Genomic DNA, 230,686 nt, shown 5'->3' with positions numbered 1-230,686 from the left:
GCAGTCGTTCTCGCCCACATATATCACCAGTTTTTACCTGGATACCGAACGCAAGCCCGAGCTAACAGAGCTGTTAAAGCCTTTCCCATCAGCCACGTTATTCGATGTTGATGCGCGAATAAATCAACTCAGAGAAATTGTTGATCAGGTCTCGTTGGCCGTGGAATTCATTCTGATACTCGTATTGGCTGCGGGGGCACTGGTGCTCATTGCTCAAGTGCAGGCCTCGATGGACGAACGTCAACAGGAACTGGCAATTCTGCGTACCTTGGGTGCGAAGGGAAGCCTTATTCGTTTAAGCGTGGTATACGAATTTATCATTATTGGTGTGGTGGCCGGTTTCATGGCGGCACTGACTAACGAGTTAAGCCTTTATATGCTGCAAACGAGCATTTTCCAAATGGAAGCCGTGCTCCACCCTGAATATTGGATTATTGCCCCCATCGTCGGCGCTGCCGTTGTCGGGCTGCTTGGTGCTGTAGGCTGCTGGCGTTTGTTGTCATTAAATACCACCGCGTTGCTTCGCAAAATGGTGTAACAGTATAACTATTCTGTTTTAACGCAGCATTTTTCTAACGTTATTTACGGCCGGTTCAGAGAAGGGGCTTACTTCTCTGAACCGGCTATTTTTCTAGTCTTTCCCTTCACCTTCTAATTGTGTGCCAGCTTGAACATGGGCTGGGTATATTCAACTTTTCTTAATACCATTATTTATTTCGTTACAAAATTTACAACATCTCTTTACGTTGCCTGTGATACCTTACGCAATATTACTGCCGGTCGTTCTGGCAACCCGTTTTCCGGTAAGAAAATAATTGCTTCGCAGTAACCAAAATCATTACATTCAACAAGCTAAAAATGACACCCAGCCTGACAAAGGACTTCATCTAAAAATGAATAAATCATCTGTTTTCGCACTTCTGTTTATTCTTCTTATTAGTGCATGGATGGTCTCTGGCCTTTTTACATCAGAGCCCGAAGAACAAAATCAGACGCAAAAAGCGCCCCAACCGTTTTCTGTGGAAGTCACGGTTTCTGAAGCGCAGGTAACGCCGGTTTCCCTGGTGGTTCAGGGGCAAACCGTGCCGGAACGCTTACTTGAAATTAAAGCGCAGACGGCAGGGCGAATTGAGCAAATTTCGGTTACTGAAGGCGACACTGTACAAAAAGGGGATACCTTGCTGACCATTGATATGGAAGACAGGCTTATTCAACTTGAGCAACAGGAAGCGTTATACGAAGCCCGTAAGAAAACCTATAAGCGTTTGTCGCAACTTGCAGATAAGCAATATCAAAGTGAATCAGAACTCGATACCGCGTTGGCCAATGTAAAAGCGTCTGAGGCCGCCATTGCGACCATTCGATCAGACATTGGATTTGTGCAACCGTCGGCCCCTTTTGATGGCGAAATTCAAAAAGTGACAGCAGAAAGCGGCGATGTCGTCAGTGTGGGCGACCCCATGTTGGAACTGGTGGATAACTCGGTACTGGTAGTTGAGGTGCAAATTGCGCAGCAACGGGTAAATGAAGTCAAAAAAGGGCTGCAGGCAGATATTCAACTCGCCACCGGTGAACAGGTCACTGGCAAGGTTCGTTTTATTGCTTCTTATGCCAGCAGTGAATCGCGTACTTATCTTGCTGAAATTGGCATTCCGAATCCCAATGGCAAACTGAAATCTGGTTCCAGCGCCACGGTTACCCTGCATGTGAATGAAGTGAAGGCTCATTACGTGTCGCCGGCGACCTTCACCCTGGATGCCGATGGGCGAATTGGGGTTAAATCGGTTGGTAGCAACAATAAAGTGGAATTTTATCAGGTATCACTGCTGCAATCTGACAATGACGGAGCCTGGGTAACTGGCTTACCTGATACCGTACGCCTTATCACCACGGGGCAGGGCTTTGTGGATGCTGGCAATGTGGTGACGCCTGTTGAGAAGGCGGCCCGATAATGAATGGGATTATCGATGCGGCATTTGCCCGCACCCGTACTGTAGCGTTGGTCTTTTTTGTGCTCACTATTGCCGGTGCCAGCGCTTATTTTGCTATTCCGAAAGAGTCTGAGCCAGACATCACGATTCCGTTTATTTATGTCTCAGTGGTGTATGACGGCATTGCACCGGAAGACAGCGAACGTTTGCTGGTGAGGCCGCTAGAGAAAGAGCTTCAGTCCATTGAAGGCTTAAAAGAAATGAAAGGTACGGCCATACAAGGCTTTGCCTCAGTGGTAATGGAATTTGAAGCCGGCTTTGACGCCGATCAGGCATTGCTTGATGTCAGGGAAAAAGTCGATCTGGCCAAAGCCGAGTTGCCTCCTGGCAGTGAGGAGCCCAGAGTTACTGAAGTGAACCTGTCACTGTTCCCGGTTCTGACAGTCATGTTATCGGGTGATATTCCAGAACGTACGCTGGTAAATATTGCTCGCCGTCTGCAGGATGAAATTGAAGCGCTTTCCGGGGTATTGGAAGTGGACATTGCCGGTGATCGAGAAGAACTTCTTGAAGTCATTATCGACCCGGTTGCGCTGGAAACGTATAACCTGTCTTTTCCCGATGTGCTGAATTTTGTCAGTCAGAATAACCAGCTGGTGGCTGCCGGGGCCATTGATGCTAATGCTGGCCGCATGGTGTTTAAAGTGCCGGGCGTGATTGAGACCATGCAGGATTTGGCTACCTTGCCGGTGAAAAAAGTGGGAAATACCATCGTCACCTTTGATGATGTCGCCACCATTCGCCGTACTTTTAAAGATCCCACCAGTTTCGCCCGTCTCCGGGGTGAAAAAGCCATTGCCCTTGAAGTATCAAAACGAAGTGGCGCGAATATTATCGAAACCATAGCAGACGTTCGCAATCTGGTGGAACTGGCAAGAACCCAATGGCCCGAGACCATCAAAGTAGACTATCTGCAGGACAAATCCGGCGAAATTAAAAGCATGCTGGGGGATTTGGAAAACAATGTTCTGACTGCCATTATTCTGGTAATGATAGTGATTGTATTTGCCCTCGGTATACGCCCAAGCATATTGGTTGGCATGGCTATTCCCGGTTCATTTTTAGCGGCCATGACGGTGATATTCTTCTTCGGCATGACCATGAATATGATTGTGCTATTCAGCCTGATTCTGGTAGTGGGGATGCTGGTTGACGGCGCCATTGTAACCATTGAATTAGCAGACCGGAAAATTGCTGAAGGTGAGCCACCGAAAACCGCTTTCGCAACGGCGTCCAAACGCATGGCGTGGCCTATCATCGCTTCAACCATCACCACGCTGACCGTATTCTTCCCGCTGCTGGTGTGGCCTGGATTGGTGGGTGAGTTTATGAGCTTCCTGCCGCTAACTGTCATCATTACCTTAACCGCCTCGTTGTTTATGGCGCTGATATTTATTCCCGTATTAGGCGGTGTGATTACCCGTAAAGTCAGCGTTGATACCCAGTCTGATACGGTGAAATTTATCCGCATGGCGGAGAAGGGCAACCTAGATGATATTCGAGGCTGGCTGGGCCGTTATCTGCGATTCTTAAAGAACATCGTAAATCATCCTGGCAAGTCCACATTAGCAGCACTGGGTATTATGTTCATGACCTTTGTACTTTACGGTTTCTTTGGTCGTGGCGTGTTGTTCTTCCCAGACATTGAACCCGAATATCTGCAAATTCAAGTGCAGGCCCGAGGTGATTTATCTATTTATGAGCGCGACAAACTGGTGAAGAAAGTCGAGACGTTTTTATTGCAGCAGGACAATCTCGATTCAGTTTACGCCCGCACCATTGGCGGCGGTGGTGGCAACGAGTCGGAGATGCCGGAAGATGTTATCGGTGTTATCCAACTGGAATTAAGTGACTGGGAAACCCGGCCGCCGGCGTCAGAAATCATGGCTGATATCCGTGAATATGTCGAAACCATTCCCGGCATCAAAGTGCAGGTGCGGTTACCCGACATGGGGCCATCTTCCGGTAAACCGGTGGAGATTGTCCTCAGTGGGATCAGTAACGACAGTCTCATTGAAGGCACAGAACATATTCTTGCTTTAATGGAAGAAACGGGCGGTTTTGTTGATGTTGAAGACTCCCGGCCTCTGCCCAGTGTGGAGTGGCGTTTAAATGTCGACAGAGAGCTGGCGGCGCAGTACAACGTTGATGTCACCCTGTTGGGGAATGTGGTGAAGTTAATCACCAATGGCGCCATGCTGGCGGAATACCGCCCGGATGATGCCGAGGAAGAAGTCGAAATTCGTCTTCGCTTCCCGGAAACCTTTCGGAATATTGAACAGCTTTATCAACTTCGTATTCCGTCTGCCAATGGTTCTGTGCCCATTGGGAATTTTGTGACCATTGAGCCTGCCCCAAAAACCGGGCGGATAAACCGTCTTGATGGCGCTCGTACATATACAATTAAAGCCGAAATTGCGGAAGGTGAGTTACTGGATCAAAAGCTGAAGCAGATGCGTGAAAAGCTTATCGAATCGCCGTTACCTGCAGAAGTTATGCTGTCATTTAAAGGCGAGGATGAAGATACCCAGGAGTCAATGACATTCCTGAGTAATGCCTTTATTGGCTCGATTTTCCTGATGCTGATCATTCTGGTGACCCAGTTCAACAGCTTCTATCAGGCCTTTGTGGTCTTGAGCGCAATTATCTTTTCAACAGCAGGCGTGTTAATTGGCCTAATGGTCACGTCGCAACCCTTCGTGGTGGTGATGAGTGGTATCGGCACCATTGCCCTTGCAGGCATAGTGGTTAACAACAACATCGTCTTAATCGATACCTATAACGCGCTCAAAAGTGACGGGATGGACGCCAAGGAAGCCATTTTACGCACGGCAGCGCAGCGTGCCAGGCCGGTACTGCTCACGTCTATTACCACTATTCTGGGTTTATTGCCCATGGTGTTTGCGTTGACTATCGATATCGTCGGCAGGAACATTTCTGTGGGAGCGCCGTCAGCGCAGTGGTGGACAGTGTTGTCGAGCACCATCGCCGGCGGTCTGACATTTGCGACCTTGCTCACACTGCTGCTGACACCGGCACTGTTGATGTTGGGAGAGAAAATAAAATCCCTGACCTTAGCCAGGGATTAAAGCAGACCAAGCCTTTACCAGAACTTTTCGAGGATGTTCTGAACAATGTTCAGGCTCATAACGTGTGCAGCAAAGGCCTGCACACGTACTTGCATTCTATGAATTGGATAACCGCGAAATACCCACCATTTACGCGTTGCATTATAGCGAGCCAAAAACTGCTTTTTGTGAGCAGGTAGCGGTGTAGCGCCATAGCGTTCCCACGCTTTATACACACCAGTAATATCTGCATAGCGCATGAATTTTTGCAGCCATTTAGGGAAACGCGCCCAGCCAATACTGGATTGGAAATCGATAATGGCGGGATCACCGTTAGCATCAATGAGAATATTACCCATATTGCGCAGATCAAGGTGAACGCGACCGGTGTTGTGCATGGCGCGAATGCTTTGTTCAAGCTGGTAAAAAAACGCGGGTTCTAATTGGTGACCACTCGCACCGTATGCGCTCAGTGTTTCACCTTCAATATGACGGTAGGCAACCATACATTCAGAAAGACGATAACATTCGGGAGTCACAGCAGGAATGTGGCGCAGAGCACTTATAGCCTTAAATTCTTGGCGTACCGACAACCTGCCAATGGTTTTGCGAACTACATAGTGACGACTTGAAAAGTCTTTTATAACCAGGTTGTATTTTTCGTCCTTATAGCGATACACCACAGCGTTAGCGAATCTCCCTTCATGAAGGATCTGCAGATAGTCCTGTTCGAAAACATGTCCTGGAATGGCTGCAGCAAGGGAATTTAAGATGAGTTGCACTTGCTTTCTCGATTTAACTTGACTAGGCAAGCATTTTCTTGCGATTAGCTTGATTAGGCAACCAAATTGAGGTGGCCGAACTGTATAGGGCGTTAATTAGCTCAAATTGAAACGGCAGCGTTCTAGCATAGAGAAGAACGCCTCTTTTTCTTTAGCGGAAAACTCGGCGAGAGCCTGTTCAAATAACGCGTTAACTTTAGGAGTCGTTTGCGGAAATAATTCTTTCCCACGGGAAGTTAATTTCAGCCTGAATGCGCGCCCATCGTCGGGACAAGGCTTACGAATAATCAGTGACTTATCTTCCATCCGGCTGAGTATACGGCTCATCGCGCCTTTATCGTATTGCAATAGCTCACAGAGTTTGGCCAGTGTATCTGCTCTGCCTTCGGCGATATGCTTGATTACTGCATATTGTGAGCCTGTTAAATCAAATTCTTTCAGCAGTTCGTCCAGTCTGGACATCATAAGGTTACGAACCATGGCTATGTGTTTACCAAAATCACCGACCGACAAAATGAAAACTCCTGAAATGTGAAAGAGGATAGGAGGCAGCGACATCTCTTTCGTTATTATTGTATTAGGATATTTTTATCATGCTTTAGTTCAATTTTGAATTAACTAGCGGTTATTCATGTGAAAAATTCATTTAAGAAAATTGATTGTATTCAGGCGAGTGAATAGCAGCCCGATACAAAGTTGCAGCCCGATGCAAAGTTACCGGGCCTTTGGTTTTTTTATTGGTAAATGTTTTCCAGTGCAGGTTTTAGTGCCGGAAATGTGAATTTGAACCCGCTGTCCAGGAGTTTTTCAGGAATGACGTGCTGGCCGGTCGTCACCATTTCTGCCGCTTCACCCATCATGATTTTCAGCGCAAACTTAGGAACAGTGAAAATATTGGGGCGGTGCAGGGTGCTCGCCAGCTTTTGCGTAAACGCGGCATTAGTTTCGGGCTCAGGTGCCGTAAGGTTATAAGCGCCTTCACAGCGATTATTCGAAAGCAAGTATTCGATGGCATTGACCATATCGTCAATATGGATCCACGACAGGATCTGCTCACCGCTACCGATTTTGCCGCCCACGCCAAATTTAACCGGCATTGCCATTTTCGGTAACGCGCCTTTGTCTTTGTCCAGCACGACCCCCGTGCGCAGTACACATACGCGGGTAGCATCACTGCTTGCCTGCATGGCAATCTGTTCCCAACGGTGGCATACCTGATGGGTGAACTCGTCATGTACGTTATAGTTACTTTCCGTTACTGGCCTATTGCCTTGACGGCCGTAAAAGCCAATGGCTGAACCAGAGATAAATACAGAGGGCGGATGTGTGCAACCTTTCAGTCGAGTGACTAGATGCTGTGTAATATCCCATCTGCTCTGACAAATTCGCTGTTTTTGCAGTGCTGTCCAGCGTTTGTCGGCAATGGGTTCTCCTGCTAGATTGATAACGGCATCGAACAGGCAGAGATCGGCTACATCGTGAAGCCCTGCAATAACGTCTACGCCTTTTGGCAACTGCTCACGGGCTTTTTCTGGGTGACGGCTAATAACTGTGAACTCGTATTTATGCGCGAACTTGCTGATAAACGCCGCGCCAATTAGCCCGGTACCGCCAGTGAACAGTATTTTCAAAACAGCCTCGTTAGTCTTTGGTGCAGGAAAGTGTGAGTGATACAGAGTCAGCGAAACGAAGCGCATGGGGTTTATCGACTTCTACTTCAGCAAAGGTCACCCAGGGATGTTCTGCCGCTACGGCAAGGACATCTGCGGTAAGTTTTTCGAGAAGAGAAAAGCGGTTGTCTTCCACCAGTTTGATTATGGCTTTCGTTACCGTCTTGTAATTCAACGCGTCGTGCATATCGTCAGTATTGGTGGCTTTCATTGCGTCATAATGAATCTTTGCGTTAACCACAACGTCTTGTTTATTGGCAATTTCGTCGTCGTTGATCCCAATGTAGGTACGAAGGCGTAAGTTTTTAATTCGAATTGTAGCCTGGTTCAGCGTCATTATTTTTCTCTTTGGTCTCGTTGTATCTATAGGCGCGATAATTTGTTAATTTTAGCGCAGGAAATCATTTTACAAGTACACTATGGAACTTAAATCTCCCACAGCCAAGGCAATGATAGTGTTAGCCTGCCTGGTTGTCATTTTGGCCGGCATAAAAGCGGCCAGCGCTATCATGGTGCCGTTTTTTCTTTCGGTGTTTATCGCAATCGCTTGCAGCCCTGTGATCAATTGGGCATCCCGGCACAATATTCCGCGATGGGCGTCGGTTACTTTAGTAATACTGCTTATTCTCGTATTTGGTTTCCTGCTAGCAGGCCTTGTTGGTCAATCATTAACAGATTTTAAGGCAAACTTGCCCGAGTACAGAAAACAACTCGACAGCGAGTTTTCCTGGATTATAGACAGACTTGCCACATTCAATATTCATATTAATCGCGAACTGTTTACTGAACATTTTGATCCGGGCACAGCCATGTCGGTGGCAACCAACTTCCTTACCGGCATGGGCGGGGCGCTGTCGAATCTGTTCCTGATATTATTAACGGTTATCTTTATGCTGTTTGAAGCTGACAGTATGCCATCGCGTCTGCATACGGCCCTGGCTGATCCGGAAATGAAAATGAAGCACGTCGACCGCTTTATTAAGTCCGTAAACAGCTATTTGGCCATTAAAACCGTGGTAAGCCTGGCAACCGGTTTCATTATCGGCGTGTGGCTTTGGGTGCTCGATGTCGACCATTTCTTGTTATGGGGTGTGTTGGCATTCCTGCTTAACTATATTCCGAATATCGGCTCCATCATCGCCGCAATTCCAGCAGTGCTTATTGCGTTAGTGCAATACGGGTTGCCCACCTCGGGCTTAGTAGCTCTGGCCTTCGTTGCGGTAAATACGGTGATGGGCAATATTGTTGAACCGCGCCTAATGGGGCGGGGTATGGGACTTTCAACACTGGTGGTATTCCTGTCGTTAGTGTTCTGGGGGTGGTTGCTGGGCAGTGTGGGTATGTTGCTCTCGGTACCGCTAACCATGGTAGTAAAAATCGCACTGGAATCCCGAGAGGAAAGTCAGTGGCTGGCGCTACTGTTGTCGAGTAATGCAGAACGGGATGCGAAAAGGTTAGAGTAGTTAATAGGTACGTTCTGAAGAAGCGCTAAGTTGACCAAGTTTTTAGTCGATAGCACCTTGTTGGTGTCAGTAAACTTTACATGGCGTAAAATTACATGATATCAAAATAAGTTAACACTATGATAATTTGGAATTTTTAAAAATGGATCATATATTGCTAATTTAATTTTTCCTAATGTACCTTAAAGGACTAATTAAATGAGAAAAATATCAATTGCCACTGGCATATTCTTACTAAGTGCAGCAAATGCAATTGCAGGCCCTATTTTCTCCGATAGTAGCTACTCAGATGACATTTCTTTTACCGATGTTCTTGGTAGCACCAGCATGACACTGGCCTACGATGGAACGAATTACTGGAGTACATCAGGGGGAAGCGGTGCCGGAGTTCGCTATGCGCAATATGATTCTTCAGGTAACGCTACTTCAACTTACAGCCCAGGTATAGATTTCAGATCAGTCTTTACCGACGATGGTGGAAATGTTTACGCCAGAGCTTTTAACAGCTCTACAATTTACCAGCAATCATCTCCTGGAGTTTTTAATTCTTACTTAACCCTATCCGGAGGAATATTAGATTCACAATCCTCTGTTGTCATGAATGAGAACGGCGAATTCGTGGCTATGATAGATGGGGTTGTGAACATCTGGGATGCAACAGGTAACTTTAGTATGTCTTTCAGCCTTGACGGCTACACCGGCAGCTATCCACAGAATCGTGGTATTGCTGTAGCGGACAATTACTTATTTACTTATTTTGACCAAACGCTTACTGCGTGGGACTACTCTGGTAACTTACTTGATCAAACCACTTTATTGAATGCAGGAACTTCCTTTGATTCCTATTTCAGCCTTTCATATGCTAATGACCATGTTTTTGTCGTTGATCAGAGTGGCCAGACCTGGCGTGGATACGATGTAGGCTTGACTGGCGTACCGACACCAACACCGGTACCTGAACCTGGAACGTTGGCATTATTAACCTTGGCTGCCGCTGGTATCGGTTTTACAAGAAAAAGAAAATTACGATAACTTTCAATGTGCAGAATTTAAAAACCTCGGTAAAAACCGAGGTTTTTTTATTTGTACAGAACGCCAACCACTCACAGTTAGATTTTTAACTATCGGGTAAAGCCACATGAATTTTGCCCGTGTGGTAATCAATGGTTAACAGGAAGTCTTTGAACAAGCCGTAGCCCAAAATGCCTGCTATTCGTTTGCCTTTAATGCGCGTGCTGGTAGTAGAATACTGACTTTCCAAATTAGTCGTTTCTCCTGGGGCAGGAAATCTGACCTTCACATCGGAAATCTCAAAAGGGCCAAATTGTACTGTTTTCGCCGTAGCGACTTCCTGAATACCTGAACTGTTTACCCCAGATGAATAGCCTTCACCTTCAACGCTTTCGAATAAGCCCGCCATCGAGGCATAACGTCGTTCCATAAAAATGCCGCCGCTGTTGCCAGTATCAACCAGAAACCAGAGCGGTTGGCCGTTAATCTCAATTTGAGCGATGGGCATGCCGTGTTCTTTATCCGCGGCGGAATTTACATTTGCTGCTTTGTTCATGTCGACACTATCGCGGGTCAATAGCCTAATTTTATTGGCCGGATAGTCTATCTGCATCACAAATGGGTGAAAGAAAGTTGCGCCGAGCAGCAATCCACGAGAGTGGTGGCCCATGCTAAATTCGACAACATCATTTAACGTGAAATCAGCACCAAATAGGTTCACTTTCACGTTATTGTAGGTGCTTCGTCTTGCGGTGCTGTGCACACCCTTTATGAGCATCTTGCCTCCTGAGGCAAGATCGAGTTCATTTTTATTTACAAACGCCTTATTGATGGCATGAACACTTGAGCCTGAGTCGAGCATTGCTTTTGTTTCCACACCTTCGACAGACACCGGTAAATATACGTGGCCCCGCTCCAATGTGAAATCGACCCAGTCTGTTACTGCCGCATTCGCACTGAGAGAAACGACAAAAGTAACGAAGACTAAAAAATACTTCATAAAATCATCCTTGATATGATTGAAAATCCTACCTCAAATCAAAGGTTATCCGCGCAGCAAAGGTTTTGCAACGACCTTGACGCGAGCTGCATTTTAATTGAATAGCAAGGTATACCCAGGCTATTGAATCACCGCCACAGGCGTAATTTTCACCGGTACTGCTTTTGAGGTGGGGGTGGCGCTCAATTTACCCACACTGTGAAATGGTACCAGTGGATTTGCTTCCGGGTAGTAACTTGCCACATTGCCTTGAGGGATGTCGTAGCTCAGTGCTTTAAAGCGAGTGACCTTGCGGACAACATCGTCGCTCCACACCGTTTCAATATCTACTAGTGCGCCTTCCTGAATATTCAGTCTCGCGAGATCTTCAGCGTTCATGAATACAATATTACGCTCGCCAAATACGCCGCGATAACGATCGTTCATGCCGTAAATCGTGGTGTTGTACTGATCGTGAGAGCGCAGGGTTTGCATCGTGAACACTGGCTGCGACTGCTGTTTAATGCGTGCTAGCACGTCCTCGTTAAACAAATTCTCGGGCAGGGCGTTTGTGTTAAACAGTGCTTTTCCAGCCTGATTTTTCCATTCCCGATGGGCCGCCGCATTGTATAAATGAAAGCCGCCAGGCTGAGCGATTTTCTCGTTCATGTCGGTAAATCCGGGAATTACTTGTGCAATTAAATCACGAATATTGTCGTAATTATCAATCAGCGACTGCCAGTTTACTGGCGTGTTTTCGCCCAGAGTATGGGCTGCAATGCGAGCAATGATCTCGGTTTCCGATTTAATGTTATCGCTTTGCGGTTCAGTAGTACCGGTAGAGCCATGTACCATGCTGAAGGTATCTTCTACGGTTATTGCCTGATTACCGCTTGCCTGCATATCGACCTCTGTGCGACCCAGGCAAGGCAGCAGAAGCGCGTCGTGCTTCGCGGTAACATGCGTACGATTGAGTTTGGTGGCAATGCTGACGAGCAACTCGGCGTTGCCTACGCTGGCGGCAGTGAACGGTGTATCTGCATTTGCGGCAACAATATTTCCGCCCAGGCAAATTAACACACGACTCTGTTTCGCATGCAGCGCTGCCAACATGTCGTAAACCCGGTGCCCGGGTTTTTCAGGTGGGTTAAACCCGAAAGTATCTTTCATGCGCTGATTAAAATCAGGTTTTGGCGATTCCAGAATGCCCATAGTGCGGTTGCCCTGAACGTTACTGTGGCCGCGGACTGGACTCAAGCCTGCTCCTGGCAAACCAAGGGCGCCGGTTAGCAGATGCAAAGAGACGATTTCTTTGATGGTCTCTACCGAATATAAATGCTGGGTAATGCCCATAGCCCAGGTGGAAATGGTTTTTGAAGAGGCGACAAACAGCATTGCCAATTCTTCCAGTACAGCTTTGTCGAGCCCGCTTTGTTGTTCGATAGCTTCCCAACTTGTGCTTTCTACCACGGTTTGGTATTCCGCGAAACCGGCGGTGTGGTCGTTTACGAAGCTGCTATCGATTTTATCTGCGTGGTTGGCGAATATCGCTTTGGCCATACCGCGGGCAACGGCATAGTCACCGCCTAATTTCGGTGATACATAGCGACTGCTGATTTGCACGGTTTCGAAGCCAAGTAACTCGGCAGGCTTTTGCGGGCTTGCAAATTTCTGCAAACCCACTTCCTTCAAATTATTCACCGATACAATGGTGGCGCCACGTTTCGCCGCCGCGCGCAGGGCGTTGAGCATTCGTGGGTGATTAGTGCCTGGGTTCTGCCCATACACGAAAATAGTGTCGGCCAGTGTAAAATCTTTTAGTACTACAGTGCCTTTACCTACACCGATAGATTGGTTCAGCGCGATGCCACTGGCCTCATGGCACATGTTTGAGCAGTCGGGAAAGTTATTGGTGCCGAACGCACGACCAAACACCTGGTAAATAAACGACGCTTCATTACTGGCGCGTCCAGAGGTATACAACTCAAGTTCGTCAGGGGAGTGCAGACTTTTTAATTTTTCGGCGATTAATGCGAAGGCATCATCCCAACTGATAGGCTCGTAGCGATCAGACTGTGCGTTGTAGCGATGAGGGTGAGTGAGGCGACCTTGCCCTTCCAGCCAATGGTCAGACTGTTTATTCAACTCACTCACCGTATGTTGAACAAAGAATTCAGGGCCCACAGTGAGTTCTGTTGACTCCCAAGCCACGGCTTTAGCACCATTCTCGCAAAAGCGGAAGGTACCGTCTTTTTCATCGCCCCAGGCGCAACCCGGACAATCAAACCCTTTGTGCTTATTTACCCGATACAGATTCACCATATTCTGGCGCACCTGCTTACTCTTGATAAGCTGATTTACGGTGGACTTGATGGAAGGCAGCCCGCCTGCCTTAGTCGATTTAACTGCCATGTTGCTGAACCTTTTGGGAGAAAATTACCGGCTGGTTGTTTCTTGGTAGAAACACCAGATTCAATTTATGCTGCCTGGCAAACGATACTGCCAGTGACGTGGGCGAGGAAAAGCTGACCAATGTGGAAAACCCGGCTATCACCGCTTTTTGTACCAGTTCAGCACCGCAGCGACTGGTTACCACCAGATAGCCTTCCTCAGGGTTATCTATGCGTTTGCGCACAGCACCGATCACTTTATCTAACGCGTTATGACGGCCTATATCTTCCCGACCAAGTATGATGTCATTGCCTGCACCAAAAAGCGCAGCATGCAGCGCCCCCGTTTTGCGGGCCTTTTCCTGATGTGCATCCATCGCTTCTCTGAGCGTGCTGAAGTCACAGACTGGCAAATGATGCCAAGTAGCATGGGTGTTAATTGGCGGAAACGCCTGTTCAAGGGCCGTGTGATTGCAAATACCGCATCCTGCATTGACCCGGGAAAAACGTCGCGCCTTTAACAGATGCTCACGACGGCCGGTAAGGCTGACATTGGCTTCAATCCCGGTTTCATTTCGCTCAATGCGGATATCTTTAATTTCGATGGGGGCGGCAATGATTTGCTCGGTAAGAAAGTAACCGGTAATGAAGTCTTCAATATCATCCGGAGATATCATCATGACAACCAGACTGATATCGTTAACGGAGATCGCCAAAGGCACTTCTTCAACCAGTAGTGAGTCGTCAAAAGGCAACCGGTTGTTGTCGTAAGAAGATGAATCGGATTTAGTCATGGTTGTATGCAAAATGTTCAAACGGCTAAGATGAGCCATACTAGATGAAAATACGGAATGGGCACAGACGTATAAGCAATTCGTCTTTGTTTATGCATAAATAACAAGTGTCCGAAAGCGTCTCAAGTCTGTTGCGGTCAAAACAGGGAAACTAACGTTAGGAGAAATTCGTGAAGCAAAAAACGCTAATTCATGGCATAGCATTGTCAGCCAGTATTTTCTTTCTTTCCGCGTGTGACAGCGGTGCAGAGAAAGAAACCCTTGTCGGACATCCTTACCAATACGACTGTGGTGTTGCCGGTTCAGTGATTTTTCAGGTAGACGGCAACAATAAAGCCATGCTTCAGATTGGAGCAAATGCCATGGTACTCACACCGGGTATCAGTGCTTCCGGAGCCAAATATACGGGCAGCGATGTGGTGTTCTGGAGTAAGGGAAAAGAAGCGACGCTCACCCTTAGTAATGAGGAATATCATTGTGTTGAGATTGACGGGGAGTGATTCTCAGCGTGTAAATTTATAGTCATCGAATTCGAGGACTTTAAAAAATTGCAGAGTTGAATTGCTCATAAAAAAAGCCCCGACAAGTCGGGGCCTTCTATATCGTACTAAGAACCGTTAATTAAACGTTCTTCACCGCTACATCTGCTTCAAACTTAGGCTTAACGGCCAGATCGTCTGAAGGTGGAGCGAATTTGGTCAGGTCGATGCCAGCAACCGCTTGCTTGTACTCTTCTGTAGTTGGGAAGCGACCCAGTACTGTAGACAGTACTACCAGTGGTGTAGAGCCCAGCAGTGATTCACCTTTCTTCTCGCTTGTATCGGCAACAACACGGCCTTGGAACAAACGGGTTGAAGTCGCAATTACTGTATCACCTGGTTCTGCTTTTTCCTGGTTACCCATACACAGGTTACATCCCGGACGCTCAAGATACAGAATGTTATCGTACTTAGTACGTGCAGCTTCTTTCGGCTTAGCATCGTCAAACTGGAAGCCAGCGTATTTCGCCAGAATTTCCCAGTCGCCTTCGGCTTTCAGCTCATCAACGATGTTGTACGTTGGTGGAGCAACAACCAGTGGCGCTTTAAAGCTCACTGAGCCATTCAGTTTCTCCAGGTTACGCAGCATTTGTGCAATGATTTGCATGTCGCCTTTGTGAACCATACAAGAACCTACGAAGCCAAGGTCAACTGGCTTACCGTCGTAGTAAGAAACTGGACGGATAACATCGTGGGTGTAACGCTTAGACACGTCTTCGTTGTTAACGTCTGGGTCAGCAATCATTGGCTCGTCGATTTGGTCGAGGTCAACAACCACTTCTGCGAAGTATTTCGCGTTGTCGTCAGGTGCCAGTGCAGGCTCTTCACCAGACTTGATCTCAGCAATACGCTTGTCTGCCAGGTCGATAAGGCCTTGCAGCATGTTAGCGTCGTTATCCATACCTTTGTTAATCATGATCTGGATACGGCTCTTCGCCAGTTCCAGTGACGCAATCATGGTCTCGTTGTCAGAGATACAGATAGAGGCCTTCGCCTTCATTTCTGCAGTCCAGTCGGTGAACGTGAAGGCCTGGTCAGCCAGCAGTGTACCGATTTGTACTTCGATAACGCGGCCCTGGAACACGTTTTCACCAGAGAACTGCTTGAGCATTTGCGCCTGCGTTGCGTGAACAACATCACGGAAGTCCATATGCTCTTTCATGCTACCTTTAAAGGTTACTTTTACAGACTCAGGAATAGGCATCGCCGCTTCACCTGTAGCCAGTGCCAGCGCAACAGTACCTGAGTCAGCGCCGAATGCCACACCTTTAGACATACGGGTGTGCGAGTCACCACCGATGATGATCGCGCGGTCGTCTACAGTGATGTCGTTAAGCACTTTGTGAATAACGTCAGTCATTGCGTGGTAAACGCCTTTAGGGTCACGGGCAGTGATAACACCAAAGTTGTTCATGAAAGACATCAGCTTAGGAATATTAGCCTGCGCTTTCTTATCCCATACTGATGCAGTGTGACAGCCAGACTGATATGCACCATCAACAACAGGAGAGATGGTTGATGCAGCCATAGATTCCAGTTCCTGACAGGTCATAGGGCCTGTGGTGTCCTGAGAACCTACAATGTTCACTTTAACTCGTACGTCAGAGCCAGCGTGCAGTGGAGAATCTGAGTTTACACCTACCGCATTACGGTTGAAGATTTTCTCAACAGCAGTCAGGCCCTGGCCTTCGTGTGATACTTCTTTAGATGGCGCGTAAACTTCTGGTGCTGTTACGCCTAACGTTTTAGCTGCAAAAGTTTGCAGTTGCTTACCGAATACTACCGCGTACGAACCACCGGCTTTCATAAACTCAACTTTTTGCGGTGTAAACGCATCAGAAACGTCAGTCAGTTCTTCAGAACCGTTATAGAGCTTCTTCGCTTTCGTATCGATAGTCAGCACTGTACCGGTAGCAACAGAGTACGCTTCTTCCAGTACTGGGTCGCCATTTGCATCGCGAATCACTTCACCATTTTCGTCAGTTTTCTTAACCCAGTTTTTCAGATCCAGACCAATACCGCCGGTTACACCAACGGTTGTCAGAAAGATAGGAGCGATACCGTTAGTACCAGCCACAACAGGGGCTTTGTTTACGAAAGGAATGTACGGGCTGGTAGGCTCGCCGGCCCACAGTGCCACGTTGTTCACACCAGACATACGAGAAGAACCTACACCCATGGTGCCTTTTTCTGCTATCAGCATGACTTTAGCGTTAGGGTGCTTTTTACCTAGTTCAACGATTTCTTGTTGTGCTTCAGGGGTAATCATACATTGGCCGTGCAGTTCACGGTCGGCACGAGAGTGAGCCTGGTTACCTGGAGAAAGCAGGTCAGTAGAGATATCACCTTCAGCCGCGATGTAGGTAACCACTTCAATTTTTTCTGGTACATCAGGTAGCTTGGTGAAGAATTCTGCTTTGGCGTAGCTTTCCAGAATATCTTTAACAATTGGGTTGCCCGCTTTATATGCCGCTTCCAGACGCTCGGTATCTGCATCGTACAGATATACCTGAGTTTTCAATACTTCTGCAGCAGGTTTTGCAACCGCTTCGTCATCAGACAATGCCAGATCCAGTAACACTTCAACAGAAGGACCACCTTTCATATGAGAAAGCAGTTCAAGTGCAAACTCTGGTGTGATTTCTTCTACTTTCTCTTCGCCAAGAACAATTTCTTTCAGGAATTGTGCTTTAACACCCGCTGCGCTAGTGGTGCCTGGCAGCGTGTTGTAAATAAAGAATTTTAAAGAGTCTTCACGGTGCTCGTTAGAAGTATCTTTGATTTGAGCAATAATCTCAGACAGCAGATCAGCACTGTCGATTGGCTTCGGGTTAAGACCTAATTCCTTTTTACGGGTTTCGATCTCTGCCAGATATTCTGAATACAAACTCATAGTGTTCTCTCGGTCTTGGGTTTTTCGGACGTAAAATTAAGACGGTCTTAGCTATACGCGTATAAAAATGAAGGACATATTAACTGATTTTTAGTGTTTACGTAATGTCAGAAAGTGAACCACTGGGCGTATGCAAGCCACTTATGTTAGCGCGATGTTGCATGTCGATTTTTCTTTCCTTTACTCGTAAATTCATTTTTTTATTAATTCATTTAATTTCAGTTGCTTGCATGTTTTGCAAATTCCTTCTGAATAAGAATTGAGCAGATTGGTTTTACCTTTTAAGATAAATTATAGTGTTGTATTTATGGTAAGCATTCATAGTGGTTATGGTTATACCAGTATGAATTCTCAGCATTTAAGGTTATTTTTCACATCTTTACACTGGAAACGGCAGGTTGTTATACCGGAAAAGACAGTGTGATCGCCGCACCGCCGAGGTGGCTGTCTGCGATATCTAACCGCCCCTCGTAAATAGCAACAAGATCAGCAACAACGGCCAAACCAATACCTTGGCCTTCGGTATAGGTATCAAGACGTTCGCCTCGTTCCAACAAGACGTCTTTCTGATCGTCTGGTATGCCAGGCCCATCATCTTCGATGGTGATATGACTCCAACCTTGCTGACGCGATAATGAAACCAATACCCGACTGCTGGCGGCTTTACAGGCGTTATCGACAACATTTCCGAGCATTTCCATTAAATCGGTACCGTCGCCTTCAAACTGGCAACTGGCGTCGCCTTCCCGGGTCAGCGTGAGATCCGCAACGCGATGCACTTTCAGCATAGCACTAAATAGTTTATCTACCACTGGCGCGACATCGACGCTGGCTTGCCAACCAGACTTTGCTGCTGCCGCACGTTTTAACTGACGTTGGATGATGTGATCAATCTGTACCAAAGATTCATAAGCGTCATCAGGCAGGGCAGGCGTGCCCATAGCGGCGGCCAGCGGGGTTTTAAGACTATGAGCGAGGTCGCCTAGACTGTTTTTATAACGGCTGCGCTGTTGGGCTTCTGCCTCCAACAAGCGATTTATACTGTTTTTAAGCGGGGTGAACTCAACCGGATAAGTGTTATCCAAGGCCGGTTGATGACCGCTTGCCGTTAAACGTATTTCGCGAATAAGGCCGCGAACCGGGGCCAATACCACATTAATACCCACAATCAATAAAATCAGAAGCCCTGCGCTTAGCAACAACAACCATTGCCAAAGGGTATCCAGGTACGCATCCCGTTCAATATTAAACTCTGCACGATTGTTCAGAATATAGAAATGGACGGCTTCAAAGCCTGAATCAGAGGCGAATTCGGCGGTAAAGGCGTAAGAGAAATAACTGTCCATATTAGACAGTGCGCCGCTGTCTTCGGTGACAAATCGTTCATCACCCACGTCAGGCGAAGGCGGCTGAGAAATCACTGCGTTGTTCAATGCCGATGCAGACTTCCAAACCACTTTGTCGCGAAAAATAATCAGCCCGATATAGCCTGAATCGGGCAAATTTAGCTGCTCTTCATACAGTACTTCTGGCATGTAAGGTGTGTCGCCATCTAATTCGAAGGCAGAAACCAGCGCCAGATTCATCAGTTTCAGTTCATTGTGTTTCGCTTGGGTCAGGCTTTCTGTATAGGCCTTGTCGAGGGTAATCACCGTAACAGGGATGAACACAACCAGCGCCACTAAGGCCAATAAAATGCTACGTAAACGCAAAGAAAGGTTGGTCATAGATCCCGATTCAAACGGTAACCGCGGCCACGCAGGGTTTCGATGGGTTTGAGTGAACCATCGGGGTCGAGTTTTTTACGCAGACGGCCAACAAACACTTCAATGACATTACTGTCGAGGTCGAAATCCTGGTCGTATATGTGTTCGGTAAGTTCGGTTTTCGACACAATTTTCTGCGGGTTTAGCATCAGGTATTCCATTACCTTGTATTCGTACGCAGTTAATTCTAAGCGTTCTTCGTGCAAGGTGATTTCTTCGGCAACCGTATCTAACGAAACCGGACCAAACTGAATGGTGGGGTTCGCCTGACCCGATGAGCGTCGGATAAGTGCTTTCACCCGGGCCAGAAGTTCTTCGTTGTGAAAAGGTTTCGTGAGGTAATCATCGGCCCCGGCGTCCAGGCCTTCTACTTTCTCTTGCCAACGATCTCGGGCTGTGAGAATGAGGATAGGGGTCTTGATATCTTTTTGACGGGCGGTTCGAATAACGTCAAAACCATCAATGCCGGGCAAGCCAATATCAACAATTGCGGCATCGTAACTGACTTCTACGAGTTGATATAAAGCATTATTGCCGTTATCGGCTAAATCTACACTGTAACCATGTTGTTGCAGCAGGCTATCAAGTTGGGTTAGCAGGCGACTGTCATCTTCGGCAATTAAAACACGCATGGTTGGCGTTAGTCCTTTTCTTTTACCGGCTGAACCCGTCCTGTGTTCTTATCCACGTCAACGGAGATCACCCGGCCATTTTTCTTTAACATTTTAACCCGGTATGCAGAGCGGGTCTGATCCACGCGGAGTACACGTCCTTTTACCTGTTGCTGTGCTTTGGCAGCAGCCTGACTGCGGTCTATCTGCTGGGTTGCCTGTTTATCCTGACGCGCGTGTGCTTGCTGCGACAATGGCACTGCCAACAGAAAAACCGCAACGGTCATGATTTTTAAAATATTCATACAGCCTCAACAGGTGAACCAGCACAGGTAAACAATGTTCCTCATGTTGGTATCCTAGCATAACCACGTTAAATGAACATTGCCTGAATCATCCCTGAAGGCAGCTAAACCACGAACATTCATACTGTTAAAAAAACGGGAGCCATTTGGCTCCCATTGTTAAAGGCTGTTGTACTTATGGAAGTACTTTCTTGTAAGGTTTAACCACCACATCGGCATAAACCCCAGCTGCTACGTAAGGATCGGCCTCAGCCCACGCTTTTGCCATCTCTAGCGAGTCGAACTCGGCAACTACCAGTGAACCTGTGAAACCCGCAGGACCCGGGTCGTCGCTGTCGATGGCCGGAAAAGGGCCTGCGATTAATAAGCGACCTTCGTCTTTCAGTGCATTCAAACGCGCAAGGTGATCAGGGCGTGCAGCGAGACGTTTTTCCTGGCTGTTTTCCACATCAGTGGCACAAATCATATAAAACATGAATGATTCCTTTATCTGTTTTCCGCTACTTTGCGGTGGCCGTTTTCATATCGCTAACAAAACGATTCAACGCTTCCAGCATGGTGGGCACGTCGTCGAGGTGATTAGCAATAATGTTCACCGTCGCTGAGCCACTAATGGCGCCTGCGGCACCTGCTTGAATGGCGGTAGTAACTTGGGCTGGGGTTGAAATACCAAAACCAAGAATAGGGGGGGCACATTGGTAGTCAGACAACTTGCTGATCAGCGCTTCTGCAGGCACATCAGCAGCCGTTTCGACACCGGTTACACCTGCGCGACCAAGCAGGTAAGTATAACCGCGAGAGTGTTCACCAATTTGTTGTAACGTTTCTTCAGTGGCGTTGGGTGGCGCAATCAAAATTTGCGCTACACCCGTTTGGTTTGCCACATCCAAGAAAGGTTTTGCTTCGCGTAGGGGCACATCTGCAACCAGAATAGAATCCACTCCCGCGTCTTTTGCCAAGCCGTAGAAATGGTCGATGCCGTGAACGACCACCAGGTTACTGTACAGCAGTAAGCCAATTGGCGTGTCAGGATATTTCGCGCGTACGCGAGCCAACATTTCGAAACACTTACCTGGGGTCACGCCGTTTTCTAGCGCACGAATGGCAGCAGCCTGGATTGTCGGACCATCAGCAATAGGGTCGGAATAGGGAATACCCAATTCCAATGCGTCGGCACCGCTTTCGATTAACTGACAAATGATTTTTTCCGACGTCTCGATATCCGGGTCGCCCACCATCACGAATGGGACAAATGCGCCTTCATTTTTGTCGTTCAGGCGCGCGAACATTGCTTCATAGCGATCCATTGAAATCTTCTCCCAGAATCTTGATCACGTGACCTAAATCTTTGTCACCACGGCCAGAAAGGTTCACCACAATCACGGTTTCCTCGTCTGCTTCATCTGCCATATTCAGCGCGTGAGCCAGTGCATGCGAAGATTCAAGCGCAGGAATGATGCCTTCTTTGCGAGCCAGCAACTGGAACGCGTTCAGCGCTTCTTCGTCAGTTACCGATACGTACTCAGCACGACCGGTTGCCGCCAAATGGGCATGCTGCGGGCCAACAGCTGGATAATCCAAACCGGCAGAGACCGAATAGCTTTCCTCAATCTGGCCTTCTTTATCTTGCATGATGTAGGTGTACGCACCGTGCAGAATACCTTTCGAACCGGTACAGATAGTGGCACCGTGTTCGCCGGTATGCAGGCCTTTACCACCAGGCTCAACACCAATCAAACGCACTGACGGTTCGTCGATGAAGTCAGCAAACATACCAATAGCGTTAGAACCACCGCCAACACAGGCAACGACCGCGTCAGGCAAGCGGCCTTCTTTTTCTAGAATTTGTGCGCGGGTTTCTTCACCGATCATGCGGTGGAATTCACGTACAATGTGTGGGAACGGATGAGGACCCGCCGCTGTACCCAGCAGGTAATGCGCTTTGTCGTAATTGGCAGACCAGTCACGCAAGGCTTCGTTTACCGCATCTTTTAAGGTGCCTGAACCAGCATTAACCGGAATCACTTCCGCACCCATTAAGCGCATACGGAACACGTTAGGTGCCTGACGTTCAACGTCTTTAGCACCCATATAAATACGGCATTTCAAACCCAACAGGGCGCAAGCGAGGGCGGTAGCTGTACCGTGCTGACCGGCGCCGGTTTCGGCGATAACTTCGGTTTTACCCATGCGCTTGGTGAGCAGAGCCTGACCTAACACCTGATTGGTCTTGTGGGCACCGCCATGAAGCAAGTCTTCACGCTTTAGGTAGAGTTTTACTTTCGGGTTGCTAACCAGATTACGGGTTAACGTCATGGCCGTAGGGCGACCTGCGTAGTCTTTTAGCAAAGAGGTGAATTCTTCCTGAAAAGCCGGATCGTCTTTTGCGTCCAGAAAGGCTTTTTCAAGCTGGTCAAGCGCAGGGATCAGCAGTTCAGGCACATACATGCCGCCGAATTCCCCGAATTTTGAATCAAGTTGGTTCATGAATAATCCTGTAGCACTTTCAATTAGTAGCGGCGGGCTGTGGCAAACAACGCCGCCAGCTTTTCTGCAGATTTTTCACCCGGTGCGTCTTCCACGCCCGAGTTCACATCAACGGTGGTCGCGCCGGTTTGCAGGGCGGCCACCAGGTTGTCGGCGTTAATGCCACCGGCAACGATTAATTTTGTTTTATCGCTAATGTTGTTCAACAGATCCCAGTCGAAGGATTTACCGGTACCGCCTTTTTCATTGCCAATTTGGCAATCCAGCAATACGCGGTCAGCGGTGATATCGTCGTTCAGTAATTCAACCACGTTGTCAGGCAGTGAATCGGTTACACCTGCAGCCTGCCAAATTTGGCAGTAGGCCGGTAACTGGGCGCGCAGGGCCAGACGATAGGCACGGTCTTCGTTGCCATGCAGTTGAACCGCATGGAGATGCATACTGGTGGCGGTTTCGACGATGTCAGCGATGGGCTGATCGACAAACACACCCACATAACGACCCGGTGCAGAGTTTACGATAGTTTTCGCCTGTTGCACCGTTACACATCGTTTAGATTTCGGCGCAAAAATTAAACCACCGTAGTTAGCCCCGAGGCTGAAGACTGTTTTGGCATCTTCAACTTTCGTCAGACCGCACACTTTAATGTCGCCGTAAATTAAACCGCGCACTGCAGCAGGCAGGTTCTTCTGCGCCATTAATGCGCTACCGACTAAGAAGCCCTGACAAAGCGTTGAAAGGCGGCGTACATCTACGTGGGTATAAATACCGGATTCTGAAATAACCACGAAATCGTGGGTGGCTTTTTCAACCATGGGTAACAGCTTTTCAGTGGTAGCCAAATCCGTAGACAGATCTCGAAGATCACGGTTGTTGATACCGATGATTTTGGCTTGTAGCGCAATGGCGCGAACCATTTCTTCTTCGTTACTGACTTCGGTAAGAATATCCAGCGACAGAGCGTCGGCAAGGGTTGCCAGTTCACGGTATTCGTCGTCGCTTAACACACTCAGCATTAGCAGAATGGCATCGGCATTATAATGACGGGCCAAATAGACCTGATACGCCTCGACAAAAAAATCTTTGTTCAGTACAGGTTGTTCAACGCGTTCGGTAACGTAGGCAAGGTATTCGAAACTACCTTGGAAATACTTTTCGTCAGTGAGCACCGAGATGCCCGCCGCATGGGGTTTATAGGCCGCGAGAATTTCGTCCAAATCGAATACCGGGCGAATGAGGCCTTTTGAGGGGGACGCTTTTTTGCACTCAAGAATAAAACCGGCATTAGGCTGGCTCAGGGCGTCGAATAAACTTTTCTTCGACGGCGTCAGTGAATCCTTAAACGATTCCAGTGGTTTTGCCGCCTTGAGGGCATCAATTTCTACGCGCTTATCGGCAACAATGCGTTCTAACACATTACTCATCGGTACTACTCTCCTGATGACTGATTTCAGCTACTGCATTTAATGTGGTTAAGGGCTTACCCTGGCTCATCGCGTCCATGGCCATTTCCGCGCCTTCTTTAAAACTGGTAACGGTGTCAGTTAATTTCAACAAGGCACCACAGTTCATCGCGATAGCGGCGCGGTGGGCTTCCTCGCCTTCACCGGCCAGAGCGGCTTCCACCATCTTGCGGTTATCTTCTGGTTCACCGCCAGCAATGGCTTCAAGGGGATAGGTCGGCAAACCAAAGTCTGCTGGGGTGACGGTGAGCGAACGTAAGTCGCCGTGCTCAAGGTCAATAATTTGCGATTCACCATGCAAAGCCAGTTCATCTAATCCGGCGCCGTGTACAATCATGGCGCGATGCTGACCTAACAACATTAATGTACGGGCATAAGGTTCCAGCAAATCCGGCGAATACACACCAAACAAGCCGTGGCTCGGCCCGGCAGGGTTGGCCAAGGGGCCAAGAATATTAAAAATAGTGCGGGTTTTCAGCGCGGCGCGGACGGGCGCGGCATGTCGCATTCCGGAGTGATAAACCGGTGCGAACAGAAAGCAGAAGTTAGCATCATCCAAACATTTTCGCGCAGTTTCTGGACTAATTTCTAAATTAATACCGAACTGGCGGAAAATATCCGCCGAGCCGGATTTACTCGACACACTGCGATTACCGTGCTTTGCGACTTTCACACCGCAACTGGCGGCAACCACGCCCGCAGCGCTGGAAATATTGATCGTGTGATGGCCATCACCACCGGTACCTACGATATCAGCGAAGGCGTAATCCGGCGTTGGAAACGGCAGTGCGTTGGACACCATGGCACTGGCGGCACCCGCGATTTCGTTCGGTGACTCACCGTTTAGTTTCAGTGCAGTGAGTACGGTAGCGAGAATCGTTTCAGGTTGCTCACCATGCATAATGCTGTTGAACAAAGAAAACGATTGAGCCTGACTCAGGTGCTCTTTGGCAAACAGAGCTTCAAGTGCAACTGACGCATCATACATGTTCGATTTCCTTGTCGGTTAAATAGTGGATACTTTGCAATAACAGCTTACTGCCGTCGGCTGTGAGTATGGACTCAGGATGGAACTGGAATCCCAGCATTTTATCTTCAGGGTGATACACCGCCATGGTGTTATCGCCGAAGCTAGCAATGGTTTCAAGGCCATCTGGCAGTGAAGTGGCAACCAGTGAGTGATAGCGCGCTACGTGCAGCGGCTGCGCTAATCCCGCAAACATAGCATCACCGCTATGGGTAATGGGCGATGATTTACCATGCATCACCTCACGGGCACGGTCTACCACGCCGCCGTAGTGATTCACAATGGCCTGATGGCCCAGGCAAATGCCTAATACCGCGAATACGCCCTGTACCTTTTTCAGTAGAGCAGGCATACAACCAGCTTCATGAGGTGCACCGGGCCCGGGTGATAATAATAGCAGCACCGGCGACTGTTCTGCTTCCTTTTGCATGCGCTGGAATAGCATGTCTGCATCGACGGTGTTGCGATATACAATAATGTGTAAGTCCAGCGCCCGCAATTCATCTACCAGGTTATAAGTAAACGAGTCTACGTTATCGAGAAGAAAAACAGTGATTTTGTTGCTCATTATTTCTCTCCTGTGTTGAGTGCGCGGCGAACAGCATTAATCACCGCCTGCGCTTTTGTTCGGGTTTCATCGGCTTCTGACTGCGGATCGGAATCATAAACCACGCCAGCACCAGCCTGAATATAGGCGCGGTCGTTTTTTACGAAGGCGGAGCGTATCACAATACAGGTGTCCATATCGCCGTTTCCGTTCAGATAACCCACAGCGCCGCCGTAACTGCCGCGACGTTTTTTCTCTACGCCACGAATGAGCGATGCCGCACTGACTTTGGGTGCGCCTACCAGTGTGCCCATGTTCATACAGGCTTGATAAGCATGCAGCGCATCGAGGTCGTCGCGAAGTTGGCCAACCACGCGGGATACCAAGTGCATCACATGAGAATAGCGATCGACTTTTAGTAAGTCTTTGACATAGCGTGTGCCAGGACGGCTTACCTTGGCCACGTCATTACGGGCCAGGTCGACCAGCATGATGTGTTCCGCTTTTTCTTTGTCGTCTTCACGAAGGTTTAACTCAATGCGGCTGTCTAGATCCGGATCGATTTCGCCATTCGGACGTTTGCCGCGAGGGCGGGTGCCCGCGATAGGGTAAATTTCTACCTGGTTAGTCTGGGTTTCATATTTAATTGCTGACTCGGGCGATGCGCCAAATATCGTGAAATTTTCATCTTTCATGTAGAACATGTAAGGACTGGGGTTACTGATTTTCAGTTGGGCGTAAGCAGCAATGGGGTCGGGACAAGGAAGCGAAAACGTACGGGAAGGAACCACCTGGAATATGTCGCCGGAAAGAATGTGTTGTTTGAGGTTAATCACATCTTCGGCGTAGGCAGCATCGTCCTTGTCGACATCCACATCCGTGGAATCAGGCTGGGCGTGGACGTCGGCCTCCGGTGCTGCCGGAATGTCCTGTAAGCGCGCCTGCAATTTTTCTAATCGCTGAGCAATGTCGAAGTAGCTCTGCGCCACATTGGGACCACTGAATACACTGCCGACGAGGTGCGTTTCTTTTGTCTGATGATCCACCGTGAGTAAGGTTTCTGCCAGATAAAACACATAGTCAGGGCAATCATTCTCGCCGTCTGGCACGTCGGGTAGCTGCTCGAAGGTCGCCAGCAAGTCATAGGCAAAAACACCACCTAAGAATACCGCGTGTGGATGCTGGCGTAGTGGGGTGATTTGTTTCACTAGCATGCGCAGACCATCGAATACGCTTGCGGCTTTTAATCGCGAATCTTCATCCAATGATGAGTCAGCAGCATGACAGGTAAGGGTAACAGTAACGCCGTCTCGTACTACATCCATGCCCTCTGGTCGCTGGGCTTCAATCAGTGGCAATACCGATTCACCGTTTGGGGTGAGGGCGGTGCAAATAACCTGATTACCACGACATACCAGCCGCATGGCGGCGTCTACCATTAACAGACTCTGCAGGTCGTCTTTGCTTTCAATTTCTGCTGATTCCAACAGCAGTGCGTTCGATTTGTCGGCGCACAGGAAAGTGAAGGCGGCCAGCGGGTCGTTTAGATATTGCCCCGACTGCTCGATGGTTTCCACTTTGCCTGGTTGTGTGCCCAGTTCCGCTAAACTCATTGTCGCAAATTCTCCAACTGCGATTAAAAAAAAAGGCCCGTAAAACGGGCCTTTATTGTGTTCTTTCACGCACTCACGCGTACACCGCCCGTTAATTCAGGGAGTGCCACCACCAAACTGCATTGATTTTTTTGCTGATTGATAATTGATTACGCATGATTTCTCTGTTTGAAACTTCGATAGGCATCGAAGTCGTTAGTACGTATAATATGCCCTATAGAAGAAAACAAAATTGAAGTTGTGTCAACCGGAAATTTGCATAAGACATTGAAAATCGATCTACATAGTCACACCAAACATTCAGACGGTCACCTCACTCCCGAGGAATTGATTCTGCGCGCGCACAACATGCAAGTGGATGTGTTGGCCATCACTGACCACGATACACTGGCCGGATTACCCGAAGCGCACGCGGCACAAGCAAAGCAAAAACGGGCCTTGACCATCATCAATGGTGTTGAAATTTCCACCGCCTGGCACGGGTTTGATATTCATGTGGTGGGGCTAAACGTTGATGTAGATGATGAGGTGCTGAAAGCCTTTCTGCAGAATCAGGCGGATATTCGTCGTGAACGGGCGCTTAAAATTGGTGAAAAACTGCAAAAGTGTGGTTTTGATGGCGTAACTGAAAAAGCGTTTGCCATTGCAGGTGTTGGGCAGGTGACCCGTGCACACTTTGCGCGCGTATTAGTGAATGAATACGGTGTGGCAACCATGGATGCCGCATTTAAGAAGTATCTTGGAAAAGGAAAACGCGCGGCAATCAAAGCTGTCTGGCCTGAGATTAAGCAGGCTGTTACCCACATTCGCGCTGCTGGCGGACAAGCCGTTCTCGCTCACCCGGCGCATTACGATATGACAGCAAAATGGTTGCGACGCTTGGTTGCTGAGTTTGCCAGTTATGGTGGCGATGCTATCGAAACCGCCTTCCCGGGCATCAATCCTGACAAGCAAAACCTCATCAACGAACTTGCCAGCGAGCATAATTTGCTGGCGTCAGCGGGCTCCGACTTCCATTTTCCATCACGGTGGACAGAACTAGGAAGGAATCTGGGCATTTCAACCAGCCTTACGCCTGTGTGGCACGACTGGTCCTTTGCCGCCCACCCCTAACAGGACATTATCATGAGTCAGTTTTTTTATATTCATCCTGAAAATCCGCAGCAACGTCTGCTAAATCAGGCGGTAGAAATCATTCACCAGGGCGAAGTCATTGTTTATCCCACCGATTCCGGTTACGCCATTGGCTGTCAGATGGACGATAAAAAGGCGTTGGAGCGTCTGTGTCAAATTCGTCAGATAAAAAATGAACACCAGTTTACCCTGATGTGTCGGGATATGTCGGAACTGTCTAACTACGCCAAAGTAGATAACCTGGCGTTTCGTCAAATTAAGAACAATACACCGGGGCCCTACACGTTTGTGTTCAAGGCCACCAGTGAAGTGCCAAAGCGTTTGCAAAATCCGAAACGTAAAACCATTGGTATTCGAGTGCCTGATAACATTATTGCGCTTAAACTGCTGGAAACACTGGGTGAACCGCTGATGTCTACGTCGCTGATCTTGCCAGGCAATACCATGGCAGAATCAGACCCGGACGAAATTCGCGACAAACTGGAAAAGCAAGTGGGCTTAATTATCCACGGTGGCTATCTGGGCGAGCAGCCTACGACAGTCGTGGATTTTTCTGATGGCGAAGCGCAGATCATTCGTGAAGGCAGCGGTGATACCTCGCCGTTTTTATAAGCTAGACCACGGGCAGATAAAGGACTATTTACGGTAGTACTCATGGCAGAAGAGCAACAGGAACCGGTAGTTTCCACGCCTATACAGCAGCCGTTACCGCTGGCGTTCATCAACGGTGAAGCGGTAATTGAAAAGCCGGAGGATTTATATATCCCGCCGGACGCGCTGGAAGTTATTCTGGAAACCTTTGAGGGGCCGCTGGACTTACTCCTGTACCTTATTCGTAAGCAGAAATTCGATATTGTCACATTGCCCGTGGCTGCTATTACTGTGCAGTACATGGAATATGTTGAGGTGATGAAAACCCTCAAGCTGGAACTGGCGGCGGAATATCTGCTAATGGCGGCGATTCTGGCGGAAATTAAATCCCGTTTGCTATTACCTCGTCGAAGTGACGAAGAGGATGATGAGGAAGATCCACGGGCCGAACTCATACGCCGTTTGAAAGAATATGAAGCGGTAAAAGAGGCGGCGCAAACACTGGATGAGCAGCCACGCATGGAGCGAGACGTATTCGCCATTAAAGCCGATGTGGCTGAGAGTGTGCAGCCGTTGCGTATCGAACCGGATGTGTCGTTGCAGGAAATTGTACTGGCATTTAGTCATGCCATGAAACGGGCGGCGGCTTTTGAGCATCATACCATTGAGCGTGAAGCCTTGAGCACCCGGGAGAGGATGAGTCAGATCCTCGCACAGGTAAACAGCGAAACTTACACCCCCCTGGATGCATTGTTTACTTTTGAAGAAGGCCGTGCCGGTGTGGTGGTTTCGTTCCTGGCCATTCTAGAATTAGTTAAAGAACAGCTTTTATTGTGTGTTCAGACAGGACCCTTTGCCAGAATTCATGTAAAATTAGGCCGTCATGAAGAAGATTAATAAAAACCAGCTTAAACAGCTGGTGGAAGCGGCCTTATTTGTCGCCGACAGCCCAATGACGAAGCTGGCATTGCGGGATACCGTATTGGCGGAATTTACCGTGAGCGAGCGGGCGCTCAATGAAGTGCTGAAAGAGTTGGTGTTGGATTATCAGCCCCGGGGCATTCAACTGGTAGAAGTGGCCAGTGGTTACCGCTTTCAGTCATTGGATAGTTTAAGCCCTTGGCTTAGCCGGATGTGGCAAGAATCAGCCCCGCGTTATTCCCGGGCCATGCTGGAAACACTCGCTTTAATTGCATATCGACAGCCGATCACCCGGGGGGAAATTGAAGCCGTTCGGGGTGTGGCTGTCAGTAGTAATATCATCCGCACGCTCAAGGAGCGCGAATGGATAAAAGTGGTAGGGCATAAAGAGGTCCCTGGCAGACCGTCGCTATACGCCACTACCCGACAGTTTTTAGATTATTTTTCGTTAAAATCGTTGGCCGACTTACCCAGCTCTGAAGTTTTTGAAGCGCTGGACGACAACGAGCCGTCACCGTCGACGGCAACACTGGAGGCACCGTCTGAATCAGACCGTGCGATTGAAACCGCTAACATGAAGCGAGAAGAAAATGAGTGAAAAGTTGCAAAAAGTATTGGCTAATCAGGGCCTGGGTTCACGTCGGGAAATGGAGCGCTGGATTGACGCCGGTCGCGTTTCCGTAGACGGTAAAGTGGCTACCTTAGGTGACCGCGTTGAACCTACCCAGCAAATCCGTGTGGATGGACATCTGTTATCTCGCCAAACGGAAAAGCCAGTATGCCGTGTACTCATGTATAACAAGCCTGAGGGCGAATTGTGTAGTCGTCACGATCCGGAAGGCCGTGCAACAGTATTTGAACGTCTCCCGGCTATTCGCGTGGGCCGCTGGATTGCCGTGGGCCGACTCGATATTAACACCAGTGGTCTGCTTTTATTCACTAACGATGGGGAGCTGGCTAACCGGCTTATGCACCCGAAATGTGAAGTTGAACGTGAATATGCTGTACGTGTTTTTGGTGAAGTATCCGGTAAAACGCTGAAAACGCTCACTGACGGTGTTGAATTGGAAGATGGTAAAGCCAAGTTCACCACCATCGTGCCCCGTTCTAACTCAGTGAACGACGAAGACAGCATGAACAAGTGGTACAACGTGACCTTGTCAGAAGGGAAGAATCGTGAAGTGCGTCGACTGTGGGAATCACAGGATGTGCAGGTAAGTCGCCTGATGCGGGTACGTTACGGACCGGTTGAACTGCAGAAGCGCCTGCCTCAGGGCGCGTGGGTAGAGTTGCCATTAGCTGAACTCAATTCGCTGCGTAAATTGGTACAACTCGACGAAGAAACCCAGACTATGGTGGACGTTCGCCAGGGTAAACTGGATCATGCCCGTCTTACCCGTATGCGTCGCTCGGTGAAAAAACACCGTGCACGCCAGTCACATCAACGCAATCAGTCAGCTAATTCCGACTGATGTTTTGCGGCGGGCCTGATAACACAGGCTCGTCCGTTATCTAAACCATGGCGGCGAGCAATTTGCGCAATCATGCCGCGATGTGTCTTAAGAAATTCGTCCAATTTCTCCAACATAGCAGGATACTGCTCGCTGGAAATCCGTAGACTACTCTTCTTGTCCGGAATATGCGCAGACGAAACCAACTGATTTTGCGCCACATTAAGTTGTTTTGTGGCTTCGCTGAGTGCTTCAGCATCGGTCAATATGCCATCGACGTGGTGTGATAAAAGCGCCTCGATCATACTTGCTGTGTCGTCGAATCGAATAATTTTGGTGTAACCTTTTATCTCTTGCTCTGACCACTCTCGGGACACAGGTAAATCTTTAATCACACCTAACCGGGTAACGTCTTCAACTCGCATCCATTGATTCTGCGGTAAAAACCGTGTGGTTTCACACACACCTACCACCGGCTGGCTGTAAAATAGCGGGCTTTTCGCTGCTGTCCAACGAGGATGATCAGGAAATCTGAAGTCGATGGTGCTGTCGTTAAACCAACGGTCATAATCCACGCTGTTTAACGAAACGTATTCAACTTCAATGCCTTCTTCCAGAGAAAAAGCTGAGAGTACGGCATCAAGCAGTGGCTGATATTTACTGCCATTTATGGGATAGGTTTGACCGCTGCTGACATCCCCAATACCAACAAAAAATGTGTCTTTGTTGGCGGCCTGTAGGGGCTGGCAGAGAAACGCTAGACAAATCAGAGAGAAGGCGCGACGCATCAGAAAACTCCGTTGGTATTCAACTTTAGTCGTAATGAAAGTCTAGCAATCGACCATTTTATTTTCGATGACACGGTTGACTGCAACGTATGAGTAAAAATACCTAATGCAACGGTGTTGTAATCCGGAACGCATTTCATGCCGTAACCATCCCCGAAACAAGCCGTTTCCATGTTGATAAATTTAAACGAAACAGGAGAATGTTATGCAATCGATGCCGCAACTAGGCGTTGGCACGTTTCGTCTGGAAGACGATGTTGCAAGAAAAACGGTCACGGATGCACTTTCTATCGGTTTCTGCCATATCGATACTGCGCAGTTCTATGGCAATGAAGAGGCCATTGGCGATGCTATTCAAACTGCGGGTATAAACCGCGAAGAGCTGTTTGTGACCACAAAAGTATGGCACGACCATCTCGATCAAGGTTCGTTTATCCCCTCTGTGCATGAGAGCCTGAACAAACTGAAAATGGCGTATGTTGATCTGTTGCTTATCCACTGGCCTTCACCGAACGATCACATCCCCATGGAAAATTATCTGGCTTCGCTGAAGCAAGCTAAAGAAGAGGGACTGACACGACATATTGGTGTGTCTAATTTCACCATGGCACAAATTGATAAAGCCGTTGAGATCCTGGGTGAGGGAGAAATCCTGACAAACCAGATTGAACTGCATCCGTTTATGCAAAACCGTCAGGTGGTTGAGCATTGTAAAGAGAAGGGTATCAGCGTAACCGCGTACATGCCATTTGCTGTTGGCAAGGTCATGAAAAATGACGAACTACTCAATATTGCCGCAGCACATGGCGCCAATCCTGCGCAGGTAGTGCTGGCATGGATGGATGCCAAAGGTATTCATGCGATTCCGTCTTCTACTAACAAAGACCATTTGCAGGCTAATTTCGATTATACCCAGGTTCGCTTATCTGATGAGGATATTCAGCGTATTGACGATTTAGACAATGGTGAACGTATTGTTAGCCCTGACTTTGGGCCAAAGTGGGATTGATAAATCAAACTAAAAAAATAAGCAGCGTAACGCTGCTTATTTCTTATTAATCGTGACTAGCCACATGCATATTCGTAGAAAACAAGTTTTTCGCCATTTACTATTCGTGGGTTTCTACTACTAACGCGGCACGTTTCCTTTTCAGCAGACCACAGCATATTACCGTAGGAGAGGACAATTGTTTCGCCGTTGCGAGGCTCTTTAAATCTGAGTGTGTCCATTACGAACTTTTCTTTTGTCAAAGGTATTGCATTCAGGTCAGCATCTCTGCCACTCAGAATAATAAATTTTTCTCTGACAAAATCTGGGAAAGTGTTTATTCTGCCGTTGTACGTCATGAGTCGCTTTTCGTCATAAAAATTTATCCGGATAACAAGTCCCATATCATTGACATCGGGTCTGGCAACTGCACCAGTTAGTTGCCGGGTAAATCGACGAAAGACATCATTGTCGGCATCCATTAAATAATCAAACGCATCATTGCGGAATGAGCTCCTGGACATGAACGTATAGGGGTCTCCCAATACATTTATCTCACTGATCGCTTCATCTCTGACTGGACTAACCTTGCTGTCGACGGGTCTGCCAACATAGTCTGTTTCTGAAATGGATTCCGTAAAGAGCGATGTTGACTTGCTCTGGATCATCGACCGAAACGTTTTATAGAAATTAAGGATAAGTGCTACATCGTGATGTTCATCAGCAGTTAATGCGACTTCGCTTATCAGACTTTTACTATTCCCCGAAATTCCTTTGTGAGAAATGAGTTCGAATTTCGTAGCTGCCGCGTTTTTAAAATCAAACACGATGACATACTCATCATCAGAGTGCTGACTATACGCGCCGGCTTTGGATTCCTTCTGATTAAAATTACATCCATTACACGTCAGTGTTTCCAGTGCGGCAAATGCATTATTTGTCGGTAATGCCATACAGAAAAAGGCGACCAGAAACGTCAATTTCATTTGTATCGAGAAATTCATTTTTATCCTTAAAGCTGAATTGTTTGATTTTAAGGTAGCGTCGGTATTACGGTGAGCAATGGCAGAATTAACTAAATGGCCTGTTTAAGCATCCTCGTTTGTGAAACCAACCCGTTTTAATTCTAAACTGCTAACTCAATGCTTTACCCATCACTTATTTGTAGCAACAGACTAACATATGTTGTTGAACCAGAAAGCCTTCATTGTCATACCAATGTCACGAGGGGCGGGTTGCAACTGGTCTCGCCGGTAAAGTTAAAAATAGCCATAACGGACAGTGTCGTACAATAAACGACATAAAGGAACAGAGCTTTTGGATAACAAACATCTATTATTGAATCGGGCCAAACGCATTGCGCTTCTCTGGCTAATTGGTGCTGCCTGCATTTTTCTACTTGCCACCATCGCAGAGCATCGCCAATGGCTGACGCCCTGGCCAACCTGGGCGGCACTCATCAAGATGGCAGCCGAGGCCGCGCTGGTAGGCGGCCTGGCCGACTGGTTTGCGGTGTCGGCGCTGTTCCGGCCAATTCCTGCGCGCTTTCCTATTCCTCATACCAACATTGTTGCAAACAACAAAGCGGCAGTCGCGAACAATCTGTCGCATTTCGTAAAGGATAAGTTTTTCAACGAAGAAGCCATTACCCGGCTGGTGAACGATGCGAAACCCGCTCAGGGCATGGCACGATGGCTCCGGCAGCCTGATAATGCTTACAGGCTGAGCCGCTTCTTCAGCCGCAGCCTTGCTGGTGTGGTGAACACACTGGATGATAAGCCTATTCAGGACATGCTGGTAAAAGGTGTAAAGCGAGCCGTTGGCAAAATTGATTTTACGCCGATGGCGGCTGGTACGTTGCGGGTGCTCACAAAAGAACAACGTCACCAGGAGGTGCTTGATCAACTGCTGGTAAAAATCGCAGATATTGCCCAGCGGGAAGAAAGCCAGGCGTTTATTGCCGACAAACTTTATAGTTGGTTAAAGCTTGAGTATCGTCGGCTTGAAAAAATATTGCCTACGACCTGGCTGAGTGAACAGGGGGCTGACATCGCATCAAAAGCACTAATCAGTATTCTGGCTGATATTGCTGAAGATCGGGAGCATCCGTTGCGGTTAAGCTTCGATCGTCAGCTAAACGAATTTGCGCAGCGGATGGAATCTGACCCAGCCATGGCTGAAAAGATGGCGAGTATCAAAGCCCGGCTATTAGAAAACGATGCACTGCAAGATTATCTGATTCAGGTGTGGGGAGATGTCAAAGTCTGGTTGATTAAAGACGTTGCTAAGCCAGAGGGCGAATTCGCAAAGCGGGTTTCTCACGCGCTGCAGGAAGTGGGGCGCTCTATTGAAAATGACAGTAAACTGGCTGACGCCGTCAATTTGCATATTTCTGAAGCCGGCCGTGCCATGGCACCGGAACTAGCCGACTTCCTTACTGAGCATATCCGCAAAACGATTTTGGCCTGGGACGACAAGCAGATGGCCGAACAGATTGAGCTGAATATTGGTAAAGATCTGCAGAAAGTGCGTATAAACGGTACACTGGTTGGTGGTTTAATTGGTGCCTGCCTGTTTCTCATTGAGCGGGCTATCAGTCTGTTCTAGCAATACTTTCACCGCGTTTTTTTGTTTTTTGCCTGCAGCCATGTGACACTCATCTTCAGCTCAAATCAAATTAATAAAAACGGCATGAAACTCTTATCTTCCCTGGTCATCTTAACCAGCCTTCTTGTTACTTCCTCCTCGGCCGAACAGGTACGGGCCAGAGATATTGGTCTGAGTCCCGGTGTGCTTAATCCTGGCAAATTGAACAGTATCACAGACGTAACTGGCGTGCGTGTCGGGCAGGTTACCTTGCATAATGGCAAAGATGTTCACACCGGCGTAACGGCAATCATTCCGGCTGTAGGGAATCTTCGGCAGAACAAGGTGCCAGCTGCTGTTCACGTTGGCAACGGTTACGGAAAAATGGCCGGTATTAGCCAGATCCGTGAGTTGGGTGAAATTGAAACGCCTATCGTACTTACCAACACCCTAAGCGTGGCTGAAGGTATCGCGGGGGTAGTGGAATGGACGCTAGCTCAGGCCGGCAATGAAAACGTGGGCTCTGTAAATGCGGTTGTTGGCGAGACCAACGACGGCTTTTTAAATGACATTAGGCGCAGGGTAGTAACAGCCGAGCAGGTTAAACAAGCCATTGAGTCAGCATCTGCAGGTAAGGTTGCAGAGGGTAACGTAGGCGCTGGCAGCGGTACACGTGCTTTTGGTTGGAAGGGCGGAATTGGTACAAGTAGTCGGGTATTGCCCAAGTCTTTGGGCGGTTACACGGTAGGTGTGTTAGTGCAAAGTAACTTTGGCGGCATTTTGCAGATGCAAGGTGTAGAAGTGGGTCAGGCACTGAATCAATTTTATTTACAGGACAAGCTGAACAACGACACCGCGGCCGATGGGTCTATTATGATTGTGGTTGCCACTGATGCGCCACTTGACGACAGAAACCTTAAGCGCCTGGCAAAGCGAGCCATGGCAGGTGTTGCACGTACAGGAGCCAGTTTAACCAACGGTTCTGGTGACTACGTTATTGCATTTTCTACCGCGAAAGAAAACCGTCGCAGTGAAGCAGCCTCTTCTCACATCAATACGGTGTTAGCTAATAATGCGGTTTCACCCTTATTTGAGGCGGTCATTGAGTCTACAGAAGAGGCCATTTACAACAGTTTATTGATGGCAGAAAATGTTGAAGGCTACCATGGTACGGCTAAAGCATTACCCGTTGATCAAGTGAGAAGTTTATTGAATAGCACCGAAAAAACCGCTGCTGAACCCCGTGATCACACGGTGAGGGTTGCCACGTTTAATGTCAGCATGGAGTCGACCAACTATCCTAAATTGGGCATGGAGCCGGGTCTTAATGTACTGAAAACAGTTTTGGCTGATGGCGACAATCAGCAAGTAAAAAACATTGCTGAAATCATACAGCGAACTGCGCCAGATATTCTGCTTTTAAATGAGTTTGATTACATTGCCGACAAACAGGCTGGCGTTAATGCGTTCATTACGCATTATCTGAACGTCAGTCAACATGGGCAAGCTGCAATCGATTATCCCTATGTGTATCTTGCACCGGTCAATACGGGCGAGCCGTCACCCTTTGATCTCGATCGTGATGGTCACGCCAGTGGTAAAGGGGGAGACGCCTGGGGATTTGGATTATATCCTGGTCAATACGGCATGGTCGTTTTGTCGAAATACCCCATCCTGGATGATCAAGTGCGCAGCCTGCAATTGTTTAAATGGAAAGACATGCCGGGCGCGCAACAGCCCGTTATTCCCGAGAGCGGCGAAACCTGGTATAGCGCTGAAGCGTGGGCCTCGCTGCGCTTGAGTTCAAAGTCGCATTGGGATGTGCCAGTAAATGTAGATGGCAAAATAGTGCACGTTTTGGCGATGCATCCCACGCCGCCAACCTTTGATGGACCTGAGGATCGTAACGGCAAGCGTAATCATGATGAAATTCGATTGATGGCGGATTACCTCACACCAGACGGCGGCGAATATATTTATGATGATAACGGCCATGCTGTGTCGTTGGCTCGAAACAGCCGCTTTGTGCTGGTGGGCGATTTTAATGCAGCAGACAAAGGTGAGAAGTGGCGGCCTGGCGTGATAGAACAATTAACAGAACACCCACTGGTCAATAACGATGTAATACCGCTGAGTCAGGGTGGTGATGAAAGCAGTCCGGAGGCATTCAGTAATCGTTTTACCGCTTATTGGGGAGCACGGGCTGATTATGTGTTGCCGTCGCGTTTCGGCTTTTCAGTGCAAGGCAATGGTGTTTTCTGGCCATCAAAAGAAAGCCCGCTATTCCGTCTGGTTAAAGACAGAGAAGCGAGCTCCGATCATCGGTTGGTTTGGCTTGATGTTACGCTGAATAGTGATTAAGAACGATTGCGGCGGATAACTTTACTTTCCAGAGACTTATCCGCCAATTCCAGCTTCACCGCGCGTTCAAGAATAATATTGCCATCAACTGTGGCGTTTTCTTCAATTATCAAAACTGGCCAATTGCGTTCTGGCGTGCTCCATCCGTCTTCCGATCCCTCAAACACGATATCACCGTAAACGCGGGTGGAACCGACAAGCTTAATGGTGCCGTTGAGCGTGGTTAGATCACCTTTCACTTCTGTATCAGGCAGTGCAATATCGCCATTCACGGTTTCAATATTGCCTTCAACCATGCTGCCCGATGATAAGGTGATTGTGCCATTCACCGTTTCCAGTGAGCCAAATGCATTCAAATTCTCTCCAGCTGTAATATCGCCATTTACCGTTGTTGCGCTGTTAACGGCAACGTTATTATCGAGCATTATCGAGCCATTCACTGTACTCACATCGTCAGCAACAGCAAATTCTTTTAGCCGTACATCACCGTTTACCGAAGAAACATCACCCGCATGACGGCCAGGATCGATAGTGACAGAGCCCATAATACTGCTAACGTCTCCACCATCGTGGTAATCGCCATTGCCGCCGACATTAATAACACAACCTGACAGGGCTAATGCGCCAACAAGAGAAACAGCAAGTAAAGAGGATTTCCGGTTTAGCATTTTATTCTTCCATTTTCGAGTTATACACCGTGGCGACCTATTTTGAGGCAACGGTAAAATTATCTTAACGTACAGAACAATAAGAGCAATTACGGGGCCAACTAAAAAACTACTTTGTAATCAATTAGTTGGGAATATATGTGGGAGTGGAGGGAAGAGGGAGTTAGTCCGGAATACTATTTATTAGTGTTCCGGACTAAAAATGCTTATTGATCGAGCGGAGTATTAAAGTCTTCTGACAGTTCGAAGTCACCTTCGGCAGTGGCCAGTTTGTTGTCGTTAAAGCTAAGCACAAGTTGCTTCTGAAAATCTTCGCCGCGCTTTTCCATGCCACGCTTCATATCATAGACATAGTACCAGGTGCTTTTATTAAATGAGTCTTGTACTACGGGATGCCCGAGTACATAAATAACCTGCTCTTTGGTCATGCCTACACGCAGCTTTTGTACATCTCTTTCATCAAGGAAGTTGCCTTGCGGAACATCGATACGATAGATCCAGTTTGAGCAGGCAGTAGAGAAAAATACAGCGGTTAACAAAATAGCGATTTGATACAACTTCATGCGTTAGCGTGTCCAGTTATGCTTTGATTATAGTGACGGACATTATTTTCCTAACAGGATATGCCCAGGTGCAGGCTATCACAAAATAATGTGCGACAGCATGCTACCCAATCACCTATGACCAATCAACCGCTTATTAGTTCGATTCGGCACTTTCCAACAGCTCTTTTGCATTTGCTAAGGCAGAATCTGTCACTTTATCGCCTGCTAGCAATCTTGCCAGCTCATCAATACGGTTTTGACGGGTTAATGGCAACATTTGTGTTTCGGTGGTTATGCCATCGCTGAACTTGGTGACAAATAATTGATTATGGGCTTGCGCAGCAACCTGAGGTAAGTGCGTTACGCACATTACCTGACTAACTTTGCCGAGTTTCCGAAGCAGGCTGCCTACAATTGCCGCCGTCGGCCCGCTGATACCGGTATCAACTTCGTCAAATATCATTGTTGGCGTTGCGTTTTTATCGCTGGTGAGCACTTGTATCGCCAATCCAATTCGCGAAAGCTCACCACCGGAAACCACTTTCTCCAGTTTATCGGCGGGCTGCCCGGCATTGGTTGAAACGCGAATGATTACGTCGTCCAGCCCATGACTTGTGGGCGTTTTGTGCTCATCGTATTCAACGCCTATTTGCATACATGCATGCTGCATATTCATCTGGCGGATTTGACCTTCAATGGCGGTGGCAAGCTTAGCTGCAGCCGTCTGCCGGGAGGCCGATAAGGCTTCACACGCTTTTATATACTGGTTTCTCGCTTCTACGACTTCATGTTGTAGTTCTTCCAACCTACTCTCATCACCTTCCAGTTCAGCAAATTCTGCCGCTAAGTTTTGATGATGTGAAAACAGTTCTTCTGGCATTACTGCATGTTTCCGTGCCAGTTCCATCGCTTTGCTGTATCGAGATTCAACTTGTTGCAGGCGTAAGGGATCTATTTCCAGACCATCACAATAGCCGCGCAATTCTCGAGCGGCTTCCTCCACCTGAATTGAGGCATCGTTGAGCAACGCAATGATGGGGGTAAGTGCGCTGTCATGCTCTTCCAACTCACTGAGTCGATCCAGGCCGTTTTGGATGATAGATAGCGCATTGCCTTCATCGTTCTCATACAGGTTATAAAAACTGGTTTGAGCTTGTTCCAAAAGCGTTTGCCCATTGCTTAAACGCTTATGCTCTGTTTCAAGCTCGATAAACTCGCCTTCTTCAATGGCAAACTCATCCAGTTCTTTAACCTGATAAGCCAATAATTGCTGGCGGTCTGCGCGTTGCTGCGCCTGTGTTTCCAGCGCCTTTAGCTCTGCCTGTTTACTCTTCCAGCTACGGTAGTGTTCCGCAACGCTGTTTAATAAGGCTGGGTGTGCGGCATACTGATCCACAAGTTTTCGCTGATAGTCATCTTTAAGCAGCTGTAAATGCGTATTCTGTCCATGAATAGCAATGAGGTACTGACCAAACTGTTTTAATTGCTGAAGTGAAACTGGTGTACCGTTAATGAACGCTTTAGAGCGGCCTTCACGAGAAATAACGCGACGCACGAAGCAACTGTCGTCTTCGTCATCGACTAACTCTTGCTCGTCAAGCCAGGCGAGTGCGGCTTTGTGGCCACTTAAATTGAAGTGGGCGACAATTTCAGCCTTGGTGGCTTCTTTTCTCACCGCACCGGCATCTGCTCGCTCACCTAAACAAAGGCTGAGCGCATCTATCGCAATAGATTTACCCGCACCAGTTTCACCGGTAACGGCCGTCATTCCCGCTTCAAAGTTTACGGACAATTGTTTTACAACAGCGAAGTTTTTAATCGATAAATTGACCAGCATTTTTTCACCGCAGTATGTTTATACAGTATGTGTAAATATATACAGTATTTTGGCGGTGTAAAGTGAAGTTTTTATTGAGGGTGGGAAAGCGCCAGTGGATAGCTGCTTATCCAATTGATTTACTAGCGAATTTAAATGTCAGCAGCAATATGCTCCTAAGCGATATTCCGTTTATATCGGTTATGGAGCGCTAGCGTGTAACCAGATGTCAGGGCCTTTAGCCTCTGCACTTTTGAAGCTTTTCACTGGAGTGACACAAAGATCATCGTAAAGCCGCGGGTTTGCTAGGAGCGCATTTACCAAAGGGTCGTTTGGTTCGCCGCTTAGCCAGGCATCGATTACCTGGGGATCTGTTGGCAAAAAGCACGGGATGGACTTTTCGTGAAACTGACTAAAACCAGGCTGGGGCGGGCGGGTGATCACTGAACAAACAGCGCAGCCATTGTCAAAAATACGGTAAACGGCGCCGATGAGCAGCCCCCGCCGTGCTTTCATCAGGTAATGCGCTTTGCCTTTACCTACCGGATTCGATTCGCCCACAGCCGTAGCGGCAACGATAGCGCGGCGTGATTGTATAGCATGTTTCCAAAATGGACTGTCGAGGTTTCTGGCGTTGAACGTTGTGCGGTCGCCAAATAACAGGCTGTCGCCGTGGGGTTTGGCATCGAACCACCAGGTCGCATCAATGCTTGTTTGGGGACTCACGATGAGATTCGAGATTTTTCGTGAAGGATCTTTTCCAAAAGCCGGGTAAAAGTTAATCACGTTCTCATTTTCTGCAGCGAAAAGAGGCAAGGTTTCAGTTAAACCTGCCTCAGATAACACTTCCTGCAAACCCGTGGATTTCGGTTCTCGTTGAATAAAGCCGCACATAGCAATCTCCAAATCTATTCAGCGTTTAAGATACGCTGATTGCGGCCCGATGTTTAGTGAAGGTGAAAAATAATCCTCGTGGTTATGCGACAACGTCACTCATAACATCTTGCAGCACAAAGGATTTTTTATTTGAATGCAGACGAATCCACAGGCCGGGATTTGCATCTAACTGTTGTTTTGCCATTTCAATGTCGGTGCTGAGTGGTGAATTCATAACATTAGCATAGGTTTGTACCTTGGCCGGTGCAGTAGACGCATCGACCACTGATTGCACAACCTTTTTTGCCGAGAGAATTGCTGCGGGGCCCAGGGTAAGGATAAAACCAGCCGCGCGACACTCTTGTTCATCGGCCTCACTGATGTTGCTGCCTCCAGCTTTAAACTTGCTGATGTGGTGTTCCAAAATGCTGCTGGAAATGGGAATAAGACCAGCCATATGTTCAGCTTTTGCACCGGAGCCGGGCTTTATATAGGCGAGGTGAGAGGCTGCGTTGTCTTCCGGACCATGACCAATGAAGAAAATATCCAACCCACCTAACGATTCGAGTTTATCCAGATAAGCAGTGAGACCAGCTTCCAGATTGGCTACATCGGTTTGCATGGGCGTAAAACTGTTAATTTTAGTGAAGAAATCATCGCCCAGAATACGTTCAAAATCTCTTACAAAGCTCAGACTATTCCCCATACTCATCGGTGCTAGTGCATCTTGGGTAAATACATTCAATCGCGACAAAATAGGGTCGAGTTCACTGGTACGCGCTTTTTCTCCGAGTAATCGGTGAAACGCTTGCGCACCACGGCCACCAAGCAATGCGATATTTATTTCTCCGGTCTTTTGAGAAGCGGAGGCAAGCAATTCTTCTAACATGGCTTCTCCCACGGCGGCTTCAGATGGCAGGATATGAGGCTGAATACTAAAATCGGTAATATCACCGTTAATATGGTTGGTGGAAAGCCAAATATTGCCTTGCTGCTCGTCCCGTTTGAATGTCATTGATTACCTCTTTTGATGCTGCATTGATATTTTATTAGATTACCATGCTACCGGTAGCATTTCATTTCGTTATTATGGCTTCTAAATCACTTTCAGTTCTCATCGCTTACAATAATTTCTTGTTGCCAACTGCGTAACACAGCAGCGCCGTACTTTAGCGCTTTAACTTAGGTTTCCCGCGCATCCAGAATTGCGCACCGTCGTAGGGTAAATCTTCTTCTACGGTGAAGGTTTTATCAGCAATGATCTTGCCATCCAGTTCCAGTGTCATGCGCCAGTCTCCCACTTTATTTTCCAGTGGCTCCCATAATGTGTCGCCAAGATAGAAATCCCAGTCGTTAGAACGAATGTACTCTTCGCCGTCAAAGGGCGGCATGGGCTCTCCATCGCTATCAGGGATATCCGGATGATAAATGCAGAAACGCACTTTCTGATTTTTAGCTCGCTTGATATTCACGATAAACCCGAACTCAATATCCAGTTCGAGAGGTACGCTCTGTGTGAAGGTTTTAATTTTGGGAAGCGCTTTATCGTCGGCATCCCACTTTGTATGAATGCCGCAGGTCAGCATTTCAATAACCGGTTTGTGCTTAGCCATTTTTAGAAGCCTTCAGTAAAACGGCCTATGATATCGGAAACCGCAGAGCAGATAAAAGTCAGTAATAAAGAAGCCTGAAATTCAGGCGTTCTTTTTTTCATTTTTTTTATCGTCTTTCTTTTTGTCTTTCTGGATACGCACTTCAGTACCGTCCTGGATTCCATCAGGTGGACTGGTAATCACGCGCTCATTGCCAGACAAGCCAGATTTTATTTCGATCATGGTACCCAAATCACGCGCTAGCTGAACGGGCATTCTGACGATTTTATTATCATCGGAAACAGTTGCCACCGCCAGACCGTCCGCGTCAAAAATAAGCGTATTAGAGGGCAGGGTAAACGTGCCGTCAGGTTGTGTAGTGTCCAGTGCAACCGATGCAAAGCTGCCGGGAGCCAGCGAGCTCTCATCATTATCAACCAGGATCTGCATAAGTGCGGTACCACTTTCTTTTTCCACCATACCTGAGTAAGCGGTGACTGTTGACCTCACCTCCTGAGAGGTGCCAGGAACTGAGATAGTTGCCCGGGACCCCACTGAAACCTGATCGAGATAACTTTGCGGCACGCGAACATAAACCCGGATTTTATCGGTCTGCGAAATTTCGTATAACCATTCACCACCGCTGTTACCAGCATTGATTAAGTCGCCGACATCAATATTCCTGGCGGTAACCACGCCGCTGAACGGAGCTTTTATTTTTGCGTACTGCTGCTGCACTTTCAGAAAGTTTAACGACGCACGGCTCGACTCTACCGTTGCAGCCAGAGCATTGTATTCACTGGTTTTCTGATCGGCTTCCTGTACTGAAACCGCGTTAGATTTTACCAATTCCTGCCATCGTTGGGCCGTCGTTTTCGCCAGCGCAGCATCGGCTTCTGCCACATTCAGGTTTGCTTCAGCTCTGGACAATTCCTGGTCAATATCCGGCGTGTCGAGTTCTGCCAGTACATCGCCTTTTTCTACCTTATCGCCAATGTCTACTAACCAGTTAGCGACATAGCCGTCTACCCTCGCGTAAATGGAGGCGGTTTTGAATGCTTCCAACCGTCCCGGAAGGCGGATTTGTTCCATATTTTCCTGTTTTTCCGGTTTTGTTACCTTGACCGGAAGAATAGCAAGCTGCTCAGTTCGCTCAGCCAGTTTTTCCTGCTGACGGGCCTTAACAAAAAATCCACCGCCTGCGAGGATTACAGCAATAATAACAACAGACACTGCAATCAGGCGGATGCTAATCATACCTAATGGATAAGTTTTCATGAGTCTTCTCCTTGAGACTGCGGTTGTGATGATTTCTCAGTGTTTCTGTGAGCAATGCTGAACAAAGCCGGCACAAAAAAGAGTGTTGCAATAGTGGCGACCAGCAGACCGCCGATAACTGCACGACCAAGTGGCGCGTTTTGCTCGCCACCCTGACCCAGTGCGAGTGCCATAGGTAACATGCCGATAACGGTTGCGGTCGCCGTCATGATAACCGGGCGCAGACGGGAAACACCGGCCTCTATGGCAGCTTTCAGCGGATCACCGTGCTCTTCCAGTAATTCACGGGCAAAGCTGATAACCAGCACGCTGTTGGATGTTGCAATTCCCATACACATGATCGCACCAGTGAGGGCGGGTACGCTGAAGGTCGTGCCGGAAAGGAACAACATCCAGACTATACCGGCAAGCGCCGCGGGAAGAGCGCCAATGATAACCAGCGGATCACGCCACGACTGAAAATTTATGACGATGAGCAGATAAACCAGCACGATAGCCCCGGCGAGGCCAGCTAACAAGCCGGTATATGCCTGAGTCATGGTCTCTGCCTGTCCGCTCAGCGTCACTGATGAGCCTTTCGGCAGTTGCTTTTTCTGTTTATCAAGAATTTCATTAATATCTTTAACAACTGAACCCAGATCCCGTTCCGCAACAGCGGCATATATCTGAATTACTGGTTGTATGTTGGTTTTCGTCACCACGCCGTTTGTGGGGGCGCGTTTGAACTGTGCGAGTCCACCAAGTACCAGGGAGTCTTCACTATTTTCTGCATCCACCGGCAAATTTTTTAAATCGGTCAGTGAATCAAGGCGGTACTGCGGCGTCTGTAACACAATAGGGTAGGTATTACCGCTGGATGGCTCCAGCCAGAAAGACGGTGCAACCTGCGACGAACCGGCCAGGTTGACCACCATAGAGTTGGTAATATCCTGTTGCGTCACGTTGGTAAACAGTGCCTGGGTGCGGTCTACGTTTACTTTTATCGAAGGCGCGTTGGGTGTTTGCTGAACGCGCACATCGTTTAGTCCCGGGATACGACGAATTTGTGGCAGTAGGGTGTTGGCATAGGCAAAGTTTTTATCAATGTCGTAGCCGCTTATCTGGATATTCACCGGAGCCGGTGAGCCAAAATTCAGGATCTGACTGACAATATCACCGGGCAGAAATGAGAAGGTAACATCTGGAAACAGCGATGGCAGGGTAGCTCTCAGTTCTTTGACGTATTCAGCGCTTGGCGCATGGCCTTCAGCCAGAGCAATCTGCAGATCACCATCCTGGGTACCGATAGTGCCATTGTTACTATAAATATTATTGATGCTTGAATCATAAGTACCAAGGTTCTGCACTGCGACATCTAGCTCCTTAGCTGGCACAATGTTGCGCACAGCATCCTCTATTTCGGCAAAACGTGCCGCGGTTTCTTCCACCCGGGTACCTGCCGGTAATCTGGCATGCAAGAGAATTTGCCCACCATCCACCTTCGGGAAAAAGTCTTGTCCCACGAAAGGGAGCAGTCCGAAAGAGAGTAAAACCAGTACAGAGAAACCAATTACAAATAATCGTATTTTCTCCAGACAGCGAGTAAGGAGTGATTGATAACCGTTTTTAAGCTTTTCGAAACCACTTTCAAATCGTGACTGAAGTTTGCCCAGAAACCCTTTTGATTGCTTTTGAGATTTGCCATCCGATGCGTTGTTTGTTTCCTGTCTTTTAAGTAGCAGGCTCGCCATGGTCGGTACCAGAGTAAACGCAAGCAAAAAAGCAAACAGCATGGCCAGGATCACTGCCTGAGCAAGGGGAACGAACAGATATCTGGGCAAACCTTCTAGTAAATACATAGGAATGAAAACAACGCAGATACATAGTAACGACACAAAGGTTGGTACAATAATCTGCTTACTGCCAGTGCTGATTGCTTCCTTAACGGCTACTCCTTTCTTAAGCTGCACATCAATATTTTCGATGGTTACCGTGGCCAGGTCGACAAGAATACCGACCGCCAGCGCCAGCCCACCCAATGTCATGATATTCATTGAATTACCAAGCAAAGAGAGACCGAACACCGCGCCGAGTATTGAAAGCGGGATGGTGGTGGCAACAATCAGCGTGGGACGCCAGCTGCCGAGAAACAACAGAATCATAAGGCCGGTCAGGCAGGCAGCGATTACCCCGCCTGTAACCACGCCATTCACTGCACCGCGAACAAATCCTGACTGGTCAGCAAGGTATTTTACCTCGAGGCCATCAGGCAACTGAGGCCGAATTTCTTCTATTTTAGCCTTAATACCTTCAACCAGCGCGAGTGTAGAAGTACTTCCGCGCTTATATACACTCAGTAATACCGAACGCTTGCCATCTACATTCACAATATTGGTTTGTACAGCACTGCCGTCCCGCACCGTGGCGACATCACGTAAATAGACGACGGTATTATCCTCTTTCGTGATGGGAATATCTGAAAAGTCCTCCACGGCTTCCGGTGAGTTATTCAAGTCAATAATGTATTCTGTTTCGCCAATTTTCTGTGTACCAGCCGGGATCACCAGATTTTGCTCAGCCAGTGCGTTTGCAACATCCTGGCCGGTAAGCTGCCGGGCCTGAAGCGCCTGAGGTTCAAGATCAATCTGAATTTGTCTTACCTTGCCTCCGAAAGGGTAGGGAATGGCCGCACCCTGAACGGTCACTAACTGCGAACGCAGGCGGGTTTTCGCAAGGTCTGACAACTGTTGTTCTGAAAGGCCTTCACCACTTAACGCGAGCTGAATAACCGGGACTGTGGTAGCAGTGTAATTCAGGATAAGTGGAGGCTTGGTACCATCCGGCATATCGGAAAGTTTTGACTGGGCGACACTGGTGACCTGCGCGTTTGCAAGATTTATATCAGCGGTGGGGTAAAAGAAAATTTTTACTATGCCGTAGCCGTTGTAAGAATTCGATTCAATGCGTTCTATATCATTAACAGTCGCTGTGAGTGCCCTTTCGAAGGGGGTCATTATGCGGCCTGCCATTTCATCAGGTTGCAGGCCTTTATAATCCCAAGCTACTGCAACAACCGGAATTTCCACTTCGGGAAAAATGTCTACAGGCGTTCTGAAAATGGAAAGCACACCGAGAATAAGAAGAATGAGTGCCATGACAATAAAGGTATAAGGGCGACTCAGGGCAATTTTGATGAGCGAAAACATCGCTGGCTCCGAATATAGGGTATGTGTTGCCTACGGAGTGAATCGATTTGAGGGTTAATGAACGATGTTTAACGTTTGTGATGAAATGAATAATATAGTCGTACGAAACAGGAATACTTCGGCTATTTCATTTAAAAAATTTAGACTTAAGTATAATTTTCTGGCTAAGCTTATGATTTTTAATTAAAAATTAAGTAAGGTGTGAGTGCTTAGGGAAGGTTGCTTTATTTTGCTGGAAGGGGGACAGCAACGACGGGCTTAATTATTAAACAAATTTCATGTTTAAACCCGCAGCGAATATTAATAAAGTTTACTGCCCCATCCAAGTTTGTTTCGCAGCACATTGAAATAGCTGTAACCCTTCGGGTGGACCAGTTTTAACGTATCTTTACTTTTATGCACGCGAATTTCATCACCGGGTAATACCGGCAGTACAATGTGGCTGTCACAGCTAACCTGTAAACTGTCGCTGTTCACTTTAGAAACCCGCATGGAAACAATACTTTTTGAGTCTACCACAATAGGTCGACTGCTTAACGTATGCGGGAACATAGGCACTAAGGTAAGCGCATCGAGATGGGGCACAATGATGGGGCCACCGGCGGAGAGTGAATACGCCGTCGAACCGGTTGGTGTTGATACAATCAGGCCGTCTGAACGCTGACTAAACACAAACTGGCCGTCGATGTAGATTTCAAATTCCATCATGTGCGCCACTTTACCGTGGTGCAGAACCACTTCGTTCATGGCGGCATTGTTACTCCGCAGCTTTTCGTGACGATACACGCAAACTTCCAGCAGAAAACGTTCTTCTACCATGGTTTCGCCTGAAAAAATAATATCCAGCTGTTGCTCAATTTGGTCTGGATGAATGTCTGTGAGAAAACCCAAATTGCCGCGGTTTACGCCTACTACATGAATATCGAAACGGGAGAGCACACGGGCTGCGCCCAGCATGCTACCATCGCCACCGATCACCACAGCGAGATCGGCTTCTTTGCCAATGGTGACCAGGTTCGCCCGCTCGGACTCATTGGTTTCAAGATCGCATTTGATGGACTCTTCAACCAAAACCCGACATTCACGTTTCCGCAAATAGGTAATGAGCTGTTGGAGAGTATCCTGGATGCCACGATGATCGGGTTTTCCGATCAACGCTACCGTTTGATAAGTCATATTCTGGCTAATGCCCGCTTGCCGCTACATTTTTTCGGACATTAGCACAAGTTTTATGAAAAAAGAAAGGGTTAGCGCGCAACCCAGCCGCCGTCTAGCACCATGGTCTGACCGGTAATGTTGCGGGCACCATCGCTCATCAAAAATTTGGTGGTAGCACCGAGCTCTTCAAACGTGATGAAGGCTTTTTTCGGCATCGGCTTCAGCATGATTTCATTGATAACTTCTTCTTCGCTAATGCCGTTTTCTCGCGCTTGGTCGGCAATTTGCTTTTCAACCAACGGGGTTTTCACGTAAGCCGGGCAAACGGTGTTGATAGTGACATTACAGTCGCCGGTTTCAAGGGCAATCGTTTTCGCGAAACCCAACAAACCATGTTTTGCTGCTACATAAGCCGACTTAAACGGCGAAGCGACCAGCGAATGAATAGAGCCTATATTAATGATGCGGCCAAAGTCTTTTTCGCGCATGCCAGGCAGAAACGCTTGAGTGAGCAGGGCCGGGCCAACCAACATGATATTAATTAACTGCTGCCACTTCTCGGGTGGAAAGTCTTCAATTTTGGATACGTGCTGAATGCCGGCGTTGTTAATCAATACGTCGACTTTTACGTCGCCGAGCTTTTCCGGCAATGCAGCAATCTGCTTGGCATCACACACGTTGACTTCGATGGCTTGGGCACTATGGCCTTCATCTTTTAACTTCTGTGAGGCTGACTCTGCGGCGTCCAGGTCAATGTCGGCGATAATTAAATGATGACCCTCGGAGGCAAGGGATTCGGCAATACCGTAGCCAATGCCACTGGCACCACCGGTGATAAAAATGTTTAAAGCCATGATAAATCCTTACTTAGATGATAATCCCAAAACGATGTTGCGAACGGCAGTGATCTGCTTTCCGCTGCGTGTGGCGTAATCTTCACCGGTGTAACCCCACCAGTCCCAGCATCCCTGAGGATTCAACGGCATAACTAGAGACGACGTCGTCTGCGGGTAAACAACCACCATGTTGTTGCTGTCTGCCCACTGATTCATTCCGGTTTGTTCTACATAAGCCATGCCCACAGTGTCAGCGAATTGGTTACAGCCGTGGAAGCTCACGTGTACCTGACAGTCTTCACCTTCAGCGCAACTGGCAGGAATATAAGCATAGCCTTTTTCTGCCAGCGTGGCAGCGCTCTTACCACCGAGTTTCTGCTGGTTAAAGCTGACTACCTTGCCGGTGAGGGAATCACTGGCGGGTTTTAAATCATCAATCAAGTGGTTGAGCATTTCGCCGGCGGCATCGTAATCGCAATTGCCGATGAAAGGAGAGGATGATGACATGCACTGACCGCCACGATCCTTTGTAGGGAATAAATGGGCGATCGGTTTATTATCAATGTACTTTATTTGTTCAGATGGCATCAATGCCTGATATTGTGCGGTAAGTGCATCGCTAACCGATTTGTTCACTCTTACGTCACGGGTGCCATGAAACAGCCATACCTTATCGTTCTGCAGGTTGGACAATTCAGCGATTTTCTTATTGGCAGCCAACGTCTTCACTTTGTCGTTAAGCGCTTCAGTATCGATGGCCGGTTCACTTTTGTCCACGCATTGGCTAAGTGCTACCGTGATGTCGCCCTGAGCACAGTAGTAAGGGCCTGCTGCAAGAATACCGGCGCCAATGATCCAATCGCTATACGCAATATGCATCTGGTTAGCCATATAACCGCCAGATGATAAGCCCGACACAGTGATATGTTCTACATCCAGCTGCAATGGCGGTACCTGTGCAGCGACTGTTGCACTGAATGCGGCGGTAAGAAGGGCGGTAGAGGCTTTTATTTTCAGTCCGTGCATAGTTGGCTTCCGTTTTAGTAATTGGGTGTTCGATTTTAGATATTTCAGGTTATTGGGGCTCATCATTTAAAAAGGCCCGCAGCAGGTCAGCTTTTTGGCTGATATCAGTCACGCCTTCCAGGTGTCCCAGTGCGCCTTCCAGATAGTCAATTTGTGTATTTTTGCCCTGAGATTTAAGAATGCTGTATGGCTTTTCAGCCATATACGGCATCAAAAGCAAGTCGGTTTTCGCAGGAAGATACAGGGTTTTGGCTTTCACGTTTTTCAAGCCGGCCTCTAAAGAACCCGCATACCCGGTAACAAACAACTGGTTTGCCCGAACCAAATAAAGCAGGTGATTGGCATCCATCAAGTCGGCGCGCTCCTCGGCGCGACCGCGCAACCAGTTCACTATGGAATGGGTGGTGTGGATATCGTTCAGCGGCGTTTGCTCTTGCGGCGTATAGCCTAGTGCCTGACCGGTCTGATTAAAGAAATCCGGGTGCAGCGCTTGGAGGGTAATACTCATTAATGCGGCTACCAGTCCGCCTTTCGGTGGCGCTTCGCGGGTGTAATCACCATTATTCCAGTTTTTATCCAAACGAATAGGTATGGCCCATTGTTCTAATGCCGCGGCCGTCCAGGCGTCGGCCTGGGCTGCGGGAATAACAGCCACCATACGCGGCACCCAATCCGGATACGTCGCCGCCCAATCTTGTGCTTGCATTGAACCCATCGACGGGCCAACTACGGCATGCAGTTTGGAAATGCCTAAGTTTTCCAGCACCAACTTCTGCACATTAACAAAATCGCGGATAGTCACAACGGGAAAAGTCAGCCCATAGGGTTTGCCTGTTTCGGGATTAATAGAAGCGGGGCCAGTGGTGACAACGTTCGGATCGTAGGCCGAAAGATTCACCAGTGAGTCCACACTGATCACAAAATACTTGTTGGTATCAATGGCTTTACCTGGCCCGATGATAGCATCCCAATAGCCAGGTTCAGCGTCATCGACAGAGTACCGACCGGCAGCGTGAGAATTACCAGAGAAATAATGGGTGATCAGAATGACGTTATCTTTGGCCGCATTGAGTTCACCATAGCTTTCCCAACCTACATTTACTTCCGGAATGGTTTTTCCTCCGTAGGTTCCAAAGTTAGTCGTGGTAAATACCTGTTTTTCAGTCATTAGTGTGGCCTTTTCTGGAGATGAAGGCGTGGCTGCACAGGCTGTCTGCGACAACGAGGCTAGCACTGCCATTGACCATACCAGCACCAGATGAAGATTAAGAGTCGGTTTCGTCATAATTGCCTCAAAAAATGCTGAAAATGGTAATCGCGATAGCGAGACCAATTACCGGCACCACCACAGTGAGCGCCGCCATTGGGCCGTAAGCCGCTTTATGCGTTTCCCGGCAGATGGCGCGTATGGTCGTCACCACGTAACCATTGTGGGGCAGGGAATCCAGCGCGCCGGATGAGATAGACACAATACGATGTAATTGCTCGGGCTGCACGCCTTGATCAATATAGTGAGGCGCCACGAGGGGCAGCACAATGACCTGTCCACCTGAAGCAGAGCCGGTAAGGCCCGCCATAACACTTACCGCAATCGCCGCGCCGATAAGTTCGTTGCCGGGGATCTGCGTCATAATCTCAACCGTTTGCTGAAAGGCTTCGGTGTTTTTCGCAATAGCGCCAAAACCTACTACTGCAGCTGTATTACCAATAGCAACCAGTGCGCCTGTAGTGCCTTCATTCACTGCGCGCCCGAGGTTGTGGAAGTAGTTAAAGTTGAGCACCATCAGGGTTAATACGCCACCGGTTAAGGCCACAATTAATGCTAATTGCGCCAACGAATCGTGCAATAGGAAAGAGAGGCCGAGTACCACAAACAGGGGGAGCACGCCGGTAATCGGATTCGGGTAGTCACGCGCTTCGATCTTGGGATCTTCTGGTCGTTCTTCGAAACGTTCGCCGTTGGCAATGGCTTTTTTAATCATGCGTTTAAGCCACCAGTAACCAAAGGTGGCCATAAAAATAGCCACTAACAAACTGACTTCCCAGGCTGCAAAAGGTGTGGTGCCAAGGTATTTAATCGGGATCCAGTTCTGGATCTCTGGTGAACCGGCGGACGTCATAGTGAAGGTCACCGAACCAAATGCCAATGTCGCGGGAATAAAGCGGCGGGGCAGGTTGGCATCTTTGAATAGGCTCAATGCCATGGGGTACACCGAGAAAGCCACCACAAACAGGCTCACGCCGCCGTATGTCAGAATGGCGCAGGCAAGCACAATTGCCAACACGGCGTGTTTAAAACCGAGTTTGTTTACAATCCAGCGCGCTACCGAGTCTGCTGCACCGGTGTCTTCCATGAACTTTCCGAAAATAGCCCCGAGCAAGAACATAAAAAACCAGGCAGCGATAAAACCTGAAAATCCACTCATGTACAGGCTAACGAAATTTTCTTCGCCACTGAAAAGGGGGATTTCGCTGGTGAGGGCAACAATCACAGCGCAAAGCGGCGCCGCAATGAATAAATTCATACCACGAATGGTGAGCACAATAAGCAGGGCTAGCCCGCCTGTGAGTCCAATCATACTTATCATTTGAAGATTCCTTTAAAACAATCTGTGACCGCAGTTGCTTCAGGAACTATTTTAAATTGTGTCGGTAAAACAGCGTGTTGCCCATAGTACGATGGTACTACTCACAAAAACAAAAAATTAACATAGTCTTAAAAAAGACCGCTGCTTCAGACACTGAATTGATAACAGATAACAATCAAAAGGGACATGACATGAACACGACACACAACCCCTACACCTTTGCCAGAACCCTCTGCGCCGTTGCCGTCACCACCGCTTGTCTAAGCAGCCAAAGTGCGCTGGCTCAGGATACTGAAGACGCAAGCCGCGGCAAGCTCGAGCGCATCGAAGTCACAGCCCGTAAAACGGTGGAATCTTTACAAGAAACCCCGGTCGCAATTACTTCCGTTGGTGCGGTTGAGTTAGCGGAAAAGGGCATTAGCGTTTTAACTGAAATTCAACAGTTTTCGCCCAATACCACATTGCAAACTAGTCGGGGGACTAATTCGACGTTAACTGCGTTTATTCGTGGTATGGGGCAGCAAGATCCGCTGTGGGGTTATGAGCCTGGCGTCGGAATTTACGTAGATGATATGTACATTGCCCGGCCGCAAGGTGCCGTGCTGGATTTACTGGATGTGCAGCGCATCGAAGTACTTCGCGGCCCACAAGGTACGCTTTATGGCAAAAACACCATTGGTGGTGCAGTGAAGTATGTCACCAAACAAATGTCCGGATCGCCCGAACTAACAGTAGAAGGCACAGTAGGCAACTACAGCCGTAAAGACGTGAAGGTGATGGGTCAGTATCCCATCATGGAAGACAAAGTGTACCTTGGGTTTGGGTACGCGAATCTAAACCGCGATGGTTATGGTGAGTTCCTGCAAAGTGCGTTAGACGGACAAGATCGTGAAAACTACAACAAAGATTTATGGGCAGCCCGACTGACGTTGGAAATTGAGCCCACCGACGATTTATTCCTGCGCTTTGGTTGGGATAAAACCGAAGACAAATCTAACGCCAAGGGCGGCTATCGCCTTATCGATAGTCAACGTACCGATGCGCCAGTGCCAGATTCTGTGTACGACTCATATACCAGTATGCCAACGTGGAATTTGGTTGAGTTGGAAGGCTATAGCTGGATGGCGCGCTACGATGTCAGTGATGCGCTGGAGTTAAAATACATCGGTTCTCATCGTGAAAGTTATTCTCCAACCAATATCGATTTCGATAATACGGCATTGGATATCTTTGATGTACCGGCTATTTATGAAGATGAAAATGATACCCATGAATTGCAGTTCAATTATGCCGGTAGTCACTTCAGTCTGGTAGGGGGCCTGTACTATTACGACGGCGAATCATGCGGCGTATTCGATGCTGTACTAGGCGTACTGGGTCGTGACTACGCAGCGCTGGGGATCTTCCCGGAAGGCACCACTGGCTTTACTCGTGAAGTGTCTGGCTGTAATAACAGTGAAAGTACTGCCGCTTATGGCCAGCTAAACTATGACATTACAGAGAAACTGTCTGTTTCTTTGGGCGCTCGTTTTACCGATGAAGAGAAACAAGCAACCGTTTTCAATGGAACAGTACTGTATAATTTGTATCCCGAAAGTGGCTGGTACGATGGCTATGTGCGCCCTGATGGCGTGTCTATGCCGCAGGTGCTGGGCACCGACACGGACGGCGATGGTGTACCCGATGCTCCTGCCGTTGATAGCTGGTCACGTTTCACCCCTCGCGTGGGTGTGGAATATCAATGGTCGCCAGACATGATGTTTTTCGCCAGTTACTCTCAGGGCTTTAAATCAGGTACTTTTAACCCTCGTGCTACCTTTAATGAGCCCGGCGTCGATCCAGAAGTGGTGGATTCCTTCGAACTGGGCATGAAAAGTGACCTGACCGACCAACTGCGCTTTAACCTCACATTGTTCTCCTATGACCACAAAGATCGCCAGTACATTGGTATTGAAGGTAACTCTGATGATCCAACGGCGCTGCTACAGCGTCTGCGTAATGCCGCAGAAACATCGGCAACAGGCGCAGAACTGGAAATGACCTACGTTGCTACTGAGAACCTGAGTTTTGACGTGGCCTACGGTTTCATTGATTTTGAAATTAAAGAAAACAATGCCGTGCCTCCACTGATTGGCCTGGCAAGCACGCCGGAAAATACGCTGAATATTGCTGCTAAGTATTTTATACAGACCGACATGGGGGATTTTGTATTTAACGCCAACTATTACTACCGTGACGATTACCTGTTATTTGAAGCCAGTGATCTGATTAAGCAGGATGCCTACGGCATGGTGAACGCCAGCGTGACCTGGGAAAGCATGGAAGGTGACTGGTATGCCGGCCTGCACGTGAAGAACCTCACCGATGAAGAATATTTGGTGGGGGGTTATGACTTTGTTACCCGCAACGACGATGGTTCTTACGGCGTTGGTCTGGGTAACGATACTACGCTGGCCGGCTATTATGGCGACCCGCGTACTGTACACTTGACGGTGGGTTATCGTTTTTGATTTGGGTTAAAGCGCTTTAGGCAAACGGGCGCATAGTGTCGCCCGTTTTTCATTTCATCGCTTGATTCCTTCTGCGTTCTGGGTCACAGTAACATGGATTTCACAAATGTTTGACACTATGCAAGCCAATGTACTGATTGCCGATGATCATCCTTTGTTCCGCGCCGCCATGCGCCAGGCCATGAATGATATCGTAAAGGGAAAAATCAGCGAGGTGGCAACGCTTGATGAAGCTGTTGCCCATCTTGAGAAGGACAGCGACATCGATTTGGTTTTTCTCGACATTAATATGCCAGGTAACGCGGGCCTAACCGGTTTGGCCGAACTGCGCTCTCGCCACCCTGACGTATTAGTGGTTGTGGTGTCGGCAGAAGAATCGCCGGTGTTAATTGAACGCTCGGTCACACTAGGCGCCAGCGGTTACATTCCCAAATCTACGCCACTACCATTGATTGCCAAAGCCGTTGAACTCGTTCTCGAAGGCGAGCAATGGCTGCCCTCCGGCTGGAACGATACGCTTGTCACCAACGTGCCAACATCTGATAACCAGTTTACAAGAGGCCTGGCACAACTCACACCTCACCAGTTCAAAGTACTGAAAATGATTGCTGATGGACTGCTTAATAAGCAAATTGCCTACGAGCTGGATATCTCTGAATCGACAGTAAAACAGCATGTTTCGGCGGTATTGCGCAAGCTAGGTGTGATAAATCGCACCAAGGCGGGCGTGTTGTTTAATCAGTTGATGCAAAATGAGTAAACTGTTGTACATGTTTATCCGTAACTGCATTTATTGATTAAATCAAAACTCATCACGCTTCAACTTTTTCAAGCACTACAGCGTTTCGCTTGTTTGCAGCGATAGTGTACATCCATAACGAAGAACTTATTTTATGATAGATACCGACATTTTCATTGTCGCTGTTGGCGTTATTCTTTTTGCACTGGTCTCTGGACAAGCAGACAATCGTTCGATAACCGGGCCCATTGTTTTCACAGGGTTTGGGTTGCTTATTGGTGCCGCTGGCTTGGATCTAGTCAATCTCTCGATAAAAAACGAAGCGATAAATATTTTGGCCGAAGTTACCTTGGTAGTCACCCTGTTCTGCGATGCATCTCGGATAAACGTAACCGCGCTGACAAAGGAGCACAGAATTCCTATCCGTTTGCTCACTATAGGTCTGCCTTTATGTATGTTTGCAGGTGCGCTCGTTGCTTGGGGACTTTTTCCAGCACTTGGCTTCGGCGCGTCACTCTTGCTTGGAATTGCGCTAGCGCCAACGGATGCGGCACTTGGACAAGCGGTGGTTTCGAATCAAGCTGTGCCACAGCGGGTCAGGCAGGCTTTAAATGTAGAAAGCGGGCTTAATGATGGCCTCGCTTATCCGGCACTCCTGATAGTCGCATCTTTCGTGCTGGGTTCTGAAGAAATGAAGGGTGCTGCTGAGTGGTTGATATTTGTGGCTGAACAGGTAATTTTGGGCCCTCTAGTTGGCGGCCTAATTGGCATGGCTGGCGCTATAGCAGCAGAAAAAGCGAAAGAAAATAAGTGGATGGATGAGGCATTCTCTCAAATTATCGTCCTTGGGTTGGCATTAGCGGCTTACGCGGGAGCCGGTGCTGTTGGAGGGAATGGTTTTTTGGCTGCCTTCACCGCAGGTTTAATGGTGGCAACTCGAGCTAAACACATTGTAAAGGAGGCTGCCCGGTTTGGTGAGGCTGAAGGACAACTACTAAGTCTGGTCGTCTTTTTGCTGTTTGGGGCGATATTATTGCCCGATGCCTTTACCAGTGGCATATTGAACTGGCGGATTTGGCTCTATGCTGTACTATCTTTAACTGTTCTGAGAATGTTGCCGGTGGCCATATCGTTAATTGGTGCAGGACTGCGGCCTGCGACAATTATTTTCATAGGGTGGTTTGGGCCTCGCGGGTTAGCATCAATTCTTTATGTTTTACTTTTGCTGGAGCAGAGCGACATTGGTATAGCAAATGTCGTCGTACAGATTGTGTTTGCCAGTGTCATATTGTCTGTGTTCGCTCATGGCCTCACAGCGATGCCATTCGCCAGGTATTATGCTGATATTTTAAATGCGAAAACTGGAGCATCTGAAAATGTAAGGGTAAAGGCGTTCCCGACACGTCATAATTCCTAACGCACTTTGATATTTCGCGTTGCCGCGCAATCATCACCCAAACAATAAGGAGTAGGCATGGATGGCCTCATGATCCTGGCAGTGTTATTTGTTCTATTTCTGCTTGCTGGCGGACTTCTGTCTTTTGCGAATTTTTCCACTATTCGCCAATTACGCCGCGAGATTGCTACGCTAAAAAATCTAGTGAATTTACAGTCTGGCCAAATCACCCGCCTGAATAAAAAAATAGGATCGGGTGATGAAAAGCCCAGTACCACTGCAACATCGCAACCGCAGGAAAATGCACCGGTAACTACTACACCGAAGACAGTTTCAAACGCGCCAACGCCTGTTTCCGCCCCGGTATCTGTTCCTGCTTCCGTGTCTTCACCATCTTTACCGTCGGAAAAATTAGCAGAGAACAGTAAAGAAAGCTCTCCCTGGGATAGCGGGTTTGACATTGAGCAATTTCTACGTGGAAACGGCCTGTTCTGGTTGGGTGGTCTGGTGCTGGCCATTGGCGGTATTTTTCTTGCCCGCTACTCTATTGAAGCCGGATTGTTGTCGCCGGGTTTGCGCGTCGTATTAGGCGGCCTGTTCGGTACTGTACTGGTGGGCACAGCGGAGTACTTATCCCGCTATCGTGAGAAGTTTCACATCTATTCGCCTTACGTGTGCGCAGCCATTGCCAGCGGTGGGGTAATCACCTGTTTTGCCATGGCGCTGGTGGCTTACGACTATTACCACTTTATCAGTGCAGAATTAGGTTTTGCTCTGCTCGCTGCAATCGCGCTTATTGCAACCTGGCTGGCACTACGCTTTGGACCGGTATTGGCGTGGATAGGTGTTATTGGCGCCTATATCGTACCCGTGTTGGTGAGTACAGATTCGCCGAATATTGCCATCTTGTATGCGTACATTTTGTTAGTGTCGGCATCGGCTACATGGATTGCACAGTCAGTGCGTCAGAGAAAGATATGGTGGCTTAGCTTTGCGGCACATACATTATGGATGCTGTGGGCCAGCGCGGAAGCTGATACCAGCAACTTTGCTGCCGTTATTATTTTTACTCTTTTTACCATTTATCTGTTCGCGCTTTCTGAGTTAGTACTCTCGCCTTTAGATAAAGTAATGACCGAGACATTACCGGTCAAAGCATTGTTAATGCCGCGCAAAGAGCTGGCCGGGATCATTCTGCCGCTAATAGCGTTGTGTGGTTACCTATCGACCATCAGCGAACCGGTTTATCTGATCATGAGCGCACTCATTATTGGTGTCGTGCTATGTTATCTGCCGAATCGTAACAGCCTGCTAGACTCCTGGCCGTTTTTGGGGCTACTGTTCCAATTGTTTATCTTCGTAAGCATGCCTTCCCCCGGCGACTATTCGGACAGCCTGTTTCCATTCACGCATAATTACCTGTTTGCTCAGAGTGCCGCGCTGGCAATGCTGTGGTACAGCGCGTTTATGCTGAAAAAGTGGCAGAGACCGGCTTATTTGATGTTGCTCGTGATTGCGCCTGTTAGTCTGTATGCCGTTAGCTATGCCCTTGCACCCGACGAGGCTGCGGTCGTGCTCTACCCCGTGTGGGCGGCAGAGTTAACGTTGCTGGCTATTGGTGCGGCGCTGGTTTCCATGCGCATTAGTGCTCCGTTGCTAAAGCTTACACTCACTTTACTCAGCAATGCCTGCATTACGCTTTGTCTGACCATGTTGCTGAATGCGGGCACGCTTACATTAGCGCTGGCAATTCAGATTGGAGTCATGAGCTATCTGAGCTGGAAAGCCCGCGTTTCGTTGCCCGACTGGGTGTATAAAGTGGCGCTTACTGCGGTTAGCGTACGACTAACTATGGCACCCTGGCTGGATACGTACTCCGGTGAAACGGTTATTGATGTGCGCTGGACCTTGATCATTCTTCCTATGGTAGTGGCACTGTTCGGGATAAGTCGCTTTTATCAATCATCCACCAGTCTGCGGAAATGGCTGGATGGCGGCATATTGCATCTCACCGCGCTGTTCTTTACCACAGAAACCAGTTATTTGCTGGTAGGGCATTATCCTGATTTTACCGATCTGACCTTCACTGAAAGTGCACTCCTTGCCTGTAACTGGCTGATTTTGTCTGCGGTTTATTTGTGGCGGGATAGGTTTGCGCAAAGTTTGTCTCGGATTTATCACTGTTACGCCGCATTACTCGTTGCCGCTGCCGCAGTACTTCATGTCGGGTTATCTGGATATAACAACCCGTTTTTTGTACCTATTGCCACCGGCGATGGTGTGTTTCTGAACTGGCTGATTGTGTTGTGGCTACTACCGGCGCTGGTGCTTATTGGGATGGGGATTGCGTTGGGAATGGCTAGATTATTACCTACGCAAATTACAAAAGGGGCGTGTGTTGTGGGAGGCGTGCTGTTGTTTTTCTATATTAACGGCGTGATCCGTGGCGCATTCCATCCCGGGAATATTGTCATCAGTCACAATATGCCACAGGCAGAACTTTACACGTATTCAATCGTGTGGCTGCTCATCGCGGTAGCAGTTATCTTCGGCGGTCAACACCGCCAGTTAATCACATTGCGTAATGTGGGATTCGGTCTTTTGGCAGTAATCATTCTTAAAGTATTTATTTTTGATACGGCACAGCTAGAAGGGCTGTATCGTGCTATTTCATTCATTGGTCTGGGCTTCAGTCTGGTGGGAATCGGCTGGCTGTACCAAAAGCTAAGTAATGAAAATCAGACCGAGGGTGAGCACAAGGTAGAAGTGTAAACACTGGAATTAGCGGCCACTTAGCAGTTCTTTCAGCAAACGTTTCAGCGCGGGAGGTTTTACCGGCTTCGGAAGGTATCGCAAGCCGGCTGCGGCGGCTTCATCACGAACGCCATCGTCGCGGTTTGCCGTTACTAAAATCCCTGGAACATTCTGTTGCCAGAAGCTTTTCAATGACTTTGCAGCATCGGTGCCTTTCTCGCCAAAATCCAGATGATAGTCAACCAGCATAATGTCTGGCGGTGCGGGGCACACTGCCTGCGCCGAAGACAATGAAGGAGCACAGATTACCTCAGCGCCCCAGTCACCGAGGAGTTCCTGCATGGCCTCGGTAATTTGCTCGTCGTTTTCCAGCAGCAGAATATGCTGTCCCTGTAACCAGGTTGCTTGTGACGTAACACTCTGTTCTTGGGGAGCAATCGCGTTGCGCTGAAGTGCCCGCACAGCCCGGGGCAGGGTAACGGTAAATACCGTGCCTTTGTTTACAGCCGATGCCAAACCAATTTCATGGTCGAGCAGTTGGCTGATGCGCTCCACAATAGTCAGTCCTAATCCCAACCCCTGACTAGCTTCGCGGTTCTCGAGCTGGTGAAACTCTTGAAAAATAATCTGTTGCTGATGTTCGAGTATGCCCGGGCCGGTATCGCACACCCAGATCGCTAACCAATCCGATGATTTACGACGTGTGCCCACTAGAATGGTTCCTGTGCGGGTATAGCGAATGGCATTGGAGATCAAATTCTGCACGATACGCTTCAGGAGCTTTTTGTCAGAGCGCACGACTACGGAGGTGTGAACCTGCTTTAAAAGAAGCTGTTTTTGTTCTGCAATCACCTGGAATTCGTTGATCAGCGGCGTAAGCACATCGTCTAGTGGAAACTCAGTAATTTGAGGTACTAATACGCCCGATTCCAGTTTGGTCATATCTAATAAAGTGGAGAGCAAGGCTTCAGCACTGTTGAGTGATGTGACTAGCCCATGGGACAAACTGGCTAAATCGGAGTCAGTCGTTTTTTGTGACAGCATGCCAGCATAAAGCGTAGCGGCATTAAACGGTTGCATTAAGTCGTGGCCGGCGGCGGCCAGAAAGCGGGATTTACTCTCATTGGCCCGGTCTGCTTCCTGTTTGGCCAGTTCCAATTGTTCAGTACGTTTCAGTACCCGGGCTTCCAAATCCCGTTTAGCGAGTTCCAGTTCTTCTTGTATGCGGATATATTCGCTGATGTCGCTGTATGTTGTTACATAACCGCCGTGGGGGAGCGGACTACCATTAAGTTCGATGACCCGGCCATCGGTCTGGCGGCGAATATATTTATAGCTGCTGCCCTTTTGCATGTAGTCCACACGCTTACTAATTTCATTTTCCACGTCATCGGTTTTACCCAACAAGCCCCGCTCAGCGTTGTACTGCAGCAACGCCTGAATTGGCTGACCCACCTTCAGATAGCCCTTCGGATAGTTAAACAGTTCGACATACCGGTCATTCCAGGCAAGCATGCAAAGCTGCTGGTCGAGCACACTGATCCCTTGTTCAATGTTTTGAACCGATGACTGTAAAATCTCATGATTAAACTGGAATGATTGAGAGGCTTCTTCCACCCAGTCTACAATTTCCCTTAGTGCCCCGGATTTAGATTGGGCAATGGCTGAGAGCAGAATGCGGGCGCTTGGTGTGCCCACCTGAACGGCCAGTAACTTTTCTACCCGTTGCAACAGCGCCATGCTGGCGAAACCGTCTGTGTTGGCATGGGCAGAAAGCTGGCTTTTCAATGTAAGGTTATCACTGGGCTCAAGTACCCGCTCAGTGAGTGAAAATAAAGCCTGTATGCGAATGGCAAGATCAGGATGCTTATCGTCGCCGCCAAGGTTTTTATCCTGTTCTTTCTTCGACGATGATAAGAGCGAAATCAAAACTAAGGTGAGCGTATTCATCACCAGGCAGGCAAAGAAACTGGTACCCAGTTGAAGTTCAGAAGGCGCTTTTTCGAAATAGTAACTCGACAGAATAGACGGGTAGAGTAACCACATTACCCAACAAACAAAGCCAACCAGAATCGCTGATTGCACCGCCCACTTGGCGGTACGCTGCCAGTATAATGAAAACAGCATGGCGGGAAGCAACTGACCGAGCAAAGCGATGGCAATCACCCCGCTTTTTACCAATGGCGCACTTTGACTCACGTTAACGTGGTACCAGTAAGCTACACTAAGTACGACCAGTACCGTGAGTCGCCGCACGGTGAGCAGAGTGGTGGGGCGCATGGTTAATTGCGGGTCATTTTTTAGCCGAATCTTAAGCCAAATGGGGGTAATGAGATTATTCGACATCATGATCCCAAGGGCCAGGGTAGCCACAATTATCATGCTGGTGGTCGCAGACAGCCCGCCAATTAATGCCGCAAGTGAAACCCCGATATTGCCGGTGCTCAAAGGCAGCGCTAATACGAAAGCGTCGGTTTTTACCATGCTGGTATCAAGTAGAATGTGGCCGGCAATGGCGATGGGCAGAATGAATGTTGTCATGCCAATAAGGTAAGCGGGAAAAAGCCAGCGGGCGGTAGCCAGTTCGCCTTCACCGTTACATTCAACAAAATTCATATGAAATTGGCGGGGCAACACGAACAATGAGCACACCCCTAGTAACACATGGCTCAAATACACCAGGGGCGCCGAATCGGCATACAACACTTCGCGGGCAGAGGGATGAACCGTGGCCTGTGCAATTAAGTCAAAGGGGCCGCTGAACAGTCCGTAGCACACAAATATGCCTACCACACACAGGCCAACCAGTTTGACCACAGACTCAACGGCAATGGTAAGCACAAGCCCGGGGTGTTTGTCGGTAAGGTTGAGTGTGCGGGTACCAAACAGAATGGCGAACAGGGCCATTAGCGCTGCAACATATAATCCTACGGTATCTGAGCCTTGTCCTGCATCGTAGGTAATAAGCCGAATACTGGCAGAAATGGCATCTAATTGCAGCGCAATATAGGGAATAACGCCAATAAAGCATAAACCTGTTACCGTGGCTGCCAAAAAGTGGCTATGGCGAAAACGTAGAGCAAAGAAATCCGCTAAAGAAGTGACATTGTGCTTTTGGCAATACCGAACAATTTTTATCAATACAGGGTAGAAAAAAGCCATGCCGAAGATAATGCCGGCATAGGTGGGGACCAGTGCCCAGCCAAATTGTGACGCTTGTGTGGTGGTACCGAAAAACGCCCAGGAGGTACAGTGGATACCCAGGCCGAGACTGTATAAAACCGGGTGTTGCTGGTTGTCCCGAAGCTTCCGGTCGCCCCAGAAGGCAACCATAAAAAGAAATACGAGATACACCACGGTAATGATGCCGATGGTCCAGATGCTAAACATGCGATCCACAGTGAAAACAATTCGTTAACAAACTCTACCGCAACCTTTCTGTAAAAAATATGGCAATTAGCCACAAATTTTTAGGGGATACCCTTGATAGGCAGTTAACCAACCCCATTATTAGCCCCACTGAACGTATTCACGCTGATTGTGGCAAGGTTTTTAACCCGCAGTCAGCAACACAAAAATTCACCGCAGATGAGTATTGTTGGGAGGATGGCATGAGCGAAGATCGCGACGTGCAGGATAAAAATAAGCCTGAAGACGCAGAAGTGATTCAGGGCGAAGTTGTAAATGAAGAAGCCGCGGAAGCGCAGCCAGTTTCTGAACAGGAGCAGCGCATCTATGAGCTGGAAACTGCACTGGCGGATGCTCAGGCGCAAATCAAAGAGCAGCAGGACAGTGTACTGCGTGCCCGCGCCGACAGCGAAAATGCCCGTCGTCGCGCCGAAGCAGAAGTAGAAAAGGCCCGTAAATTCGCCCTTGAGCGTTTTGCTGGTGAGCTGCTGCCGGTTATCGACAACCTTGAACGTGCTATTCAGGCAGGTGATGCGGACAATGAAGCCGTTAAGCCTCTGATGGAAGGTGTTGACATGACGCTTAAATCTTTCGTCAGCACTATTGAAAAATTCGGTTTAACACCTATTGATCCACAGGGTGAAGGTTTTAATCCGGAGTTGCATCAGGCGATGTCCATGCAGGAAAGCGCCGACCACGCGCCAAACACAGTGATGGCGGTGATGCAGAAAGGTTACCAAATCAACGGGCGTCTGCTTCGTCCGGCTATGGTCATGGTGTCTCGTGCACCAGACGGTGGTGTTGATACGCAGGCGTAACAGGCGACAGCCTAAGAGACTTATTTTTACTGGCGTCTCTTGAATTACCGGGGAATAACCCCACTAATATTGCAGAAATTATTGAATCTTATTTTGGAGACACGAAATGGGTAGAATCATTGGTATCGATTTAGGTACAACAAACTCGTGTGTCGCAGTTCTTGACGGCGACAAACCTCGCGTAATTGAAAACGCTGAAGGCGATCGCACAACGCCTTCAATCATCGCGTACACTAACGACGGTGAGACACTGGTAGGTCAGTCTGCGAAACGTCAGGCAGTAACCAACCCGACTAATACATTATTCGCTATCAAGCGTCTGATCGGCCGTCGCTTCGAAGATAAAGAAGTGCAGCGCGACATCGACATCATGCCTTATAAAATTACCAAGGCTGACAATGGTGACGCCTGGGTAGAAGCGAAAGGCGACAAAATGGCACCGCCGCAGATTTCTGCTGAAGTGCTGAAAAAGATGAAGAAGACCGCTGAAGACTATCTGGGCGAAGAAGTGACTGGCGCAGTAATCACTGTACCTGCTTACTTCAACGATAACCAGCGTCAGGCAACTAAAGATGCCGGTCGTATCGCGGGTCTTGAAGTTAAACGTATTATCAACGAGCCAACAGCTGCTGCCCTCGCTTACGGTATGGACAGAAAGCAAGGCGATAATGTTGTTGCGGTATACGACTTAGGTGGTGGTACCTTCGATATCTCTATCATCGAAATTGATGAAGTTGATGGCGAGCACACCTTTGAAGTACTGGCTACCAATGGTGACACGCACTTAGGTGGTGAAGATTTCGATAACCGCGTAATTACTTATCTGGTTGACGAATTCAAGAAAGATCAGGGCATTGACCTGCGTAAAGATCCGCTGGCTATGCAGCGTCTGAAAGAAGCCGGTGAGAAAGCGAAAATCGAACTGTCTTCTTCACAGCAGACCGAAGTTAACCTGCCGTACATCACTGCAGATGCAACAGGTCCTAAGCACTTAGCAATCAAACTGACCCGAGCGAAACTGGAATCTCTGGTTGAAGACATGGTGAAAGACTCGCTGAAGCCAGTTAGACAAGCACTGGAAGATGCCGACCTGTCAGTTTCTGACATCAACGACATCATTCTGGTTGGTGGTCAGACACGTATGCCTCTGGTGCAGAAGTATGTATCTGAGTTCTTCGGCAAAGAGCCACGTAAAGACGTGAATCCGGATGAAGCGGTTGCTGTTGGTGCAGCTATCCAGGGCGGTGTACTGTCTGGTGATGTAAAAGACGTACTGCTGCTCGACGTTACGCCTCTGTCTCTGGGTATCGAAACCATGGGCGGTGTAATGACCAATCTGATTGAGAAGAACACCACGATTCCTACCAAGAAATCGCAAACCTTCTCAACCGCAGAAGACAACCAGTCTGCAGTAACAGTACACGTACTGCAGGGCGAGCGTAAGCAAGCGTCTGGTAACAAGTCGCTGGGTCAGTTTAACTTAGAAGGTATTCGTCCGGCTTCTCGTGGTACGCCGCAGATCGAAGTAACCTTCGATCTGGATGCTGACGGTATCCTGCACGTATCTGCGAAAGATAAAGATACGGGTAAAGAACAGAAGATCACTATCAAAGCCTCTTCGGGTCTGAGCGATGATGAAATCGAAAAAATGGTTTCTGACGCGGAAGCAAACAAAGAAGCGGATGCCAAGTTTGAAGAACTGATTCAGGCGCGTAACCAGGGTGACGGTATGATTCACGCTACCCGTAAGCAGCTTGATGAAGTGGGTGATGCTTTGTCTGCTGAAGACAAAGCGCCAATCGAAGAAGCTATCTCTGCACTGGAAACTGCGGTTAAAGGCGAAGATAAAGCGGAAATCGAAGCGAAAACGCAGGCGCTGGTTGAAGCATCAGGTAAACTGATGGAAGCGGCTCAGGCCCAACAGGCAGCTGCAGGCGGCGCTGAAGCAGGCGCAGAGCAGCCTTCTGGTCAGAAAGCGGAAGATGATGTTGTTGACGCTGAATTTGAAGAAGTGAAAGACGACAAGAAATAAGCTGTAAGCAATGCTTCCCCGGCGGCACTCTGCCGGGGTGCTGTACAGTGCAGGCGCAGCAGGAATTCTTGTTGCGCCTTTTGTTGTGTTAAGGCCGGTTGAAATTATCCGGATGAATGTTTGATGGACGGTTGCGGAGATACCGCTTCCGGGCATCAGAAGTAACGAGTAGGAAAAGTAAGCGATATGTCGAAACGAGACTACTACGAAGTGCTTGGAGTGGACAAAAGCGCTGGCGAACGCGATATTAAAAAAGCGTACAAAAAGCTGGCGATGAAGTACCACCCTGACCGCACCCAGGGCGATAAAGCGCTGGAAGAAAAATTTAAGGAAATCCAGGAAGCCTATGAAGTCCTGACTGATTCGCAGAAACGTGCTGCGTATGATCAGTATGGTCATGCCGGTGTGGATCCGAATCGTGGTGGTGGCGGCTTCGGCGGTGGCGCAGACTTTGGTGACATCTTCGGCGACGTTTTTGGCGATATCTTTGGTGGTGGTCGCGGTGGACGTCAGTCCCGTGCCCGTCAGGGCGCCGATTTACGCTACAACCTTGAAATGTCCCTGGAAGAAGCGGTTCGCGGTAAAGAAGTTGAAATTCGTGTACCAACACTGGTTGAATGTGATGTCTGTCACGGCTCCGGTGCGAAGAAAGGTACGTCACCGACTACCTGCCCAACCTGTCATGGTGCGGGTCAGGTGCAAATGCGTCAGGGTTTCTTTGCGGTGCAGCAAACCTGTCCAACTTGTTCAGGTCGCGGGAAAATTATTTCCGACCCGTGTAATGCATGTCATGGCCACGGTCGTAAAGAAAAGAACAAAACCCTGTCTGTTAAGATACCGGCCGGCGTGGATACCGGAGACCGCATTCGTTTGAACGGTGAGGGCGAAGCCGGTGAGAACGGCGCTCCAGCGGGTGACTTATACGTCCAGGTACACGTACGTGAACACAAAATCTTCCAGCGCGACGGTAATAATCTATACTGCGAAGTGCCGCTGAGTTTCACTACAGCGGCATTGGGCGGCGAACTGCAGGTTCCTACGTTAGACGGTAAGGTTAAACTGAAAGTCAGTCCTGAAACCCAGACCGGAAGAATGTTCCGCTTGCGCGGTAAAGGGGTTAAATCTGTACGCAGTGGTGTAACTGGCGATCTGATGTGTAAGGTTGTGGTTGAAACGCCGGTGAATCTGTCTACCCGTCAGAAAGAACTGCTGCAGGAACTGGATGACTCCATGGGCGGCGACTCTGGAAAACATCGCCCAAAGGAAAAAGGTTTTTTTGACGGCGTGAAGAAATTCTTTGACGATCTGACTAACTAAGCTTTCCCCCTAGACCTTAACCCGGTCAGCGATAAAAATTCAGCCCTCCTTTTGGAGGGCTTGTCGTTTCAGGCTATCTCAGCGCCTGTTTTTGTGTGAATAATAATCAAATTCTGCATCCAAGGCGGTTTTAATGAGCCAAATGCAGGTTTTCGCGTAATAAATATAAAGCCACCACATCACATTTCATTTAACGGAGAACATAATGAAACAACTGCTCAAGACCGGAATACTCGCGGCAATGGCTGTATCGTGTTTCACAACAACAGCTGTTGTTGCTCAGGAAGCGGCGATGAATGAGAAACACGCAGAAGCGGCGACTGAATACCGCAAAGCTATCTTCCAACTGGTAAAAAGTAATATGGCGCCACTGGGCGGCATGGCGAAAGGGGCAATTCCATTTGATCAGGAAACCATTTCCACCAATGCCATGCGTCTGGAACAGCTTGCCGATATGATGGGTGATTACCTGATGGTAGATACCCGCAAATTTGATGTTGATACAGGTGCAAAAGACGACATTTGGGAAAACTGGTCAGACTTTGAAGGAAAAGTCGCTAATTTGAAATCTGCGGCAGAAAATCTTTCGAGTGTGGCAGCTGCGGGGGATGAAAGTAAATATCGCGCTGCGATAGGCCAGGTAGGTGGCGCGTGTAAAGGTTGTCATGACGATTACAAAGCGGATTAATTGGTAATAAGTCAAGCCGCAAGAAAGTAATATTTAACGATGAGAAAAACGGTCGCATTTGCGGCCGTTTTTTCGTTTTTAGCAGAAAGAAGTCATTCCAACATTAAAGTTTGCTGTCAATTTGAGGAATCAGGTTTCTTTTTCTATGCTTAATCTGACATTGCGTTAAAGAAACCAAGTTTTGCTTGCTGTTTTATTCATCCAAAGGATTTGTAAGGAGAACGACGATTGCTTAGTGAAAATCTGCTACGGGAGCGCTTAGGTTGCGAATATCGCTTCCGTGTCAGTGAGCTTCTAGACTCTCTCGTCCGAAGTACTCCGGCTGAGAATGCATGCATTCTGCACATTCAGGAGCCAATCCCGAAGAACGCAAACATGCCTTCACCACAGACTGCGCAGGTATTATTTTGGCTGCGCGAAAATGCAAGCCTTTGGCCAAATGTATGTGAAGTCATCCTAAATGCACAGCAAGATCTCGTTGCGGTGAAGCTTGAAAACACTGCATGTTGGCAGGGTATAGCGAGCGCCGTAGAAACGAATGGGGCTGTAACTGGCAGGCTTTTTATCGCGGGCTTTTTTCCCGACAGCAGCCTTAGCGCTCATGATTCAGCCTTTGTCACCTTAACCGCAGAAAGGCTTGCAAATCTCGTTGAGCTAGTTATCGGTCGACAACACGACAATCTCAAACAGTTACAGGACAAGCTTTCTTTATTCGACACCGTTTCAGAAATGGCTGAAACCGGTGGCTGGGATTTTAATATGCCAGAAGGGAGAATGAACTGGACCAATGAAACATACAGATTGTTTGATTTTACCAAAGACTGCCCGATAACCTTGCACCGTATTCTCGCCTGTTTCTCGCCTGAATCAAGGCGAACTCTCATTCGTGCCGTTCGAAATTTGATTGATAAAGGGATTAACTACCAACTTGAACTCCCGGTGGTCACGCGAAAGAAGCACGCCCGGTGGCTAAAACTTTCCGGCAAAGCGCAAAAGCGTGATGGTGAAATTGTGCGCCTCTTTGGTTCCGTGCAGGATGTCAGTGAACAAAAACGTTTGTCTGCCACAGAGCACAACTACATTGAGTACTTAAATACCATTCTCGATAGCATCAACGATGCGGTGCTTACCGTAGACGAGTTTGGTACCATCATAACTGCCAACAACACTGTAAAAGAGGTTTTTGGCATCGAACCTGATGCTGTTATCGGTGAGGACATTTCGTTTTTGCTGCCGGGAACGCCCGCAGACAAAGACAGTGAATTTGTGCATCAACAGTTAAAGCCCGGCGTTGGCGAGATAAATGGTAAAGAGTTGAGTGCGCGGCACAGTCAGGGGAGAAATTTTCCAGTCGAACTGTCTGTTGCGGAAGTTTTCCAATCTGGCTTTTCTCAATTTGTTTGTGTATTTCGCGACATTACAGAGCGTAAACAGGCGCTTGATAGCATTTATAACATCGCGTTTTTCGACGAAATCACCCACCTACCTAATGTGAAATCTTTTGAGAAAGATTTGCGAAAACTCATCATTGCCGCGGCTTTATCCGATCAACAAATATATTGTTGTATGCTGGATATCGACAATTTCTCTCAATTTAATTTGTCTTTCGGCAAGGAAACCGGCGACTATATTTTGCGTATTTTCGCGGGCAGGTTGAAGCGTGCAGTGTCTTCCCGTTTTCAAATTTATCGGGGATTAGGCGACAAGTTTTATATCCTCCACTCACAGCCATTCGCGCCTGAAAAAGATCAGGATGTGATGGAGCTCATCGATACAGTTGAATGGAATGTGCACGCTGAACTTGGAAGGGAATTTTCTTTACACGGCCATTCTCAAGTTGTGCCTGCTACGTTAGCTTCTACCTATGTGCACAGTCCAGAGGCGAGTTATGAGAAAGTTGTGGGTATATTAGAGTTTGGTACCAAACGTGCCAAGCAGCAAGGCCCGGGAGGGCGGATAACCTTGGAGCGCAATGAATTCAATGCGTACGACCGGCATAACTATATCAGTCAGAGTTTTAGCCACGCCATTGAAAATAACGAATTTTACTTAGTACTTCAGCCCCAGTTCGACGCGAAAGGGAACATTGTTTCTTCAGAAGCACTATTGCGCTGGAATGAAAAACGGCTGGGATTTATTAGCCCTGGTGAGTTTATCCCTATTGCTGAAGAAAGTGATGCTGTGGTTGATATCGGGTATTGGGTTATCAACGAAGCCTGTCGCCTGTTGTCCGAAATAAATGCAAAGGGCATCGAAACTTCGCTTTCGGTAAATATCAGTGGCCGTCATATTGCGCGTGCGGACTTCTACGATAGATTACTTCACACCATTTCTGAGTGGCAAATTAATCCGTACCAATTAATTCTTGAGATCACCGAAACCACATTGGTGACCACCATCGACATTGTGCGTAAACGTATCGAACGCCTCTCTCAACTCGGTTTTTCATTCTCGATTGATGACTTTGGCACCGGCTACTCAAGTTTAAGCTACCTGAAAGAGCTCCCCATCTGCGAGTTAAAAATAGACAGGTATTTCGTTGACGAAATTAACTTCGAAAGCGATAACGCGCCCATAGTGAACACCATTATTGATATGGCAAGCGCGATGGGTTTAAGGACGGTTGCTGAAGGTATTGAAAATGAGATTCAAATTAACTACTTGATGCAGCGTGGCTGCGATATTTACCAAGGATTTTATTTGTCTAAACCTATCGAAGAAGATGAATGGCGGGAGGTCATTATTAGCGCTCAATCAGCGCAGCTAGCAATCGCTAGCGGCGGGTAAACCTAACTCATTAAACTAAAAAATTGCGACAGAAGTCTTATGCGGCACGTAGTTGTTTTTATATTAATGTAAATCAAGTTAAAAGTTTTCACTATTGATTACATTAATCGTAGTAAAGATCAGTATTCTCAGAGGCCCATTATGTCGTATGCAGCAGAATATCAGCGCTCAATCGAATTCCCCGAAGTATTTTGGAAAGACAAGGCGCGCGCGCTTTCTTGGTTTACTTTCCCTGAAACCATACTGTCTAAAGATGACAACGGGATCGACAGGTGGTTTGCCGATGGCCAGATGAACACCGCCTATATGGCCCTTGATTATCATGTCGAGAATGGGCGCGGTGAGCAGATTGCTGTCATCTTCGACTCGCCGGTAAGCGGGCAAAAATCCACACTCACTTATCAGCAATTGTTGGAGGAGGTGGCGAAATTTGCTGGCGTTTTAAAATCAAAAGGTGTGAAAAAGGGCGATCGCATCGTTATTTACATGCCAATGATCCCCCAAGCTGTCATCGCCATGTTGGCAACTGCCCGGTTGGGCGCTATCCATTCGGTTGTCTTTGGCGGCTTTGCCCCTCATGAGTTAGCTGTACGTATTGAAGACGCCCAGCCGAAAGTGCTGGTGACCGCATCCTGCGGTATAGAAGTAGATAAACGCATACCTTATAAGCCCCTTGTTGATGAAGCTATTGCATTGTCAGCGCATAAGCCTGAGAGCAGCATCGTATTCCAGCGCCCGGAAGTGAAAGCCGAACTCAGCGGAAACGATGCAGACTGGGCAACAGAAATGCAAACAGCACAACCCGCTCAGTGCACACCGGTTAACGGTAGCGACCCCTTATACATTCTCTATACTTCGGGCACCACGGGGAAACCCAAAGGCGTGGTGCGCGATAACGGCGGGCATGCTGTTGCGTTGAAGTATTCCATGAATGCCATTTATAACATGCAACCGGGAGAAGTATTCTGGGCCGCTTCGGATGTGGGGTGGGTGGTAGGACATTCCTACATTGTTTATGGTCCGCTGCTCCATGGTTGCACCACGGTAGTGTATGAGGGGAAACCGGTGCGAACCCCAGATGCCGGCGCGTTTTGGCGCATGACAGAGGAATACCGCATCAAGGCGTTGTTCGCCGCGCCCACAGCCTTCCGTGCCATTCGAAAAGAAGATCCAGAGGCGAATTTGCTGGGGCAATATGATATCTCGTCACTGAAAACCATTTTTATGGCTGGCGAACGATTAGATCCTCCCACCTATTTGTGGACCGTGGATAAAACCGGAAAGCCGGTCGTGGACCACTGGTGGCAAACCGAAACAGGTTGGGCAATTTGTGCCAACCCTACTGGCCTCGAAACCCTCGAGACTAAACCGGGCTCATCAACGGTTCCTGTGCCTGGCTTTAATGTTGAAGTATTGGATCATGTGGGCGAGCCACTGCCAGCCGGAGAGCAGGGGGCCATTGCCATTAAACTGCCCATGCCCCCGGGTTGCTTACCCACTATTTGGGGTGACTGCGAACGGTTTAAGCAAAGCTATCTGGAAGCCTATCCGAACTATTACACATCGGGTGACGGCGGTTATAAAGATGATGAAGGCTATGTATTTATTATGGGCCGTACGGACGACGTAATTAATGTGGCGGGCCACCGCTTATCAACCGGTGAAATGGAAGAAGTGGTTGCAGCACATCCTATGATTGCTGAATGCAGCGTGATTGGCGTTCACGATAGTCTGAAGGGACAGGTACCCTTGGGGCTGGTGTTATTAAAAGATGGTGCCGCCATTGATGAGGAAACGTTGCAAAAGGAACTGGTGGAGATGATGCGAAAGGAAATTGGCCCCATTGCTTGCTTTCAACGAGCAGTGATTGTTCCGCGGCTCCCGAAAACTCGCTCTGGCAAAATACTGCGTAAATTGTTGCGCCAAATTGCGTCGAATCACTTGTTATCTATACCGTCTACTATCGACGACCCAGCAAGTGTGGCTGAAATTCAGGCAATCATGCAGAAACAGGGGCTGGTAAAGGGAACCTCTGAGTAATAAGGCGTACTTTTCGCGATAGCAAGCACTGAAAATCAAAACATCTGTAAACACCAAAGCCGTTCATTGGAGCGGCTTTGATGTTTAATTAAGCGACAGATAATGTGAGTACCGTTAGTAATAAAACTCTTCTTCAGCTGCTTCTGGTGGCGCAATTTCTACCACGTAGTAGACAATTCCGGCACTTATCAATGTAACAACCACCGCTGCGAGTAAACGAGATGATGTAATGCCTTTTTCCGCTGTGGTTTTTTTCCCGTGTACCATAGCCGGCGCTAGCTTCTGTTTTTTATAAACAGCATAAAATCCGATGGCAGCAATATGCAGGGCAATCACTGCTAAGAGTACGTTAAATACGTTATTGTGCAAAAAGCTCATGGTATCCAGAGTGGCATCTTCAACTGCACCGCGCCAGGGGCCATCAAGAAACACATCATCAGTCATAAACAACCCGCTCACTGCTTGAATCATGACCAGCGTGAGCATAACCACCACCACCCAGCCACCTAGTGGATTGTGACCAGCATGAGCTTGGGAGTTTCTGGCAAACAGCGTACTTAAGTAACCAACCACCGCTTTGGGGCCATAAAGGAACTGCCCGAAGCGGGCATAATCTGAACCAACAAAACCCCAGATAATTCGGAAGATGATCAACCCGAGGGTGAAATAACCGAGATAGAAATGCCACTGCATAGCATTATCCATTAACTCTGCGGTGACATACTGGCCAACCAGCGAAAATACTAATAGCCAATGAAAGAGACGAGTAGGGATATCCCAAATCAACTTTTGTTCCATGTCTAGATTCCTCAGCGCGTTGTTATGTTTGCAAGTTGCTTTCAGTAAGTTTCTATATGCAACTACTATTTATATGCAACCAATATTGCCTGATACTTATAATACCAACTCCTGACTGTGGGTATACAAATCCGCGTTATTTTATGCCGCTGGTACGATAACTTGAAGCATCTACCTATGAACAATTGAAAATTGTGCTGTGTCAGGCAAAATGCCCGCAAACAGACGATGAATGAAATGAACATGAAAGTAGCAATTTTAGGCGCCAATGGGCGCATGGGCCGGGTGCTGATTGAAGCGCTGCGGGAAAACGAAGAGGCAGATCTTGCCGTTGCCACCGTACGTGACGACTCTCCATGGGTAGGTATTGATGTGGGCGAACTGGCTGGCATCGGTACACAAGGGGTTGCGTGTACGGCGGTTTCTACATTGGACCCCGATGATGTGGACGTGGTTATTGACTTCACGCTGCCAGCTGCATTTGATGACAACCTTGCATGGTGTGTAGCGAACAAAAAACCGGTGGTAATTGGTACAACCGGTTTATCTGACGCGCAATTAACCGCGTTGGATGAAGCCGCGAAGCAAATTCCATTGGTGTTTGCAGCGAACTACAGTGTGGGTGTAAACGTAATGTTGGCGCTGGTGAGTCAGGCTGCTAAAGCCCTTGGAAACACGGCTGATATTGAAATTCTTGAAGCTCACCATCGTTTTAAACAAGATGCGCCGTCAGGCACCGCTATGGCAATAGGTCAGGCCATCGCCGACACATTAGGTCGAAACTTGCAAGAATGTGCTGTTTATGGCCGAGAAGGGAAAGAACCCCCCAGAGAACACAAAACCATTGGTTTTGCGACCGTAAGAGCGGGAGATATTGTAGGCGAACATACTGCACTCTTCGCCGACATAGGCGAGCGACTTGAGATAACTCATAAAGCATCCAGTAGACTGACCTTCGCTAAAGGCGCAGTCCACGCGGCGTTGTGGTTGTCTGATAAGCAAAATGGCCGCTATGGTATGAACGATGTAATTGGTCTTGACTAACTATTCATCAGATAAATGGGCTTTTCTAAGGTTAGGAAGTAAAAACGCAGCCAATCAGGTATTTTTCATATTTTTCCAAATTTGAATTAGACGTATCCTGATAACTCCTATATAATACTTGGAATTTGCCAAAATTTAGCGTTTCAGCTTGTCTGAGACGTGTTTAATTAGCTGCAAAGTATCGTAAACGGGAAGTAAATTTTATTATTACCTCCCGTTTTTTGTGGGGTTTATTCATGCCACTGAATAAACCGTCGGTTATCCTTAATCTGGAGGTTGACTTGGCTAATTCTGCCCTTTTGGTGTTAGAGGATGGTTCAGTTTTTAAAGGTACGGCTATTGGTGCCACTGGTTCTGCCGTTGGGGAAGTTGTTTTTAATACTTCCATGACAGGCTATCAGGAAATCATCACCGACCCATCATACGCTGAACAAATCATAACACTCACTTACCCCCATATCGGTAATACCGGTACCAATTCTGAAGACGTCGAAGCAGACAAAATCTGGTCTAAAGGTCTTATCATTCGTGACCTTCCTCTCATTGCCAGTAATTTTAGAAACGAACAAACTTTATCTGAATACTTAGCTGCCAAAGGCGTAGTAGGTATTGCGGATATCGATACCCGCCGTTTAACCCGTATCCTTCGTGACAAGGGGGCGCAAAATGGCTGTATCATCTGCGGTGACGATCTTGACGAAAGCAAAGCGCTTGACGCTGCCAAGGGGTTCCCGGGCTTAAAAGGCATGGATCTGGCCAAAGTAGTGTGCACTAAGGAAGTGAAAACCTGGACCGAAGGCACCTGGGCATTGGGTGAAGGTTACACCACGCCTGCTGAGGTAAAATACCACGTAGTTGCTTATGACTACGGTGTGAAAACCAACATTTTGCGCATGCTGGCAGATCGTGGTTGTAAGGTAACTCTGGTACCTGCACAAACACCGGCAGCAGACGTGCTGGCACTGAATCCGGATGGTGTTTTCCTGTCAAACGGTCCTGGCGACCCAGAGCCTTGTGATTATGCCATTGAAGCGATTAAAACCATTCTGGAGAAAGACATTCCGGTATTTGGTATCTGCCTGGGGCATCAGTTACTGGCGCTGGCCAGTGGTGCGAAAACGGTAAAAATGAAGTTTGGTCACCATGGTGCTAACCATCCTGTTAAAGACCTTAAGAAAGGCACAGTAATGATCACCAGCCAGAACCATGGTTTTGCTGTTGATGAAGCGTCGCTGCCAGATAATCTTGAAGTTACACACGTCTCATTGTTCGATAAATCGCTGCAGGGTATTCATCGTACCGACAAGCCAGCGTTCAGCTTCCAGGGTCACCCTGAAGCGAGTCCTGGTCCGCACGAAGCCGCAGACCTGTTCGATCATTTCATCGAACTTATTGAACAATCGAAACAGTAGGAATCAGCCGTAATGCCAAAACGTACCGACATAAAAAGTATTCTGATTCTGGGTGCCGGCCCTATCGTTATCGGCCAGGCCTGTGAATTTGATTATTCTGGCGCACAAGCCTGTAAGGCACTGCGCGAAGAAGGGTACCGGGTTATTCTGGTTAACTCGAACCCTGCAACTATTATGACTGACCCGGAAATGGCCGATGCTACCTACATCGAGCCGATTCACTGGGAAGTTGTACGTAAAATCATCGAAAAAGAGCGTCCGGATGTGGTGCTGCCTACCATGGGTGGCCAGACAGCACTGAACTGTGCTCTGGATCTCGAACGCGAAGGTGTACTGAAAGAGTTCAATGTAGAACTGATTGGTGCAACTGCAGACGCTATCGATAAAGCGGAAGACCGTGAGCGTTTCGACAAAGCGATGAAATCTATCGGTCTTGAATGTCCTCGTGCTGAAATTGCTCACTCTATGGAGCAGGCCCACGATGTACTTAGCCGCATCGGTTTCCCATGTATCATCCGTCCGTCATTCACCATGGGGGGTTCTGGTGGTGGCATCGCTTACAACATTGACGAGTTCAATGAAATCTGTAACCGCGGTCTCGACCTTTCTCCTACCAACGAGCTACTCATCGATGAGTCGCTGATTGGCTGGAAAGAGTATGAGATGGAAGTGGTTCGCGATAAGAACGATAACTGCATTATCGTTTGTACTATCGAAAACTTCGATGCGATGGGTGTTCACACCGGTGACTCTATCACCGTTGCACCGGCTCAAACGCTGACCGACAAAGAATTCCAGATTATGCGTAACGCGGCCATGGCCGTACTGCGTGAAATCGGCGTAGAGACCGGTGGTTCAAACGTACAGTTCGGTGTGGATCCGAAAACTGGTCGTATGGTTATCATCGAGATGAACCCGCGTGTATCTCGTTCGTCAGCACTGGCCTCTAAAGCAACCGGTTTCCCGATTGCAAAAGTGGCTGCCAAGCTGGCTATCGGTTATACCCTCGACGAACTGGCCAATGACATCACTGGTGGCTTGACGCCGGCATCGTTCGAACCGTCAATCGACTACGTTGTAACCAAGATCCCTCGCTTTAACTTCGAGAAATTTGCCGGTGCTAACGATCGTCTGACCACGCAGATGAAATCTGTGGGTGAGGTCATGGCAATCGGTCGTAACCAGCAGGAATCATTGCAGAAAGCACTTCGCGGTCTGGAAGTGGGCGCAACGGGCCTGAATCCAATTCTGGATCCAGAAGACGACGAAGCCATGAGCAAACTGAAGTACGAACTTCAGAATCCTGGCGCAGAGCGTATCTGGTACATCGGTGATGCCTTCCGTATGGGCATGAGCGTTGAGGAAGTGTTCTCTAACACCAACGTAGACCGCTGGTATCTGGTACAGCTTGAAGAGCTGATCAAACTGGAAAACCAAGTAGCAGAGCAGGGCGTTAGCGCACTGACTGCTGACTTTACCCGTGCATTGAAGCGTAAAGGTTTCTCAGACGCGCGTTTGGCAGAACTGACCAACGTTGCTGAAAGCGACATTCGAGATATCCGTCGTGGTTTCGGTATTTCGCCGGTTTATAAGCGTGTTGATACCTGTGCCGCTGAGTTCTCTACCAGCACCGCTTACATGTACTCTACGTACGACGAAGAGTGTGAAGCGAATCCGTCTGACAAAGAGAAGATCATGGTACTGGGCGGTGGTCCAAACCGTATCGGTCAGGGTATCGAATTCGATTACTGCTGTGTACACGCGGCGCTGTCTATGCGTGAAGACGGTTACGAAACCATCATGGTTAACTGTAACCCTGAAACGGTTTCTACTGATTACGATACGTCAGATCGCCTGTATTTCGAACCAGTGACTTTGGAAGACGTGCTGGAAATCGTTGCGAAAGAACAACCTAAAGGCGTTATCGTACAATACGGTGGTCAGACACCGCTGAAACTGGCTCGTGCCCTTGAAGCCAATGGCGTACCCATCATCGGTACTTCACCTGAAGCCATTGACCGCGCTGAAGACCGTGAGCGTTTCCAGCACATGGTTAATAAGCTAGGTCTTAAGCAACCAGCTAATGCAACCGTAACGAATATCGAACAGGCCCTGACTAAGGCAGAAGAAATCGGCTTCCCGCTGGTCGTGCGTCCGTCTTACGTGTTAGGTGGTCGTGCGATGGAAATCGTTTATGACCTTAAAGATCTGAAACGCTATCTGAATGAAGCGGTAAAAGTGTCTAACGACGCCCCAGTCCTGCTCGACCGTTTCCTCGACGACGCGATTGAAGTAGATATCGATGCTATCTGTGACGGCACCGACGTGGTTATCGGCGGTATCATGGAACACATTGAACAAGCCGGTGTTCACTCTGGTGACTCTGCCTGTTCATTGCCTTCGCATTCATTACCGAAAGACATTCAAGACGTAATGCGTAAGCAGGTTCGTGACATGGCGCTTGAACTTGGCGTTGTTGGCTTGATGAATACACAGTTCGCTATCAAAGACGGTGAAGTGTACCTGATTGAAGTGAACCCTCGCGCTGCCCGTACTGTGCCTTTCGTATCGAAAGCGACAGGTGTACCGTTAGCGAAGGTTGCTGCCCGCTGTATGGCCGGTCAATCACTGCAGTCTCAGGGTGTGACGGAAGAAATTATTCCACCGTTCTATTCTGTGAAAGAAGTGGTATTGCCATTCGCGAAGTTCCAAGGTGTTGACCCGCTGTTAGGCCCAGAAATGCGCTCTACCGGTGAAGTTATGGGTGTAGGCGATACCTTCGAAGAAGCGTATGCAAAAGCCAACCTGGGAGCCAGTGCGCCTCTGCCTAGAGAAGGTAAAGCACTACTGTCTGTACGTAACAACGACAAAGCGCGTGTTGTCGACCTGGCGAAAGCCATGGTTGAAGCGGGCTTCGAAATTGAAGCGACCAGCGGTACGGCGAAGAGCCTGATTGATGCCGGTGTTGAATGTAGTGTTGTGAATAAGGTTTCTGAAGGACGCCCTAACATCGTTGATTCAATTAAAAACGGTGCTTACAGTTACATCATTAATACCACCGAAGGACGTCAAGCCATTACAGATTCTGTGTACATTCGTCGTGAGGCCTTATTGAATAAGATCACCTATACCACTACGATGAACGCAGCGTTTGCTACGATTCGTGCTAAGTCTGCAGATGACCGAAATAAAGTGTCATCGGTGCAGGAACTGCATGCTCGTATTAAAGGTTAATGACATTTATGTGAAATTGGGGTAATCTACCCAATTAGCATTACAAAAAAGTGCGCCCATTCGGCGCACTTTTTTTAACTCAGCGATCAGTGGGTCAGGAGACCCAATAAACAAAGTGAGAATTCCCCATGAGTCAGTATCCGATGACCGCTCGTGGCGCAGAGTTATTGCGCAAAGAATTAAATGAACTGAAAACGGTAACCCGCCCAAGAATTATTAATTCTATCGCGGAAGCCCGTGAACACGGCGACTTGAAAGAGAATGCCGAGTATCATGCAGCCCGTGAAGAGCAGAGTTTTTGTGAAGGCCGTATTCAGGATATTGAAGGCAAATTGTCTAATGCCCAGATCATCGACGTGACCAAAATGGATAACACCGGCAAGGTTATTTTTGGTACCACCGTCACCATTATGAATCTGGAAACCAATGCGGAAACCACTTACCGCATTGTTGGCGATGATGAAGCCGATATTAAAAACAATCTGATTTCGGTCAATTCACCGATTGCTCGCGGTCTGATTGGTAAAGAGTTGGACGATGTGGTGAATATTCAGACACCCGCCGGCACTGTGGAATTTGAAATCACAGAAGTGGAATATATCTGATGTCGAACGTGGAATGCCGCTTGCGGCGTTCCACATTTTTTAGCTACCAGCCATCCGGCTGCAGAGAAGTAACGCGGTACAGGCAGTGAAACACGTATTTTTGCTAGTTGTTTTTATCGCTCTCAGTGGCTGCTCAAGGATGGTGGCGGAGCGCATAGAATCTCCCACACAAATTATTCATTACGAACAAGCAACGCTCGATGCAGAGTATGCCCGTTGGGGTGTAGTTGAAAAGCGTTGGTGTAGTGAAGTCTCAAATTATTGCATTCCTTACCGCGATGGTGCGGCAGCGATTCAACAGCCACCTTCGTTATCTTTTTCCGTTTCCCGGGATTTTGGCAATCAATTTAGTTTTCTAAAAGAAGTCACGCTATCCCCTGAAGATGTCGGCGAATTTTCAGGTACCGTTGTACTAATTCATGGCTATGGCGCCAAGAAAGAGAGCTGGATGAACACCGGCTTCTATTTTCAGGCCCTCGGGTTTCGTGTTATTGAACCAGATCTCATGGGGCAGGGTGAGTCTCAGGCACCATTAGGTTTTGGTGTGCGCGATGGTGACCTGTTAGCAGAATTCATTGAACAAATCATTCCTGTCGCCGACGAGCCTGTTTATTTGGTGGGTCACTCTATGGGCGCACTGGCCGCAGTAAAAACGGCCCGTCAAGTGGATGCCATTTCTGGCCTTATTCTGCTTGCGCCCATGGATCGTTTCGATCGCGCTACCATTGGTGTGGCACATATGTTCAAACCTCGATTGAGCAAACTGGTTCCAGACTCATCAATTAAGGCTGGAGCTGAGTTAGCGTTAAGCCGTGCTGGCATCACGCTGGAACAAACCGATATGTTTTCTGATTTGCCAGCGTTGTCAGTGCCCATTCTGACTTACGGCTCGGGTATGGACTTAGCCAGTAACATTCGTCGCACAGAGCGCTGGCAGGGGCTGGATAATGTAACGCGAATTATAAACAATAACGAAACCCACATGTCAGTGATCGGGATTAGTGACACTGAACATGCAGTGCTTAAAGACTGGCTTTCGCAAACGCACTTGTTCACCAAAACTCATCTTTCCGCTGGACGCTAATTGTCTGGCACTTTGTTTGTTGCATTTTCATGCAAACACTTTTCATAAATTAAGGTATACTCCGGCGTTGTTGCGCAGATGGAGTATGCCTGGGCAATTTTAAAAATGGATAACTACACTGTCTCAGGCTGGGCTTTTGCTCGCTGTATCACTCTTCACGCTTGAGAGTTTGCCGTTAGGCTATTTCTTGCGCCCTCTGCGTACAGGTAAGGAAGTGAAAACTCAGATGTCTACCTGACCGGGAATGTGTTGTGCTCCACGGTATCCGATTATTTATTTTTTACTGTACTGGTTTCTCTGCCAGTGCGTTTGCGTTGTCTTATGCAAGTCTGGACGATTGTTTGATAGATGCAGTGGCGTGTCGAACTGAAACGTCAGCGCTATTGAAACATAAAACTGCCGGCGAACGTGATTGGTACATGTTGATGTATTACAACCTCTCGGCACGCTGGGAGCTTGAAAACCTTGATATCTCCATTGATGAAGTGGCAGGCTATGCGAGATTAGAAAACGCCCCCGATGTATTTCGCATTGTCGTTTACACCATTTATGCAAAGAAATTGCTCACTGAGGGAGATACCGCCAACGGTGAAAAATATGTTCGCCTTACCCGTGACTTGATCATGTCTAGCTCTGACCGTTTGCCTGACCCTCGTCGACTCGCTGAACTAATTAATCTGTACAATTACCTGAAACAGTATGAAACGGCCAACGACGTCGCAAAGTGGGCCGTGGACAAAACAGCCAATATACAAAACCCTTACGCGAAAGCACCACTCAATCTCTCGATTGGCCATGTAGCTTGGTTTTTGAAGGACTACCCCCGGGCGATTGAATATTATCGTTTAGTTGTCGACGCCAGTGAGCAAATTGGCGAACCTATGATGCTGGCCTTCGGACAAGCGAATCTCGCTGTGGCACTGCGCAAAACTGAGCAATTTGAGCTGTCTCGTTATTGGTTTGAGCAGGCAATCGCCTCTATGCAAACTGCACTTGGTGAATATCAAAGCAAAGATCTAACCTATCTCAAGTTACGCATTATCGAACTGGATGTTTTGCTGGGACGAGAGGAAGCTGGCCGGGAAGCGCTAAGTCGCATTAATCAGGCAGATGTCCATGAGCATCATCTGCCTATTTATGACAAGCTAGCGCAGCAGTTAATGCCTTAAAATCGCTATTCGCTACTCGTTATGGCCCAGCGTATTGCCGCCAATTTGTATGCGGTGCGCTTTTTTCGGTTCAGGAATAATACGTTCCAAATCAATATGTAGTAAGCCGTTTTCCATATCGGCGGCCAGTACTTTCACGTTGTCGCCCAGCTGAAATTTGCGCTCAAAGTTACGTTCAGAAATGCCCTTATGCAAAAACTTGCGTTCTGTTTGCTGGGTTTGCGCTTTTTTACCCGCAACACGTAAGGTGTTGTCCTGCACTTCTACTAGAACTTCTTGCTGGCTGAAGCCTGCTACCGCCATGGTAATGCGGTATTTGTATTCGCTGAGCAATTCAATGTTGTAGGGCGGGTAACTGCTTTGTTTTTCTGCGCGGTTTGCGGCCTCAATTAGGGTGGCAAGGTGATCAGAGCCGATAAACGAACGGTAGAGTGGTGTCAGATCGATAGAAGGCATGGGCATATCCTGTTAAGCAATATGGTTTGGTTGTCCCCAACCTGGGCAACAACACGTGTTCGGCGACAGTATGCCAGAAGGATTCGGGCGATACGAGAGTCGTATCGCCCTTGGCGGTTACATCGCCAGTTGTTTTACAACGTGGCCGTCTTTAATCACCAGACCAATTTCTTCCATAAGCGACATGTCATCAAGAGGGTTGCCTTTTACGGCTACCACATCGGCTTTACGACCTGCTTCCAGGGTGCCCAGGTTTTTTTCCTGCTTCAACAGGGTAGCTGAATTGATGGTTGCCGCCTGGATGGCCTGCATGGGCGTCATACCAAATTTCACCATACGAGCAAATTGTTTGCCGTTATCACCGTGAGGATATACGCCGGCATCGGTGCCGAATACCATTTTTACACCGGCCTTAACAGCTTTACGAAAGTTCTCCCGCTGTACGCTGCCCACCATACGTTCTTTCGCCAGGCTCTCTTCCAGAATACCCGCTTTGGCACCTTCGCCTAAAATATATTCCGTTACGTATACATCCATGGAGAAGTAAGTACCGTGCGCTTTTGCTAGTTCAATGGCTTCATCATCTAACAGGCTCACGTGTTCTACTGAATCTACTCCTGAGCGAATTGCGGCTTTGATGCCACTGGTGCCGTGTGCGTGGCTGGCCACGGTCAGGCCACGCAGATGGGCTTCGGTGATGAGTGCTTTCATTTCTTCTTCAGAATACTGTTGCGCGCCCACTTTTGTGCCCTTAGAAAGTACACCTCCGGTCGCGCAGAACTTGATGACATCCGCACCGTATTTGATGTTCTCACGCACTCGTTGACGTACTTCCCACGGACCATCCGCTATACCTTCACTCTTCGCGTGCGCGTCGTATGGCAGCAGGTTATTGTCACAGTGGCCGCCAGTAACGCCCAATGCGGGCCCTGATACAAACATACGCGGGCCTTTAATATCCCCATCGTTGATGGCATCACGCAGGGCTACATCGGTAAAGCCCGGCGCGCCAACATTTCGCACGGTGGTAAAGCCTGCCATCAGGGTTTTCTCGGCATGCTTTACGCCATACAGTAGTGAGCGGGATACTGATGTCCCCAAGGTGGCATAACCATGATGGTCGGAATCACCGACAAGATGAACGTGCATATCCATTAGGCCAGGCATTAGCGTATAGTCGCCCAGTGCCATGGTTTCAGCATCGGCGGGAAGGTCCAGTGCTTTGCGTGCGCCAGCGTCGATAATCATGTCATTGTCGATAATCACTGCGGCGGCGTTAATCACTTTACCTGATTTCACATCAATCATGCGATCGGCGGTAATGACTAAAGGCTTGGCAAACGCGAGGGCGCTAGAAAGGGCGAGGGCGCTCACAAGCAAACCGGTTTTTAATATTCTGGTTTTCATTTTGGGTATTCCCTGATTTATTCTTAGAATAGAATACTTTACTCAATCAGAGCACAGATAGAATTACGGTTATCGCAAAAAATCGGTGGCAAATCGCGAAAAAGCCAGCCTGATTAAAAGACGACTGGCTTTCCAGGTGGTGTAATATCTTTTTTTGTTAAGTTATTGTTTACGCTTGATAAAAAAAGCGGCTGCTAAGAAAGCCGTTGTCAGTAACCAAAGCATAATATCGCCAAACTTTTTGTAGGGCGTCATCCCTTTATGAGCCTGGACGATTTGCGACAAACTGCCAGCCTCAAACTGGGGAAGTATTGACGTAACGTCACCTTTTTCGTTGATAAACGCAGTGATCCCATTATTGGTGGCGCGCAATACCGGTCTACCGAGTTCTAGGGCCCGCATTCTGGCGATGTCTAAATGCTGCGCCGGACCGTGGGAATGACCAAACCAGGCATCGTTACTCACGGTAATAATCATATCGGTATCGTTGTGTACGTTTGCGGCGACCTGATAGGGAAAGGCGATTTCAAAACAAATTGCCGGCGCCAAATGAATACCATTTGCTACCAGGTTTGTCTGTACAAAATCCCCCCGAGAAAATGACGACATGGGTAAGTCAAATAACGGGGCTAATGGCCTTAAAATATCTTCAAAGGGCACAAACTCGCCAATGGGTAACAGATGGTGCTTGGCATAACGATTGTTATGAAAATAATGATAGCTGCCGTACGTATCGTCAGGCTTACGTTTACCCAGCACGAGCAAGTTATTCCAGGCTTCATCAGATTCAAAGTTGTAATTCACAATGCCGGTGATAAGCGCAGAGTCTGTGTTCAGCGCTAAATTATCCATTTCTACTAGATAATCACTGGCCAGCAATTCCAATTTCGGCACGGCGGCCTCAGGCCAGACTACCAAATCACTGTCCCATAGCGGCTCACTCAAGGCGCGATATTTCTCCATGGTGGGCATGTCTTGTTCTGGTACCCAACGCAGTGACTGGGCAATGTTGCCCTGTACCATCGCTATTTTGTAGGTTGCTGCAGGTTGCGTCCACGATTTGCCAGTAAGTATCCAGCCGGGAACAAAGGCAGCAATAAACAGGGCCGCTAGCGCAACATACTGCTTGCTAAATCGATATACCGCCAAAGCCGCGCACAGCGCAATAACAATGGCAGTGACGCCGGTTTCTCCAATTAACGGAACCCAGCCTTCCAAAGGGCTGTTTATTTGGCTGTACCCCAGTGATAACCAGGGAAATCCAGATAGCATCCAGCTTCGAAGAAACTCAGTGAATGTCCAGAAAAATGGCAGCGCCAGTGGCCATAAACGAGGTGGGAAGTACTTTTGGCTCAGCCACAGTGCTAACGCGGGATAAAGCGCCAGATAGCTGCAAAGTATGAGCATGAGCCCAACTGAGAGAATAATAGGTAGGCCACCAAAATCAGCAATACTGACATGTACCCAACTGATCCCAGCGCCAAACCAGCCAAGGCCGAACAACCAAGCGGTGAGAAACGGGCGACGGGTTTTTGTCAGCTGACGGATACCAAGCGCAACGGCCAGAAAGGTTACAGGCCATAGAGAAAATGGGGCGTAGGCAAATGTAACACTGGCGCCACTAAGGAGCGCCAGTAAATAGGGAACAAACGTTTTCAGAACGCGTTACTCCATGGAGGGAACTGTCACTTTGAGTTGAACCAAACGACGTTTGTCTGAGTTAGTAATTTTGAAATGAATATCACTGATGGTAATTTCATCATTGGTTTCAGGCATGTGCCCGAAAGCCTTCAGCACAATACCGCCGATGGTGTCGGCTTCTTCTTCACTGAACGTGGTTTTGAAGAAGTCGTTAAAGTCCTCCACCGGTGTGAGTGCTTTCACCGTATAGGTAGACTTGTTCAGCGGCTTGATGTCGTCAGTGCCGTCTTCGTCGGTGTCGTATTCATCTTCAATCTCGCCCACAATGAGTTCGAGAATATCTTCAATAGTAACCAGACCAGAAACACCACCGTATTCATCGACCACGATAGCCATGTGATAACGCTGCTGTCGAAACTCTTTAAGCAGAACATCCACACGTTTACTCTCAGGAACGATAACCGCCGGGCGTATCACGTCTTTCAGCTCAAACGCTTTATCGGGGGTAAAAGCATAAAGCAGCAAGTCTTTTGCTAACAGAATACCTTCAATGTGGTCCTTATCTTCGCTTATTACCGGGAACCGGGAATGCGCGGTATCAAGGATAATAGGAAGAAACTCGTCTACCTTCTGGTTGATATCAATGGTGGCCATTTGAGTGCGGGGGATCATTATGTCCCTTACCCGCATCTCGTTAACACCGATGACGCCTTCAATCATTTCCCGGGTTTGGGGATCAATAAGTTCACGGTGCTCGGCTTCGGTGATTACATCCACCAGATCTTCTTTACTTCTCGGCTCGCCGGAAAATGTCGTTCGTAGCTTATCGAACCAACCTTTGCTCGTCGAGCCGTTGGTAGAGTGAGGGTTGTCTTCGCTCATAAATCTCTTAAATATTGAGTGTTTTAGTAAAAGTTAAAGCTCTTGATACGGGTCGTCAATGGATAATTGCGCTAAAATTTTAATTTCAAGCGCTTCCATTTTTTCTGCTTCATCGTCTTCAATGTGATCATAACCCAGTAAGTGCAAGATTCCATGCACGACCATATGGGCATAATGGTGGTTCACCATTTTGTTTTGCTCACTGGCTTCTTTCTCGATGACAGGGGCGCATATCACTAAGTCACCCAGCAAATTCAATGGCACGCCCGGAGGGCATTCAAACGGAAAAGACAGCACATTGGTAGGTTTATCTTTGCCACGGTACTGATGATTCAGTTCGTGGGATTCCTCTTCATCAACGAAGCGAACCGTGATTTCTTTCTCCTCGGTTTCTAATGCCGCGAGTACAGCATTAGCCCAAGTGGTAAGCATGGATTCATCGGGAATGCGCGCCGCAATTGCATCTTGCGGAGTATAAGCTTGCTGAAGGTCGATGATGGCGGTCACGGTTTGTTCCCGGCGTCACCAGCCTCTTTATTTGCGGTATTGGAGGCGGCAGCTTGATTCTGTTTTTCCTGTTCTGCGGCCACTTTTTTTGCTAAACGCACTTTTTCCTGTTCACTGTCGTGCTTTTCATAAGCGGTAACAATACGGGCAACCACAGGGTGACGCACCACGTCTTCTGCTTTAAAGAAATTAAACGAAATATCGTTCACGTTCTCCAGCACTTCAATGGCGTTACGCAAGCCTGAGCGCACACCGCGCGGTAAATCAACCTGCGTGATATCGCCGGTAATCACAGCCTTGGAGTTAAAGCCGATACGGGTGAGGAACATTTTCATCTGTTCGGTGGTTGTATTCTGCGACTCATCCAGAATGATAAACGCATCATTCAGCGTACGACCACGCATATAAGCCAGTGGGGCAACTTCAATGACATTGCGCTCCATTAACTTCTCGACTTTCTCGAACCCCAGCATCTCAAAGAGCGCATCGTAGAGTGGGCGCAAATACGGATCGACTTTCTGAGACAAATCACCAGGTAGGAAACCCAGTTTTTCGCCCGCTTCAACCGCAGGACGGGTAAGCAGAATACGGCGAACTTCCTGACGCTCTAATGCATCAACCGCGCAGGCAACCGCCAGATAGGTTTTACCCGTACCTGCTGGGCCAATACCAAAGGTAATATCGTGATTAACGACATTGGCAACATACTGTGCTTGATTGGGATTGCGGGGCTTGATGACGCCACGTTTGGTACGGATATTAATCTCTTTCCCGTACACGGTGGTCTCTTCACGCTCAAGGCATCGGGCTTCCTGAATGGCCAGGTGGACTTGTTCTGGTTCGAGTTGCGGTACTGAGCCCTTTACCGGCTGTGTTTCAATATAGAGGAGCTTGAGTAACTCAGCAGCACCGTTGGCCTGAAGTGCTTCGCCCAATATTTTAAATTCATTGTTGCGATAGCTGATTTCAACGCCCAATCTGCGTTCAATTTGTTTGATATTGTCGTCAAACGGGCCGCACAGGCTGGATAAACGTTTATTGTCTGCAGGTTCTAAAATTACTTCGTTGCTTACCAGAGTACTCAAGTTCTGTTATTCCTCACTTCTTAAATTAAATTAGGCGGGGACGTATTGACCCACGCCCAGTGCATCGGGAACGTCATTCTGATGCTTTGCCATGATAGATTGGGGCGAAACTGCCACACGCAAGCCCATATCTTTCTCTCGGCGAACCACTTCACCACGCAGTGAATTAGTGAATACGTCTGTTATCTTCACATCAACGAATTCACCAATCATGTCAGGCATACCTTCGAAATTCACTACGCGGTTATTTTCAGTACGGCCAGACAGTTCCATTGGGTTCTTTTTCGATGGTCCTTCCACCAAAATACGCTGTTCGGTGCCTACCATGTGACGGGCAATGCGCAGTGCTTGCTGTGTAATACGTTGCTGTAGCAGGTGAAGACGTTGCTTTTTCACTTCTTCGCTCACGTCATCAACGGCGTCTGCCGCGGGTGTACCCGGACGGGCACTATAAATGAAGCTAAAGCTCAGGTCGTAATCAATGGCCTGGATGAGATCCATGGTGGCTTCAAAATCAGCATCGGTTTCACCCGGATAGCCAATGATAAAGTCAGACGACATACAGATATTAGGACGCACTTTCTTCAGCTTTCTGATTTTTGATTTGTATTCCAATGCCGTGTGGCCACGCTTCATCATATTCAGAATGCGGTCTGAACCACTTTGTACCGGCAAATGCAGATGATCAACCAGCTCCGGAATGCTTTCATAAGCCGCGATGATGTCGTCAGTGAATTCAACCGGATGCGACGTGGTATAGCGAATGCGGTCGATACCGTCGATAGCTGCAACCAGCTCAAGCAGTTCGGCGAAGCGACAGATAGTACCGTCGTGGTGTTCACCACGGAACGCGTTTACGTTCTGACCAAGCAGGTTGACTTCACGCACACCTTGTTCAGCCAATTGGGCTATTTCTAATATCACATCATCCACCGGACGGCTTACTTCCTCGCCTCGGGTGTAAGGTACAACGCAGAATGTACAGTACTTGGAGCAACCTTCCATAATAGATACAAAGGCTGTAGGTCCTTCTGCACGCGGCTCGGGCAGTGAATCGAATTTTTCGATTTCGGGGAAGCTCACGTCAACCACTGACGATGCGCCGCCGTGCAGTTGTTTAATCATTTCTGGTAAGCGGTGCAGGGTTTGCGGGCCAAATACGATGTCTACAAATGGCGCGCGTTGACGAATATGGTCACCTTCCTGTGAGGCCACGCAGCCGCCTACGCCAATAATGAGTTCTGGCTTGTCTTTCTTCAGGTTTTTCCAGCGGCCTAGTTGGTGAAACACCTTTTCCTGTGCTTTCTCACGGATCGAACAGGTGTTCAGGAGGATAACGTCCGCTTCCTCAGCTTCCTGCGCAAGCGAATAACCATGGGTAGAGTCCAATAGATCTGCCATCTTCTCCGAGTCGTACTCGTTCATCTGACAGCCCCAGGTTTTGATATACAGCTTCTTGGTCATATTCACATCACGATTTCAGGTTTTCCGGCAGGGACCACCAAAGGGTAATCACGATAAATGGCCGGCATGTGTTCAAAATAGCCGCGTATTTTACATTTTGTGGTGCGGTTTGCCCAGTGATTCGTTAAATCTGTTAGGCACTTTAATGTGGTTAAGTATAGCTGGCTGATCTAACGCAAGGCAGAAATCATGGTGGTTGGTAGTTAAAAACAGTTTGCGTCATAATGCGGCCTTACTCAGGGAGTTGTTATGTCCGGAATATCAGATATGTTCGATTTTTGTATAAATGGCGGCGGCATGGTGGGTGCGGCGCTCGCGTTGGGGCTTACGCAACAGGGCTATAAGGTGGCTATTATTGAAACAGCCATGCCGCAAGCTTTCGACCCAGGCCTGAAGCCGGACCTGCGACTTTCAGCCATTAGTCTCACTTCGGTGGATTTACTGCGGGCGCTGGGGGCATGGTCATTTATTGAGAATTACCGGGTGAAACCTTACAGTAAATTGTCGGTGTGGGAACAGCCATCAATGGCCACCGAATTTGACGCACAGAGTATCGGTCAGTCGCTTTTAGGTTACTTTGTTGAAAACCGCCTGATACAACTTGGCTGTCATCAGGCGCTTGCCGATTATGATGTGACCTGGATTAATCAGACAAAACTGCTTGGATACCGAGTAACTGAAGGCATTACCGCGGTTGAACTGGACAATCATGAGGTATTGCAATGTCGTTACCTTATTGGTGCTGACGGTGCTCGCAGTCAGGTGAGGGCGCTTGCACAAATCGGCGTCACGGGATGGCAATATGGCCAACAAGCTATGGGCATTACGGTAGAATTGCAAAGTGATCCCGGTTCTGAAACCTGGCAGCAATTTTACCCGAGTGGCCCCAGGGCGCTGTTGCCAATGTACGGCAATTATGCCTCATTAATTTGGTACGACGATGCAACGCGCATCAAACAGCTGAAAAGTTTAAGCAAGCAACAACTCACTGAAGAAATCCAATCACATTTTCCAGATCGGATAGGTCCATTTTCCATACTGGATAAAGCGTCCTTTGTGCTCACCCGTTCCCACGCATCAGACTACGTGCGTCCCGGCGTTATTCTGGTAGGGGATGCCGCTCATACCATTAACCCCTTGGCCGGGCAGGGCGTGAATCTCGGTTTCAAAGATGTGGCCGCGTTGTTGGCTGTTACTGCAACCTGTAAACCGGAGCAGCCAGAATTTCACCATCAGCTTAAGACAGCTTATGAAGCACCTCGTAAGCGGGACAACTTAATGATGATGTCGGCTATGGACAGTTTCTACCTCTTGTTTAGTAATGAAATACCCCCAGTTAAATGGATTAGAAACCTAATGTTGAAAGGCGCTGATATGGCGGGGCCGATAAAACACAAGATACTCAAATATGCGATGGGGATGGATGAATGGAAGTTCTGATCTTACTGGGTGTGCTTTTCGCGGCGCTGTTTATCATCGTGCCACTGATTGAACGTTCGAATATGCGGGTAAGTCCGGAAACCGCGGGAAAAATCAGCCGCTGGATTTGGCCGTTGGTGATGATATCACTGGTAATACAGCTTATTCGGATGATGATGCAGGGTTAATTCAGCCTGTGTCATCTCAGGCGGCGCTATTTAATTCGCTCATCGCTCTGCTTATCAGTCGTCTAGTTTGTTCATCGTCATCACAGACAAAAGCCTGTGTTCTAAGACCAACGAATTGACATTGAAGCCAGGCGGCCAGCTCATTGAGATCAGCTTCTTGTGATATGTCGCCTTGCTGCTGAGCATTCTTCAACACCAACAAAAATGCTGATTTCAGCGCCGCCATCCCTTCAACTACTACCTGCCTGATCGCTTCCGGCAATTGTTCCATATCAGAAAGTGTTCTGACCAGCAGACATTGACGTTGGTACTGCAAGTCTCCGGGACACGTCGTCACACTGACAAAATATTTTTCTAACTCTGCAAGCGTATCCGGAAAGGTGGAACAGGCCTCTATATCACTTTTACTATCCTCTACGTACGTTTCTATCACCAGCTGAAACAAGCCATCTTTACTTTTAAATCGGTGGTAAATGCTTCCTGGCCGCATATCCAATGCGGTTTGCAACTCACGCATGCCCACAGCGCTATAGCCTTTTTTCCAGAATACTGCAGTCGCACTCTTAATCAGTTCTTCATTGGTTAATTTCATGAAACATAGCCTAAAAATTATTTTTTTGAACAAATGTTCAAATTGGCGGTTGAACGGTCGTTCAAAACCCCTATATCATAGTTACAGAGCAACCACATTGCGTTGATTATTTTACTTAAAGGAGAATTTTATGACTACTTATACATTACATACTCAAGATACTGCTCCCGATAAAGCTAAGCCATTACTGGAAAATTCAAAGAAGTCTTTCGGAATGATCCCCAATTTACATGCGGTCATGGCATCATCTCCTGAATTACTGGAAGGTTATCAGGTGCTTCATGATTTAGCTCAGAAAACAGATTTTTCTGCAGATGAATTAACCGTGGTCTGGCAAACGGTAAACGTGGAACACCAGTGCCACTATTGCGTCCCTGCGCATACAGGCATTGCTAAAAGCATGAAAGTTGATGATAAACTCATTGATGCATTGCGTAATAATGAAGAGCTTGAAGATGCAAAGTTAAATGCCCTGAGAAATGCAGTCCTCTCTGTCACCCGAGGTCGTGGACACATTGACGATGCGGCGATGAAAGGCTTTACTGATGCGGGTTACACATCAAGAAATATGTTAGATATTATATTAATTCTAGCTCAGAAAGTGATGAGTAATTATACCAATCATCTTGCTGAAACGCCTGTAGATGCGGCATTCGAAAAGTTTGCGTGGTCACCGATGAAGTAAAACAAAAACGGCTATCTTAAGCAGATAGCCGTAATTCGTTTACCAGATACCGTCTTCAGTTTTTCCCTGAATCTCACAGTCGCCAGTTTTGTACTCCATATCGCCACCGCGGTCGTGTTTGCTAAAGTAATCTTTGCTGATAGAAACGATAGTCGGTGTCATCCATACAATAGCAATGATATTGATCACAGACATCAAACCAAGCGCCATATCGGCCATGGCCCATACGGTTGGCAGTGCGGCCTGTGAACCCCATAAAATCATGCCGAGGTAACCTACGGTGTAAGCCAGTCGCCCGGCTTTATTGTCTAGTTTGAACATATGCAGGTTACTTTCACCATAGGCATAATTCGCTACCACGGAAGTGAAAGAGAACAGACAGATTGCAGCGGCAACAAAGTCTTCACCGCCCATACCGATATGTTTGGTCATGGCCGCTTGGGTCATGCCAATCCCTTCCATGTGACCGGTAGCTTCGCCGCCTGCCAATAAGATGATAAACGCCGTAGCCGTACATAAAATCATGGTATCAACAAACACACCAAGCATTTGTACATATCCTTGCGATACCGGGTGATTCGGATTAGGCGCGGCACTGGCAGCTGCGTGGGGCACACTACCTGAGCCTGCTTCGTTAGAATACAGCCCGCGCTGAATACCATTTTTAATGGCGGCTCCTAGCATGCCCGCACCGGCTTCTTGTAAGCCAAATGCCGATTTAATAATAGACATCAACACCGCGGGCAACTCGGTAATATTGAGCACCACAATAATGATGGCAGCCAGTACGTAGCCAATGGCCATGAACGGCACAATCCATTCAGCGAAGCGAGCGATACCGCGTAATCCGCCAACGACAATCAACGACGCCAGGCCAATTATCACCAGGCCAGAATAGAGTGGATTAAAACTGTAAGCATTGTTCAGTGCATCGGTAATCGTGTTGGCCTGTACTGCACTGAATACGAAACCATAGCCAAAGAAGAGACAAAGCGAAAAGGCAACGGCAAGCCAGGTTTTGTTCAACCCTTGCTTGATATAATAAGCCGGTCCACCACGGTATTCGCCGTTCTCGTCGCGGACTTTATATAATTGTCCTAGGACACTTTCGGCAAAACCAGTAGCCATGCCTAAGAAGGCAATGACCCACATCCAAAAAATCGCGCCTGCGCCACCTAATGAAATGGCCACGGCTACACCGGCGAGATTGCCGGTACCTACCCGAGCTGACAGGCTAGTGCACAACGCTTGAAATGAACTAATACCTTCCTTGGTAGAAGAGGTACTGCCTTTCATTAATTTGAACATGTGCGTGAAGTGGCGAAGCTGAACAGCGCCTAGCTTCCATGTGAACCAGAGTCCACATCCGAGCAGCATGACGATAAGCACCTGGCCGTCACCCCACAGCACGTTATTTACGGCCGATACAATATCGTTAATCACATGAATTCCTGTTTATTTTGTTCTTATGATTGTGTGTTGTTATTTATCTTATCAGAACAGACGAACGGGAAAAGTGATTCATCACTTGTTCTGAATAATTATCTTATTTTTCTGAATGAAAAATAACGCTTTCCGGGTAGGGAAGCGGAAATAAAAAAAGCCAGTCAAAAGACTGGCTTTTTTTAATATGGCTGGGGTAGCAGGACTCGAACCTACGGATGGCGGGATCAAAACCCGCTGCCTTACCAACTTGGCTATACCCCAATCAACTGGGTGTTAGCTGAAAGGATTCAACGTAACGAAATAATGGCTGGGGTAGCAGGACTCGAACCTACGGATGGCGGGATCAAAACCCGCTGCCTTACCAACTTGGCTATACCCCAACAGATGGTGCGGAAGGAGAGACTTGAACTCTCACGCCGTGAAGCACTGGAACCTAAATCCAGCGTGTCTACCAATTCCACCACTTCCGCGCAACTAGGACATACCTGAGAGATAAATAAGAAGAGTGGTGGCTACGGCGAGATTCGAACTTGCGACCCCATCATTATGAGTGATGTGCTCTAACCAACTGAGCTACGTAGCCTCTTCTTTTTCTCTTCCCTCTCAGGAAGTGGCGCGTATTATGCGGATATGACGGGGCACCGTCAACCCCTTTTTTACTAACTTTTTCTAAGTGGTCACAATGTGTACCGAAATGCCGGATTTATCAGCAAAATGGTTAATAAGAATACAGGAATCCATGATTTTCAACGATATTTTCTGTGTATTGAAGGGGGAGTTACCCCTGATTTAGCCCCTCAAAATCACTTTTTTCAAAATTTATTTCCTTTAATTTTCGACTTTTTTCGGTAAGGTGTTAACTAATTGTTTAAGGAATAATCAAAACTATGTTGAATCGCGTGGCAACACCTTTTGTAAAACTCGTCGAACGCTACCTACCCGATCCCTATATCTTCGTTTTATTGCTTACGCTGGTGGTTTTTTCCGCAGCGATGTTAATAGAAGGCCATTCGTTGACCGCGGTAGTCGAACAATGGGGGAGTGGTTTGTGGGGATTACTCAGCTTTTCCATGCAAATGTTACTGGTTTTAGTCACCGGCTATATGCTGGCGAGTACGCCGCTGGTGAAAAAATGTCTGGAGAGTCTGGCTGGACTGGCAAATACAGCGGGAAAAGCAATTATTCTGGTCACGCTGGTGTCGTTAATGGCGAGTTGGCTTAACTGGGGCTTTGGTCTTGTGGTGGGCGCACTGTTTGCAAAAGCGCTGGCGAAACGCATTGAGGTGGATTATCGCCTGCTGGTGGCCAGTGCATATTCTGGTTTTGTTGTCTGGCATGGTGGGCTTGCAGGTTCTGTACCTTTAACCATTGCTACACCGGGACATTTTTCTGTAGATCAAATTGGTGTTATTGATACATCAGAAACCATCTTCGCAACCTTTAATCTTATTCTGGTAGTCATTTTGTTTATCGTCATGCCGTTGGTAAACCGTCTGATGATGCCAAAACCGGAAGATAGCGTGATCGTGCCGGCTGAAAAGCTGGAAGATAAACACACCGTCGATGAAGCCAATACCCGACCCGCAGATAAACTCGAGAACAGTATTATTCTGGCGCAGTTAATTGGCTTTGCGGGAATGGGATACTTAGTCATGTACTTTGTTGGTGGCGGCACGCTGAATTTGAACGTGGTAAATGCCTTGTTTTTGTTTCTGGCTATTATTCTGCACAAAACGCCACGGCGCTTATTGTTCAGTTTACATCAGGCTGTAAAAGGCGGAGCAGGGATTGTTATCCAGTTTCCGTTTTATGCTGGCATTATGGCGGTAATGGTGCAGTCAGGGCTTGCTCAGAGCCTGTCAGAGTGGCTGATTAGTTTAGCAACCGCAGAGTCCCTACCGGTGTGGAGCTTTATCAGTGCGGGCATTGTGAACATTTTCGTACCGTCGGGCGGCGGGCAGTGGGCTGTTCAGGCGCCGGTGGTGCTGCCTGCGGCGCTGGAATTGGGCGCAGATATTAACCGTGTTGCCATGGGCGTAGCCTGGGGGGATGCTTGGACTAACCTTATTCAGCCGTTCTGGGCCTTACCTGTTTTAGCCATTGCTGGCCTAAAAGCAAAAGACATCATGGGCTTTTGTTTGGTGCAGCTTATTTTAACCGGCATCATTATTGGGCTGGTTCTGCGGTTCTTATAAAAGGCAAACCTTCTTTCACAGGCTGTAAAAACAAAAACACCGCCATCAGGCGGTGTTTTTACATGCTTATAAAGCTATGCTTTACACGTTAAAGCGGAAGTGAATTACGTCACCATCTTTAACGATGTAGTCTTTACCTTCCAGACGCCATTTACCGGCATCCTTGGCGCCTTGTTCGCCACCAAACTCAATAAAGTTATCGTAGCCAACGATTTCAGCACGGATAAAGCCTTTCTCAAAGTCGGTGTGGATTTTACCAGCCGCTTGTGGCGCGGTTGAACCTTCTGGGAAAGTCCATGCACGTACTTCTTTTACGCCCGCAGTAAAATACGTTTGCAGGGTTAGCAGGTTGTAGCCAGCACGAATTACACGATTTAGACCTGGTTCTTCTAATCCCATGTCCTGCATGAATTCTTCACGCTCGTCATCATCCAGTTCTGCGATTTCAGCTTCAATTTCGGCACAAACCGCAACGACTACTGCATTTTCGCCCGCTGCAATTTCTTTCACCTGATCAAGGAATGGATTGTTCTCAAAACCGTCATCGTTCACGTTAGCGATGTACATAGTTGGTTTCAGCGTTAACATGTTCATGTAGCTAATCGCTGCCATTTCTTCTTTGGTCAGTTCCAAAGAGCGCAACAGATTACCTTCGTCCAGATGCGGCTTAATTTTTTCCAGTACTTTTAATTCGTACTTCGCATCGGCATCGCCGCCTTTAGCGCGTTTTGCAACACGATGAATGGCTTTTTCTGTGGTCTCCAGATCAGCCAGTGCAAGTTCCGTATTGATAACGTCGATATCGTCCTTTGGACTCACCTTACCAGCAACGTGAACAATGTTGTCGTTTTCAAAGCAACGTACTACGTGGCCAATCGCATCGGTTTCACGGATATTTGCTAAGAATTTGTTACCTAAACCTTCACCTTTCGATGCACCTTCAACCAGACCCGCAATATCGACGAACTCCATGGTAGTAGGAATAACACGTTGAGGATTCACAATCTCTGCCAGCTTATCTAAACGCAGATCCGGTACGGGGACGACACCTGTGTTCGGTTCAATTGTACAGAACGGAAAGTTCGCCGCTTCAATGCCGGCTTTGGTAAGAGCGTTGAACAGGGTAGATTTACCCACATTTGGCAGACCAACGATGCCACATTTAAAACCCATGTGCTGGACCCTTGTTTGGTTGATTAGCCCTGAACGTCAGCTTTAAAACTATGCAGTCGGTTCTGAGCTTGCTTTAAGTCGTTTTTGATTAGCATTTCTATACACCGGACAGCTTCATCAATGACATCATCGATGGCGGCTTTTTCATTTGTCGGTGGTTTGCCAAGTACATGGCCGGTTACTTTACTCTTATGGCCCGGATGACCGATGCCAATGCGTAAACGTAAGAAATCTTTATTATTGCCCATTCTGGCGACGATATCTCGAATTCCATTTTGACTGGAACTACCACCCATTTTGAATTTGGCAATACCTGGGGGTAAATCGAGTTCGTCGAAAGCAACCAACATATTCTCTGCGGGGATGCGATAAAAGTTTGCCATCGCAGCAACGGCCTGACCACTTTTATTCATAAAAGTTGTAGGGTAGAGCAGACGAATATCTTGTGTGCCTATGGTAATACGGCCAGTTAAACCGTAAAACTTACTTTCGGGCGTGAGGGAGGTATTGAAACGTGCCGCCAGTTCATTAAGAAACCAGACGCCAGCGTTGTGTCGCGTGTTTTCATATTCTGGGCCTGGATTTCCCAGGCCCACAATCAGACGAATATCTGATGACAAGCTGATTATTCCTCAGCTGTGCCTTCTTCGCCTTCGTCATCGCTGCTTTCAACAGAAGCGCGTGAAGGCTTGATAGTAACAACGGCCAGGTTGTGCGCGTCGTCGCCTTTCGCCAGTTCTACAGAGCTAACGCCAGCAGGCAGAGTCAGGTCAGACAGGTGCAGAGTTGTTTCCATGTCCAGGTCAGCCATGTCTACTTCAACGAACTCAGGCAGGTCTTTAGGCAGACAAGTAACTTCAATTTCAGTTACCAGGTGCTCTGCGATACCGCCAGCTTTGATCGCTGCGTTTTTGTCTTCATTGATGAAGTGAACAGGGATGCTCGTGTGCAGCTCTTCACCCGCGATAACACGTTGGAAATCGATGTGAGTGATTTTAGGCTTATACGGGTGACGTTGCATGTCTTTAACTAACGCTTCAACTTTCTGACCGTCAATGTTCAGAGTCAGAACGTGAGAGTAGAACGCTTCAAAATCAGCAGCGTTGTTTACTTTGTTGTGCTCAAGAGTCAGTGCAACAGGGGCTTCTTCGCCACCGTACAGGATTGCAGGAACTTTGTCAGCATGACGCAGGCGGCGGCTCGCACCTTTCCCCAGGTCAGTACGTACTACTGCATCCAGGTTAAAAATACCTTCAGACATTGAAATGTCTCCAAAAATTTAAGTTTATCGTTTGTGAGTTTTTGCGACCAAAACCCACGCGTATCTGGCATTTATGCCAGGCCCCGAAATAAAAGGGCGGCGAATTCTACCACTGCGCCCTTCGAGTTACAAACTTAAATGTTACATTACATGAGGCTAGTGCCGGGTTTGCGCGGGATGGGCTTAACTTCACTGTCGTCAGCACTAAGTACTTCCTGAATTTGCATGACTTTACCAAACTGCGTGATGGTCATGACATCCACGGGTACGGCAGTGACTACCAAACGCATACCATTTTGACGGTAGTGTTTATCGAGGCCTCGAAGAGTATATTTTTCGCCATTGTCTGCGATGAAGCCTAGGAAACCGCCTTCCATGTCCTGATACTGAAGCTGACCACTGATTTTAGAGAGGTTTTTATTTTTTGCTTCCGTCATTTTACTCTCCTCAACATTAGTCTTCGGTGAAACAGGCTCGCTGACTGATGCAGTGGTATCACTGCAAGCGGCGCAAGTAACAAAAACCGCAATCATCATAATCTGACGAATCATGGTGCATCCTTAACAACAATTTCAAAAGGCCATTGTGCCGTGTAAAGTCTGAACGGACAATGAATGAACACGCAAGCGCAGTAAGTATAGTTTTTGTTGTTTTATTTCCAACATACAAACCAAACAAAAGAGTATGTTGTATCTAAAACACCGATGGATCTTCACCATGCCACAAACCTAGATCCGTTAGTATCTGGAACACTGGATAGGTGAGGGCATTCGTATCAAGTGAATTACTGTTGCACATGGCAACCACGGAAGTGTGTGTATCTGGTCGGCGAATGAAACTGGTACTTGTTCCGAGCCAGCCACCGTTGTGGAAGTAATAGCGGCCGTCTGTGTATTGACCATTGGCGTAGTACCATTTGTGTTCATCGCGATCAGGGAAATCGCCGTTGGGTGTATTCATTAATGCGATAAGCTCGGCGGGCTTTTTACCTAAAATTGGATTGCTAAACTGGTTGTTCCACAAACGCATATCTTCAAGGGTAGTAAATAAGCCACCATCCCCGGTCACATAGAGGTTTGTCATGTTGACTTCAAGTTTCGCTTTTCCGCTTGTTTCGTTTTTTGTGCTGATGTAGCCGTAAGCCCTGTGTGGAATAACTTCACGTTTATCATCAGCAAAGAAGGTGTGTTTCATTCCTAAAGGGGTAAAGATTCGGGCGGTGGTAAATGCTCTGAATGTTTGGCCACTTACATTTTCAACCAGTAAGGTCAGAAGGTTGTAAGCGAAATTGCTGTAACGCTGTTCCTTTTCCGGTGCAGTAAGCAAAGGTAAGGTCTTGAGTAAGTCATAATATTCATCGTTGGAGAGATAATCCTCATCGCCTAGTCTGAAAGGCTTACCGGATACGGAATGTAATGGTTCGGACAGCAATTCGTTCAGCGTGTCATAGTCGCCCATACCGGCAAAATGCCCCAACATAGCGTTGATAGTGACTTCGTGCTGGTACTCATAGAGATCCGGAATGTACTTACGGATGTCGTCATCAAGATTGATTAATCCATCATCGGCCAGAAGTAACACTGCCATAGCAGTAAACTGTTTCGATACCGATGCCATTCTGAAGCGAGTAGAAGCTGAAATGGGCACGCTGTGCTCAACGTTGGCCAGCCCGTAATGCTTTTGGAAAATAAATTCCCCTTGCTGAATGATACCCACGGAACATCCCGGATCGCTCGGTTCTATCATTGCAGTGGCAATGGCATCCATTTTTACTTCGAGTTGCCTGAGAGCATCTTCCGCATTACTTTGAAAGCTGGGTAAGCACAGGGCTAGCGGCAACAAGACTTTGTTTAATTTCATGGCGATATCCATATCAGTATTCGATTTCTACCGTAACATAGTCGGCAATCAACCTTTAAGTGTCCACACAGAAAAAACAATGAATTACCTGTTGCCTATCTAAAAATTCCTAATCGCTGTTTAAAGTAAAAAAAAGCCGGCGCATTGCGGCGCCGGCTTTGGATAGGCTCAAACAAGTTGAATATTAGTATTCAAACATTGCCGAAATAGATTCTTCATTGCTGATACGGCGAATGGTTTCCGCCAGCATTTCAGAAAGCGTAAGTTGCTTAACCTTACCTGTGGCTTTCATGTCTTTCGACAGTGGAATACTGTCGGTAATGATGATTTCATCAATGACAGATTCTTTCAGGTTTTTCGGCGCGTTGCCTGAGAAAATGGCGTGAGTAGCGTAGGCATACACTTTTCGCGCACCATGGTTTTTCAGTGCTTCCGCAGCCTTTGCTAGTGTACCGCCGGTGTCGATCATGTCATCTACGATGATACAGTCGCGGCCGTTAACGTCACCGATAATGTTCATAACCTGAGACACATTGGCTTTTGGACGACGCTTATCGATAATTGCCAAATCGGCATCGTTCAGCAGTTTTGCTGTTGCGCGGGCACGCACAACACCGCCGATGTCTGGAGATACTACGATTGGGTCTACAAAATCACGCTGCACCATATCGGCAAGCAGGATTGGGGTACCGAATGCGTTGTCTACAGGCACATCGAAGAAGCCCTGGATTTGCTCGGCGTGTAAATCGATGGTCAGAACGCGGTCAACACCCACGTTAGACAGAAAATCTGCAACAACACGAGCGGTAATCGGCACACGAGCAGAACGTACACGACGGTCTTGTCTAGCATAACCAAAGTAGGGGATAACAGCGGTGATACGACCGGCTGATGCGCGACGCAGGGCGTCAATCATCACGATCAGTTCCATCAGGTTGTCGTTGGTTGGTGCACAGGTAGACTGGATAATAAAAACGTCCGAGCCACGGACGTTTTCATGAATTTCTACGCTGATTTCACCGTCGCTAAAGCGACCAACACTGGCGTTACCAAGTTTAGTATAAAGGCGTTCGGCGACTTTATGGGCAAGTTCCGGGACAGCATTGCCTGCAAAGAGCTTCATATCTGGCACAAGTGTTTCCTCAGTGCATTGATAAAGGTGGTGGCTGGGGTAGCTGGACTCGAACCAACGGATGGCGGGATCAAAACCCGCTGCCTTACCAACTTGGCTATACCCCAAAAATTTAATTCATGTCCGATGCTTCGTTCACGGTTTTAGTTTTTGTAATAAGGGCGAGGTGTTTACACCTTTAGCAACAAAACCAGTCCATTTTCCGGGCAAGGTATCAAGAACACGCCTGGCTGAAATTTCATCACTAAATATAGCAAAAACACACGCGCCTGTGCCCGTCATCCGCGACGGGGCGAATTGTAGCAACCACTGTAATAATAATGCAACTTCGGGATGGCGATCACAGACAATTGTCTGACAATCATTATGTGTTGCATCAAAAGTATAATTGTCCCACTCAATGGCAGGTGTGTTGCGGGGCAGGGACGATTCGCGGAAAATATCAGCAGTACCTACATGAATACCGGGGTTAACAACCAAATACCATTGTTCGTTCAGTTCTGTAGCAGTAATTGCCTCGCCAACACCGCCAGCGAAACCCGTGTGACCTTCCACGAATATGGGAACATCTGCACCTAACTTGAGGCCTAATGCTGCTAATTCACTGGTATCCAGTTTGCAATTCCAAAGCGCGTTCAGTGCCACAAGTACCGTTGCAGCGTTTGAAGAACCGCCTCCAATACCACCGCCCATGGGAAGGTTTTTTCGCAAATAAATATTTACGCCGTGATTAACACCACAGTGCTCTCTTAATAACTTTGCCGCTTTAATGATCAAATTATCTTCGTCATTCACACCAGGAATTGACGGTGACAGCGTAATGTCATTCGATGACACTAATTCAAACGCCAGTTCATCACCGCGGTCCAGAATTTGAAATAATGTCTGCAATTGGTGATAACCATTCTCGTATCGGCCAAGAATATGCAGGAAAAGGTTGAGTTTCGCGGGACTGGGCCACCAGTCATAAGGTTGCATTACTGTATTGTCCATTCATCAATTCGGATTTTAATCAGCATTTTACTATTGTTCGTTTGGGTAAGGGTTAACTGGTGAGGTAACCAAATGCCATCGACATTACCGTAGTTGCTGTAAATCACTTTCCAGTTGCCACAATTATCACAGGCCGGAGACAGCGATGCCAGCAGTTGTTTGTCGTTCAGTTGGTAGTCATCGCCTGCTAGAGGTAAGCCTTTTATCCAGTTGAGTAACCGATTCACCGGTATGTCCCAACCTGTTGTTTGATAAATAAGGCGAGACGGATTGGTATCCTCATAGTGCTTATCATCGGCTTCAAGGCTCGCCATGCCATCGTTCACTGATAAAGTAGCCAATGTGATTCCCAGCATATTGGTTAATCGGAAATCAAAATCGGGTGCATCAGTTTTCCAGTTTAAATGGGCACTCACGGCTTCTTTATCGTTTCGAATAGCCATCTTCCCTTTTATCTGCCAGTGATCCACGGTTGTTAGTTGTTGCAGCTGCGAAGGTAGGTTAACCGCGGTTTCCGGGCCGTCGGGTAAAGTGGTACAGGCAGAGAGGGCGAGAAAAAATATCGCCAGTGTAATTATTCGCCAAAACATAAAAGAGTATGATCCCCCACAAAAAAGAGTCGCGAATGTGGCAAATCAACCACGACTAATGGGAACACAGTTTCAGGAGTACTTTCAATCATTTTGCGTTTTTCGTACAATGCCGCTCCATTGATGCCACCATGAATTTCAATGACCCTTACTGCCCTCGGAATTAATCACAAAACAGCACCTGTAGCACTTCGCGAAAAAGTTGCATTCACACCGGATTCTCTGGTGTCTGCGCTCGCCTCGTTGAAACAGATGAACGGCATAGACGAGTCTGTCATTGTTTCCACGTGTAATCGCACAGAAGTGTATGTGAAAGGGGTGGATGAAGCCGCGTTATTATTGAAATGGTTAGCGGAATTTCATGGGGTTTCTGAAAAGGATATCTCGGATAACAGCTATCTTTATCATCAGGAAGACGCAGTTCGACACGTTATGCGAGTAGCCAGCGGCCTCGATTCGTTAATACTGGGCGAGCCACAGATCCTCGGGCAAATCAAACAAGCATTCAATGATGCCAAGCATTCCGGTACTGTGGGCAGTGAGTTTGAGCGCCTGTTTCAACATACGTTTTCAGTCGCGAAAAAAGTCCGTTCTGAAACCGAGATTGGCGCCAATGCCGTGTCGGTGGCGTTCGCCGCTGTGCAACTGGCCAAACATATCTTCAGTGCCCTACCGAAACGCGCAGTGTTGTTGGTTGGGGCAGGAGAAACCATCGAGCTGGTTGCTCAGCATTTAAAAGAGCAGGGCGTACAACGTCTTGCTGTCGCAAATCGCACTGTAGCCCGGGCAGAGAAACTGGCCGAAAATCTCGGGGCCGAAGTGTTGACGTTATCGCAACTCCCTGATCATTTGCACCAGTTTGATATTGTTATTAGTTCTACTGCGAGTCAGTTACCATTAATCGGTAAAGGTATGGTAGAACGAGCGCTGAAGCAGCGCCGGAATACCCCAATGTTTATGGTGGATCTGGCTGTTCCCAGAGACATAGAGCCGCAAGTGAATGAGCTGGGGGATGCTTACCTCTACACGGTTGATGATCTTCAGCACATTGTCGAGCAAAATCTGGCGTCACGGGAATTGGCGGCGCAAGAAGCAGAAAAAATTATCAGCGAACAAGCGTTGGTTTTCCTGAATTGGAAACGGGCGCAAAAATCCATTGATTTAGTTCGCCAATACCGTCAGAAGAGCACGGCTTCCAGAGATGAATTGGTTGCCAAAGCCGTGAATCAACTGTCTGAAGGCCGAGAGCCTGAAGCAATCATTCAGGAATTGGCGTATAAACTGGCTAATACTCTGATGCACGGACCCACACGGGTGCTACGTGAAGCGGCACAAGATAAAAATAGCGCGCTGTCTCAATGGCTGGGACAGGCGATGGATCTTGCTCCTGAAGAGCAGGACAAAGAAAGGTAAACAACGCATATGAAAGAATCGGTGAAGAGAAAGCTGGAGCACCTGGTAGAACGCTTTGACGAGGTGCAGGCATTACTCGGCGATCCGGACACAATTTCCAATCAGGAAAAATTCCGCGCACTGTCGAAGGAATTTAGCCAGTTGGAAGACGTGGTAAAAGGTTTTAACGCTTATCAGCAAGCAGAAGAAAACCTGGCATCAGCTCAAGAGATGTTGCAGGAAGACGATGCCGAGATGCGCGAAATGGCGCAGGAAGAGATGAAGTCTGCAAAAGAAGAACTGACTAAGCTGGAAAGCGAACTGCAAATTCTGCTGCTGCCGAAAGATCCCAACGATGACCACAACTGCTTCCTGGAAATTCGTGCCGGAGCAGGTGGTGATGAAGCGGCGATTTTTGCCGGTGATTTATTCCGCATGTATAGCCGTTACGCAGAGACGAAAGGCTGGCGCGTAGAAATTGTTAGCCAGAACGAAGGCGAGCATGGCGGTTTCAAAGAAGTGATTGCGAATATGAGCGGTGAAGGCGTTTATGGCGTGATGAAATTTGAATCGGGTGGTCACCGGGTTCAACGTGTACCTGAAACCGAATCGCAGGGCCGTATTCACACCTCAGCCTGTACGGTTGCCGTACTGCCTGAAATTCCAGAATCGGAAGCCATCGAAATTAACTCGGCTGATCTGAAAGTGGATACTTTCCGTGCGTCGGGCGCCGGTGGTCAGCACGTTAACAAAACCGATTCTGCCATTCGTATTACTCACTTACCTACGGGCTTAGTGGTAGAGTGTCAGGACGAACGTTCGCAGCACAAGAACCGCGCTAAAGCCATGTCGGTATTGCAAGCACGCCTGAACCAAATGGAAGAGGAGAAGCGTGCGAAAGAAGAAGCAACGACGCGCCGTAACCTGGTGGGCAGTGGTGATCGCTCCGAGCGTATCCGCACCTATAACTTTCCGCAGGGACGAGTGACCGACCACCGTATCAACTTAACGCTTTATCGTTTGGATGAAGTGATAGCAGGGGATTTAGCCGCATTGCTAGACCCAATACGCCAGGAACATCAGGCCGACTTGCTGGCTTCACTGGCAGACGAATAATGTTATTAAGCATTGCCGGGGCGCTTGCCCTGGCGCGAGAAATGTTAGCTGGCGGCGAGTCTCCTGTCGCCGATGCGAAGGTGTTATTGGCTCACGTTCTCGGGCAATCGCAAACCTATTTATTTACCTGGAGCGACAAAACGCTCTCAGAAACCCAGCAAGAGCAATTTCTCCAGCTTGTCTCACAACGTAAAAATGGTCACCCTGTGGCTCATCTCACGGGTTATCGTGATTTCTGGACTCTGCGATTACAGGTGAATCCCAGCACGCTCATTCCCCGTCCGGAAACCGAACTACTGGTAGAAAAAGCCCTTGAGCTATTGCCTGAGACGGCTGAGAGTTTGTGTGATCTCGGTACCGGCACCGGCGCTGTTGCACTGGCAATTGCCAGCGAGCGACCAGGTCTCGACGTTTATGGCGTTGACAGAATTGCTGACGCTGTCGCGTTGGCTAAGGCTAATGCGCTTCTTAATAACGTTGCCAACGCCCAATTTCTTGAAAGTCACTGGTTTTCCTCTTTAACGGGAAAGCAATTTGATATGTTGGTGACCAATCCACCCTATGTGGAAACAAGTAGCGAGTTTCTCAAACTTGGCGATGTGCGGTTTGAACCCCGTTCTGCGCTTACTGCAGGCGAAGATGGTTTGGATGATATTCGTTTCATCATCTCGCAGGCCCGTGGTTATTTAAAACCCGGTGGTTGGCTGCTTATTGAACATGGTTTTGAGCAGGGCTCTGCAATTTGTCATTTGTATAAACAGGCAGGATATACCGATGCAGAGACTTTCCGCGATCTCGCCGATCACCACCGTATTACTGTGGCCAGAATGCCCGCTTGCGATTAATCTCCCATCCAGTATGCTTTGACTGGCTTTCTCAATAATGGAATGAAATGGATGAGTGACGACTTTCTTTTTGCCGAAGATGAAGACGAAGAAATCATTGAAGAGTTGGGTAGTTGGAAAATACTGATTGTCGACGATGAACCTGAGGTGCATGCGGTCACCAAACTCGCATTGAATGACTTTATTCTTGATGATAAATGTCTCGAGTTTGTCAGCGTTTACAGTGGCGAGGAAGCAAAAAGCTACTTCAGGCAACACAACGATGTGGCAGTGGTTTTACTCGATGTCGTAATGGAAACCGACGAAGCCGGGTTAGAAGTGGCTGAGTATATTCGAGAGCAACTGCATAACCATTTTACCCGAATTATTCTACGCACCGGACAGCCCGGGCAAGCGCCTGAACGGGAAGTTATCATTAATTACGACATTAATGATTACAAATCGAAAACTGAGCTCACTGCGCAAAAACTGTTCACGGTGATGATCGCCGCACTTCGCAGCTATCGCGATATAATGGTGATTGAAGAAAGCCGGGCCGGGCTCGAGAAGATTATCGATGCGTCTGCCGATTTGTTTTCCATTCGTTCTGTCGAGCAGTTTATGCGCGGTATCATTCAGCAGTTAACCTCGATCATGGGTTTTTCGCAGCATGCTGCTTACATTACCAGTGCGGTAGCCGCGCCGAAACCTGTTACCAATACGCAACCCGACGAATTATACGTGTTTGCGGGGAATGGTGAGTATGCTGGGCAAGAAGGTCAGCCATTAAACAAAGCACTACCAGCCGAGGCCTATGTGTTATGCCGTCAGGCACTTGAAGAGAAACGCATTATTTTCGCAGACGACTACATCGTTGCTTATTGTTCAGGTAAAACCTTTCAGGGCTCATTGTTATATTTGTCTGGCGTGCCCGGAAAATTAACCCAAGCCAATGTTCGGCTACTGAATATGTTTGCTAAAAATGTACAACTTGCCTTCGATAATGTGCTGCTAAGCCAGCAGTTTGAGTCTACGAAAAACGAGATTAATCAACTGCGCCAGGCAGAAAATAACGATAAAAAATAAGAGGTTCTTTTATGTACATGATGGCGAAACATCTTCATTTAACCGCAGTGGGGATTAGCGTATTTCTGTTTATCTTTCGCTTTATGCTGAGTCAGTTCAATAGCGAATTGCTCAGTAAAAAGTGGCTGAAAATACTGCCTCACGTTGTCGATACGTTCCTATTAGCCAGCGCAATTTGGTTATGCTTTATTCTTGGTCAGTTTCCTTTTGTACAGGGGTGGTTAACCTTCAAAGTTGTGGGACTGATTGCTTATATTCTTATGGGTATGTTTGCCCTGAAATGGGGGCGTAACGCGCCGTTACGCTGGATTGGCTTTGTTGGCGCACTGGTCTGGATTGGCCTGATTGCCAATGTTGCCGTTACCAAACAGCCTTTATTATTCTGAAGTTGGAAATGCTCAAATGACACAATCTTTAAGTGAAATCGCGTTAGGCGATATCACTGTAGCAAACGACAAAGCTTTTGTTTTATTCGGCGGCATGAATGTGCTGGAATCTCGTGATTTGGCAATGAAAATTGCTGAACATTACGTGGAAGTCACCACCAAGTTGGGTATTCCTTACGTATTTAAAGCGTCTTTCGATAAAGCGAATCGTTCATCAGTCACCTCTTACCGTGGCCCGGGTATGGATGAAGGTCTTAAAATTTTTGAAGAAATCAAAAAGACGTTCAACGTACCACTTATCACCGATGTGCACGAACCCCATCAGGCCACGCCTGTGGCTGAAGTCGTCGATGTTATTCAATTGCCGGCATTTCTTGCCCGCCAGACTGATTTAGTTGTCGCTATGGCAGAAACCGGCGCTGTGATCAACGTGAAGAAACCTCAGTTCCTTGCACCCCATGAAATGCGCCACATCATCAAGAAAATTGGTGAAGCAGGGAACGATAAAGTGATCCTTTGTGAGCGTGGAACCAGTTTTGGCTATAACAACCTGGTCGTAGATATGCTGGGCATGGATGCCATGAAAGAATATGCACCGGTGATTTTCGACGCAACACATGCGTTGCAAATGCCTGGTGGCCGGGCAACGTCGGCAGATGGTCGTCGTGCACAAGCAGCACAATTAGCGCGCAGTGGCATGGCATTAGGTTTGGCTGGCCTGTTTATTGAAGCGCATCCGAATCCGGATGAAGCGAAATGTGATGGTCCTTGTGCATTGCCGCTGTCTAAACTTGAACCGTATTTGCAACAAATGAAAGCATTAGATGAATTGGTGAAGGGGTTTGCGCCTCTGGATACCAGCGCGAATTAATTCAGAACGCTGAAGACGAATGCCAGTGGCCGGCCATTGCCAGCCACCGGCATCCGAATCAGGTGTGGAATGAGAGGTTATTCGCCTTGCGTATTCTCCGCTTGCGATTGTTCTTCTTCATTCATAGCAAGTAGCGTAGCAGCGAGCTGTTGCTGCATTTCTGTTACTAGTACGGCTTTGACCTGTTCCTGTACATTAATTTTCTCAATGTTCAGTTCGATGGCGCTGATAAGCGGGGTAACTGCCGCTGAAGCAGGCAGTTCTTGCGAAAGTGTTGGGTAAGCGGTAGTTGCCGCCAGGATAACAGCCATCTGGCTGAAGAATTTTTTAAACTTAGTCATATCACACCTAATTAATTTAACTTTAAATTCATTAACAAATTTTTTGCATTGTTTAACAATTATGCGCCATAACTTATTGAAAAAATGGGCTCTGTTTTGAATGCGGGCGAATAATAAACAGTTTTAAGGTGCCTTTAAAACGAGTTTAAATAGGGTTTATTGATTAGAAAAACTAATGTATATTTCACGCAAGTTTCATAACCCGGTACCTTCCCTTGCAACGACGCCTTCCTCCACTTAATGCTCTCAAAGCCTTTGAGGCCGCTGCACGTCATCTTAGCTTCACCAAAGCTGCGGAAGAGTTGTTTGTCACTCAGGCTGCGGTAAGCCATCAGATAAAAGCCTTAGAAGAATTTTTATCGATGAAATTGTTTCTGCGGCGTAACCGAACATTGTTGCTTACCGAAGAAGGGCAAGCCTATTTTCTTGAACTGAAAGATATCTTCAAAAACTTGCAGGAGGCGACAGAGCGCTTATTAGCGAAAGGCAGCAAAGGGGCGATTACGGTGGCCATGCCGCCAAGTTTCGCCAGTCAGTGGTTAGTGCCGCGAATAAGCCGCTTTAGTATTGAACACCCGGATATCGACGTTCGCATTAAAGCGGTGGATTTCGACGAGGGTTTTCTTGAAGACGATGTCGACGTGGCGATTTATTACGGTAAAGGCCGCTGGAGCGGAGTTAAAGCGGATAAGCTGCATACCGAATTCCTTACACCGCTTTGCTCGCCACTATTGTTTAATGGCCCGAAACCATTAGAAAGTCTGAGTGACTTGCGTCATCACGTATTGCTACATGATTTAAGTCGCGAGGCGTGGAAGAACTGGTTAAAGAGTGTGGGTGTAGCGGGTGTGAATGTGAACCAAGGACCGGTATTCAGCCACTCAATGTTGGTTTTGCAGGCTGCAGCATTAGGACAGGGCATCGCGCTAGGTAATACGATACTTGCCCGGCCTGAATTGGATGCAGGTCGTCTTATTATGCCTTTCGAAGAAAAAGTCGCCAGTCGGGATGCTTTTTATTTGGTATGTGATGAAGCGCAGGCAGAATTAGGTAAAATTGCCGCATTCAGAGCCTGGATTTTGGCTCAGGTAGAAGAGGAACAGAATGACCTTTAGCACCCAGATTACCCCAGCAGAAAATGAAGCCGCCACCTTGATTCTGGCTCACGGCGCCGGCGCCGGTATGCATTCCGATTTCATGGCCGACATGGCGGTGCGGCTGGCTAAGCATAAAATCACCGTTATTCGTTTTGATTTTCCTTACATGCAAATCATGACTCAAACCGGCAAGCGTCGTCCGCCGGAGAAAGTTGAAAAGCTAGAAGCACATTTTCTAGCCCAAATTGATGCGTTGCGAACATCAGTTTCTAGCCCGCTATTTATTGGTGGTAAGTCAATGGGGGGCAGGGTATCAACACGCATTCTAGAGCAGGCAGACGTTAGCGGTGCTATTGCTTATGGTTACCCGTTTCATCCACCAGGAAAGCCAGAGAAATTACGTACTGCACATCTTGAGGCATTATCTAAGCCGCTATGCATTATTCAGGGGGAACGGGATACCTTCGGAACACAAGGTGAAGTTGCTCAGTATCCGCTGTCTTCCTCAATCGAAACCGTCTTCCTGCAGGACGGTGATCATAGTTTTAAGCCACGAAAAGCGAGCGGTATTACTTTTGATGAGAACATGGCCGCTGCCGTATCGGCCACAGTGACGTTTATAAACAGGCATCTTCATGACTAAATCATTTGCTTTAATCGGTGCACTGGCTGCGCTTTGCAGTGTGATCTTTGGCGCATTCGGCGCACACGCACTCAAGTCGGTGTTGTCTGCTACGCAACTTACTGCATATCACACTGCGGTGGATTATCAGTTTTATCATGCCCTCGCGCTGCTGGGGTTAGTGGCATTTCGCAATATCATCAGCGAACGACTTTTATTACTCTGCGGTGTGTTCTTTACTGTAGGAATTGTATTTTTTAGTGGCAGTATTTATTTGCTTACGTTATTGCAATGGCGCTTTGTAGGCCCTGTTACGCCTTTGGGTGGCCTGTGTTTTATGATTGGTTGGGGTTGTCTTATCGCTGGCATAGTAAAGGGGCAGTGGCATGAATAGTTTACTGGTTTATTGTCGCCCTGGTTACGAGGCAGACACCGCTAACGAGTTAACGGCGTTAAGTACCCAGTTTGAAGTCTATGGTTACCCAGAATTTAAGTCAGAGCAGGGCTATATTCTGTTCCATTTTTATCAGCCCGGTGATGCCGACCGCCTAGGTGGTCGCCTTGCGGTAAGCGAAACCATTTTTTCACGGCAAATTGTGGTGGTTACCGCACATTTGGAAGGTTTAGATAAAACCAACCGGGCAGGGCCTGTGCTTGACGCAATTAGCCAGGCTGATACCGATGAATGGAAAAATACGTTGCTGTTTGTTGAGCATGCCGATACCGAAGATGGCAAGGTGCTGGCGAAATTCTGCAAGAAATTTACTGTGCCTTTGAGACAGGGCTTGCGTAAGCAGAATGCGCTAACCTTCAAAGAACGTAATGACGGCCGTGCACTGCATGTATTCTTTACCGATTACGATAGCTGTTATGTAGGCCATTCCTATCCCGATTACCGCAGCCAGTTTATTAATGGTATCTGCCGGTTAAAGTTTCCGCCCAAGGCGCCCAGCCGTTCTACACTGAAACTCGAAGAAGCTATTCTTACCATGCTGGAGGAGAACGACCGCACCACGGTTTTCCGTGAGGGGGCCCGGGCTGTGGATTTGGGAGCGTGTCCTGGCGGTTGGACCTATCAACTGGTGATTCGTGAAATGTCTGTGGAGGCCATTGATAATGGCGCCATTGATGACCATTTAATGGCCACCGAGCTGGTGGATCATTATGCGGCAGACGGATTTACTTATAAGCCAAAATATGGCCGTGTAGATTTGCTCGTGTGTGATATGATAGAGCGCCCCGACAGGGTGGCGGTGCTGATGAGTGAGTGGTTAGATAAAGGCTGGGCAGACCATGCCATATTTAATCTGAAGCTCCCGATGAAAAAACGTTATGACACAGTGACGGCCGCACTGGGGGAAATACATACGCGACTGGGTAAGAAAGCGTCTGACTATAAAATAAAGGTCAGGCACCTATACCACGATCGCGATGAAGTTACTGTTACTGCCATAAAAGCGTAAATCGCATTTGTGGTGGTATCTTTATGATTTTAAATATAAAATTAAAGGCTTGGCGTGGAATCGCTGAATAAGTTTTAGACTTTTTTCGCAAAGGACTATAAATCTGGTATTGAAATCCTTTATAATCCCGCCGTTTTTTTACTCTGAACCAACGAAAGTGAACTAATGTCAGACTTATCTCATTACAGAAACATTGGTATTTTTGCCCACGTAGATGCGGGTAAAACTACTACTACAGAACGTATTTTGAAGCTTACCGGTAAAATTCATAAAACCGGTGAGGTACACGACGGTGAGTCAACTACTGACTTCATGGAACAGGAAGCTGAGCGCGGTATTACTATCCAGTCTGCTGCGACTACTTGTTTCTGGAAAGATCACCGCATGAACATCATCGATACTCCGGGACACGTTGACTTCACTGTTGAAGTTTATCGTTCTCTGAAAGTACTCGATGGTGGTATCGGTGTTTTCTGTGGTTCAGGCGGTGTTGAGCCACAGTCTGAAACTAACTGGCGTTATGCTAACGAATCAGAAGTTGCCCGTGTAATCTTCGTAAACAAACTGGACCGTATGGGTGCAGATTTCTACCGTGTTGTTGGCCAGGTTAAGAAAGTACTTGCTGCTAACCCACTGGTAATGACCCTGCCAATTGGCATCGAAGACGAATTCACAGGTGTTGTTAACCTGCTGGACATGAAAGCGTACATCTGGGACGACTCTGGCCTGCCAGAAAACTACGAAGTAGTAGATATCCCTGCTGACATGGTTGAAAAAGCGAACGAATACCGTGAGCAACTGGTTGAGACTGCTGTTGAGCAGGACGACGACCTGATGATGGCTTACATGGACGGCGAAGAGCCTTCTCTGGAAGACATCAAGCGCTGTATCCGTAAAGGTACTCGCGATATGTCATTCTTCCCGACTTACTGTGGTTCTGCATTTAAAAACAAAGGTATCCAGCTGGTTCTGGACGCAGTAGTAGACTTCCTGCCTTCTCCTACAGAAGTTGATCCACAGGATCTGACTGACGAAGAAACAGGTGAACCTACTGGTGAAGTTGCAACAGTATCTGTTGACGAGCCGTTCCGTGCTCTGGCGTTCAAAATCATGGACGACCGTTTCGGTGCGCTGACCTTTATCCGTATCTACTCTGGTAAGCTGAACAAGGGTGACACCATCCTGAACTCTGCTACTGGTAAGACTGAGCGTATTGGTCGTATGGTAGAAATGCACGCCGATGAGCGTACAGAACTGACTTCTGCGCAGGCAGGTGACATTCTGGCTGTTGTAGGTATGAAGAACGTTCAGACTGGTCACACCCTGTGTGATCCTAAGAACCCTTGTACCCTAGAGCCAATGATCTTCCCTGAGCCGGTAATCTCTATCGCTGTTAAGCCTAAAGATAAAGGCGCTAACGAGAAGATGTCTATCGCTATCGGTAAACTGGTTGCAGAAGATCCTTCGTTCCAGGTTGAAACTGATGAAGATTCTGGCGAAACCATCCTGAAAGGTATGGGTGAGCTTCACTTAGACATTAAAGTAGACATCCTGAAGCGTACTTACGGCGTTGAGCTGGAAGTTGGTCAGCCACAGGTTGCTTACCGTGAAACTATCACTACTCCGGTAGAAGACAGCTACACGCACAAGAAACAGTCTGGTGGTTCTGGTCAGTTCGGTAAGATTGATTACCGCATCCGTCCAGGTGAAACTAACTCTGGCTTCACTTTCAAATCTACCGTTGTTGGTGGTAACGTACCTAAAGAATTCTTCCCGGCTATCGAGAAGGGCTTTAAAGGTATGATGGAAGAAGGTCCACTGGCTGGTTATCCGGTACTGGACGTTGAAGTTGAACTGTACGACGGTGGTTTCCACGCCGTTGACTCATCAGCTATCGCGTTTGAAATTGCAGCGAAAGGTGCATTCCGTCAGTCTATGCCTAAAGCGGGTCCTCAACTGCTTGAGCCAGTGATGAAAGTTGACGTGTTCAGCCCTGAAGACAACGTAGGTGACGTAATCGGTGACCTTAACCGTCGTCGTGGTATGATCAAAGACCAGGAAGCTGGTGCTACCGGCGTACGCATTAAAGCAGATGTACCTCTGTCTGAAATGTTCGGTTACATCGGTCACTTGCGTACTATTACATCTGGTCGTGGTCAGTTCTCTATGGAGTTCAGCCACTACTCAGCATGTCCACAGAACGTAGCTGAAAAAGTAATGGAAGAAGCGAAAGCGCGTAAAGCTGCTAAGTAATTCTTCTCTAAAGCTTCGAAAAACCCGCCATCCGGCGGGTTTTTTTTACTTTTTAAATAGCAAACCTGTACCAGACCTGTACTTGCGAGGTGGAATAAGGCTGATAAAGTGAGCCCAAACAAGGAGATAAACAATGCAAATATTGTTGCAGGTTGCGGCTACAATTTTTCCGCTAGGATTGTTGTGTTACCACCTTTGGTTTAAACAAACCTGGTGGCGAAATTGTGTGATAAAAAGACGTCAAGGAAATAAAGACACCATCACTATCTATCCTGATATTATGTCTTGGCTGAGGCTATCTAAGCCGATTAGTATTCCAGCATACAGCCTTTCTAGAGTATTGGTAACGAAGCACTGCCTATTGTTTTTCACTGGCCCATACAAAATTGCTGAAGTATGGATGCTGAAATGGCAGATCGATGGCATTGCACAAGAGTTAGAGAGCCGCTGCCCTCATGCATCTATCGAATATCAACCTTTCTTTCCCGCTGAACATGTCGAGAAAGTTGAGCATAGTTATTTTGGTTTGAGGTTTAACACCTTTAGCGGGGGTAAGTATCACGAAGTGCTTGATACACAAGACGACATCTTTGATTTATTTTTTCAACTCCCTGAGAATGACCCCCATACTCTATTGCCTCATATTCCTGAGTCAGAGCAAGAAGCGCCTGCGACAGACGTGGAGGAAAAATAGCTTTGTAATGTTCGTAAAACTGCCGGGGGCTTCGATTGTCGCGCCGTATGTTAAATTGTTTCTCAATACTTCCGATGGTTGTGAGGTAGCGCTTTTGATGTTTGGAGATCGCCTTCCTGCGCCAGGAAGGCACAAAGTAAAGTGTGAGCAGCAGTGCAGTTAAAGCAAAAAGACCAAAAGATAGAATACTCATTTTTAACGTGGATATATCACCTAACAAGCGCTTGAATACGTCGGTTTGGTCATTATTATCGAAGCCTAGTACCCAGCGATTCCACAAGTAATCCATTCTCGCATTCAATGTTCTCAAATATTCAAACACTTGCCACTGATTAATACCATTTAAAGGGTGTTCACCCTGCATCTCATTTGAAAAGCGAGCGGCATGCTCAAAACCTTCGAGGATTCGGGAAGGCGCGACAACAGTAGTAGGGTCAAAGGTACGCCAATACCCATCAATCAATGCTTCTACCCATGCGTGTGCGTCGTACTGATAGACGTTGATGGTATTGTCGTTTATTGGTGTACCACCTTGATAGCCTGATACTACACGCGCTGGAATGCCGGCAAGGCGAAATGCATAGGACATTGCACTGGCATAGTGGGCGCAAAAGCCAACTCTAGCCTCAAATAAAAAACGGTCAACAGGATCAACCAGCATTGCAGGAGGGGTGAGTGTGTACTCGAAACCTTCATCTGCAAAGTAATCCATCAACGCTACGGCAAAATCGTTGTCGTGGGGGTGCTGCTGTCGAAGTGAATTGACCCATTCCCGTGTTTGCGGGTTGCCACGTTCTGGAACCTGGGTATTAATGGCTTTATCCAAGGCCAGGTTTGAAGAGACCCTTTGCGTGTCCGGGTAGGATGCAACCTGGTAAGCGAAGCGGCTATAAACGGGTTGAAGTGCGGATAGTTGATAATTCCAACCTTGCCAAAGTTCCTGACTGCTCGCGGCAGAATCCGGTACCGCGGTATCTAGAGCATACAACCAGGTTTTTTGTGTAGGCTCTGTAACAACCTCGTACCGCAATGCCTCCCCGCTTACAGTCGGATAAAACTCCCTACGCATTTGCTGGAGTTGTACTTGCGCATAGAGGCGGGTTTCACTGGCCGACCATGATTTACCATCAAAGTACTCCAATGTCATTGCCCGCCAATAACGTGATTGTTGTGCTGGCAGGGCGGTGGTAAATGTTGCACTGAAAGCTAAATCTTCTGATTGCGCTAAATTAGCGATGTCGCCCGGGGTAATTTTATCGGTTAATCCGGTTTCCGTAGATTTACCCTCAGGCATTTTCCACAGTGGCGGAATTCTGGGCATAAAAACGAAAAGCATAAGAGCAATGGGCAGGGCCTGCAGCATTAAAATCGTACTTTTATTTCTTCGAAAAGCAAAGCCTGCGGAGGGATTGTGCGCAGAGAACAGAATAAAAAGCAGCACTATAAGCATCGCGGCATAAAAGAGTGTTCGGCCTAGCGATTGGTAGAAAATAAAGCCACACGCGAGTAAGAATATTCCGCAGATAAATAACTGGAAAAAATCCCTGCGCTTGGAAAGGAGCATGAGTTTCAGTGAGCTTGCCATCAACAGCAAGTTAACCATAACACGGAGAAAATCTACGTTATTACTGGTTGTTACCAGGGCGACACCGGCTAAAAGTGCCAGTAAGTTTACCATTCGCCGGCCTGGCATATGGTTATAAAGGCCACTATAAAGACATATTCTCACCACGGCTGCGCAAATACACAAGAGCAGAACCCACAAGTGAATTTGACCGAAAAGCGAGAGGGAAAGCACTAAAAAAAACAACGAAATAAGTAAGCTGTCGCGGTTACCTGCTACAGGAAGTGATGGCGCCATCATAAGGCATCACCTCGCTGGTACAATGCCAGCGCTTTTAGGCATGTGCTGCGATGCGCCGGCCCCACCGATGGTGGAATAATAATGTTGCCCAGTTTAAGGCCGTACTCACTGCCCGCCGCAGATAACTGAACAATTTGCCAGCACAACACCGAAAGGGCGGTTTCTGTATCGAGATTAGATACCGAATCAATATCCAGATAACCGCTGGTTGCCTGCTGCTCAGTAAACACTTTATTTAACCAGTCATCGCCTTTGGCCACACGTTTCCAGGCGACCCGGCTTAACGATTCACCGACCTGCCAGGGGTAAAGTGCATAAAAATCGTCGGTACCTGACTGGTTTTTGCGGCCTTTGCCATTCTCTGAATGCCATTCCGCCAACAATATTTGTTCAGCTTTTTGCGAGGGGTAAACAAGGAGTTTGTGGCCGAAGTCTAAATGGGTCCAACATTTTATGAGGCCCAGGGGCCATGAACAGGTAACCGTAACGCGGGGCAGTCGATGAAAACCTCTCGACGCAGTGGGAAATGGTAGGTGGTGAAGTTTCTTTTCCATTTCCAAATCGAGCATGTGACGATTTTTGTCGCCATACCACTTAATCTCTATTTGTCCGTGCAGAGGCTTATCGTTTTCTTCTATTCTGATTTCAAGATAACTGTTTTCTCCAGCAAATACCGGTTTTACCTCGTAGGCGGTAAGCAGCATGCCGGCCACATTTTTGTAGGCGCTGAAAAGAGCAATAAGTACAAGACTGAGCAGAAACTGACTTAAAAAGAGCAACAGGTTATTTTGATAATTGATGGCCAGCAGAAAAAGGCACAACGTCATCACTAAATAAAACACGCCGAATACGCCGGGAAAAATAAATATATTTCCATGGCTCAGGCGATGTGAAGGCTCCGGTGGCATTCGGGAAGCCAGCCATTTTAATGACAAAGACTCAAAGGCAGCTTTCATGTAATTACAACAGTAAAAAGGCGATCAGGCTGCAAGTGGGTCAACACTGTTGAGCAGTCTCTGGCTAAGTGTGCTTTCTTCAAATTGCTCCTGCTGATGTCCCCGAAGTCTATGTTCTGCAACAGCGGCAAAAACCGCCTGAATATCTTCTGGAATCACATAATCGCGATCGTGAATATAGGCCCAGGCTTTCGCAGCCCCGAGTAATGCACGACTGGCACGAGGAGAGAGCGGTTGTGGGTAACCACTTTCTTCACGACTTTGGTTAACCAGGTTCAGCACATAGGTCAACACGGCATCACTACATCGAAGGTCAGCAACTGCTTGTTGGTGTTTGAGTAAATCTTCAACACTGATACAAGAAGACAAGGGGTCTTTGTCTCTGCCTTGTGGCTGCTGCAGCATGGCTTTTTCTGCTTCCCACGACGGGTAGCCTAACGATATGCGCATGAGGAATCGATCGAGTTGTGATTCTGGCAATGGATACGTTCCGCTTTGATGACTGGGGTTCTGAGTTGCCACAACGAAAAACGGTGAGGGTAAAGAATAGGTTGTGCCATCCACGCTCACCTGGTGCTCTTCCATTGCTTCAAGTAATGCGCTTTGCGTTTTCGGTGATGCGCGATTTACTTCATCTGCTAACACCAGTTCATTAAATACTGGACCGGGGTGAAAACGGAATTCGTGGCTCTGCTGGTCAAATATATTCACGCCCAGCATATCAGCAGGTAACAAATCAGAGGTAAATTGGATGCGTGAATATGACAGTGTAAAAACATGAGCAAGCGCGTGTGAAAGAGTGGTTTTTCCCATACCAGGTAAATCTTCAATAAGAAGATGCCCTTTGGCTAGCAAACAGGTTACCGCCAGCTTAAGCTGGTGGGGCTTACCAATGATATGCTCTGACAAGGTATCTATGACCGTTTTAAACTCTTTGCGCATAAGTTGTCCCGCAAACATTGTTCAGATTTCACAGATGCTAGCAATTTCACAGAGAAATGCGGTTATGCTGTTGATACCTAAGTATAGACAGCTGGCATACATCATAGGGCAGATTATCTGTAAATCGCAATCTGTGTTTGATTTTGTGCTGTTTTCAATTTCCGGGTTGTCTATAATGATGCGGCTAATAAAGGAAGTATCTAATGAAAACCATAGAAATTGATGACGAGTTGTATACGTTTATTGCAGCTCAAACCAAGCATATCGGCGAGAATGCTTCTGATATCCTTCGCCGTCTGCTGCTACCGGAATCGCCAGCACCACAAACTACACCAAAGGCAGAGCCAAAGCCAAAGCCCGCAGAAAAAAGCGTGGCCAAAAGCACGCCTGTAAAAGCGCGCCAACCAGCAACGAAAAAAACGCCCACTGTGGTAGAAAAGGTGCAACATGGTAGTGGTGAAATAGAAGCCAGACTGGATGCCTCAGTACTTGCCCAATATACCAAACGCGTTGATCTGTTTTTGTTTATCCTTTCTGAACTCCATGATTTGCATTCAGATGCGTTTGCTCAGGTTGAACAAATCAAGGGTAAGAATCGTATTTACTTCGCAACGAGTAAAGAAGCACTTCTGAGCACCGGAAGTAGTACTAACCCGAAACTTATTCCAGATTCACCGTACTGGGTAGTGACGAACAATAACACGGCTAAGAAAGTCGCGATGTTAGAACAAGTCATGAAAACCCTGGGTTATGGTGATGAGGCGACGGGATCGGTTATCGCAAAATTCGCTTAGTTTAGTCTTGGTCAGCAAGATGCTTATAAAGGAAAAGGACGAAAAATGGCATTACACCCCCATGCAGGAGAACCCGCAGCGCCGGAGCAACTTATCAATGTTGCTGAATTAATAACGCAGTATTTTACCTTTCAGCCCGATGTGAGTAAGCCTGCTGAAGCGGTAAGTTTTGGTACTTCAGGACACCGCGGAACTGCAGCAAATACCACGTTTACCGATGTCCATATCGCCGCGATCTGTCAGGCGCTTGCTGAATACCGTGAAGCACAGGGCATAGACGGTCCACTTTATATTGGTAAAGATACCCACGCGTTATCTGAACCCGCAATGATAACGGCGATTGAAGTACTTACCGCCAATGGTGTTGAAGTGGTAATTCAATTAGCCGACAACGCGAGCCGCGGCTACACGCCAACGCCAGTCATTTCACGCACCATTATCCGTTATAACCGTCAGCGAAGTGAAAACCTGGCAGACGGTATTGTGATTACGCCATCTCATAATCCGCCAAGCGATGGTGGTTTCAAATACAATCCTCCCCACGGTGGTCCGGCAGATGGCGACGTCACGTCAGTTATTCAAAAGCGCGCTAACGCGCTTATCGCCGATGGCAATAAAGACGTTAAACGTATCAATATCCAGGCAGCGAGAGCAGAAGGTAAAGTTCAGGAAGCGGACTTTATGGAAGCGTATATCGATGACCTGGCGAGTGTGGTTGATATGGAAGCCATTGCCAAAGCGGGCTTGAAATTGGGCACGGATCCTCTTGGCGGCGCCGGTGTGGGTTACTGGGAGCGTATTGCCGAAAAATATGGTCTCGACATTACGGTAGTAAACGACAAAGTTGACCCCCAGTTTGGTTTTATGCGTCGCGATAAAGACGGCAAACTTCGTATGGATTGCTCATCGGCTTATGCCATGGCGGGTTTGATTGAGTTGAAGGATAAGTTCGACTTGGCGTGGGGTAACGATCCTGATTTTGACCGCCATGGTATTGTTTGTCCAAGCTCTGGCTTGATGAACCCGAATCATTATTTGGCTGTTGCCATTAATTACCTGTACCAACATCGACCGAACTGGCCAAGCTCACTCAAAGTGGGTAAAACCCTGGTATCGAGTTCCATGATCGACCGTGTCGCCGACAGTCTTGGACGCGAGCTGGCAGAAATGCCTGTCGGTTTTAAGTGGTTCGTGGGTGGCTTATCTAACGGCGAAATCGCTTTTGCTGGTGAAGAAAGTGCGGGGGGAATTTTCCTCCAACGTAATGGCACAACCTGGGCGACAGATAAAGACGGTTTTATTATGTGTCTGCTAGCCGCTGAGATTCTCGCGGTAACGGGGAAAGATCCTGGCGAACATTATGCTGCTTTAACAGAAAAATTTAGCGCACCGGTTTACCAGCGTGTCGATGTAGCAGCTACACTTGAAGAGAAACAAAAACTGTCTGCGATGGATGCCTCTGTAGTAACCAGTGATTCGCTGGCCGGAGAGCCCATTACAGCGGTGCAAACCCACGCGCCAGGTAACAATGCTGCTATTGGTGGCGTGAAAGTCTCTACTGAAAACGGCTGGTTTGCAGCACGCCCTTCAGGTACTGAGCAGATTTACAAAATTTATGCTGAGAGCTTTAATGGTGAAACTCACTTACAGTCACTTATTAAAGAAGCTGAAGAATTAGTAGCGAAGATCATTAAGTAAAAACGCACATGTTGTATTAATACCAAAATATTGTAAATTTAATGTTAATAAATGGGCTGCATTTAAAAATGCAGCCCATTTTTTTTGAAAATTAACAAAACTTTTACAAAAAGTTGTTTTTAACACTGCTATATTGCTGTCATCTTGATTTTTACCGATGTAATTAAATTACACATTGGGTTAGTTTTAACCATCTTTGGTCAATATGGTTGACCACATTGTTAAGTGAGAACTGATATGAACGCAAAATCAACCAGTGCAAAATCTTCTGCACCTGTTGCGGTTACCGCAGGCGATAAGAACGAATTTAAATCTGCTGTCATTCGTCATTTACACTGCACCTTAGGCACCGACGAAAACAAAGCCAACAACCATGCCTGGTGGAAAGCGACTTGTGCTGCCATGCAAGAACAGGTACTTGAAGGACTTCGTAAAACGCAGAAAACCCACTATTTAAATGATACCCGCGCCGTGCATTATTTTTCTGCTGAGTTTTTGATGGGCCGTTTGCTCTCCAACAATCTGCAGAATTTTGGACTTTACGACGTAGCCAATGAAGCCTTGAAAGAGTTGGGCATTGAACTGGCGGATGTAATGGAAGAAGAGCCCGATATGGCCTTGGGTAACGGTGGCTTGGGTCGTCTGGCAGCGTGTTTTATCGATTCTCTGGCCACGATGGAATTGCCCGCAATTGGTTATGGCATTCACTATGAACATGGTTTATTCCGTCAGGAAATTCAAAACGGTGCGCAAATTGAGCGCCCGGACAGCTGGCGTGACTTCGGCAACCCTTGGGAGATTTGCCGTCCAGAATCTATCCAGCAAGTCTCTTTATACGGTTATGTAGAAACCAAATATGGTGAGAACGGCCGCATCCAGAAAGAATGGCACCCAGGTTCGATTGTTAAAGGTGTACCTTGGGATATTCCGGTAGTGGGTTACGGCGGTAAAACCGTAAACGTTCTGCGTTTATGGAAGAGCCAATCATCCCAGTACTTCAATTGGGACGTGTTTAATGCCGGTGGTTATGTGGATGCTCAGCGTGAAAACGTGCAGGCCGACACCATCTCTAAAGTGCTTTACCCCAACGACGAAACGGAAGCGGGTAAAGAGCTGCGTCTTATTCAGCAATACTTCTTTAGTTCCTGTTCTCTGAAAGACATCATTCGCCGTTATAAGCGAGCTCACGGTGACGATTGGAGTCGTTTTGTCGATCAGGTAGTTATTCAGCTCAATGACACGCACCCGGCTATCGCCATTCCGGAACTGATGCGTATTCTGGTAGACCGTGCTGAGCTTGACTGGGATACCGCATGGAATATCTGTACTAAAGTGTTCGCTTACACCAACCATACTTTGCTGCCAGAAGCGCTTGAAAAATGGCCTGCGCGAATGATTGAAAAGATTCTTCCGCGCCACCTGGAAATCATCTACGAAATTAACCATCGTTTCATGGCTGAAGTGGATGCAATGTGGCCAGGCGACAATGCCAAAAAAGCCAAACTTTCGATTATCGAAGAAGGTAACGAGAAAATGGTACGTATGGGCAACTTGTCTGTGATTGGCTCTTTTGCAGTTAACGGCGTAGCAGAAATTCACTCTCGTCTGGTGAAGAAAGATCTGTTCCCTGAATTTGACGAAATGTGGCCGGGCAAGCTGACTAACGTGACCAACGGCATTACGCCACGACGTTGGCTGAAAGCGTGTAACCCACCATTGTCTGCGTTAATTGATAAGAAGATTGGCAGCGATTGGCCTACCGATCTCAAGAAACTCGAAGGGCTGGCTAAGTTTGCTGACAATAAAACCTTCCAGAAACAGTTCATGAAAGTGAAACTGGAAAACAAAAAATTGTTAGCACAAGAAATTAAGCAGTCGCTTGATATCGACGTAGATGTGAATGCTATTTTCGACGTACAAATTAAGCGTCTGCACGAGTATAAGCGTCAGCATCTTAACCTGCTGCACATCATGGCGCTGTACCGTCGACTTCTTGAAAACCCAGATTACGATATGCATCCACGGGTGTTTATCTTTGGTGCTAAGGCTGCGCCGGGTTACAAACTGGCGAAAGACATTATTTATGCCATCAACAAAGTGGCTGATAAGGTGAATAATGATCCTCGCGTGAAGGGCAAAATCAAAGTTGTGTTCCTGCCCAACTATCGGGTATCACTGGCTGAAAAAATGATTCCTGCGTCAGATCTGTCTGAGCAGATCAGTACGGCCGGTAAAGAAGCGTCAGGCACCGGTAACATGAAGCTGGCCCTGAACGGTGCGCTTACCATTGGTACATTGGATGGTGCAAACATCGAGATTGCTGAGGAAGTAGGTGACGAGAATATCTTTATCTTTGGTATGGATGTTGATGAAGTGCACGCGTTGCAGGCAAAAGGCTACAAGCCGCTGGACTACTACTATCGCGACCCTGAAATCAAAGCCGTTCTGGACTGGTTGGAGACAGATTACTTCACGCCAGGCAAACCAGGCGCACTGGTGTCTATTAAACAAAGCTTGTTAGATAACGGCGACCCGTACATGGTACTGGCTGATTTCCGTGCTTATTCTGATGCGCAGATTTTGGTAGACGAAGCGTATCGCGATAAAGAGCGCTGGGCGAAAATGGCCATTATCAATACCGCGAAGATGGGTAAGTTCACTTCAGACCGTTCTATTAAAGATTACGTTGATCGTATCTGGAAGCTGGATTCCTGTTCTGTAAAGTAAAACGGAAAGCTGAAAGTTAAGTCTGGTTTTACCTGACAAATAGAAAGTGGGGACCTACGCGGGTAGGTCCCCTTTTTATTTTCACTGAGCCAATGGTTTGGAGGTGCTACCAGAGATACCAGCGTAGTATAAATCAGGCACATCAGCATATAAGCCTAATAGTATGTCCAAAACCGACTATTAACGATATTGTACCAATTCACTCTGGATAGAGTGTTAGAGATAGCAACAGGGAATTTTATGGTTAAAGAAATAGGGAAAAGAACAATACTGGCTGTTGGAGTGTCAGCGTTTACGATTTTGGTTATCGCCTTTCAGTGGACAATCGTTGACTGGATAACGCCTTTTTTGATGTTACCGCTGATGTGGTTGGTAATGGTTCTGTTCATTACGGGAGCAGGCTTCAGCCTTTCCTGTTTATTAAAGTTCAGAGAAATTCGATGGCGGACAACCATTCCCGCCGTAATTCAGTTATCTGCCTTTGCCATAGTATTATTTGTTCCTTTTACAAATCTCTGGATAGATGCAGACTTTCATTTGTATGAATCTCAACGCCAGGAGGTTGTCGAAAAAGTTTACTCAGGCGAACTTGTCCCAAACGTCAGGCATAACTCATCACTGATTGCCCTTGGCGCCGAGTATTCAAAACTATCAATGGGCGGAAATGAGATAGTGGTTCAGGATATTGACGGGTTGGTTTACGTTTTCTTCTTTACCTACAGAGGCATACTGGACAATTACTCTGGTTTTCTGTTTGTCCCTGACGGTGGTGATCCCAGGAACTACTCAGATTTGAATGAAGATGATGTGACGCAAATAATAAAATATGCCGATAACTGGTACTGGGCGTCACATCACTAACGCTGTGGTGCATTAACATGCAGGGAGTGCGTGTATCAAGCAGCCTGACGATTCCGTCCGCTTAGCGCCTGTACCGGATTATTACTTATGAGTGTCCCTGTCAGAATCATTCCTATGGCAATAGAAAGTCCCGTGGTCCACACCTCATCAAATAATGGTACTGCAATCACACTGGCAAAAATCGGCACCAGCGCCATGAGTCCGCCCATACGGGTTGCGCCGAGAATATGTACCGCTCTGGCATAGAGTACCATTTGTACTGTAGTGGCCATTACGCCCTGATAGAAGGCCTGTAGGGCAATCATTTCCCAGCTGCTGTCGACAATATGGTGGGGAAGAAACAGCGCGTAAACCGGTGCAAAAAGTAGCGTAGTAAAGGTGATGATGCCGAGTGTCGCATGCCACGGGGCAAATCCCCAGCGGCGCAGTAATACAGTAAATATCCCCCAGAATACACAGGCCATAATAAAGCTCATGTCGCCAGCCAGATAGGACGTATCCATTAGCAGGGTTTCGATTAGCAGGACAATGATGCCTGCGCTGCTAAATAGAATGCCTGTCCACGCCTGACGGGTGTGTCGCTCTCCGGCAAGGAAGTATGCAAGCACTGCAATCATGATGGGCATCAGCCCCGGAAGTAATAAAGCCGCATGAGTAGCCGGGGCTAAGGAAAAGCCATTGAATACCGTAAATCCGTAGGCCAGACCTCCTATTGCACCCAGTGCCAGCATTCTTCGCTGAAATATAACCCGTCGATGTTTCCAGATGAAAGGAGAGAACAGAATGAACGCGGTACCAAAACGCACCATCATCATATCAGGGATGGCCAGAGCAGCGAGGGCGCCGGCTTTGGTGATCAGAATAAAGCCTGTCCATATCATTACGGCGCCCAGGGCATAAATTAACCCTTTAGTCACCAGAGACTGGTTTTCGGTGTGGGCTGAGGTCATATATTTCTCCTTTCATTCACTATAGCGGAAAGTATAAAGAAAATTATCTTTCAATAATAATGAATAAATGAGAAGGTTTATTTCATTAAAAGTGAAAAAGGTGGGTAAGTATTGGATATTTCAGATCTGTTGGTTTTCAAAACCGTTGTTGAACAAAACGGTGTCAGCCGGGCGGCGGAGGTATTGCACCGAGTGCCGTCGAACGTTACTGCCAGGCTTAAGAAATTGGAAGCTGAACTCAATACTGATTTATTTTTGCGCGAGGGTAACCGGTTGTCGGTGACGTCAGCAGGGCTTCGTTTACTCGAATACACCGATAAAATCCTTAATCTGCAAAAACAGGCGATTGCTGAACTCACCGATGCTGAGCCAGCAGGCTTGCTACGACTGGGGTCGATGGAAAGCAGTGCGGCCGCCAGATTACCCGGTATTCTGGCCCGCTTTCACCATCATTATGCCGCTGTACAGCTGGAGTTGACTGCCAACGCCTCTATGCCGCTGATTGAGCGGGTACTGGCTGGAGAGCTCGATTTAGTGATGGCTTCCGACCCGCCTGACGATCCACGTTTAACCTGTGTGAAGTGTTTTGACGAAGAACTGGTGCTTATCATGCCTGAAGAATGGGGAAACAAAGCCTCACTGCCCGATCCCATCACCATGGTGGGGTACAATAAAGGCTGTTCGTATCGGCACCGGTTGGAAAAATGGCTGGCGAGGCATAATCACCTGTGCGAAAAGGTGACGGAAATACCGAGTCATTTTACCATGATTGGTTGTGTAATTGCCGGGATGGGGCTCGGAATGGTGCCAAGGGCTGTGTTAGCTCTGCATAAGACAGAAGGGCTGAGTATACAGGTGGTGGATGACGATATTGCGCAGGCACCCACCTATCTTATTCATCGCAAGGACAACCCGTCCAGTGCGATCAGTGCGTTTATTCGCACTGCGCTGGAGTCTCCCGGAGCTGTGGGCGCCGGGACACCGAATTAGTCTGGTGCAAAGGTAGTCGTGAAGCCATCTTCGGATCGGCTGTCTGCCAGGCCAATGGCCAGCACCTGTGATAACAGCAGTGATGCTGAGAGCGAACGGAAGGCATCCACCCGGGCTTCCTGAACGATAAACGATTGCTGACTGGTGTTTGCCAGCGGAGAAATCGGGCTGTCAGTAATTGATAATACCGTAACCCCCCGGTCAGCCGCCTTTGCCGCCAGCTCACAGGTATTTGAGGAGTAAGGGCTAAAGCTTATAGCCAGCAGTAAATCACCGCGCTCAACATTAGACATCTGTTCCTGGAACATGCCGCCTGTACCGCTGATCATGAATATTTTCTTGTCGATATGATTCAGTGCGTAATGCAGATAGGTAGCAACGGTGTGCGCACGCCCGTTACCCAGCAAAAAGATATGCCGGGCCTTGCGCATCAGTTCTACGGCTTTTTTTATCTCATCACGGGTGACCGTGTCTTCGAGATGGCGAAGTGCGTCGCGGTTAGCTTTGGCAAAGCGGGGGAGCAGTTCGTCGCTCTCCCAGCTTTGCTGACTGCGTACGAGCTGAATACGATTACTGTAGTTACTGGTGTTCTCCAGCTTTACTTCCTTTATGACCTGTTTGATTTCATTAAAACCACTGAAATCAAGGGCAGAAGCAAAACGGATAAGCGTTGATGGCGGTACGTTAATTCGTTCAGAAATCACAGCAATGGTTTCAAATGCCACTGCATCGGGATTTTCCAGTACAAATTTGGCGACTTGCTTCAGACGCTTGCTCATCTGAGGATAACGGGATTTAATCAGCTCCTGCAATTCACCCCAGTTCAGACTTTTTTCAGTATCCACATCTTTATCTTTATCGTTATTCATGCTCGCTACTCTAACGCATTATTACCTTGTTTTCACTGACTAATCGTCTGCTTGAGCGCTGCAATTGACGTGTCCAGTCCTGCTTCAACAGACATGGTCAGATCTTCCATTTCCAGTGAAACGAAGCCGTTATAGCCAGTCATTCTAATCACTGAGAAAAATTCCTTCCACCATTGCAAGTCACGACCACATCCCACAGCAACATAGTTCCAGGTACGGTTAGCCACATCTTCAACCACTTTAGTTTCCAGCAGGCCATTTTTTTCAACCATGGTGCGTTCCAGGCGCACATCCTTACCATGCACGTGGTGGATTGCGTCGCCAAGTTCACGTACAACGGCAATCGGATCCATTCCCATCCAAATCATGTGGCTTGGATCCACATTCAGGCCAACCATGGGGCCTACCGCGTTGCGCAGACGGAATAAGGTTTCGGGATTCCAGACCAGCTGCGCACTGAAATTTTCCAGTGCGATTTTCTCCACACCATGTTTTTCCGCGTGTGCCACCAAATCCTTCCAGAAAGGAATTGCCACATCGTTCCACTGATAATCCAGTTTTTCTTTCAGGTCAGCAGGCCAGCTTATTGTGTAAGTGATCCAGTTTGGTACCGTGTCTTCCGGAGACGCCGGCGGAAGGCCACTCATCATTACAATTTTCTTCACGCCTAACAATCCGGCCAGCTCCATGGTGTCAAAAGCGGCCTTCTTATGCGCTTGTCCCATCGGGCCTGGATCCAGTGGATTTCCTGAGCAATTGAGCGCAGCAATCGTCATACCGCGTTTACTCAGTGCGCTTTGGAAAGCTTCGCGCGCGTCGGCATCACTGATCAGTGTTGCCATATCCATGTGAGGGGCAGAAGACCAGCCTCCGGTTGTAATTTCGATGGCATTGACACCTTTCAGTTTGAGGGTATCGAGCATGTCTTCGAATGAAAGTTTGCCAAGTACGTCTGTGCAACAGGACAGTTTCATGTTCAGGTTCCATTAAAAATAAATGAATATAACTATAGTGAAATATTTATTTCACGCCTAAACAAAGACGGGCGGGGCTAAGCCCCACCCGGATTTGACCCGGAGGATTTATCAGAATTGACCACGGAAACCAAGGGCGTAGCGAGGTCCGGTATTACGATACAGAATGAACTGCTCGTCATAACGTCCGTGCTTACGGATGGCTTCATCAGTGATGTTTGTGCCTTCCAGGAAGACTGAGAAATCATCATTGATTCGGTAGGTCAGCTGGAAGTCTACCTGCGAGAACTCCTCAGTAAATACTGGTTCAACACCGGCTTTCGGGTTAATCAGATATTCAAGGAACTCGTCACGGTTACTCCAGGAAATACGTGCTTCAATGGGACCATTTTCATAAAACATGGTCGCGTTCATTGAGTTGCCCAGTCCGGGAATCGCAAACAGGGTGCTAACATCAGAGTTCGCTGCGATTTCTGCATTCGAGTCGAGGAATGTAGCATTTGCCGAGAAGCCTAAGCCTTCCAGTACACCGCTGTCAAATGCATATTGCGCTGCCAGTTCCAAACCTTTCACGTCAGCCGTTTCACTGTTAAGCGGACGCTGAACATTGAAATCGATAGTACCTGCATCGGCATTGATAGCGGCATCGTCAGCAAGCAAAGGCTGCTGGATATCTACACCTGAAATGGTAACCACTTCATTATCAGTAACGATGAAGTTCTGCACCTCTTTCTGGAATAATGCCAGGCTTACGTAGTTGATGTCGCCCCAGTAGTATTCGAAAGAAGCATCCAGGTTAATAGATGTGTAAGGCTTCAGGTTAACGTTACCTGCAACTGCATTCAATGAGCCAGGACGTAAGTCCAGGTAAGACAGGCGAGGGGCCAGATCTTTCAATTCCGGACGGGTCATGGTTTCAGATACGGCAAGGCGTACCACGAAATCTTCAGTAGGATTAATGGTGAAGCTGATATTCGGCAGCAGTTTCAGGTAGTCGTTAGTTTCTGACTGAAAGCCGGTACCTGATGTATCGAAACCAGGGTTATACTGGGTTGCAGTTGTTTGTGACAGACTGATCAGATTCTGCTGTGAACCGGTAGCTTCATCTCTGGTATATACCAGGCGAGCACCCGTGTTCAGTTTCCATTCCATATCGCTGAATGAACCTTCGAACAGCATGTCTGCATAGGCTGCGAAGATAGTTTCACTGACTTCATAGCTGTCTGGTTGTTTTGTACCTAAGAATCCACCTGGCTGTGCTTCAAAGAAGGCCTGGGATGTGCCTGGCTCATAGCCGTAGTATGCATCGCGGGCTGCGAAACCTTCAGGCGATTTTTGCCAGTCGATATAGTCATTCAGGTTAAAAGTGTAGATATCGCGGAAAGTATCTGGTGAAACGCCATCTAACAAACCACTGGTATCAAAATCAAGGATCAGATCGTTAGGTACATCAGTGATAAAGAAGCAGTACTGACAGAATACGTCGAAACTTGGACGAATTACGTCAACAGTTTTATCTTCTTTAGAGTAGTTTGCACCAAACTTGATGTTTCTGAGCATACCGCCGTCGTACGGTTCGTATACGTTATCAATAGCAAACTGATAAATGCTGGCTTCTACAGAGTTACCGCCAGTACCGTCACCCGCCTGATCGCCGTACTGGGCAACGTGAGAGCGGTAGCTGTCACGGTCCTGTAAACGGGCAATAATTGAATCAGGGTAGATGATCTGTGCTTCGCTACCGTAATTATCGAAGTGGAAATCATCGGTTGGATCATTCGGATCATCAGTGAAGCCCATTACCGCCTGACCATTACCTGTACCTTGTTTTGCCTCGGAGTCTGAGTATCCAAAGTCAAATACTGTGGTCAGTTCGTCGGTAGCCAGCCACTTCAGGTTAAAACCAATAGCACGGGTTTCTGTAGGGCGACCTTCCAGACGATTCAGAATACCTACCTCTGAAGAAATGTCCTGTTCCAGAACGGTACCATTTTCATTCAGAATAACGTCATTGGTTGCCGCTGGCGTACCAAACCATGAACCCAGCATCGTCGCGTTGGAGTTCACTTCAAATTTGTTATAGAAACCATCTACCGTCAGCAGTAATTCATCTTTCAGATAGTGCTGGAACACGGCCTGCACATTCATACGTTCACGTTCCTGCAGGCGGCGACCTGTCTGGGTTTCACGTGGGATAAAAGCCGTAGACACGTTACCAGGGTTTGCATCCACACCTTCTGCAAAATTAATGTTATCTACATCAGTAGGTAACCAACCATTGGTATTGGTGAAATCTTCCTGTGACTTCCGGTTCTGGTAGGAACCAGAAATCAGCAAGCCGGTAGCGCCATCGTTAAAGCTGGTGGAATAAAGGCCGAACAACTGTGGCGTGGTTTCACCACTATTATCATCATACAGTGCTTTAGCAGTAACCAGCATGGTGTCATCTGCCAGCGAGAAAGGGCGTGCTGTTTTCAGATTAACCGTGGCGCCGATGCCACCTTCCTGTAGTGAAGCTACACCAGTTTTGTATATTTCAGCACCAGAAATCAGTTCTGCAGGGTACAGGTCGAAACTAAATTCACGACCACCTGTTTCAGAAACAATTCGGCGACCGTTAACTAATACAGTGTTGAAGCTAGGGCCGAAACCACGGACAGTGACAAACTGGCCTTCGCCACCATTACGGTCGATGGCAATCCCGGGGATACGCTGGAGAGACTCAGCAATGTTAGTGTCCGGGAATTTACCTAAATCTTCAGCAGAAATGGCATCAACCACGCCCGGCGCTGAGCGTTTAATGTCCTGAGCTTCACTCAGGCTGCGGCGAATACCACGAACTTCAATAACTTCAGCGTCCTGTGCGGCCTGATCCTGAGCAGGGGCCTGCTGGGCAAAGGCAATAGGGCTTAAAGCACTGGTTATACAACAGGCCAATAACGTTTTTCTGTAAGCGACTCTCATGTGCGTGTCTCCAGAATGTTTCTTGTAAATTTTTGGTTAAATTACTTGCGTGTCCTGACGGTCTTATGTGTAGGGTGTCCATCAGCTAACAATATTTTTACAAAATAAAATTTCAATAGTCAAACAAAAAGAAATAAATATTTCACTAAAGTTTAACGATATTTATGAGAGGGTGAGACTAAAACAGCGTTTTTATTACATAAATGAGTGTTTTTCGGTGTCATTTATACTTTAGATGCATTAATAGAATATAAAATGAAATAAAAATTTCGTTTGAAATGGAATTTGAAGTGAGTTATTTTGCTTAAGGTTAATCAAATGTCATTTTAACATTAAAAAATGTCGATATACGACAATACTGATAGATACAGAGTATTCGCCATACTTATAAGTAACATCTAAAAAATAATTTATGGCGCTGTATCTCCCAGCAAAACCTACATTGGAGGTCGCCACCGTGAGCGAAGTACAAGAATTTGAAAATCAGCCGGTAGCTGCAAATAAACTGGAACCTGCCAGACATTTTGCGGCTGCTTACGCAGGTGAACATGTTGCCGGCACAGAATTTGTTATCGGCGCACTGTTTGTTTCTCTGGGCGTGTCTACTTACGATATTTTCGTTGGTCTGCTTATTGGTAATTTCTTTGCAGTACTCACCTGGGCGTGGATTTGTGCACCTATTGCAGTAAGAACCCGTCTCACTTTATATGCATATCTTGAAAAGGTGGCTGGGCCGGGCATCGTTAAAATATACAGCGTAATAAATGGTGTTCTCTTCGTTATTATTGCTGGTGCAATGATTACCGTATCCGCCTCAGCGGTTCGTATTCCTTTTGATATTCCTCCACAGGTAACCTGGTATCCAAACAGTGCCAGTTTTGTATTGGTCGCGGTTTGTGTGGGTGCAGTTATCGGTTATGTCGCTATAAATGGTTTCAAGAAGGTTGCACAGTTTGCTGCTGTGTGCGCGCCATGGATGATCCTGATGTTCCTGATCGGTGGTATCGCAGCTATACCTGTACTACTGGCGAGCATGCCGGATCTTTCCTCTATTAATAGTTTTTCTGATTTCGTTAAAGTAGGGGATACCTTTATATGGCAGGAAAAAGATAACGGCATTAACATCTGGCACATAGCTGCGTTCGCATGGGTATGTAACCTGCCAATGCACGGAGCAATGTCTGATATGAGTATTCTGCGTTACGCTCGTAAGTCGTCATATGGCTATCTCTCTTCCCTGGGTGTTTTCATTGGTCACTATATGGCCTGGATTTGCGCGGGCATTATGGGCGCGGCGGCGGCATTAATTCTGAAAACGTCCATTACCCAGTTGGATGCAGGTGAAGTAGCTTATCAGGCACTGGGTTGGGCAGGTATTCTGGCCGTGATTATCGCTGGCTGGACGACTTCAAACCCTACTATCTACCGTGCAGGTCTGGCTTTCCAGTCTCTCAATCCTAAGTGGTCGCGGGTTAAAGTCACTATGGTAGTGGGTGTATTTACTACAATTATTGCCTGCTTCCCGTTTGTATTCTCACAAATGCTCGACTTCCTTGGCATCATGGGCCTGGCAATTTCGCCTATTGGTGCAATCCTGGTAGCTGAACACTGGCTGTTACCAAAGCTGGGTATGACGCAATACTGGAACCACTATCGTGGCGCGAAAATCAATGGCCCTGCACTGGCAGCCTGGGTGGGCTCACTGGTATTCGCCTTTATTCTAAATGCTGCTGCTGATGTACATCTGTTCTTCCTGTTACTGCCTACCTGGATTGCTGCAACGGTTACTTATATTGCCGGCGCGGCGTTTGCCGGGGCAAAAGTTGCTTATCCTGAACTTCAGGCTGCTGAAAAAGCAGCGTTCCAGGCACGTCGTCAGGAAGAAGAAGAGTTTTTCTCCCACGATGCCGAGATAAATGCGGCTACAACACAGGATCTGCGCAGAAGCAAATTAGTCAGTGCGGCAAAATTCATTGCGATATCGTCTTTGATTGCCTGTGCAGCATTAACCGTGTGGGTGTATACCGCAGGTACAGCGGCACTCCCTCAGTTTAAGGAGTGGCTGATGGTGCCTACCGTGCTGTATTTCATCACGGGTAGCTACTGGTTTATTAAGCGTGAATCCGCCGAAACAGAAGAAACCGAGCATTTTACTGAGACTCCGTCAACGGTGAAAGCGCGCATGCAGGAGAGTCGGGGATGATTTCCCGGGTCTCGCTGTTCACACCAGAAACGTGTGATGCCTTCTGCGGGAAGCTGGGAAAGCTGAAATGGTCTGCCGGGCTGGCGCCCGGCAAGCTTTACCGGGAAAAAGTAAAGGGCAATGAAGAAATAGCGTTTCAGATGGACACCGCTACGGTGATTGCTGATGAACTGATGCGTGAAATTACGCAGGCCATCATGGACAGCAGTTTTATCCGCAAGCGTATGTTTCCAAAGAGTCTGGTAAACCCCAGGTTCAACCGTTATCGCAATGGTGGTTTTTACGGTAAACATGCCGACTCAGCATTTCTCGGCAATGGCCATCAGCAGGTGCGATCTGATTATTCACTGACGCTGTTTATGAGTGATCCCGATGAATACGAAGGGGGAGAACTGGAACTTTCATACCCCAGCGGTGAGGTGATGAAACTGAAGGAGCCGAAAGGCACCTTACTGTTTTACCCCTCGGGCGTTATGCATCAGGTTCTGCCAGTCACATCCGGAGAAAGAATCGCGTTTGTAGGCTGGGTTGAATCGCATATCCAGGACCCTCAGAAGCGGGATCTTTTATCTGAAGTAACCACGTTGTGTGATTACATGATGGAAGACGAAGAGCTGGCGCTGACTGAGCACCACACTCGTGCACTAAATGTTAAACATAATCTTTTCCGTTTGTGGTGGAAGAACTGAAATACCTCCAAATGAAATGCAAATGAAATAAAATTTTCAATTTGTATTTCTAATTTAAGCTATTGATTATTATATTTTTTTAGAGTGGGTTCTCGCTGGTTTTTTAATGAAATTTAAATTTCGGAAATTAAATCTTGAAATATATATTTCATTTATTTAAGCTTATCGAAAATTTAACAAAGTAACCTGGGAACTCCTGAAAAACGCGTCGGCCAGTCATTGAAAAACGCGTGAAAAGAGGACAAGAAAATGAGTACTACGAACAAAAAACTTGATCTGATTTGTATGGGACGCGTGGCTGTTGATTTATATGGACAGCAAATCGGCGCTCGTCTGGAAGATGAAGCGACATTTGCCAAGTATCTGGGTGGTTCATCCGGTAACGTTGCTTACGGCACTGCGCGAATGGGCCTTAAGTCGTCCATGCTGGCGAGAGTAGGTAACGAGCACATGGGCCGCTTTCTTCGCGAAGAGCTGAACCGCGTGGGTGTGGATACCAGCAACCTTATCACAGACCCCGACCGACTGACTGCACTAGTGATTCTGGGTCTTAAAGATGAAGACACCTTTCCGCTGATTTTCTACCGTGATAACTGCGCAGATATGGCGATTACGCCAGAAGATGTAAAAGAAGACTATATCGCTTCTGCACGCTGTCTCGCCATCACCGGTACACATCTGTCTAACCCCAAAACCCGGGAAGCTGTGCTTACTGCACTGGAATATGCTGGCAAGCACGATGTTAAACGTGCGCTGGACATTGATTATCGTCCGGTGCTGTGGGGACTGACGAACCCTGGTGACGGTGAGACTCGCTTTATTGCTGACGAAACTGTAACCAAACAAATGCAGGATGTACTGGGTTCGTTTGAACTGATAGTTGGTACTGAAGAAGAGTTCCATATTGCTGGTGGTTCTGAAGATACCGTTGAGGCACTGCGCACTGTACGTAAATTTACTGATGCAGCACTGGTTTGCAAACGCGGCCCTCTGGGCTGTGCGGTATTCGAAGGCGATATCCCGGACAGTCTTGATGATGGATTAAATGTTACCGGTGTACGTGTACAGGTTATGAATGTACTGGGTGCCGGCGATGCGTTTATGTCTGGTTTGTTACGTGGGTATCTGAACGGCGAGGGCTGGAAAAAAGCCTGTGATTACGGCAACGCATGTGGTGCGCTTGTTGTTTCACGTCACGGCTGTGCACCAGCGATGCCAAGTGCTGAAGAGCTTGATGATTACTTGAGCCGCGCTGAATCGGTGCCTCGTCCTGATTTAGACGAGCGTCTGCAGCACTTGCACCGCGTTACTACACGTGACCGTAGCTGGAATGAACTTAATATTCTGGCGTTCGACCACCGCAGTCAGCTTGAAAAAATGGCTATCGACGCCGGCGCTGAGCTGTCAAAAATCCCTGAACTGAAAAACCTGATTCTGCGTGCTGCTGAAGAGTCTCGCGAAGAACTTTCTCTGCAAGGCAAAATTGGTTGTTTCATCGACGGTACCTATGGCCAGGCCGCGCTTAACGAAGCCACAGGTAAAGGCTGGTGGGTAGCCCGTCCTATTGAATTGCCTGGTTCCCGTCCACTTCGTCTGGAGCACGGCAATATCGGCAGTCAGCTGGTGAGCTGGCCAGTGGAACAAATCGTTAAGTGCCTGGTTTTCTATCATCCGGACGATTCAGTCGAAATGCGTTTAGAGCAAGAAGCATTGATTCGCGAAGTCTACGAAGCCTGCTGTCAGTCAGGCCACGAGCTGCTGCTTGAAATCATTCTTCCAGCCAGTATGCCACGCAACGATGAAAACTATATTCGCACGCTGAAGCGCTTCTATAATCTGGGTATCAAGCCTGACTGGTGGAAACTGCCGCCGCTGAGCGCTGAATCATGGACTGTGGTTGAAGATCTGGTAAACACCAACGACCCCCATTGTCACGGTGTGGTTATTCTTGGTCTGGATGCGCCAATGGATGAACTGGAAGCTGGCTTTAATCAGGCTGCAAACAGCACTATGGTTAAAGGCTTTGCAGTTGGACGCTCTATTTTCTCTGAGCCTTCCAAAGCGTGGCTGGCCGGTAGCATCAACGATGATGAACTGATTGCCGGTATCAAAGCCAATTACGGCCATCTTGTCAGCGTCTGGAATAAGCGCGCGGTTTAACCGCGCCCTGAATTGCTTCGAGGAGTGTAACGATGTCAAACACTATCCGCCTGACCATGGCACAGGCTGTGATCAAATATATGATGGCTCAGAAAGTCGAGATGGATGGCGAAATCAAGCCTATGTTCGCTGGTGTCTGGGCGATTTTCGGCCACGGTAACGTTGCCGGTCTCGGTGAAGCACTGTATCAGGTCAAAGAAGATATGCCGACCTACCGTGCGCACAACGAGCAAGCCATGGCGCATTCTGCCATTGCCTACGCGAAAACCCTGAATCGTCAGCAGATGATGGCGTGTACTGCCTCAGCGGGCCCGGGTTCCACGAATATGGTCACTGCAGCGGCAGTCGCCCACGTAAACCGTATTCCTGTGCTTTTCCTTCCGGGAGATACCTTTGCGACTCGTATGCCGGATCCGGTTCTTCAGCAGCTGGAGACGTATCACGATCATACGATGACCACCAATGACTGTTTCAAACCGGTCAGTCGCTTTTTTGATCGTATTACCCGTCCTGAACAGTTGCTTACGTCGCTGCCTCAGGCTATGCGCGTGCTGACTGACCCGGTTGACTGTGGCCCGGTAACGCTTGCATTGCCGCAGGATATCCAGACCTTTGCCTGGGATTATCCAGAGCATTTCTTTGCTGAAAAAGTGCATCGTCTGCGCCGTCAGCAAGCTGATATGGTAGAGCTCGAAGAAGCTGTTGAACTTATTAAGCAGAGCAAAAAGCCGCTACTGATTGCGGGTGGTGGTGTGCATTATTCTGGCGCGCTTGAAGAGCTTGAAGCGCTGGTTAGTCAGTGTCGCATTCCTGTGGGTGAGACCCAGGCAGGGAAGGGCGCTCTGGCATGGGACCATCCTCAGAACATGGGCAGCATCGGTGTAACCGGTGCAGGCTCAACGAACGAGCTGGCTGCGGAATGTGACCTGGTCATTGCGGTTGGGACCAGACTGGGTGACTTCGCATCCGGCTCCCGCACCATGATAAATCCTGATGCCCGTCTGGTGTCGGTGAACGTAGCACCATTTGATACGGTTAAACACTATGCTAAGCCTTTGCTTGGCGATGCCAAACTCACCTTGCCGGCACTTACTGAAGCACTGGGCAACTGGAGTTCTGACAGTGAGTGGCAGCAGAAAAACCAGAAGGTGAAAGCCGCATGGGATGCTTATGTCGATGAAGCGACTGCCAATAAAAACACGCTGCCGCTTACCGATCCTGAAGCCGTAGGTGCAGTAAACCGCGCTGCAGCAGAAGATGCGATAGTGGTTTGTGCGGCAGGTGGTTTACCGGGTGAGCTCCAGAAGCTATGGCGTACCCGTTTCAACCGCGGTTACCACATGGAATACGGCTTCTCTTGCATGGGCTATGAAATTGCTGGTGGCCTGGGCGCGAAAATGGCCAAGCCCGATTCAGAAGTGTACGTGATGGTAGGTGATGGTTCTTACCTGATGCTGAACTCTGAAATCGCCACTTCTGTAATGCTTGGCTACAAGATGATTATGGTTGTTCTGGATAACCGTGGCTACGGCTGTATTCACCGTTTACAGGAGTTCTGTGGCGGCCCGGGTTTCAACAACCTGCTGGACGATTGCCTCACTGTGCCGGAAGGCGCACCGAAAACTGACTTTGCTGCTCACGCCCGTTCTCTGGGCGCTGAGGCTGAGAAAGTAGAAAGCATCAGCGAACTGGAAGCGGCACTGGAGCGTGCCAAAGCGGCAGATAAAACTTACATCATCACACTGGATACTGATCCGCTGAAAGTAACCAAAGAAGGCGGATTCTGGTGGGATGTAGCGGTGCCTGAAGTGTCTCCGCGTGAAGAAGTACGACAAGCCCGCGAATTCTACGAATCGCAAAAAAATAAACAATTCAAGAACCTGTAAGCAGGCTTTGCTTAGGAGAAAGACGATGGCCGTACAACTGGGTATTAACCCATTAACCTGGACCAACGATGACTTACCTTCGCTGGGTGGCGACACGCCGCTGGATGTGTGTCTGAGTGAAGGCAAGCAGGCGGGTTTTACAGGTTTTGAATTAGGACACAAGTTCCCCCGCGATGCGGACAAACTGAATACTGTTCTGGCAGCGCACGACTTGAAAGCCGTGTCTGGCTGGTATTCACTGCAGTTGCTGGAACGCTCTGCAGAAGAAGAAATTGCGGCTATGCAGCCACATCTTGAGTTGCTCCGCGATAGCGGTTGTAAAGTGATGGTGTGCTGTGAAGTCACCGACTGCGTGCATGGTGATCAATCCAAACCTCTGTCCCTACGTCGACCTTTTCCTGCCGCGCGCTGGCAGGAATATACAGATAAGTTGGGTGTGGTTGCCAGGCACGCGCTTAATCATGGCGTTCAGCTTGCCTATCACCATCATATGGGTACGGTTATCCAGACGGAAGCCGAAGTTGACGAACTGATGAAGCGCACCGGGCCAGAGCTTGGTTTACTGCTCGACAGCGGGCATTGCCTGCTGGCTGGTGGCAACCCTGTGGAGCTGGCAAAACGTTGGGCAAACCGCATTAATCATGTGCATTGCAAAGATATCCGCAAAAACGTCATGATTGATGCCAAAAATCGAAACATCAGCTTTTTAAACGCAGTGTTAAACGGTGTATTCACTGTACCAGGTGATGGTTGTGTGGATTATCCGGCGCTGTTCGCAGTGCTCAAGGAAATTAATTACGAAGGCTGGCTGGTTGTTGAAGCTGAACAGGATCCCTCTGTGGCTGATCCACTGACTTACGCCACTCTTGGACATAAAAACTTACAAGCAATGGCCACTAAAGCAGGCCTGATGTAATACGCATTATTCGCGTAAACCGTCAAAACGGAGAATTAACATGAATAAGATTCATAATTTTATCAACGGTGAAATCGTTGAAAGTGAAAGTACAGAGTTTACCCCTGTATACAATCCGGCCACCGGTGAAGTCATTGCTGAAGTAGTGCAGTCTACTGATGCTGATATTGAAGCGGCTGTCGCTGCAGCGAAAGCGGCTTTCCCTGCGTGGGCGAATACCTCGCCGCTGAAGCGTTCGCGCATCATGAACAAATTCCGTCAGTTGCTGGAAGATAACCTGGACGAACTGGCCGCCATTATTTCACGTGAACACGGCAAGGTAGAATCCGATGCCAAAGGTGAAGTGATTCGTGGTTTGGAAGTGGTTGAATTTGCTTGTGGCGGTCCGAACTTACTTAAAACCGACATGACTGAAAATGTAGGTACCTCAATTGACAGCCATGCGCTGCGTCAGCCTCTGGGTGTTGTTGCGGGTATTACACCGTTTAACTTCCCGGCCATGGTACCAATGTGGATGTTCCCAGTGGCACTGGCAACGGGTAACACCTTTATTCTTAAGCCTTCAGAGCGCGATCCGTCTGCAACGCTTTTCTACGCAGACCTTATCAAGCAGGCTGGTTTCCCAGCGGGTGTTTTCAACATCGTTCACGGTGGCAAACACGTGGTTGATGCACTGATTGAGCATCAGGATATCCCGGCGCTGAGCTTCGTTGGTTCAACACCAATTGCGAAATACATCTACGAGCGCGGTGCCTCTTTTGGCAAACGTGTTCAGGCCCTGGGTGGCGCGAAAAACCACATGGTGGTTATGCCAGATGCAGACGTTGAAAAAACGGTTTCTGCACTGATGGGCGCAGCGTACGGCTCAGCCGGCGAACGCTGTATGGCAATTTCGGTTGTTGTGCCTGTTGGTGATGAAGTAGCTGAAAAGCTCAAAACACGACTGGTAGAAGAACTGGCAAAACTGAAAGTAGCGCCGGGTACCGATGCAGATGCCGATATGGGACCTCTGGTAACCCAGGCTCACCTTGATAAGGTGTCTGGCTACATTGCTAAAGGTGCCGAAGAAGGTGCTGATCTGGTGGTTGACGGTCGTGATTTCAAAATGACCCGCGAAGGCTACGAAAAGGGTTTCTTCATTGGCGGTACGCTGTTCGACAACGTCACTACAGACATGACCATCTACAAAGAAGAAATCTTCGGACCGGTACTGGCAATGGTTCGTGCTAAGACCTTTGATGAAGCGGTACAAATGATTAACGACCATGAGTTTGGTAATGGTACAGCGATCTTCACCCGTGATGGTGATGCTGCTCGTACCTTCACGAACGAAATTCAGGTCGGCATGGTAGGCGTGAACGTGCCTATTCCTGTACCGATGGCATTCCACAGCTTTGGTGGCTGGAAAGCATCACTGTTTGGTGATCATCACATGCATGGTCCTGAGGGTGTGCGTTTTTACACCAAACTTAAAACTGTGACTACCCGTTGGCCTACCGGAATTCGCGAAGGCGGTTCTGCGTTCGTTATGCCAACCATGGACTAAACCGGATTCCCCGGTGAGTATTCACCGGGGACTTTTTCAGGATACATCACATGTCGAACCAATCTGTATCATTTGCCCTGAATCACATGGCGTGCCCGTCACTGAGCCCGCTTGAGTTAATCAGTGCAGCAAAAGACCTTGGCATGGTTGCGGTAGAGTTACGCAACGACGTGAAAGAAAACAGTGTTACCGATGTTGATACTGCTCGCGCGGTAAAAAAAGCCGCTGATGCTGCCGGGATTACAGTCCTCAGTATTAATGCACTTTATCCGTTTAACGTGTGGAACGATGAACGTAAAGCGCAGGCTGAACAGATGGCCGAAGTGGCTGCCGCCGCTGGTGCCAAAGGCCTGGTTTGCTGTCCGCTGGTTGATGCACAAGACAGTCGCTCTGAAGAACAGCGTGCGTCTGATTTACGTGCTGCACTTACCGATCTCAAGGTGATTCTCAGCAAGCATGGCCTGGAAGGCTATGTTGAGGCATTGGGATTCCCGATTTCTACTCTGCGTTTCAAAAACGAAGCGGTAGAGGCCATTACAGATGTTGATGGCAATGAAATATTCGGTTTAGTGCACGATACTTTTCACCACGTAGGTTCCAGCGATCCGAATATGTATCCGCATAAAACCGGTTTGGTTCACGTATCTGCAGTAGTGGATAACGACATTACATTTACCGACATGCTCGACGGACACCGTGAGTTTGTTATGGAGGGTGACCGACTAGACAGCGTTTCACAGGTGAAAGCCCTGTTTGACGGTGGCTATAACGGCTACATCTCATTCGAACCATTCTTTGCCGGACTGTGGGATCTTGACGATCCAGTCGCAGAAATCCGTAAAAGCATGGAATACATGAAACAAGCGCTGACGGCCTGAACGCCGTTAACCCGACAGAACAGCAAGGATTAATATAATGAAAATTGCCCTCGATCCTTATATGAGTCGCCATATTCCTCTTGAGCAACTGCCTGGCTTTGTTAAAGAGATGGGATATGACTACATTGAGCTTTCTCCCCGTGCAGATTTTCTGCAGTGGTGGACCCGTCCCCGCGTTTTTCCTGCCCGCGCAAAAGCGTTCAAGCAGGCAATGAAAAGTGCAAATTGTGAGCTTGCTACTTTGCAGCCTATGTACCGCTGGTCATCACCTTACAAAGACGAGTGGGAAATGGCCATGGATAACTGGAAACGCTGTATTCAGGTTGCCGTGGAAATGGACTGTGAGCTGCTGATTTCTGAATTTGGCCGTGGTGCATCTCCTGAGCGTTCTAACGCCTGCACCCAGGGTATTCACACGCCTGAAGCCTGTGAAAATGCGTTCTGGCGCTCAATGGATGTACTGGTACCTATTCTTGAGCGTGAAGGTCTTACCCTTAGCGTAGAGCCACACCCGGAAGACTGGGTTGAGGAAATTAATCCTGCTATGGACGTGATCAAAACGATCAACTCCAAAGCAGTTAAAGCCTCTTATATCGCTCCACATTCTTTTTATTACGGTGACGATCTTGCCGACACCATTCGCGCTACTGAAGGCGAACTGGTTCATGCCCGTGTTGCTGATACGTTTAACCATAAAGCGTCGTCACAACTGCGATACATCGTTAATCCACCAGGATCCAATGCGCGGGTGCATCAGCATCTGAACATAGGTGAAGGTGAACTTGACTGGGATGTATTCTTTAAAACGCTGCACGAAATTGGTTTCGACGGCGTGCTGTCCAGCTGTGTATTTGCATGGGAAGAAAGTGCAGAGGCATCTTCTAAATTCATGCGTGAAGAAATTCAGCGCTACGTCGACAAGTACTGGCGCTAATCGTTTTGGAGAATAAAGACATGAATGTAAGAATCGGAGTTATCGGAACCGGTGCCATCGGTGCAGACCATGCACGTCGCCTGTCGAAAGTACTGACCGGCGCAGAAGTAGTTGCTTTAACGGATGTGAATCGCCAGAGCGCAGAAAAAGTAAAAGCAGATCTGGAACTGCTGAATGCAGAAATTTATAACGATGGTCATGAGCTTATCGACGCTGGTGATGTAGACGCTATATTGGTTGCCTCGTGGGGACCTACCCACGAAGAATACGTGTTGGCCGCCATCGAGGCTGGCAAGTATGTATTCTGTGAAAAGCCTCTGGCTACCACCGCAGAAGGTTGTCGTCGAATTGTTGATGCTGAGATCGCACACGGTAAACGCCTTGTACAGGTTGGTTTCATGCGTCCTTATGATGCAGGTTACCGTTTGCTGAAGAAGGCTATCGATGAAGGCGAAATCGGCGACCCGCTAATGGTACATTGTGCTCACCGTAACCCGGAAGTGCCAGAATCTTATGTTACCTCAATGGCGATTCAGGACACCCTGGTACACGAACTGGATGTACTGCGCTGGCTGCTGAACGATGATTATGTAACTGCACAGGTGGTATTCCCGCGCTCAACCCGTCATACCCACGCGAAGCTCGCCGATCCGCAGATTGTACTGCTGGAAACTGCAAAGGGTATCCGTATCGACGTGGAAATTTTTGTGAACTGTAAGTACGGTTACGACATTCAGTGCTCTGTTGTTGGTGAAGAGGGTGTTGCTAACCTGCCAGAGCCGATGAGCGTGCTGAAACGTCAGGAAGGTGCACTGTCTACGTCAATTATGACCGATTGGAAAAAGCGCTTCATTGATTCCTACGATGTGGAATTACAGGATTTCATCGATGGTGTTACCATTCGTGAAATTACCGGGCCGACGGCATGGGACGGCTTCGCAGCTTCTGTAGCCAGCGATGCGTGTGTCAAAGCGCAGGAGACAGGTGAAATTGTGCCGGTTGATATGCCACCGCGACCCGCATTTTACGGTTAATCGCAAAGCATCTATTACAGACCCCCGCATCACGCGGGGGTTTTTATTTCAGGAGATTTATTGTTAATGCAGCAGAAAACCAACTCTGACCTGACGGCAAACTTACTCTTGCTGGCAGTAACATTGCTGGCGGCCTCTGGCTGGCTGTTCTCTAAGTTTGTCCTGGTTGCCATGACCCCCATGTTTTTTCTGGCTATCCGTTTTGTCGGTTCCGGTGTGATGGTGGGTGGCATGCAACCGAAAAACGTAGTGCGTGCACCCTTGCAGCAGAAGCTCAGATCGTTAATGACAGGGGCGATTCTGGGTTGCCAGACTGCGCTGTGGGGGCTGGCACTCATGTTATCCGAAGGGCTCGGAGTGGGAGCCTTTCTTATCAGTCTGAGTTTTTTGTTGATCCCGGTTACTGGTCTGCTTTTTGGCTATCGTGCTCAGTCTCACACCTGGCTGGCGGTAGCAATCGCAATGCCTGGCCTCGGCTTACTGGCGCTTCGTCATGGCTTTGCTTTGCAGGATTCTGACATCCTGTTTCTTATTTCAGCCGTGTTATATGCTTTGTACTTTAATATTAACGGCAGGCTATGTGCCGGTATTCCTGCCGTAGTACAAACAAGCTATCAGTTGATAGCGGCCGGAAGCGTCTGTTTCATCTTCTTCCTCTTTCTTGAAGTTGATGAGCCTCAATCCGTTCATGGTATCTGGCATTATCTGGCATTGAGTATCGTACTTGCTACCTGCCTGCGCTTTTTCCTTTTATTAAAAGCGCAAAGTATGGCACCGGAAGGACAGGGGGCTATTGTTATGACCCTGGAACCTGTCTGGGTTGCCGTGCTCAGTGCGTGGTGGCTGGATGAAAAACTGAGTCTGATGGCTTTGTCCGGCATGGCCTTAATCTTTGCAGCCCTTATGGTAAACGCATTAGGCAGTGTAAGAGCAAGCCGCAAATTAAAAGCGTCTGACAGACGTCAAAGCGCGTCAGCTGGTTCAGAACTGAAAATAAAATAGAGTCGGCATGGGAATATAAAAAAGGCCTGCTCAAATGAGCAGGCCATAAAATCATCCGTCTGTACCCAACCGCAACGGATGACAAGGTACTTACCGAATTTATTCTCCGTAAGCGGGCGAATTGACCCAGTTATGCGCGTCTTCCCAGACAAAACACCAACGTCTGTCGGGGCCCGCCATCACGTTCAGGTAATAGCTGTTGTAGCCGGCTAGTGTAGCAACAGGGTGGTAGCCTTTCGGCACCATGACTACATCTTTATTATAAGCAGCCATGGATTCATCAATCTCACCATCTTCAGTGTAAACACGCTGGAATACAAAGCCCTGGGGCGGGTCAATACGATGATAATAGGTTTCTTCCAGGTAGGTTTCGTGTGGGGCATTATCTTGATCGTGTTTATGCGACGGATAAGAGCTGGTATTGCCTTCGTCGGTGTACACCTCTACTACCAGCAGGCTGTCAGCGGGCTCTGTTTCTGGCAAGATGTTATGTACGTGTCGCTTATTGAATCCCTTCCCGCGGGATTCTGATCCAATGTCATCCGGCGTAATTAGGCGTGCTTTTACGCCACCTTTGCCGGGCGCTTTACATACCGCTACTTCAACATCTGTGGTGGCGGTTAAGGTAAACTCATCGTCGTTAGGCAGATAGACGGCATAAGGTTTTTTTCGCTCAAACGGGCTCATGCGGTCGCCAATGTTGTTCAGATCAAGTGTTTTTGATTTTATGTTGGCTTTACCACCCACTAGTACCAGGCATACTTCTTTATCTTCAGTTTGTTGGGAAAGTATTTCACCGGCTTTCAGTTCAAAAACTTCAAAGCCAACGTACTTCCAACCCGCAGATTCAGGAGAAATCTCCTGGGTACAGGCATCGGTTTCAGGTGCGCGATATTTCGAGAGTAGTTCAGGCATTGCTCATCCTTATCTGCTGATTATTTCAGTCTTAATGAAAAACACAATATCGCAAATGAAATAAAAATTCCATAAAAAGTTATTTAGGTTTATATTTTTCGTTAAATTGGTGGTGTAGGGGGTAATTCTTTTCAGTTAGCAGGAGTAACTACTCCGACAAGGCGCTGAATAAGCGTATTACTCTAGAGGGCTTATGTTATGATTTGCAATACAAAAGAATAATTGCGCAGTCTTCCGCCACATGGTTTTATTCTGCGATAATAAATGTATAAAAACGCACAGAAATTCGGAACGCCCTCAATGAGCCGACTACATAAAAGCCTGGCCACGATCCCCAATCGATATGCATTTATCGACACTATAGAGCAGTGTGCGGGTCGTCATAAGCAATTTTCACTCATGCTGGTTGATGTAGTGCGGTTCTCCGATGTCACCACCAGTCTGGGCATTAAAGTTGCCGACCAGTTCCTTTTGGAAATTGCCAACCGTATTGTGCTGTTGTTCGATGACAACGTACAGTTTGGGCGTATCAGTGGCGATGTATTCGGGATTGTGCTGCCGAATAAAACCCGCAAGAAAGATCTTCACGCCGCCTACGAGCATCTGGTCGAACATTTTAAAACGCCCATGCAACACGAGAATAACGCGTTTATTGCTGACTTCAATGTGGGCGTGGTAAGTGGCACCCAGGAAAATTTTGAGATTACGGCGTTCGTGTCTCGGGGCGAAGCGGCGCTTAAACAAGCGAAAGAAAATAAATACGAAAATTTCCATGCGATGTCGATGTCAGAGAAGGCGCAAACCGGACGTAGTCTGGCGCTAAAGGCCGATCTTAAACGTGCCCTGCAACAGAATGAACTGGAGCTGTATTTTCAGCCTCAAGTCAATCTCAATACATTACAAATCGTTGGTGCAGAGTGTCTGCTACGCTGGAATCATCCACTGGATGGCGTGCTATTTCCCGGTCCGCTCATTGAAGCGGCCGAGTCGTATAACATGATGAACGAGCTGGCTTACTGGACCTTCGAGCAGGCATTTCAAAACATGGCGCGGCTAGATGCCTACGGATTGGATATCTCGTTATCGGTAAACATTTCGCCAACTCAGCTCTACGACAGCAAGCTCATCCCTACGTTGGTGCGTTTGCGCGATAAGTACAGTCTAAGTTTGTCGCGATTTGAACTGGAGCTGACCGAAGATGTGGCGTTGTCGAATTCATTAATGGTGAAAAAGCAGCTTAATGAGCTCAGCGCGTTAGGCGTTGCAATTGCGGTAGATGATTTTGGTAAAGGCTATTCAAACCTGGCATTCATCCGCGAATTGTCGATTAATGCACTAAAAATTGATAAATCCTTTGTAATGGAACTGAGTCATAACCCGGTTAACCGAGCCATTATCGAAGCAGCCAAAATTATCGGTAAAGCCAAGCATTGCCAGGTGATTGCCGAGGGCGTGGAAACCACGGAACAGCTTCACGAGCTGCGTGAAATTGGTATTTTGACCGGGCAGGGCTACTTGTTTTCGAAGGCCGTTCCACTTAACGATTTTGTAGAGCTGGCGCGCAAAGAAATCATGATTGGTGGCTCACCTTTACGCCGCCTTTTGGTGTAATTGTCGACAAAGTTGGTTTTTAACTGCGAACCCGATAAGATCCTGTTTCCTCGTAAACCATTTTCAGGATCTTCATGCTTAGCCGTTTGCTCGCCCATGGCGATTTTCTCAATTTATCCCGCTTTTCCCCTGACGCCGTGAAGCCGCAGACGTTGCAGCTCGAAAACGGAGTGCGGGTGCACATTATTGCACCCGGAATTGTCGCTTTTTATCCGCAAATCATTAATCCTGAAAGCAAATATATTGTGCTTTCTTCTGGCGTACACGGCAATGAAACGGCCCCCATTGAAATCTGTGACGACCTGGTAAAACGCCTGGTCACAGGCTCGCTTGTTCCTACTCATGCTGTATTGTTCCAATTCGGTAACCTGGACGCTATGGCGATTGCAAAACGCTTCATCGAAGAAAATATGAACCGGCTGTTTTGTGGCGCACATTCTGCCGTGGAAGGACGGGTGAACGATGAGCGTATCAGGGCAAAGCAACTTGAAGATACCATGGCAGCGTTTTTCGCCGATGCCGGAGATAACGCAGAGAAACTACACTACGATCTTCACACCGCCATACGTGAATCAAAAAACGAGAAATTCGCGGTTTACCCTTTCCTGCATGGCAAGCCCTATAGCCGCGAGCAACTGTCTTTCATGAAAGCCTGTGGCGTGAAAACGATTTTACTTTCGGAGTCGGCCACCACGACATACAGTTATCACTCATCGTTGAACCATGGCGCCCATTCTTTTACCGTTGAACTGGGGAAAGTGCAGCCTTTTGGTCAGAACGACATGGCGCGGTTTGAAGAGGCGAGAAATACACTCACCTCGTTGGTTTGCGAACGACAAGTATCGCTGAATGATGACTTATCAGACATGGTGATTTATCGCGTTAATCAGGTGATTAACAAGCAGGCTGACGATTTCGTGCTGCATTTTGCTGATGATACCCCCAATTTTATGGATTTCAAAAAAGGCGATAAACTGGCGTCAGAAACCGGCATGGAGTATTTTGCTGAACAAGATGGCGAAGCCGTGGTGTTTCCCAATGCCAATGTGGCTATCGGACAACGTGCCATTCTTACGGTCGTACCGGCTTCACTGGAGTACATAAATGTTTAAACTCGATGCGCGCTTACAGAACGATACGGCTCTGGTAACCGATTTACCGCTTTGCCGGGTATTGCTGATGAATGACAGTCAGTTTCCTTGGCTCATTCTAGTGCCCCGGATTAACGACTTAGCAGAATTACACGAACTGGACGATGCGCAAACAGCGCAATATGTGGCAGAGTCTCGTCTCACCAGTCGGGTGCTGCAAAATGTCTTTACACCTTATAAGCTCAATGTGGCAGCGTTGGGGAACGTCGTGCGTCAGTTGCACATTCATCACGTGGCCCGTTTTGAAAACGATGTAGCATGGCCTGCACCTGTTTGGGGGCGTCAGGCGACAGTACCGTATAGCGCTGAAACGTTGGCGGCAAATCTGGAACAATTACAGTCTGCATTTTCAATGGAGGAAAAATTATGATTTTAACGACAACACCAGGTATCGAAGGCAAAACCATCACCCAGTACCACGGTATCGTCATCGGCGAAGCGGTGATGGGCGCAAACATCTTCAAAGATCTCTTTGCTTCTATTCGTGATATTGTAGGCGGTCGCTCAGGCTCGTATGAAGACGAGCTAACACGAGCCCGGAAATTGGCGTTTGCTGAGCTTGAGCAAGAAGCCAGACAAATGGGCGCAAATGCGGTTGTGGGTATCGATATTGATTATCAGGTGATTGGTGATAAGGGCAGCATGTTGATGGTGAGTATCAGTGGAACTGCAGTGCGTATCACTGACTAGTGCGAATATGAGAAATGAAGACGATTTTACTTGTCGTCTTCATCATCCCATTTACGGGGCGTAAAATCTTTCGGTACGTTGAATTTCTTCGATGATCGCAGTAGTAGGATATTGCCTGCAATAAAGCCGATAACCAGTACGATGATCACAATAATCCAAGTTGTACTCATTAAACCCCCTTATTCAGCACGTAGCGCTCAAATAACTCATCTAACCGGTTCAACACCGCTGTTTTACCTACCATGTCAGCGTTTTCAAGGGCTGAACGCAATGAGTCCACACTGCGCTGCTGTTCAAACTGCACCGCTGTTTCGGTATAGCTTAGATGCCATAGCTCAACAGCTACGCCGCCTTTATTTTCCAGAAACGGGCGGTGAAAACCAAAAACGCTGAGGTGTTTTTCCAGCCAGCACGCTAGTTCAAAGCACGGACCTTTTTCGCGGTATTCTGCATCGACTAATTCAAAATTTTGCCCCCAGTGCTGCACCGATTTACGGTCGAACACATCAATATCTGTACCCCAATGATGGCGACTGCCGCCAGGCAGGGCAGACCAGGTGAGGATGGCATCAATTTTTTGGTTATCATCAAGGGCTGCAAAATCAAGGGCAACACCACTGGCATCATACAGCGTTGCCTCACCACGCCACTTGCGATTCCATATCGCTAACTGCCGATAAAAGTCCCGGTGGCTGCTCACTAACTGACAATCAATACCGTCATCTTTTGCCGCTTGTTGCATGGCCCGCCAGGGCGCGGCAACATCCTGGTGAATAACAAATTTGTCATCCACCGGGGTAAGAAACGGATTGTCGATGCCGAGCCACGCAGAATTTATACTCATGCTAATAAACGCACCATCATCGCGTAATAGATCTCTGTTAACGTTTCTAAGTCTTTCATAGATACGCATTCATCGATTTTATGGATTGTTGCATTTACCGGTCCGAGTTCAACAACTTGTGCACCGGTAGGTGCGATAAAACGACCATCCGAAGTGCCACCTGCCGTAGAAAGCTCTGTTTCGCGGCCTGTTACCGAAGAAATGGCCGCCTGAGTGGCCTCTACCAACGCACCAGAATCGGTAAGAAACGGCTGACCGTTGAAAGTCCAGTCGATGTCATAATCAAGATTGTGCTTGTCCAGAATGGTGGTCACGCGCTCAATGAGTTGCTGATCAGTCACTTCGGTAGAAAAACGGAAGTTAAAGCACACCTTGCAAGAGCCAGGGATCACGTTACCGGCACCGGTGCCAGCGTTAATGTTGGAGATCTGAAAGCTGGTGGGCGGAAAGAAATCATTGCCGTTGTCCCAATGAGACTGGCTCAATTCTGCTAACGCTGGGGCGGCGTCATGCACCGGATTTTTGGCAAGGTGCGGATAAGCCACGTGGCCCTGAATACCTTTCACCGTTAAATCGCCGGTTAATGAACCACGACGGCCGTTTTTTACCACGTCGCCCACTTCGGTAGTCGACGATGGTTCGCCCACAATACACCAGGTGATTTTTTCGTTACGGGCTTCCAGGGTGTCGATAACCCGGGTAGTCCCGTTAATAAACGGACCTTCTTCATCACTGGTGATGAGATAAGCAATACTGCCTTTATGATCGGGGTAGTCGGCAACGAAGCGGCGGGTTGCTACCATCATGGCTGCCAGGCTGCCTTTCATATCGGCAGCGCCGCGGCCGTGCAGATAACCGTCTTTCTCGGTGGCAACAAAGGGGGGAGTCTGCCAGGCATCTTCTGGGCCACTGGGCACCACGTCAGTGTGGCCGGCAAAGCACAATAATGGACCGTCTGAACCACGGCGAGACCACAGGTTAGTGGTATCTTCAAACACCATGTCTTCGTGGCTAAAGCCAGACTCGTCCAGCCAGGCTTTCATGTATTCCTGACACCCGGCATCTTCAGGGGTAACGGAACGACGATTTATCAGATTTTTTGCGACATCTATGACCAGGCTCATCAGGCAAATATCTCCTCATATTGTGTAGGCTTGAAGCCTAAAAAATAATTGCCGTTATGAATAAGCACCGGACGCTTGATCATGGCTGGGTATTCCAGCATCAATCCTAGCGCATTGTCTTTATTCAGGTTATTTTTCTGTTCGTCTGTTAGCTGCCTGAAGGTGGTGCCTCGCTTGTTCAGCAGGCTTTCCCAACCAAGGGCGGCTTCAGTTTCTGCCAGCCAGCCTGCTTCCAGGCCATCTTTACGGTAATCGTGGAAGGTAAAGGAAATATCATTCTGTTCCAGCCACTTTTTGGCTTTTTTAATCGTATCGCAATTGCTGATACCGAATAGCTTGGTCATAGTAGTTCAACATCGAAGGGAGAATGGCGGTCAGTCTAATTAACTGCAAGCAAGGGTGCAACTACGCAACGTAGAATGGTTGGATTGATGGGCGGAATGTAGAAGATATTTACGGCTCCCGAATTACTTGGGGAGCCGCAGCTTACAACGTTATCTAGAAGTACGCTTTATTTACTGCCAGATGAATGTCCATCAAACCCGCTTGTATTTCATCAATGACATGATGCAGAGACTCTTGGGTCAACGTATGGATATCGAGTTTTTCTACGATAGTAGAGAGCTGCTCAAACTGGTCACAGACAGCATTAGACTGTGGTAGTTCTTCCAGACATTTTTTTATCTGATGGACAGAATGGCAAATACTTCGCGGAAAGGAATGGCGCTTGAGTAAAAATTCCAGCACGTCGGTACGGTTTACCCGTAAACGCATTTCCTGGCGGTACATTTGATAGGCCGACAGTGATTTAAGTACGCCAATCCACTGAATATTCTCAAAGGCCGGGTGTTCGTCAGCCATTTGAGGTAGCAAGGATGCTGAGCGCACATCAATGATACGGGAGGTCATGTCGCAGCGTTCCAGGTGTCTGCCCAAGCGCAGAAAGGCATAAGCGTCATCACGGTTCATTGTGCCGCCCACCAGACCGGTAATGGTTTGGTTACCTTTAATTATTTTATTAAGACAATTAAAGCGGTGACGGCGGGTAAGCACGCTTTGGCCATCGGCTTTGGCTTGCAAGTGAATATTGTTTATTTCCTCCCAGGCTTCAGAAGGAATGATTTCACGCACAATGCGGGCATTTTCACGAGCGGCAGCCAGTGAATTAATAATAGATCCCGGATTGTTCTGGTCGGTCACCATGAAGCGGATAACGCTTTTTTCATCAGCCGATTCATAGTTCGCATAAAAGGTTTCGCGGATAGATAACATATCCACGATGGGCTCCCAGCCAAGCGGCACACTGCGAGGTAAGTCCAGCAGCAGATGTGTGTTCACCTGAATAAGACGGGCGGTATTTTCAGCACGCTCAAGATAGCGGGCCATCCAGTAAATATGGTTAGCTACGCGGGACAACATCTTATTCGCCCTCCATGTCGACAATCCAGGTGTCTTTACTGCCGCCACCCTGAGATGAATTCACCACAGTAGAGCCTTTGCGCATGGCCACACGGGTCAGACCGCCTGTAGTCACAGAGATATCTTCGCCAGATAAGATAAACGGACGTAAATCCAGATGGCGACCTTCGGCTTTATTTCCAATCAGCGTTGGGGCAGTGGACAGCAGTAACATGGGCTGAGCGACATAATTTCGCGGGTCGCGGCGAATAAGGCGGACAAATTTTTCACGCTCTGCTTTGGTGGCGTGAGGACCAATTAACATACCATAACCACCGGATTCATTGGCTGGTTTAACAACCATTTCATCGATGTGTTCGATAACGTAGTCACGCTCGTCTTTATTGATACACTTGTAAGTAGGAACGTTGGGTAACAACGGCTCTTCATCCAGATAGAAGCGAATGATATCCGGTACAAAGGCGTAGACCACTTTATCGTCGGCCACACCGGCGCCTGGTGCATTCGCAAGGCCGACATTTCCGGCTTTCCAGGCACGCATTAGGCCGGGCACACCTAACATGGAATCTTCTTGAAATACTTCCGGGTCGAGGAAGGCGTCATCGATGCGACGATAAATAACATCGACCCGTGACAGCCCTTCAACAGTTCGCATGTATACGATATCGTCGTCATCAACCACGAGATCGCTACCAACAACCAATTCAGCACCCATTTGCTGTGCCAGGTAAGCGTGTTCGAAATAAGCCGAGTTATAAATACCCGGTGTGAGTACTACAATTTCTGGTTGTGCCACGTCTCGCGGCGATAACTGACAAAGCATATCGTAAAGTTCAGACGGATAATCATCTACCGGCAGTATGTTGTACTTTTCGAACATATCCGGGAACACCCGTTTCATCACGTGGCGATTCTCCAGCATGTAAGACACACCTGAAGGCACCCGCAGGTTATCCTCCAGCACGTAAACCGTACCGTGCTGATCACGCACTAAATCCGAGCCACAGATATGCGCCCACACGCCGTGTTTGGGTTTTACGCCCAGACATTCCGGCAGGAAGTTTTTAGAATTAATGAGAATGTCTTCCGGCACAATACCGGCACCCAGAATACGTTGTTCGTTGTATAAATCGTCGATGAACATATTGAGCGCTTTTACCCGTTGTTTCAGGCCAAGCTCAATTTGTTGCCATTCTTTTTTGTCGATAATGCGAGGGATGATATCGAAAGGCCAGGCTCTGTCGATTGAGCCTTCTTCTTCAGTGTACACGGTGAACGTAATGCCCATCACGTGAATGGCCGTGCTGGCCGCCACGCGGTATTCTTCGATATCTTTGTCGGACAATCCCCTGAGGTAAGAGCACAAATCTACAGCAGCTTCTCTTGGCTTATTCCTGCCCTTGATTAACTCGTCATAGAATGGGCCCGTAGCGTAATTTCCCCATCTGATTGCCATGGCCTATTCCTTCAGTTTTATTACAGTAATGCTTATTTATTCCCCATATAACTCTGTTTACGGCTAAAAATCAATCGTTAATAAGGTTAAATGTGCCAGAATTAGATTGCGTTCAATCGCATGTGGATGCATGCTTATCAAGATTTTAAAATCCTTGTTAAGATCCTGTCAGGAAAGGTGTAATTTGACTTATTGTGTTGCTATAAAAGTGAACAAAGGGCTGGTTTTTGCCTCTGATTCACGGACGAACGCTGGCGTCGACTATATTGCCACTTACAGCAAAATGTGGCGGTTCAACTGGGCCGGTGAGAGAAGTATTGTTTTGCTGACGTCAGGCAGTCTTGCCACGTCACAGGCGGTGGTAAATGCAATTAAACGGGATCTGGAAAATCCGGCTGCCAAATTCAATCTGCGGTCCGGTAAGCATTTGCACGAGCTGGCTGATTATGTAGGTAAGCTTAGTCAGGCTGAACAAAAGCAACATGCTGAAGCCATGGAGCGTTCAGGCAGCAGCAATGAATCTAATTTTATCATCGGCGGCCAGATCGCCGGTCAGTCACCAGAGATTTTTCTGATTTATCCCCAAGGTAATTATATCTCTGCGTCTGACGATACGCCGTATTTGCAAATTGGTGAGAATAAATATGGTAAGCCCATACTGGATCGCATTATTTCCGGCGCTACGTCACTGGAGGATGCGGCCCGTTGTGCCATAGTGTCACTGGACTCTACTATCCGGAGTAACATTTCTGTGGGGCCACCCATAGAGCTGGCGATTCATTCTGCGAATCAGATTGAAGAGCCGTATCACCAGACATTTACTATGAACAGTACAATGTATAAATCGCTGCAGAAACAGTGGACCGAAGGGCTGAAGCGGGCATTTAATCGCTTGCCCCGGTTTGAATGGGAAAAAATTAAAGAATAAAGCAAACGGCACCTCATGGTGCCGTTTCGTATTGGGTGACAGGGCTAATCTTATTCGTGAAGCAGATTATGAATAAATGCCAGCTTCTGCTTTGCAGGTTCTGTAATGACAAAGGGATAAGCATCATCCTGACCCATGCTGCGGTTCAATGCGTTTAGTACGGTTGTCAAACGACACCAGTCTGCAAAAATTTTATCAAAATTTGTTTCTGCACTGCGCCGATAGCTTTCTGCCAGAGGGTTACATAATTGATTCTGCAAGATGTTAATGCCATAGTCATTGGCGGTTTCCAGCGTATCGACAATATGCAGATAGTGGGCCCAGCTCTCCGCCCAGTCCTCCCAGGGATGCATGCTGGCATAAGCGCTGATAAAGTTTGCCGGCCAGTTCTGCACCGGACCATTTGCATAATAAGTCTGCATGGCATCGGTGTAACTCAGCCGCTCATCACCGAACAGTTTCCGGTACTCGTCGATGTGGCGGGTATCGCGGACTAACGTGTCCCAGTAATAATGTCCCGACTCATGCCTGAAATGACCGATGAGAGTGCGATAACTCTCATTAAGTTCGTCACGCATTTTTATACGAGACTCATCCTCAGCCTCTTTCAGGTTTAATGTTATCAGGCCGTTGCAATGGCCAGTAATGACGGTGGACTTTACTGTCAGTTCCTCACCATACTCGTCTTCGGTAACGTCTTCCAGAAAGCGGAATTTCATGCCGTTTGAATCCGCACTGGATTGTTCACTGGTATCCAGCCTCAGCTTGACCAGTGTGTAAAGTAACCGGCGTTTAGCCTGCTCCATGTTGAACCAAAGGTTAAGATTGTCAGGTTTGGACAAATCGGGGATGGTTTCAGTCAGGCGGCAGGATTCACACAGGGTTTCCTCTTCTTCCACCGGAACCAGCCAGTTACAGACATTATTATGGCTGTAGTTGAGACAAGGTCGGTAGTGTTTACCATTCAGGCAACTTACCCAGTGGCCGTTTTCGTCTATCTCGCAAGCGGTCAGGGTCATTTCCTGGCTGATAAAACCAAGCGGGCGGTGACAGGCCAGGCATTCTGAATTTGCAAAGTACAGCGTATTGCCGCATTCACACACGAAATTTTTCACGTTAAACCCTTTATAGACGACGTGTTTTTGAAAGTTTATAGCATGTTTACGTGAATAACGTATGAAGTGCTATTAAAGATTATCAGATTGAGACGGACTAAATGTAAATGTGGATTAACGGATCTTCTACAGCGATAAATTGTTGAAGATGGGTGGCGACCACGGCTTTGCACTTATCGCCATTGAGAACACAGAGTACTCCAGTAGGCTCAAAACCCTGCTGTTTCAACCATTGTGGCTGAAAGTGCATCAGTGGTGTTCCTGCTTTTACTTTCTGACCGGGCTTTACTAAGCGCTCACACTTTTCTCCCATCAAGTGGTGGGGGTGTGGTAGCAGGTTAATCCACAGTTTGAGTCCGTAGCTGGTTTTAACCTTAAGTTCATAACCGCTCTCTGGTATGGATTCGATTAAGCAATCTGTTGGCGCAAATACGGTATGTCCGCTATATCTAAAGGCCATTGTTGCGCCCCACATGCCAGCCTCATGCAAAGGAAGATCAAGGGCGCTCAGGTCAATGCGGCTGCCATTTACCGGTGAGTTTACAACAAACTGCCGTTGATATTGTTGGGGGGCGGTTGTCGAAAATGCGTGAGTCATATTGCGTTACTGCTCGATAATGGTGTAACCGTCTTCACTAAGTGCGGTAACAGCGTCGTTGAGTTTATCTGCTTTCACCAGGAAAAAATCCGTATCGAAAGTAGAAACAATGAACATACTCACTTTTGCATTGGCCAGAACAGTTCCCAGGTTTGCCATAATACCCACCATAGACAACTCCAATGGGCCAAGCAGTTCAAGGGCGCGCCAGCCTTCATCTGATTCAAGAGACATCAGCTTAACCGAAGAGGGCACTACAACAGAGAGCGTGTCTTCCGTTTTACCAATAAAATAATAGTCGCTGTTCAGAACGGATGCAGGAATCGCAGAGTGAGGGTCAAAGGCATGAATGGTAAATTCATTTTTAATCACGGCAAGCGTTTGTTTGGTCATCGCTTAAAATTCAGTTTTTGAGAGAAACTCATTAAATCACTATCGTTGAATAACTTCCACGTGTTATCCACTTTATCTGTGGATAAGTTTGTTGAGTAGTGTGTGTGGAATTTGTAACTGCATGATTTTAAGCGTTAAAAAAAGGTGGTTAAAACATGTTCAGTGGATAACTGTTACGAATTTCCAAGCATTTTCCACAATCTGTGTCTACCGCTGTGCGAAAAAAAATGTGAAAAAAAAGCGAAATTCTTTAAGCTGTTCGTCTTGACTCTTCATTCTATCTCTGGAGCAGAAAATGAGTGATTCCACTTCCGATTGGCGTGATTTAACCGTAGACGATGCTGTTGCCGTGAGCGATTTTTATGTTGCCGTGTTGGGCTGGCAAAAAGAAGCACTTTCCATGGGGGAATACAATGATTTCATCGTTAAAGACAGTGAAGGCAAAGTCATGGGGGGCATTTGTCACCGAAAGGGGGCAAACGCAAATGTTCCCGCGGGTTGGTTACCTTATTTTACGACCCGAAATTTCGATGCTTCTGTGAATCAAGTGGTGGAGCAGGGCGGCAGACTGCTCTGTGATGTGCGTGAACATGGAACCGCTCGGTTCGTGTACGTGAGCGATCCGTCTGGTGCCTATTTTGCCCTTTATTCAGAGAGTTAATAACGCCAAGGCAATGACAATCCCGATGATGGCTGATAAAGTCAGTATAAGAAAAATAAAACGGAAATAAGGAAATCACGTTGACCGCGCCATTGAATATTTATGCTGGCCCAGGCGCGCTGGCAACGCTTAAGGAAAACGGCTTTTATCCTCTGCTGTTTAATTATTTTCTCGGCGCCTCGGGGGGCCCGAAGTGGTTCGTGCTTGCGGGTCTCGACAGGGTATTGTTTCCAGAATGGTTCGATACCCGTGGCGGACAGGTGCAAGTAATTGGTTCTTCCGCAGGCGCGTTTCGTGCAGCTTGTGCGGTACAAAACGATCCGCTGGCGGCCATTAATCGACTGGCAGAACACTATTCCACTACAGTTTATTCCAAAAAGCCTACTGCCAATGAAATCACGACCAAAGCCCGCGAATTGCTTCACCATGTTGTAGGCAAACAAGGGGCTTATGAAATCATCAGCAATGAACGATTCAAAGCACACATCTTTGCCGTACGCTGCCATAATGCCATGGCCAGCCGTGGCCGTTATACGCAGCTTAACGGATTATTGATGAGTGCTGCTGCAAACGCGGTACGGCGAAAAAATCTGAATATGTTTTACACCCGTCATGTCTTTTCAGCGCCGGGCAGCGAGCTCACTATTCATGATCCTTATCAGTTGAATACTGAACGTAGCGAATTGCAGTTTGTTAATGTGAAAGATGCCTTACTCGCGTCTGGTTCAATTCCACTGGTGTTAGAAGGCGTGGAAAAAATTGTTGGCGTGCCTGAAGGCGTGTATCGAGACGGCGGCATTGTGGACTACCATTTTGACTTATCGTTTGGCCCCCGCAAGGGCCTGGTACTTTATCCTCATTTCTTCGATAAACCCGTACCAGGGTGGTTTGATAAAAATTTGAAACGACGATTACCTCATCGTAGTAGTTACGACAATGTGGTGATGCTAGTGCCGTCTGCTGAGTTTGTTCAGTCTTTGCCTTACGGGAAAATCCCTGATCGTAAAGACTTCAATACCATGGATGCCAAAACCCGCATTAAATACTGGCAAACTGTGTTAAGTGAAACAGATCGGTTAGGGGAATACTTTATGAAGGTGACAGAAGATGGCAGCGTGATGGATGTGATAAAACCGCTGCCGTTTGCTTGTTTGAATGGCTAAGCACGCACTTTTAAATTAACAGTGGAGGATCTGCCGGCCAGCGTTATTCTGACCGGTGATTTAGACCAATTGATGTCGCCATGTCATCAAGGATATCATGCAAGCCGGTTATTTTTTCATTGGTAATGAAGATACTCACCGTCGACTCCACTTTAATACTGCCGGTTGTATCACCTTCTTCCAACGCTTGGGCTATGGCGGTTCGCATGCGTTCAAAATAGGGGCGCGCACTACTTTCCTCAACATTATGCAGACACATAATAAATTGCTCGGTGCCAAATCGGCCCAGAATGTCGCTTCCACGAATGTTGTTTTGTAGTGTTCGAGCAATGGCTTTAAGTACGCTGTTAGTTTTACTCGGGCCGAGATATCGGGTTATTTCCCTGAAATTACTGATATCAAAGACGGCAATGCCTATTGCGCGACCTTTGTCTGGTGCACTGAGCTTGCCAATGCGATTAATCGCGATTTCCGCATTCAACAGCTGCGTAACAGGATCGATGGCTTTAGCGGCAAGGAACTTGCGACGCAAGAAATAAGTGGCGAGACTGCCGGTAATGATAAATACAGCAAGAAGTGCCCACAGAATTCTCTGACGCGCTTGCTGTTCAGCTTCAACTTCTGCTTCCAAACCATAAATCCGGTTATACAGGTTTGCGGCACTCAGCACCCGAGCTGAATCTTGTTGTTTAATGCGCTTGCGCTCAGCTTCCATGGCGAATACATCGTTGGCAACGCGTGCTTTCTCAACATCACCCAGCGCCAGGTAAATTGCCAGATTAAAGCTGAGATAGTCCAGATTAGTCGCGAGCCTTGGTGGTATTTTATTTTTCTCGTCTTTAAATTGTTGAACATAGTCGACAAGACAGACAAGGTTACCGTTGTGGAGGCAAATTTCGGCTTCATGCCATTTATAAATTAGCGTGCCGAATGAGCTGGATACGGCGGAGACTGCTGTTTTGAAATCAGGCAGGGTTTTTTCAAGATTCTCAAAATCTCGGTTTTTTCGGTAATAATACACCAGCGAGTTATAGTAAAAATAGTTGGTGAGCGGTGTGTTTATGGTTGCATTTAACGCCGCATATTCTTCAATGCGTCGATAAGCCTCTTCGTTCTGACCACTGCTTTGCAGAGAAACAATGGCACTGATCAGCATGCTTAACTTATTACTTCCTTCGTAAAATTGCACGCCCATGTCATGGGCTTTGAGGAATTGTTCTGCTGCCAACCCGTGTTGTCCGAGTCCGCCGTAAAGTAAGCCGATGGAGTTGTGTATATGTGCGAGTTCAGCGGGAGAACCGTCTTCATAAAAACGTTCAAGGATATTGAACATTTTTCCTAACCGCTCTGAAACATCGTCTGACTCTGAACAGTAGCTGATCATGCCCAACGATGAGCTCATATAAATATCACTGTGTTTTTCTGGCGATGATAAGGAGCGGGCTTGGCGATAATATTGACAGCGCGTTGGGTTTTCCTGAGCATCGTAAATAAATCCGATCTGGTTTATCGCAGACACGTAAGTATAGGAAGCCTTATCGATGTCCGGCTGGTCCACAAGATCCTCAAGCAGTGACAGTGCGGATTCGAAGTCACCTCGACAAATCAGAAATTGCCCTTTGGCACTGATTAATGCATTTCGCTGAATCGTCGTCAATGACTCCCGGGTCAGCGTGGCTTCAAGCTCAGTAAAGAGGTTATCGTTGGGACAATCGTAAGAGGGCGCTCGTACCTTTTGTATGACAGCGTCGATATCTTCATTGGCGAATGCAGATACTGGCATAAGTAGTCCGAATACTAAAAGCCAGTATATTGGTGTTCTTCTCATACGTCTTTCTAATTTTTCTATTAGTGTAACCACTCAAGCAGAGAATGACTATCATTCTCACTTTTGTAGCCGGAAAAAGTGATACCGCAACTCGGCCGATGTCGAGCAAATTGGTATTACCCTGCCATTAAACCTTATTTCAACGCCGCTGATAAATTCAATAATTTGTATATATTATTAAGCGCTTGTTACAGCCATATTTATTTCTCTGATTAAGCCGTTTTTAGTCTGATGAAACACCTTAATCGTGTGATAAATAGCGTTGTTCAAACCCGGCACCAGTGCGTTATAATTCAGTCATACCAAAGGATTGGTCAAACTCTAATAACATCGACGGCCAAATCTGAGCAATCTAAGATTGCGTATTTCAGATTCCCGCAGCAAAAAAACCTTACACCCTGTTTCTAAAATGATGATTGTTGGTTTATCCACCGGACAACGTTTGGTAATTACTGACAGTTGTTACATTGCTTTTATTTTTCCTGACAGAAGGTATTTATGACAACTCACCACGGGACAACTTCGGCGTCTCCGTTCTGGCCAATTATGATCATGGCGCTCGGTACGTTTACGCTTGGGCTTACTGAATTTGCTTCAATGTCGATGCTGCCACTCATTGCAGCATCTTTTGATGTTTCACCTGCCATGGCGGGCAATGTGATCAGCGGTTACGCCATTGGCGTTGTAATTGGGGCACCGCTATTTATGTTGCTCACCAATAAAACGAACCGACGAACTGCCCTGGTCTTGTTTGCGTCAATGATGTTCATTGCCAATGGGTTGAGCGCTATTGCGACGTCGTTACCGGAAATGGTGTTTTATCGTGTGCTCAGTGGCCTGCCGCACGGTGCCTATTTCGGTACGGCGTTATTGATTGCGTCAGATATGGCACCAAAAGGCAAGCGTGCGAGCTACATGTCGATGGTGTTTATGGGCCTGACTATCGCTACCATCGTAGGTGTACCTATGGCAACGTTGGTTGGCCAAGCGATGAGTTGGCGCGTTTGCATGGCTATCGTCGCTGTACTGGCTTTGGCCGCTGCAATCCTGATTCGCTTTGTTGTACCCAGTTGCCCCATTACTCAGCCAACACGTTTGGGTGAAGAATTCGGCGTACTTAAAAATAAACTGGTGTGGACAATTTCAGGGATCATTTTTGTTGGTTTTGGTGGTGTGTTCTGTATTTACACTTACCTTGCCGACACCATTATGAATGTAACAGAAGCGCCAGAAGTCACCATTTCCATTGCTATGATGATGTTTGGTTTGGGTACCACCATTGGGAATTGGGTATGTGGACGCATGGCTGACAAATCTCCCCTTACTACCACCGGTATTGCGTTGGTTTGTAGTGTGGGCATTTCTATTATGTACGTGTTTGCCGCCCACGATATCTATTGGTTATACCTCAGCGTGTTTTGTCTGGGGGCTTCCGTGGGGCTGGCTGCGGTTATTCAGTCGATGCTACTCGATGTGTCGCCTACCGGCCACGCTATGATTGGTGCACTCGTGCAGTGCGCATTTAATACGGCTAATGCTATTGGTCCATGGGTGGGAGGCAGCCTGTTGGCTTCCGGTGCAACGTTTAACGAAACCGGCTATGCCTCAGCATTGCTTTTTGCTGGTGGCTTTGTCATGTGGGGATTAAGCTACATGATGATGCGTCAGAAAAATCGTACGCCTCAAGTTTGTAGCTCTGCAAGCTGCTAAAGCGGCTTCATGTGTGTGGCGCAGTTAATTTTTCTGCGCCCGCACTACGGCTTTGGCTTTACTGGAAGCCAATATGTTTGCCGCATCTTCCTGATCCACATTAATGGCCGTGATTGGAAATGGAATCACAATACCTTCTTCATCAAAGCGCTGCTTCAGCATCTTCATAAACGCACTTTTTATAAAAAAGCGGTTAAAATACTCACGCGTTCTCAGCATGACGGTAAGGTTAATGCTGGAATTATCGAAGGTGTGAAACAGCACGAAAGGTTCGTAGGTCGGTACTCCGTATTCATGGTTGTGCAAGGTGTATTCCGCCACTTCCAGGCACACTTTTTCAACCAGCTCTAAATCTGACGAGTAGTGCACCCCCACCTCGATTGGCACAGACAATTCTCGTTCAGGGTAATAATAATTTATCAATTTAGAGTTAGATAACTTACTGTTGGGCATGATCACAATGTTGTTTGGTAGCATTCTGACCCACGTTGACCGCCAGCCAATTTTCTCCACAAATCCCTGTTCGCCGGAATCCAGTTCGATAAAGTCGCCTACGCGAATCGGCTTATCGATAATAAGTTGTATACCTGAAAAGAAATTCTCAAGGGTGGGCTGAAGTGCAAGGGCTACGGCCAAAGAGGTGATACCTAACGACGCAATGATTGGCGTTATAGAAACACCCATCGTACTCAGTATTACCAGGATGGCCAGGCTAGCTAGAATTGCCCGCATGGCTCCGCCGGCTATGCTGCTGGTATTCTTAACTAATGTGGATTCATTCTGATACCGGCGCAAGGAGTAGGTAAAAAAGCGTTCGAAAAACAGGAAAAAAGTGAGAATGACGCCTGCTTTCACCACATGTTCGATAATCAACTCTGTGCGGTCGTTAATAATCGACAACCATTCCAACAGAAATTTGCCAAGCACTACCATCACCAGAAAGATAAACAGGGTGAGAGGGGCATCGAGTGACAGCACCAAAATTCGATATATGCCAGCCATAGAGCTAGACTCAGACCGGGCTTTTTGCTTCAGACGCACCAATATGATGCGCTTTGCAATGAACAGCGTCACGATCACGGCGAGAATAATACCGAGGGTAATCGCTTCCTGGGTCTTTAAGAATGCGGGAATGGTCATTTTTGAGGATTCTCTGACAAAGCTAGATGATATTGACTACTGATTAACCGAGCAAAAGGTGCACCAGGTTCAAGCTGATCTTCGCTCGATACTACCCGTAGATAAAATTATCAACCTGCTTTTCATGCGTTTCTGATTGCTAAAACTGGCCAGGAGTAAATGGTCTCTGATATATGTCGTTTAACGCATTTAATGAATCACAGTTTGTTATGTTTATCAGTCTCATTGGTTGTGTGATAGGTTAGCATCTGAAACGACAAACCTCGGTCTGTGAGAAAGTATCGAGCGAATAATAAGGTAAAAAAATTAATGAGTTACGACCCGAAATCCTTCCCTTATCAGAAGTGTGAAGATGAACCTATTCACATTCCTGAAAATATTCAGAGTTACGGATTTTTGCTCGCTTTCGACAAATCAGACCTCACCATCCAAATAATCAGTGAAAATGTAAGAGAGTTATTTACTGAAGAGGTGATAGGCAGGGAGTTTCTCACCTTGTTGTCTTCTGAAACCGATGAAAAGCAGTTTCTGCAAGAAACCTTCGACCGTGTTTCTAAAAGCAAAATACGTCTGCCCATTAAATTGCGCCTTAATCGTGACATACTTGCATCACATCAGGACGAAGATTACCTTGCTGTGGTGTATGACAGCAGTGGCTATTACGTGGTCGAATTCGAGCCGGCCACAGAATTTCGTGATACCTACAGTGCTGAGCAATTTATAAAGTTATATGCCATGTCTGTGGCACCGCGTTTCAAAGAAATGACGTCGTTGAACGAGATGGCCGCTGAAATGGTCTCAACCATCCGTTATCTGACAGGCATGGACCGCGTTGTTTTATACAAATTCAACGAAGACTTTTCCGGAAAAGTTATCGCAGAAGCAAAAGCCGATGATATTTCATCCTATGAAGGGCTTTATTTTCCGGCTTCTGACATTCCGAGTCAGGCGCGAGAGCTCTATAAGACTAATTGGGTTCGCCTAACGCCTGATACTGAATTACCGCCGTCGAAGCTTATTCCCACACAGGAAGAGATGGGAAGAGAGCCTCTGGATTTGTCGCGTTCACTGTTGCGCCGTTTTTCTCCTATTCATTTACAATACATCCGTAATCAGGGTTTGCGGGCGTCATTTTCTATTTCCCTGGTGACGGAAGGTGAACTATACGGCTTGATTTCTTGCCATCACCGAGAGCCTTGCTACATTCCTCAGGATGTACGACTGCAGTGCGAAAACCTGAGCCAGTTGTTCAGCTGGCATTTGCGGGCAAAAGAAGAGGAAATCGCTCGTGTGAAAAAAGAAGAGACCGATAAAGCCGTCGATCTAATGCTGGATAAAATTGGTCCTTCCAATCCCATTGGGCGGGTAGTGAAAAGTGGTGAACAAGCGTTTCTCAATGCTTTGAATTCAGACGGGTTTATCTATTTCTCTCAATACGAGACCATTTCTCTGGGCGATGTGCTACCTGTCGACCTGGTAAAAGCCATCTTTTTGAAGGCAAGTCACAGCGATGGTTTCCCCTTTACCTGTGACAATCTGTTTGAAGCGTGGCCAGAGGCCAAAGAGCATGGTATCGCGGGTATTATGATCATTCCGCTTTTCGAGAAAAAGCGCTATTTCACGGCCTGGTTCCGAAAGGAGAATACGCGTTATCAGCGTTGGGTCGGTGTGGAAAACGAAAAATCTGAAGATGCCCCGAAAGATGAACGTTTAAAACCACGCACTTCGTTTGCTGTGAACGAACGGGCCATTATGGGTTACGCCAGTCCCTTTGATCGTGCTGATATCGAAACGGCAAACCGACTAAACCGCATGTTTCTGGTTTATGCCCTCGATGTGCAGGAAAAAATGCATATCAGTATTCAGGAGTTGGAACGTCAAGACCGTTACCGCAACGAGTTTTTAGCCACCCTAGCCCACGAATTACGCAATCCATTGGGGCCAATCACATCGGGGGCTGCAATCCTTGAAAGCGTGGATGACGAGGCGACACGCAAACGGGTCACTTCAATCATTGGTCGTCAGGCTGCTTACATGTCAAAACTGGTCAACGACCTCATGGACGTGTCCCGTATTACTCAGGGCAAAGTAAAGCTGGAATTCGAAAAACTGCTTATTCACGATGTCATATCGCAATCGCTGGAAATGGTGGATGAACACATTCAGCAGAAAGGCCATCATATTGACGTGGAATATCCTGCAGAGCACGTAACGGTTTACGGCGACAAGGCGCGTCTTAGCCAAATATTCTCCAACATTATTCACAACGCAGCCAAGTACACTGAAGAAGGTGGCAACATTGCAATTAGTGTTCGCGGTGAAGGCTCATTGGTGGTGGTAGAAATTGCCGACAACGGTATGGGAATTCCGCAGGAACGCCTGGCTGATGTATTTAATATGTTTACGCAAATTGAGGCTCATTCTACCCACACAAAAGGTGGCTTAGGCATTGGACTAACATTGGTGAGTAAACTCGTGGCGCTGCATCACGGTGATATTCGTGTTGAAAGTGATGGGGCAGGAAAGGGGAGCTCATTCTTTATTCGTTTGCCTATTTCACGTGTCGCCTTTGATCAAACTACGATGGGATCGGATGATCATGCGGCAACGGCTGAAACTCGGGTGATGTTTGTCGACGATAACGCCGACCTGGTTGATACCTATTGCATGCTTGCAGAATCAATGGGTTACAAGGCACAAGGCGTTTCTGACCCTAAAAATGCCCTGGCGTTATTTAAATCGTTCAAACCCAACTGCGTATTCCTCGATATCGGCATGCCCGATATAGATGGCTACGAATTATGCAAAGTATTAAAGATCCAGCCTGAAGCGGCGCAGGTGAAATTCTATTCTCAAAGTGGATGGGGTACCGACCGTTACCTGGAAGACTCAAAAAAAGCCGGTTTCGAAAAACATTTAGTGAAACCCCTTACCAAAGAGATTATTAAAGCGTCAGTGGAATATTGATTTAAGTGGTCGTGGCCGATAGTTTTTTCGGCCACTGCTAACCAATTCGCCACCTGTTGATTGTTAATCAAACGAATGGACTGCAACCGGTGGATAAAAGCAAAAAATCACTTGCACCCCTTGGGCGGCATCGTTATTATACGCGCCGTTCACAGCAATCGCGGTGAACATCTTAAGAAAATGCGTCTATAGCTCAGTTGGTTAGAGCGCTACCTTGACATGGTAGAGGTCCCCTGTTCGAATCAGGGTAGACGCACCATTTTCTCTTCTTCTTATGATTTGCCTTCTTTCCAATAATTGCGCAAGCGAAGTAGCATCTTCTGTTGTTTGATGATAAAAATTTGAATTAAATTCAAATAAAGACAGAAAAATGCAATTTTTCACCGCACTTCTTTTATGTTGTTTCGTTTACGTTGCTCAAGCTCAAGCTCAAGCTCAAGCCCAGTCACAAACTGATGCTAGCCCGAAGAACTGGCTAGAAGCCAACGCCAGTGAGCAAGCAAAAGCCATTGCCGAGGGAAAGCTTACCTCTCAGCAGCTGGTCTTTGCTTACCTGAATCGTATTGACTCACTCGATCCTCGAATTAACAGTATCCTGAGCCTGAACGGTGAAGCCATGAAGGTTGCCGCGCACCGTGATCTTGATGTCAAAAGCGGTAAGCCGCTTGGCCCACTTCATGGTGTTCCCGTTCTGTTGAAAGACAATATTGAAACCAAAGACATGCCGACAACGGCAGGTGCGATGGCGTTAATCAATAATGATACTGGCCGGGATTCTCCGCTGGTGGCCGGTTTACGCGAAGCGGGTGCGATTATTCTAGGAAAAACCAATTTATCTGAATGGGCCAATTTTCGCTCTGAAGATTCCATCAGCGGTTGGAGTGCAGTAGGTGGTCTAACCCGCAACCCGCATAACCTTGCTCGTACGCCATGTGGCTCCTCTTCAGGTTCCGGTGCGGCAATGGCTGCAAATCTTGCTTCATTAACCGTCGGTACTGAGACGAATGGCTCTATTATCTGCCCGGCATCTTTCAATGGGGTTGTGGGCTATAAGCCCACGGTAGGACTTATCTCGCAAACTTACATTGTTCCTATATCTTCTAGCCAGGATACGGCAGGTCCTATTACTGCCACGGTTGCCGATGCTGGCTTGATGGCATCGGTCATGGCGGACAAAAAAGTTGCTGCTGAGCATAATGTAAATTTAAGCCAATTTTCTTCGCTCAACGGCGAGCGAGAAGGCAAGTTAAAAGGTAAGCGAATTGGCGTGGTGCGATTTTCACCAAGTCGCGTCGACGGTGTGAATGAGGCCTATGAACAGGCATTAAACACCCTTAAAACACAGGGCGCCGTGCTGATAGATATTAATGAATTCTCCATGCCAGATGAATTTTGGGATAAATCGTATTACGTGCTGCTTTCCGAATTTAAAACCACGATAAACGCGTATCTGGCAGACTCGCCAGCCCAGTTACCCGCTCGTTCCCTTAAGGCATTGATCGCGTTTAACCAAAATGATGACCGGGAGATGCAGCTGTTTGACCAGAGCATTTTCATTAAGTCAGAGGAAACGAATGGCGCAAGTGGTGAGGCTTATCAATCAGCTGTCGCATTTGTTCAGAACGCTACCGGCAAAGAGGGCATTGATCAACTTCTGGCAGATAACGAGGTTGATATACTGGTAGCCCCCTCGAATAATCCCGCATTTCTGATTGATGCTGTTTACGGCGACCACGCGCCGAAAGGTTTCACTGGCATCGGCTATATGGCCGCTATTGCAGGCTATCCCCACGTAAGTGTGCCGATGGGAACGGAAAAAGGCTTACCGTTGGGGTTAAGCTTTATCAGTAGCGCCTGGCAGGATGAAGTCGTGCTCAGCGCGGCGAATGCGTTTGAAAAAGCGCATCAGTTTGCTCTTAAACCTCAATTTTATCCTAGCCGGGCTCAGAGCCCGGATGTGGAAACACTGTTTCGCCCCGCGAAGAGCAACAAGGCTGATCCAATGTAAAGTCAGTGGCGCTAAAATTCTGGATAAGGCTGTATTGTCTTTTATTTTTGTCGCGCTTGGTAGCAAGTCCACCTTCATTTTCTCTGTTCCGGTGGCGGTATGTTTGACTGTTTCTGTGAAACACCGGCGCCGCCAGTGCTGCAAACTAGGTGCGCGCTGAGCGACATTCGGGTTAATTCATTTGATAAAGACTATCTTTAAAGCCGAAATCTGGCAGTATGGAATAAATCAAACAAATTATTAACAAAGGTGCCTGTCATGCCTTCCGTTTTACGTATGGTCTCACTCATTTGCTGTTTCTTTTGCTGTTTATCCGCCGCAACCCGCGCGGCAGATGATTCCACTGTCTATGCGGATATCCCCGAGCCTGAGCTTGAGTTTTTGTTTGAAGCAACAGTCACACTAGATCCGCCCAGAGAGGTGGGTACTACACGCTACGGAAAGCGTCGTATTATCGGCATTAACGGCGGAACATTCCATGGACCTCAGCTTAGCGGAAAGGTACTCAGCGGTGGCGCAGATTGGCAGACCGTGCGCGCCGACGGCACGGCCGATCTTGTGGCAGATTACAGTCTACAAACCAGTGATGGTGAAATCATTTATGTGCATAACGAAGGCTTAAGAACCGCGAGCCCAGAGGTACTGGCGCGACTTGCTAAGGGAGAGGATTTACCCGCCGCTGCATACTACATGCGAACTGCGGCTAAACTTGAAATAGCCTCGGACAGCCAGCATGCCTGGTTGAATAAGGCACTGATCATTTCTACTGGAATGCGAAAAGCAAACAGCGTGATTTTGCATTTTTATCGTATTAAGTAGTAATTAAATCAGCTTTTTAAAAGCTCTCTAACATCTAGGGTTAAATACATTAGATTGAGATAAATGGTTACAAATTACTGCAATCAATGATGAATGGGCTGGTATAGAGTAAAAAATACGAAAAACTCTAAGCAAATGGAACTGCAATGCTAACGATAAACCAACTTACAAAAACGTATTCTAATGGCGTTCGCGCCCTCGACGGCATTAATTTGACCATTCCAAAAGGTATGTTTGGCCTGTTAGGCCCCAACGGTGCGGGTAAATCTTCTCTAATGCGCACTATTTCCACATTACAGACTCCCGATCAAGGCACTATCGAATTTGATGGGGTAGATGTATTGGCGCAGCCAAATGAATTGCGTCAGCGATTGGGTTACCTGCCACAGGACTTTGGTGTGTATCCTCGAATAAGCGCAGAGCGTTTGCTTGATCATTTAGCCATACTGAAAGGACTCAACAACAAAGCAGAACGTAAGGAAGCTGTTGAAGGTTTATTGGTTCACACTAATTTATGGCAACACCGTGATAAAGCGGTGAGCGGCTACTCTGGCGGCATGCGTCAGCGATTTGGCATCGCGCAAGCCTTGCTTGGCGACCCTGATCTGATCATTGTCGATGAACCTACCGCTGGTCTTGATCCAGAAGAGCGCAACCGGTTTCATAATCTGCTAGTGAGTCTTGGGGAAGAGAAAGTCATCATTCTTTCCACCCATATCGTTGACGATGTTTCCGAGTTATGCCCTAACATGGCTGTACTGGGCCAGGGAAAAATACTCTTGGAAGGGAACCCAATTGAACTAACTCATCAACTGGACAGCCGCATTTGGAGTAAGCAAGTTTCTCAGGAAGAGTTCAAAGAAGTAGAGCAAAATTTCGCGCTCATTTCATCACGTCTCATCGCTGGAAAACATGTGGTACATGTTATGGCTGATGAGGCGCCATCCGGTTTCTCTCCTGCACCAGCAAACCTTGAGGATGTGTATTTCTCAACGCTTTACCAGTCACGTAAACACACCGCTAACGCTGCATAAGGGGCGGGATCATGTTCTGGAACAGTCTTGCTTTTGAATGGCGTTATTATTTACGCCAGCCTTCATTTACTGTTACTGCTTTGGTATTTTTCCTTTTGCCGTTCTTGGCGACGGTATCAGATAATGTAAGGATTGGAGGCGCTAACTCGTTATACAACGGCAGTTACGCTATCGCGCAGATCACCATCATCATGGGCATTTTCGCGCTATTTTTGTTAGTGAATTTTATTGCTGGTACCGCTACCCGCAACCACACATCGAAAATGAGCGAACTTATCTATACCCGGCCGGTCAATCCTCTGCAGTATCAACTAGGTCGTTTTACCGGGGCGGTTTTGGTCAGCCTAATCGTTTTTGCCATGGTGCCCATTGGCGTACTTATTGGGTCTTTCATGCCGTGGGTAGACCCTGAGCGCCTCGGGCCAACGGTACTGAGTTACTACCTCACGCCTTATCTTTATATTATTGTGCCTGGATTTTTTTCCATGGGCATGATTTTCTACGCGGTTGCCCATCGAACCCGCTCTGTCATGGCGAGTTACCTTACAGCAATGGGCGTATTTATTGCCTACGTGGTGGGTGGCTTACTCACCAATGAGCCTGAATACCGAGAAATAGGTGCCATGCTCGACCCCTTTGCCGTGAGAACGTTTGGTGAAATAAGCCGATATTGGACGGCCTTCGACAAAAACACCTCGCTTATTTCATTTAGTGGTTTACTGTTGCAGAACCGACTCATATGGCTTGCCGCGGGAAGTATTGTCTTACTCGCATTTGGCGGGCTATTTTCACTGCGCTGGCAGCAAAGTAACCGCAAAGCAAAGCCGACGAAAGCGTCACGTGTTCCCGCGCCTGTCGAGAATAAAATCAGTTCTAAAGCCTCCGGGGGCTTTCAGTGGCACAAGTTCATTACGTGTTTAAAGTTTGAGATGCGTCAGGTGCTACTAAGCCCCGCCATGATAGTACTGCTGGTTTTTACCCTGTTTAATTTAAGTGGCATGTATGCCGTGGATTTTCAGGGAATGTACGGTACCGGAAACTGGCCTTTGACACGTTACATGGTTGATGCCATATACGACAACTTCTTCCTGACCTTCCTCATCGTGATTATCTATTACAGCGCAGAAATAGTGTGGCGGGAACGAGGCAGTGGTATGGGTGACATCATCGAATCAACGCCAGTTTTTAATGCCGTATTCTGGGTAAGCAAATTGTTTTCCATGTGGGCCGTATTGGTTGTGCTTTGTTTAATAGGTATGGCTTTCACGCTTTTCTTCCAGGTATCAAAAGGCTATACCCACTTTGAGTTTGATGTGTACGCCGTTGGGTTATTTTACGTAAAACTCATGCCATTTATTTGGCTTAGCGTACTCACCTTTTTTATTCAGGTACTCAGCCCGAATAAGTTCATTGGTATGCTTCTTTCGTCGGCCTATTTACTTGGTTCCATGGTGCTGAGTCAGTTAGGTGCTGAACACACTATGTGGCATTACGGGCAGGGGCCTTCCGTGCCGTATTCAGATTTAAACGGTTTCGGTTGGTTCCTAGCTGGGTTTAATTGGTACATGCTCTACTGGGGTGCGCTGAGCCTGGCGTTATCTGTCATTGGCTTTGGTTTGTGGCAACGGGGCCCAGAGAATAAGCTGAAAGATCGGTTACGTTTGTTGGGGTATCAGATGGGACGCACCGGCAAGGGTCTGTTAGCGGCCAGTTTGGGGGTATTTTTCCTCACAGGCGGTTTTATTCATTACAACACTAAGGTGGTAAATGAATTTGTTGGTCAGGATGAAAGGTTAGACTTACAAGCTGCGTATGAGCGTGAGTTTGCTCAGTATGAAGACGACAACATTCCTGTTATTACCAAGGTCGATGCGCATGTCGATATATTTCCTGAACAGCGCCGCATAGAGGCCGAAGCCGATGTTGTTTTTGTAAATAGTGCAGATACACCGATCAAACGGGTGTTGTTGACGGTGCCGTCGAATACCGTGGAGTGGGCGGTCGATTTGCCTGGCGCCTCTGTGGTCGAACATATTGACGAATTTGATTCGGCTTGGCTTGAATTTGCAACGCCCATGTTACCTGGGTCAACCATAGCCGGCACCCTTTCTGTGGTTCGAGATCACAATGGTTTCCGCGATCGGAATACCGATGTAACAGTGGCTGAAAATGGCACGTTTATTAATAATTATGAACTGTTTCCAACCATAGGCTTCCGTGGTGATAGGGTTATTACCGACCGCCATGAACGTCGCAAGCGAGATTTACCCGAGCGACCTGTGGCAGCAAAACTGGAAGATACCAGTAAATACACCGAAAGCTTCTTCGGCAAGGGCGTCAACTTCATCGATTTTGAAACCACGATTTCAACGTTGGAAGGGCAGATCGCCATTGCACCGGGGTACCTTCAAAAAGATTGGAGTGAAAACGGGCGTCACTATTTCCATTACAAAATGGACGCGCCTATGGTGAATTTTTACTCTTTCTTGTCTGCAAGTCATGAAGTAAAACGTGAAGCGTATAAAGGCATTAACATCGAAATTTATTACGATGAAAAACATGCCTGGAACCTCGACACCATGGTGCAAAGTGTCAAAGATTCACTGGATTATTTTGGCTCCGCCTTTGGCCCCTATCAGCATCGACAGGTGCGTATTATTGAATTTCCAGGCTATCGCTCCTTTGCCCAAAGTTTCGCTAATACCGTGCCTTACTCTGAAGATATCGGGTTTACCGCTGACCTGCGTGACCCTGATGACATTGATTATGTGTACTATGTTACCGCCCATGAAATGGCGCACCAATGGTGGGGACACCAGCTCGGCGCTGCGAACGTTCAGGGCAGTGCAATTTTATCGGAGAGCTTATCGCAGTACAGTGCATTGATGGTGCTGCAAAAGCGTTATGGCGCTAGCAAAATGCGTAAGTTTGTGAAGTATGAGCTAGACCGTTACTTAATGGGCAGAAGTAACGAGATATTAGAAGAAATGCCATTTATGCGTAGTCAGAACCAGAATTACATTCACTATCGCAAAGGTTCTGTGGTGATGATGGCGCTGTTAGACAGACTCGGTGAGTCGCGTTTGAATAGTGCACTTCAGTCGCTACTGAAAAAATTCCGTTACCAATCGAACCCGTTCCCGACAACCCTTGATTTGTTGGCAGAATTGAATGCCGTTGCCACCCCGGAAGAGCAAGGGTTTATCGCAGACTTGTTCACGCGTATTACTTTGTACGATCTTAAAATTACCAATGTGGAATCAACCCAGGTGAATGAAGAGTTTGAAGTAACGTTAACCATTGCCGCTGCGAAGTATGAAGCGGATGGCGAAGGGCGAGAAACGGAACAGCCGCTGAATGAGTTGGTCGATATAGTCTTGTTTACGGTGAGCCCTGATAAGCTCCAGGAAGACAACCAGATCCTTTACAAGGCGAAACATAAACTAACAAGTGGTGAGAATAAAATAGCTATAACGGTGCCTGAGATGCCAGCTTACGCCGGGGTTGATCCCTTCGTGAAGCTCATCGACAGAGACGGCAATGATAATATTAAAGCGTTATAGCGAGATGTTTGTCATTGTGACAAGGTGAAAACTTAAAAGCCGGCGTTTACAGGTTCAATGGCTCAGATATCTAAACCAGATATTTGAGCATGAATACTGAAAAACGTCGGCCTTTTAACGTCTTGTATGCTTTACGCCGATGACTAGCCCTTAAGGCCTTTTTCAAATACCTCTAGCATGCGGTTCCAGGCGATGTCGGCTTGTTTCTCGTTGTACACTTTTGAATCCGGTGGCGTCCAGCCATGCAAAGTGCCAGGGTAAATGGCAATATCTGCGTTAATGCCCGCTTCCTCATAAGCTTCGGTTAACAGCGGCGTCATGTCCGGACTCTTTTGTGCATCGTTTTCAGCAACGGCGTGTATTGCAACTGCTTTGCTGTCTTTCACTAACAAGTGTGGACTATTTTCGTCGTCAGTCGCCAAACCGCCACCATGGAACGACGCAATGGCGCCCACTTCATCAGGGAATGCGGCAGCAGCAAAAATAGTAAAGCTGCCACTCATGCAGTAGCCCATAACCGCTTTGGGTTTCGAGGCGTCAACGGCATCCTGCTGGTTAAGAAAATTAAAGAATGCACGGTTGTCATTGTTTGTATTTTGTTGGGTAAGTTTGGCCCGCATAGGGCTAAGTACGCCCCAGGCCGCTTCAGAGGGAAACTCGATGCCTTGAGGCAAGGCTGCGCCTTTCACATCACGATAAAATGGGTTCACTACCAGCACCGCATAACCTTTCGCTGCCAGACGTTGCCCCATTAAATCAAAGGCTGTGCGACGGCCTTTGATGTCTGGCCACATCACCACGCCAGCAAAGGCACCGCCTTCAGGATAGGTAAGTAAACAATCCGCTTCGCCGTCAGGCGTTTTTACCGAAACTTCTTCAGTTTTAACGCTTCCTCGTGCCTGAGTAAACTGCGGAAACGCGGTAGCTAATGAGCCTACTGCAACGAGTTTATGGAAGTTTCTGCGGCTCAATGTCGTTGCGTTTTTTACGGCGTTATCTGCATCCGCTTCAGTGTGATGATCGCACATAGTCAGGTTTCCTTTTACGAGTTTGCTAAAAAGCCTTCGGTGTCTGTTCACTTTACCCTGTTAAAAAGGTTAGTCACTGATTCACTGAGTTTGTTCCTGCGGATCAGTCACCATTTTTAAATACGGCGCCAATGTGCTTCGGATTTGTTTTATTTCTTCATCACTGTCGTATTGCCCGCCGTCGGCGATTTCCTGGGCGCGACCGAAGAACGGCATAAACATCGATACACCGTTCGCTTTTTTACTGATGACTATCGCTTTGTTTTGTTCTGCCAGTTCGTGCCATACCGTTCTGACATCTCGCCAGTAATTCGCCGTTTTTTCCCAGTAGGTTTCACCAGGTGAAAAATCGTGATCTTTAATGCGTTCATATCGGGCAATACCAAATTCTTTAGCAATATAGGGTGAAGTGGTCGAGGGCTCTCCACTGTCGGATAACACTAACTTGTAGTTTTCCTCTTCCTGAACCCAGCCATCAGGCAGAATAATGTGTTTGTTTACACCCTCCAGTACTTGGTAATCACTTCTGACACTGCTTTCACGACGAGGCAACGGCCGCCAGGTAACATCGCTCACCCATTGCGAACGATTGCCTTTGTGTTCCCATATTCCCTGCGATTCATAGCGAGGAGAATCATCCACTTGAAAGACTGACTGAGACCAGTGGCCAGCATTTTGTTGTTCATCAAGCGGATGGTTTTCCCAGGTTTGATTTCCGGCATACACAAATTCGCTGGACTTTTCATATTGCCAATCCTGTCGCCAATGCTTCATCACCATTGGCTCACTGGCTTGACCGTTTTCATCTACGAAAACCATGACCATGATATGCTGCAGACTGATAAAATCAGGTTTATCTTCGACAACGGCTACCCATTCCGTGCCCCAGGAGCGATAAGGTTTTGAAGGCTGATAATCAGGAGAAAATCCCATGGTTTCGATAAAATCAAAGCTCACTCTGAAGTAACCCGACATGGCCAGAATGGCTTCACGGTCGCGCTCATAAGTTGAAAGGCCATCTTTTTGCAGGTTACGCCAATGCTCCGATGGTGTGGAATCTTTGATGGTTTGCGCGCCCGTTGACGTGCCACCCCGGGGCGAAAAGTCGCAGCTTTCTTCTATAAATTGCCATCCAAATACATAACTGGGTGACTGACATGGGGCAGGGGCTGAGCTGCTTTCAGTTTTCGCCATATCCGCAGCACAACCCGAGACTGAAATCATTGCAGTGGCAAAGCCTAAGCAAAACAGGCTTAGTCTGGAAAATCGGTTGCCAAAAATCACGGTACACTCCTTTTTTAGCCTTGATAGTGATAATCATTATCATTTGTTGATGGTAGCAGATAGGCGCTAGGGCAAAAAGTGGTAGATGAGAAAATAGTGGTCTTGGCAGGCAACGAAAGCCTGTATCTTTATATTTCCCGGAAGATCAAGACGGCGACAACTGGCATTCAGGCAAAAACTCAGAAAGGGTGCGAAGCGCCGCTTCCCTCGATGCATGGTTTCTATCAATGAAATTAAAGCGAAGACAATGACGATATTTGCCCGTTGCAGAAAACATCTGGCCTGGGGCCAAAATAATGCCAGCTTGCTTGGCACGTTCCGCCAATTTTACCGCGTCGTATTTTTTGGGTAATTCCATCCATAAAACAAAGCCACCTTCCGGGTAACTTACCCGGGTCTGCTCGGGGAAAAACCGTCTGATATCCTCTAGCATGAGATCTCTGGCCTTACGATAGTGCTGTCGCATGGCGCTTAGGTGCCGTTCATAACCGCCTTCGCGGATGAACCTGCCAATAGCAAGCTGGGGCAAAGTAGGGCACATAGAACTGCTGACATACTTAATATGGGTGACTTTGTCACGATAGCGGCCTGGTGCAATCCAGCCCACACGAAAACCGGGAGCCAGCGTTTTAGAGAATGAGGAACAAAGGAGAACGCGTCCATCATCATCGAATGATTTTAGGGTTTTAGGCCGCGGATAATCAAAGGCAATGTCGCCATAAATATCGTCTTCAATGATGGCGATATCAAATTCTTGGGCCAATTGATATAAGGCCTGCTTTTTTTCCAGCGGCATGACATATCCCTGGGGATTATTTACCGTAGGTGTAACCAGAATCGTTTTTACCGGCCACTGGTCCATGGCAAGACGCAGCGCATCAATGCTCATTCCATCCCGGGAATCGGTGGGAATTTCCAGTGCTTTCAGGTTGGCGGCTTTTATCGCCTGCATGGCGCCATAAAAGCCGGGTGATTCTACCGCGACAATATCGCCAGGTTCAGCCACAGCCCGTAAACAAACAGATAAAGCCTCCTGACAGCCCGACGTCACCACAAAATCTTCAGCCATTAAATGGCAACCGGCCGATGCCGTAAGCCGGGCAAGTTGTTCGCGAAGTCCCGCATCACCCTGAATGTGACCGTATTTCATGCCATCTTGTGGGCGATGACGATTCAGCTCATAAAGGCTTTTTAACAGCGGCTTGAGCGTGGATGAAGCCATATCAGGCATGGCGTGCTGAAACTCACAAACAGCATCTACACCATGACCCAACAACATGGCTAAAACATCTTCCCACAATGAGACGTCCATGGGGCGTTGAGGCGGTTTGGACTGTTCAGGCCGATTAATGGCTTTTCGCTCTTCAGCAACAAAGTAGCCAGACTTCGGACGCGCTACAATAAGCTGGTCTCGTTCCAGTACGCGATAGGCTTCCTGAACAGTAGACAAACTCACTCCATGCTCGCTGGCAAGCTGGCGAACAGACGGTAAACGGGATGCCGGGGCGAAATAGCCCAATTGGATCTGCTCTTTCAGACGTGCAGCAAGTTGCTGATATCGGCTCATAGTCAATCCTTTAAAAACATACACAGTAATATACCGTACAGTTTTAGTAAGAATAACCATACAGATTTGGTGATTTTTGACCATACAGTGCTAGAACATAAAATGTGTATGGTCATTTGCCTGTTTATTTATCTATAAAACAATACAGTCGAGTTCAATAGAGTACGTCATAACGCATTCACTTTATTTGAAAACTTTATATAGCGGCGAAAACAACATGGAACTTTCTTTATTATTTGGCATTGCAGCTTTTGCATTTGTTACCTCCGTCACTCCGGGCCCGAATAACATGATGTTACTGGCATCAGGTGCACAGTTTGGCTTCACGCGCACATTGCCGCACATGATTGGTATCGTAATAGGCGTAGCCATATTGTTGTTTTGTGTTCTACTAGGACTTGGCGCCCTGTTTACATTGTATCCGTCGCTGTATTCGGTGCTAAATGTTGCCGGTTCGGCATATTTACTCTGGCTGGCATGGAAAATTGCCAGCGGACCCGTCGCGGCAATCAGTGAGAATGATGACATCGACAGTCAGCCTTTGCGCTGGTGGCAGGCGGCCCTATTCCAATTTGTAAACCCAAAAGCGTGGATGATGGCGCTAGGAAGTGTGAGTACGTTTTCACTGCCTGGCGACGATTACGTGCTTTCAGGGGCGATGATCATGTTGACATTTGCGGTTATCGGTTTTCCTGCTATTTCTCTTTGGGCAGGGGCGGGAGCGAAACTGCGAGATTGGTTGAATAGCCCCAACCGCCGTCGCGGATTCAACTTGACCATGGGCGCGGCAACAGCGGCGACATTGCTGTTAATTGTCGAGTTTTGAGGTGTTACTCAGATACAAAAAGACTTGAAAGCGCCTAGAGCAGGCGCTTTGCGTTCGATTTAACCTTACTGTGGAACGGTTTAACCAAACTTTCTGTCATCTTCATGCTGGCAGCAGGTGCATAGCGAAACATAATTTGAGACAGCGCCTGAGGCAGCATAGCGGGTGACGATGCCGTGCCCACCATCTCCGATACGGCTTTGGCCTGAAACTTCGCAGAATCCATAGTAACAGCCTGCATGGCCGTACCTGCGGCAATGACTTTTTCAATCCACATTTCATTCATTTCCCAGATATCAGACTTGGCCGGTAACCGGGTTGACGTTGACATTCGATACAGACGATTGGCGATGACCTGGGGAGCCAGTGTCCACAACTCGAATAACTGCATGGGTAAAGGTTGTTTCACTGAATTCTCCTGAGCGACTACTTTGCTGATACAGCGGAGAGGGAAGTTTAGTTCATATGTGAAAATTGTGTAGTACACCTTTGGCTAACATTGTCGGCGTTTGCAAAATGGAGTATCTTATTGCAAATAAGAATTATTATCGAGTGTGCCTTAACTAAAGGAACTGTTAAATGAAAGATACACGTCCACGAAATATGGACTTAACCACAATTAAATTACCGGTTATGGGTCTTGCCTCCATTTTACACCGGATATGTGCAGTGATTATCTGGTTTTCACTGGCCTATTTTTTGCCATTGTTATTCGTCTCTTTACAAAGCGAAGAAAGTTTTGGTAGTGCAAAGGTGCTCATCCAAGATAATTTTATTGCGCAGTTTTTCCTGTGGGGATTTCTAACTGCGTTGGGTTATTACATCATGGGAGGGATCAAGCATCTTATCCAAGAATTTGGTCACTTCGAAACATTGGAAGGCGGTAAGCTCATTTCACAGGTAGCCATTGCCGCGGGCGTTCTCTTAAGTGTGTTGTTCGGTTTTTGGGTGTGGGGTTAACGACAATGAATATTAAGCGCAATGGCGTGAAAGAATGGATTTTTCAGCGTATTAGCAATGTAATGATTTTTATCTTTGCCGCTTTTTACCTGTTTAGTGTGTTTAATATGGACACTGTTGACTATCAAACCTGGACTGCATTTCATCAATCAATGGGGTTTAAAGTGTATGCCTCTATTACGCTTGTGGTGGTTATGCTGAACTCGCTACTTGCCGGATGGCAGATAGGAACAGACTACACGCAGAAAGTACCCATTGGCGGGTTTGCCACTGTTTTCCACACCTTTTATTCTGTTGTGACAGCAGGCTTTTTGCTCTTTGGTTTGTACATACTTTGGGGTATGGCATAAACAACGTATAACGCTGAATTTTAGGTTCTTACAGCCCGAACTCGCAGTTTGCTCGTTTGGGCTAATCAATTCTCTTCTAATGGAAATAGCAGATCGAGAGCAGGAAGGAGCAGATTCGCGCTGCAAACGGCTACCAGAAAAGCCGGCATATTCGATAAATCGGTATATCTCAATACTCCCCACGCCACCGTTATACTCAACCAGAACATATTAACGCTCATAATTCGGACATCTGGTCTCAGCGTTTTTGTGCAATAACGGCAGGTAACGGGTTCGCGTATTAGAAACAATAGACGATGAGAAAGCGGGACTTCATGCCTACAACAAGGGCATTTCCTGGCAACAAGTTGTTTAAGCATAATTCAATTACATCTCATTAATGATATTGAGAATTATTATCATTAATGAGTGGCGAGTCAATATTTCTCTATTTTATTTGATACACATCTCTTTGATAGCGGTGTTTGCTGACCCGCTTGCTTTGTAGGCATTGATATCGGCGTCATCAAAACCGCCATATTGGCCGTCGACTATTCCAAATGACGCTGCCCACATCGGCAGTCAGTCAGGATACCGGTTTGTAGGGCTCTTCAATGACTTCACAGCTTTCAAACGATCTTTGCTCACCGTTAAGCTATCAATGATGTACTTATTATATGAGTTCGAGACTGGATAAAGTTCGAAGTTTGACTAAATTATAGAATAGCAGTAATTCATACAAAGCTGTGGTTCTGGCACAAGAATTCTGAACTTAGTACACCTTAAACTAAAGGCAGTAAATATCTATGAGTAGTGGCATAACGATTACCTCAACTAAACTTACCGACGCAGATGCAGCGATAAAAGAAATAAGTGAGCAATTAGATTTGAATTCAAACGTGTTTGTTATGCTGTTTTTTTCTATTTCATATAACAGATGCTCACTAAGTAAGGCTATAAATAACTCATTATCCTGTGTTGAAGTAGTTGGGTGTTCAACATCAGGAGAAATAGGATTAAATGGTTATGATGAAAAAAGCATAACGGCTATCGCTTTTTCAAAGGAATATTTCAAGATAAGTTCATTGATCTACCCATCAATCAGTAAAATGGAATTAAATGTTTGGCATGAAAAAACCCAGAGGTTATATAGAAATCATAACGATTTATATAATGTAAAAAATAGCGGTGAACTTTTTTCTTTGTTGCTTATTGATGGCGTTTCTTGCTGTGAAGAACCCTTCGTCAGAACAGTATCTAATGCTATTTCAAATGTACCACTGGTAGGTGGTTCTGCTGGCGATAACCTACATTTTGTTGCTACCTATTTATATTATAAAGGTGAAATGCATGTGGATTGTGCGGCGCTTATGTTAGTTTCAACTACATTGCCTTTTAACATATTGAAGTCGCAACATATTTATTCAACGAGCAAGAGAATGATCGTTACTGACGCAATACCTAAAGATCGTATTGTTACTGAATTGAATGGTTTTCCTGCTGCTGAAGAATATGCTCGAATGCTTGGGCTTTCTTCGCCTGAAGAGTTAACCGAAGCATTAATTGCCAGTCATCCCACAGTTGTCGTTATTGGGAAAGATGAATTTGTACGTTCGATAAAATGCGTTAATGATGACGGCAGTTTAACTTTTTATTGTGCTATTGATGTCGGGATAGTGTTACGTCTTGCGCAGGGAAATGACCTGCATGACAGTATGAAAGCCTCAATTGAAAGTATTGAAAACGACATGGGAGAAATTCAAGGATTACTTACTTTTGACTGTATATTACGTCGCTTAGAGCTTAAAGAAACTGAAAATTTATCAAAAGTCTCCAATTTATTAGTAAAACATAATGCTGTCGGGTTTAGTACTTATGGCGAGCAAATAAATGGCTTACATGTAAACCAAACTTGCACAGGAATAGCAATAGGCTTCTCAAATGAATGATTTATCAAAACAAGAGTATATTAGTGAAATAAATCGTTTGAATAAAATAATCGATGTTCTGGCAACGCGCGCTGAGCAAGGTATTAATAGTGAATCCAGTGACTTTTCTTTATTTCAAACCACGATAGCACTAGAAGAAAAGGTGAGGAAAAGAACCGAAGAATTACGTGATACTCAAAAAAAACTAGTAGAATCGGAAAAAATGGCCTCGCTAGGTAGATTGGTATCAGGCGTTGCGCACGAGCTTAATACACCGATTGGAATATGTATTACGAGTGCGTCTTTTATAACAGAGATAACGGAAGAAGTACACACTGCGCTTAGCGATAATGAAATAACAGAGTCTCAGTTAATAGAGTACTTTTCATCTGTTAATGAAACAGTAGATTTAATAGCGAATAACTTGTCAAGATCATCAACACTTATAAGCTACTTCAAGCAGGTAAGTGTGGGTAATTCAAGTGAGGAAATTACAAAATTTAATTTAAAAGAAATTTTAGATGATGTTAATTCCATCTATATTAATAAGTTTTTAAGCAGAAATATTATATTCAGTATCGAGTGTGATGAAAATATAGAATTAACAAGCTACCCTGATGCTTTAGCGAAAATATTAAGTAACCTTATAGCCAAGTCTTTGGATTATGCGTTTGACGAAGATAGTTCAGGAAAGATCATTATTGAAGTCAAACAAGCTGATGAATCAATAAAGTTACTGTATAGAGACAATGGCAAAGGCATGAGCGCTGATGTTTCAAGTAACATATTTGAGCCTTTTTTCACAACAAATCGAAGCAATGGTAACACGGGTCTGGGAATGTTCATTTTATATAATTTGATAACTCAGCAACTTAATGGAGATATACAGTGCACGAGTGAATTGGGCAAAGGCACGACCTTTGTTTTGTCTTTACCCAACCTAAATAGGTAAGGAAACATCGAAAAATCCTTCCAAGTTAGGTTTCAAGGTAGGTTGTACTTAAACGTTCACCAAGCTAGGGTGAACGATTTTCTCGGCGTGCACAGTCCAGTCGGCAGACTAGTGCTGCACAGCCTTAAAACGTGGATTAGACTTGCAAATGACATACACGCGTCCGCGTCTTTTAACCACCTGACAATCGGGATGCCGATTTTTCGCACTTTTTAAAGATTTTACCACCTTCATTATCACTTACCTTTTTTTGATAATTGCCCAAAGCGTCGGTTGAAGTTTGCGATTCGGCCCTCTGATTGAATCGCTTTTTGTTTGCCGGTGTAATAAGGGTGAGAAGCAGATGATGTTTCAATCGGATAGTAGGGGTACGTTTTTCCGTCTTTCCAATCGATAGTACGACTCGTTTTCAGGGTAGAACCGATGATGAAATATTCGTCTACACTGGTGTCATGAAATACAACGTCTCGATATTCTGGGTGTATGCCACTTTTCATAATTCATTCCTAGCAATGTTATATCATATCAATTTAATGCAAATGATAATTGTTAGCATTTGCTTGTCAAGTGAAAATAAAAAACAGGTGGGTTCACTAAAGCAAATAATAGTTTTCGAGAGCGAATCCAGAGAGGTTTGTAGTTTGCAAGGAATAGCAAGTCCATCATCAATGAAACAAGATTGATTGCTATATATTTGCATTTGTCACGTATTCCCCGGGTCGCATAAATGCCTCTGTAATGCGGGGAAACAGCGATTCTGAAGTTTGTTTTGTGGTGAGGTGCGTATTCAGACTTGTATGTGCTGTTTCTGCTATTTCATCCTGTATTCCGTTGAATCTGTTGCATGCATTAACAGGCTCAATAATTTGCTCAATCACATCATCAACAAGAATACAGGCATGGGCTAGTACCACTTTCCGACCACAGATATAGATGAGATATGTTAATCATTCCTCTGGTTTGTGGTACCGGCGAACCGCCTGTTTTCCTAGAGATATATTGCCAGTTACGGGAAGTGAGCCAGTTTGATAACTGCTCATTCATCATCCATTTCCGACCTGCGGGAAATACAATAGTGGGTTGGTTACAGCGCCATAAGAACAAGCTTTGATCAAGTTCATTCGCCATTATTTGTTCTAAAAGAAATGCTTCTTTTGCTAAAGCCTGATGGCAACTGGTAGAGTGAAGGTAAGTTATTTTTTTTCGGTGTGCTGAACCCAATTTGTTTTTCATCATAAGCCTCTGTTCGAAGGATAAGCAACGAAGCCATCTCTTTACATGCTAATTGATAATAAGTATCATTTGCAAAATTATATACGTAAGGATTAATCATGACGTTTTCAGGATCAGCCCGTTGTAAAATCGCCTTAATACTGGCACTTTCTTTTGGTAGTTTTTCTTTTCAGGTTTCAGCTAATGGTGCGATTGGAGACCATGTTAACAACCTTCACGCGCATTTAGGCGAGTACGCAGAAGAAGTACAGTGGCTGGAAGATAAATTCGGTGCCGTTGTCGATGCTTATGAAAAGCAGGGTAAAGGAAAAGTTGATACTGATGTTATGATTGAGTACTGGGAAGAAGTGGATTTCCATTCAGCCATTGAAACTCAATATGTGCCTGTCTACGCCACCATTTGGCAAGGTATTTACGGTGTTAAAACGGCGATCGACAAGGGCGCAGATGCATCAGCCGTTCGTGCTGAAGAAGCAAAACTGGTGCATGCTTTATGGCAGGGCCTTGGCGCGGTAAAACTGGCTTCTCAATATCAGAAAAAAGGACTAATTGAGCAGGTTCAAACCACAGAAACTGAACCGACAACGCCAACGGAAGTGATTGATGACATTAAAGTGCGTCTTGACCGTGTTGTCGCGAAGTATGCAGAACAATTGTCTGAAGTGGCAACCACACTGGTTTTTGATACCTATCTGCAACGCTTCGAAGGCATTGAGGGCGCGTTAATTGAACTTGATGCGCCACTGGTTGAAGATCTGGAGAAAGATTTCAATGTTTTATTGCCGCAGGCTATTGAGCAAGACAAAGGCGTAGATGCGGTGCGTGACGTGGTGAATGCCATGCAGGTTAAGTTAGATAAGGCCTATGCGTTACTGGCAGAAGCGGAAAAAAATCGTAAAAGCGTGTTTTAAGGATTTATTATGCAACGCAGAACGTTCGTTCAGGGCTTAGGGCTGGCTGGCTTAGCTGGCGGTCTGGGGCTGTTACCGGGCATGTCCTTCGCCAATCCGGCTAATGCGGTATCCGTTGATTCACTACCCAAATTGAAAGGTGACCTCACGCTTTATCTTGGCAGAGGTGAGGGCGGACTTTACGAGAATGTGCTTGAAGCGATAAAGAAAAAGAACCCGGCATTGAATCTGCAAATTCGCCGCGGTGCAACGGCAGAGCTTGCCAATATGCTTGTCGCCGAAGCTAAAGCCGGTGTTAAACGAGCAGATTTGTTCTGGGCCGTAGATACAGGCTCCATTGGTATGATCACTAATCAAGGGTTGGCTAAGCCGCTGCCTGATGATGTGGTTAATCAATTAAAAACGGGCTTTCAGTATCCCATGTGGTCGCCAGTAACCGGGCGTATTCGCACCTTACCGTATAATACTGAGCGAGTGCGCGTAGACCAGATTCCTGACAGTGTGATGGCCCTTGCCGACACCGATCTGAAATTAGGTTGGGCGCCTGCTTATGCGTCTTTCCAGTCTTTTGTCACCGCAATGCGCATTCTTGAGGGCGAAAAAGCCACAGCCAACTGGCTGAAAGGTGTGAATAGCAAGGCGAAGAAATATGCAGGCGAACTGGGTGTGGTAATGGGCGTTGAACGCGGTGAAGTCGATTTGGGTTTTGCCAATCATTATTACACGTTGCGACTAAAAGCCGGTAAGCCAGATGCCAAGGTGGATATTGCCTATACCAAGAATGACGCCGGATGTCTGGTGAATGCCTCTGGCATTATTTCTCTCACTGAGGGTGATTTACCGATAAACTTTATTCGCTACCTGCTTACTAAGGAAGTGCAGTCTTATTTGGCAACGGAGGCTAACGAAATCCCATTGGTTGCTGGTGTTGCGCCGCCTGTTGGACTTACCCCACTGAGCAGTATTTCTCCTCCTGATTTGGATCTTCGTAAATTAGCTGATATAAGACCGACATTAGATTTGATGAGGAATGTTGGCGTTCTGTGAAAAACCTGCCTAAATCTTATCCCTTTGCAATCATCATTGCGGTGATTGCAATTTTGCCAGTTGGCGTTTTATTTAGTCTTGCCTCTGACAATACCGCCTTTTTTGATACCAGAAATATCACCGTATTGTTAAATACGTTGGCATTAATGGGACTTACAGTGCTTGGCGCGGTGCTGATTGGCGTGCCGTTGGCATTGCTCACCGCCTACGTGAACCTCCCGCTAAAGCGTTTGTGGCTGATCCTATTTGCAGCACCCCTTGCAATGCCGAGTTACCTCGGTGCATTTACCCTGTATTTTTCCTTCGGCCGCGGTGGCGAGATTGAAAGTTTAACTGGCTTAACGACGCCTTCTCTGGAAGGGGTATGGGGAGCCGGCTTGGTCATGACATTGTACACCTATCCGTTTGTGATGATGACGACCCGCTCGGCACTGCTAAGTCTGGATGCCAGTCAGATAAATGCTGCACGCACGTTAGGTTTATCATTAGCCGCGAGTATTTGGCGCATTGTATTGCCCCGGGTGGTGAACAGCATTGCCGCTGGTGCGCTGTTGGCTGCGCTTTATGCGTTATCTGATTTTGGTACGCCGGCGATCATGGGGCTGGACACATTTACCCGGGTCATCTTTGTTGAATACAATGCCTTTGGCCTTAGTCAGGCTGCCATGTTATCGCTTCAACTCATGCTTATCGTGGTATTGATTTTGTTTATTGAATCACAAATTCGAGGCGCAAAGGAGAGGCCGGGTAAGCATATTCAAATACACATGCATCCAGCGAAAAGTCTTAGTTTCGTGGGGCTGTTTTCGCCAGTTGTTCTCATGTCTTTGGTTCTGCCTTTAGGCATTTTTACCTTGTGGCTTTTGCAGGAAGGTGCCGAAGGGTTTGATATTGCCTATGCGTGGAATTCTGCCTATGCGTCTATGCTAGCCGCTGTTGTTGCTGTCATTCTGGCCATACCCGTGGCCCATGCTGCCATTGCAGGTCGTGTAGGACGGTTCTTTGAGCGCATTACTTATTTCGGGTTCGGTGTGCCCGGTATTGTCATGGGCACAGCCTTAGTATATTTAGGATTACAAATTCCGGTTCTGTATCAAACGCTGGGCTTGCTGGTGATTGCCTATGTATTGCGCTTTTTGCCGCTAGCGGTGAGTACGGTTCGTAGTACCACTGAAAATCAGGACGGTGGTCTGGTAAACGCAGCACGGGTGCTGGGCGCTTCGCCGAAAGAAGCTTTTTTTCGTGTTACCTTACCCCTTACAGCCCGCGGCATGATTGCCGGCGCCGCATTGGTGTTCCTTGAAGTTATGCGCGAATTACCGGCAACATTGATGCTAGGTCCAACCGGTTTTGAAACGCTAGCAACCTATTTGTGGCGCGTTTATGAAGCTGGCTATTTCGGTCGTGCTGCGGTGCCGGGTTTATGTTTAGTGTTCATTTCCGGGCTTGGGTTGATCCTGATGCTCACTGGCGAGCGAAAAGCAGAATTTTCAGTTAACGAGAGTCAACATTCCTGATGCTAGAAGTTAATGGTTTATCAGTCGATTATGGATCTAATCGCGTGGTCCGAAATTTAGATCTTAAGCTTAACGAAAGCGAGATCTTAATGTTAGTCGGACCTACTGGTTGCGGCAAAACAACGGTATTACAAGCGCTGGCGGGTTTGATCCCTGTTGCTGAAGGGAAAATTGCACAAGGTGGATGGATCTCCACGCCGGAAAAATCAGTCCCGCCGGAAAAACGTAATGTGGGTATGGTGTTTCAGGACTTTGCCCTTTTTCCTCATCTTACTGTAGAGCAAAATGTTCAGTTCAGATTGAAAGACAATACGCTGGCTGATCACTGGTTGGAATTACTCGGGCTCAGTGACTTCCGACAGGCTAAGCCTTCACGATTATCTGGTGGACAAAAGCAGCGGGTGGCGCTGGCCAGAACGCTGGCACATGAGCCAAGCTATGTGTTGCTCGACGAACCGCTTTCAAATTTGGATGCAGCACTAAAAGACAGCTTGCGCTGGGATATTCGCGATGCGCTTAAGAAGGCAGGTGTGCCGGCAATTTGGGTAACCCACGATCAAGACGAAGCCCTTTCGGTTGGTGACAGAGTGGGTATTTTAAATAAAGGTGTACTGGAACAACTGGAGACGCCAGAGCAGTGTTTCGAAAAGCCGGCCAGTAAATTTGTCGCCCGTTTTCTTGGCGAAGCCAGTTTTTTACAAGGCCGTATTGCAGGTAGTAACGTTGAGACAGCCATTGGCAACGCACCGGTGTATACCGCAGATAATTCTCAAGAGTTAGTGGAGTTACTGGTTAGGCCGGATGATGTGATTGTGTCGCACAGCCCAGAACATGCCAATGCCACCGTATTGCGGAGTCGTTTTGAAGGGGGCAGCCGATTACTGTTTGCTGCGCTGGATTCTGGTGAAACGGTGAGTGCCAGAGTATCTCATGAGCTTAAGGTCATGCCTGATCAGCGGGTACATTTAACGTTGCAATCTAGCCATCCATTGTCTGCATTCAGCCAATGATTTTCACTGGATAAAAGTAAATTTGGAAGCACATTTTCCGTTTCAACGCGGTCAATGTGCTTCAACTAAATCACGGGTGTAATCTAGGCTGATAACTCTTCTCTAACGATATCAGCGCCTGCTGCCAATGCTGCAAGCTTGCCTCTGGCGACTTCTCTAGACAAGGGCGCCATGCCGCAGTTGGTGCAAGGGTAGAGTTTGTCCGCATCAATGTACTTCAAGGCTTCTCGAATCGTCGCTGCAACGTCCTCGGCACTTTCTATTTCCGGGGTAGCCACATCGATAGCGCCAACCATCACTTTTTTGCCTTTGAGCAACGCAAGCACTTCAAACGGCACGCGCCCGTTATGACATTCCAATGAAATAATGTCGATGCTCGATTTTTGGATAGCAGGGAACGTTTTTTCATAGTGGCGCCATTCTTCGCCTAATGTTTTTTTCCAGTCTGTATTAGCCTTAATGCCGTAGCCATAACAAATATGCACTGCCGTTTCGCATTTTAAGCCTTCACATGCTTTTTCCAGTGCTTTGATTCCCCATTCATTAACGTCATCGAGGAACACGTTAAAAGCTGGTTCATCAAACTGAATAATATTCACGCCGGCGGCTTCAAGCTCTTTAGCTTCTTCATTCAACGCTTTTGCGAATTCAAAAGCTAACGTTTTACGGTCTTTATAATAATCGTCATAAAGGGTATCAACCATGGTCATCGGGCCGGGGAGTGCCCATTTAATTGGGCGATCGGTTTGCGCCCGCAGGAACTTAGCATCTTCAATGAACACAGGTTTCTGGCGGCTTACCGGCCCGACAATACCGGGCACGCTGGCATCGTAGCGATTGCGAATTCTCACTGTCTTTTTATTTTCAAAGTCAACGCCACTTAGGTTTTCAATAAAGGTTGTGACAAAGTGCTGTCGAGTCTGCTCTCCGTCGCTGACAATATCGATACCTGATTTTTCTTGTTCTTGCAGCGTTACCCGAAGGGCATCATTTTTACCTGCAATCAGTGCTTCTCCTTCTAGTTTCCAAGGAGACCAAAGCTGTTCAGGTTGTGCCAACCACGATGGCTTTGGCAGGCTTCCGGCGGTGGAGGTCGGGAATAATTTTGTCATTATAATACTACCTGTAGCGTAAAATCAGTATGCAGACGCAATGTCAGAGGCCCATTGCTTAAGCGTATTTTCATGTTTCTGAATGAAGTTTTCTTCGCACCATTTACCTTGCTCAATGGCGAGACGAGCGCGCTCTTCCTTGTCGTATACCACTTGCGTAACTGAGTGGTCGTGATTTCTTAAGCTGGGTTTGTATACCTCGCCAGCGACAGAATTCGTGTTGTAGATTTCTGGTCGATAAATCTTCTGGAATGTTTCCATTGTGCTAAGCGTACTGATGAGTTCCAACACGCTGTAGTCGTTCAGTAAATCGCCGAAGAAAAAGAAAGCGTAGGGCGCTGAACTATTCGCAGGCATGAAGTAACGTACTTTCATCCCCATTGTTTTGAAGTATTGCTCTGTTAAAGATGTGTCATCGGGTTTGTATTCCGTGCCTAACACAGGGTGCTTATTACTGGTTCGATGATACGTTTTGTTGTCTGAAACACTTAAACAAATGACAGGCGGTTTACTGAAGTTTTCCTCATAAGCTGAGGAATTGATAAAATCCTGAAACATTTTACCGTGCAGTTCACCGTAATTTTCCGGCACTGAGAAATGGTCTTTTCCTTCATTATGCTTGCGCAATACCACACTGAAATCGTAGTCGCGTACATAAGAAGAAAAATTGTTGCCCACAATACCTTCTATACGCTTATTCGAATAGTGATCTACGATACTGGTTTTCAACACTTCAATCGTTGGAAACGTCTCACCGTTGCCTTCAACGTCAACATCAACATGCACAATATCGAGCTCTACAGAATAACGGTCTTTTTGCGGGTTATCCCAGTTTGCCAGGCTATTAAAATTGTTATTGATCATGTTTATCGCTTTACGGAGATTCTCCTGGCGGGCTTCACCGCGGGCCAGGTTAGCAAAGTTTGTAGTAAGGCGAGTGTCGTCCGCAGGAGAGTAGTGCTCATCAAAGCGAACAGTGTTAATGGTGTAAGTGAATTTGCTACTCATAATAATCTAAAGTCCCAAGATCGAAATTAAATTGACGTTTTACGTCATGAGCTAATTCTAGGACGACTTAACTATGATGAATATTGATATTATTTAATGGTTACATGAACAACATTCATTGTTTGTGCGCGAAAAACCGAATTTTTCCGCAATTCCTTTTTACATCTTCGGCGAATTTTGCCACGGCCAGCGTTCAACTAGTCTGGTTTCCCCGGTTAATGCCTTAATCAAAAAAGAATTTCTTTTGAAGGGTGGATTCAAGATGCGACTTAAGTATAATGCGCAACACAATAAAAATAAGAACTATTATCATTCTCATAAAGTAAACATACTTAAATAGGAATCTCGCATGTTTAGAACAAACCGGAAGTTTGTCTGCACGGCAGTGTCTGCTGCTATTACCTCACTATTTTCAGTCTCGGCACTTGCACAAGAAGAGGCAGAAACGCTAGATGTCACCGTTGTTAAAGCCGCTTCAGAAGAGCTGAAGCAAGCGCAAGGTGTGTCTGTTATAACAGAAGAAGATTTCAAACGCCGTCCAGTCACCAATGATATCTCTGAAATTGTGCGTACCATGCCAGGTATTAACCTGACAGGTAACTCATCTTCAGGCCAATACGGCAATAAACGTCAGATTGATATTCGCGGAATGGGCCCGGAAAACACCTTGATTTTGATTGACGGTAAGCCAGTGTTATCCCGTAACTCAGTGAAAATGGGGCGTTCAGGTGAACGAAATACACGCGGAGACAGTAACTGGGTGCCGCCTGAAGCCATTGAAAGCATCGAAGTAATTCGTGGCCCTGCGGCGGCGCGCTATGGTTCAGGGGCGTCAGGTGGTGTGATTAACATTATCACCAAGTCGCCAGAAGTTGCTTCTACAACGGTGTCTCTGCAAACAGAAATTCCACAAAACGACTATGAAGGCGGGAACCATCGCATCAATCTGGTTAGCAGCGCGCCACTGTCTGACCGCTTTTCTCACCGCACCATTGTGAACTATAACAAGCAGGAAGCGGATGATCCGCAGTTAAACCTGGACGTTACCGATACCACGTCGGGGCGGGGTGGTGAAGCAAAAGCCGTTGGTGCAGGCCGCGAAGGTGTGGAAAATATCGACTTCCGTACCCTTGTACGCTTTCAACAAAGTCAGGAACATCGCTGGGATTTCGAGGCAGCTTTTAGTCGTCAAGGTAACGAATATGCAGGGGATAACGCGTTTCAGGGAATTCGCTACAGTGTGGATGAAAATGATAATCCAATTATTCCCACGGAAGATGAGCTTAGCGAAACGGATGCGCTGGCCCTGATTGGGGAAGAAACGCTGGTGATGTACCGCCGCACGCTAGGTATTACGCATACCGGTCAGTATGATTTCGGGGATTCGTTCAGCTACATTCAATATGAAGGCACTACAAACAGCCGTTTAGGGGAAGGTTCAGCTGGCGGTGGTGAAGGTGCCATCAACAGTTTGGATAAAACCACCATAAAACTGTCTAACATTACTGCTAAGACAGAGTGGAACGTTCCCCTTGAACTGGGTGGGTTCGCTCAAACAGCCACATTTGGTGCTGAATTTCGCGGTGAGACCCTGGACGATGCCGTGAGTAATCAGCTAACATTAAACGTAGCCGATGAAAGCGAGATCCCAGGGGCGAATGCCGATCCTGAAAGTCGTCCGTCAGAAACGGATGCCACATTGATTGGTGTTTATGTTGAAGACAACATTTTGCTTTCCGAGACAGTAACGCTGACGCCAGGCGTACGTTTTGACAACCACAGTGAAGCGGGCACTAATTTGTCACCCAGCTTGAATGCATCCTGGCAGGCAACAAAGAACATCGTTGTTCAAGGTGGTATCAGCCGTGCATTTAAAGCCCCTAATCTGTATCAGCTTAATCCAAACTACGTGTATTACACCCGAGGCGGTGGCTGCCCATTAGACTTCCCAAGCATTGGTGGTGGTTGTCATATCATTGGTAACCCAGATCTTGAACACGAAACATCGGTGAACAAAGAAATTGGTATTAACTATACCAACGAAGACGGCGTTAACGCAGGTATCACTTACTTCCACAACGATTACAAAAATCGTATTGGAACAGGTAATGTGGCGCCTGAATATGTATTACCTAGCGAAGAGGGCGGTGAATCAAATGTGCAGGTTTTCCAGTGGTACAACATTCCAGAAGCCGTGATACGGGGTTTGGAAGGTAACCTGCAGTTTAACCTTACCGACAGTATTCAATGGTCTACCAACCTTACGGTTATGCTAGAAACCAAAGACAAAGAAACCGGGGTACCGCTTTCGATCGTGCCTGATTATACCGTTAATGCCATGCTTACCTGGCAAGCTACGGAACAAATCCAGCTGGTATTGAGTGGTCAACACTACGGTAAAACGGAAAGCCCGGAACTCAGTCAGAATTCTGGTCAGGCTATTACCGGTGAAGACCGCGATGCTTACACCGTCGCAAACTTAAATGCGGTGTACCAGTTCAACGAAAATCTGAGCTTCAATTTATCGGTGAAGAATTTCATCAATACTGACGTTCGCCGTGAAGGTACACAGGCTTCCAGCGCAGGTGCAAATACCTTCAATGAACCTGGTCGCAGCTACTTGGTGTCTGCAAATTACACGTTCTAATCATGATTAATAAACTTTTTTGAGGCAAGAAATTCGCTAAGCGTTTCAGATAGAAACAGCGGCCCCATTTTTGTTTAATTAAACCATGACCCATACCGTCTGATGATGGTATGGGTTTTTAGTTTTTTGTATTAGTGTTTAACAGTGAATAGGTAATTTGTGACTGAGCTATGTCAGGATAATATTTGCGAAGTTCAGCTGTATCGCGTTCGTATTTATTATTGACGGTAACGACGAAATCAAGACAGCCGTCGACTAGGATTTCACCCAGATATTTTACATCGCCACTGGAAACGTTAAATGACGACAGGCTTTGAGGGTAATCTATGTCGAGTGAGGGATGACGCTGTTCGAACCAGAAGTTGTAGCTTCCTGACGGCAACGCAATAAGCTGCAGTAAACCGCGAGACTCCGGGAAGTCCTTTTCTATAAACCGGTTCGTAACCAGGAATTGTGATTTTGCATTATTGACGCTCTGTTCAGCATTCAGCTCTTTAAGAGCTAAGTAAACATTATGAACCGTGCACTCCTGCACCGAGCCTGTAGAAAAATAGACCACACCACCATTTGAGAGTGCACTGCTACTGATTTCTGGTCTGAAATGCGGTGCAGTACAACCTGCAATAGCTAAACTAAGAAGGGAAACGCTGAGAGCACGGTAAAACATCATAATAAATTTCAATCTAAAAGCCGGTATCAGGTGGTTTTTAACGTTACCCGAGTCAGATTACAAGAAAATTGTAAAATTACCCTACCACCCTTGTCAGGCCTTTACAGCAGGCGCCTGTCGTTTGAATATCATCGTTAGGTTGGTTCCAGGTATTTTTAACGTTATCTAATACATAGAATAACTACCTAGAAGAAATATAAGATTGTAAAGAGAACTTAAATTTACTACAGCGAATGTTCTTTCAAACGAAAGGGAGAGTTTTAGCTTTCTGTGGAGGGCTGAATTGCCCTAAAGAACATTTCTGGAGAATATATTTTAGAAAAGGACCGGGCGGCCCTTTTCCATAGGTCGATTACGCAGGAACTACGTTGCTCGCCTGAGGTCCTTTCTGGCCTTGCTCAATAACAAATGCTACCTGCTGGCCTTCAGAAAGAGACTTATAACCTTCTGACACGATAGAGCGGAAGTGAACGAATACGTCCTTGCCACCGTCTTCTGGAGTGATAAAACCGAAACCTTTATCTTCGTTGAACCACTTTACTGTACCGTTTACTGAATTAGACATATTTAATACCTTTAATTTATTTTAGTGATGAAAAGTCTCATCGGAAATACCATAGAAATTAAGACAAACCATTAACCATTAGAGCCAATGTTAAATCGAGTTCATCTTGAAAATATATTAAAGAGGAAAAGGAGGTGCATCGAACAGTAGTAGATAAAGCCGCTTTTTCTAAAGCAAGACAAGAGTACGCTGGTTTAATTTAAATGTATACTTTTATTTTAATTTATTTTTAACATTTATGAATTGAGACAGAAAATTACCGGTACATAAACGTCTAACTGCCTTTTGCACCGGTAAACCATTTTTTATTTTTTCGTGCTTTGATGATACCAGTTTGCGATGGCCTGACGCTCTTCTTCTGTCATGCCGGTTTTGTTTAAAAACGGCATATCTTTGGTTACCGCAGCACGTTGATATATCTGTGGTGCGTAACGCTGAATGTCCGCCCAGTTATCGAACTTCACACCGAGGGGAGCCACTTTAAATATATCGTCTGTAGGTGTCGAAGAATGGCAACTTGTGCAGTGTTTATCAATGAGCGACACGATTTGTGCATTGCCATCCTGATGAAGCGTATCCGAAGTGTTTTCCTGCGATGATTGTGCCGTCGGGCTTATCGGGCTTTTGGCCGTGCTTGTTGTGACAGGCATCGATACCCAGATGGCTAACAACAACATACCGATAGCGCCAGTAATTAAGATAGAAGGCTTTTTAACATCCTGGTGTTTGAGGTTGAAAAAGTGACGTATCCAGGCAGATAGCGCCATAATCGCAATCAGTACCAACCAGTTTTGGGGATGTTGGTAGGTCATCGGGTAATGGTTGCTTATCATGATGAACAGCAATGGCAGCGTAAGGTAATTGTTGTGCACTGAACGCAGCTTAGCGCTTGCGCCCCAGGCGGGGTCAATATCACCTTTATTGGCAACAGCAGCAACCATCTTTCGTTGATTCGGCATAATGTTCAGAAACACATTCGCAACCATGATGGTGCCTACCAGTGCCCCCACGTGAATGTACGCGCCCCGGCCACTGAATAATGTGCTGGTTAACCAACTGGTAAAGCATAGTAGGGAAATTAAAAAGATTGCAAAGGCCTTCGGGGATTTCGCCAATGGGCTTCTACAGGCTAATTCATAAATCGCCAGGCCACCAAAAATTACGCCGAGGCCAGACAAAATTGCACTTAGTGGTGTAAGTGCATTTACTGAAGGATCAATGAGATAAGCGGATGCGCCGAAATAATAAACAATAATCAATAGTGCGAAGCCGCTTAACCAGGTGGTGTACGCCTCCCATTTAAACCAGTGCAGCGTGGTGGGCATGGTTTCAGGGCCGTAGGCGTATTTAGCGACCTCGTAGAAACCGCCACCATGTATGGCCCATAAGTCGCCTTTAATGCCTTTCTTCTGTTTCCACTCTGGCGGTGTACGCAGGCTGTTATCCAGCCAGATAAAATAAAATGATGCGCCAATCCAGGCGACACCGGCGATTACGTGAAACCAGCGTACGAATAGCGAGAGCCAGTCGAGTCCCTGCATGGTTTAAATCTCCTGTTTTTTGTATTGGGGTGACCCGGCAATCCAGGTTTCCACAATGGTACGATCGTCACCCAGCATACTCAGTGCAAACAGCATTTCTTCGGCTGTATCACGGTTATTCAGGCGGTGTTCGGTGAGTTCGTCAAAGGCTGGCTCTACAATAATAAAATCAGCGAAGGTGCCGGGATTCAGGTTACCAATTTCGGCGCTAAGTTTGTGCGCATGGGCTGCGCCCTGCGTCATTAGGTACAAGCCTTCAATGGGCGACAGCGCAGTTTGTTGCAGTTGACACACTTTATAGCCTTCACCATAAGTACGAAACATATTGAAGGTGGTGCCCGCACCGACATCGGTGGCCAGTGTAACCGGCACTTTAAGCGTGCGAGCTTTATTCATATCAAACAAGCCACTGCCTAGGAACAAGTTTGAAGTGGGACAAAACGCAATCGTCGCCTTGGCGTCAGCCATGCGTTGCCATTCGCTATCGGTAAGGTGAACACAGTGACCAAATACCGCACGTTCCCGCACCAGACCATAGTGGTCGTATACATCCAGGTAACCATCCCGTTCGGGAAACAATTGCTTCACCCAGTCGATTTCTTTTTGATTTTCACTTAGGTGGGTTTGAATGAATACGTCCGGGTGTTCATTCGCCAATTTCCCCAGAGCAGTCAATTGTTCGCGACTGCTAGTTGGCGCAAAACGAGGCGTAATAGCATAAAGGTTGCGGCCCTTTCCGTGCCATCTTTCAATGAGCGCCTTGCTGTCGGCATAGGAGGTTTCAGGCGTATCGATGAGTCCGTCTGGACAATGCTGATCCATACACACTTTACCAGTAACTATGGCCATGTTCTTGTTGCTAGCCGCTTCGAACAATGCGTCAACCGACTCGGCGTGTACGGTGGGGTACACTAATCCCGTGGTGGTGCCATTTTTAAAAAGCTGACGCAAAAACACCTCTGCCATGGCTGCGGCATATTCCCTATCGCTGAACTTCTTCTCGGTGGGAAAGGTGTAATTTTCAAGCCAGCTTAACAATTGCTCGCCATAGCACGCTAACATCTCGGTTTGCGGAAAATGCAGGTGGCTGTCAATGAGTCCTGGCATGATCCAGCGATGCTTATGATCGTGGATTACGGCTTCAGGGTAATCATCGCGGATGTCACCAAAATTACCGATAGCGAGAATTTTCTCGCCCTGAACGGCCAGACCACCATCGGCGTAGCATTGTAAATCCTGTTGAGGGGTGTCGGTAGCTTGCGGGAAATGCAGTATTTTGGCCCGGAAAAGGATTATCTTATGTTGCAACGGTTCGCTCACTAACTACCCCGGTAACTGCTAAAGCCAAATGGAGATATCAACAGTGGCACATGATAGTGGCCGCCGTCTTCGGTCATCACAAAAGTAATATCGACAAAGGGGTAGAAACTGTCTCCATGATGAGCAAGAAGATAAGCTTCACAGTGGAATCTAAGTTGATAGGTGCCCGCCGTAAAACTCACGTCGCCCCAGGTTTTGCAGCGGCCATCGTCGTCTGTTTTACCTTCTGCGGTGGTGCCATCTGGGAAGGTAAGTGTGAGCGGTAATGCACTGGCCGGTTTACCGGATGTGGTGTCGAGTACATGACTGGATAAAGAAATCATAGTTATCCTTCCGAATTCATTGCTTTGGAAATACGTAAACAGGTGATTTTTATTTGCTCTGCTGCAGCGTTTTCCATTTCTTGCGCGGTGGTATTACTTAAACGCGTCTCCAGTGCTTTCAGCATGGTTTCTGCTGATAATCCGGTAGCGCAGATAATAAAAATAAAACCATGTTTTTCACGGTAAGCCAGATTTTTCTCACGTAAGGCAAGGAGCGTGGCTTCACTGGCTTCAGCGGTGCCAGACTGTTCACCCGCGGCCAATGTGCGGGTATTGGCAAACTTGCTCCGCAAACTGTCCAAATCGCCAATCATTGGGTGGGCGGTGAAAGCTTCCAGGTAGTCGTCTTTTTCCATGCCTGACCAAACGCGGTTAGCATGGCTGAGTATTTCTTCCTCATTTTTATAGGGCCGGTCGTCGGTCATCATGGTGGCCCAGCGCTGAGCGGCACAGGTTTGGGTAAACCAGCTTTTTGCATCTTGCCAGGGCAGGGCGTTGAGTGCTTTCACATTCATACTATCGCTGTGTCCTTGGTAATGGTTCGGTTAATTGCTTCGTCCGGGGTGTTTAAACGCGCAATAATTTGAGCGCTGATCGAAACAGCCACTTCTATAGGCTTCTTGCCGGGAATAGACAGATTGCCCACCGGCGTCACCAGCGGCTGCTGAGCGGCATCATCGAAGCCGCGATGGGCAAGACGGGTACGAAAGCGCTTGGCTTTTGTATCTGAACCAATCATGCCGACGTAAGGAAACCGTCCCGCTTTTAGAGCGGTTTCTGCCAATGTAAAATCAAGTTGGTGGTCGTGGGTGAGAATAAGCACCCAGCTGTTTGCTGGCAACAAGGCCAGTTCTCCTTGCGGCTGTTCATCGACAATCGTGGACACACCCTGCGGAATATTTATCGCACTGAAAACCGCATCACGGCTATCAATCCATCGAATGCTTAGTGGCAATTGCGCAAGAATGGATACCAGTGCTTGCGCCACATGACCAGCACCAAAAATTGCCAGCGTTTGGCAGTGACTGGTTTTAATTTCAAACAGCACTTTTACTGCGCCGCCGCAACACTGACCCAGCTTGCTGGAGAGCGGATATGATTCGATATGCTGAGACGTATTGCTTTCTGCAAGGAAAGCGCGGGCTTTGTTCACCACATCGAACTCCAGATGACCGCCGCCGATAGTGTCGTATTGACTGTCGCCGGTGATCACCATCTTAGCGCCTTGTTCCCGAGGTACGGAGCCCGCCGCGCTAAGCACGGTAACTAACACGTAGGCTTCGCTATGTTGATGGCAATAGCCAATGGCTTCAAACCAGGTACGAGGGCGCATCATGCTGCATCACTCTCGCTCTTTGCCTGCATAGCCATGACTGCATCAAGCACTTTCTCAGGCGTGGCAGGGGTAGGCAGATACGGATCGGTTTGGTAGTCATTGAGGCTGGCAATCGCATCTTTAAGTGCACACCATACCGATATCGCCAGCATGAACGGGGGTTCACCCACTGCTTTTGAGTGGTAAATGCTGTCTTCATCGTTGGGGCGACGATACAGGTTCACTTTCATCTCTGCAGGGGTATCGCCAATGGCAGGAATTTTATAGGTAGCCATGTTGTTGGAGGTAAGGCGGCCGCGGTCGTCCCACTTCAGTTCTTCACTGGTGAGCCAACCCATGCCCTGTATAAAGCCGCCCTCAATCTGGCCAACATCAATAGCCGGATTAAGACTGGCTCCTACATCGTGCAGAATATCCACCTTTTCTACTTTGTATTCCCCTGTGAGGGTATCTATTGACACCTCTGAGGCCGCAACGCCATAAGCGAAGTAAAAGAAGGGGCGGCCGGTGCCGGTTTCACGGTCGTAGTAGATTTTCGGCGTTCGATAGTAACCAGTGCTCGACAGTGAAATGCGTCCCAGATACGCCGCTTGGATCAGCGCTGGGAAGTCGATAGTGTGTTCGCCAATGGTCAGCTGATAATTTTCGAACTTCGCGCCTTCTGGCGACACGCCACACTCCGCCGCCCAGAAGTCAATTAAACGTTCTTTCAACGTAATACAGGCATTTTGTACGGCTTTACCGTTCAAGTCGGTGCCCGAAGATGCGGCTGTGGGCGAGGTATTAGGCACCTTGTCTGTGCGGGTAGAGGTAACTTCGATGTCAGCAGTATCGACACCGAATTCATGGGCGGCAATTTGGGCGATTTTCGTATGCAAACCCTGACCCATTTCTGTGCCACCGTGATTCACCTGAATACTGCCGTCGGTATAAATATGAACTAATGCACCGGCCTGGTTAAGGTGTTTGGCAGTAAACGAAATGCCAAATTTAACCGGTGTCATCGCTAAGCCTTTTTTGATGACAGGGCTGGATTTATTGAAGGCGGTTATCGCTTCACGGCGCTGCCAGTAATCCGCGCTGGCCTCTAATTTACTGATCATGTCGGGTAGCAGATTAAAACCCACATCCATGCCATAAGGGGTAGTATTGCCGGTGGTTTCTCCGTATAAATTGCGCTTACGGATGGTCAGTGGATCTTCGCCTAGCTTACGGGCGATGCCGTCCATCATGGCTTCCGCGACGATCATGCCCTGAGGGCCACCGAATCCGCGGTAAGCTGTGTGAGAAACATAGGACGTTTTTAGACGGTGGCCGACAACATGGCTGTCGCCAAGAAAATAACCGTTATCCACATGGAACATGGCGCGATCGACAATGGCGTCAGATAAATCTGCACTGTAGCCACAGTTTCCGTTTACGGTGATGTCTGCGCCCTGAATCATGCCGTTTTCATCAAACCCAATTCGCCAGCTATTTTCAAATGGGTGACGCTTGCCGGTGACCGACATATCTAAAGAGCGGGGCAAACGACACTTCACTGCCAAACCATTACGTTGCGCCAAAACGGCGGCAATACAGGCCCATTGCGCTGCCTGGCTTTCTTTACCGCCAAAGCCGCCTCCCATGCGTCGCATGTCAACGGTAACCCGGTGTAACTTCGTACCCAACACCTCTGCCACCAGTTTCTGTACTTCGCTGGGGTGCTGGCTTGAGGTGTAAATCATCATGCGATCTTCTTCTTCAGGAATTGCCATAGATACCTGACCTTCGAGATACATGTGCTCCTGACCGCCAACAAACAATGAGCCTGATAGCTGATGGGCTGCCCTGTTAACCGTTAAAATTGCACTTTCATTGCCAATAACATGGGTAGGACGCACAAAGGACTGCTTCGCCAATGCGTCACCGACAGTGAGGGTAGGAGAGCCATCGCTAACCGTAATAACACCTTTTGCAGCTGCTGAGCGTGCTTGTTCCGTGGTGCTTGCCAATACCGCATAAACGGGCTGGCCATAAAATAAAATCTCTTCATCAGCCAGTACCGGGTCGCCATCAAAAACGGGCGCGATATCGGTATGACCGGGAATGTCGCGGATGGTGATAACGTCAATAACCCCGTCACTTTCGCGCACAGCGTCAAGATTGATAGATACAATCCTACCGGCAGCACATTCGCTCGTGCCAAGCGCGACATAGCCAATATTGGCGGGTTCTGGCATATCGTCGACATAACGCGCTTGCCCGCTAACCTGACGAACCGCACTTTCGTGTGACTTATCTTTCCCAAGGGGACTATTTTGCTGACGGGTTGGATGGTCGATACCGGGTAAGGTTTGGACAAGTTTACGCATGGGTCACCACCCGTGTTTCAATAGCGTTGTTAGCTTGGTTTTCTAGCCAGAATCGATGCCACAAATTCCCTAAAACCTGTTTTCGGTAGGCGGCGGTTGCGCGAACATCATCGATGGGGCTGAACGCGTCGGTGAGAATTTGCTTACCGGTTGTCTTGCATGCAGCGTCCTGCCAGTTTTGGTTGGTTAACGCCTGTTCTAACGGCGCACAATGTACAGGGGTGGCTGCCACGCCACCAAAGCCTGTGCTTACCTTCGATACCACACCATCTTCAATTACAACGTTAAAAATCGCCAGTACCGCAGAAATATCATCTTCCATGCGCTTAGAAATTTTATAGGCGGCTAAATGCTGGTTGGCTACGGGCAATGGGAAAGTGACTCGGTTAATCCATTCGCCTGCTTTGAGCGCAGTTTTCCGGTAACCGAGGAAAAAATCCTTCGCAGCAATCATGCGCTCGGCGATGCCATCATCGACAATGATTTGCGCGTTTAATGCCAGCAACAGCGGTGGCGTATCCCCGATAGGCGAGGCGTTAGCCACGTTGCCGCCCAAGGTCGCTTGATTACGCACCGGCAGCGATGCAAACCGGGTGAACAATTCCTTCAGTGATGGATAAAACTGAATGAGAGTTTCCATTGCCTGGCTTAGCGGCACCGCGGCACCGATATGAATGCCCTGGTCATCGGAAGCAATGGTTTTAAGCGCTGCCATTTGCGAAAGACTAATCAGGCATTCGAAATGGATATTCTTCTGCGTAATTTCTAATGCCAGATCGGTGCTGCCGGCCACGAGAGGTGCATCAGGGTTTGCAGCAATGGCGGCTTTTAGGGCTACGCGGGTAGCAGGCATGAGTAATTTTGCGTTAACCGCCGGAGTGCTTTGCTGCGCTAACGCAGCCAGCTTTTCCAATGTTTGCGATTGTTGGGCATCAAATTTGTCGTCGGTTTTATCTGCACACGCCGATAGCGCAGCATCAATAATGGGCCGATAGCCCGTACACCGGCAAAGGTTACCCGAAAGGGCATCAACGACCTCTTCCCGATGAGGGTTACTCGCATTGTGATAAAGGGCGAATGCTGACATAACGAAACCCGGCGTACAGAAGCCGCACTGGGAACCATGATGCTCGACCATTGAGGCCTGAACCGGGTGCAGTGCTTGTTTGTCGGCAAGATCCTCAACAGTGATAAGTTGTTTACCCTGCAAAGACGAGAGCAGAGCAATACAGCTATTTATCGTAGTGTAGGACAGTGAGTTCCCTTCATCGTTTGGTGCTGCAACAACCACTGTGCAGGCACCGCAATCACCAGCAGCGCACCCTTCTTTAGTACCGGTTTTACGCTGACGTTCCCTTAAGAAACGCAACACAGTCATATTTGGGTCGTTGACCTGTAGTTCGACAGGTTCATTGTTCAACAGAAAACGGACCATACCGAACTCCATGTATTTTTAAAATCGCTTGAACGCATTACTATATCTGCATTTTATAATTAAAAGTAGACCATTTGGTCAAATATTTATGGTAAAAAAAGGTCATATCTAGCATTACGTTTCATTACGGTGCAATTGCACCATAAAGTGCACTTTAATGATGCGCCGACACGCAATTTTTTGGATTTGCCGACGTTAGAACTGGACCTAATAGCTAGTCTGACCATTTGGTCTAGAGTACTGCAAGATTTGTGCACAGCGGGGTTCGCGGCCTGTGGCCCGATCAGGCGTAAAAAAATCCCATCTAATCTGGTAACTGTGGCACTATGACTGAATAGTCAGGTTTGACCGAATTAACAGGAATCGTAAGTTGTCATGAGTCAAGCAACTAAAGTGGATGCCAGTGTAGGAGCCCGAAATCGTGCAATTATCCTCACTGCCGCCGAAAAAGCGTTTGCAGCACAAGGCTTCAAAGGCACATCTGTACAACAAGTCGCAGATCAGGCCGGTTTGCCCAAAACCAATGTGCTGTATTACTTCAAAACAAAGCAAGAACTCTATCTCGCAGTATTAAAGGAAACCATGACGCTGTGGAACTCCAGTTTCGACCGCGCCACGGTAAATGATGAGCCGGCCGAGATGTTAGCCGACTACATCGCTGAAAAAATGGAGTTATCTCGAACCAATCCCTTAGCCTCTAAAATTTTTGCTATGGAAATCATTAATGGTGCGCCGAACCTGAATAACTACTTCGATGAAGAGCACAGCGAGTGGATGGAAGGCCGAGTTTCTATTATCAATAGCTGGATCTTGTCAGGAAAAATGCAGCCTATCGATCCGCATTACCTGCTTTTCAATATTTGGGCAAGTACGCAGCATTATGCGGATTTTTCTATTCAAATTACGCGACTTCGCGGCGCAAAGATGAAAAAAGCAGATTTCGCAGAAGCAACAAAACACCTGGTTACGCTGACATTAAATGGCTGCGGCTTGGACGTACCCGAAAAATACAGGATTGAAACACGATGAGTGAAGAGGCGACCCGTTACCCCCGGGATTTAATTGGTTATGGCGCAAACCCGCCCAATCCGAAATGGCCGGGAAATGCACGTATTGCCCTGCAATTTGTAGTGAACTACGAAGAAGGTGGCGAAAATTGCGTGTTGCACGGCGATACCCATTCAGAGATTTTTCTTTCTGAAATTGTTGGCGCACAACCTTATCCTGATCGCCATCTCAGCATGGAATCGTTGTACGAATATGGCAGTCGTGCGGGCTTTTGGCGATTGCATCGCTTACTTACCGAGAAAAATATACCGGTCACGGTGTTTGGCGTGACCATGGCGATGGAACGCCACCCTGAAGCGCTAAAAGCCATGATAGAGGCCGACTGGGAAATTGCCAGCCATGCCATGCGCTGGATTCATTTTCAGGATATGGATGTCGACACCGAGCGGCAACAAATCGAAGACGCTGTTAAATTGCATCAAAAGCTCACCGGAAAAAAACCTGCAGGTTGGTATACCGGCCGCACCAGCCCGAATACACTGAAGCTCATTGCTGAACGGGATGATATTCTTTACTGCGCCGATTCCTACGCAGATGATTTGCCGTATTACGACATTCAGAATGGGCAGCCGTTACTCATGGTGCCCTACACGCTGGATACCAATGACATGCGGTTTGCTACCCCTCAGGGCTTCAATAGCGGGGAACAGTTCTTTCAGTATTTGAAAGACGCGTTTGATGTGCTTTATGAGGAAGGCGCGACGGCCCCTAAGATGCTGTCGATTGGCTTGCACTGCCGAATTATAGGCCGTCCAGCTCGACTGGCCGCACTGAAACGTTTTATTGAATATGTGCAAAGCCATGACAAAGTTTGGTTGGCTACCCGAGAAGAAATTGCTTTACATTGGAAAGCGCATTTTCCGCTTTAAAATAGCGTAAGTGGAATGCATGACATGGTTCGTTTCAGTAACAGATAAACCAAAGGCCTCACATTGAGGCCTTTTTATTAGGTTCGTATGGTTGGCGGCTACTTGAGGTCGAAGATGTAACGCAGCAGGAAAACCAACGCCAATGTCCAGGTAATTTTACTCACTTTTTTAGCACGGCCACTGCCAGCCATGGTGACTACATAAGTGATAAAACCAAGGGCGATACCTTCAGAAATACTGAACGTTAAAGGCATGGCTAACAAGGCCACCGATGCTGTTGCCAATGCGCCTAAATCGTCAAAATCCAGCTGGCGAATAGAATCCATCATCAAAATACCCACCATGATCAGCGCTGGTGTTGTGGCCATTAACGGAATCACTTTCATTAATGGTGTAAGAAACAAGGCCAGTACAAAACACAGCGCGGTAACCACCGCTGTCAAACCCGTGCGACCGCCTGCGGATACGCCGGCAGCTGACTCAACGTAACTCGTTACCGGTGAGGTACCGAGCGCTGCACCGACGACACTGGCAGACGCGTCAGCGGTCATCGCGGGCCCAATTTTCGGAAGCTTGTCTTCTTTGTCGAGCAGGTTGGCACGACGCGAAACGCCTATTAATGTACCAATGGTGTCGAACATGTTTACGAACATCAGCGCAAAAATCAGATCCCAGGTCTCATCAAAATGTTCGATGGGATACCAGATATCCATTGCAAAAAACGTGTCATCGATAGGGTCGGGCATACCAAAAATGGCATCAGGATGGGTGGTAAGATAACCATTCTCCGTTGGAATAAATGCACCAATAATCGACAAAATGACAATCGACAGTAAGATGCCGCCAGTAATGTTTCGCATTACCACTACAATGGTGAGCAAAATACCGGCGAACGCCAGCATGACTGCTGGGTCGGATAAATCGCCTAAGCTCACAAATGTTGCAGGGTTATCGACGACCAGGCCCGCATTTTTTAAGCCGATAAAGGCAATGAACAAACCTATGCCGCATTGCACACCTACCTTCAGTGAAGGGGGAACGGCTTCAGCGACTTTGGTTCGCACACCGGTAAGCGTAAGCAACAAAAACAAGATGCCGTTCCAGAATACAATACCCAGCGCAGCCTCCCAGGGGACTTCCCGACCCATACAAATACTGAAAGTAAAGAATGCGTTGAGGCCCATACCGGGCGCGAGTGCGATGGGGTAGTTCGTCATCGCAGCCATCAATAAACTGCCTAAGCATGCAGCAAGGGCGGTGACGGTGATGAGTCCGGCAACGGGCATGCCACTGAGTCCGAGGATGCCAGGGTTAACTACCAGAATATAAGACATGGCGGCGAAAGTGGTTAAGCCGGCAATCACTTCCGTTTTAACGGTAGTTCCATGGGACTGTAATTTGAACAGCCTGTCCAGAAATGTGCTTGTCATGAGATTTCTCTGATTTTTATCGTTATTACTGCGGCTGGTTGTGCAAATTCCTGACCATTTAGTCAAAAATGGTTTAAATTATGCTTTCTTTTCAGCTCTGTATCAGCTGATGAAGTTCGGCCTGTTGATTTCACTGAATAATATTAAGTGTTCACAAGAAAACCTTGATAAATTTCATCAACTTGTTGCGCGAGATTGTAACAAATTTCGGGGCAAAAAAGGCATGTAAAGTCCCCAGTTTCACCATTAAGAAGCACAATGTGATGCGCTTTGTGTTATTTTGGTGCAAGAGAAATAGATAACAAACACGCCTTCATTACGAGGCTATGCGGAATTAATCCATGTCAGGTTGGGTCCGCGACGAGGAAACAGTGTTATGTCGCTAAAACATCTGATAAGTGCTTTACCAAAAGCCGAACTACATCTTCATATCGAAGGCTCATTGTCGCCACAGCTCATGTGGGAGCTGGCGCAAAAACATCGTATTTCGCTGCCGTATCATTCCGTTGAGGAAATTGAAAAGGCCTACAACTTTTCTGACTTACAGAGTTTTTTAGATTTGTATTATGCCGGCGCGGACGTCCTTCGCGACGAAGACGATTTTTATCAATTGATGATGGCTTATTTACAGCGGTGCCATCAGGAAAATGTGGTTCACACAGAAATCATGTTCGATCCGCAAACCCATACAGATCGAGGCGTACCGTTTTCTACGTTTATGAAAGGGTTTTTAAAAGCGATTCAGGTTGCTGAGAGTGAGTACGGAATAAGTGTGAAACTTATCATGTCATTCCTACGCCATTTAAGTGAAGCGCAGGCCCTACAAACCCTACAGGACGCCGAGCCCTGGTACGATGTTATTGATGCCGTCGGGTTAGACAGTTCTGAATTGGGACACCCACCAGAAAAATTCGAGCGTGTATTTGCGGAAGCCAGAAACTTAGGGTTTAAGGTGGTTGCTCATGCAGGTGAAGAAGGGCCGCCCGATTACATTTGGCAGGCTATTAATCTGTTAAGTGTAGATCGAATCGACCATGGTGTTCGGTGTCAGGAAGATGAAGAGCTCATGGAATTAATTAAGCATCGTCAAATCCCGCTTACTGTGTGCCCGCTGAGCAACTTAAAGCTGTGCGTGATAGACGATATGACCCAGCACAATATCCTCAAGCTGCTGGATGCAGGTTTGTTGGTTACGGTGAATTCTGACGATCCAACATATTTCGGCGGATTTTTGAATGAAAATTTTGAAGCGCTGGATGTTGCTTTAGGAATGACGGAATCACAGTGTCGACAACTGGCGAAAAACAGTTTTACCGCGAGTTTCCTGTCTGATGAAGAAAAACAAAAGTGGATTGAAAAGGTGGATGCTGTCGCGTGTAAACGCGTCTGAGGGCTGAATCCGCCCGCTGCGTAAGTCGATGTTGATAATATCTCTGCCACAACGTTAAAAAACGCCGCTGAAAGTGCTGTCTTTCAGCGGCGTTTTAGTATGGTTATCTGTGGTCAGTAGCGACCCGGTTACTCTGGTGTCTGGGTCTGGTATTTATCCCAATTTTTAATCAACTCGTTTACTACCGTACTACCAACAAGATAAGCCGCTTCTAACGACGGTACCATGGCAGCGTATCCACCGTTTTCACGCTCCATCGCCAGATTTTCAGCAGCGGTAAGGCCTTCTGGCTGCATAGTAAAGTTACTTGCCGTTCGAAGCACCATAAAGCGATTTTTGTCTGCTTTTCCTGCACGATCGAGATAAATCATCGATTGATAGCTGCCAGTGTCTTCCATGCCAGAAGTCATAAAGTTACCTTCACCTTTGGTCCACAGCGATACCCAGTCATTGGCCCAGTCGTTCAGCAGCTTGCCGTGCCAGAACGTGGAAGCCGCAAGGTGATCGCCAATTATGACTTTGGGCATGCTTTGCGCATTAGGATAATTTTTGTAGCGAGCGCGCAGTTCATCCATGGCGTCGGTATTCATCAACTTTAGCGATTTGGTGAGGTTGTACGCCCACTCACTTAAGTCAGTATTCAGTTTGTACATTTCGCCGTTAACAGCAGGGCGGCCTGCATCGGTTTGCGGACCATTAGCGAACAGTGGGAAGTAGCCGGTAGGCCAGCTTTCTGGTATTTCCCGCGCATCAATTTCGTGTGCAAGGTCGCCGTCGACCAGGTGACGGGTCCAAACGGCGGAACCAATGGTGCCGTCTTGGGGATCCATGCCCGCAATACCGGCTACCAGCCAGTAGGCTTGCGTTAAATCGAAGCGAGGATCGAGTCCCAGCGCCATGATGGCAGAGGATGCCCGTGCCGTGCCCATGCCTGTAACAATGGCAAGCACGCCTTTATCTTCGTTAGCGTAGATGTCATGAAAAGATTGCGGAAACGGATAGTGTGTATCAAGGCCGTAGCGTTCCTTCCACATTTGAAATTCACCGGCTTTATCGCCTTCATCTTCGCCAATTTCAAACATCGTAACAACAACGGCTTTCACTTTTAATGGGGCGTTTGCTGCATGACTGAAAGGCGATGCCTGCAACAGGAAAAGACCCGCCAAACCCAATAACAATTGCTTCAAAATACTCTCCTGAAATAAAAACGGCATGCGATTGCATGCCGTATAGAATAACAACAAGGGCCTTAGAACTTATAGCCAAACTTGATGTTGAAGTGACGAGGCAGTTCAGGCAGTACTATCTGGCCACCGAAGAGGTCAGGGAAGTTTGCACGGAAATAGCGCTCATCTGTCAGGTTTTTCACTGTTAAGTTAACATCGAAATTTTCTGACTGATATGAAATACCGGCGTTAACCAGCGTGTACGCTGGAAGCGTTACCGCACCAGAGAAACCAGATTTGGTGGAGTCAGCATCAATTACGCTAACGCTGCTGGCGAAACCGTTCTGGAAATCATAGGTGGCTGTCAAAGAGTAAATGTTCTCAGGCACGCCCGCCTTGATTGCGCCAGGGTTGCTGCTGCCAGCGCCTACAGCGAAGTTACCAATTGGTAAACCACCGTAGATAGCAGAAGGATCTTCCAGATCAGGGAAGTCTTCAGCACCGAGGAAACCAAATTGGAAGCCGTTATCCAATGCCGTGATGTTGGTCACTTCGGTATTAGAGTAACCGGCGGTGACAACCAGGCTTTCGTTTACTACCCAACGCAGCTCAAACTCAGTACCTTCTGTTTTAGTGGTGTTGTTTGTGATCACCATCTGAGAGTTGAGGTCGGTACGTTCCTGCTCGTAAATAGACAGCGCGAAGTACAGGGTATCTTCAAGGAATGAACCTTTCACACCATATTCAACCAATTCAGAGGTATCCATGGCTGCACCAGACTCGATGTTCGATGTCCAGATCTCAGCGCCTTGACCGGCAACCAGGGTTGTCTGGTCGGCAACGGTCACGTAAGGAATCAAACCAAATGGCGTGTTATAGGAAATACTCGCATTCCATGATGTGCCATCCAGTGTGTTTGATGCCTGAACCGGCGCAGTCACGTCGCCTTCGCCACCAAATCCAAGAATCGACTGGCCGTCTTCAGACAAGCTGATAAACGAGTTAGAACCGTTACCGAACAGCAATTTGTCTACAGGAATACGGCTTTCCAGGTCGACACTGTCGTAACGTGCACCAAGGACAACATTAAGACCCCAATCCCAGGTTAAATCGGTCATTACCGCGAAACCTAAATCGAGGTAGTTACCGATGTAGTAATCGGTATAGTCGGAATCGGTGCGGGTAGACAGTAAACGTCTGTCCAGCGCCGTTGATGGCATGGTCAGATCGCGACGGTCGAAGAATTCATGGTGGAAATCGTCGCCGTGTTCAAAGTCGGTGTAACGCAGGGAAGGCGAAACCTGTACCTGAGCGTACAATGAATCGAACTCGTAATCTGCACTGAATACCAGTTTGTCTTCTACAACCCAGCTATCGTGGAACTGTGAAAAACCATAGGCGTTTTCGTTGATGTTCTCATACGCTTCATAGAACAACTGGTTTTTAACTTCCCAGTTAGCATCTGAGTAATAGATCACGTCGAAATAAAGCGTGGTTACTTCGTTTTCCAGGCGGTCATCAGCAGCAACCAGAACCTGATTTCCAGAAAGCTGCGCAGTACCAGGGTTATCCAGTTGCATCAAATCATCGAAGTCAGCCGCCGTCATGCCTGCAGGGCTCGGGAAGATGAATGGGTTAATTAACCCTTCAACCGCATCATATTCCTGGTGAGAAATAGAGCCATCGCCATCGGTATCGATGTTTTTCGCGGTACCGGTGATATAAGTGCCATTGTCGATGAGATCTTGTGTCAGTCGGTTCCAGCCAGCAACCTGGTTACCTGCATAGTCGTGGTACATACCACCAAACTGAACATTGATGTTATCGCTTACGTCTACATCGAATGCAGCCTGGACAATGGTTTGGTCAGTTTGGGTGTTATCGTAGTAGCTATCGGAGTTCTCGATTTCACCGTACAGGTAGTAACCCATGTCTTTACCTGCCAGGGTTGCAGGTCCGCCAACTTCAGCGGTCAGTACACTTTTATCCCAGCTACCCATGGTGTAAGACATTGCACCTGTTGGTTCGTCAATGTATTTACCGCGACCAACCGCAGCCGACTTAGGATTGAAGTTCAGATAACCACCAATTTTTGCCGGGCCATAAATAGGTGATGCCGGACCACGAACAATATCGATGCGGCTTGAAGCACCGATTGGTGTTGGGTAGTTACCTGGGTTATCAAGGCGCTTAACGCCACGGAAGTAAGCTTCACCAGGATTACCACGAATATCCAAAGAACCGGCTACGCCAAAGAAAGACTGAGTGAATGTACCAGGCGCAAATGCCACCAGCTCGTCAATATCAGATACGTTAAAACGTTCCATTTGCTCATCGGAGATAGTGGATGCAGAACGTGGTGTTTCCAGGATAGATTTACCAAAACCAAATACGGCTTCAACATCCTGACCCGGTAAGCTGCCTAGTGACCCCGTAACTTCGATTTTTTCGACGTCTTCGTCGCTAGGAGGGGTAGCTTCCTGTGCGAAGGCAGAAGCTGGTGCCAGTGCCAGACCAAATACAATGGCTCTGGTTAACGGCGATACCGCAAATTGGGTGTGTTTCATGATTTTCCTCTGTTTTAAGTTAACTGCCTCTGACGGGCGGCTTACAAATGCCGAACATGACGTAGCACGTTAGATGCCAAAATGTTGTCCAATTGGTCAGGATTAAAATCTTCTGTAAATCTATGATTTACAATATTTAAATTTGTTTGCAGAAAAAATTAAGAGAACTAACGTGCGAAACTTTGCTGTTAAAATGGACTAACTTGCACTCTCGTGGTGCGAAAGGCGCGTATTCTGCACTAAATCAGGAGGGGATTTCTTTTGTTCTTTTGGGGAATTGTTCTGCGTGTTGAGATCTGGTAAATGCACCTGCTTAGGCAACGTCATATCGAGAAATACCGCTGTCAGGCCAGACAGTGTGACCGGAGAAGCGATGATGTTACCCAGCCACTGCGGAAAACCCAGGGTCATCTCCGGTACCATCATCACGCCCATGCCTAATCCCAGTGCTGAGGCAGTGATTAAGCTAGTACGGCGATCGAAGTTCTGTTGCATAAGAATTTTTAGACCACCCACTGCCACCATAGCAAACATAACAAGGGTTGCACCGCCAAGTACGGCTTTAGGGATAGCCTGAAGAATGCCACCGATTATAGGGAAGATGCCAAAAAGTACGTAAAAGCCACCAATCGCAATACCCACTCGTCGACTTGCAATACCGGTTAGCTGAATCACACCGTTGTTCTGTCCAAAGGTAGTATTGGGAAACGTGTTGAAGCAAGCGGCTAAAACAGAATTAATACCGTCGCCCAGAATACCGCCTTTAATGCGCTTTAGATAAACTGGCCCGGTAATGGGCTGATTGCAGAACACGCTATTGGCAGTAAGGTCGCCTGCGGTTTCCAGGGCACTGAACAGGTAAATTAACGCCAATGGCAGGAACAATGCAAAATCGAAGTCGATACCGTATTTAAACGGTGTAGGAATGGCCAGAACCGGTAGGGATGACAAGTGCGCAAACGACACGTTACCGAAACTCCACGCGCAAAGAGTACCCAGCGCCATACCGATAAAAATTGCGCTCAGTCGAACCCATAGATTATTCGAAGCGTTCAGAAAAATAATCACAAAGAGGACAGATAAACCCAAACTCACATGATTCAACTGGCCAAAGTCTACGCTTCCAAAGCCGCCGTTAAGATCGGTCATACCTACTTTTATCAGCGACAATCCAATGGAGGTAATAACAATACCGGTGATAACCGGGTTAAGCAGTCGTGTGAGTTTGTGGATGAAAAAGCTAAGTACCACTTCAACCATGGCCCCTGCCATGGTGATGCCAAGTAATAACGCCATCACGTCGTCGTCGGAACCGCCACGTTGACGCACGGTAATACCGGCCAGAATGAGTGCGCTAACAAATGCAAAACTGGTGCCCTGAACCGCAACCAGGCCGCTACCAATACGGCCGAAAGATTTTGTCTGAATGATGGTGCCAATGCCTGAAACAAACAGCGCCATACTGACGAGGAAAGGAATATGTGCGTGTAAATCTAACGCGGCTGCGATAATGAGGGTGGGCGTGATGACACCCACAAAACTGGCAAGGACATGTTGAAAAGCCGCCGTTACCGTTTTGATAGCGGCGGGCCTGTCTTCAAGGCCGTAAAGCAATTCATGGTTGTCACTCATTCCGTCTTCCTTGTGGTGTTGCAGACTGCCGGCTTAAAGCGACAGATAAATTGATGAGGTGCCTGGTAATCTGGTAGTGCTTGCTTCTTCAGCCTTGCTTCAGCAAAACGATCCAGTGCGGCATTGAGTTTTGAAAGCTCATCGGCTTTTTCTGCTCCAGGTAAAAAACTGTGAGAAATTGAATTGGTGATCACTGTGCGCAACTCATTCCATGACAGATTGAATTCAGACACGGCAACAAAAAACTCATCACTTAGGGTGGAATCCCACATCCCCCGATCATCGGTAGACAGGGCTACTGGGATCCCTAATCGTAGATATTCACCGAAAGGGTGGTTGGCATAGTCGTCCACGTATTCCAGTAACAGATTCGAAATAAGATTAATCTCAATCAGATAAGGGCCGTGGCGCATGAGCAATAAAGTATCCGGATCGGTGATGGTATTAAGGCCATGGCCAATACGGTCTGCCCCCATCAACAGGGTATCGCGTACATGCTGATTCGGTTCGTCTACTTCACCAGCATGAATAGACAGAGGAACGCCAGGCAGGTTTCGGCGCAACTCGCGAAAAACAGGCAAGAAGCGACGAGGGTAACCTTTGTCGTTATCTTCACGACCAACAAGGTTAATGCCCACATAGTGCTCGCGGTGCGCATCTACAAAGGCATAGCGGTCTTTCAGTAGTTCTTCTACATTAGGCAGGAAGCGCACTAAAGCATATTGAAATTTCACTGTTACGCCGGTTTCTTCGCCGCGTTCACTGTGAATGGCGGCATCTAAAATTGCCAGCGCTTCTTCTGGGACCATCACGGTACCGTCTGGGTTCAGCATGCCATGAACCCCAGTTTGGGTTTCAAAATACTGTACGTTCTCGGCGGCGTAAGCCTGCATGTTTTTAATCAGCAACTCGCCGAGAATGGTGGGATTGCGAAACAGTTCGTTTAGCCGTTGCCAGTGTGTTTGAAAAAATGCGTCACGACCTTCGCTTGGTCGGTCAAGGCGAATGCTGTCAAGCCAGGCCTGTTTCTCTTCTTCCGTTAGCGACGTCAGCTTCTTGTAGCCTTTCTTTTCGCAAGATGACAGCGCATCGTAAGACGTTTTCTGTAGATTTTTAAAAAGCAAATAGGGCGCGGATAGTGCGAACGGATCAGCATCGTAGCCATCGCATAGCGTGAGGGCAGTGCGGGTATAGTATTCATAACCGCCATTCAACGCAGGCGACGTAGCCAGTTCCCACCACCATTCGCTGAACGCAGAACCAGAAAGATGGTGATGCAAATCGCCCCCTTTCGGCAGGGCATGAACGAACTGATACAACTCCTGTTCAGTAGCTTGTTGTTTGAAGTCGCGGAACCAGGTCGACATAGACGAATCGACGCTAGGTTCAGAAGCAAAAACGGCTGATGCAGAAGAAAATAATAAAGTGGTAGAAATTAAAACAGAACGGAAAAACACGTGTGCAAATACTCTTAGTAAAATGGAACAGGGATCTGCGGGTCATTATTGCAAACTATTCTGCAAATTGTTGACCACTTGGTCATGTGTGCTGTGACATTTTTATTGCACTGATATGCAACGAGTTTTTGCCGTTGATGGTGAGAGAGTATGGATTAGATTAAATGGCAGTTAACTCGATTGCACCCAAATGGTGAAAGGCTTCACCAATTGGGCGAGTTTGCCGCTATATAGACTTTACGAAACGTTGAAACGTTAACCTTGTTTATTGCTTAATCTTAGAACGAGACGTGCTCTGGCAGAGTAACAAAAATGGAGTGGCGAACTTCGTTATACATGGCACGACTGCAGTGGCCTTCACCCTCGGTATCTTCTAAAAGCAAAACATCACCTGCGCCGAAGACTCGCCGTTCGCCATTAGAAACTTTAAATTCAGCGCGGCCTTTAATGATAAACAAAAGTTGCCTTGCGGGGGCGGGATGCCATTTAAAGTCGTAGTCTGCCGGTGTTTCCCTAAAAATCACGGTGCCTGCGTCAAAACGTTCTGATAATAGACCAATCGGACCGCCATCTTGCAAGGGAATATCCACTTCGCCAAAGTGACTTTTTCCTTCATCGTCATTGTAAATACGCGAAATAAGCATAGTAACTCCCTGTGTTAATTTGCCAAGTGATTTATGGTTGCATGTAGTGCGGCCAGTGCCACAGCGACATCGTCTTTGATAATAGCTTCAGCCGGGTGATGGCTAATGCCTTTATCGCAGCGCAGAAACATCATCGCTACCGGACAAATAACCGCCATTGCCATAGCGTCGTGCCCGGCCCCTGAAGGCAGCGAGAACGGCGGGATGCCACACTCAGAAATCGCTGTATGCAAAATAGCCTGCAACCGCGAGTCGCAATGCACTGCTTCAGCGCTATGGGTTTGTTCAATCGTCATTTTTACATTACGACGGGCAGCGATGGTTTGGCACTGCTGCAAAATTTGATCGAGCACCGCATCACGTTGCTGATCGTTTTCACTGCGGATATCCAGCGTAAAGCGGGTATTCCCGGAAATGACATTCACTCCATTTGGGCGATTTTCAATTTTGCCTACGGTGGCGACCACCTTGTGCATAGCCGCCAGTTTTTCCACACACAATATCATTTCACTGCTGGCTGCCAGTGCGTCCTGTCGCATGGTCATCGGCACGGTACCGGCATGACCAGCCATACCTTTGATATCAATGTTGAAACGGCGCGCGCCAGCAATGGCCGTCACAATACCCACTGGCAAGTTTGCATCTTCAAGAACAGGGCCTTGTTCAATATGCAATTCCAGGTAGCCAAGAACACGGGATGAAGTGATGTCGGCACGGTGAATGTCGTCGAAGTTCAACCCAAACTGGCTCATGGCTTCAGGTAAACTGATGCCGTTTTCGTCTTTAAGCTTCGCCCAGCTTTCTGGCCACTGCCCGGTGAGTGCGCGACTCCCTAAAAGGGTTGACCCAAATCGCGTGCCTTCTTCATCGCCGAAACCCACGATATCGAGATGGAAAGGCAATTTTTTTCGCAAACCCTGTAATATCTGAATCAACGTGATAGGCGCAATAACCCCTAACATACCATCATATTTGCCGCCGTTTGGCACCGTATCTAAGTGGCTGCCAAGAATAAACCGGGGCGCGTCGGGATTATCACATTCATAACGCCCCCAAAGGTTACCGGCGGCGTCTTGCCAGGTCGTCATACCTGCGTCGTTCATCCAGTTCGCCACCAGTCGGTTAGCTTGTCGGTGCTGTTCGGAAAGATAACGGCGGTCAAGATAAGCGGGGGATTGACTAATTTGTCCCAATTCTTCTAATCGGGCCATCACCAGTCCGGCGAGGTTCTTAAAATCAATCATTCAGCGCGGCCCGCATAAACCGCCATAGCAGCATCAACCGCTTCACCTAGCGGCAGTGACATACCGCTGCGGCGAAGTACCGTTTCGAGAGACTGCAAGGTGTGATACACCGCATCTTCCCGCGCGTTGTAGCCCATGGTGCCGATCCGCCAGATTTTGCCTTTAAGCGGACCGAAACTGGTGCCTATTTCAATGTTGAAGGTATTCAGTAGGGTGCTGCGAATTGCTTCACCGTCAACTTCTTCAGGAATGTTCACGCCGACCACGTTGGTCATTTTGTTAGACAGATCGCCAAATGGCTGCAGCGACATAGCTTGAATCCCTGCTAGCATCGCGTCGCCCGCGGTTTTGTGGCGGTTCAGCACGGCTCCCTGGCCTTCTTCAAGCAGGTTTACTGCACATTCACGGGCGCAAAACAGCATCGATGCAGCTTCCGTGTGGTGATTCAAACGTTCTTCGCCCCAATAATCCATGATCATCGGCAAGTCAAAATAGTTTGAACGAATACGGATACCCGAGGCTGATTGGTGATGCGCATCCCGTATGCCAGCTTCAACATGATGACGCTTGCGCACGCACTCGACGTATTTTTCACTTAACGTGACGGGGGCGCTGCCACTGGGGCCGCCAAGGCATTTCTGCAAACCTACCGATACTGCATCTAACCCCCATTTATCGGTTTCAAACGGATTTCCACCAATAGAGGCTGTGGCGTCACTGTAAAAAAGTACATCGTAGCGCTGACAGATTTCACCTAAATGCTCAAGTGGTTGCAACATGGTGGTAGAGGTGTCGCCCTGAACCACGGCCAACACTTTTGGACGGATCTCACGAATAGCGGCTTCGATTTGCTCCGGCGTGAATACTTCACCCCAGGCGGTTTCGATGGTGTGTACTTCTGCACCAGCACGTTCTGCAATTTCAGACAAAAGATGACCGAAACGCCCAAAAACCGGTACCAGTACTTTATCGCCTGGCTCAATACACGACACCAACACCGCTTCAATACCGGCGCGAGACGTGCCATCAACCAGTAAAGTTTGCTTATTGTTGGTGTTGAACACCTGGCGGTACAGCGCCATGACTTCATTCATATAGCCCGTCATTACCGGGTCGTACTGACCCACAAGTTGCGTCGACATAGCCTGCAATACACGGGGATAGCAGTTGATAGGGCCGGGACCCATGAGCAAACGCGGGGGGAGAGATAGGGGTTTCATTGATATTCCTAGAGTAAAGATTGGGCAAGCATGCGCACACCTGTGATGATAAGAACCACTGCAAAGACTTTTTTGAGTACGGCGGCATTGAGCTTGTTAGCAATGGCGGCGCCCACGGGGGCAAACAAAACCGTTAACGGTACGATGCAGGCAAAGCCAAGTAGGTTGACTAATCCGTAGGTGGCAAACGGGGCATCTGCCGGTCGCTCACCAACGATTAACATGGTCAGGGCGGCAGGCAAAGAGATGATAAGCCCAACGGCTGCGGCAGTGCCTACTGCACGGTGAGCGGGATAATTGCAAAATGTCAGAGTGGGCACGGTAAGGGTACCGCCGCCAATGCCAACCATACTGCTGAAAAAACCGATACAGGTGGCCATGATTCCCTGACCTGTTTTACCCGGTAAACCATCGCGGATAGCGGTTTTCTTGCCGATGAGCATATTTAGCGCAGACAACGTGGCGATGGTACCGAACAATAAGGTGAGCCACTGACCATCGATGCGAGTTACCACCGTGCTACCGGCCAATACGCCGATGAGGATAAACACGGCCCAGAACTTCAATAGCTCGCCGTCTACGTTGCCTTTTTTCTTGTGCGCCATGATTGAACTGACAGACGTGGGCACAATGGTCGCGAGTGATGTGGCGGTGGCGACCACCATGGCAGTGTCGGCACTGATCCCCAGCGCCTGGAATAGAAAGAACAGCACCGGCACGATAACAATGCCGCCGCCAACACCGAGCAGGCCAGCCAGCAGCCCGGCAAAAACGCCGGTTCCCATCATGGCCAGAATGATATTCAGATTTTCACTGATAAATTCCAAGTTTTATTCCTCTTCGTCGGATGGCATGGCAACAGCAAAAGCCTTGCCGTCGCTTCGCGGGTCGGTAGCGGCTTCCGTTGAACCATCAGCATGACGCACAACCGCACCGGCGTGTCCCATCAGTTCGTTGCAAGCATCGACCACCACCATGTCGTGCCCTTTTGATAGTAGCGCTTCGCCGACGTAATCATTTACGTCACGTTCAACTTTCAAGTTATGACTCACATCTCCCCAGGTACGACCCAACAACCAACGACCAAGTGCAATGGAACGGTCTAACGGTTTGTCGTGATACACATGGCGGGCAAACACAGCGGCCTGGGTTTGCGGTTGTCCTTCACCGCCCATGGTGCCGTAACTGATCCTGCGTCCGTCATTCAGCTCTGCAAATGCGGGATTAAGGGTATGAAACGGGGTCATGCCCGGCTGAAGATACTGGTTACTGTTTTCGTCTAACGAAAATGAGGTACCGCGATTGTTCCAGACAATCCCTGTAGAAGGGCTTACCACGCCACTACCAAACTCCCAGTAAAGCGACTGAATGTAGCTCACCATTCTGCCTTCGCTGTCGCAGGCGCCCATCCAGATGGTATCGCCTGGTTTCGCCACATGTGGCCATGGCAATGCGTTATCGATATCGATATTCGCTCTCATCGCAGCAAGTGATGCCGGGCTCAGTAGGGTTTGTAAATCGATATCCAGGCGAGCCGGATCGGTAACATACTGGTTGCGTTTAATGAATGCCTGCTTAGTACACTCGACAAGTAAGTGCACCATGTCGGCATCGTCAGTGCCCAAGCGCCACACTTGATCATAAAGTGCGAGGGTCAGCAAAGAGGCAATACCCTGAGTGGGCGCAGGCAGGTTGTACAAGGTGCCTTTTGAAGTAGTGACAGACAATGGCTCAACGATTTTCGCCTCATATTGCTGAAAGTCTGCCAATGTGATCGGCGAGCCCGCGGCGGCCAGGTCGGCAGCAAGGCGTTCAGCAACATCACCCTGATAGAAATCATCCAGGCCGCGCTCTGCGAGCTGCTTCAGCGTTGCCGCGAGGAGAGGCAATTTTACAATTTTGCCTTTCTTTAATGGCTTTTCTTTGATTAGAAACTGGCCAAAGGCTGGATCGTGTCCCAAATCGTCAAAGGTTTTAAAGCTTGCGTCTGACATACTCTGGGTGACTTCGATACCCCAGGTTGCCTGATTAATCGCCGTATCGAGTAAGGTGGCCAGTGGCAATGGGCTTTGCCAGCCTGCACTGATTTCCAGTGCCTTTTGCCAGCCTGCGACTGCCCCCGCCATGGTCAGTGCTGCTTTGCCGCCTCGGTTGGGAATGGCATCCTCACCTTGGTAAAATTCTGGTGTTGCGCCTTTTGCAGCAACACCAGCAGCATTAATACCAACAGGTTTTTTACCTGGTTCGCTGATCAGCCAGAAGCCGTCACCGCCTAAGCCATTCATATGCGGATACTCCACCGCAATAGAGGCCGCAGCCGCGACCATTGCTTCAATTGCTGTACCGCCCTTCTCGAGAATATTATTACCTACCTGCGCGGCAGCGTAGTGGGGCGCAGTAAAGCCAATAACTGGTTTATTGTTCATTATCATTATTTCCATATAGGGTCTTTGCCAGACGGATCAGGGTCTTATCGCTGCCCCTTGGCCCTAGCAGCGAAAAGCCGCAAGGCGCACCGTCAAGTGTGAGTGCTGGAATGTGTAATTGCGGGCAACCGCTGAGTCCTGCCAACGAGGTCAAAGCAAGCAGCTTGCTGCGATAGTCTGCCAGTTCTTCTGCCTTGGCGTCTATCAATGGTGCCAGCCCGGGGGTAGTAGGGATCAGCAGAATTTGATTTTCAACCAGGTTTTTGAACCATTCGGTGAACGCCGTACGTTGTTCCTGTGCGGTGGCGATTTCGTCGTCAGTCAACGCTTCGCAGCTGTTAAGACGCAGTTGAATATCATCTGCAATATTCGGTTTTGTCGTGCTCAGCCAGTTGCCGTGCTGCTGCCAAATTTCGCTGCCCTGTAAAATTCTGAACATGTCGCCGGTAGGCCAGTTACCGAATGCGGGAGAGCAGGTCCCAGATAAAAGATCAGAATGCTGTGACTGGTTTTGCGACCACCATGTCTGAATAAGCTCACCGTGGGCTGCCATTGCAATTAAGTTATCGACTTTTACGACAGGCAGTGTGACAGAGTCAGTTTGTGCGGGAAGTAACACTTCCATGGTGTGAGACAGTGTCGTTAAATCTTTAGTGAGTACGCCAACGGTATCGAAGCTGGGTGCCAGCGCTACCATGTTGTCCATAGCGATAGTCCCGTGAGTCGGGCGCAGACCGAATAAACCCTGATAACTGGCTGGCACACGAATTGAGCCACCGGTATCGGTACCCAATCCGATATCCGCCAATTGCATAGAGACTGCCACAGCCGAGCCAGAACTTGAACCACCGGGTATACGGTCAGGCGTAACAGGGTTAAGAGGCATGCCATAGTGTTTATTTTGCCCGTTTAAACTATATGCCAGCTCATCAGTAATAGTTTTTCCTACATAGCGCGCGCCATTTTCCAATAGCGTCGTTACCACTGACGCAGTTTCTGATGAGATATCATGAGACGCTAACCAATCAGGGTTGCCCGCAGCCGTGGGAATACCCGCAATGTGAAACAGATCTTTTACCGCCAAGCGATAACTGCCAAGCGGCACGGCACTGTTTATCGGCGCATCCAGCGAGGGCGCCTGTAGCTTTTGTTGAAAAGCCATAAACGGATTATTCGTCGTTTGCATGACGTGAATTTGCCTGTGAGAGAAACCATGGGATAGAGCTCTATGAAACAATCGTTTCATGATTCTGTCAAGGGAAACGGTTGTCATTGGCAACAATTTTTTCCCATCGTTCAGGATGATAGCCACTATATATGTTATGAATTTGTAAAATAATGCTGCACTGCAGTATGGTTCACTTATGAGTCTGCCACTTTTCTTCCAGATAAAGCGCTCATCTTTTGTGGGTAAGACAACAGTTTTTAACTTTGGAGTAATAAAGATGACACTGAAAAAAGGCTTTAAAACGCTTTTACGGGAAGCAGAAGCACAAATAGAAACAATGAGTGCGAGTGAAGCGAACGAAACGGTGTACCGAGCCGATGTAGTGCTGGTGGATATCAGAGACGTGCGCGAGCTTGAACGGGAAGGTCAAATCCCAGGCGCTATTCACGCGCCCCGGGGGATGCTCGAGTTCTGGGTCGATCCTGAAAGTCCGTATTTCAAACCCGTTTTCGGCGGTGGCAAGAAATTCGTGCTTTATTGTCAATCCGGTTGGCGCTCTACGCTAGCCACTGGCACATTGCAAAATATGGGTTTTGACGACGTTGTGCATATCGAAGGCGGCTTTGACGCTTGGAAACAAGCAGGCCTACCCGTAGAACCTTACACCCGCTAATCGCTATTAATTAAAAACGGAGCTCGATGCTCCGTTTTTTGTTTAATCTGACCTACGCCTCAATATAGTTGTTATTCAGAAAGGCTTTTTCTTCCCGGGTTGACGACCGACCCAGCGCCTCATTCCGTTGTGGATAGCGACCAAACTGCAACAATAACTCCCGGTGCTCTTGTTCGTATTCAAACTGCAGTTCAAGACCATCAATATTGAATAATTCCATTGCCATATCATGAATCGCTAACGATTCAGAATGCATGAAGGGCATAAACAGAAAAGTTTTCTGTTTTACGGTAAGTGCTTTGTCTGCCTCAACCCTCAGCGCCTCCTGAGACAACGCCAGTGCCATTTTATCGCATTCAAATGCTTTAGCTGAGCCGCGATACATGTTGCGAGAAAATTGGTCGAGGACGATAATTTCGGCCAGTCTACCTGAAGGCGTTGCACGCCAAGGCCACAGTTCGCAATGCGCCGCAGCCGCATGCACTTTTCCAAATCGTGAGCGGATAAGATTATCTAATCCCTCATCGGCACGAAACCACTGCCCGGGATCTAACTCTTCAAACCAAAAAGCCAGAACGCTCGACGCTTCTTCCAGAGGGATAATTGATGTTTGCATAAAACTCCTGTGTATCACATCCATTGTGTTCAGGGAGGAATCAAAGTGAGGTTGAAACCTGTTCAACATCGATAGATTCGTAGTCCATTGCCCTAATATTGTCACAAAGGTCAAAAAGTAATCAATAAGTGTGGTCTTTTTTTTACGAGATTATACAAAAAAAGATTGATTAATATGACTGCAGGGAAGGGATTAAGGTTCCAATTCATCAAGTTGGTCGTACATGGCGGCAATCTGGGTTGCTCGCCGAAGGGCTTGGTCGCCCAAACGCTCGAACACTTTATTGGCGAGGAAGGAAATTAGACTCATTGGTGCAGCATAACTATCAAATGCACTAATTTGACCTGGATGACAAACCAAAAGGTGATCAACTTTATTGCTATAAACTTGTCCCGTTGGGTCGGTAATGAGAATGGTGGTGTGGTCACTTAAGGCGTCTACAATACGTTTAAATATACGGGTACGGCGACGAAAACCAAGTAACACAACAACTTCGTTAGCCGGAATATCAATGAGATCTTCGCCTAGCGATTGGCCTGGTTGGGGCAACAGTCTAACTGTACTGCGAACCTGTTTTAACTGTTGACGAAAATGCAGCGCAATAGGATACGCGTTGCGGTAACCAATCAAAGTAATACGCTGTGAATCTGCCAGTAGCGACACCACTTGTTCTATTGTTTCAGGTTTCAGCCCCTCGAAAGTAAGCGCAAGGTTACGCATCTCTTGCTGAAAGTGGTCAGATTCTCCTTCTCCCGTAGGCAGCGGCAAGCCTTTTTCCCGCATTGACAGCATGGCATCTTTTACTTGCTGGTGAGAGTCGAAACCTAACTGGCGAAAAAACCGGCTGACTGTTGCCTTCGACGTACCAGATAAACGTGCGATCTCGGCGGTGCTTTTGCTCACCAACGCAATAGGATGTTGCTGAATAAACGTTGCAATTTGCTGTGCGGAAGGTGAAAGAGAAGGGTACTGCTGTTCAATTAAACCCAGGAGATCGGTTTGCGAGGCCATTAATCACACTTGTAGAAAAAGGTTCTGCGCCAAAGGTAAAACAAATTTGCCGAGTAGCCAACCATTAGTGGCATTTAATCCCGGTGATGTACTTGCCCATTTTTTGCTTCAGGCGCATTGGCTTAGCCGTTCTCCGGCAATTAACAACGAGGCTACAGACATTAAATTACGTGAGATAAAGGTGATTTTTTAAGCACAATGTCGTATTTCCCATTATACTGTCACTGAATTGTCATATTGCTATGTTAGAGGGCTGTTGGATGCGACTGTGGATTGAAATGGTATTGCTGTTTTTTGCTTTACCTGTCGCAATTGCTTATTGGGTAAATCAAGTGGCTGATTATCTTATGCCGTTACTTGGCATGGTAGGTATTGCCTGTTTAGCCGTGCTTTTGGCTGATAAGCAGTTTAAACGTTTTCGTCTTTGGCACTGGCAGGATTTCTTCGCCCACCTTCGCACCACGCTGAAAATGTTTATTCCCTGGGCCTGTCTGCTTGCTGCGGTGGTATATCTGATCAAGCCGGAGTTATTTTTGCAGTGGCCAATGCAGGAACCAGAATTATGGATGCTTACCCTGCTGATTTATCCCATTGTATCGGTGATCCCCCAGGAAATAATTTTCCGCACCTTCTTTTTCCATCGTTATAAACAAATTTTGCCCTCGAAAACGGCACGCTGGGGCCTGAGTACCTTTGTGTTCGGGCTTGTTCATCTGGTGTACGGCAATTGGGTGGCTATGGTGCTGTCGTGGATTGGCGGCGCGTTGTTTGGCTACCGCTACATGCAAACCCGCTCAACGCCCGTCGTGGTGGTGGAACACGCTATCTGGGGCAGCTTTATTTTCACTGTTGGATTAGGGTCGTATCTGGTTATTTCACCGCCTTGATATGCGAAGATAAAGCCTTGGACCGATGTAAGGCAGAACCTCATCATACGGTTTGTTCTTATCACCTTACTTGACGGATTTATTTGAAGCGATAGGGTAGAGCATAGGGATATTGTACGGCCTTAACTCCATTTTTGACTGTGACATAAGGAAATGCATTGCGAATTGCTACATTATTTACGCTCATCTTTTCAATAAACGTCTTCACCGTAGGTGCGAGCGAGCAACCTGCTGAAAAGAATGTCACCGCATGTGGCTTTAGTGCTAAAGCCATTGCTCTCGCCCGACTCATTCAGCAGGACTCAGGACAGCAGCGTACCGACATTAAGTGCCATCCTTTGCTTGCTCAAGCAGCAGAAGACAAAGCCAGGGTTATGGCCGAATTCGGCGCGGTGATGCACAACCTTGGTGGCAGCCCCAACAGCCGCTTGCGCGAAATTGGTTTTCCCTTACCACGGTATTACAGTGTGATCATGGGCAATCAAGTAGAAGCCATTGCGGGCGGGTACTCAACGTCAGAATCAGTATGGCGCTCTTTTAAAGACTCCAAGCCCCATCGACAGCATTTACTGGGTGAACTCGACTTCTATCGTGAACAACAATACATGGGAGTGGGATTTTATTCCGACCCCAACACGCCCCATGTTGAATATTGGATGGTGTATGTAACCAAAGCGGCTGACGAACTCCCGGTGCCAGATTTTGAATACATACCGAACAAAGGCGTCTTTGTTGTTCAACAAATTAAACCCGAACTAGATTTATCTATGCCGAAATAAGTTCAGGTAAATCATGCTAAACCGGTATCGCTGTACTCTTTCGGGGCGATTTTAATACGAATGATGAGTGAACACCGCTTACCCCTTCAACGCGGGTGAGCTTGTTCAGCAAAAACTGCTGAAAATCATCCATGTCTTTTACAATAACCTTTAGTAAATAATCTGCTGATTGCCCCGTAATTAAATGGCTTTCCAAAACTTCGGGAAAAGCGGCAATGGCGTTATCAAATTTTTTGAACCGCTCTGGCGTGTGCTTGTCCATGACAATCTGAATGAACGACAGCAGTGTGAGACCCATTTTCCGCGCGTTGACCAAGGCGATGTATCCATCAATATAGCCACTGTCTTCTAATTGTTTTACCCGTCTTAAACAGGGGGAAGGTGAAAGGTTGACGGCTTCAGCCAACTCCTGATTTGAGATCCTGCCGCGCTTTTGTAGCGTTTCAAGGATCTGTCTGTCAATCTTGTCTAATTCCACGATTTTTTCTCCGTGAGGCATAAAAGTTTGTAATTTTTATGTATCGCGCTACATTATTGCCTTAGTGGGGTAAAGTTGGCAAGAGTTTGCAATTCTCTGCTAATCGAAATGTCGTACACTAGGTGAACCGTTATTTTCCCGGAGCCTTCGTTACATGCTTACTCATCCTCAAACAAAATATCAGCGATTCATTGGCGTATCGTTACCTGACCGCCAGTGGCCAAACAATGCAATTACTCAAGCACCAGTCTGGATGAGTACCGATCTTCGCGATGGCAATCAGGCGCTTATCGACCCCATGTCTATCGAGACCAAACTTCGATTCTTTAAAAAGCTGGTTGATATCGGTTTTAAACAAATTGAAGTTGGCTTTCCATCCGCATCAGATATCGACTTTCAATTTGTGCGGCTGCTCATTGAAGGCAACCATATTCCTGACGATGTCACTATTGAAGTGTTGACTCAGGCTCGTTATGAGTTGATTGAGCGCACAGTGGAAAGCCTGCGTGGTTCGAAGAATGCGATTTTGCACATGTATAATCCGCTAGCGCCGGATTTCCGGGAGATTGTTTACAACACCGATAAAGCTGGCGTGAAAAACATTGCATTAACTGGCTCCCGCTGGGTGAAAGAACTCACAGCCAATGCACCAGAAGTGAACTGGACCTATCAGTACTCGCCGGAAGTGTTTTCCAGCACCGAAATTGACTTTGTGAAAGAGGTTGTAGACGAAGTGGTGGATATTTGGCAGCCAACCACAGACAACAAGATCATCATCAATTTACCGGCAACGGTAGAAATGAATACGCCGAATACCTATGCCGACCAGATTGAGTGGATGCATCGCAACCTGAACCAAAGGGAATGCATTGTATTAAGTGTGCATCCGCATAATGACCGCGGTACCGCCGTGGCTGCGGCTGAATTGGCGCTAATGGCGGGGGCTGATCGCATTGAAGGGTGTTTGTTCGGCAATGGTGAGCGTACGGGTAATGTGGATATTGTTACCCTGGCGATGAACATGTATTCCCAGGGCGTATCACCGCAACTGGATTTTTCCGATATCGATCAGGTTCGCAAGTTAGTGGAAGAGTGCAATCAATTACCGGTTCACCCCCGACATCCTTATGCAGGGGAACTGGTATACACCGCGTTCTCCGGCTCGCACCAGGACGCTATTAAAAAAGGCATGGCGGTACAAAGCAAAGACGGTCGTTGGCGTGTACCTTATTTACCTATCGATCCGGCTGATGTGGGGCGTGGATTTGAAGCGGTAGTTCGCGTAAACAGCCAGTCTGGTAAAGGTGGCGTGGCCTTCTTATTGGAACAGGAAGCGAATTTACAGTTGCCCAGAAAACTGCAAATTGAATTTAGCCGTGCTGTGCAGCGAGAAAACGACAGTACCGGTAAGGAAATGTCAGCAGCGCGTATGAAAGAAGTTTTTGAACAGGAATACTTCGATGCTACCATTCCTTTTGCCTATTCCAGCAGCAAAATCTCGTCGGTAGGGAATTCAGAACAACTGGTGAATATACAGTTTGCGCTAAATAACGAAGTGTATTCTATTGAAGGCACCGGTAACGGGCCGGTTGAAGCGGCGGCCAATGCGTTAAGTACGTTCCTGAATAAGAAAGTAGAAGTGGCAGACTATCATGAACACGCCATTGGTGAAGGCGCGGGCGTAAAAGCGGTGTGCTACATCGAGGTAAAACTACAAGGTGCTGAATCTACCTTTGGTTGCGCCAGCGACAGCAACATTATTACCGCCGCAATCAAGGCACTATTGTCGGGGGTTAACCGACTGATGTGAGACTGGTTCGAGTCCCCATTGACACGCTATGTGACGCTGAATTATTATGAATATTGAGCTGAGAGCGCTGACCAATATTGCAGAGCGTTGAGCGATTGCCTCACTCAGCTTACCGAATATATACAGGCCGCAAGGAAGCGGCCTGTTTTCGTTTAAGGAGGAAGTCGTGTATCTGCTCTATGCTGATGAGTCAGGCTCAATTGATGATCCAAACTCAGACACTTTTGTACTTGCAGGTGTATGTATTTTTGAGCGCCAAACCCATTGGGTAGATGGAAAGCTTACTGAAATAGCTGCTCGGTTTTCACCAAATGCCCCAAATGAAATAGAATTACATGCGGGACCGATTCGGACAGGCAGAGACGGCTGGGAACGTTTTAATGCTGAAGACAGAGTTCAAGCTGTCGTCGATTCTCTTCAACTGCTCGCCAATACACAATCTCGACTCAAAGTGTTTGCGTGTGTGCTTCAAAAATCGCTTTATTCCCCCTCAGACATTATCCCCTTAGCTTTTGAAAAGCTAGCAACGTGCTTTGATGATTATCTTGCGGCTTGCTACCGAAAATCTAAAGGCAAAAACCCTCAGCGCGGTATCGTAATATTTGATAAATCCATTGTTGAGCAGAATGTTCAGCTACTTTCGTATACCTTCAAACATGACGGGCATGAACGTGGCAAACTTAGAAACTTTGCAGAAGTGCCGTTGTTTTTGGATTCAAAAGCATCTCGACTTATTCAATTATCTGATATGGTTGCCTACTGGATCTACCGTTATTATCAGTCCCACGACTCACGAGGATTTGACCTGATAAAACCTTTTATTCATGGCTTTCAAGGTGATACACAGGGTTTAATTGAATTGGTTTCAGACGAAAAGCTTAGTGCAATTAAAAAGAACCCAAGCGCAGATGTTCAAAAATACCCGTTTCCAGTGCCGACTCCTGATGGCGTGATCGTTAAATCAACACCAAAGAATAAGCGGTAATTTCAGCCTAATTGTTTTGTTCTTTAAAAAGTTTAGTTTTTTCTACACCGCATTAATTCATATGAACGGGCGGGTGTACGATTATAACCTTGGGCGGTTTATGAGTGTTGATCCATTCATTCAAAGTCCGACTGATAGTCAATCAGTAAATCCTTACAGTTATATTATGAATAATCCTCTCGCGGGTACTGATCCTACAGGGTTTACCAGTGAAGATGCGATCGCAAAAGAAACGACTGAACCCACACGCAAAAGATACGATAACTGTAATGGTATGTTGGGGTCGCGTAGGTCGTGTACTGATAGAGAGACAGGTGCACTACTTGTAGTAAGCGGACAAGAGAACAACGCTAAAGGCAGCAGTAATTCTGACAAAGGCGATGTTGGAAAAAATTCTGGCGCCAGTGGAGGATTGAGTAGCGACCAACTTAGTCAATTATACTCCGATACAGCCTCAACCATTGGTAATGGAGCCGCAGCAGCGGTCGGTAATTTGATTCCAGATATGGTCAACGGCATTGCTGACTGGACTGAGCAATTTCTTCA

General features: G+C 47.5%; 195 protein-coding genes, 6 tRNA genes and 2 pseudogenes (2 of these 203 only partly in view). 94 read left to right on the top strand and 109 right to left on the bottom strand.

Annotation, left to right across the window (positions count from 1 at the left end; all coding sequences use genetic code 11):
- The 3 genes from ACXAGX_RS16340 to ACXAGX_RS16330 all read left to right on the top strand — a co-directional run.
- A protein-coding gene (locus ACXAGX_RS16340) for an ABC transporter permease (protein WP_474839585.1) crosses the window boundary here: on the top strand, window positions 1-538 show its 3' portion. 1,988 nt of this gene lie to the left of the window's left edge; the window shows 538 of its 2,526 coding nt (coding positions 1,989-2,526); its start codon lies off the left edge, out of view; the stop codon is at window positions 536-538.
- Window positions 539-893: 355 nt separating this feature from the next.
- Window positions 894-1,952: an efflux RND transporter periplasmic adaptor subunit gene (locus ACXAGX_RS16335; protein ID WP_474839583.1), complete on the top strand. Its 1,059-nt coding sequence runs from the start codon at window positions 894-896 to the stop codon at window positions 1,950-1,952.
- On the top strand, window positions 1,952-5,080 hold the full coding sequence (locus tag ACXAGX_RS16330) for an efflux RND transporter permease subunit (RefSeq protein ID WP_474839581.1): 3,129 nt from the start codon (window positions 1,952-1,954) through the stop codon (window positions 5,078-5,080). The genes ACXAGX_RS16335 and ACXAGX_RS16330 overlap by 1 nt, the downstream gene beginning before the upstream one ends.
- A 14-nt stretch (window positions 5,081-5,094) precedes the next feature.
- Here the strand turns inward: ACXAGX_RS16330 and ACXAGX_RS16325 are convergent, their stop codons facing one another.
- From ACXAGX_RS16325 to folX, 4 genes are all read right to left on the bottom strand, one after another.
- On the bottom strand, window positions 5,095-5,841 hold the full coding sequence (locus tag ACXAGX_RS16325; RefSeq protein ID WP_474839579.1) for an RIO1 family regulatory kinase/ATPase domain-containing protein: 747 nt from the start codon (window positions 5,839-5,841) through the stop codon (window positions 5,095-5,097).
- A gap of 96 nt (window positions 5,842-5,937) precedes the next feature.
- Complete coding sequence (locus ACXAGX_RS16320) at window positions 5,938-6,354, bottom strand: MarR family winged helix-turn-helix transcriptional regulator (RefSeq protein ID WP_474818127.1); 417 nt, start codon at window positions 6,352-6,354, stop codon at window positions 5,938-5,940.
- A 221-nt stretch (window positions 6,355-6,575) separates the two neighbouring features.
- On the bottom strand, window positions 6,576-7,472 hold the full coding sequence (locus ACXAGX_RS16315) for a TIGR01777 family oxidoreductase (RefSeq protein ID WP_474839577.1): 897 nt from the start codon (window positions 7,470-7,472) through the stop codon (window positions 6,576-6,578).
- Window positions 7,473-7,482: 10 nt separating this feature from the next.
- Window positions 7,483-7,848 carry a dihydroneopterin triphosphate 2'-epimerase gene (folX, locus tag ACXAGX_RS16310; RefSeq protein WP_474818129.1) on the bottom strand — a complete coding sequence of 122 codons (366 nt, stop codon included), beginning with the start codon at window positions 7,846-7,848 and terminating at the stop codon, window positions 7,483-7,485.
- A gap of 82 nt (window positions 7,849-7,930) precedes the next feature.
- Here folX and ACXAGX_RS16305 point away from each other — a divergent pair, with 82 nt between their 5' ends.
- Both ACXAGX_RS16305 and ACXAGX_RS16300 read left to right on the top strand, forming a co-directional pair.
- The gene (locus tag ACXAGX_RS16305; RefSeq protein ID WP_070126779.1) at window positions 7,931-8,974 is read left to right on the top strand and encodes an AI-2E family transporter; all 1,044 of its coding nucleotides are present in this window, start codon (window positions 7,931-7,933) and stop codon (window positions 8,972-8,974) included.
- Window positions 8,975-9,172: 198 nt separating this feature from the next.
- Window positions 9,173-10,006, top strand: a complete 834-nt coding sequence (locus ACXAGX_RS16300; protein WP_474818130.1) for a PEP-CTERM sorting domain-containing protein — start codon at window positions 9,173-9,175, stop codon at window positions 10,004-10,006.
- 85 nt (window positions 10,007-10,091) lie between these two features.
- On the opposite strand, the gene ACXAGX_RS16295 is transcribed toward ACXAGX_RS16300, so the two are convergent.
- The 3 genes from ACXAGX_RS16295 to fdhD form a co-directional block, all read right to left on the bottom strand.
- Complete coding sequence (locus ACXAGX_RS16295; protein ID WP_474818131.1) at window positions 10,092-10,985, bottom strand: pepsin/retropepsin-like aspartic protease family protein; 894 nt, start codon at window positions 10,983-10,985, stop codon at window positions 10,092-10,094.
- A 120-nt stretch (window positions 10,986-11,105) separates the two neighbouring features.
- Window positions 11,106-13,376 (bottom strand): FdhF/YdeP family oxidoreductase, encoded by a 2,271-nt coding sequence (locus tag ACXAGX_RS16290; RefSeq protein ID WP_474839575.1) that lies wholly within the window; start codon window positions 13,374-13,376, stop codon window positions 11,106-11,108.
- Window positions 13,366-14,148, bottom strand: a complete 783-nt coding sequence (gene fdhD, locus ACXAGX_RS16285) for a formate dehydrogenase accessory sulfurtransferase FdhD (RefSeq protein ID WP_474839573.1) — start codon at window positions 14,146-14,148, stop codon at window positions 13,366-13,368. Before fdhD ends, ACXAGX_RS16290 begins: the two co-directional genes overlap by 11 nt.
- A gap of 170 nt (window positions 14,149-14,318) precedes the next feature.
- Here fdhD and ACXAGX_RS16280 point away from each other — a divergent pair, with 170 nt between their 5' ends.
- A complete protein-coding gene (locus tag ACXAGX_RS16280) occupies window positions 14,319-14,648 on the top strand; it encodes an MliC family protein (protein WP_474818134.1) in 330 nt (109 codons plus the stop codon).
- A gap of 121 nt (window positions 14,649-14,769) precedes the next feature.
- Here the strand turns inward: ACXAGX_RS16280 and ACXAGX_RS16275 are convergent, their stop codons facing one another.
- The 11 genes from ACXAGX_RS16275 to ACXAGX_RS16225 all read right to left on the bottom strand — a co-directional run bounded on the left by ACXAGX_RS16275 (window position 14,770) and on the right by ACXAGX_RS16225 (window position 27,399).
- Entirely contained in the window at window positions 14,770-17,580 is a 2,811-nt protein-coding gene (locus tag ACXAGX_RS16275) for a bifunctional aconitate hydratase 2/2-methylisocitrate dehydratase (protein ID WP_474839571.1), read from the bottom strand.
- A 401-nt stretch (window positions 17,581-17,981) separates the two neighbouring features.
- Complete coding sequence (locus tag ACXAGX_RS16270) at window positions 17,982-19,307, bottom strand: ATP-binding protein (protein ID WP_474839569.1); 1,326 nt, start codon at window positions 19,305-19,307, stop codon at window positions 17,982-17,984.
- Entirely contained in the window at window positions 19,304-19,978 is a 675-nt protein-coding gene (locus ACXAGX_RS16265) for a response regulator transcription factor (RefSeq protein WP_070126772.1), read from the bottom strand. Before ACXAGX_RS16265 ends, ACXAGX_RS16270 begins: the two co-directional genes overlap by 4 nt.
- Window positions 19,979-19,986: 8 nt before the next feature.
- Entirely contained in the window at window positions 19,987-20,262 is a 276-nt protein-coding gene (locus ACXAGX_RS16260; protein ID WP_474839567.1) for a PepSY domain-containing protein, read from the bottom strand.
- Window positions 20,263-20,437: 175 nt separating this feature from the next.
- Complete coding sequence (locus ACXAGX_RS16255) at window positions 20,438-20,737, bottom strand: YciI family protein (protein WP_474839565.1); 300 nt, start codon at window positions 20,735-20,737, stop codon at window positions 20,438-20,440.
- 25 nt (window positions 20,738-20,762) lie between these two features.
- On the bottom strand, window positions 20,763-21,569 hold the full coding sequence (gene trpA, locus ACXAGX_RS16250; RefSeq protein ID WP_474818141.1) for a tryptophan synthase subunit alpha: 807 nt from the start codon (window positions 21,567-21,569) through the stop codon (window positions 20,763-20,765).
- Window positions 21,556-22,749 (bottom strand): tryptophan synthase subunit beta, encoded by a 1,194-nt coding sequence (trpB, locus tag ACXAGX_RS16245; protein ID WP_474818142.1) that lies wholly within the window; start codon window positions 22,747-22,749, stop codon window positions 21,556-21,558. Before trpB ends, trpA begins: the two co-directional genes overlap by 14 nt.
- A gap of 23 nt (window positions 22,750-22,772) precedes the next feature.
- Window positions 22,773-24,173, bottom strand: coding sequence for a bifunctional indole-3-glycerol-phosphate synthase TrpC/phosphoribosylanthranilate isomerase TrpF (gene trpCF, locus ACXAGX_RS16240; RefSeq protein WP_474839563.1), 1,401 nt, complete (start codon window positions 24,171-24,173; stop codon window positions 22,773-22,775).
- On the bottom strand, window positions 24,166-25,200 hold the full coding sequence (gene trpD / locus ACXAGX_RS16235) for an anthranilate phosphoribosyltransferase (protein ID WP_474818144.1): 1,035 nt from the start codon (window positions 25,198-25,200) through the stop codon (window positions 24,166-24,168). The genes trpCF and trpD overlap by 8 nt, the downstream gene beginning before the upstream one ends.
- The gene (locus ACXAGX_RS16230; protein WP_474839561.1) at window positions 25,193-25,807 is read right to left on the bottom strand and encodes an aminodeoxychorismate/anthranilate synthase component II; all 615 of its coding nucleotides are present in this window, start codon (window positions 25,805-25,807) and stop codon (window positions 25,193-25,195) included. Before ACXAGX_RS16230 ends, trpD begins: the two co-directional genes overlap by 8 nt.
- A complete protein-coding gene (locus ACXAGX_RS16225; protein WP_474818146.1) occupies window positions 25,807-27,399 on the bottom strand; it encodes an anthranilate synthase component 1 in 1,593 nt (530 codons plus the stop codon). Before ACXAGX_RS16225 ends, ACXAGX_RS16230 begins: the two co-directional genes overlap by 1 nt.
- A gap of 267 nt (window positions 27,400-27,666) precedes the next feature.
- On the opposite strand from ACXAGX_RS16225, the gene ACXAGX_RS16220 reads away from it, so the two are divergent.
- Genes ACXAGX_RS16220 through rluB form a run of 5 tightly spaced genes read left to right on the top strand, consistent with a single transcriptional unit; the run spans window position 27,667 to window position 31,517 of the window.
- Complete coding sequence (locus ACXAGX_RS16220) at window positions 27,667-28,512, top strand: PHP domain-containing protein (RefSeq protein ID WP_474839559.1); 846 nt, start codon at window positions 27,667-27,669, stop codon at window positions 28,510-28,512.
- Window positions 28,513-28,524: 12 nt separating this feature from the next.
- Complete coding sequence (locus ACXAGX_RS16215) at window positions 28,525-29,145, top strand: L-threonylcarbamoyladenylate synthase (protein WP_474818148.1); 621 nt, start codon at window positions 28,525-28,527, stop codon at window positions 29,143-29,145.
- Window positions 29,146-29,187: 42 nt separating this feature from the next.
- Window positions 29,188-30,021, top strand: coding sequence for a segregation and condensation protein A (locus tag ACXAGX_RS16210; RefSeq protein WP_474818149.1), 834 nt, complete (start codon window positions 29,188-29,190; stop codon window positions 30,019-30,021).
- Window positions 30,008-30,643 (top strand): SMC-Scp complex subunit ScpB, encoded by a 636-nt coding sequence (scpB, locus tag ACXAGX_RS16205; protein WP_474818150.1) that lies wholly within the window; start codon window positions 30,008-30,010, stop codon window positions 30,641-30,643. The genes ACXAGX_RS16210 and scpB overlap by 14 nt, the downstream gene beginning before the upstream one ends.
- Window positions 30,636-31,517: a 23S rRNA pseudouridine(2605) synthase RluB gene (gene rluB / locus ACXAGX_RS16200; protein WP_070126760.1), complete on the top strand. Its 882-nt coding sequence runs from the start codon at window positions 30,636-30,638 to the stop codon at window positions 31,515-31,517. Before scpB ends, rluB begins: the two co-directional genes overlap by 8 nt.
- On the opposite strand, the gene ACXAGX_RS16195 is transcribed toward rluB, so the two are convergent.
- Window positions 31,496-32,284 (bottom strand): type 2 periplasmic-binding domain-containing protein, encoded by a 789-nt coding sequence (locus tag ACXAGX_RS16195; RefSeq protein ID WP_474839558.1) that lies wholly within the window; start codon window positions 32,282-32,284, stop codon window positions 31,496-31,498. The two genes, rluB and ACXAGX_RS16195, sit on opposite strands and share 22 nt — an antisense overlap.
- A 205-nt stretch (window positions 32,285-32,489) precedes the next feature.
- On the opposite strand from ACXAGX_RS16195, the gene dkgB reads away from it, so the two are divergent.
- A complete protein-coding gene (gene dkgB, locus ACXAGX_RS16190) occupies window positions 32,490-33,293 on the top strand; it encodes a 2,5-didehydrogluconate reductase DkgB (RefSeq protein ID WP_070126758.1) in 804 nt (267 codons plus the stop codon).
- Between the two features lie 56 nt (window positions 33,294-33,349).
- Here dkgB and ACXAGX_RS16185 read toward each other — a convergent pair whose 3' ends face one another.
- Complete coding sequence (locus tag ACXAGX_RS16185; RefSeq protein ID WP_474818152.1) at window positions 33,350-34,276, bottom strand: hypothetical protein; 927 nt, start codon at window positions 34,274-34,276, stop codon at window positions 33,350-33,352.
- Between the two features lie 313 nt (window positions 34,277-34,589).
- On the opposite strand from ACXAGX_RS16185, the gene ACXAGX_RS16180 reads away from it, so the two are divergent.
- The 3 genes and pseudogenes from ACXAGX_RS16180 to ACXAGX_RS16170 all read left to right on the top strand — a co-directional run bounded on the left by ACXAGX_RS16180 (window position 34,590) and on the right by ACXAGX_RS16170 (window position 38,219).
- A complete protein-coding gene (locus ACXAGX_RS16180; protein ID WP_474818153.1) occupies window positions 34,590-35,879 on the top strand; it encodes a DUF445 domain-containing protein in 1,290 nt (429 codons plus the stop codon).
- Between the two features lie 84 nt (window positions 35,880-35,963).
- Window positions 35,964-37,019, top strand: a pseudogene (locus ACXAGX_RS16175) (P1 family peptidase); the annotation flags it as partial.
- Entirely contained in the window at window positions 36,999-38,219 is a 1,221-nt protein-coding gene (locus ACXAGX_RS16170) for an endonuclease/exonuclease/phosphatase family protein (RefSeq protein WP_474839617.1), read from the top strand. The pseudogene ACXAGX_RS16175 and the gene ACXAGX_RS16170, both read left to right, overlap by 21 nt.
- On the opposite strand, the gene ACXAGX_RS16165 is transcribed toward ACXAGX_RS16170, so the two are convergent.
- The 13 genes from ACXAGX_RS16165 to ACXAGX_RS16105 form a co-directional block, all read right to left on the bottom strand.
- Complete coding sequence (locus ACXAGX_RS16165; RefSeq protein WP_474839556.1) at window positions 38,216-38,887, bottom strand: DUF4097 family beta strand repeat-containing protein; 672 nt, start codon at window positions 38,885-38,887, stop codon at window positions 38,216-38,218. The two genes, ACXAGX_RS16170 and ACXAGX_RS16165, sit on opposite strands and share 4 nt — an antisense overlap.
- Window positions 38,888-39,093: 206 nt before the next feature.
- Window positions 39,094-39,450, bottom strand: a complete 357-nt coding sequence (locus tag ACXAGX_RS16160) for an outer membrane protein assembly factor BamE (protein WP_070126755.1) — start codon at window positions 39,448-39,450, stop codon at window positions 39,094-39,096.
- Window positions 39,451-39,586: 136 nt separating this feature from the next.
- Complete coding sequence (gene recN, locus ACXAGX_RS16155; RefSeq protein ID WP_474839554.1) at window positions 39,587-41,269, bottom strand: DNA repair protein RecN; 1,683 nt, start codon at window positions 41,267-41,269, stop codon at window positions 39,587-39,589.
- 180 nt (window positions 41,270-41,449) lie between these two features.
- Entirely contained in the window at window positions 41,450-42,142 is a 693-nt protein-coding gene (locus tag ACXAGX_RS16150; protein WP_474839552.1) for an SOS response-associated peptidase family protein, read from the bottom strand.
- 82 nt (window positions 42,143-42,224) lie between these two features.
- Complete coding sequence (locus tag ACXAGX_RS16145) at window positions 42,225-43,139, bottom strand: 6-phosphogluconolactonase (RefSeq protein ID WP_474839551.1); 915 nt, start codon at window positions 43,137-43,139, stop codon at window positions 42,225-42,227.
- A 154-nt stretch (window positions 43,140-43,293) separates the two neighbouring features.
- Window positions 43,294-43,737 carry a DUF3859 domain-containing protein gene (locus ACXAGX_RS16140; protein WP_474839549.1) on the bottom strand — a complete coding sequence of 148 codons (444 nt, stop codon included), beginning with the start codon at window positions 43,735-43,737 and terminating at the stop codon, window positions 43,294-43,296.
- An 81-nt stretch (window positions 43,738-43,818) separates the two neighbouring features.
- The gene (locus tag ACXAGX_RS16135; RefSeq protein ID WP_474839547.1) at window positions 43,819-44,994 is read right to left on the bottom strand and encodes an efflux RND transporter periplasmic adaptor subunit; all 1,176 of its coding nucleotides are present in this window, start codon (window positions 44,992-44,994) and stop codon (window positions 43,819-43,821) included.
- A complete protein-coding gene (locus tag ACXAGX_RS16130; protein WP_474839545.1) occupies window positions 44,991-48,179 on the bottom strand; it encodes an efflux RND transporter permease subunit in 3,189 nt (1,062 codons plus the stop codon). Before ACXAGX_RS16130 ends, ACXAGX_RS16135 begins: the two co-directional genes overlap by 4 nt.
- Window positions 48,180-48,479: 300 nt before the next feature.
- The gene (gene nadK, locus ACXAGX_RS16125; protein ID WP_474839543.1) at window positions 48,480-49,355 is read right to left on the bottom strand and encodes an NAD(+) kinase; all 876 of its coding nucleotides are present in this window, start codon (window positions 49,353-49,355) and stop codon (window positions 48,480-48,482) included.
- 71 nt (window positions 49,356-49,426) lie between these two features.
- Window positions 49,427-50,191 carry a 3-hydroxybutyrate dehydrogenase gene (locus ACXAGX_RS16120; RefSeq protein ID WP_474839541.1) on the bottom strand — a complete coding sequence of 255 codons (765 nt, stop codon included), beginning with the start codon at window positions 50,189-50,191 and terminating at the stop codon, window positions 49,427-49,429.
- 9 nt (window positions 50,192-50,200) lie between these two features.
- Window positions 50,201-51,199 carry an extracellular catalytic domain type 2 short-chain-length polyhydroxyalkanoate depolymerase gene (locus tag ACXAGX_RS16115; RefSeq protein ID WP_474818163.1) on the bottom strand — a complete coding sequence of 333 codons (999 nt, stop codon included), beginning with the start codon at window positions 51,197-51,199 and terminating at the stop codon, window positions 50,201-50,203.
- A 49-nt stretch (window positions 51,200-51,248) separates the two neighbouring features.
- The gene (locus ACXAGX_RS16110) at window positions 51,249-52,484 is read right to left on the bottom strand and encodes an E22 family MetX-like putative esterase (RefSeq protein ID WP_474839539.1); all 1,236 of its coding nucleotides are present in this window, start codon (window positions 52,482-52,484) and stop codon (window positions 51,249-51,251) included.
- Window positions 52,485-52,491: 7 nt separating this feature from the next.
- Window positions 52,492-53,787, bottom strand: coding sequence for a GntP family permease (locus ACXAGX_RS16105; protein WP_474839537.1), 1,296 nt, complete (start codon window positions 53,785-53,787; stop codon window positions 52,492-52,494).
- 191 nt (window positions 53,788-53,978) lie between these two features.
- Here ACXAGX_RS16105 and ACXAGX_RS16100 point away from each other — a divergent pair, with 191 nt between their 5' ends.
- The 4 genes from ACXAGX_RS16100 to ACXAGX_RS16085 all read left to right on the top strand — a co-directional run bounded on the left by ACXAGX_RS16100 (window position 53,979) and on the right by ACXAGX_RS16085 (window position 61,204).
- Window positions 53,979-56,297, top strand: coding sequence for a TonB-dependent receptor (locus ACXAGX_RS16100; RefSeq protein ID WP_474818166.1), 2,319 nt, complete (start codon window positions 53,979-53,981; stop codon window positions 56,295-56,297).
- 118 nt (window positions 56,298-56,415) lie between these two features.
- Window positions 56,416-57,057, top strand: a complete 642-nt coding sequence (locus ACXAGX_RS16095; RefSeq protein ID WP_474818411.1) for a response regulator — start codon at window positions 56,416-56,418, stop codon at window positions 57,055-57,057.
- Between the two features lie 133 nt (window positions 57,058-57,190).
- Window positions 57,191-58,453 carry a cation:proton antiporter gene (locus ACXAGX_RS16090; RefSeq protein WP_474818167.1) on the top strand — a complete coding sequence of 421 codons (1,263 nt, stop codon included), beginning with the start codon at window positions 57,191-57,193 and terminating at the stop codon, window positions 58,451-58,453.
- A 57-nt stretch (window positions 58,454-58,510) separates the two neighbouring features.
- Entirely contained in the window at window positions 58,511-61,204 is a 2,694-nt protein-coding gene (locus ACXAGX_RS16085; protein WP_474839536.1) for a DUF2339 domain-containing protein, read from the top strand.
- A gap of 9 nt (window positions 61,205-61,213) precedes the next feature.
- Here ACXAGX_RS16085 and ACXAGX_RS16080 read toward each other — a convergent pair whose 3' ends face one another.
- Window positions 61,214-64,576, bottom strand: coding sequence for a PAS domain-containing hybrid sensor histidine kinase/response regulator (locus ACXAGX_RS16080; protein WP_474839535.1), 3,363 nt, complete (start codon window positions 64,574-64,576; stop codon window positions 61,214-61,216).
- A gap of 221 nt (window positions 64,577-64,797) precedes the next feature.
- On the opposite strand from ACXAGX_RS16080, the gene grpE reads away from it, so the two are divergent.
- From grpE to ACXAGX_RS16050, 6 genes are all read left to right on the top strand, one after another.
- Window positions 64,798-65,412 (top strand): nucleotide exchange factor GrpE, encoded by a 615-nt coding sequence (grpE, locus tag ACXAGX_RS16075; protein WP_474839533.1) that lies wholly within the window; start codon window positions 64,798-64,800, stop codon window positions 65,410-65,412.
- Between the two features lie 106 nt (window positions 65,413-65,518).
- Window positions 65,519-67,444, top strand: coding sequence for a molecular chaperone DnaK (dnaK, locus tag ACXAGX_RS16070; protein ID WP_474818170.1), 1,926 nt, complete (start codon window positions 65,519-65,521; stop codon window positions 67,442-67,444).
- A 186-nt stretch (window positions 67,445-67,630) separates the two neighbouring features.
- Complete coding sequence (dnaJ, locus tag ACXAGX_RS16065; protein ID WP_474818171.1) at window positions 67,631-68,761, top strand: molecular chaperone DnaJ; 1,131 nt, start codon at window positions 67,631-67,633, stop codon at window positions 68,759-68,761.
- Between the two features lie 205 nt (window positions 68,762-68,966).
- Window positions 68,967-69,449, top strand: coding sequence for a c-type cytochrome (locus ACXAGX_RS16060; protein ID WP_474839531.1), 483 nt, complete (start codon window positions 68,967-68,969; stop codon window positions 69,447-69,449).
- A gap of 228 nt (window positions 69,450-69,677) precedes the next feature.
- Window positions 69,678-72,236 (top strand): putative bifunctional diguanylate cyclase/phosphodiesterase, encoded by a 2,559-nt coding sequence (locus ACXAGX_RS16055; protein ID WP_474839529.1) that lies wholly within the window; start codon window positions 69,678-69,680, stop codon window positions 72,234-72,236.
- A gap of 141 nt (window positions 72,237-72,377) precedes the next feature.
- On the top strand, window positions 72,378-74,276 hold the full coding sequence (locus tag ACXAGX_RS16050) for a propionyl-CoA synthetase (RefSeq protein WP_474839527.1): 1,899 nt from the start codon (window positions 72,378-72,380) through the stop codon (window positions 74,274-74,276).
- Window positions 74,277-74,390: 114 nt separating this feature from the next.
- Here the strand turns inward: ACXAGX_RS16050 and ACXAGX_RS16045 are convergent, their stop codons facing one another.
- On the bottom strand, window positions 74,391-75,074 hold the full coding sequence (locus ACXAGX_RS16045) for a cytochrome b/b6 domain-containing protein (protein ID WP_474818174.1): 684 nt from the start codon (window positions 75,072-75,074) through the stop codon (window positions 74,391-74,393).
- 243 nt (window positions 75,075-75,317) lie between these two features.
- Between ACXAGX_RS16045 and dapB the strand changes: the two genes are divergently transcribed.
- From dapB to ACXAGX_RS16015, 6 genes are all read left to right on the top strand, one after another.
- Window positions 75,318-76,118 carry a 4-hydroxy-tetrahydrodipicolinate reductase gene (dapB, locus tag ACXAGX_RS16040; protein WP_474818175.1) on the top strand — a complete coding sequence of 267 codons (801 nt, stop codon included), beginning with the start codon at window positions 75,318-75,320 and terminating at the stop codon, window positions 76,116-76,118.
- Window positions 76,119-76,399: 281 nt separating this feature from the next.
- Entirely contained in the window at window positions 76,400-77,530 is a 1,131-nt protein-coding gene (gene carA, locus ACXAGX_RS16035; protein WP_474839615.1) for a glutamine-hydrolyzing carbamoyl-phosphate synthase small subunit, read from the top strand.
- A 12-nt stretch (window positions 77,531-77,542) separates the two neighbouring features.
- The gene (gene carB / locus ACXAGX_RS16030; RefSeq protein ID WP_474818176.1) at window positions 77,543-80,764 is read left to right on the top strand and encodes a carbamoyl-phosphate synthase large subunit; all 3,222 of its coding nucleotides are present in this window, start codon (window positions 77,543-77,545) and stop codon (window positions 80,762-80,764) included.
- Window positions 80,765-80,892: 128 nt separating this feature from the next.
- Window positions 80,893-81,369 (top strand): transcription elongation factor GreA, encoded by a 477-nt coding sequence (greA, locus tag ACXAGX_RS16025; RefSeq protein ID WP_474839525.1) that lies wholly within the window; start codon window positions 80,893-80,895, stop codon window positions 81,367-81,369.
- Window positions 81,370-81,454: 85 nt separating this feature from the next.
- Window positions 81,455-82,453: an alpha/beta hydrolase gene (locus tag ACXAGX_RS16020; protein ID WP_474839523.1), complete on the top strand. Its 999-nt coding sequence runs from the start codon at window positions 81,455-81,457 to the stop codon at window positions 82,451-82,453.
- 251 nt (window positions 82,454-82,704) lie between these two features.
- Window positions 82,705-83,622 carry a tetratricopeptide repeat protein gene (locus ACXAGX_RS16015; protein WP_474839521.1) on the top strand — a complete coding sequence of 306 codons (918 nt, stop codon included), beginning with the start codon at window positions 82,705-82,707 and terminating at the stop codon, window positions 83,620-83,622.
- Between the two features lie 12 nt (window positions 83,623-83,634).
- Here ACXAGX_RS16015 and ACXAGX_RS16010 read toward each other — a convergent pair whose 3' ends face one another.
- The 7 genes from ACXAGX_RS16010 to miaB form a co-directional block, all read right to left on the bottom strand.
- Window positions 83,635-84,078: an Hsp20 family protein gene (locus tag ACXAGX_RS16010; protein ID WP_474839519.1), complete on the bottom strand. Its 444-nt coding sequence runs from the start codon at window positions 84,076-84,078 to the stop codon at window positions 83,635-83,637.
- Window positions 84,079-84,195: 117 nt separating this feature from the next.
- Entirely contained in the window at window positions 84,196-85,485 is a 1,290-nt protein-coding gene (locus ACXAGX_RS16005; protein WP_474839517.1) for a Xaa-Pro dipeptidase, read from the bottom strand.
- 162 nt (window positions 85,486-85,647) lie between these two features.
- Entirely contained in the window at window positions 85,648-87,144 is a 1,497-nt protein-coding gene (gene lnt / locus ACXAGX_RS16000) for an apolipoprotein N-acyltransferase (RefSeq protein ID WP_474839613.1), read from the bottom strand.
- A gap of 6 nt (window positions 87,145-87,150) precedes the next feature.
- Window positions 87,151-88,008: a CNNM family magnesium/cobalt transport protein CorC gene (corC, locus tag ACXAGX_RS15995; protein ID WP_474818182.1), complete on the bottom strand. Its 858-nt coding sequence runs from the start codon at window positions 88,006-88,008 to the stop codon at window positions 87,151-87,153.
- 33 nt (window positions 88,009-88,041) lie between these two features.
- Window positions 88,042-88,515 carry an rRNA maturation RNase YbeY gene (gene ybeY, locus ACXAGX_RS15990; protein ID WP_474818184.1) on the bottom strand — a complete coding sequence of 158 codons (474 nt, stop codon included), beginning with the start codon at window positions 88,513-88,515 and terminating at the stop codon, window positions 88,042-88,044.
- The gene (locus ACXAGX_RS15985) at window positions 88,512-89,600 is read right to left on the bottom strand and encodes a PhoH family protein (protein WP_474839515.1); all 1,089 of its coding nucleotides are present in this window, start codon (window positions 89,598-89,600) and stop codon (window positions 88,512-88,514) included. Before ACXAGX_RS15985 ends, ybeY begins: the two co-directional genes overlap by 4 nt.
- Window positions 89,601-89,630: 30 nt before the next feature.
- The gene (gene miaB / locus ACXAGX_RS15980; RefSeq protein ID WP_474818186.1) at window positions 89,631-91,064 is read right to left on the bottom strand and encodes a tRNA (N6-isopentenyl adenosine(37)-C2)-methylthiotransferase MiaB; all 1,434 of its coding nucleotides are present in this window, start codon (window positions 91,062-91,064) and stop codon (window positions 89,631-89,633) included.
- A gap of 267 nt (window positions 91,065-91,331) precedes the next feature.
- Here miaB and ACXAGX_RS15975 point away from each other — a divergent pair, with 267 nt between their 5' ends.
- A complete protein-coding gene (locus tag ACXAGX_RS15975) occupies window positions 91,332-92,504 on the top strand; it encodes an FAD-dependent monooxygenase (protein WP_474839611.1) in 1,173 nt (390 codons plus the stop codon).
- Window positions 92,492-92,671 carry a hypothetical protein gene (locus ACXAGX_RS15970; RefSeq protein WP_070123522.1) on the top strand — a complete coding sequence of 60 codons (180 nt, stop codon included), beginning with the start codon at window positions 92,492-92,494 and terminating at the stop codon, window positions 92,669-92,671. Before ACXAGX_RS15975 ends, ACXAGX_RS15970 begins: the two co-directional genes overlap by 13 nt.
- 16 nt (window positions 92,672-92,687) lie before the next feature.
- Here the strand turns inward: ACXAGX_RS15970 and ACXAGX_RS15965 are convergent, their stop codons facing one another.
- On the bottom strand, window positions 92,688-93,263 hold the full coding sequence (locus tag ACXAGX_RS15965; RefSeq protein ID WP_474818187.1) for a TetR/AcrR family transcriptional regulator: 576 nt from the start codon (window positions 93,261-93,263) through the stop codon (window positions 92,688-92,690).
- Between the two features lie 130 nt (window positions 93,264-93,393).
- Here ACXAGX_RS15965 and ACXAGX_RS15960 point away from each other — a divergent pair, with 130 nt between their 5' ends.
- Complete coding sequence (locus ACXAGX_RS15960) at window positions 93,394-93,948, top strand: carboxymuconolactone decarboxylase family protein (RefSeq protein WP_474818188.1); 555 nt, start codon at window positions 93,394-93,396, stop codon at window positions 93,946-93,948.
- A gap of 39 nt (window positions 93,949-93,987) precedes the next feature.
- Here the strand turns inward: ACXAGX_RS15960 and ACXAGX_RS15955 are convergent, their stop codons facing one another.
- From ACXAGX_RS15955 to ACXAGX_RS15935, 5 genes are all read right to left on the bottom strand, one after another.
- Complete coding sequence (locus tag ACXAGX_RS15955; protein WP_474818189.1) at window positions 93,988-95,391, bottom strand: alanine/glycine:cation symporter family protein; 1,404 nt, start codon at window positions 95,389-95,391, stop codon at window positions 93,988-93,990.
- A gap of 188 nt (window positions 95,392-95,579) precedes the next feature.
- Window positions 95,580-95,655, bottom strand: a tRNA-Gln gene (locus ACXAGX_RS15950).
- Window positions 95,656-95,698: 43 nt separating this feature from the next.
- Window positions 95,699-95,774 (bottom strand) — tRNA-Gln (locus tag ACXAGX_RS15945).
- 5 nt (window positions 95,775-95,779) lie between these two features.
- Window positions 95,780-95,864, bottom strand: a tRNA-Leu gene (locus tag ACXAGX_RS15940).
- Between the two features lie 36 nt (window positions 95,865-95,900).
- A tRNA-Met gene (locus ACXAGX_RS15935) sits at window positions 95,901-95,977 on the bottom strand.
- Between the two features lie 304 nt (window positions 95,978-96,281).
- Between ACXAGX_RS15935 and ACXAGX_RS15930 the strand changes: the two genes are divergently transcribed.
- The gene (locus ACXAGX_RS15930; protein WP_474839513.1) at window positions 96,282-97,589 is read left to right on the top strand and encodes a short-chain fatty acid transporter; all 1,308 of its coding nucleotides are present in this window, start codon (window positions 96,282-96,284) and stop codon (window positions 97,587-97,589) included.
- Between the two features lie 81 nt (window positions 97,590-97,670).
- On the opposite strand, the gene ychF is transcribed toward ACXAGX_RS15930, so the two are convergent.
- The 9 genes from ychF to lolB all read right to left on the bottom strand — a co-directional run bounded on the left by ychF (window position 97,671) and on the right by lolB (window position 104,598).
- Window positions 97,671-98,762, bottom strand: a complete 1,092-nt coding sequence (ychF, locus tag ACXAGX_RS15925) for a redox-regulated ATPase YchF (protein WP_474818191.1) — start codon at window positions 98,760-98,762, stop codon at window positions 97,671-97,673.
- A gap of 23 nt (window positions 98,763-98,785) precedes the next feature.
- A complete protein-coding gene (gene pth / locus ACXAGX_RS15920; protein ID WP_474839511.1) occupies window positions 98,786-99,382 on the bottom strand; it encodes an aminoacyl-tRNA hydrolase in 597 nt (198 codons plus the stop codon).
- A 5-nt stretch (window positions 99,383-99,387) separates the two neighbouring features.
- Window positions 99,388-100,023, bottom strand: coding sequence for a 50S ribosomal protein L25/general stress protein Ctc (locus tag ACXAGX_RS15915; protein ID WP_474818193.1), 636 nt, complete (start codon window positions 100,021-100,023; stop codon window positions 99,388-99,390).
- 146 nt (window positions 100,024-100,169) lie between these two features.
- Window positions 100,170-100,574, bottom strand: coding sequence for a hypothetical protein (locus ACXAGX_RS15910; protein ID WP_474818194.1), 405 nt, complete (start codon window positions 100,572-100,574; stop codon window positions 100,170-100,172).
- A 142-nt stretch (window positions 100,575-100,716) separates the two neighbouring features.
- Window positions 100,717-101,883, bottom strand: coding sequence for a serine hydrolase domain-containing protein (locus ACXAGX_RS15905; protein ID WP_474818195.1), 1,167 nt, complete (start codon window positions 101,881-101,883; stop codon window positions 100,717-100,719).
- 184 nt (window positions 101,884-102,067) lie between these two features.
- On the bottom strand, window positions 102,068-103,015 hold the full coding sequence (locus ACXAGX_RS15900) for a ribose-phosphate pyrophosphokinase (RefSeq protein ID WP_070123533.1): 948 nt from the start codon (window positions 103,013-103,015) through the stop codon (window positions 102,068-102,070).
- A 31-nt stretch (window positions 103,016-103,046) separates the two neighbouring features.
- Window positions 103,047-103,122, bottom strand: a tRNA-Gln gene (locus tag ACXAGX_RS15895).
- A 28-nt stretch (window positions 103,123-103,150) separates the two neighbouring features.
- Window positions 103,151-104,008, bottom strand: coding sequence for a 4-(cytidine 5'-diphospho)-2-C-methyl-D-erythritol kinase (gene ispE / locus ACXAGX_RS15890; RefSeq protein WP_474818196.1), 858 nt, complete (start codon window positions 104,006-104,008; stop codon window positions 103,151-103,153).
- A complete protein-coding gene (gene lolB, locus ACXAGX_RS15885) occupies window positions 103,993-104,598 on the bottom strand; it encodes a lipoprotein insertase outer membrane protein LolB (protein WP_474818197.1) in 606 nt (201 codons plus the stop codon). Before lolB ends, ispE begins: the two co-directional genes overlap by 16 nt.
- 141 nt (window positions 104,599-104,739) lie before the next feature.
- Here lolB and hemA point away from each other — a divergent pair, with 141 nt between their 5' ends.
- The 6 genes and pseudogenes from hemA (at window position 104,740) to kdsA (ending at window position 110,273) form a co-directional block, all read left to right on the top strand.
- A complete protein-coding gene (hemA, locus tag ACXAGX_RS15880) occupies window positions 104,740-106,011 on the top strand; it encodes a glutamyl-tRNA reductase (protein WP_474818198.1) in 1,272 nt (423 codons plus the stop codon).
- Between the two features lie 9 nt (window positions 106,012-106,020).
- Complete coding sequence (prfA, locus tag ACXAGX_RS15875) at window positions 106,021-107,106, top strand: peptide chain release factor 1 (RefSeq protein ID WP_474839509.1); 1,086 nt, start codon at window positions 106,021-106,023, stop codon at window positions 107,104-107,106.
- Window positions 107,106-107,951 (top strand): peptide chain release factor N(5)-glutamine methyltransferase, encoded by an 846-nt coding sequence (prmC, locus tag ACXAGX_RS15870; RefSeq protein ID WP_474818199.1) that lies wholly within the window; start codon window positions 107,106-107,108, stop codon window positions 107,949-107,951. Before prfA ends, prmC begins: the two co-directional genes overlap by 1 nt.
- 51 nt (window positions 107,952-108,002) lie before the next feature.
- Window positions 108,003-108,977, top strand: a pseudogene (locus ACXAGX_RS15865) (DUF3369 domain-containing protein); the annotation flags it as partial.
- Between the two features lie 50 nt (window positions 108,978-109,027).
- On the top strand, window positions 109,028-109,402 hold the full coding sequence (locus tag ACXAGX_RS15860; protein WP_474818200.1) for a SirB2 family protein: 375 nt from the start codon (window positions 109,028-109,030) through the stop codon (window positions 109,400-109,402).
- 16 nt (window positions 109,403-109,418) lie between these two features.
- Window positions 109,419-110,273 carry a 3-deoxy-8-phosphooctulonate synthase gene (gene kdsA / locus ACXAGX_RS15855; RefSeq protein WP_474818201.1) on the top strand — a complete coding sequence of 285 codons (855 nt, stop codon included), beginning with the start codon at window positions 109,419-109,421 and terminating at the stop codon, window positions 110,271-110,273.
- Window positions 110,274-110,350: 77 nt separating this feature from the next.
- Here the strand turns inward: kdsA and ACXAGX_RS15850 are convergent, their stop codons facing one another.
- Complete coding sequence (locus ACXAGX_RS15850; protein ID WP_474818202.1) at window positions 110,351-110,614, bottom strand: hypothetical protein; 264 nt, start codon at window positions 110,612-110,614, stop codon at window positions 110,351-110,353.
- Between the two features lie 215 nt (window positions 110,615-110,829).
- On the opposite strand from ACXAGX_RS15850, the gene ACXAGX_RS15845 reads away from it, so the two are divergent.
- From ACXAGX_RS15845 to fusA, 5 genes are all read left to right on the top strand, one after another.
- Window positions 110,830-111,729 carry a transcriptional regulator GcvA gene (locus tag ACXAGX_RS15845; RefSeq protein ID WP_070123543.1) on the top strand — a complete coding sequence of 300 codons (900 nt, stop codon included), beginning with the start codon at window positions 110,830-110,832 and terminating at the stop codon, window positions 111,727-111,729.
- Window positions 111,719-112,354: an alpha/beta fold hydrolase gene (locus tag ACXAGX_RS15840; RefSeq protein WP_474839507.1), complete on the top strand. Its 636-nt coding sequence runs from the start codon at window positions 111,719-111,721 to the stop codon at window positions 112,352-112,354. Before ACXAGX_RS15845 ends, ACXAGX_RS15840 begins: the two co-directional genes overlap by 11 nt.
- On the top strand, window positions 112,347-112,727 hold the full coding sequence (locus ACXAGX_RS15835) for a DUF423 domain-containing protein (protein WP_474839505.1): 381 nt from the start codon (window positions 112,347-112,349) through the stop codon (window positions 112,725-112,727). The genes ACXAGX_RS15840 and ACXAGX_RS15835 overlap by 8 nt, the downstream gene beginning before the upstream one ends.
- Window positions 112,720-113,796, top strand: coding sequence for a 23S rRNA (cytidine(2498)-2'-O)-methyltransferase RlmM (gene rlmM, locus ACXAGX_RS15830; protein WP_474839503.1), 1,077 nt, complete (start codon window positions 112,720-112,722; stop codon window positions 113,794-113,796). The genes ACXAGX_RS15835 and rlmM overlap by 8 nt, the downstream gene beginning before the upstream one ends.
- 165 nt (window positions 113,797-113,961) lie before the next feature.
- Entirely contained in the window at window positions 113,962-116,049 is a 2,088-nt protein-coding gene (fusA, locus tag ACXAGX_RS15825) for an elongation factor G (protein ID WP_474818207.1), read from the top strand.
- Window positions 116,050-116,591: 542 nt separating this feature from the next.
- On the opposite strand, the gene ACXAGX_RS15820 is transcribed toward fusA, so the two are convergent.
- From ACXAGX_RS15820 to ACXAGX_RS15810, 3 genes are read right to left on the bottom strand one after another with little or no spacing between them, the layout of a single operon-like run.
- Window positions 116,592-118,604, bottom strand: coding sequence for a transglutaminase TgpA family protein (locus tag ACXAGX_RS15820; protein WP_474839609.1), 2,013 nt, complete (start codon window positions 118,602-118,604; stop codon window positions 116,592-116,594).
- Entirely contained in the window at window positions 118,604-119,563 is a 960-nt protein-coding gene (locus tag ACXAGX_RS15815; RefSeq protein ID WP_474839501.1) for a DUF58 domain-containing protein, read from the bottom strand. The genes ACXAGX_RS15820 and ACXAGX_RS15815 overlap by 1 nt, the downstream gene beginning before the upstream one ends.
- Window positions 119,564-119,587: 24 nt before the next feature.
- Entirely contained in the window at window positions 119,588-120,505 is a 918-nt protein-coding gene (locus ACXAGX_RS15810) for an AAA family ATPase (protein WP_474839499.1), read from the bottom strand.
- Window positions 120,506-120,708: 203 nt separating this feature from the next.
- On the opposite strand from ACXAGX_RS15810, the gene seqA reads away from it, so the two are divergent.
- From seqA to ACXAGX_RS15790, 4 genes are all read left to right on the top strand, one after another.
- A complete protein-coding gene (seqA, locus tag ACXAGX_RS15805) occupies window positions 120,709-121,299 on the top strand; it encodes a replication initiation negative regulator SeqA (RefSeq protein WP_474839497.1) in 591 nt (196 codons plus the stop codon).
- A gap of 45 nt (window positions 121,300-121,344) precedes the next feature.
- Window positions 121,345-122,997 carry a phosphoglucomutase (alpha-D-glucose-1,6-bisphosphate-dependent) gene (pgm, locus tag ACXAGX_RS15800; RefSeq protein ID WP_474818212.1) on the top strand — a complete coding sequence of 551 codons (1,653 nt, stop codon included), beginning with the start codon at window positions 121,345-121,347 and terminating at the stop codon, window positions 122,995-122,997.
- Between the two features lie 237 nt (window positions 122,998-123,234).
- Window positions 123,235-125,724 (top strand): glycogen/starch/alpha-glucan phosphorylase, encoded by a 2,490-nt coding sequence (locus ACXAGX_RS15795; protein ID WP_474839495.1) that lies wholly within the window; start codon window positions 123,235-123,237, stop codon window positions 125,722-125,724.
- 240 nt (window positions 125,725-125,964) lie between these two features.
- Window positions 125,965-126,585 carry a hypothetical protein gene (locus tag ACXAGX_RS15790; RefSeq protein ID WP_474839493.1) on the top strand — a complete coding sequence of 207 codons (621 nt, stop codon included), beginning with the start codon at window positions 125,965-125,967 and terminating at the stop codon, window positions 126,583-126,585.
- 35 nt (window positions 126,586-126,620) lie between these two features.
- Here the strand turns inward: ACXAGX_RS15790 and ACXAGX_RS15785 are convergent, their stop codons facing one another.
- The gene (locus ACXAGX_RS15785) at window positions 126,621-127,535 is read right to left on the bottom strand and encodes a DMT family transporter (protein WP_474839491.1); all 915 of its coding nucleotides are present in this window, start codon (window positions 127,533-127,535) and stop codon (window positions 126,621-126,623) included.
- 111 nt (window positions 127,536-127,646) lie between these two features.
- On the opposite strand from ACXAGX_RS15785, the gene ACXAGX_RS15780 reads away from it, so the two are divergent.
- Entirely contained in the window at window positions 127,647-128,525 is an 879-nt protein-coding gene (locus ACXAGX_RS15780; protein WP_474839489.1) for a LysR family transcriptional regulator, read from the top strand.
- Here the strand turns inward: ACXAGX_RS15780 and ACXAGX_RS15775 are convergent.
- The 3 genes from ACXAGX_RS15775 to ACXAGX_RS15765 form a co-directional block, all read right to left on the bottom strand.
- On the bottom strand, window positions 128,522-129,394 hold the full coding sequence (locus tag ACXAGX_RS15775) for a MurR/RpiR family transcriptional regulator (protein ID WP_474818217.1): 873 nt from the start codon (window positions 129,392-129,394) through the stop codon (window positions 128,522-128,524). The two genes, ACXAGX_RS15780 and ACXAGX_RS15775, sit on opposite strands and share 4 nt — an antisense overlap.
- Before the next feature lie 32 nt (window positions 129,395-129,426).
- Window positions 129,427-130,368 carry a sugar phosphate isomerase/epimerase family protein gene (locus ACXAGX_RS15770; RefSeq protein WP_474839487.1) on the bottom strand — a complete coding sequence of 314 codons (942 nt, stop codon included), beginning with the start codon at window positions 130,366-130,368 and terminating at the stop codon, window positions 129,427-129,429.
- A 111-nt stretch (window positions 130,369-130,479) separates the two neighbouring features.
- A complete protein-coding gene (locus ACXAGX_RS15765; RefSeq protein ID WP_474839485.1) occupies window positions 130,480-133,332 on the bottom strand; it encodes a TonB-dependent receptor in 2,853 nt (950 codons plus the stop codon).
- Window positions 133,333-133,789: 457 nt separating this feature from the next.
- Between ACXAGX_RS15765 and ACXAGX_RS15760 the strand changes: the two genes are divergently transcribed.
- The 10 genes from ACXAGX_RS15760 to ACXAGX_RS15715 all read left to right on the top strand — a co-directional run bounded on the left by ACXAGX_RS15760 (window position 133,790) and on the right by ACXAGX_RS15715 (window position 146,580).
- Entirely contained in the window at window positions 133,790-135,535 is a 1,746-nt protein-coding gene (locus ACXAGX_RS15760) for a purine-cytosine permease family protein (RefSeq protein ID WP_474839483.1), read from the top strand.
- A complete protein-coding gene (locus tag ACXAGX_RS15755) occupies window positions 135,532-136,224 on the top strand; it encodes a Fe2+-dependent dioxygenase (RefSeq protein ID WP_474818221.1) in 693 nt (230 codons plus the stop codon). Before ACXAGX_RS15760 ends, ACXAGX_RS15755 begins: the two co-directional genes overlap by 4 nt.
- A 249-nt stretch (window positions 136,225-136,473) precedes the next feature.
- Window positions 136,474-138,384, top strand: a complete 1,911-nt coding sequence (locus ACXAGX_RS15750; RefSeq protein ID WP_474839481.1) for a bifunctional 5-dehydro-2-deoxygluconokinase/5-dehydro-2-deoxyphosphogluconate aldolase — start codon at window positions 136,474-136,476, stop codon at window positions 138,382-138,384.
- A 32-nt stretch (window positions 138,385-138,416) separates the two neighbouring features.
- Entirely contained in the window at window positions 138,417-140,270 is a 1,854-nt protein-coding gene (iolD, locus tag ACXAGX_RS15745) for a 3D-(3,5/4)-trihydroxycyclohexane-1,2-dione acylhydrolase (decyclizing) (protein WP_474839479.1), read from the top strand.
- A 25-nt stretch (window positions 140,271-140,295) separates the two neighbouring features.
- Window positions 140,296-141,186 (top strand): myo-inosose-2 dehydratase, encoded by an 891-nt coding sequence (gene iolE / locus ACXAGX_RS15740; RefSeq protein WP_474839477.1) that lies wholly within the window; start codon window positions 140,296-140,298, stop codon window positions 141,184-141,186.
- A 40-nt stretch (window positions 141,187-141,226) separates the two neighbouring features.
- Window positions 141,227-142,732, top strand: a complete 1,506-nt coding sequence (locus tag ACXAGX_RS15735) for a CoA-acylating methylmalonate-semialdehyde dehydrogenase (RefSeq protein WP_474818225.1) — start codon at window positions 141,227-141,229, stop codon at window positions 142,730-142,732.
- Window positions 142,733-142,782: 50 nt separating this feature from the next.
- Entirely contained in the window at window positions 142,783-143,610 is an 828-nt protein-coding gene (locus tag ACXAGX_RS15730) for a TIM barrel protein (RefSeq protein WP_474839475.1), read from the top strand.
- 37 nt (window positions 143,611-143,647) lie between these two features.
- Window positions 143,648-144,544: a sugar phosphate isomerase/epimerase family protein gene (locus ACXAGX_RS15725; protein WP_474839473.1), complete on the top strand. Its 897-nt coding sequence runs from the start codon at window positions 143,648-143,650 to the stop codon at window positions 144,542-144,544.
- Between the two features lie 20 nt (window positions 144,545-144,564).
- Window positions 144,565-145,578, top strand: a complete 1,014-nt coding sequence (gene iolG / locus ACXAGX_RS15720; RefSeq protein ID WP_474839471.1) for a bifunctional inositol 2-dehydrogenase/D-chiro-inositol 1-dehydrogenase — start codon at window positions 144,565-144,567, stop codon at window positions 145,576-145,578.
- Between the two features lie 66 nt (window positions 145,579-145,644).
- Window positions 145,645-146,580, top strand: a complete 936-nt coding sequence (locus ACXAGX_RS15715) for a DMT family transporter (RefSeq protein ID WP_474839469.1) — start codon at window positions 145,645-145,647, stop codon at window positions 146,578-146,580.
- Window positions 146,581-146,679: 99 nt separating this feature from the next.
- On the opposite strand, the gene iolB is transcribed toward ACXAGX_RS15715, so the two are convergent.
- On the bottom strand, window positions 146,680-147,495 hold the full coding sequence (gene iolB, locus ACXAGX_RS15710; RefSeq protein ID WP_474818230.1) for a 5-deoxy-glucuronate isomerase: 816 nt from the start codon (window positions 147,493-147,495) through the stop codon (window positions 146,680-146,682).
- A 300-nt stretch (window positions 147,496-147,795) separates the two neighbouring features.
- Between iolB and ACXAGX_RS15705 the strand changes: the two genes are divergently transcribed.
- From ACXAGX_RS15705 to ACXAGX_RS15690, 4 genes are all read left to right on the top strand, one after another.
- Window positions 147,796-149,106 (top strand): putative bifunctional diguanylate cyclase/phosphodiesterase, encoded by a 1,311-nt coding sequence (locus tag ACXAGX_RS15705; protein ID WP_474839467.1) that lies wholly within the window; start codon window positions 147,796-147,798, stop codon window positions 149,104-149,106.
- 74 nt (window positions 149,107-149,180) lie between these two features.
- Window positions 149,181-150,218: a succinylglutamate desuccinylase gene (gene astE / locus ACXAGX_RS15700; RefSeq protein ID WP_474839465.1), complete on the top strand. Its 1,038-nt coding sequence runs from the start codon at window positions 149,181-149,183 to the stop codon at window positions 150,216-150,218.
- Window positions 150,211-150,627: an HIT domain-containing protein gene (locus ACXAGX_RS15695; RefSeq protein ID WP_474839463.1), complete on the top strand. Its 417-nt coding sequence runs from the start codon at window positions 150,211-150,213 to the stop codon at window positions 150,625-150,627. Before astE ends, ACXAGX_RS15695 begins: the two co-directional genes overlap by 8 nt.
- The gene (locus ACXAGX_RS15690; protein ID WP_070123568.1) at window positions 150,624-150,947 is read left to right on the top strand and encodes a heavy metal-binding domain-containing protein; all 324 of its coding nucleotides are present in this window, start codon (window positions 150,624-150,626) and stop codon (window positions 150,945-150,947) included. Before ACXAGX_RS15695 ends, ACXAGX_RS15690 begins: the two co-directional genes overlap by 4 nt.
- A gap of 26 nt (window positions 150,948-150,973) precedes the next feature.
- Here the strand turns inward: ACXAGX_RS15690 and ACXAGX_RS15685 are convergent, their stop codons facing one another.
- The 6 genes from ACXAGX_RS15685 to ACXAGX_RS15660 all read right to left on the bottom strand — a co-directional run bounded on the left by ACXAGX_RS15685 (window position 150,974) and on the right by ACXAGX_RS15660 (window position 155,790).
- Window positions 150,974-151,117 carry a DUF2897 family protein gene (locus tag ACXAGX_RS15685; RefSeq protein ID WP_474839461.1) on the bottom strand — a complete coding sequence of 48 codons (144 nt, stop codon included), beginning with the start codon at window positions 151,115-151,117 and terminating at the stop codon, window positions 150,974-150,976.
- Window positions 151,117-151,791 carry a M15 family metallopeptidase gene (locus ACXAGX_RS15680; protein WP_474839459.1) on the bottom strand — a complete coding sequence of 225 codons (675 nt, stop codon included), beginning with the start codon at window positions 151,789-151,791 and terminating at the stop codon, window positions 151,117-151,119. Before ACXAGX_RS15680 ends, ACXAGX_RS15685 begins: the two co-directional genes overlap by 1 nt.
- Window positions 151,788-152,915 carry a succinyl-diaminopimelate desuccinylase gene (gene dapE, locus ACXAGX_RS15675; RefSeq protein WP_474818237.1) on the bottom strand — a complete coding sequence of 376 codons (1,128 nt, stop codon included), beginning with the start codon at window positions 152,913-152,915 and terminating at the stop codon, window positions 151,788-151,790. The genes ACXAGX_RS15680 and dapE overlap by 4 nt, the downstream gene beginning before the upstream one ends.
- Entirely contained in the window at window positions 152,915-153,259 is a 345-nt protein-coding gene (locus tag ACXAGX_RS15670; RefSeq protein WP_474839457.1) for an ArsC family reductase, read from the bottom strand. Before ACXAGX_RS15670 ends, dapE begins: the two co-directional genes overlap by 1 nt.
- Window positions 153,260-153,413: 154 nt before the next feature.
- The gene (locus ACXAGX_RS15665) at window positions 153,414-154,334 is read right to left on the bottom strand and encodes an alpha-E domain-containing protein (protein ID WP_474839455.1); all 921 of its coding nucleotides are present in this window, start codon (window positions 154,332-154,334) and stop codon (window positions 153,414-153,416) included.
- Window position 154,335: 1 nt separating this feature from the next.
- Window positions 154,336-155,790, bottom strand: a complete 1,455-nt coding sequence (locus ACXAGX_RS15660) for a circularly permuted type 2 ATP-grasp protein (protein ID WP_474839453.1) — start codon at window positions 155,788-155,790, stop codon at window positions 154,336-154,338.
- A 184-nt stretch (window positions 155,791-155,974) separates the two neighbouring features.
- Here ACXAGX_RS15660 and ACXAGX_RS15655 point away from each other — a divergent pair, with 184 nt between their 5' ends.
- On the top strand, window positions 155,975-156,718 hold the full coding sequence (locus tag ACXAGX_RS15655) for a proteasome-type protease (protein ID WP_474839451.1): 744 nt from the start codon (window positions 155,975-155,977) through the stop codon (window positions 156,716-156,718).
- 50 nt (window positions 156,719-156,768) lie between these two features.
- Here ACXAGX_RS15655 and ACXAGX_RS15650 read toward each other — a convergent pair whose 3' ends face one another.
- The 3 genes from ACXAGX_RS15650 to ACXAGX_RS15640 form a co-directional block, all read right to left on the bottom strand.
- Window positions 156,769-157,833, bottom strand: a complete 1,065-nt coding sequence (locus ACXAGX_RS15650) for a zinc-binding metallopeptidase family protein (RefSeq protein WP_474839449.1) — start codon at window positions 157,831-157,833, stop codon at window positions 156,769-156,771.
- Between the two features lie 97 nt (window positions 157,834-157,930).
- On the bottom strand, window positions 157,931-158,431 hold the full coding sequence (locus ACXAGX_RS15645) for a PTS glucose transporter subunit IIA (protein WP_474839447.1): 501 nt from the start codon (window positions 158,429-158,431) through the stop codon (window positions 157,931-157,933).
- A gap of 6 nt (window positions 158,432-158,437) precedes the next feature.
- Entirely contained in the window at window positions 158,438-158,824 is a 387-nt protein-coding gene (locus ACXAGX_RS15640; RefSeq protein WP_474839445.1) for an ACT domain-containing protein, read from the bottom strand.
- Window positions 158,825-159,119: 295 nt separating this feature from the next.
- On the opposite strand from ACXAGX_RS15640, the gene ACXAGX_RS15635 reads away from it, so the two are divergent.
- Together ACXAGX_RS15635 and ACXAGX_RS15630 are read left to right on the top strand one after the other, a co-directional pair.
- Window positions 159,120-159,485, top strand: a complete 366-nt coding sequence (locus ACXAGX_RS15635) for a VOC family protein (RefSeq protein ID WP_474818245.1) — start codon at window positions 159,120-159,122, stop codon at window positions 159,483-159,485.
- An 80-nt stretch (window positions 159,486-159,565) separates the two neighbouring features.
- Window positions 159,566-160,648, top strand: a complete 1,083-nt coding sequence (locus ACXAGX_RS15630; protein WP_474839443.1) for a patatin-like phospholipase family protein — start codon at window positions 159,566-159,568, stop codon at window positions 160,646-160,648.
- 43 nt (window positions 160,649-160,691) lie between these two features.
- Here ACXAGX_RS15630 and ACXAGX_RS15625 read toward each other — a convergent pair whose 3' ends face one another.
- Complete coding sequence (locus tag ACXAGX_RS15625; RefSeq protein WP_474839441.1) at window positions 160,692-162,431, bottom strand: GGDEF domain-containing protein; 1,740 nt, start codon at window positions 162,429-162,431, stop codon at window positions 160,692-160,694.
- 543 nt (window positions 162,432-162,974) lie between these two features.
- On the opposite strand from ACXAGX_RS15625, the gene ACXAGX_RS15620 reads away from it, so the two are divergent.
- Window positions 162,975-164,186 carry an MFS transporter gene (locus ACXAGX_RS15620; protein ID WP_474839439.1) on the top strand — a complete coding sequence of 404 codons (1,212 nt, stop codon included), beginning with the start codon at window positions 162,975-162,977 and terminating at the stop codon, window positions 164,184-164,186.
- A gap of 24 nt (window positions 164,187-164,210) precedes the next feature.
- Here ACXAGX_RS15620 and ACXAGX_RS15615 read toward each other — a convergent pair whose 3' ends face one another.
- A complete protein-coding gene (locus tag ACXAGX_RS15615) occupies window positions 164,211-165,326 on the bottom strand; it encodes a mechanosensitive ion channel family protein (protein ID WP_474818251.1) in 1,116 nt (371 codons plus the stop codon).
- Between the two features lie 309 nt (window positions 165,327-165,635).
- Here ACXAGX_RS15615 and ACXAGX_RS15610 point away from each other — a divergent pair, with 309 nt between their 5' ends.
- The 6 genes from ACXAGX_RS15610 to ACXAGX_RS15585 all read left to right on the top strand — a co-directional run bounded on the left by ACXAGX_RS15610 (window position 165,636) and on the right by ACXAGX_RS15585 (window position 175,717).
- A complete protein-coding gene (locus tag ACXAGX_RS15610; protein WP_474818252.1) occupies window positions 165,636-168,293 on the top strand; it encodes an ATP-binding protein in 2,658 nt (885 codons plus the stop codon).
- Window positions 168,294-168,475: 182 nt separating this feature from the next.
- Window positions 168,476-168,552: transfer RNA gene (locus tag ACXAGX_RS15605), tRNA-Val, on the top strand.
- A gap of 111 nt (window positions 168,553-168,663) precedes the next feature.
- Window positions 168,664-170,301 (top strand): amidase, encoded by a 1,638-nt coding sequence (locus tag ACXAGX_RS15600; protein ID WP_474839437.1) that lies wholly within the window; start codon window positions 168,664-168,666, stop codon window positions 170,299-170,301.
- A gap of 258 nt (window positions 170,302-170,559) precedes the next feature.
- Window positions 170,560-171,120: a DUF3237 domain-containing protein gene (locus ACXAGX_RS15595; protein ID WP_474818254.1), complete on the top strand. Its 561-nt coding sequence runs from the start codon at window positions 170,560-170,562 to the stop codon at window positions 171,118-171,120.
- Window positions 171,121-171,266: 146 nt separating this feature from the next.
- Complete coding sequence (locus tag ACXAGX_RS15590) at window positions 171,267-172,154, top strand: ABC transporter ATP-binding protein (RefSeq protein ID WP_474839435.1); 888 nt, start codon at window positions 171,267-171,269, stop codon at window positions 172,152-172,154.
- Window positions 172,155-172,165: 11 nt separating this feature from the next.
- Window positions 172,166-175,717: an ABC transporter permease/M1 family aminopeptidase gene (locus tag ACXAGX_RS15585; protein WP_474839433.1), complete on the top strand. Its 3,552-nt coding sequence runs from the start codon at window positions 172,166-172,168 to the stop codon at window positions 175,715-175,717.
- A 143-nt stretch (window positions 175,718-175,860) separates the two neighbouring features.
- Here ACXAGX_RS15585 and ACXAGX_RS15580 read toward each other — a convergent pair whose 3' ends face one another.
- The 3 genes from ACXAGX_RS15580 to ACXAGX_RS15570 all read right to left on the bottom strand — a co-directional run bounded on the left by ACXAGX_RS15580 (window position 175,861) and on the right by ACXAGX_RS15570 (window position 179,596).
- A complete protein-coding gene (locus ACXAGX_RS15580; RefSeq protein ID WP_474839431.1) occupies window positions 175,861-176,745 on the bottom strand; it encodes a dienelactone hydrolase family protein in 885 nt (294 codons plus the stop codon).
- An 81-nt stretch (window positions 176,746-176,826) separates the two neighbouring features.
- Entirely contained in the window at window positions 176,827-178,029 is a 1,203-nt protein-coding gene (locus tag ACXAGX_RS15575) for a DUF6607 family protein (protein ID WP_474839429.1), read from the bottom strand.
- Window positions 178,030-178,174: 145 nt separating this feature from the next.
- On the bottom strand, window positions 178,175-179,596 hold the full coding sequence (locus ACXAGX_RS15570) for an aminotransferase-like domain-containing protein (RefSeq protein WP_474839427.1): 1,422 nt from the start codon (window positions 179,594-179,596) through the stop codon (window positions 178,175-178,177).
- A 217-nt stretch (window positions 179,597-179,813) separates the two neighbouring features.
- Here ACXAGX_RS15570 and ACXAGX_RS15565 point away from each other — a divergent pair, with 217 nt between their 5' ends.
- A complete protein-coding gene (locus ACXAGX_RS15565; protein ID WP_474839426.1) occupies window positions 179,814-180,422 on the top strand; it encodes a LysE family translocator in 609 nt (202 codons plus the stop codon).
- Between the two features lie 34 nt (window positions 180,423-180,456).
- Here the strand turns inward: ACXAGX_RS15565 and ACXAGX_RS15560 are convergent, their stop codons facing one another.
- On the bottom strand, window positions 180,457-180,831 hold the full coding sequence (locus ACXAGX_RS15560) for a hypothetical protein (protein WP_474839424.1): 375 nt from the start codon (window positions 180,829-180,831) through the stop codon (window positions 180,457-180,459).
- Between the two features lie 170 nt (window positions 180,832-181,001).
- On the opposite strand from ACXAGX_RS15560, the gene sdhC reads away from it, so the two are divergent.
- The 4 genes from sdhC to ACXAGX_RS15540 all read left to right on the top strand — a co-directional run bounded on the left by sdhC (window position 181,002) and on the right by ACXAGX_RS15540 (window position 184,591).
- Window positions 181,002-181,382, top strand: coding sequence for a succinate dehydrogenase, cytochrome b556 subunit (sdhC, locus tag ACXAGX_RS15555; protein ID WP_474818262.1), 381 nt, complete (start codon window positions 181,002-181,004; stop codon window positions 181,380-181,382).
- Window positions 181,383-181,387: 5 nt separating this feature from the next.
- The gene (gene sdhD / locus ACXAGX_RS15550) at window positions 181,388-181,732 is read left to right on the top strand and encodes a succinate dehydrogenase, hydrophobic membrane anchor protein (protein WP_474818263.1); all 345 of its coding nucleotides are present in this window, start codon (window positions 181,388-181,390) and stop codon (window positions 181,730-181,732) included.
- Between the two features lie 785 nt (window positions 181,733-182,517).
- A complete protein-coding gene (locus ACXAGX_RS15545; RefSeq protein ID WP_474839422.1) occupies window positions 182,518-183,660 on the top strand; it encodes an FIST N-terminal domain-containing protein in 1,143 nt (380 codons plus the stop codon).
- Window positions 183,653-184,591 (top strand): sensor histidine kinase, encoded by a 939-nt coding sequence (locus ACXAGX_RS15540; protein ID WP_474818265.1) that lies wholly within the window; start codon window positions 183,653-183,655, stop codon window positions 184,589-184,591. Before ACXAGX_RS15545 ends, ACXAGX_RS15540 begins: the two co-directional genes overlap by 8 nt.
- 108 nt (window positions 184,592-184,699) lie before the next feature.
- Here ACXAGX_RS15540 and ykgO read toward each other — a convergent pair whose 3' ends face one another.
- The 3 genes from ykgO to ACXAGX_RS15525 form a co-directional block, all read right to left on the bottom strand.
- Window positions 184,700-184,825 (bottom strand): type B 50S ribosomal protein L36, encoded by a 126-nt coding sequence (gene ykgO, locus ACXAGX_RS15535; protein WP_474818266.1) that lies wholly within the window; start codon window positions 184,823-184,825, stop codon window positions 184,700-184,702.
- Between the two features lie 2 nt (window positions 184,826-184,827).
- The gene (locus ACXAGX_RS15530; protein ID WP_474818267.1) at window positions 184,828-185,088 is read right to left on the bottom strand and encodes a type B 50S ribosomal protein L31; all 261 of its coding nucleotides are present in this window, start codon (window positions 185,086-185,088) and stop codon (window positions 184,828-184,830) included.
- 620 nt (window positions 185,089-185,708) lie between these two features.
- Window positions 185,709-185,924 carry a hypothetical protein gene (locus tag ACXAGX_RS15525; RefSeq protein ID WP_474839420.1) on the bottom strand — a complete coding sequence of 72 codons (216 nt, stop codon included), beginning with the start codon at window positions 185,922-185,924 and terminating at the stop codon, window positions 185,709-185,711.
- Here ACXAGX_RS15525 and ACXAGX_RS15520 point away from each other — a divergent pair.
- Genes ACXAGX_RS15520 through ACXAGX_RS15505 form a run of 4 tightly spaced genes read left to right on the top strand, consistent with a single transcriptional unit; the run spans window position 185,923 to window position 190,309 of the window.
- A complete protein-coding gene (locus tag ACXAGX_RS15520; RefSeq protein WP_474818270.1) occupies window positions 185,923-186,735 on the top strand; it encodes a hypothetical protein in 813 nt (270 codons plus the stop codon). The genes ACXAGX_RS15525 and ACXAGX_RS15520 overlap by 2 nt on opposite strands.
- Before the next feature lie 9 nt (window positions 186,736-186,744).
- The gene (locus tag ACXAGX_RS15515) at window positions 186,745-187,782 is read left to right on the top strand and encodes an extracellular solute-binding protein (RefSeq protein ID WP_474839418.1); all 1,038 of its coding nucleotides are present in this window, start codon (window positions 186,745-186,747) and stop codon (window positions 187,780-187,782) included.
- Complete coding sequence (locus tag ACXAGX_RS15510; RefSeq protein ID WP_474818272.1) at window positions 187,779-189,299, top strand: ABC transporter permease; 1,521 nt, start codon at window positions 187,779-187,781, stop codon at window positions 189,297-189,299. Before ACXAGX_RS15515 ends, ACXAGX_RS15510 begins: the two co-directional genes overlap by 4 nt.
- Entirely contained in the window at window positions 189,299-190,309 is a 1,011-nt protein-coding gene (locus tag ACXAGX_RS15505; RefSeq protein WP_474818273.1) for an ABC transporter ATP-binding protein, read from the top strand. Before ACXAGX_RS15510 ends, ACXAGX_RS15505 begins: the two co-directional genes overlap by 1 nt.
- A gap of 83 nt (window positions 190,310-190,392) precedes the next feature.
- Here ACXAGX_RS15505 and ACXAGX_RS15500 read toward each other — a convergent pair whose 3' ends face one another.
- Both ACXAGX_RS15500 and ACXAGX_RS15495 read right to left on the bottom strand, forming a co-directional pair.
- On the bottom strand, window positions 190,393-191,421 hold the full coding sequence (locus tag ACXAGX_RS15500; RefSeq protein WP_474818274.1) for a methionine synthase: 1,029 nt from the start codon (window positions 191,419-191,421) through the stop codon (window positions 190,393-190,395).
- Between the two features lie 24 nt (window positions 191,422-191,445).
- The gene (locus tag ACXAGX_RS15495) at window positions 191,446-192,429 is read right to left on the bottom strand and encodes a putative oxygenase MesX (protein WP_070123598.1); all 984 of its coding nucleotides are present in this window, start codon (window positions 192,427-192,429) and stop codon (window positions 191,446-191,448) included.
- 349 nt (window positions 192,430-192,778) lie between these two features.
- Here ACXAGX_RS15495 and ACXAGX_RS15490 point away from each other — a divergent pair, with 349 nt between their 5' ends.
- On the top strand, window positions 192,779-195,076 hold the full coding sequence (locus ACXAGX_RS15490) for a FepA family TonB-dependent siderophore receptor (protein ID WP_474818275.1): 2,298 nt from the start codon (window positions 192,779-192,781) through the stop codon (window positions 195,074-195,076).
- Window positions 195,077-195,194: 118 nt separating this feature from the next.
- Here ACXAGX_RS15490 and ACXAGX_RS15485 read toward each other — a convergent pair whose 3' ends face one another.
- The 9 genes from ACXAGX_RS15485 to xdhA form a co-directional block, all read right to left on the bottom strand.
- The gene (locus ACXAGX_RS15485; RefSeq protein WP_474839416.1) at window positions 195,195-195,746 is read right to left on the bottom strand and encodes a hypothetical protein; all 552 of its coding nucleotides are present in this window, start codon (window positions 195,744-195,746) and stop codon (window positions 195,195-195,197) included.
- Between the two features lie 352 nt (window positions 195,747-196,098).
- The gene (gene cspE / locus ACXAGX_RS15480; RefSeq protein ID WP_474818277.1) at window positions 196,099-196,311 is read right to left on the bottom strand and encodes a transcription antiterminator/RNA stability regulator CspE; all 213 of its coding nucleotides are present in this window, start codon (window positions 196,309-196,311) and stop codon (window positions 196,099-196,101) included.
- 305 nt (window positions 196,312-196,616) lie between these two features.
- Window positions 196,617-197,852: a urate hydroxylase PuuD gene (locus ACXAGX_RS15475; RefSeq protein ID WP_474818278.1), complete on the bottom strand. Its 1,236-nt coding sequence runs from the start codon at window positions 197,850-197,852 to the stop codon at window positions 196,617-196,619.
- Window positions 197,853-197,855: 3 nt separating this feature from the next.
- Entirely contained in the window at window positions 197,856-199,172 is a 1,317-nt protein-coding gene (gene guaD / locus ACXAGX_RS15470; protein WP_474818279.1) for a guanine deaminase, read from the bottom strand.
- The gene (uraH, locus tag ACXAGX_RS15465) at window positions 199,172-199,495 is read right to left on the bottom strand and encodes a hydroxyisourate hydrolase (protein ID WP_474818281.1); all 324 of its coding nucleotides are present in this window, start codon (window positions 199,493-199,495) and stop codon (window positions 199,172-199,174) included. The genes guaD and uraH overlap by 1 nt, the downstream gene beginning before the upstream one ends.
- Before the next feature lie 2 nt (window positions 199,496-199,497).
- Window positions 199,498-200,010, bottom strand: a complete 513-nt coding sequence (gene uraD / locus ACXAGX_RS15460) for a 2-oxo-4-hydroxy-4-carboxy-5-ureidoimidazoline decarboxylase (protein ID WP_474839414.1) — start codon at window positions 200,008-200,010, stop codon at window positions 199,498-199,500.
- The gene (gene xdhC, locus ACXAGX_RS15455; protein ID WP_474839412.1) at window positions 200,007-200,831 is read right to left on the bottom strand and encodes a xanthine dehydrogenase accessory protein XdhC; all 825 of its coding nucleotides are present in this window, start codon (window positions 200,829-200,831) and stop codon (window positions 200,007-200,009) included. The genes uraD and xdhC overlap by 4 nt, the downstream gene beginning before the upstream one ends.
- A complete protein-coding gene (gene xdhB / locus ACXAGX_RS15450; RefSeq protein ID WP_474839410.1) occupies window positions 200,828-203,185 on the bottom strand; it encodes a xanthine dehydrogenase molybdopterin binding subunit in 2,358 nt (785 codons plus the stop codon). Before xdhB ends, xdhC begins: the two co-directional genes overlap by 4 nt.
- Window positions 203,178-204,620: a xanthine dehydrogenase small subunit gene (gene xdhA / locus ACXAGX_RS15445; RefSeq protein WP_474839408.1), complete on the bottom strand. Its 1,443-nt coding sequence runs from the start codon at window positions 204,618-204,620 to the stop codon at window positions 203,178-203,180. The genes xdhB and xdhA overlap by 8 nt, the downstream gene beginning before the upstream one ends.
- Before the next feature lie 375 nt (window positions 204,621-204,995).
- Between xdhA and ACXAGX_RS15440 the strand changes: the two genes are divergently transcribed.
- The gene (locus ACXAGX_RS15440) at window positions 204,996-205,649 is read left to right on the top strand and encodes a TetR family transcriptional regulator C-terminal domain-containing protein (RefSeq protein WP_474839406.1); all 654 of its coding nucleotides are present in this window, start codon (window positions 204,996-204,998) and stop codon (window positions 205,647-205,649) included.
- The gene (gene puuE / locus ACXAGX_RS15435; RefSeq protein WP_474839404.1) at window positions 205,646-206,557 is read left to right on the top strand and encodes an allantoinase PuuE; all 912 of its coding nucleotides are present in this window, start codon (window positions 205,646-205,648) and stop codon (window positions 206,555-206,557) included. Before ACXAGX_RS15440 ends, puuE begins: the two co-directional genes overlap by 4 nt.
- Before the next feature lie 98 nt (window positions 206,558-206,655).
- On the opposite strand, the gene ACXAGX_RS15430 is transcribed toward puuE, so the two are convergent.
- Window positions 206,656-207,987 carry an NCS2 family permease gene (locus ACXAGX_RS15430; RefSeq protein ID WP_474839402.1) on the bottom strand — a complete coding sequence of 444 codons (1,332 nt, stop codon included), beginning with the start codon at window positions 207,985-207,987 and terminating at the stop codon, window positions 206,656-206,658.
- Between the two features lie 376 nt (window positions 207,988-208,363).
- On the opposite strand from ACXAGX_RS15430, the gene ACXAGX_RS15425 reads away from it, so the two are divergent.
- Window positions 208,364-209,377 carry an adenosine deaminase gene (locus ACXAGX_RS15425; RefSeq protein ID WP_474839400.1) on the top strand — a complete coding sequence of 338 codons (1,014 nt, stop codon included), beginning with the start codon at window positions 208,364-208,366 and terminating at the stop codon, window positions 209,375-209,377.
- A 128-nt stretch (window positions 209,378-209,505) separates the two neighbouring features.
- Here the strand turns inward: ACXAGX_RS15425 and ACXAGX_RS15420 are convergent, their stop codons facing one another.
- The 10 genes from ACXAGX_RS15420 to ACXAGX_RS15375 form a co-directional block, all read right to left on the bottom strand.
- Window positions 209,506-210,564, bottom strand: a complete 1,059-nt coding sequence (locus ACXAGX_RS15420; RefSeq protein WP_474839398.1) for a purine nucleoside permease — start codon at window positions 210,562-210,564, stop codon at window positions 209,506-209,508.
- A 62-nt stretch (window positions 210,565-210,626) separates the two neighbouring features.
- Entirely contained in the window at window positions 210,627-213,110 is a 2,484-nt protein-coding gene (locus ACXAGX_RS15415) for a TonB-dependent siderophore receptor (RefSeq protein WP_474818292.1), read from the bottom strand.
- A 198-nt stretch (window positions 213,111-213,308) separates the two neighbouring features.
- On the bottom strand, window positions 213,309-214,742 hold the full coding sequence (locus ACXAGX_RS15410; protein ID WP_474839396.1) for a uracil-xanthine permease family protein: 1,434 nt from the start codon (window positions 214,740-214,742) through the stop codon (window positions 213,309-213,311).
- Window positions 214,739-216,109 carry an adenosine deaminase family protein gene (locus ACXAGX_RS15405; protein ID WP_474839394.1) on the bottom strand — a complete coding sequence of 457 codons (1,371 nt, stop codon included), beginning with the start codon at window positions 216,107-216,109 and terminating at the stop codon, window positions 214,739-214,741. Before ACXAGX_RS15405 ends, ACXAGX_RS15410 begins: the two co-directional genes overlap by 4 nt.
- 368 nt (window positions 216,110-216,477) lie before the next feature.
- Window positions 216,478-216,843: an AraC family ligand binding domain-containing protein gene (locus tag ACXAGX_RS15400; protein ID WP_070123613.1), complete on the bottom strand. Its 366-nt coding sequence runs from the start codon at window positions 216,841-216,843 to the stop codon at window positions 216,478-216,480.
- A 14-nt stretch (window positions 216,844-216,857) separates the two neighbouring features.
- On the bottom strand, window positions 216,858-218,087 hold the full coding sequence (locus ACXAGX_RS15395; protein ID WP_474839391.1) for an allantoate amidohydrolase: 1,230 nt from the start codon (window positions 218,085-218,087) through the stop codon (window positions 216,858-216,860).
- On the bottom strand, window positions 218,084-219,307 hold the full coding sequence (locus ACXAGX_RS15390) for a pyridoxal-phosphate-dependent aminotransferase family protein (protein ID WP_474839389.1): 1,224 nt from the start codon (window positions 219,305-219,307) through the stop codon (window positions 218,084-218,086). The genes ACXAGX_RS15395 and ACXAGX_RS15390 overlap by 4 nt, the downstream gene beginning before the upstream one ends.
- 8 nt (window positions 219,308-219,315) lie before the next feature.
- The gene (locus tag ACXAGX_RS15385; protein WP_474818419.1) at window positions 219,316-220,095 is read right to left on the bottom strand and encodes a sulfite exporter TauE/SafE family protein; all 780 of its coding nucleotides are present in this window, start codon (window positions 220,093-220,095) and stop codon (window positions 219,316-219,318) included.
- A gap of 42 nt (window positions 220,096-220,137) precedes the next feature.
- On the bottom strand, window positions 220,138-221,733 hold the full coding sequence (locus ACXAGX_RS15380) for a gamma-glutamyltransferase family protein (protein WP_474839387.1): 1,596 nt from the start codon (window positions 221,731-221,733) through the stop codon (window positions 220,138-220,140).
- The gene (locus ACXAGX_RS15375) at window positions 221,723-222,979 is read right to left on the bottom strand and encodes an amidase (RefSeq protein ID WP_474839385.1); all 1,257 of its coding nucleotides are present in this window, start codon (window positions 222,977-222,979) and stop codon (window positions 221,723-221,725) included. Before ACXAGX_RS15375 ends, ACXAGX_RS15380 begins: the two co-directional genes overlap by 11 nt.
- Before the next feature lie 199 nt (window positions 222,980-223,178).
- Here ACXAGX_RS15375 and ACXAGX_RS15370 point away from each other — a divergent pair, with 199 nt between their 5' ends.
- Entirely contained in the window at window positions 223,179-223,574 is a 396-nt protein-coding gene (locus ACXAGX_RS15370; RefSeq protein ID WP_474818301.1) for a rhodanese-like domain-containing protein, read from the top strand.
- A gap of 52 nt (window positions 223,575-223,626) precedes the next feature.
- Here the strand turns inward: ACXAGX_RS15370 and ACXAGX_RS15365 are convergent, their stop codons facing one another.
- A complete protein-coding gene (locus tag ACXAGX_RS15365; RefSeq protein WP_474839383.1) occupies window positions 223,627-224,190 on the bottom strand; it encodes a DUF924 family protein in 564 nt (187 codons plus the stop codon).
- A gap of 192 nt (window positions 224,191-224,382) precedes the next feature.
- Window positions 224,383-225,201, bottom strand: a complete 819-nt coding sequence (locus ACXAGX_RS15360; RefSeq protein ID WP_474839381.1) for a MurR/RpiR family transcriptional regulator — start codon at window positions 225,199-225,201, stop codon at window positions 224,383-224,385.
- Window positions 225,202-225,461: 260 nt separating this feature from the next.
- Between ACXAGX_RS15360 and ACXAGX_RS15355 the strand changes: the two genes are divergently transcribed.
- Both ACXAGX_RS15355 and ACXAGX_RS15350 read left to right on the top strand, forming a co-directional pair.
- Window positions 225,462-226,088, top strand: a complete 627-nt coding sequence (locus ACXAGX_RS15355; protein ID WP_474818304.1) for a CPBP family intramembrane glutamic endopeptidase — start codon at window positions 225,462-225,464, stop codon at window positions 226,086-226,088.
- A 158-nt stretch (window positions 226,089-226,246) separates the two neighbouring features.
- Window positions 226,247-226,867: a CAP domain-containing protein gene (locus ACXAGX_RS15350; RefSeq protein ID WP_474839379.1), complete on the top strand. Its 621-nt coding sequence runs from the start codon at window positions 226,247-226,249 to the stop codon at window positions 226,865-226,867.
- Between the two features lie 16 nt (window positions 226,868-226,883).
- Here the strand turns inward: ACXAGX_RS15350 and ACXAGX_RS15345 are convergent, their stop codons facing one another.
- The gene (locus ACXAGX_RS15345) at window positions 226,884-227,345 is read right to left on the bottom strand and encodes an Lrp/AsnC family transcriptional regulator (RefSeq protein WP_474839378.1); all 462 of its coding nucleotides are present in this window, start codon (window positions 227,343-227,345) and stop codon (window positions 226,884-226,886) included.
- Between the two features lie 154 nt (window positions 227,346-227,499).
- Between ACXAGX_RS15345 and leuA the strand changes: the two genes are divergently transcribed.
- The 3 genes from leuA to ACXAGX_RS15330 form a co-directional block, all read left to right on the top strand.
- A complete protein-coding gene (gene leuA, locus ACXAGX_RS15340; protein WP_474839377.1) occupies window positions 227,500-229,155 on the top strand; it encodes a 2-isopropylmalate synthase in 1,656 nt (551 codons plus the stop codon).
- 166 nt (window positions 229,156-229,321) lie between these two features.
- Entirely contained in the window at window positions 229,322-230,140 is an 819-nt protein-coding gene (locus ACXAGX_RS15335) for a DUF3800 domain-containing protein (protein WP_474839375.1), read from the top strand.
- 16 nt (window positions 230,141-230,156) lie between these two features.
- Window positions 230,157-230,686, top strand: partial view of an RHS repeat-associated core domain-containing protein gene (locus ACXAGX_RS15330; protein ID WP_474839373.1) — the 5' portion only. 493 nt of this gene lie beyond the right edge of the window; only the first 530 of its 1,023 coding nucleotides appear in the window; the start codon lies at window positions 230,157-230,159; the stop codon falls past the right edge of the window.

It is taken from the genome of Alteromonas sp. ABV4_515, assembly GCF_056160345.1.
This window is presented reverse-complemented; position numbering and strand designations above follow the sequence as displayed.

Coding starts and splice junctions, on each gene's coding strand:
- ACXAGX_RS16335 (WP_474839583.1), top strand. CDS start 894: ATGAATAAATCATCTGTTTTCGCACTTCTGTTTATTCTTCTTATTAGT.
- ACXAGX_RS16330 (WP_474839581.1), top strand. CDS start 1,952: ATGAATGGGATTATCGATGCGGCATTTGCCCGCACCCGTACTGTAGCG.
- folX (WP_474818129.1), bottom strand. CDS start 7,848: ATGACGCTGAACCAGGCTACAATTCGAATTAAAAACTTACGCCTTCGT.
- ACXAGX_RS16305 (WP_070126779.1), top strand. CDS start 7,931: ATGGAACTTAAATCTCCCACAGCCAAGGCAATGATAGTGTTAGCCTGC.
- ACXAGX_RS16300 (WP_474818130.1), top strand. CDS start 9,173: ATGAGAAAAATATCAATTGCCACTGGCATATTCTTACTAAGTGCAGCA.
- ACXAGX_RS16295 (WP_474818131.1), bottom strand. CDS start 10,985: ATGAAGTATTTTTTAGTCTTCGTTACTTTTGTCGTTTCTCTCAGTGCG.
- ACXAGX_RS16290 (WP_474839575.1), bottom strand. CDS start 13,376: ATGGCAGTTAAATCGACTAAGGCAGGCGGGCTGCCTTCCATCAAGTCC.
- fdhD (WP_474839573.1), bottom strand. CDS start 14,148: ATGACTAAATCCGATTCATCTTCTTACGACAACAACCGGTTGCCTTTT.
- ACXAGX_RS16275 (WP_474839571.1), bottom strand. CDS start 17,580: ATGAGTTTGTATTCAGAATATCTGGCAGAGATCGAAACCCGTAAAAAG.
- ACXAGX_RS16270 (WP_474839569.1), bottom strand. CDS start 19,307: ATGACCAACCTTTCTTTGCGTTTACGTAGCATTTTATTGGCCTTAGTG.
- ACXAGX_RS16265 (WP_070126772.1), bottom strand. CDS start 19,978: ATGCGTGTTTTAATTGCCGAAGATGACAGTCGCCTGCTAACCCAACTT.
- ACXAGX_RS16260 (WP_474839567.1), bottom strand. CDS start 20,262: ATGAATATTTTAAAAATCATGACCGTTGCGGTTTTTCTGTTGGCAGTG.
- ACXAGX_RS16255 (WP_474839565.1), bottom strand. CDS start 20,737: ATGTTTTATATGATTTGTGCCACTGATGTGGAAAACAGCCAGGAAAAA.
- trpA (WP_474818141.1), bottom strand. CDS start 21,569: ATGGATCGCTATGAAGCAATGTTCGCGCGCCTGAACGACAAAAATGAA.
- trpB (WP_474818142.1), bottom strand. CDS start 22,749: ATGAACCAACTTGATTCAAAATTCGGGGAATTCGGCGGCATGTATGTG.
- trpCF (WP_474839563.1), bottom strand. CDS start 24,173: ATGAGTAATGTGTTAGAACGCATTGTTGCCGATAAGCGCGTAGAAATT.
- trpD (WP_474818144.1), bottom strand. CDS start 25,200: ATGTATGATGCGTCAGTTGCACTTGAAGCTCTGTTTGCCAAAGAGCAC.
- ACXAGX_RS16230 (WP_474839561.1), bottom strand. CDS start 25,807: ATGAGCAACAAAATCACTGTTTTTCTTCTCGATAACGTAGACTCGTTT.
- ACXAGX_RS16225 (WP_474818146.1), bottom strand. CDS start 27,399: ATGAGTTTAGCGGAACTGGGCACACAACCAGGCAAAGTGGAAACCATC.
- ACXAGX_RS16215 (WP_474818148.1), top strand. CDS start 28,525: ATGAGTCAGTTTTTTTATATTCATCCTGAAAATCCGCAGCAACGTCTG.
- ACXAGX_RS16210 (WP_474818149.1), top strand. CDS start 29,188: ATGGCAGAAGAGCAACAGGAACCGGTAGTTTCCACGCCTATACAGCAG.
- scpB (WP_474818150.1), top strand. CDS start 30,008: ATGAAGAAGATTAATAAAAACCAGCTTAAACAGCTGGTGGAAGCGGCC.
- rluB (WP_070126760.1), top strand. CDS start 30,636: ATGAGTGAAAAGTTGCAAAAAGTATTGGCTAATCAGGGCCTGGGTTCA.
- ACXAGX_RS16195 (WP_474839558.1), bottom strand. CDS start 32,284: ATGCGTCGCGCCTTCTCTCTGATTTGTCTAGCGTTTCTCTGCCAGCCC.
- dkgB (WP_070126758.1), top strand. CDS start 32,490: ATGCAATCGATGCCGCAACTAGGCGTTGGCACGTTTCGTCTGGAAGAC.
- ACXAGX_RS16185 (WP_474818152.1), bottom strand. CDS start 34,276: ATGAATTTCTCGATACAAATGAAATTGACGTTTCTGGTCGCCTTTTTC.
- ACXAGX_RS16170 (WP_474839617.1), top strand. CDS start 36,999: ATGGCAGAAAATGTTGAAGGCTACCATGGTACGGCTAAAGCATTACCC.
- ACXAGX_RS16165 (WP_474839556.1), bottom strand. CDS start 38,887: ATGCTAAACCGGAAATCCTCTTTACTTGCTGTTTCTCTTGTTGGCGCA.
- ACXAGX_RS16160 (WP_070126755.1), bottom strand. CDS start 39,450: ATGAAGTTGTATCAAATCGCTATTTTGTTAACCGCTGTATTTTTCTCT.
- recN (WP_474839554.1), bottom strand. CDS start 41,269: ATGCTGGTCAATTTATCGATTAAAAACTTCGCTGTTGTAAAACAATTG.
- ACXAGX_RS16150 (WP_474839552.1), bottom strand. CDS start 42,142: ATGTGCGGCTTTATTCAACGAGAACCGAAATCCACGGGTTTGCAGGAA.
- ACXAGX_RS16145 (WP_474839551.1), bottom strand. CDS start 43,139: ATGACATTCAAACGGGACGAGCAGCAAGGCAATATTTGGCTTTCCACC.
- ACXAGX_RS16140 (WP_474839549.1), bottom strand. CDS start 43,737: ATGGCTAAGCACAAACCGGTTATTGAAATGCTGACCTGCGGCATTCAT.
- ACXAGX_RS16135 (WP_474839547.1), bottom strand. CDS start 44,994: ATGAAAACTTATCCATTAGGTATGATTAGCATCCGCCTGATTGCAGTG.
- ACXAGX_RS16130 (WP_474839545.1), bottom strand. CDS start 48,179: ATGTTTTCGCTCATCAAAATTGCCCTGAGTCGCCCTTATACCTTTATT.
- nadK (WP_474839543.1), bottom strand. CDS start 49,355: ATGACTTATCAAACGGTAGCGTTGATCGGAAAACCCGATCATCGTGGC.
- ACXAGX_RS16120 (WP_474839541.1), bottom strand. CDS start 50,191: ATGGCTTTAAACATTTTTATCACCGGTGGTGCCAGTGGCATTGGCTAC.
- ACXAGX_RS16115 (WP_474818163.1), bottom strand. CDS start 51,199: ATGCACGGACTGAAAATAAAAGCCTCTACCGCCCTTCTTACCGCCGCA.
- ACXAGX_RS16110 (WP_474839539.1), bottom strand. CDS start 52,484: ATGACGAAACCGACTCTTAATCTTCATCTGGTGCTGGTATGGTCAATG.
- ACXAGX_RS16105 (WP_474839537.1), bottom strand. CDS start 53,787: ATGATAAGTATGATTGGACTCACAGGCGGGCTAGCCCTGCTTATTGTG.
- ACXAGX_RS16100 (WP_474818166.1), top strand. CDS start 53,979: ATGAACACGACACACAACCCCTACACCTTTGCCAGAACCCTCTGCGCC.
- ACXAGX_RS16095 (WP_474818411.1), top strand. CDS start 56,416: ATGCAAGCCAATGTACTGATTGCCGATGATCATCCTTTGTTCCGCGCC.
- ACXAGX_RS16090 (WP_474818167.1), top strand. CDS start 57,191: ATGATAGATACCGACATTTTCATTGTCGCTGTTGGCGTTATTCTTTTT.
- ACXAGX_RS16085 (WP_474839536.1), top strand. CDS start 58,511: ATGGATGGCCTCATGATCCTGGCAGTGTTATTTGTTCTATTTCTGCTT.
- ACXAGX_RS16080 (WP_474839535.1), bottom strand. CDS start 64,576: ATGTTTAGCATCTGGACCATCGGCATCATTACCGTGGTGTATCTCGTA.
- grpE (WP_474839533.1), top strand. CDS start 64,798: ATGAGCGAAGATCGCGACGTGCAGGATAAAAATAAGCCTGAAGACGCA.
- dnaK (WP_474818170.1), top strand. CDS start 65,519: ATGGGTAGAATCATTGGTATCGATTTAGGTACAACAAACTCGTGTGTC.
- dnaJ (WP_474818171.1), top strand. CDS start 67,631: ATGTCGAAACGAGACTACTACGAAGTGCTTGGAGTGGACAAAAGCGCT.
- ACXAGX_RS16060 (WP_474839531.1), top strand. CDS start 68,967: ATGAAACAACTGCTCAAGACCGGAATACTCGCGGCAATGGCTGTATCG.
- ACXAGX_RS16050 (WP_474839527.1), top strand. CDS start 72,378: ATGTCGTATGCAGCAGAATATCAGCGCTCAATCGAATTCCCCGAAGTA.
- ACXAGX_RS16045 (WP_474818174.1), bottom strand. CDS start 75,074: ATGGAACAAAAGTTGATTTGGGATATCCCTACTCGTCTCTTTCATTGG.
- dapB (WP_474818175.1), top strand. CDS start 75,318: ATGAAAGTAGCAATTTTAGGCGCCAATGGGCGCATGGGCCGGGTGCTG.
- carB (WP_474818176.1), top strand. CDS start 77,543: ATGCCAAAACGTACCGACATAAAAAGTATTCTGATTCTGGGTGCCGGC.
- greA (WP_474839525.1), top strand. CDS start 80,893: ATGAGTCAGTATCCGATGACCGCTCGTGGCGCAGAGTTATTGCGCAAA.
- ACXAGX_RS16010 (WP_474839519.1), bottom strand. CDS start 84,078: ATGCCTTCTATCGATCTGACACCACTCTACCGTTCGTTTATCGGCTCT.
- ACXAGX_RS16005 (WP_474839517.1), bottom strand. CDS start 85,485: ATGAAAACCAGAATATTAAAAACCGGTTTGCTTGTGAGCGCCCTCGCC.
- corC (WP_474818182.1), bottom strand. CDS start 88,008: ATGAGCGAAGACAACCCTCACTCTACCAACGGCTCGACGAGCAAAGGT.
- miaB (WP_474818186.1), bottom strand. CDS start 91,064: ATGACCAAGAAGCTGTATATCAAAACCTGGGGCTGTCAGATGAACGAG.
- ACXAGX_RS15975 (WP_474839611.1), top strand. CDS start 91,332: ATGTTCGATTTTTGTATAAATGGCGGCGGCATGGTGGGTGCGGCGCTC.
- ACXAGX_RS15970 (WP_070123522.1), top strand. CDS start 92,492: ATGGAAGTTCTGATCTTACTGGGTGTGCTTTTCGCGGCGCTGTTTATC.
- ACXAGX_RS15965 (WP_474818187.1), bottom strand. CDS start 93,263: ATGAAATTAACCAATGAAGAACTGATTAAGAGTGCGACTGCAGTATTC.
- ACXAGX_RS15960 (WP_474818188.1), top strand. CDS start 93,394: ATGACTACTTATACATTACATACTCAAGATACTGCTCCCGATAAAGCT.
- ACXAGX_RS15930 (WP_474839513.1), top strand. CDS start 96,282: ATGTTGAATCGCGTGGCAACACCTTTTGTAAAACTCGTCGAACGCTAC.
- ychF (WP_474818191.1), bottom strand. CDS start 98,762: ATGGGTTTTAAATGTGGCATCGTTGGTCTGCCAAATGTGGGTAAATCT.
- ACXAGX_RS15915 (WP_474818193.1), bottom strand. CDS start 100,023: ATGTCTGAAGGTATTTTTAACCTGGATGCAGTAGTACGTACTGACCTG.
- ACXAGX_RS15910 (WP_474818194.1), bottom strand. CDS start 100,574: ATGATTCGTCAGATTATGATGATTGCGGTTTTTGTTACTTGCGCCGCT.
- ACXAGX_RS15905 (WP_474818195.1), bottom strand. CDS start 101,883: ATGAAATTAAACAAAGTCTTGTTGCCGCTAGCCCTGTGCTTACCCAGC.
- ispE (WP_474818196.1), bottom strand. CDS start 104,008: ATGGACAATACAGTAATGCAACCTTATGACTGGTGGCCCAGTCCCGCG.
- lolB (WP_474818197.1), bottom strand. CDS start 104,598: ATGTTTTGGCGAATAATTACACTGGCGATATTTTTTCTCGCCCTCTCT.
- hemA (WP_474818198.1), top strand. CDS start 104,740: ATGACCCTTACTGCCCTCGGAATTAATCACAAAACAGCACCTGTAGCA.
- prfA (WP_474839509.1), top strand. CDS start 106,021: ATGAAAGAATCGGTGAAGAGAAAGCTGGAGCACCTGGTAGAACGCTTT.
- prmC (WP_474818199.1), top strand. CDS start 107,106: ATGTTATTAAGCATTGCCGGGGCGCTTGCCCTGGCGCGAGAAATGTTA.
- ACXAGX_RS15860 (WP_474818200.1), top strand. CDS start 109,028: ATGTACATGATGGCGAAACATCTTCATTTAACCGCAGTGGGGATTAGC.
- kdsA (WP_474818201.1), top strand. CDS start 109,419: ATGACACAATCTTTAAGTGAAATCGCGTTAGGCGATATCACTGTAGCA.
- ACXAGX_RS15850 (WP_474818202.1), bottom strand. CDS start 110,614: ATGACTAAGTTTAAAAAATTCTTCAGCCAGATGGCTGTTATCCTGGCG.
- ACXAGX_RS15840 (WP_474839507.1), top strand. CDS start 111,719: ATGACCTTTAGCACCCAGATTACCCCAGCAGAAAATGAAGCCGCCACC.
- ACXAGX_RS15835 (WP_474839505.1), top strand. CDS start 112,347: ATGACTAAATCATTTGCTTTAATCGGTGCACTGGCTGCGCTTTGCAGT.
- rlmM (WP_474839503.1), top strand. CDS start 112,720: ATGAATAGTTTACTGGTTTATTGTCGCCCTGGTTACGAGGCAGACACC.
- fusA (WP_474818207.1), top strand. CDS start 113,962: ATGTCAGACTTATCTCATTACAGAAACATTGGTATTTTTGCCCACGTA.
- ACXAGX_RS15820 (WP_474839609.1), bottom strand. CDS start 118,604: ATGGCGCCATCACTTCCTGTAGCAGGTAACCGCGACAGCTTACTTATT.
- ACXAGX_RS15815 (WP_474839501.1), bottom strand. CDS start 119,563: ATGAAAGCTGCCTTTGAGTCTTTGTCATTAAAATGGCTGGCTTCCCGA.
- ACXAGX_RS15810 (WP_474839499.1), bottom strand. CDS start 120,505: ATGCGCAAAGAGTTTAAAACGGTCATAGATACCTTGTCAGAGCATATC.
- seqA (WP_474839497.1), top strand. CDS start 120,709: ATGAAAACCATAGAAATTGATGACGAGTTGTATACGTTTATTGCAGCT.
- pgm (WP_474818212.1), top strand. CDS start 121,345: ATGGCATTACACCCCCATGCAGGAGAACCCGCAGCGCCGGAGCAACTT.
- ACXAGX_RS15795 (WP_474839495.1), top strand. CDS start 123,235: ATGAACGCAAAATCAACCAGTGCAAAATCTTCTGCACCTGTTGCGGTT.
- ACXAGX_RS15790 (WP_474839493.1), top strand. CDS start 125,965: ATGGTTAAAGAAATAGGGAAAAGAACAATACTGGCTGTTGGAGTGTCA.
- ACXAGX_RS15785 (WP_474839491.1), bottom strand. CDS start 127,535: ATGACCTCAGCCCACACCGAAAACCAGTCTCTGGTGACTAAAGGGTTA.
- ACXAGX_RS15775 (WP_474818217.1), bottom strand. CDS start 129,394: ATGAATAACGATAAAGATAAAGATGTGGATACTGAAAAAAGTCTGAAC.
- ACXAGX_RS15770 (WP_474839487.1), bottom strand. CDS start 130,368: ATGAAACTGTCCTGTTGCACAGACGTACTTGGCAAACTTTCATTCGAA.
- ACXAGX_RS15765 (WP_474839485.1), bottom strand. CDS start 133,332: ATGAGAGTCGCTTACAGAAAAACGTTATTGGCCTGTTGTATAACCAGT.
- ACXAGX_RS15755 (WP_474818221.1), top strand. CDS start 135,532: ATGATTTCCCGGGTCTCGCTGTTCACACCAGAAACGTGTGATGCCTTC.
- ACXAGX_RS15750 (WP_474839481.1), top strand. CDS start 136,474: ATGAGTACTACGAACAAAAAACTTGATCTGATTTGTATGGGACGCGTG.
- iolD (WP_474839479.1), top strand. CDS start 138,417: ATGTCAAACACTATCCGCCTGACCATGGCACAGGCTGTGATCAAATAT.
- iolE (WP_474839477.1), top strand. CDS start 140,296: ATGGCCGTACAACTGGGTATTAACCCATTAACCTGGACCAACGATGAC.
- ACXAGX_RS15735 (WP_474818225.1), top strand. CDS start 141,227: ATGAATAAGATTCATAATTTTATCAACGGTGAAATCGTTGAAAGTGAA.
- ACXAGX_RS15730 (WP_474839475.1), top strand. CDS start 142,783: ATGTCGAACCAATCTGTATCATTTGCCCTGAATCACATGGCGTGCCCG.
- ACXAGX_RS15725 (WP_474839473.1), top strand. CDS start 143,648: ATGAAAATTGCCCTCGATCCTTATATGAGTCGCCATATTCCTCTTGAG.
- iolG (WP_474839471.1), top strand. CDS start 144,565: ATGAATGTAAGAATCGGAGTTATCGGAACCGGTGCCATCGGTGCAGAC.
- ACXAGX_RS15715 (WP_474839469.1), top strand. CDS start 145,645: ATGCAGCAGAAAACCAACTCTGACCTGACGGCAAACTTACTCTTGCTG.
- iolB (WP_474818230.1), bottom strand. CDS start 147,495: ATGCCTGAACTACTCTCGAAATATCGCGCACCTGAAACCGATGCCTGT.
- ACXAGX_RS15705 (WP_474839467.1), top strand. CDS start 147,796: ATGAGCCGACTACATAAAAGCCTGGCCACGATCCCCAATCGATATGCA.
- astE (WP_474839465.1), top strand. CDS start 149,181: ATGCTTAGCCGTTTGCTCGCCCATGGCGATTTTCTCAATTTATCCCGC.
- ACXAGX_RS15695 (WP_474839463.1), top strand. CDS start 150,211: ATGTTTAAACTCGATGCGCGCTTACAGAACGATACGGCTCTGGTAACC.
- ACXAGX_RS15690 (WP_070123568.1), top strand. CDS start 150,624: ATGATTTTAACGACAACACCAGGTATCGAAGGCAAAACCATCACCCAG.
- ACXAGX_RS15685 (WP_474839461.1), bottom strand. CDS start 151,117: ATGAGTACAACTTGGATTATTGTGATCATCGTACTGGTTATCGGCTTT.
- ACXAGX_RS15680 (WP_474839459.1), bottom strand. CDS start 151,791: ATGAGTATAAATTCTGCGTGGCTCGGCATCGACAATCCGTTTCTTACC.
- dapE (WP_474818237.1), bottom strand. CDS start 152,915: ATGAGCCTGGTCATAGATGTCGCAAAAAATCTGATAAATCGTCGTTCC.
- ACXAGX_RS15670 (WP_474839457.1), bottom strand. CDS start 153,259: ATGACCAAGCTATTCGGTATCAGCAATTGCGATACGATTAAAAAAGCC.
- ACXAGX_RS15665 (WP_474839455.1), bottom strand. CDS start 154,334: ATGTTGTCCCGCGTAGCTAACCATATTTACTGGATGGCCCGCTATCTT.
- ACXAGX_RS15660 (WP_474839453.1), bottom strand. CDS start 155,790: ATGGCAATCAGATGGGGAAATTACGCTACGGGCCCATTCTATGACGAG.
- ACXAGX_RS15645 (WP_474839447.1), bottom strand. CDS start 158,431: ATGACTCACGCATTTTCGACAACCGCCCCCCAACAATATCAACGGCAG.
- ACXAGX_RS15640 (WP_474839445.1), bottom strand. CDS start 158,824: ATGACCAAACAAACGCTTGCCGTGATTAAAAATGAATTTACCATTCAT.
- ACXAGX_RS15635 (WP_474818245.1), top strand. CDS start 159,120: ATGAGTGATTCCACTTCCGATTGGCGTGATTTAACCGTAGACGATGCT.
- ACXAGX_RS15625 (WP_474839441.1), bottom strand. CDS start 162,431: ATGCCAGTATCTGCATTCGCCAATGAAGATATCGACGCTGTCATACAA.
- ACXAGX_RS15620 (WP_474839439.1), top strand. CDS start 162,975: ATGACAACTCACCACGGGACAACTTCGGCGTCTCCGTTCTGGCCAATT.
- ACXAGX_RS15615 (WP_474818251.1), bottom strand. CDS start 165,326: ATGACCATTCCCGCATTCTTAAAGACCCAGGAAGCGATTACCCTCGGT.
- ACXAGX_RS15610 (WP_474818252.1), top strand. CDS start 165,636: ATGAGTTACGACCCGAAATCCTTCCCTTATCAGAAGTGTGAAGATGAA.
- ACXAGX_RS15600 (WP_474839437.1), top strand. CDS start 168,664: ATGCAATTTTTCACCGCACTTCTTTTATGTTGTTTCGTTTACGTTGCT.
- ACXAGX_RS15595 (WP_474818254.1), top strand. CDS start 170,560: ATGCCTTCCGTTTTACGTATGGTCTCACTCATTTGCTGTTTCTTTTGC.
- ACXAGX_RS15590 (WP_474839435.1), top strand. CDS start 171,267: ATGCTAACGATAAACCAACTTACAAAAACGTATTCTAATGGCGTTCGC.
- ACXAGX_RS15585 (WP_474839433.1), top strand. CDS start 172,166: ATGTTCTGGAACAGTCTTGCTTTTGAATGGCGTTATTATTTACGCCAG.
- ACXAGX_RS15580 (WP_474839431.1), bottom strand. CDS start 176,745: ATGTGCGATCATCACACTGAAGCGGATGCAGATAACGCCGTAAAAAAC.
- ACXAGX_RS15570 (WP_474839427.1), bottom strand. CDS start 179,596: ATGAGCCGATATCAGCAACTTGCTGCACGTCTGAAAGAGCAGATCCAA.
- ACXAGX_RS15565 (WP_474839426.1), top strand. CDS start 179,814: ATGGAACTTTCTTTATTATTTGGCATTGCAGCTTTTGCATTTGTTACC.
- sdhC (WP_474818262.1), top strand. CDS start 181,002: ATGAAAGATACACGTCCACGAAATATGGACTTAACCACAATTAAATTA.
- sdhD (WP_474818263.1), top strand. CDS start 181,388: ATGAATATTAAGCGCAATGGCGTGAAAGAATGGATTTTTCAGCGTATT.
- ACXAGX_RS15545 (WP_474839422.1), top strand. CDS start 182,518: ATGAGTAGTGGCATAACGATTACCTCAACTAAACTTACCGACGCAGAT.
- ACXAGX_RS15540 (WP_474818265.1), top strand. CDS start 183,653: ATGAATGATTTATCAAAACAAGAGTATATTAGTGAAATAAATCGTTTG.
- ykgO (WP_474818266.1), bottom strand. CDS start 184,825: ATGAAGGTGGTAAAATCTTTAAAAAGTGCGAAAAATCGGCATCCCGAT.
- ACXAGX_RS15530 (WP_474818267.1), bottom strand. CDS start 185,088: ATGAAAAGTGGCATACACCCAGAATATCGAGACGTTGTATTTCATGAC.
- ACXAGX_RS15520 (WP_474818270.1), top strand. CDS start 185,923: ATGACGTTTTCAGGATCAGCCCGTTGTAAAATCGCCTTAATACTGGCA.
- ACXAGX_RS15525 (WP_474839420.1), bottom strand. CDS start 185,924: ATGATTAATCCTTACGTATATAATTTTGCAAATGATACTTATTATCAA.
- ACXAGX_RS15515 (WP_474839418.1), top strand. CDS start 186,745: ATGCAACGCAGAACGTTCGTTCAGGGCTTAGGGCTGGCTGGCTTAGCT.
- ACXAGX_RS15505 (WP_474818273.1), top strand. CDS start 189,299: ATGCTAGAAGTTAATGGTTTATCAGTCGATTATGGATCTAATCGCGTG.
- ACXAGX_RS15500 (WP_474818274.1), bottom strand. CDS start 191,421: ATGACAAAATTATTCCCGACCTCCACCGCCGGAAGCCTGCCAAAGCCA.
- ACXAGX_RS15495 (WP_070123598.1), bottom strand. CDS start 192,429: ATGAGTAGCAAATTCACTTACACCATTAACACTGTTCGCTTTGATGAG.
- ACXAGX_RS15490 (WP_474818275.1), top strand. CDS start 192,779: ATGTTTAGAACAAACCGGAAGTTTGTCTGCACGGCAGTGTCTGCTGCT.
- ACXAGX_RS15485 (WP_474839416.1), bottom strand. CDS start 195,746: ATGATGTTTTACCGTGCTCTCAGCGTTTCCCTTCTTAGTTTAGCTATT.
- cspE (WP_474818277.1), bottom strand. CDS start 196,311: ATGTCTAATTCAGTAAACGGTACAGTAAAGTGGTTCAACGAAGATAAA.
- ACXAGX_RS15475 (WP_474818278.1), bottom strand. CDS start 197,852: ATGCAGGGACTCGACTGGCTCTCGCTATTCGTACGCTGGTTTCACGTA.
- uraH (WP_474818281.1), bottom strand. CDS start 199,495: ATGATTTCTTTATCCAGTCATGTACTCGACACCACATCCGGTAAACCG.
- uraD (WP_474839414.1), bottom strand. CDS start 200,010: ATGAATGTGAAAGCACTCAACGCCCTGCCCTGGCAAGATGCAAAAAGC.
- xdhC (WP_474839412.1), bottom strand. CDS start 200,831: ATGATGCGCCCTCGTACCTGGTTTGAAGCCATTGGCTATTGCCATCAA.
- xdhB (WP_474839410.1), bottom strand. CDS start 203,185: ATGCGTAAACTTGTCCAAACCTTACCCGGTATCGACCATCCAACCCGT.
- xdhA (WP_474839408.1), bottom strand. CDS start 204,620: ATGGTCCGTTTTCTGTTGAACAATGAACCTGTCGAACTACAGGTCAAC.
- ACXAGX_RS15440 (WP_474839406.1), top strand. CDS start 204,996: ATGAGTCAAGCAACTAAAGTGGATGCCAGTGTAGGAGCCCGAAATCGT.
- puuE (WP_474839404.1), top strand. CDS start 205,646: ATGAGTGAAGAGGCGACCCGTTACCCCCGGGATTTAATTGGTTATGGC.
- ACXAGX_RS15430 (WP_474839402.1), bottom strand. CDS start 207,987: ATGACAAGCACATTTCTGGACAGGCTGTTCAAATTACAGTCCCATGGA.
- ACXAGX_RS15425 (WP_474839400.1), top strand. CDS start 208,364: ATGTCGCTAAAACATCTGATAAGTGCTTTACCAAAAGCCGAACTACAT.
- ACXAGX_RS15415 (WP_474818292.1), bottom strand. CDS start 213,110: ATGAAACACACCCAATTTGCGGTATCGCCGTTAACCAGAGCCATTGTA.
- ACXAGX_RS15410 (WP_474839396.1), bottom strand. CDS start 214,742: ATGAGTGACAACCATGAATTGCTTTACGGCCTTGAAGACAGGCCCGCC.
- ACXAGX_RS15405 (WP_474839394.1), bottom strand. CDS start 216,109: ATGTCGACCTGGTTCCGCGACTTCAAACAACAAGCTACTGAACAGGAG.
- ACXAGX_RS15400 (WP_070123613.1), bottom strand. CDS start 216,843: ATGCTTATTTCGCGTATTTACAATGACGATGAAGGAAAAAGTCACTTT.
- ACXAGX_RS15395 (WP_474839391.1), bottom strand. CDS start 218,087: ATGATTGATTTTAAGAACCTCGCCGGACTGGTGATGGCCCGATTAGAA.
- ACXAGX_RS15390 (WP_474839389.1), bottom strand. CDS start 219,307: ATGAAACCCCTATCTCTCCCCCCGCGTTTGCTCATGGGTCCCGGCCCT.
- ACXAGX_RS15385 (WP_474818419.1), bottom strand. CDS start 220,095: ATGATGGGAACCGGCGTTTTTGCCGGGCTGCTGGCTGGCCTGCTCGGT.
- ACXAGX_RS15380 (WP_474839387.1), bottom strand. CDS start 221,733: ATGAACAATAAACCAGTTATTGGCTTTACTGCGCCCCACTACGCTGCC.
- ACXAGX_RS15375 (WP_474839385.1), bottom strand. CDS start 222,979: ATGAAACGATTGTTTCATAGAGCTCTATCCCATGGTTTCTCTCACAGG.
- ACXAGX_RS15370 (WP_474818301.1), top strand. CDS start 223,179: ATGACACTGAAAAAAGGCTTTAAAACGCTTTTACGGGAAGCAGAAGCA.
- ACXAGX_RS15365 (WP_474839383.1), bottom strand. CDS start 224,190: ATGCAAACATCAATTATCCCTCTGGAAGAAGCGTCGAGCGTTCTGGCT.
- ACXAGX_RS15360 (WP_474839381.1), bottom strand. CDS start 225,201: ATGGCCTCGCAAACCGATCTCCTGGGTTTAATTGAACAGCAGTACCCT.
- ACXAGX_RS15355 (WP_474818304.1), top strand. CDS start 225,462: ATGCGACTGTGGATTGAAATGGTATTGCTGTTTTTTGCTTTACCTGTC.
- leuA (WP_474839377.1), top strand. CDS start 227,500: ATGCTTACTCATCCTCAAACAAAATATCAGCGATTCATTGGCGTATCG.